Consider the following 230686-nt stretch of genomic DNA (forward strand, 5'->3'; position numbering starts at 1 on the left):
CCGGCGTGATCCGTGGCTGGCGGTCGGCCAGTTTCCCGGACGGCCGGTACGGCTTCTGGGCGATCGAGGTGCGGGACACCGGGCTGGTGGCCGGTACGGCGCTGGTGAAGCCGCTGCGCGGCCGGGACATGTCGCCGGTCGCCGAGATCGAGGTGGGGTGGCACCTGCACCCGGACTGCCAGGGCAACGGGTACGCCACCGAGGCGGCGCGGGCGGTGCTGGCCCGGGAGTTCGCCGCCGGCACGGAGCTGATCCACGCGGTGGTGTTGCCGGGGAACGAACCGTCGATCGCGGTGACCCGGCGGCTCGGCATGACCCACGTCGGCCGGCGCACCGACTGGTACGGGGGCGTGGAAATGGAGACCTTCGTGCTGTCCGCCACGGACTACGCTGACCCGTCATGACCGTGATCGTCGAGACCGAACGGCTGCTGGTGCGCCCCTGGACGGATGAGCCGGCCGACCTGGCCCGCCTTTTCGACATGTACTCCCGGCCGGAGGTGTTCCGGTACTTCGGTGGCGGTGCCCGGCCGCTGGCCGACGTGGAGCAGGCCCGGGAGATGCTACGACGGTGGGCGGCCCGGGGTTCCCGGGACGGTTGGTACGGCATCTGGGCGGCCGAGTCGCGGGCCACCGGGCAGGTGGTCGGGACGACGATGATCAAGCAGTTGCCGGGCCTGGACGACGCGACGCTGACCGACGACATCGAGGTGGGCTGGCACCTGCACCCGGAGTGCTGGGGGCAGGGGTACGCCACCGAGACCGCCCGCGCGCTCATCGAGCGGGAGTGGGCGCACACCGGCACCGAGCTGATCCACGCCGTGGTGTCCCCGGCGAACGAGGCGTCCAAGGCGGTGGCCCGCCGGCTCGGCATGACCCACGTCGGCCTGCGAACCGACTGGTACGGCGGCGAGGAGGTCGACACCTTCGTCCTGCGCCGGGCCTGAGCGCCCGGTGCGGTTGGTGGGGCGCGCCAGGGGCAGGCCGGGTCGTCAGGGCACCCGGGCGAGCAGTTCGGTGATCTCCCCGGGGGTGGGGAGCCCGCCCTGGGCGCCGACGGCACGGGTGGAGAGCGCGGCGGCGACCACCGCCCACCGGGCCGCCTCGACCAGTGGGAGCCCGTCCACCAGGGCCGAGGTCAGGGTGGCGCAGAAACAGTCGCCGGCTCCGGTGGTGTCGACCACCGGGACCGCCGGGGCGGGCACCAGCTCGTACCGCTGCCCGTCCCGGACCAGGGCGCCGACCGCGCCGAGGGTGACCACCGCCCGATCCACCGGCAGGGCCGCCAGCGCCGCCCGCGCCTCGTCGAGGTCGGTCACCGGTCTGCCGGTGAGCTGGGCCAGCTCGATCCGGTTCGGCACCAGTACGTCCACCTGGGCGAGCAGCGCGGCGTCCACCCCCTGGGCTGGGGCCGGGTTGAGGATGCGCAGCGGTCCGGTGACCGCGAGGGCGGCCCGCACCGCAGCCGTCGGCACCTCGCACTGGACCAGCACGGCGGCCGGGGCGGGCCGGGCCGGGCCGACGTCCGCCGGCCCGAGCCACCGGTTGGCCCCCTCCAGCACGACGATGGAGTTCTCGCCGTCCCCGTCGAGCAGGATCAGCGCCTCGCCGGTCGGGACGCCCTCGATCCGGCGTACCCCGGAGACGTCGACCCCGGCCCGGCGCAGGCCGGCCAGCAGGGTGTCGCCGCCGGCGTCCTGCCCGACCGCGGCGCGCAGGGCGACCCGGCGGCCGAGCCGGGCCAGCGCGACCGCCTGGTTGGCGCCCTTTCCGCCGGCTCCGGTCTCGGCGTCGCCGGTCAGCACGGTTTCGCCGGGGCGGGGCAGCCGGTCGAGCCGGATGACCCGGTCGAGGTTGGCGCTGCCGACCACCAGCACCTCGACCGGCTCCCGGTGCGACGCCGTCCCCCCGGCCGGCAGGCCGGCGTCCGGCCGGTCAGGCGTCCCCCCGGTTACCGGGCCGCCGGCCGGGTGGTCGGGCGCGTCCCCGGTCACCGGGCCGGCGTCCGGCCGGTCAGGCGTCCCCCCGGTCACCGGGCCGCCAGCCAGGTGATCAGCCGGGCCCACAGCTCCGGGTAGCCGGGCCAGGAGAGGAAGGGCGGCGGGGCCCAGTGCGGGGCGAGGTCGGAGGTGAAGACCCCGGTACGTCCCTGGCCGACCTGCCGTACCGCGATCAGCGGGTCCGGGCCGACGGTGACCAGCAGGTCGCCGTCGTCGCGGGCGGTGGTGCGGTTGTAGCCGAGCAGCGCCGGCCATTCGGTCGTCTCGTCGGGCAGGGCGGGGTGGGCGGTCAGCACCTTGGGCTGGACCCCTTCCGGGGCCTCCACCCGGTCGTCGCCGCTGAGCACGTCGACGGGGAGCAGGTCGGCGAGCGGGCTCTGCCCGTACCGGGCCTTGCCGTCGATGCCGGAGAACGACAGGTACCCGCCGACCATCAGCAGCGCGCCACCGGTGAGCACGTACTCCCGGATCGCGGCCAGCCGGTTCGGTTCACTGGCCGAGGTGCGGAACACCGACGGGGTGAGCAGGAAGGTGTTCGCCCCGACGTCGCTGATCACCACGCAGTCGTACGCCCGCAGCCCCTCGACGGTGGTCGGCATGTCGTCGGCGATGCGGTGCGCGGGGATGTGGTCGACCACCCAGTCGCGGGCCCGCAGGACGGCCTTGAACTCGTGCCCGCCCTCCTGGTACTCGCTGTTGGTGAAGCTGTCGAAGCCCTTCTGGTGGATCAGGTGGATGAACCAGGACTCGCCGAGCAGCAGGACTCTCACGGCCGTACTCCTTACTCGATGGTGCCGCTCGGGAAGTGCTCGCGGAACTGCCAGTCGTGTTCGGGGACGATCACGTCCGCCTCGCGGTGCAGGCGGGCGTAGCCCCGCATCAGCTCGGGCAGGTTCCAGAACGAACCCATCGGCCAGTTGAGCTCGAGATTGCGGTAGTTGTACATGACGTCGCTGGTCAGGCAGACCGTGCCGAGCGCGGTCTCCACCATGACCACCATGCAGCCGGGGGTGTGGCCGCCGATCTTGACCAGGCGGACCCCGTCGGCGATGTCGACGTCCCCGTCGATCACGTCCAGCCGGTCCCGGATATCGGTGATCTTGTACGAGTAGTCGGGGTAGTAGAACATGCAGAACGACGGCGGGGCGACCGCCTGGGGCAGTTCGTCGCGCTGCACCACGAACCGGGCCCGGGGGAACAGTTCGTTGTTGCCCACGTGGTCGAAGTGCAGGTGGGTGAGGACGACCACGTCGACGTCCTCGGGGCGGACCCCGTGCCGGGCGAGCCCGGCGACGAGGTCCTGTTCCGGGGTACGGGAGGCGACGAAGTCCACCCCGTACCGGCTCTGCATGGTCGACACCTCGTCGATGTCGCCCAGCCCGGTGTCGATGAGGATGGTCTTGTCGGTGCCCTCGATCAGCCACACCGGCACCGGGACCATCACCCCCTCGGTGACCTGGCCGTCGCGCCGCCGGATGTCGTTCCGGAACCCGTACGGCAGGACCAGGGACCGGTCCAGGTCGGGGTGCGCGCCACTGTTGAGCAGGCTGACCGAGAGGGAACTCTCCAGCTCACCGGTGACGATCTGGTGGATCCGCAGCATCGCAGCTCTCCCGTCTGCTGGTCGTGCCGGTCAGTACCCGGTCTCGTCCGCGCCGTACTTCTCGACGTACGTGTTCCAGGTCTTCTCCACCAGGAAGTGCTTGCCGGCGTCGACGGCGGCCGGGATGGACCCGTTGGAGGTGAGGTACGCGTTGTCGCCGTCCCAGGTCTTCTTCCAGTAGGAGACGCCGCCCGGGTCGAGGATCAGTTCCTTGGTCGCCTTGGCGTTCGGCGCGTACAGCTCGAACTTCTGCCAGAAGTCCTGGAAGCCCTGGACGGTGAGGTTGGCCCCGGTGTCCTGGTTCAGCCGGTCGGTGATGATCTTCCCGCAGTCGGCGGTGTTCGCGTCGCAGTACCGGATGATCCGGTGGAAGACGTTCACCAGCTTGAGCAGCGCCTCCTCGTTCGCGCCGACGAAGTCGGTGGTGGTGACCAGGCCGTTGATCGGCGGCGGGGCGAGGTCCGGGCCGGAGGCGAGCACCGGCATCCCCTCGGCGGTGGCCCGCACCCGCTGCGGGATGCCGCCCAGGTAGGCGTCACCGGTGCCGCTGAGGAAGGCGGCCAGGCCCTGGTCCGGGTCCAGGTCGACGATCTTGACGTCCTTCTGCGACAGCCCGACCGACTCCAGCGCGGCGACCACCTGCTTGCCCATGTCGGTGGACATGGTGGTGACGATGGTGCGGCCCTTGAGCTGCTTGAACGTCTCGGCGCGGGCGGCGTCCTCGGAGAGCCCGCCGGCCACGAACTCGTCCAGCGTCTTCAGCCCGGAGCCCTTCTTGCCCATCAGCGCCGAGCCCTCGGTGAACGGGTTCCAGGCGTACCAGTAGACGACGTTGGTGGCCTTGTTGGCGACCGAGACGACGCCGGTGGTGTTGTTGATGGCCGCGTCGACGCCGCCGGAGGCGACCGCCGGCATGATGGCGTCCCAGGCCAGGGACTTCAGTTCGACGTTCAGGCCGGCTTCCTTGAACCAGCCCTTCTGCTCGGCCACGATCGGGATCATCGTGTCCTGGAACGGGGAGATGCCGAGCCGGATGGTGGTGGTGCCGTCGGCGGCCGGGCCGCCGGACTCGGCCTCGGAGTTGCAGGCGGCGGCGGTCAGGGTGAGGGCGGCGACGGCGAGGCCGGCGGCCAGGGTCCGGGCGGTCCGGGGGACCGAAGGGGTGCGTGACATGACCGTGCTCCTTCAGGAAGAGCTTTCAGACCAACGGGTGACACGGGAACTGACGATCTTGATGAGCCGGTCCACCAGCACCGCCTCGACGGCGATGACGATGGTGCCGATCAGCACCACGGGGGTGTTCAGCGTCCGGCTGGCCTGCATGATCAACCGACCGATGCCCTGTTCGGCACCGAGGAACTCGGCGGCGACGACCACCGCGAAGGCGAGCGCGCTGCCGATCCGCAGACCGGAGACGAGTTCGGGGACGATGGCGGGCAGGATCACGGTCCGGTAGACCTGCCCCTCGCGGGCGCCCAGCGAGCGGGCGGCGCGACCGTAGACCGGGCTGACGTTGTTCGCCGACACGATCGTGTTGACCACCATGACCATGAAGCAGGCCAGGGAGCCCAGGAACAGCTTCCCGCTGTCACCGATGCCGAACCACAGGATGACGAACGGGATGAGCGCCACCGGCGGTACCGGCCGGAGCGCCTCGATCAGCGGGGTGAGGGTGTAGAGCAGCACCCGGGAGCGGACCATCAGCAGGCCCACCAGCACCCCGAGCGCCGACCCCAGCGACCAGGAGACCAGCACCCGGACCAGGGTGGCCCCGGCGTCCGGCAGCATGCTCCGCCAGATCTGCCGTACCGCGTCGAGCACCTCGCTCGGCGCGGGGAAGTACAGCGGCCGGATGGTGCCGGTCAGGTCGGTCAGTGCCCACCAGAGCACCAGCAGGGCCACGATCACCCCGCCGCCCAGCCCGACGCCGAGCAGACCGGAGCGGTCGGTGGGCCGGGGGTGCGGCAGCTTCGCCTCGGGCGTGGTCACGCGGACACCTCCCGCAGGCTCCGGGAGATCTGGATCCGCAGGTCCTGGAAGGCGGTCTCGCCGCGCAGGTCCAGGTCGTCGCGCCGACCGAACGGCACGGTGATGTCCTGGTGGACCCGGGCCGGACGGGGCGTCATGACGATCACGCGTTCGCCCACGAAGAGCGCCTCCTCGATGTCGTGCGTGACGAAGACGATGGTCTTGGGCTCGGCGACGTTCACCGCGTGCAGCGCCAGCCACATCGCCTCGCGGGTGAAGATGTCCAGCGCCCCGAACGGCTCGTCCAGCAGCAGCACCTCGGGGCCGGAGGCGTACGCGCGGGCGATGTCGACCCGCTTGCGCATCCCGCCGGAGAGTTCCTTCGGGTACGCGTCGGCGAAGTCGGCCAGCCCGACCAGCTCCAGGTACCGGTCGACCCGTTCCCGGCGGGTGGCCCGGTCGACGCCGCGCAGCCGCAGCCCGTACTCGACGTTGCCGCGTACGGTCAGCCACGGGAAGACCGCGTCGGACTGGAACACCACCGCCCGGGACGCGTCCGGCCCGGTGACCGGCCGACCGTCGACCAGCACCCGTCCGGCGCTCGGGTGCAGGAACCCGGCGACCAGGTTGAGCAGCGTGGTCTTGCCGCAGCCGCTGGGGCCGACCACGCAGACCACCTGGTGCCGCTCGATCCGCAGGTCGGTCCGGGACAGCGCCAGCACGTCGCCCCGGCGGGTGTGGAACTCCTTGCTGACCTCGTCGACCTCAATCACGGCCATCGTCGTCACCTCCGGTCTGCGGTGGCGGGGCGGTGGTGCCCCGTACGGTCAGGTCGACCGGCAGCACCTGCCGACCGGGGCCGGGGGCACCGGCGGGATCGCGGAGCACCCGCAGCAGCGCCTCGGCGGCCAGTGCCCCCATGCCGACGGCGTCCTGCCGGACGGTGGTCAGCCCGGGGCTGACGTGCCGGGCGGCCCAGATGTCGTCGAACCCGACGACCGAGCAGTCCACCGGCACGGTCAGTGCGGCCTCCCGCAGCGCCCGCAGCGCGCCCAGCGCGACCAGGTCGTTGAGGGCGAACAGGGCGGTCACCGCCCCGGCCCGGACGCGGGGGACCAGGGCGGCGGCGGCCCGGTAGCCGGACTCCTCCTCGAAGGAGCCCTCGACCACCTCCGGGGCCCGGCCGACCAGTTCGGTCCAGGTGGCGACGAAGCCGTCCACCCGCTGCATGCTGCTGACCAGGTCGGGGCTGGCCCCGAGCACGGCCGCCCGGCGGTGGCCGAGCCCGGCGAGGTGGTGCGCGGTGAGTACCCCGCCGGCCCGGTTGTCCGACACGATGGTGGCGGCGGCCAGCTCGCCCAGTTCCTCGTCCACCGCCACCATCGGGACGCCGGCCAGCACCTCGGCCAGCCGGGAGGTCGGCGCGGGCGCTCCCGCCGCGTACACGACCCCGTCGACCGCCTGCGACTTCAGCGTCTCCAGGTAGAACAGCTCCCGCTCGGACGTCCAGCCGGTGTTGCCGAGCAGGACGTTGAAGCCCCGCTCGATGGACGCCTGCTCCACGCCCTTCGCCAGCTCGGCGAAGAAGCTGTTGCCGATGTCGGGTACGAGCAGCCCGATGGTGCGGGTGGTGCCCCGGGCAAGGTTCTGCGCGGTCCGGCTCGGGACGTACCCGAGGTCGCGCATCGCCTCCCGGACGCGGGACTGGACCCGCTGACTGACCGGCCGGTTGCCGCTCAGCACGTGGGACACGGTCGCTCGGCTGACTCCGGCCCGAGCGGCCACGTCACTGATAGAGACAGACATTCCACCTCCCGCGCAAACCGGTTTGTCAAACCGGTTTGCGACACTGTAGGAGGCGGTATAACCGCAGGTCAACCCCCATTCTTCGAGCAGTCGCCAGCCGTCGTCAGGTGTCGATGGAAGGCGACGACTGTCCTGTCACCGTCCTCCCGGATCGTGGGAGCGGGCCGGGGCGGCCAGGTGTCGGCGTCGACCGCTCCGGCGGAGCGCCGCCGGGGATGGGGGCGGAGCGGTCGCCGGACGGCGTCGGGGTGGGCGGGGCGGACGCCGGATCGCCAGCCGGGCCAACGGTTCGGCGGCCGGGACGTCGACAGTGGAGGGTGTGCTCCGTAGCTGGGCCACCGACCCGGTGGCCGGGTGGCCGGCGCGCGGTACGGACCTACCGCCGGAATGTGCCGGCCGTGCTGCCGGCCGGTTTCCGGAGGTCGAGACCGGTCGATCAATCGAACGCGGAAGGCACCACCCGGTCGGACCCGGTTCGGTCCCGCGCCCGTCGGCGGCGGCCCACCCTCGTCGGCCTACGTCCGGTCGCGGCGGCCTCCGCCATCGGCCTACGTCCGGTCGGCGGCGGCCTCCGTCACCGGCTCCGCGCCGGTCGGTGGCGGTCCACCTTCATCGGCCCGCGCGGGTCGGTGTGGGCCTCCGTCGCCAGGCCGCCGAGTCGGGTGTCGTGCGGGTCACCGCCGGACGCGGGCCAGCCGGCGGGCGGCCGGCGGCGTTCCCGGCACCGGCTCGACCGGTACCCGGTTCAGCCGGTCCGGGCAGCGCCAGCGCAGCCCACAGATGCAGTACCGGCCGAGGCGGCGCGACCAGTCGCGGCGGTGCCGGAGAGCGAGCGGTACGGGTTTCGGGGAGCGGGCCATCGGGGTGCCTCCCGTCGTGGTGCCTGTTCACAATTAGCGACCCGATGAACACGTTTCGAAAGGTGAGTCGACCTCGCGACAGCACTGTGTGGGCGGTGCCGGTCCCGGTGGTCCGCGGTGGGAAGGGCCCGCTTCGTGTGGTGCCGGCGTGATGACGCCGCCACGCCCGACGCGTCACGGCCGGGCGGACCGGGTCCAGCCGACGAAGCTCGACGCGTCAGGGCCGGGCGGACCGGGTCCAGCCGACGAACCGGGCGAAGAACTCGCCGGGCGGCACGTTGCCGGGGTCGAGGTCGACCCGGTCGGCGATGGCGTCGTGCAGGAGCAGGCCGAGGTAGACCGAGAGGCCGACCGGATCGTCCGCGTAGTCGATCCGCAGCCCGAGCTTGGCCGGCGCGCCGCCGTACCGAACCAGATCACCAGGGTCGGCCCGGCCCACCGGGGCACTCGCTCCGCCGGCCCGCCGCGCGCCGTCGGCGGTTCCGACTCCTCCACCGGTACGCGGACCAGCCGGTCCGGGCACGGCCAGCGCAGCCCGCAGGAGCAGTACCGACCGAACCGTGTCCAGTTCCGACGGTGTCGGGGAGCCAGCGGTACGGGTGGGGGACGACGTGCCATCTCGATCCTCTCTTCGCGGGGTGTTCACAGCCTGCGTCGGATCGACTACGTTCTGAAGGGCTCGGGCTGTCCCACCGAAGGGCGTGCCCGCCGGCCCGCCCCGGGTGCCGTCCCGGTGACGCCGGCCGAGGACCCTGCGGTAAAGGTGTGATGACGGACGGTCGGCTGTCGACGCTGGAGTTCCTGGGCGCGGAGTTGCGGCGGGCCCGCCGGGCGACCAGGGACCTCAATCGGGAGTTGACGAAATCATGGACCTGACCGGTGCGGTGTGGCGGAAGTCCAGCCGTAGCGACAACGGTGGTTCCACCTGTGTCGAGGTGGCGACGAACCTGCCCGACGTGGTGGGCGTACGCGACAGCAAGGACCGGCAGGGGCCGGTGCTGACCTTCTCGCCCGCCGCGTGGGCCACCTTCGCCCGCGCCGTCCGTGGCCGGGCCATGCGGCTGCCGTAGCTGACCGGATGGCCCCGCAGCCCGAACCCGGAACGGGGTCGCGCTGCGGGGCCGAATCGGCGGGGATGCCCCGCCTCGGCGGGGATGGCTGGGCCGCCGGCCACTGATCGACTCGGGATGCGGCATCCGGGGCCTTCACCCTGCCCGGAGACCCCAAGATGCCGCATGTTGCCCCGGCCCCCAACCCCCGGCCCCGGCCCCCGGCGGCCCGGTGGACCGGTCAGATGGTGGCGAGGCGGGGGACGACCCGTTCACCGACGGTGGCGACCCAACCGGGCAGGTCGGTGGCTCTCGGCATCACCCAGACCTGGCTGATGCCGAGAGCCGCGTACCTCTCCATCGCCCTCAGGAAGGCGTCGGTGTCGGCCACCGGGTTGGCGGAGGAGAGGATGGTCTTCCGTACGGTCGCCGGGTCGCGGCCCTCGGCGGCGCAGTGCCGGGCCAGGACGTCCAGCTTGCCGGCGATGACGGCCGGGTCGGCGCCGAACAGGTTGCACGCGTCGGCGTACCGGGCGACCAGCCGCAGCGTCTTCTTCTCGCCCATTCCGCCGATCAGCACCGGCGGTCCGGGCCGCTGGACCGGTCGGGGTTCGCAGATCGTCTCGGTGAGGGTGTGGTGGGTGCCCTGGAACGGGCCGTCGTCGTCGCTCCACATCTGCCGGCAGATGCGGAGCGTGTCCTCCAGCCGTTCGAAGCGCTCGGCGGTCGACGGGAACGGCACCCCCAGGCCCAGGTGCTCCCGCTCGTACCAGGCCGCGCCGATGCCCAGCATGGCCCGGCCGCCGGAGAGTACGTCGAGGGTGGCGACGGTCTTGGCCAGCAGGCCCGGGTGGCGGTACGTGACCCCGGTGACCAGCAGCCCCAACTGGAGGCGGGTGGTCTGGCCGGCGAGGAATCCGAGGGTGGTGTAGCCCTCCAGCATCGGATCGGTGGCGGGGGCCATGGCTTCCATCTGGAACCAGTGGTCCATCAGGGTGAGTGTGCGAAAGCCCGCCTCCTCGGCGGTGCGCGCGGTGTCGGCCAGACCGGCGGCCAGCGAGGAGCCGGACCGGCCGAACGGGGTGAAGTCGGCGATGTGCAGGGCGATGTCCATTGCTGCCGGGCCTCCATCTCAGCGGGTGTCGCGAACATTACTCCCGGTTGCGTCGCGCCTCGTGTGCGAGGCCGCCACCGCAGGCCACCGTGGCCAGGCCGGTGGGCGTCATGATGTCCGCGAAGGGGGTGGGTCCGGTGGCGCAGCCCACGATGACGCCCGCACCGGCGCAACCGTCCGGGCAACCGTTCTGAGCTGTCCGATGCCGGACAGCGGTCCTGGGGGCTGCCGAACTGGGCAGACGTCCACATAGGGTGGACGGGGGTCGGGCCGCCGCTCGGCTCCGCAGTGGACGGTCGAACGGCGCTCGCGGGGCGGATGGTGTCGCTCACCCCCTCGTGTTCCCCTCTGGTTGGAGTTCGTGTGGCCGAGCAGACGCAGGTTCAGCAGACGAAGGTGCAACTGCCGACCGGGCAGGTCATCTGGGCCACGGTGTACGACGAGGACTACCGGGCCGTTTCGGCGTCGCGGAAGATGCCCAGGCTCGACCCGGCGGAGCTGCGGGGTCTGGTGCAGGGGGTGTCCACGAGCATCCGGCAGGCCCTGGACGAGCTGGCACCTGACGATGTCAGCATCGAGTTCGGGGTCGACTTCGCGCTGAAGACCACCGGCCTGACCAGCCTGCTGGCGGAGGCCAGCAGCAAGGCCAGCGTCAAGGTGACCGTCTCCTGGCGTGCCGACGGCCCGCTCCGGGCCACGCTGCGCCCCGGTGCCCCCGATCCCGCCGAGGATGACGACGGCGTCGACCGGAATGCCGACGGAACCGCAGGCCAGTAGCTGGACGGTGCGCGGGTGGTACCGGATCGGACGGCGGGCGGGGCGGCTCTGGCCCAGCTGGAGCACCTGCTGGTGCACGCCGTGGCCGGGGTTCGTGAAGCGGGCGGCGAGGCCCACTCCGGCTCGGCCTTCTGGGTGGCACCGGAGTGGCTGCTGACCTGCGCCCACGTCACGAAGGGGCAGGTGGGTGACACGGTCAGGGTGAGCTGGGACAACGGTGGGAAGGAGCTGGACGGCACGATCGAGGCGATCGTGGGGGAGGAGGTACCCGACCGGCCGCTGCACGAGTACCCGGATCTGGCCCTCGTTCGGGTGCCCGGTGCCGACGATCATCCCTGTGTCTGGCTGGCCGAGGAGTACATGACGAGCCGGACGCCGCTGAGCCTCTTCGGTTACGTCGCGGGACTGGACGGGCGCATCGGAATGTACAAAGTGGCCGGTGAGTGCACGAACTGGGCGCGGTTCGGTCTCGACAGCGCGGGCATCGCCGCCACCGCCAAGATCGAGGGAGGTATGTCGGGGGGACCGGTACTCAACACGGTCACCGGCGCGGTACGCGGCCTCACCGTGATGGCCCAGGGCCAGGACAGCGGGCTCTACGTCTCGGTGCGGGCGATGCGCGAGTTCGAGCCGGACCTCTACCGGGAGGTGCTCCGGGCGCACGACCTGTTCCACGCGCGGGACCACCGCTGGACCAGCCTTCGGGACGACCTCACCCGGAAGCTGTACGAGTCGTCCGACCGCACCGGCAAACCGACCGCGGCGCAGCAGGTGGGCCTGCTCGGTGTCCTCGCCCGCGCGACGGACGACACCGAGCAGAACGGTCCCGCGGGCCGGGACGCTGAGCGGGACAGGCCGGCAGGCCGGGACGCTGCGCGGGACATGCTTCTGAGCCGGGACGCCGGAAGACTCACGAAGATCTACGTCGATGTGGTGGGCAGGGACTGGCCCGGCCCGGAGTCGCCGGGTTCCGTCCGCGATGTCCTCTGGCGGGCGCTCGAGTGGGCGGACCTCTGGGGCCTGGCCCCGCTGGGTGCGCTGGCCGGGCTGGTCCTGCCGCGTGAGCAGGACCGGAAGGACTGGCAGGAGCTGATCTCCCCGGGCCGTCCGGAAACGGAGCCGGGGACCGCCGGACACCGGGGGCGGGAGGCCGTGACGCCGGAGCCGGCGGCCCCGCAGGGCGTGGCACCCGAGCGGACGGCCCCGGCGGACGACTTCCGGTTCGTCGTCACGGTCGGCGAGATCACCGAGCCGGGCAGGGAACCGGGGTACGACCTGACCGTCCAGGTGCTGAGCGGCTCGGCGCACCCGGACGTCATCCATCAGGACGAGGACACCAGCCGGGACCTCGCGGCGACCAAACGGTTGATCGGGGAGGCGCTGCGGACCGCCCTCAACAAGTACGGCGGCCGGGCCCGGCTGGTCGAGTTCGTTCTCCCTCCCAAGCTGTTGAACGAGCCGTTCGACGAGATCACCCTGTCCGCCGAGGACTTCCTCAGTGTCGGCGAGGAGCACCCGGTCGTGGTCCGCACGCGCCGGGAGCCGCGCACCCGGCACAGGTGGGAGCACCGATGGCACAGCCTCACCCGCGCCGAGTCGGTGCAGCCGCGCTCGGTGACCTGCGCCTACACCGGTACCCCGGAGAGCCTGGGCAGGGAACTCGTCCGCCAGAGCGATCTCGGCGTCCTCACGTTGACCCGGCGACCGTCCGCCGTCGACGACGACCAGGTCCGTGGTTTCATCACGGTGGCCATCCAGGCCGGGGTGCCGGTGATCGTCTGGCCCCGCCCCGGATGTCCCCGGCACGACGGCGACGGCACCGGCCACTGCGCCGGGCAGCGGTTCTCGGTCGCGTTCGAGCAGGCCCTCACGGAATGGGCGGCCCGGGAGGGGGAGCAGCGCCGGCCGCGGTGGTCACAGGACCTACCCAGGATGGTCACCGAACTCCGGTTCGAGGCCGGCGGCGCCGAGCAGCACGACTGTCGGGGCCTGGTGCTGCTCCTCGACGACCCGGACCGGCCGGCGGACGACCTTCGGGCCCCACCCATCGAAACCAACCATGACGGAGTGCGGAGATGAGCGACTGGTACCGGTTCCGGGGGGACGGCGAGTGCCGGGAGTGGACGGACATCGACGCGCCGCCGTGGCGTCGCTTCGACGGCGGCCCGGTGGTGCGCCTGGACCCGTCCGGCGAGCGGACCGCCCGCCGCGAGCGCGACCGGGAACGCGGACGGGTCTACCAGGCCAGCGCCGAGGAGATCGAGCTGGTGAACGTCGCCATGCACCTGCGTCGTCCGCTGCTGATCAGCGGCAAGCCGGGCCTCGGCAAGTCGTCGCTCGCCTACGCGGTGGCGTACGAACTGCAGCTCGGTCCGGTGCTGCGCTGGTCGATCACCAGTGGCACCACCCTCCAGGAGGGTCTCTACCGGTACGACGCCATCGGCCGGCTCCAGGACGCCAACCTCGCCCGGCACGGCGACCCGGCCGTGGCGGACATCGGCCGGTACATCCACCTCGGCCCGCTCGGTACCGCGCTGCTGCCGTACGACCGGCCCCGGGTGCTCCTCATCGACGAGATCGACAAGAGCGACATCGACCTGCCGAACGACCTGCTCAACATCTTCGAGGAGGGTGAGTACCGGATCCCCGAGCTGGCGCGGTTGGGCCACGACGCGGAGCCGGTCCGGGCGTCCGTCGAGCACTCCGCCGACCCGGTGGAGATCAGCCAGGGTCTGGTGCGGTGCCGGGAGTTCCCGATCGTCATCCTCACCAGCAACCGGGAGCGGGAGTTTCCGCCCGCCTTCCTGCGCCGCTGCGTCCGGCTGGACATGCACGAGCCCGACGAGGCCCGACTCAGGAGCATCGTCGAAGCGCACTTCGACCCGGCGACGCGGGAGGCGAACGCGGACCTGATCGAACGGTTCCTGGAACTGCGGGCCGTCGGCGACCTCGCCACCGACCAACTGCTCAACGCGATCTTCCTGGTCTGCAACTCCGCGCGGGACGGTCAGGACCGCCAACAGCTCGCCGAGGTGGTGCTGCGGCACCTGGCGACCGATCCGACGGGATAGCGCCGATGGACGTGGCCCGCCTCGTGGCGGTACTGGACGCGGCCGGCCTGGAGTCGACACCCCGGGAGATCGCCGAGGCGCTCTGGCTGGCCCGGTACGCGCGACCGCCGTCGGGCGACCGGCGGGTTCCGGAGCCGGCGTACGCCGATCTCGACCTGGATGTCGACCCTGACCTGGACGCCGATCTCGACCTGGACGTCGATCTGGACGACGGGTCCGCCGACGCCGATCCGGCGGCCCGGCGGCCCGGCGGTGTCCCGGCCGGCCGGTTTGCCCTGCCCCGGGCGGCCAACCGTCGGCGACGCGAAGCGCCCCCGCACGCCCCGACCGCGACCGCCCCGAAGCGGGACGTCTTCCCGGCGCGGCCGGAGACCGCACCCGCCACCGGGCGGGCGCCGCTGCCGGCGGCGCTGTCCCAGGCCGCCGCCGTGCAGCGGGCGCTGCGTCCGTTCAAGCGGCGGGTCCCGTCCCAGCGCCGGTCCGAGCTGGACGAGGAGGCCACCGCGCACGCCATCGCGCAGACCGGGGTGTGGACGCCCGTGCTGCGCCCGGTCACCGAACGCTGGCTGGACCTGGTGCTCGTGGTGGACACCTCCGCCGCCATGGCGGTCTGGCGGGGCGTCGTCACGGACTTCCGGGAGACGGTGGAGCAGATCGGTGCCTTTCGGCGGGTCGAGACCTGGTACCTCGACACGGGCACCGGCGAGTGCACGATCGGCCGGACCCCGCACGGACCGCGCCAGCCGGCCGGGAGACTACTGGACGCGGGTAGCCGGCGGGCGTATCTGGTGATCACCGACGCGGCCGGTCAGGCGTGGTACGCGGGCACCGCCGCGACGGTGCTCACCCGGTTGGCGGAGCGGGGGCCGACCGCTGTCGTCCAGCCGCTGCCGGCACGCTTCTGGCGGCGTACCGGACTGCCCCCGCAGCCGGGGCGGGTACGGGCGGCGCAGCCGGCCGTACCGAACACCAGGTTGTCGTTCAGCGGTCAGCACGACCTGCTCGACGAGGCGGGCCCGCCGGTGCCGGTCCTGGCGCTCGACCCGGCGTGGCTGGGGGCCTGGGCCCAACTGGTCACCGCGCCGCCGGCCGACGGGGTGGTGCTTCCGGTGGCCCTGCCCGCGGCCGGCACCGGTGACCAGCCGGCCGCCGTACCTCCCCCCGCCCCGTCGCCGCCCCGGGCGGCGGACCGGGTGCGGGTGTTCCACCAGGCGAGTTCGCTCGGGGCGCGGACGCTGGCGGTCGCCCTGTCCCTGGTGCCGCTGACGTTGCCGGTGATGCGGCTGGTGCAGCACCTCACGGTGCCCTGGGTGCCGCCGTCGGTGCTCGCCGAGGTTCTGCTCGGCGGCCTGGTCAGGCAGGTGGCGCAGGACCGGTACGAGTTCCTTCCGGGGGTCCGGGAGGAACTGCTCCACGAGGTACGGGGCAGCCAGGCGTTGGACGTGATCGGGGAGGTCTCCCGGTACTTCGCCGCGCGCGCCGGCGGCCCGGGGGCGACCTTCCCGGTGGTCGACAGCCCACCGGACGCCGCGACAGATCCGCTGGCCTGGGTGCCGCCACTGGTCGCCGAACGGATGGGCCTGCGGGTGCCCCGTCCGGACAGGGCGAACCGGGACGACGGCTTCCCGGCCGAGGTGCGCGGCTACGAGCTGGTGCTCCGGGTTCCGGGGGCACCGCCCGCCCCGGCGGGTGTCCGGACGGTCGAGTTGCGGCTCGCCGACGGGGCCGAGTCACCCGAGGGCGCGGTCGGGGCGCTGCGGGCCAGCGGGCTGAGCGCGGCCGACTTCGTGGCCCGGGTGGTGCTGTTCGCCGGTGAGGTACGGGAGACGTTGATCCACTACGCGGCGCTGTACGGCTTCGCGGGCCGGCGCGTCGACGCGTACGCCGAGCGGAGGCTGCTGCGGTTGTCGCAGCCCGACCCGGAGTACGACGACTTCCCCGACGCCGGTCGGCCGGACGGGTATCTGGAGTGGGGGCAGGCCGGTGGGCCGCCCGCGGCGGCGGTCCCGACCGTCTCCCTCGACCTGCGCGACCCCCGGAACGTCACCGTGATCAGGTATGCGGCCCGGCTGCGTCTGGTGCCGCCCCCGACCCCGCGGGCCGCGTTGCAGGCGCTGGTGCGGGTGGCGGCGATCCGCCGGCGGGACCGGGGGGAACGCCTGCCTTTCCTGTCCACCGGCCGGGAGCCGGCACCGGTCGGCAAGGAGGACCCGGCCCAGGGCGTCGATCTCGAACGGGTCCGGCGGGCGGGCCAGAACCACCGCCAGGAACTACGACGGGCCGACCACATCGTCGACGATCTGCTTCCGCCGCGCCCGCGGCCGCCCTGGCTGCGCCGGATGGCCGAGGCGAACGCCGTCGACATCCGGACGGTGCTGGCCCGCCTCGGTTCGGAACCGGACGAGACCGGCAAGTGGCGCTGTCCGATCGGCCCGGCGCACGACGGCCCGGCGCACGACGGCCCGGCGCACGACGGCCCGGCGCACGACGGTGCGGCGACGGTGCGGGTCAGCGGCGACAACCGGGCCCGCTGTGCCCGTTGCCAGGCGGAGAAGGTCGGCCCGGTCCGGCTCGTGGTGGAGGCGCGCGGGATCGCCCCGGACGAGGCGGTCAGCGTCGTCCTCGGCGAGGAGCATCACCTCGAGGTCGGCTCGACCGTCACGGCCACCGTCACCCGGGTCGGCCCGACCTGGGTCTTCTGCACGGTGCAGGATGCCGGAACTGAACGCGCCGCCCGGCTGAAGCGTCCCGCCCGGGCCCGGCGGCCCGGCGGGCCGGACCGGTCGGGGTGGGCACCGGGTGACACCGTGGTCGCTCTCGTCACCGGGGTGCTGCCCGCCCCGGACCGGGGGCTGCTTCTCGACGCCGACTCCGCGGAGCTGGTCGAACGTGTCCTGCCTGCGTTCGTCGAGGAACTCTGCACGGGTCGGGTGGTGATCGCCGACGCGGCCCGGGTGGCCGGGGCGCGGACCAAGGTCGCGGTCGCCGCCACCGCCAGGGGGGTCGACGCCAAGGGGGCCGTGGTCGGCCGGCAGGCCAGCCGGGTCCAGGGGCTGGGGCGGCTGCTCGGGCGACCGGGTGCCGACGAGCACTTCCAGATCATCCAGTTCGCCCAGGACCGGGAGAAGTACCTGGTCAACGCGTTGAGTCCGGCCCGGGCCACCGACGTGCTCATCGGCGACGGTCACGCCGTGGCGGCCGTGCCCCATGGCAGCGGTGGCGGTATCGGTCGGGGCGGACTCAACGCCGAACTGGCCGGCAAGTTGACCGGGCTGCGCGTCCATATCGTGACCGACGGTAGCGACCTGTCCACCGTCCTGGCCGCCCTGACCGGTAACGCGGCTGGTCGGGCCGCACCGGGTCACGCCGGCAGCTGATGATCAACGGGGTGACGGTGGGGGGTGGCGCGGTATGGGAGACAATGCGCGGGTGACTGCTCCGCGTGACCTCGTCCTGCTCGGCTCGACCGGGTCCATCGGCACACAGGCCATCGACATCGTGCGCCGCAACCCGGACCGGTTCCGGGTGGTGGCGCTCGGCGCGGGCGGCGGCAACGTCGCGCTGCTCGCCGCCCAGGCGCTCGAACTCGGCGTCGACGCGGTCGGGGTGGCGAAGGCGTCCGCCGCGCAGGACCTCCAGCTCGCCTTCTACGCCGAGGCGAGCCGGCGCGGGTACGCCACCGGCGACTTCCGGATCCCGAAGATCATCGCCGGCCCGGACGCGATGACCGAGCTGGCCGCCTGGCCGTGCGACACCGTCCTCAACGGGGTGGTCGGCTCGCTCGGGCTCGCGCCGACCCTGGCCGCGCTGCGCGCCGGACGTACCCTCGCCCTGGCCAACAAGGAGTCCCTGGTCGCCGGCGGCTCCCTGGTGAAGGCCGCGCAGACCCGGCCGGGGCAGCTCGTCCCGGTGGACTCCGAGCACTCGGCGCTGGCCCAGTGCCTGCGCGGCGGCAGCCGGGGCGAGGTGCGGCGGCTGATCGTCACCGCCAGCGGCGGCCCGTTCCGGGGCCGGCGGCGCGACGAGTTGACGCAGGTCACCCCCGAGCAGGCGCTGGCCCACCCGACCTGGAACATGGGCCCGGTGGTCACCATCAACTCGGCCACCATGGTCAACAAGGCGCTCGAGGTGATCGAGGCGCACGAGCTGTTCGACGTGCCGTACGCCGACATCACCGTGATGGTGCACCCGCAGTCGGTGATCCACTCGATGGTCGAGTTCGTGGACGGCTCCACGATCGCCCAGGCCAGCCCGCCGGACATGCGGCTGCCGATCGCGCTCGGCCTGGGCTGGCCCGACCGGGTGCCGGACGCCGCCACCGCCGTCGACTGGACCACCGCGCACACCTGGGAGTTCGCCCCGCTGGACGACGCGGCGTTCCCGGCGGTGGCCCTGGCCAAGGCGGCCGGCGAGACCGGCCGGTGCCGCCCGGCGGTCTACAACGCGGCGAACGAGGAGTGCGTGGCCGCGTTCGTCGCCGGCCGGCTGCCGTTCCTGGGCATCGTCGACACCCTCGCGCGCGTCCTGGACGACACTCCCGACTTCGACGAACCAGGTACCGTCGAGGACGTGCTCGCGGCGGAGTCCTGGGCGCGCGCGTACGCGCAGGAGATCATCTCGACGTCGGTGGAAGGAGCTTGATGGCGTACCTGCTCGGGGTGGTGCTCTTCGCCCTGGCCATCCTCATCTCGGTCAGCCTGCACGAGGCGGGCCACCTGGCCACCGCCAAGGCGTTCGGCATGAAGGTGACGAAGTACTTCGTCGGCTTCGGCCCGACCATCTGGTCCTTCAAGCGGGGCGAGACCGAGTACGGCCTCAAGGGCATCCCGCTCGGCGGCTTCTGCAAGATCGTCGGCATGACGCCGCAGGACGACGACGTCGAACCCGGCGACGAGCACCGGGTGATGTGGAAGTACCCGGTCTGGAAGCGGACCGTGGTGATGTCCGCCGGGTCGGTCACCCACTTCGCGCTCGCCATCGTCGCGCTCTGGCTGGCCGCCGTCTTCATGGGCCTGCCCAACCCCGACTTCCCGACCACCGAGCAGCAGGCCCGCGACGAACCGGCCGTGGTGGTGCTCGGCGAGTGCGTGGTACCGGAGAACGTCGTCCGCGCCTGCACCCCCGCCGACCCGGCCAGCCCCGCCGCCGTGGCCCAGCTCCGCGACGGCGACCGGATCACCTCCTTCAACGGCGCGCCGATCGCCAACTACGGGCAGCTGCTCACCGCACTGCGCGCCGCCGCGCCGGGCGCCACCGCCGAGATCGGGTACGTCCGGGACGGGCAGGCCGCCACCACCCGGGCCACCCTCGCCAGCACCCAGCGTCCGCCGCTGGACGACGAGACCGGCCCGGTCGGCACGGTCGCCGCGCTCGGTGTCGGCCTGCGCCCCAGCACCCCGAACATGGTCACCTACGGTCCGGTCGACGCGTTCGGCGCGACCGCCGAGTACACCGGCAACATGGCCGTCGGCACCTACGAGGCGATGAAGCGAATCCCGCAGAAGGTGCCCGCCCTGTGGGAGGCGATCACCGGCGGCGAGCGGGACATGGACACCCCGATCAGCGTGGTCGGCGCGAGCCGGCTCGGCGGCGAGGCCGTCGCCAACGACGCCTGGGAACTGTTCGTCCTGCTGTTCATCTCGCTGAACTTCTTCATCGGCGTGTTCAACCTGCTGCCGCTGCTGCCGCTGGACGGCGGCCACATCGCCATCGCCTGGTTCGAGCGCGTCCGCTCCTGGCTGTACGCCCGGTTCGGCAAGGCCGACCCCGGCCGCGTCGACTACCTCAAGCTCATGCCCGTCACGTACGCGGTGATCCTGGTGGGTGGCGTGTTCACGTTGCTCACCATCACGGCGGACGTCGTCAACCCGATCACGCTCTTCTCAAGGTGAGTATCTGAAGTGACCGCTGTCAGTCTCGGTATGCCCGTCGTCCCGCCCCCGGCGCTGGCGCCCCGCCGCGCCAGCCGGCAGATCATGGTCGGATCGGTGCCGGTGGGCGGCGGCGCGCCGGTCTCCGTCCAGTCCATGACCACCACCCTCACCTCCGACGTCAACGCCACCCTCCAGCAGATCGCCGAGCTGACCGCGGCCGGCTGCCAGATCGTCCGGGTCGCCGTGCCCAGCCAGGACGACGTGGAGGCGCTGCCGGCGATCGCCCGCAAGTCGCAGATCCCGGTGATCGCCGACATCCACTTCCAGCCGAAGTACGTCTTCGCCGCGATCGACGCCGGCTGCGCGGCCGTCCGGGTCAACCCGGGCAACATCCGGCAGTTCGACGACAAGGTCAAGGAGATCGCCAAGGCGGCCGGCGACGCCGGCACCCCGATCCGGATCGGCGTGAACGCCGGCTCGCTCGACAAGCGGCTGCTCGCCAAGTACGGCAAGGCCACCGCCGAGGCGCTGGTCGAGTCGGCGCTGTGGGAGTGCTCGCTGTTCGAGGAGCACGGCTTCCGGGACCTCAAGATCTCGGTCAAGCACAACGACCCGGTGGTGATGATCCGCGCGTACCGGCAGCTCGCCGAGAAGTGCGACTACCCGCTGCACCTGGGCGTCACCGAGGCCGGACCCGCCTTCCAGGGCACCATCAAGTCGGCGGTGGCCTTCGGCGCGCTGCTCGCCGAGGGGATCGGCGACACCATCCGGGTCTCGCTCTCCGCCCCGCCGGTCGAGGAGATCAAGGTCGGTGCGGCCATCCTGGAGTCGCTGGGCCTGCGCGAGCGCGGCCTGGAGATCGTCTCCTGCCCGTCCTGCGGCCGGGCCCAGGTCGACGTCTACAAGCTCGCCGAGGAGGTCACCGCCGGCCTGGAGGGGCTGCCGGTGCCGCTGCGCGTCGCCGTCATGGGCTGCGTCGTCAACGGGCCGGGCGAGGCCCGCGAGGCCGACCTCGGCGTCGCCTCCGGCAACGGCAAGGGCCAGATCTTCGTCAAGGGCAAGGTCGTCAAGACCGTACCCGAGGCACAGATCGTGGAGACCCTGATCGAGGAGGCCCTCCGGATCGCCGACGAGATGGGTGCCGAACTGCCGGAGGACCTGCGCGGCCTGCTCCCGGCCACCCCCACCGTCACCGTGCACTGAGTGGGCGGCCCGGGTCCGTCCGCCGACGTCACGGGCGGGGTGGCCGGGCTCGGTACTCGCCCGGGGTAGGGCGGACGGCCGGGCTCGGCACTCGCCCGGCGGAGAGTCGGGTGCATCTGGCAGGCTGGTATCCGTGCTGACGGTGCCGGTGCGGCAGTTGGGGGAGTCGGAGCGACGTGCGGTCGAGCGGCTGCTCGACCGTGACCCCTTCGCGGGGGCGCAGGTCGCGGAACGCGTCGCCGCGCGCGGCCTCGCCTGGTGGCGCGCGGACGGGCGGATCCTCGGGTACGGTGCGCGTCGCCAACTCGAGTCGATCTGCTGGGTGGGCGGCAACCTCACCCCGATCCTCGCCGACCCGACGGCGGTGGCCGCCTTCGCCGACCTGCTCGCCGGCGAGGAACGGATCTGCTCCTCGATCGTCGGTCGGGCGGACGCCGTCCTCGGGCTCTGGGAACGGCTCTCCACGCACTGGGGGCCGGCCCGGGACGTCCGGCCCAACCAGCCGCTGCTGGCCACCGACGCGCTGCCCGGCGTCCCGGTCGACCCGGAGGTCCGGCAGGTCCGCGCCGGCGAGGTCGACGCGCTGTTCCCGGCGGCGGTGGCGATGTACACCGAGGAGGTCGGGGCGTCGCCGCTGATCGACGACGGCGGCCGCAGCTACCGGCGGCGGGTGACCGAGCTGGTCCGCGCCGGTCGGGCGTACGCCCGGTTCGTGGACGGCCGGGTCGTCTTCAAGGCCGAGCTGGCGGTGGTCACCCGGCGCACCGCGCAGGTCCAGGGGGTCTGGGTTGACCCGCAGTGGCGGGGGCGCGGGATCGCCACCGCGGCGATGGCGGCCGTGGTCCGGGACGCCCTGCTACGGGTCGCGCCGACGGTGAGCCTGTACGTCAACGACTTCAACCTGCCGGCCCGGCGGGTGTACCGGCGCTGTGGCTTCCGCCCGGTCGGCACCCTGGCGACCGTCCTGTTCTGAGCCGGTCCCCGGTCGGGCCCGCCCCGGGTCGGGTCCGTTCCGGGGCCGGGACGGTCTCCGGCCCGGCTGCCCGGCGGCGGCTGGCCCGGATGGGCGGCGGGGGCGTAAATACGTTGAGCAACCCGCCGGGGACCGAGAGGCTGGAAGCTTCGCCACCCCCCATGTCCGGAGGTACTTCGCATGCGTCTGCTCCGTGACCTGTGGGTCGCCGCGCCCCGCCGGATGGGGCTCGTGGCCGTCCTGATCGTGCTCGGGGCCGCCGGCCAGGCCGCCGCGTCGGCCCTGGCCGGGCCGGTACTGGTGAACCGCTCCGGTGGTCTGTTCACGCTGCTGGCGGTGGCCCTGGCCGCCGCCGTGCTCACCGACGTCGCGATCGGTCTGGTGATGGCCGGCCTGACCGCCGACTGGACGGCCGACGTCCGCCGCCGGCTGTGCCGGGTGGCGTTCGGCCAGGACCTGCCCACCCTGGAGGGAACCCCGGTCGGTGAGCTGCTCGACCGGATCGACGGGGACGTCTACCAGGTCGGCGCCGAGCTGCGCGGGGTCGGCGTCCGGCTCACCCAGGCGCTCGCCACCGGGGTGCTCTCCACCGCCGTCGCGCTGCTGGTCTGGTGGCCGGCCGGGGTCGGCATGCTGGCGCTGACCGTGCTGCTGGTGTTCCTGCTGCGCAAGCCCACCGGGCGGATCGGCCCGGCCCGGATGGCCGAGGAGGAGGCCTGGTCGGACCTGGCCGCGGTGATGGAGGAGTCCATCCACGGCCAGGACGACGTCCGCACCACCCTGGCCCGCCCGTACGTGCTGCGGCTGTACGCGCAGCGGGCGGCCCGGGTGCTGCGCCGGGGTCGACGGGTGTGGCTGCTGACCGCCCGGGTCACCACCGTGGCGGCGGGCGTCACCCGGGCCGGGATCGCCGCCGTGGTGCTCGGCGGCGGCTGGGCGCTGGTCACCGGGCAGGTCGACGCGGCCCGGCTGACCGCCGTGTGGCTGCTCGCCCTCGCCTTCGGCGGCACCGTCGAGCACGCCACCCGGATGGTGCCGCAGCTCCAGCACGCCCTCGGCGCGTGGGCCCGGGTGCAGCTGCTCGCCGACGCCCGCCAGGAACCGGCCGGCGGCGCGTCACCGGTGCCGGGGAACCTGGAGATCCGGGGCCTGACCTTCCGGTACCCGACCAGCGACCATGGGCGCGGCCCCGCGCTGCGCGACGTGCACCTGACGTTCGCCCCGGGCCGCTCGTACGCGCTGATCGGGCGGACCGGGTCGGGCAAGTCGACGCTGGCCAAGGTGCTGTCCCGGGCGGTCGACCTGCCCACCGCGACCGTCTTCCTGGCCGGCACCGACCTGCTCGACCTGGACGTCGAACACCTGCGCCGGTTCGTGGCCGTGGTGCCGCAGCGCACCGAGATCCTGGCCGGGACGCTCGCCGAGAACGTCGCGTTGTTCGACCCGGCCCTGCTGGACGACGCCACCCGGGCCCTGCACGAGTTGGGGCTGGACGGCTGGCTCGCCGAACTGCCCGACGGGGTGCACACCCGGCTCGGCGAGGGCGGGTACGTGCTCTCCGCCGGGCAGGAGCAGTTGGTGGCGTTCGCCCGGATCCTGGTCCGGGACCCGCACGTGGTGATCCTCGACGAGGCGACCGCCCGACTGGACCCGGTCACCGAGGCCCGGGTGCAGCGCGCCACCGAGCGGCTGCTCGCCGACCGGATCGGCATCGTCATCGCGCACCGGCTCTCCTCGGTGCGCCAGTGCGACGAGGTGGTGGTGATGGCTGACGGGGCGGTGGTCGAGGCCGGGCCGCTGCACGAGTCGGAACGGTTCGCCACGCTGCTGGCCGCCAGCCACGCCGCGTCGTACGCGCACGCGGGTGGGGGTGCCGGCGGCGGGGTGGACCTGCTGACCGGCCCGGAACCGGACGACCCCTGGCCGCTGCCGGGCCCGGCTCCGGCGGGTGCGAACGCCCCCGTCGCCGGCCCGGACGGCCGGTCGAAGGCGACCGCGCCGCCGCTGCCGCCCGCCCCGTCGGCCGGCACGCTCCGCGAGATCGCCCGCCTGGTCGTCAACGATCCCCGGTACGGTCTGGTCGCGTTGGTGCTGTTCACCGCGGGCGGGGTGCTCGGCCTGGACGGGTCGGTGCTGCCGTGGCTCTGGGCCGACCTGGTCGACGGGGCCGGCAGCGTCTGGCTGCCGGCCCTGGGCATCGCGACGGCGCTGCTGGTCACCCTGCCGGTGCCGTACTACACCAACCTGTGGTTCCCGCAGTGGTGGGTGCGGCAGACCCTACGGATCGGCGCGCGGCTGGTGCACGGCCAGACCGGGCCGCGGCGGGTCAGCGGGCACACCCCGGCCGAGGTGGTGGCCCAGGGCGGCGACACCGAACGGGTGGTGATGCTCGCCGACAACGTGATGGACAACGCCACCAGCATCGTCCTCGTGGTGGTGATGACGGCGGTCTCCGGCAGCGTCGTACCCGGCCTGTTCTTCCTGGGCACGATGCTGGTGTCCGGGCTGGCCGCGACCCTGTTCGGGCCGCGGCTGGAACGTTCCGCGCGGGACACCGTGGCGGCCCGGGCGGCGTTCGCCACCGCCCTGGTGTCGTCGCTGTCGGCCGCCCGGACGGTGAAGCTGGCCGGGGCCACCCGGCCGGTGCTGCGCCACCTGGCCGGGCTGGACACCGTCCGCAGCGACCGGCAGCGGCGGGAGATCGTGATGCAGGTGTGGTCCCGCTCGACCCCGGCGCTGATCAGCGGACTGCTGCCGATCGGCGCGTGGGCGCTCTTCCTCACCGGGGGACTCTCCGCTGGCGCGACCCTGATCGCCGTCTCCACCCTCGGCGCGGCCCGCTGGTTCGCCTGGACCACCGCGTCGCTGGTCTCGCAGTACCCGTCGGCGAAGGTGTGGACCCGACGGACGGTGGCGATGGCCGGGGTCGGGACGTACTCGGCGGCGGTGCCGGGGCTGGACCTGGCCGCCGGTACGGCGCCCGCGCCGGAGCCCGCGCCCCGGCGTCCGCTGCGCCGGCTGACGCTGACCGGCTTCGGCGCGGTGCACGAGGACGGTACGGTGGCCGTCCGCGACGTCGACCTGAGCGTGGATCGCGGCCAGTTGGTGCTGGTCGTGGGGCCGGTCGGGGCGGGCAAGTCGTCCCTGCTGCGGGCCCTGGCCGGGATCGTGCACCACAGCGGCACGCTGGCCTGGAACGGGGATCCGGTCACCGAGCCGGAGGTGTTCCTGCGGCCCAACCAGGTCGGCTACGTCGGCCAGCTGCCCCGGGTGCTCTCCGGCACGGTCGCCGACAACATCGCGCTCGGGCACGAGGTGGACGCGGACGGCGCGGTGTCGACCGCCCAGTTGGAGCACGACCTGGCGGCGGCCGGTGGCGGGCTGGGGCTGCTGATCGGGCACAAGGGCACCCGGCTGTCCGGTGGGCAGTTGCAGCGGCTCGCGTTGGCCCGGGCGTTGGCGCCGCGTACCGAACTGCTGATCGCCGACGACGTCTCCTCGGCCCTGGACGTCACCACCGAGCTGGCGCTCTGGTCGGCGCTGCGGGCGTCCGGGGTGACCGTGGTCGGTTCCACGTCGAAACGGGCGGCGCTGCTCCAGGCCGACCACGTGGTGGTGCTGATCGGCGGCACGGTGGCCGACCAGGGTCGCTGGCAGGACCTGGCGGACCGCTGGTCCCACCTGGCCGGCTGACCCGTCGGCCCCCGTCCGGCCCCGGCGGTCGGGCTCCGGCCGGGGGCGGGCCGGTACGGGTCGGCGGCCGACGGTCCGGGTCCCGCCCGCGCACCGGCGGGACCCGGACCGTGGGTCAGAGCGCGCGGGCGTACTGCTGGGGCCGGCTCGTGGCGGCACCCAACTTGGCCGCCGCCCGGTGTGCCCAGTACGGGTCGCGCAGCAGTTCCCGGCCGAGCAGCACCAGGTCGGCCTCGCCGTCGGCGACGATCCGCTCGGCCTGCTCCGGCTCCACGATCAACCCGACCGCACCGGTGGGCACCCCGGCCTCCCGGCGGACCCGGGCCGCCAGCGGCACCTGGTAGCCCGGCCCGACCGGGATGTCCGCCCGGGCCGTCGCCCCACCCGACGAGCAGTCGACCAGGTCCACCCCGACCCGGGCCAGTTCGCCGGCCAGCACCACGCTGTCGTCGACCGTCCAGCCGTCGTCGACCCAGTCGGTGGCGGAGATCCGGGCCAGCACCGGCACGTCCTCGCCGACGGCCGCGCGGACCGTCCGGGCCACCTCCAGCGTCAGCCGCATCCGGCCGGCCCGGTCCCCGCCGTAGCCGTCGGTGCGGTGGTTGGTCAGCGGGGAGAGGAACTCGTGCAGCAGGTAGCCGTGCGCGGCATGGATCTCCACGGCGGCGAAACCGGCGTCCACCGCCCGGACCGCCGCCGTACCGAACGCCTCGACGACGGTGTCGATGCCGGCCGCGTCCAGCGCGGTCGGGGTCCGGTAGTCGGGTACGAAGGGCTCCGCGCCGGGGCCGACCGGTGTCCAGCCGCCCTCGGCGTCCGGCACCCCGCCGCGCTCCGGCGCCCACGGCCGGTAGGTGGACGCCTTGAAACCGGCGTGCGCCAGCTGGACCGCCGGCACCGACCCGTGCGCGGTCAGGAACGCGGTGACCGGCCGCCACGCGTCGACGTGCGCGCCGGACCACAGGCCGGTGTCCTGCGGGCTGATCCGGCCCTCGGGGAGTACCGCGGTGGCCTCGGTCAGCAGCAGGCCGACGCCGCCCACCGCGCGGGAACCGAGGTGCACCCGGTGCCACTCGTTGGGCAGGCCGTCCTCGGCGCTGTACTGGCACATCGGGGCCAGGGCGACCCGGTTGGGCAGGGTGACGCCGCGCAGGGTCAGCGGGGTGAACAGGGCGCTCATGTGCTCTCTCCAGGAGGTGGAACGGGCGGGAACGGGTCGGCTACCCGCGGGACGTCGACAGCACGCCGGTGCCCGCCGCGGGTGCCACCGTCCCGACCGGCTCGGTCAGGTCCCGCCGGCCGGCGGCGTCGTACGCGCTCCGGTCGAGGATGCCCTCACGGGCGGCGACGACGGTCGGCACCAGGGCCTGACCGGCCACGTTGGTGGCGGTGCGGATCATGTCGAGGATCGGGTCGATGGCGAGCAGCAGACCGGCCCCGGCCAGCGGCAGCCCCAGCGTGCTCAGGGTCAGGGTGAGCATCACGATGGCCCCGGTCAGGCCGGCGGTGGCGGCCGAGCCGACCACCGAGACGAAGGCGATCAGCAGGTAGTCGGTGACGCCGAGGTCGACGCCGAACACCTGGGCGACGAAGATCGCCGCGAGCGCCGGGTAGACCGCCGCGCAGCCGTCCATCTTGGTGGTCGCGCCGAACGGCACGGCGAACGAGGCGTACTCGCGGGGCACCCCGAGCCGCTCGACGGACCGCTGGGTCACCGGCAGGGTACCCACCGAGGAACGGGACACGAAGGCCAGCTCGATGGCGGGCCAGGCCCCGGCGTAGAAGCGCAGCGGGTTGAGCCGGCCGGCGGCGAGCAGCACCACCGGGTAGATCACCAGCAGCACGATCGCGCAGCCGACGTAGACGGCGGTGGTGAAGGTGGCGAGCGGGGCGAGCAGGTCCCAGCCGTACGTGGCGACCGCGTTGCCGATCAGGCCGAGCGTGCCGAGCGGGGCGAGCCGGATCACCCACCACAGCGCCTTCTGCACGATCTCCAGCAGCGAGCGGTTCAGGGCGACGAACGGTTCGGCGGGTTCACCGACCAGCAGCGCCGCCGCGCCGACCACCAGGGCGAGGAAGACGATCTGCAGGACGTTGCCCTCGACGAACGCGCCGACCGGGTTGGTCGGCACGATGCCGGTGAGGAAGTCGGTCCAGGAGCCGGTCCGTTCCGGGGCGGTGGCCGCGGCGGTGTCCAGGGTGACGCCCCGGCCCGGGTCGGTGAGCAGCCCGAGCCCGATGCCGACGCCCACCGCGAGCAGTGCGGTGACGCCGAACCAGAGCAGGGTCTTGCCGGCCAGCCGGGCCGCGTTGGTGACGCCGCGCAGGCTCACCACGCTGACCACGATGGCGGTGAAGACCAGTGGCGGCACGGCCAGCTTGAGCAACTGGACGAAGAGTCCGCCGACGGTGTCGAGGGTGCTGGTCAGCCAGCCCTGGTCGGTGGCGCGGGCGACGAAGCCGAGCGCCACGCCGAGGACCAGACCGAGCAGGATCTGGACGGAGAAGGGGATTCTGCGCAGGGCGGAGATCATGACGACGTGTCCCAGGGGTGTCGGGCGGGTACGGGCGGTGTCGGGAGGTGACTACCGCGCCGGACAGATGCCGCTGGCCTGCCGTCGGAGATCGACGTACAGGCGCACGGTGAGGTGCCAGACATTGGTCATCGTCCGGTGACGATACGCCCGGCGGCTCCGTGATCGAAAGGAGCCCGAGCGGTGAGGATCCTTACAGGCGCGGTCGGGAACAGCCGGCCGGGTCCCGGGCGGCCGGGCGGGTCCGTGTCACGTCGGCCGGCCGGCCGACGCCGGCGCGGATATCCTGACCGTCGGTGTCGCCGTGACCCGGCCGACGCCGCCCACCCGCCTTCCACCCGGAAGGACGACCCGCCCTTCCCACCCCCGAAGGACAGCAGCGATGAGCGTGGCATACCTGGTGGCCGGAGTCCGCACCCCGATCGGCCGGTACGGCGGCACGCTCGCCGGCGTCCGCCCCGACGACCTGGCCGCGCACGTGATCCGCGAGCTGGTCGCCCGGCATCCGTCGGTGGACTGGAACCGGGTGGACGACGTGATCCTGGGCTGCGCCAACCAGGCCGGCGAGGACAACCGCAACGTGGCCCGGATGGCCGCGCTCCTCGGCGGTCTGCCCGAGGAGGTTCCCGGCAGCACCGTCAACCGGCTCTGCGGCTCCGGCCTGGACGCGCTCGCCACCGCCGCCCGCGCGATCGTGGCCGGTGAGGCCGACCTGGTCGTCGCCGGTGGGGTGGAGAGCATGAGCCGGGCGCCGTTCGTCATGCCGAAGGCGACCACCCCGTTCTCCCGGACCGCCGAGGTGTACGACACCACCCTCGGTTGGCGGCTGGTCAACCCGCTGATGGAGCGGGGGTGGGGCATCGACACGATGCCGGAGACGGCGGAGAACGTGGCCGCCGAGTTCGGGGTGGACCGCGCCGAGCAGGACGCCTTCGCGTACCGCTCCCAGCAGCGGGCGGCGAAGGCGCAGGCCGACGGCCGGTTCGCCGAGGAGATCGTGGCGGTGACCGTGCCGGAGGGGCGGCGGGGCACCCGGGTGGTCGACACCGACGAGCATCCCCGCGAGACCTCCCTGGAGAAGCTGGCCGCGCTGCCCACCCCGTTCCGCGCGGACGGCACGGTGACCGCCGGCAACTCGTCCGGCGTCAACGACGGCGCGGTGGCGCTGCTGGTCGCCGGGGAGGCCGCCGTCGCCCGGTACGGCCTGACCCCGCTGGCCCGGATCGGCGGGGCCGCCACGGCCGGCGTACCGCCCCGGATCATGGGCATCGGTCCGGTACCGGCCACCCGGAAGCTGCTCGACCGGCACCGGCTCACCCTGGCCGACGTGGACGTCGTCGAGCTGAACGAGGCGTTCGCCGCCCAGTCGGTGGCGGTGCTGCGGGAGCTGGGCCTGCCCGCCGACGCCGAGCACGTCAACCCCAACGGTGGGGCGATCGCGCTCGGCCACCCGCTGGGCGCGAGCGGGGCCCGGCTGGCGCTGACCGCCGCGCTGGAACTGCGGCGCCGGGACGCCCGGCGGGCGCTGGTCACCATGTGCGTCGGGGTCGGCCAGGGCATCTCGCTGATCCTGGAGTCAGCGGCCTAGCATGGGCACACCAGACGACCTGCGGGTCTGCCGGTGATCGTCCGGGTGTCCGGCGGTCACCGGTGCCGCACGGCGAGGAAGTGGGGCGGACAGTGCAGCAGGCGGACGGGGTACCGGCGGTCGACCTGAGTCGCCCGAGCGCGGCCCGGGTCTACGACTACTTCCTCGGTGGCGCGCACAACTTCGAGGTCGACCGGCAGCTCGCCGAGCAGATCGCGGCGATGACCCCGCACCTGCCCGCGACCATGCGCGCCGGCCGGGACTTCCTGCGCCGGGCGGTCCGGGTGCTGCTCGACGCCGGCATCGACCAGTTCCTCGACATCGGATCCGGCATCCCGACCGTCGGCAACGTGCACGAGGTGGCCCAGGCGACCGACCCGGCGGCGCGGGTGGTGTACGTCGACATCGACCCGGTGGCGGTGGCGCACAGCCGGGAACTGCTCGCCGGCAACGACCGGGCGACGGTGCTCCACGCCGACCTGCGTGACCCGGAGCGGATCCTCGCCGGGGCGCGGTCCGGCGGACTGCTCGACCTCGACCGTCCGGTCGGCATCCTGCTCGCCGGGGTGGTCCACTTCGTACCGGACGCCGACCGCCCGGCCGAGGTGCTGGCCACCCTGCGGGCCGCCGCCGCACCCGGCAGCTTCCTGGTGATCTCGCACTCCACCTTCGAGGACCAGCCGCAGGAGATGCTGGACGCCCAGCGGCTGTCGGCCCGCACCGACACCGAGATCACGCTGCGCTCCCGGGCCGAGATCACCGGGTTCTTCGGCGACTGGACCGTCCTCGAACCGGGCGTGGTGCACATGCCACTGTGGCGTCCCGACTCGCCGTCGGACGTCGACGACCGGCCGGAGCGGTTCGGCGCGTTCGGCGGCGTCGCCCGGCACGACCACACACCCGGCTAGGCACCGGATGAGCAGCGCTGCCGGGGGACCGGACGCCGAGGGGTACAGCCGTCCGGGGGCGCGCCGGTACGCCGCCGACTGGGCCCGGACGGTACGCCGGCTCGGGTACGTGCCGCTGAGCGCGGGCGAGACCGAGCGGCTGCTGTTCGGGCACACCGTACGGCTGGCCCGGGCCGTCCTGGCCCGGGACTTCTCGACCCGGCCGGCCGACGAGGTCGGTCGGGCCCTGGTCGAGGCGCACCTGACCGAACCCCGGGCCGTCGACTGGTCGGTCCGGGTCCTCGGCGAGCGGTTCCTGACCGACGTCCTCCCCGACGCCGGTGACGTGCCCGCCGGGGCCGAGCGGCGGTCCCGGGTGGCTGCCCTGCAGGGGGCGCTGGCCGGCGGGTTCGCCCGGGCGCTGCGCGAACGGACGTTCACCCAGCAGGAGCGGATCGCCCGGTCGGCCTGGCAGGCGCGCGACGACGTGGAACAGGCCCTGCGCGACAGCGAGGCCCGGTTCCGGGCGGTCTTCACCGGCGCGGCGATCGGCATCGGCATCGCCGGCACCGACGGGAACATCATCGACGTCAACCAGTCCTTCGCCGACATGCTCGGCTACCAGCCCGCCGAGCTGCGGCAGACCAACGTGGCGCGCCTGTTCCACCCCGACGACGCACCCGGGATGTGGGAGCTGTACCAGGAACTCCTCGCCGGCAAGCACGACTCGGTACGGGTGGAGAAGCGCTACCACCGCAAGGACGGCAGCGTGGTCTGGACCGACCTGGCCGTGTCGCTGATCCGGTACGACGACGGCCGGCCCCGGTTCACGGTGGCGATGATCGAGGACATCACCGACCGGCACGAACTCCAGCAGCGGCTCCGCTACCAGGCCACCCACGATCCGCTGACCGGCCTGCCCAACCGGACGCTGTTCTTCGAGACCCTCGGTGACCTGTTCGCCCGCGCCGAGCCGCAGCGGCGGGTCGGTGTCTGCTTCCTCGACCTGGACGGTTTCAAGGCGATCAACGACAGTCTCGGGCACGACCTCGGCGACCGGCTGCTGGTGGTGATCGCCCAGCGGCTGGCGAACTGTGTCGCCGAGCACGGGCACCTGGTGGCCCGGATGGGCGGGGACGAGTTCGTGATCCTGGTCGACGGCGGGGACGGCCTCGACCGGGCGATCGGGGTGGCCGAGACGGCCCTGGCCGCCGTCTCCGCCCCGGTGCACGTGGCCGGGCAGCAGCTCGCCGTGTCGGCGAGCATCGGCATCGTGGACTGCGCGGTCGGCGAGACCAGCGGGTCCGAGCTGATGAAGGCCGCCGACACCACCCTCTACTGGGCCAAGGCGGAGGGGCGGGGCCGGTGGGCGGTGTACGACCCGGAGCGTGGCGCCCGGGACATCGCCCGGTCCACGCTGGCCGCGGGTCTGCCGGCGGCGCTGGAACGCGGCGAGTTCGTGCTGCACTACCAGCCGATCGTCGCGCTGCTGGACTCCTCCATGGTGGCCGTCGAGGCGCTGGTCCGCTGGCAGCACCCCGAGCTGGGCCTGCTCGGGCCGGACGGCTTCATCGGCCTGGCCGAGGAGACCGGGCTGATCGTCGCGCTCGGGCGGTGGGTCCTGGAACAGGCGTGCCGGGACGCGTACGGGTGGCTGACCGGTTTCCCCGAGGCCCGGCTGGTGGTGAGCGTCAACCTGGCCGCCCGGCAGGCCGACGACCCGGCGATCGTGGCGACCGTCGCCGGGGCGCTGGCGGCCAGCGGGCTGCCGGCCGACCTGCTCCAGTTGGAGCTGACCGAGAGCGCGGTGATGGGTACGGCCGGGGAGCCGCTGCGGTCGCTGAACCGGCTCGCCGACCTCGGCGTCCGGCTCGCCATCGACGACTTCGGTACCGGATACTCGAACCTGGCGTACCTGCGGAAGCTGCCGATCCACTCGCTGAAGCTGGCCGGTCCGTTCGTGGAGGGGATCCGCGCCGACGGGCCGGACCAACCGGCCGCCCACCGCGACGAGCGGATCGTCGACGCCCTGGTCCGGTTGGCGCACGCGGTGGAACTCTGGGTCACCGCCGAGGCGGTGGAGACCGCCGTGCAGGCCGAGCGGCTCCGGGCGTTGCGCTGCGACACCGGGCAGGGCCGGTTCTTCGGGCCCCCGGTGCCGGCCCACGACATCACCGCCCGGCTGAGAGGTGACCGGTGAGCCTGACCGACGCGAACACGGTGGCGACCCTGGTGGCCGCCCTGGCCATCCTCGCCGGGCTCGCCGGGGTGGTGCTGCCCGGCCTGCCGGCGCTGCCGTTGTGCTGGGGCGGGGTGCTGGTCTGGGCGCTGCTCTCCGACGCCGGGCCGGGCCGCTGGGTGGTGCTGGTCGCCGCCACCGTCGTGGTGGCCGCCGGCACCGTGGTCAAGTACCTCTGGCCGGGGCGGAACCTGAAACGGACCGGGGTGCCCACCTCGTCGCTGCTCGCCGGGGGACTGCTCGGGCTGGTCGGGTTCTTCGTGGTGCCGGTGGTCGGGCTGGTGCTCGGTTTCGTCGGCGGGGTGTGGGCGGCCGAGCGGCTGCGGCTGGGCGACTCCCGGCTCGCCTGGCCGTCGACCGTGCAGACGCTCAAGGCGGTCGGCCTGTCGATGATCGTCGAGTTCGGTGCCGGCCTGCTCGTCGCGGCGCTCTTCGTCACCGGTCTGGTCCTGACCTGAGCCTGCGGCGCGGCGGGGCCCCGGGGAGTCGGCGTGGGGCGGCGGCGGGGGACGGATGTCGGGTACGGCGCAGCGCCGTACCGGGTGAGAGAGGTGACCGACGTCCCCCGCCGCCGCGGGCCGGGCGGTCCGAGCGCCCGGTGGTGGCCCGGTGGATCGGGCCTGGTCACGGGGTCAAGCATGCGTCCGGTGATGATCCGCCGGCAAGGCAATTAGGGCTGCCGCCGGTCCACGTTTCGGCACCCCACGGACGCGGGCATTGACGGTGATCCGGTCCGGCCGGTAGACCCTTGGTGATGGAGGCCCAGCCATGAGGACAGCGCCGTTCCCGCTCGACGAGTTGCGTACGGCCGTCGCGGCCGGTGAGATCGACACCGTGGTCCTGGCGTTGACCGACATGCAGGGGCGGCTCCAGGGCAAACGGTTCCACGCCCCGTACTTCCTCGACCAGGTCGCCGAGCACGGCAGCGAGGGCTGCGACTACCTGCTCGCGGTGGACGTCGAGATGAACACCGTCGACGGGTACGCCATGTCGAGCTGGGAACGCGGCTACGGCGACATCGCGATGGTGCCCGACCTGGCGACCCTGCGCCGTACCCCGTGGCAGCCGGGCAGCGCGCTGCTCCTGGCCGACCTGGCCTGGCCGGACGGGTCGGGCCCGGTGGTCGCCTCGCCCCGGCAGATCCTGCGCCACCAGCTCGACCGGCTGGCCGGGCACGGACTGACCGGGTACGCCGGCACCGAGCTGGAGTTCGTCCTCTACCGCGACTCGTACGAGGACGCCTGGCGGCGCGGCTACCGCGACCTGACCCCGGCCAACCAGTACAACGTCGACTACTCGCTGCTGGGCACCGCCCGGGTGGAGCCGCTGCTGCGGCGGATCCGGACCGAGATGGCCGGGGCGGGCCTGGTGCCGGAGAGCGCCAAGGGCGAGTGCAACCTGGGCCAGCACGAGATCGCGTTCCGCTACGACGAGGCGCTGGCCTGCGCCGACCATCACGTGATCTACAAGAACGGGGCGAAGGAGATCGCCGCCCAGGAGGGCATGTCGATCACCTTCATGGCCAAGCCGAACGCCCGGGAGGGCAACTCCTGTCACATCCACTTCTCGCTGCGCGACACCGACGGCCGGTCGGCGCTGCTCGGTGACGGCCCGGGTCACCTGAGCGGGCTGGGGCAGCGGGTGCTGGCCGGCATGCTCGCCACCATGCGCGAGTTCAGCCTGCTGTTCGCGCCGAACGTCAACTCGTACAAGCGGTACCAGCCGGGCTCGTTCGCGCCGACCGCGTTGCGCTGGGGCACCGACAACCGCACCTGCGCGCTGCGGCTGGCCGGGCACGGCCAGGGGATGCGGGTGGAGAACCGGGTGCCCGGCGGGGACGTCAACCCGTACCTGGCGATCGCCGGCCTGGTCGCCGGGGCGCTGCACGGCATCGAGAACGACCTGCCGCTGGAGCCGGAGTGCACCGGCAACGCGTACGACGATCCGGACGCCGGACGCGTACCCGGGACGCTGCGCGACGCCCTGACGCTGTGGGAGGCTTCCCCGGTGGCCCGGGCGGCGTTCGGCGACGAGGTGGTCGCGCACTACGCCAACCAGGCCCGGGTGGAACTGGCCGCGTTCGACGCCGCGGTCACCGACTGGGAGCTGGTCCGTGGCTTCGAACGACTCTGAGCACCCGCCGACGACCGGGACGCTCCCGCAGAGCGGAGGCGATCCGGTGACGCGGGAAGATCCGGTGACCGAGGACGACCCGGTGACCGAGGTGGTGAACCCGGCGACCGGGCTGGTGGTGGCGACCGTACCGGCCACCACCCTGACCGGCACCGACGCCGCGATCGAGCGGGCGGCGGCGGCCTTCCCGCGCTGGCGGGCGGTGGCCCCGGCGGACCGGGCCCGGCTGCTGCGCCGGTTCGCCGCCGAGGTCGACGCGCACCGCGACGAGCTGGCCGAGCTGGAGGTCCGCAACGCCGGCCACACCATCGGCAACGCCCGCTGGGAGGCCGGCAACGTCCGGGACGTGCTCGACTACTACGCGGGCGCGCCGGAACGGCTCACCGGCGCGCAGATCCCGGTGCCGGGCGGGCTGGACGTCACGTTCCACGAGCCGCTCGGCGTGGTCGGGGTGATCGTGCCGTGGAACTTCCCGATGCCGATCGCCGCCTGGGGGTTCGCGCCGGCCCTGGCCGCCGGGAACACCGTACTGGTCAAACCGGCCGAGGTGACCCCGCTGACCGCGCTGCGCCTGGCCGAGCTGGCCCGCGACGCCGGCATCCCCGAGGACGTGTTCACCGTGCTGCCCGGCGCGGGACCGGTGGTGGGGGAGCGGTTCGTCACCCACCCGGCGGTCCGCAAGGTCTGCTTCACCGGCTCCACCGAGGTCGGCACCCGGATCATGGCCGGCTGCGCCGAGCAGGTGAAACGGGTCACCCTGGAGCTGGGCGGCAAGAGCGCCAACCTCGTGTTCGCCGACGCCGACCTGGAGCGGGCGGCGGCCACCGCCCCGTACGCGGTCTTCGACAACGCCGGCCAGGACTGCTGCGCCCGGTCCCGGATCCTCGTCCAGCGGCCGGTGTACGACCGCTTCCTGGAACTGCTCGAACCGGCCGTCCGGGCCGTCCGGGTGGAGGACCCGGCCCTGGAGACCGCCGAGATGGGTCCGCTGATCTCCGCCGGGCACCGGGAGCGGGTCGCGTCGTACGTCGACGGCGCGCGGGTCGCCTTCACCGGCACCTGCCCCGAGGGCCCCGGCTTCTGGTACGCCCCGACGGTGCTGCTGGCCGACGCCCCCACCGACCGGCACTGGCGGGCGGAGATCTTCGGGCCGGTGGTGTCGGTGCTGCCGTTCGACGACGAGGCCGACGCGGTCCGCCTCGCCAACGACACCGAGTACGGCCTCTCCGGCTCGATCTGGACCCGGGACGTGGGCCGGGCGGTCCGGGTGGCCCGCGCGGTCGAGGCCGGTAACCTCAGCGTCAACTCGCACTCGTCGGTGCGCTACTGGACCCCGTTCGGCGGGATGAAACGCTCCGGGCTGGGCCGTGAGCTGGGCCCGGACGCGCTGCACGCCTTCACCGACGTCAAGAACGTCTTCATCGGCACCGAGGAGTGAGCGTGCAGGGACGGTTGCGGGACCGGGTCGCGGTGGTGACCGGGGCGGGCAGCGGTATCGGATTGGCGACCGTCCGGCGGTTCGCCGCCGAGGGGGCCCGGGTGGTCTGCGTGGACATCGACACCGAGGCCGGCGGGCGGGCCGCCGAGGAGGTCGGCGGGGAGTTCGTGGCCGCCGACGTGGCCGACGAGACGGCGGTCCGGGAGCTGTTCGACGGGGTGGCCGACCGGTACGGCCGGGTCGACGTGGCGTTCAACAACGCCGGCATCTCCCCGCCCGAGGACGACTCGATCCTGACCACCGGTCTGGACGCCTGGGAACGGGTGCTCCGGGTCAACACCACAAGCGTCTACCTGTGCTGCAAGTACGTGATCCCGCACATGCGCCGGCAGGGCAAGGGGTCGATCGTCAACACCGCGTCGTTCGTGGCGCTGATGGGGGCGGCCACCTCGCAGATCGCGTACACCGCCAGCAAGGGCGGGGTGCTGGCGCTGACCCGGGAACTCGGCGTGCAGTTCGCCCGGGAGGGCGTCCGGGTCAACGCGCTCTGCCCCGGCCCGGTCGCCACCCCGCTGCTGCGGGAACTGTTCGCCGCCGACCCGGAGCGGGCCGCCCGCCGCCTGGTGCACGTGCCGATGGGCCGGTTCGGCGAACCCGAGGAGATCGCCGCCGCGGTGGCCTTCCTGGCCAGCGACGACTCGTCGTTCATGACCGCCGCGCAGTTCGTGGTGGACGGCGGCATCACCGGCGCGTACGTCACCCCGCTGTAGGCGTAGGGTCCGGTGTCGGCGGGTTGCCGCCGGGTCACGCCACGATGAGGCGCAGGTAACCAGCGCCCCTCGGCGTGGATGCGTTACGTTGCTGGCTCGGCTGGGTACAAGGCGGATCACGGGCGGGCGGATCATCACGGGCGCTGAGGTAAGGCCGGAGCGGGGAGGCAACATGAGCTCGGCCCAGGGGGGCGGCGGAGACGGGTGGGGCGGCCCATCCGTCGGCACCGTCAACGGCGGCCCGGCTCCGCTGCTGGCGGCCGCCCTGGCCGCCGGGGGCGAGATGGGCACCCGGATCCGGGACTTCGACTGGACGACCACCCCGCTCGGCAACCCGGACCACTGGTCGACGGCGCTGACCGGGGCGGTGGCCATGATGCTCTCCTCCAAGGCCCAGATCGTGATGTTCTGGGGTGACGACCACCTCGCCTTCTACAACGACTCCTACCAGCCGACCATCGGCGCCAAGCACCCGCAGGCGCTCGGCGCGCCGGCCCGGGACAACTGGGTGGAGACCTGGGCCGACCTGGGGCCGCTGCTGGACGGGGTACGCGGCACCGGTGAGGCGTACCGGGCCGAGGACCGGCCCTTCCTGCTCGACCGGCAGGGCTTCGTGGAGGAGGTCTACTTCGACGTCTCCTACGACCCGGTCCGGGTGGAGGACGGTTCGATCGGCGGCGTCTTCTGCATCGTCAACGAGACCACCGGCCGGGTGCTCGGCGAGCGGCGGCTCCGGGCGCTGGCCGAGTTGGGTGCCCGGCTCGCCGAGGTGGACAGCAGCGCCGACCTGGGCCGGGTCACCGCGCAGGTGCTCGACGCGCACCGCGCCGACGTCCCGTTCGGGCTGCTCTACCTGGCCGACGACACCGGCCGGCCCACCCTGGTCGGCTGCAGCGGCGCCGACCCCGACCGGCTGGTCCCGCCGGCCGACCTGCCGGACGCGGTCCGCCGGGTGATCGAGGGCGGACCGGCCGACAGCGTGGCCCTGGCCGACCTCGGCGTGGCGGCCCCGGTCGACGCGGCCGGGCAGGCGCTGGTGCTGCCGGTCTCCGCCACCAACGAACCGGTCGGCGCGCTCGTCCTCGGCGTCGCCGCCCGGCACCCGCTCACCGAGGAGTACCGCACCTTCCTGGACCTGGTCGCCGCGCAGGTGTCCCGCGCGCTGGCCCGGCAGCGGGCGTACGAGCAGGAACGCGCCCGCGCCGCCGAGCTGGCCGCGCTCGACCGGGCCAAGACCAACTTCTTCGCCAACGTCAGCCACGAGTTCCGTACCCCGCTGACCCTGGTGCTCGGCCCGCTGGAGGACATGCTGGCCGACCCGGAGCTGCCGGCCGGTTACACCCAGCGGCTCACCATGATGCACCGCAACGCGCTGCGCCTGCTCAAGCTGGTCAACACGGTGCTGGACTTCTCCCGGCTGGAGTCCGGCCGGCTCGCCGCCCACTACCAGCCCACCGACCTGTCCGACTACACCGCCCGGCTGGCCAGCACGTTCCGCTCCGCCACCGACCGGGCCGGGCTGCGGCTGACCGTGGACTGCCCGCCGCTGCCCGCGCCGATCTTCGTGGACCGCGACATGTGGGAGAAGATCGTCCTCAACCTGGTCTCCAACGCGGTGAAGTTCACCTTCGACGGGGAGATCCGGGTCCGGGTCCGGGCGATCTCCGGCGGCGCGCGGCTGGAGGTGACCGACACCGGCGTCGGTATCGCCGACCAGGAACTGCCGCACGTCTTCGAACGGTTCCACCGCGTCCCCGGGGTGCGCTCACGTACCCACGAGGGCACCGGCATCGGGTTGGCGCTGGTCCGCGAGCTGGCCGACATGCACGGCGGCGAGGTCGGCGTGACCAGCCGGGTCGGCGAGGGCAGCACGTTCACCGTCACCGTGCCGTTCGGCACCGGGCACCTGCCGGCGGACCGGGTGGCCGCCGGGGGGCCGGTCCCGCTCACCGAACCCGAGCAGGCCCGGCTCTACGTCGCCGAGACCGCGTTCTGGGCCGGTGACGACGCCACGGTCCCCGCGGCGGCCCGGCCGGAAGGACCCCGGTCGGGGCGGATCCTGATCGCCGACGACAACGCCGACCTGCGGGAACACGTCACCCGGCTGCTCGCCCCGTACTGGGAGGTGGTCGCCGTGCCGGACGGCGTCGCCGCCCTCGTCGCGGTCGCCGAGCACCCGTTCGACCTGGTGCTGACCGACGTGATGATGCCGAGGCTGGACGGGTTCGGCCTGGTCAGCGCGCTCCGCGCCAACGTGCGGACCCGGCACGTGCCGATCGTGCTGCTCTCCGCCCGCGCCGGTTCGGCCGAGGCGGTCGCCGGGCTCTCCGTCGGTGCCGACGACTACCTGACCAAGCCGTTCTCCGGTCAGGAACTGATCGCCCGGGTCCGGGCCAACGTCGAGCTGGGTCAGCTGCGCGGGCAGATCATCCGGCAGTTGCGCTCACTGGCCGACGCCGCCGTCGCGGTCAACACCGCCCGGTCCACCGCCGACGTGCTCTCGGTCGCCGCCCGGCACGCGCTCACCCTGGTCGAGGCGGCGCGGGTGGTGGTCACCGCGTCCGGGGCCCGGTACGAAGCGGACGGCGGCGGCGACTCGGCGGGCGACCCGTCCACCGTCCTGCCGCTGACCGGCACCACCGGTGAACACCTCGGTGAACTGCGGATCTGGTGCCGGGAGGGCAGCCGCGCCGACGCCGAGCAGACCGCGCTGTCCGAACTGGCCCGGCTGGTCGGGGTGCGGCTGGAGAACGCCCAGCTCTACGAGGCCGAGCACCGCATCGCCACCACCCTCCAGCACAGCCTGCTGCCGCGCTCCCTGCCGCAGCTGCCCGGCGCGGTGGTGGCGAGCCGGTACCTTCCGGGCAGCGCCGACGTCGAGGTGGGCGGCGACTGGTACGACGCGATCGGCCTGGCCGACGACGAGTTGGTGCTGGTCATCGGGGACGTGGTGGGCAAGGGCGTGCCCGCCGCCGCGGCCATGGGTCAGCTCCGCAACGCGCTGCGGGCGTACGTGATGGAGGGGTTCGACCCGGGCGAGTCGCTGACCCGGCTGAACCGGTTGGTCGGCTCGGTCGAGCGACGCTCGTTCGCCACTGTCGTCTGCCTCTGCTTCAATCCCCGCACCGGGCGGTTGCGGTACGCCAGCGCCGGTCATCCGTCCCCGCTCCTGATCCGAGGAGGCGACGTGGCATTCCTGCACGACCGGGCCCTGGGCCCGCCGGTCGGCGCCATCCCCGGCACGTCGTACCGGACCGAGACCGAGACCCTCGCGCCGGGCAACCGGCTGCTGCTCTACACCGACGGGCTGATCGAGGACCGGAGCCTCGGTATCGACGTCGGCCTGGACCAGCTCCGGGCGGACGCGGCGGCCGCCGGCGGACACGTCGCGGACCTCGTCGACGCCGTCGTCGGGCGGGTGGTGGAGCGGCCCCGGCGCGACGACGTGGCGGTGCTCGCGCTGGAGGCGGCCGAGTTGGACCGGTTCACGCTGCGGCTGCCCGCCGACCCGACCCGGTTGAGCGTGCTGCGCAAGCGGCTGGAGGACTTCCTCGTCGCGCACTCCGTCGGTGAGACGGACCTGTTCGACCTGACGGTGGCGGTCTCCGAGGCGGCGGCGAACGCGATCGAGCATCCGGTCACGCCGACCGAGCCGGTGATCGACGTCGAGGTCACCATCGAGGACCGGACCGTGGTCGCCTCCGTCCGGGACAGCGGCCAGTGGCGGGAGTCGACCGGGGCCGGGTTCCGGGGGCGGGGCCTGTCCCTGATCCGGGCCCTCGGGGAGTTGACCGTCAGCCGGACCGCGACCGGGACGGTAGTGACGTTGCGCCGCCGGCTGGCGGACTGAGGCCGCGCCCGGGACGGACCCGAGCCCCCGTCGGGGACGATTCAGTCCGCTGCGAGCCAGTCCTGGTCGCCGAGGCCGGAGATGTCCAGCACCCGACGGACCTGCCGGGACGGCAGGACGGTCAGCGCGGCCGGGAAACGCTCGGCGAGCTGCAGGACGGCGTGCACGGCGGCGGAGTCGAAGAAGGTGACGGCGCGCAGGTCCAACGTGAGCCGGCGGGCCGGCTCCCGCAGCGCGGTCTGCCGCATCGTGTCGGCGGTCGCCATGTCGACCTCGCCGCGTACCACGACCCGGAGGTGATCCCCGTCGACCTCGGCGCTGGCAGCGAAGACGGGCGCGGGTCCCCCTTGATCCACGGTCACACCTTGGCACAGCGCACCGGCGGCGGCAACCACCGGACGGTGGGCGCACCCGGCCCTGCGGGGGCCGCCCGGTCCGGCGATAGGCTTGACGGATGACCGTCCGTGCGCCGTTGACCCCAGGCACGCTCTCTCCGTGGCGACCGGTGCCGTCGCACATCCGTCGACCGGAGTACGTGGGCAAGAAGCGCCCCCAGGAGTGGCGTGGCTCGCACGTCCAGACCCCGGAGACCATCGAGCGGATGCGGGTCGCCGGGCGGATCGCCGCCCAGGCCGTGCAGCTCGCCGGTGAGCACTGCAAGCCCGGGGTGACCACCGACGAGATCGACCGGGTGGTCCACGAGTTCCTGGTCGACCAGGGCGCGTACCCGTCGACGCTGGGCTACCGGGGCTTCCCCAAGTCCTGCTGCACCAGCCTGAACGAGGTGATCTGCCACGGCATCCCGGACTCCACCGTGCTGGCCGACGGCGACATCATCAACGTCGACGTCACCGCGTACGTCGGCGGGGTGCACGGGGACACCGACGCCACCTTCTGCGTGGGTGAGGTCAGCGAGGAGGCCCGGCTGCTGGTCGAGCGGACCCACGAGGCGATGATGCGCGGCATCCGCGCGGTCGCCCCGGGCCGCCAGATCAACGTGATCGGCCGGGTCATCGAGTCGTACGCCAAGCGCTTCGGGTACGGCGTGGTCCGCGACTTCACCGGGCACGGCATCGGTGAGGCCTTCCACAGCGGCCTGTACGTGCCGCACTACGACAGCCCCCGGCCCACCGACGTGATGGAGCCCGGGATGACGTTCACCATCGAGCCGATGATCACCCTGGGCACCCACCAGTACGACATGTGGGACGACGGCTGGACGGTGGTCACCAAGGACCGGAAGTGGACAGCCCAGTTCGAGCACACGGTCCTGGTCACCGAGACCGGTCACGAGATCCTCACCCTGCCGTGAGCGACACCCCGGCGGCGCTGCGCGAGGCGCACCACGCGGACGTGTCCGGCGGCTGGCTGCGGCCGGCCGTCTTCGGCGCGATGGACGGCCTGGTCACCAACATCGCCCTGATCGCGGGCGTCGGCGGGGGCGGGGTCTCGGCCCGCGCCATCGTGCTCACCGGCACCGCCGGTCTGGTCGCCGGGGCGATCTCGATGGGCCTGGGCGAGTACACCAGCGTCAAGTCGGCCAACGAGCAGGTCGCCGCCGAGGTCGCCAAGGAACGCCGGGAGCTGGAACGCCATCCCGAGGCGGAGGCCCGGGAACTCGCCGACGCCTGGGTGGCCCGGGGCCTGCCCCGGGACCTCGCCATGCAGGTCGCCGAGGCGGTCCGACGCGACCCGGAGGAGGCGCTGCGGGTGCACGTCCGGGAGGAGTTGGGCGTCGACCCGGACGACCAGCCCAGCCCCTGGACGGCCGCGTTCTCGTCGTTCGTCTTCTTCTCGATCGGCGCGGTGATCCCGCTGCTGTCGTACCTGGTCGGCTTCACCAGTCTGTGGCTGGCCCTGGCGGCCGGCGGGGCCGGGCTGTTCGCCGCCGGGGCGATCGTCGCGCGGTTCACCAAGCGGTCCTGGCTGCTCGGTGGGTTGCGGCAGTTGCTCCTGGGCGCGGCGGCGGCCGCCGCGACCTACCTCATCGGCGCCCTGATCGGCGTCCAGGGCGGCCTGGGCTGACCCCGCGCCCCGGCGGCCCCGCGCGCTTGGCGACCCCGGCGGGACCGTGCGCGCCCCTGGGCTCCCGCCACCCATGCCCGCGCATGACGGGCCCGTGCGCAGGGCGGGGACCGTTCAGCCGCCGGGGTGGCTTCCGTCCGACGCGTCGGTCGGGACGAGTCGGAAGACCCGGATCTCCCGCCCGCCGGCCCGTTCCAGGTAGGTCTGGTACGCCGGCCACTCGGTGACCAGGAGCCGCCACAGCCGGTCCCGTTCCGCGCCGGTGGCCAGTTCGGCCCGGACCGGCACCCGGCGACCCTTGACGGCCACCTCGGCGCGCGGCTCGGCGATCAGGTTCAGCGCCCAGGACGGCTGGTGCTGCTGTCCCCAGTTCGACCCGACCACCACGTACCCGTCGCCGTCGGGCACGTAGAGCAGCGGGTTGCTGCGGGGTTTGCCGGAGCGGCGTCCGGTGGTGGTGATCACCAGGGACGGCACCAGCCCGAGCGCGACCACCCGGCCCTTGGTGACCCGGCCGACCAGCCGGTCGGCGGGGACCAGCAGCCGGGCGGCGGCACCGAACCAGCGGTGGTGGCCCAGCCGCCGGGTCAGGTTTCCCAGAACGGACATCCGCCCAGTGTGCCGCCTTTGGCTCACGGAAGGGACCCCGGTGTCAGGGAACGGCCACCGCGGCGGCCCGTCCACGTGCCGACCGCCTCGACCACCCCCGCGCCGCAGGACCCGCCGCGTCGGTCAGCTCCGCGCCGCGGGCCCGCCGCGTCGGTCAGGTCCGCGCGACGGCGGCGGCCCACCCGGGACGGATCCCTGCTGGTGCGGGCCCGCGTCGCCGGCGGCGTCGGTCAGGTCCGGCCGGGGAACGGGACGGTCAGCGGGGTGCGCCGGGCGGTGCGCCGCCAGCGGGTGGCCCGGACCGCGCAGTCGGTCAGCGCGGCCAGCGCCCGGGCCCGTTCCGCGCCGGTGGTGGCGGCCAGCGCCGCCCGCCAGTACCCGGCGGTGCGTTCCTCCACCTCGACCGCGAGCCGCAGCGCGCTCTCCTCGTCGGTGACCGGGTACGGCAGCGCGTACCCGGCGAGGTCGGCGGGGACGGTGCCGCCGCCGCTGCTCAGCCGCAGCACCAGCTCGTCCCGGCGACCCCGGTGGGCGGCCTCGGCCTCCCGCGCGGCCTTGCGGGCGGCGTCGCCCAGTCGTACCCCGATCGGCCCGTACGCGAAGATCGCCGCGTACTCGGCGGTCAGTGCCGCGCCGAGCGCCTCCTCGACGGTCGGTGCCCTCATCGCAGGGCCTCCACGTGGGTGGCGCGGGCCGCCGCGATCGACCCGACCAGGGCGGCCCGGTCGGCGGGTGCGTCGGCGCAGCGGGTGGCCGCCTCGGCCCGTCCCCGCTCCTCGGCTTCCCGCAGCGTGGTGAGCACCGTGCCGGTGTCCCCGGTGGGTGGGTCGGCCGGCGCGCTCGGCGAGGCGGACGGCAGGGGCGTACCGATCGTCGCGGCCAGCTCGGCGGCGTGCGCCTGGTGCGCCTCGGCGATCGGGGTGAGCCGAGCCGCCAGCGCGGGGTCGGCGGCGATCGCGGCCCGGTGCCGGGCGGCGAGGTCGAGCGCGCCGTCGACCAGCGACTGCAGCGGGTCCGGCGGCGGTGGGGGGTCGTTGCGGCCCAGCAGGCCGCAGCCGGTCACCGGGGCGGTGGCTGCGCCGAGGGCCAGGAGTGTTCCGGTACGGAGCACCTTTCGCCGGGAATGTCCGGAGGTTTCGCCACGCTGTGTTGTTCTGCCGATCGCCACCGGACAAGTCAACACCATCGGCTACCGTTCGCGGGCAACGACGTCGGTGCGCCGCCCGGTCGCTTCGGCGGCAGGCGCGTTACGCTCTGCGCAGCCACCGGGGGCGAACCGCTCCGGTGGCGTGCCGCCGTGGTCGCCCGTCCGGGCACCGTCGACACCGAGAGGGGTGCGCCAGATGACGCAGCGTGGCCGTGCCACCAGGTCGACGGGGAGACCCCGCGCCAGCACCGCCCCGCGCGAGGACCTGGCCGCCCGCCGGTCCCGGCTGCGGGCCGTGATCGAGCCCGTGGTCACCGCCGCCGGGTACGACCTGGAGGATCTCTCCGTCTCGCGGGCCGGCCGTCGGCACGTGGTACGCGTGATCGTCGACGGTGACCAGGGCATCAACCTGGACGCCGTGGCGGACGTCTCCCGGGTGGTCTCGGTGGCGCTGGACGCCGCCGAGACCACCGACGGCGACCTGGTCGCGGGGGAGTACCAGCTCGAGGTGAGTTCCCCGGGGGTGGACCGCCCGCTCACCCTGCCCCGGCACTGGCGACGCAACGTCGGCCGACTGGTGAAGGTGACCACCCGGGCGGCACTGCCCGGTCAGCGCGCCGGACAGCCGGCGGACCGGCAGGTCACCGGCCGGGTGGTCGGGGCCGACGACGAGCGGGTGGTGCTCGACCTGGACGGCGGGCGCGCGGAGTGGACCTACGCCGAACTCGGCCCCGGCCGGGTGCAGGTCGAGTTCAGCCGCCTCGACGAGATCGACGAGGCGGACGAGTTCGACGGCACCGACCCGGCCGGCGAGGCCGGCGATGACATCGACGATGACGAAGATGATGTGGAGGACGAGGAGAGGTGAACATCGACCTCGCGGCGCTGCGCGCACTGGAGCGCGAGCGGGAGATCCCGTTCGACACGATCCTCGCGGCGATCGAGACCGCGTTGCTGACCGCGTACCGGCACACCGAGGGCGCCCAGTCGCACGCCCGGGTGGAGATCGACCGCAAGACCGGGCAGGCCCTGGTCTACGCCCAGGAGTTGGACGCCGACGGCACGGTGGTCCGGGAAGTCGACGACACCCCGCACGACTTCGGCCGGATCGCCGCGATGACCGCCAAGCAGGTGATCCTCCAGCGGCTGCGGGAGGCCACCGACGAGGTGCACTTCGGCGAGTACGTGGGCCGGGACGGCGACCTGGTCACCGGCGTGGTGCAGGCGCACGAGGCGCGGGCCGAGAAGGGCATCGTCAGCGTCGACCTGGGCAAGCTGGAGGGGGTGCTGCCGCAGTCCGAGCAGGTGCCCGGCGAGCGGTACGTCCACGGCGAGCGGATCCGGTGCGTGGTGGTGCACGTGACCAAGGGGATGCGCGGCCCGCAGATCACCCTGTCCCGGTCGCACCCGGCCCTGGTGAAGAAGCTGTTCGCCCTCGAGGTTCCGGAGATCGCCGACGGCACCGTGGAGATCAGCGCCATCGCGCGTGAGGCAGGTCACCGTACGAAGATCGCGGTCCGCTCCACCACGCCGGGCGTGAACGCCAAGGGCGCCTGCATCGGCCCGATGGGGCAGCGGGTCCGCGCGGTGATGAGCGAGCTGCACGGTGAGAAGATCGACATCATCGACTGGTCGGACGACCCGGCCACCTTCGTCGGCAACGCGCTGTCGCCGGCCAAGGCGCTCCGGGTCGAGGTGGTCGACCTCTCCACCCGGACGGCCCGGGTCACCGTGCCGGACTTCCAACTGTCGCTGGCGATCGGGCGGGAAGGGCAGAATGCCCGGCTTGCTGCCCGGTTGACCGGTTGGCGGATCGACATCCGCTCCGATGCCGAGCAGTCCGCGCCGGCCGGTCGACGCGGTGCTGATCACGTCCCGGAGCCGGGCGGCGCGATCTCGAGCAGCTAGGGGTAGACTTCTCCAGTGGTACGACGCGCGCAGCCGGAGCGCACCTGTGTGGGCTGCCGGAAACGCGCGCCGGCCAGCGACCTCCTGCGGGTCGTCGCGGTCGGTGACGAGACTGGTCACAGCCTCCGAGCCGATCCGGGCCGCAGGCTGCCGGGCCGGGGAGCGAACCTGCACCCGGATCCGGCCTGCTTCGCGCTGGCAGTGCGGCGTCGCGCCTTCGGGCGCGCGTTGCGTGTCACCGGGGTCCCTGATCACGGTGAGCTGGCGAAGCACGTCGACGCACCAAGCTCTACGTCCGGTCATCCCGACCGGACGGGAGTCGCTAGCAAGGTAGGACGACCGACATGAGCACACGATGAAGTCCCTGAAATGACCAGGCTTCAAGTGCACGAGTGAGGTCGCTGCGGGTGCTGCCCGCACGACCTCGGAGTGAGGAGTGCAGTGGCAGGCAAGGCCCGCGTACACGAGCTGGCAAAAGAGCTCGGGGTCGAGAGTAAGACCGTTCTCGCCAAGCTGAAGGAAATGGGCGAGTTCGTGAAGTCCGCGTCCAGCACGGTCGAGGCGCCCGTCGCCCGACGGCTGCGTGGTGCGTTCGTCGCCGGCAACTCGACACCGTCCGCCCCACCGGCGGCGGCCCCGAGCCCGTCCCCGACGCCCACACCGACCCCGCCGCCGACCCCCGGCGAGCCCCGGATCTCGGCCAAGCCGATGCCGCCCCGGCGGCCGGTGCCAGGTCCGAAGCCGAAGGGGCCGGTCCCCGGCCCGCCGCCCGCGGTGACCCCGGTCGCCAAGCCGGCGAGTGCCCACGACATCGAGGTGGCCGCCGCCGAGGCGCGCGCCGCCCAGCTGAAGGCCGACCAGGAGGCCGCGGTCAAGGCCGCGCAGGCCGCCCGGCAGCAGCAGCGTGAGAACGTCCGCCGGGAGCCCCCGACGGACGGCACCACCCGTCCCGGCCCACGGCCGGGTCCGGGTCCGGGTGCGATCCCGCCCCGTCCGGGTTCGCCGGCAGCCGGTCGTACCGGTGCGCCGGCCCCGGGCCGTCCCGGCCCCGGTGGACGTCCGCCGGCGCGGGGCGCGGGCAACAACCCGTTCGGAATCTCCGGTGGTGGCCAGTCCCGGCCGCCGGCCAGCAGCAGCGGTGGCCCCCGGCCCAGCCCGGCGTCCATGCCGCCGCGGCCCAGCCCGGCCTCGATGCCGCCGCGGCCCAGCCCGGCCTCCATGCCGAGCCAGCGTCCCGGCCGTCCGGGTGGTCCCGGCGCGGGTCGTCCCGGCGGCGGCGGTGGCGCGGGTCGTCCCGGCGGCGGCGGTGGCGGTGGCTTCCGTGGCGGTCCCGGTGGCGGTGGCGGTGGCGGTGGCTTCCGTGGCGGTCCCGGTGGCGGTGGCGGTGGCGGTGGCTTCCGCGGCGGTCCCGGCGGCGGCGCCGGCGGTGCCGGTGCCGGCGGTGGCTTCCGGCCGGGCGCGCCCGCCGGTGGCGGCGGTCGTCCCGGTGGTGGCGGTCGTGGCCGTGGCGGCGGTGCCGCGGGTGCCTTCGGGCGTCCGGGTGGCCGGCCGACCCGTGGCCGCAAGTCCAAGAAGCAGCGCAGACAGGAGTTCGACAACCTGTCGGCCCCGACCATGAGCTCGGGTGCCCCCCGGGGTCAGGGTCAGGTCGTCCGGCTCTCCCGTGGCGCCTCGCTGTCGGACTTCGCCGACAAGATCAACGCCAACCCGGGTTCGCTGGTCCAGGAGATGTTCAACCTGGGCGAGATGGTCACCGCGACCCAGTCCTGCTCCGACGACACCCTCCTGCTGCTGGGTGAGCACCTGGGCTTCAACGTCCAGATCGTCAGCCCGGAGGACGAGGACCGCGAGCTGCTCGCGCAGTTCAACATCGACCTCGACGCCGAGGTCGCGGAGGACCGTCTGGTCAGCCGGGCGCCGGTGGTGACCGTCATGGGTCACGTCGACCACGGTAAGACCAAGCTGCTCGACGCGATCCGTAAGGCGAACGTGGTGGCCGGCGAGGCCGGTGGCATCACCCAGCACATCGGCGCGTACCAGGTCCACGTCCCGCACGATGGCGAGGACCGGGCGGTGACCTTCATCGACACCCCGGGTCACGAGGCGTTCACCGCCATGCGTGCCCGTGGTGCCCAGGTCACCGACATCGTGGTGCTGGTGGTCGCGGCCGACGACGGCGTGATGCCGCAGACGATCGAGGCGCTCAACCACGCCAAGGCGGCCGAGGTGCCGATCGTGGTCGCGGTCAACAAGGTCGACAAGCCGGAGGCGAACCCGGACAAGGTCCGCCAGCAGCTCACCGAGTACGGCCTGGTCGCCGAGGAGTACGGCGGCGACACCATGTTCGTGAACGTGGCGGCCAAGCCCGGCATCGGCATCGACGACCTGCTCGAGGCCGTGCTGCTGACCGCCGACGCGTCGCTGGAGCTGACCGCTCCGATCGACGGGCCGGCGCAGGGTGTGGCGATCGAGGCGCACCTGGACAAGGGCCGTGGTGCGGTCGCGACGGTGCTGGTGCAGAAGGGCACCCTGCGGGCGGGCGACTCGATCGTCGCCGGTGGGGCGCACGGCCGGGTCCGGGCGATGCTCGACGAGAACGGCAACCAGGTCGCCGAGGCCGGTCCGGCCCGTCCGGTCCTGGTGCTCGGTCTGACCGCGGTGCCGGGTGCGGGTGACACCTTCCTGGCCGCCGAGGACGACCGGACCGTGCGGCAGATCGCCGAGCAGCGGCAGGCGCGGCGGCGGGCGGCGAGCTTCGCCAACTCCCGTGGCCGGGCCACCCTCGAGACGCTCATGGAGCAGCTCAAGGAGGGCGAGAAGACCTCGCTCAACCTGGTGCTCAAGGGCGACGTCTCCGGTTCCGTGGAGGCCCTCGAGGACGCGCTGTTCAACCTCGACATCCCCGAGGAGGTCCAGCTCAGGATCATCCACCGGGGCGTCGGCGCGATCACCGAGAGCGACGTCATGCTCGCGAGCGCCTCGTCCGAGGCGGTCACGATCATCGGCTTCAACGTGCGGGCCGCCAACAAGGTCCGCGAGATCGCCGACCGCGAGGGCGTGGAGATCCGGTACTACGCCGTGATCTACCAGGCCATCGAGGAGATCGAGGCGGCGCTCAAGGGCCTGCTCAAGCCGGAGTACGAAGAGGTCGAGCTGGGCACCGCGGAGATCCGCGACGTGTTCCGCTCGTCCAAGGTCGGCAACATCTCCGGTTGTATCGTCCGGTCGGGGATCATCCGACGCAACGCCAAGGCGCGGCTGCTGCGCGACGGGGCGGTCGTGGCGGACAATCTCACGATCAGCTCGCTCAAGCGGTTCAAGGACGACGCCACGGAGGTCCGCGAGGGCTTCGAGTGTGGTCTGACTCTGGGCGGTTACAACAACGTCCAGGTCGGCGACATCATCGAGACCTTCGAGATGCGGGAGAAGGTCCGTAGCTGACCCCCGGTGACACCTGATCAAGGGGTTTACGCCCGTGTGGCGTAAACCCCTTGATCATGGGGGGCGGTGGCCGGGTATCGTCCGAGGCGATGTTCACCGGAACCGCGGTCTTCGACCTGCTGCTGCCGGGCGACTCCCGGTCGCTCAAGGCCAAGAGATCATACGTACGGCCGATCGTCGCGGCGTTGCGCCGGTTCGACGTCTCGGCCGCCGAGGTGGGAGCGCTCGACCTGCACGGTCGGGCCGAGATCGCCGTGGCCGTGGTGGCCGCGGAGGCGGCCCATGTCCGGGAGGTGCTCGACTCGTGCGAGCGCCTCGTGGCGGGCCGCCCGGAGGCGGAACTGCTGTCGGTCCGTCGACGTCTCTACGGCGCGGACGACTGAGTCGGTGCCGCGTGACGGCGACGCCGGCGCGGGTACTGTTCGAACTGTTGGCCGGTCCGGTCCGGTGGCGTCCGCGCCGCCCGGCCGGGCCGGAACGTCGATGCCGTGGAGGTGGCGGAGATGACGGATCCGGCCAAGGTACGCCGGCACGCCGAGCGGGTGCGTGAGCTGGTCGCGTCGGTGGTGCGGACCCAGATCAAGGACCCGCGGCTCGGCATGATCACCATCACCGACGCGCGGATCACCGCCGACCTGCGGGACGCCACGGTCTTCTACACCGTGCTCGGTGACGCCGCCGCGCAGGCCGGCACCGCCGCCGCGCTGGAGAGCGCGAAGGGCATGCTGCGCAGCACGGTCGGCAAGGCGCTCGGCCTGCGGCACTCGCCGACCCTGACCTTCGTCCTCGACGACGTCCAGGACCAGGTCAAGCACATCGACGACCTGCTGGCCCAGGCCCGTAACGCCGATGCCGAGGTGCAGCGGCTGGCCGCGAAGGCGGCGTACGCCGGTGACGCCCAGCCGTACCGGCTCGACTCCGACGACGACGAGTCCGACGACACCACCGGCGAGGAGTCCGACGACGTCTCCTCGACGGGTGGGGACCGGCGGTGACCGACGACTCCGGCGGATCATCCGGCCCGCTCGGCTCCGGTGGACCGGGTGGCCCGCTGGACTCCGGCGGGTCGACGGGCGGACGGGGTGGTCCGGGCGGATCCGCCGTCGACCCGTCCGGTTCCGGGGGGTCCGGCGGGCTGCTGGTGGCGGCGACGGAGCGGGACGGTGTACCGACCGGCCCGGTGGCCGTGTCCGGTCCCACCGAGGCCGACTGGGCCGCCGCCGTCGACGCGGTGCGCCGGCTCGCCCCGGACGCCCGGGTGCTGCTGATCTGTCACGTCAACCCGGACGGTGACGCGCTCGGCAGCATGCTCGGCTTCGGGCTGGGGCTGCGCCGGTCCGGTCTGCGTCGGGTGCAGGCGACCTTCCCCGGCCCGCCCGAGGTGCCCGAGCCGTTCCGCGAGCTGCCCGGGTTGGAACTGCTGGTGCCGGCCACCGAGGCGTACCCGGACCCGGATCTGGTGGTCTGTTTCGACGCGGCGAGCGAGTCGCGGCTGGGTGAGCTGGTCGACCGGCTGGACACCGCGCCGGTGGCGGTGGTGCTCGACCACCACGCCTCGAACACCGGCTTCGGTGACGTCCTGCTGGTGCAGCCGGGAGCCGCCGCGACCTCGGTGGTCGCCGAGGAACTGCTCCGCCGGCTCGGAGTGCCGCTGGACGCCGGGATCGCCGAGTGCCTCTACGTCGCGTTGGCGACCGATACCGGCTCGTTCCGGTTCGACGCCACCACGCCCGAGGTGCACCGGTTGGCGGCCCGGCTGCTCGCCACCGGCATCCGGCCCGGGGACATCTCCCGTCGGATCTTCGACACCCGGCCGTTCGGAGCGGTCCGGCTGCACGCCGACGTGCTCGCCCGGACCTGCCTGGAGCCGACGGCGGCCGGCGGCCACGGCTTCGTCTGGACGTACGCGACCCTGGACGACCTGGCCCGGCACGACCAGCAGCCGTGGGTGCTGGAGCCGTTGATCGACTCGGTGCGGTGCACCGCCGAGGCGGACGTGAGCTGCGTGCTGAAGCAGATCGCCGGGGACGCCTGGGCGGTCTCCCTGCGCAGCAAGGGCGCGGTGGACGTCAGTCTGGTCGCGGTGACCCTGGGCGGTGGCGGACACCGGTTCGCGGCGGGTTTCACCGGGCAGGGTACGGCGGCCGAGGTGGCCGGCCGGATTCGTAACACGTTGGACGTGGCCCTCATCAATCGGGATGATCGGGGCTGACTCCGGGGAGTGTCGGCCTTCCCGCGCTCCGTGACGGAAGGGGACAATCGCGGAATGGAGCAGCCCCACGAGATCGCCGCCGAGGCGCCCCGGGTGTGGGACCGTCCAGTGGTGGTCGTGCCCGTGCTGGCCTGCCTGTCCCTGGTGGGCGGCCAGCTACCCTCCTTCTCGACCTCGGCGAACCTCTACACCATCGGCACCGGCGGCGTGCTGGTCTGGCTCGGGCTGAGCCAGCGGGTGCCGCGTCGGCCCGCGCCGGAACGGCTGCGCCGGGGCGCGGTCTGGTGGGTGCTGCCGGTGATGATCTTCGGTGTCTTCGAGGGGGCCACCTTCGTGGCGGCGGCCGGGGACGATTTCCCCACCTTCTCCCGGCTGGCCGACCCGCTGCTGGAGGACGCCCTGGTCCGTTCCGCCGCCTGGTTCGCCTGGCTGGCGGCGTTCTGGGGGCTGGTGCGGCGATGATGCGGACGCTGGCCATCGGTGGCTTTCTGGTCTCGCTGGTGCTCTTCGCCGTGGTCGAGTGGGCGTCCCGCCGGGAGGGGTCGCGGGTGCCGTCCTTCGGTGACGTCTGTGCCTACGTCATGCAGTACCAGGTCGGTTCGGTGCCGGTGGGTCGGATCGGCCTGTTCGGCTTCTGGTGGTGGCTCGGCTGGCACTTCTTCGCCCGCTGAGGCCCGTCCACTTGCTGGGAACAGTGGGCAGCATGTGGAACTTAACGATAGCTTGGTTTCCGGGCGGTGCCGTGTCGCGGCGCTGCTCGTCGGCGGAGGTGTCCCACCGGACGCCCCCTCCTTCCAGGGTCGAACCGACCCGGGCCCATGCCGCCCGGGCCAGCCGAGCCGGGCGACCCCCGGGGCTGGTGGGGTGGGCGTAACGCCGGCCGCCCGCGTGGTGTCGCGGGTCGGCACCCCGTTCCCTGGAAGGGATCAGCCATGCCGAGCAAGCCCAAGCCCGAGACCACCGACGAGGCCCGCGAGCAGGCCCGTCGCGCCCTGCAGACCTCGATGGACACCCGCCAGTAACCCACCCCGGTCGGGCGGTGCCCAGCCCTGCCCGGCGGCCAGCGCGTAGGCCCTGGTGGCCGGGCGACGTGCCGGCGTAAGGACCGGCCGGCGATTGCGTGCGTTACGCGGCGCATGCCAGGATCGGGCCCATGGGAGCTTCCGCCGTGGCCGGGCCACCGGTGACGTCGGCCCGCCGGATCGCCGGGCTGGCTCTGCCGGCCCTGGTCGTACTCGCCGCCGAACCGCTCTACGTGCTGGTCGACACGGTGGTGGTCGGCCACCTCGGCGGGCTGCCGCTGGCCGCTCTCGCGGTCGGTGGGACGGTGCTCACCCTGATCGCCTGGCTCGGCACCGTTCTCGCGTACGGCACCACCGGTCGGTCGGCCCGTCGGTTCGGTGCCGGTGACCGGGCGGCGGCGGTGGCCGAGGGCGTCCAGGCGTCCTGGCTCGCCGGAGCCGTCGGTCTGATCGTGGCGCTCGCCATGCAGGTCGCGGCGGGACCGCTGGCGCGTACCCTCGTCGGGTCGGACGGCGAGGTGGCCGACGCCGCCGCGCAGTGGCTGCGGGTCGCGGTGCTCGGCGCGCCCGGCCTGCTGCTGGCTGCGGCGGGCAACGGCTGGCTCCGCGGCATCCAGGACACCCGACGGCCACTGTGGTTCGTCCTCGGTCCCAACCTGCTGTCCGCGCTGCTCTGTCCGCTGCTGGTCTATCCGGCGGGGCTCGGCCTGGTCGGTTCCGCGGTCGCGAACGCCCTCGCGCAGACCCTCGGCGGTGGCCTCTTCGTCGCCGCGCTGGTCGCCGAACGGGTCGCCCTGCGGCCCCGTCCCCAGGTCATCCGCCAGCAGTTGGTGCTCGGCCGGGACCTGCTGATCCGGGGCGTCGCCTTCCAGGCCAGCTTCCTGTCCGCGATCGCCGTCGCCGCCCGGTTCGGCGTCGCCGCGGTGGGCGCGCACCAGATCGTCGTCCAGCTCTGGTTCTTCACCGTGCTGCTGCTCGACGCGCTCGCCATCGCCGCCCAGGCGCTGGTGGGGGCGGCGCTCGGGGCCGGCGACGCGGCCGGGGCCCGCGCGCTCGCCCGCCGGCTCGGGCTGCTCGGTGGGCTCTGCGGCCTGGCCTTCGCCGTGCTCAGCACCGTCGGCGCCGGCCTGGTCCCCACCCTGTTCAGCTCCGATCCCCAGGTACGCGAGCAGGCCGCCGCGATCTGGCCGTGGTTCGTGGTGATCCAGCCGATCGGCGGGGTGGTGTTCGCTCTCGACGGGGTGCTGATCGGCGCGGGTGACGTTCGGTACCTGCGCAATCTCGCCGTGCTCGCCGCCCTGGGCGGCTTCCTGCCGGCGGTCTGGCTCAGCTACGCGTTCGACCTGGGCCTCGGCGGGATCTGGGCGGGACTCACCCTGTTCGTGGCGATCCGCCTGGTCGCCCTGCTGCTGCGGCTGCGCAGCGGCCGCTGGGCGGTGACCGGCCCCGGCTGAGCGCGGGCACCCGCGCCGCACCGCCGCCGGCAGCGCCGCCGCTATCGACCGGGCGGCCCGGAACCGCCGCGATCGACCGGGCGGCCCGGGGGAGCGGGCGCGGCAGTAGCCCCGCACGGATACCCCGCCGGCCCGCAACCCGGCCCCTCCGCCCGCCGGTCAGACGAGGCTGAACAGCGCGTACACGGTGAGCAGCAGGAACAGGGCGAGTCCCCAGGACAGGAAGAACGCCACGATCTTGAACGAGCGGGGGAACCGTTCGTGCAGCCGCTGCCGGTCCCGCCAGACCCACCAGCGTTGCCGGAGCGCGACCGCGCCCGGCACCCGCAGCATGGTCGCGGTGATCCGGTCGCCCAGGGTGACCCGGGGTGGCGGCGGGTTGAGCATCCAGTCCGGCAGGGTCGGCCGCTGCGCGGCCTGGTCCGGCCCGGCGGGGCGGCGGCCGGCCTGGTGCGGCCCGGCGGGGCGGGGCGCGGCCCGGTCCGGCGGCCGGTGGGTGGTGGTGCCGGCGTTCGCACCGGGCTCGGTGGGCATGGGTCTCCTTCGTGACCGGCCGATCCGTCCCGGACCGGGCGCGGCTGATTCTGACACCACCACCCCGGTGTGCGCTGTCCGTTTACGGCGCGCCGGCCCGGCCGGTACGGTGCGACACGGCTCCGTCCCGAATCCGTGACCGCGGTGGTGCCCGGTGGGTGGCGCGGGGGTGTCCCGGGGCGTCTGGCAGGCTTGGCCGACGTGAGCACAGACGGTCTGATCGTGGTCGACAAGCCCGGGGGCATGACGTCACACGACGTGGTGGCCCGGATCCGCCGGCTGGCGCGTACCCGGCGGGTGGGGCACGGCGGAACCCTCGACCCGATGGCCACCGGGGTGCTGGTCATCGGGGTCGGCCGGGCCACCCGGCTGCTGACGTACGTGATCGGCGCGGGGAAGAGCTACACGGCCACCATCCGCCTCGGCCAGACGACGGTCACCGACGACGCCGAGGGCGAGGTGACCGCCGCCGTCCCGGCCGGTGGGGCGGACGACGAGGCGATCCGCGCCGCCCTGTCCGCGCTGACCGGCGAGATCGACCAGGTGCCGAGCGCGGTCAGCGCCATCAAGATCAACGGGCAGCGGGCGTACAAGCGGGTCCGGGACGGCGAGACGGTCGAGCTGGCCGCCCGCCGGGTCACCGTGTCCCGGCTGGCGCTGCTGGCCGTGCGGCGGGACGTACCGGACACGCCGGACGTGGTGGACCTGGACGTGGACGTGACCTGCTCCTCCGGCACGTACATCCGGGCCATCGCCCGGGACGTCGGCCGCGCGCTGGGCGTCGGCGGGCACCTCACCGCGCTGCGCCGTACCGCGGTGGGCGGTTTCACCCTGGCCGAGTCGGTCACCCTGGCCGGGCTGGAGGAGCGGGCCCCCGACGTGGTCGGCCTGCCGCTCGCGGCGGCGGCCGACCGGTTCTTCCCCCGGCGGGAGGCCAGCGCCGACGAGGCGCGGACGCTGTCCCACGGTGGCCCGCTCGGCCCGGCCGGCATCACCGGCCCGTACGCGGTGTTCGATCCGTCCGGCGGGCTGGTCGCTATCGTCAGCGAGCGGGAGGGCCGGGCCCGCGCGGAGATCGTGCTCGCCCCGGCCTGAGCGCGGCGGGCGACACCAGGGCCGGTACGACCGCCGTCGGTGGTGGTCCCGACGGCGTGGGACCAGGGGAGGAGAGCGATGCAGCGCTGGCGGGGGTACGAGGCGGTACCCGGTGGATGGGGACGGTCGGTGGTCACCATCGGGGTCTTCGACGGCGTGCACCGGGGTCACCAGGCCACCATCGGGCACGCGGTGGCGCGGGCCCGGGAACTCGGCGTCCGGTCGGTGGTGGTGACCTTCGACCCGCACCCGGCCGAGGTGGTCCGCCCCGGCTCGCACCCGGCGGTGCTCACCGAGCCGGCCCGCAAGGCCGAGCTGATCGAGGCGCTCGGGGTGGACGTGCTCTGCGTGGTGCCCTTCACCCCCGAGTTCTCCCGGCTGCCGGCCGAGGCGTTCGTGCACGACATCCTGGTCGAGCACCTGCACGCGGCGCTGGTGGTGGTCGGCGAGAACTTCCGCTTCGGGCACCGGGCGGCCGGCGACGTGGCGCTGCTGGAGCGCCTCGGCCGGACCTTCGGCTTCGCGGTGGAGGGCGCGCCGCTGGTCGCCTCGGACGGCACGGTCTTCTCCTCGACGTACATCCGGGCCTGCGTGGACGCCGGTGACGTCAGCGCCGCCGCGGCGGCCCTGGGCCGGCCGCACCGGTTGGAGGGGGTCGTGGTCCGGGGCGACCAGCGGGGCCGCGAGCTGGGCTTCCCCACCGCCAACCTGCTCGGCCACCGGTACGCGGCGGTGCCCGCCGACGGCATCTACGCCGCCCGGCTGGTCCGGCGCGGCCACCCCGAGCCGTTGGCCGCCGCGGTCTCCATCGGCACCAACCCGACCTTCTCCGGCCGGGAACGCCGGGTCGAGGCGTACGTGCTGGACTTCACCGGCGACCTGTACGGTGAGCGGCTCGCCCTGGACTTCGTGGCGCACCTGCGTGAGCAGCGCCGGTACGACTCGATCGAGCCGTTGATCGCCCAGATGAACGAGGACGTCGAGCGGACCCGGACGGCGCTCGGCTGAGGCGTTTGCGCCGCTGGCGGCCCCTTGGTCGAGCGCTTTCCGGAGGGGCTGGTAATCTGGCGGGGACGTCGGTCAACCGACGCGGGGCCTCGCGTGCCTGCTCGACGCCGCGGGTGCGAGGTTCGTCCGGAGTCCGCTCTGCCGGACCCGGATGCGACGCCCACTGACTCAACCCATCGAAACAGGGAGAAAATGGCGCTCGACCAGGAAGCCAAGGCCAAGATCCGCGCGGAGTACGCCACCGCCGAGGGTGACACCGGTTCCCCCGAGGTGCAGGTGGCCGTGCTCACCAAGCGGATCGCCGAGCTCACCGAGCACCTGAAGGTGCACAAGCACGACCACCACAGCCGCCGTGGGCTGCTGCTGCTGGTCGGCCGTCGCCGTCGGCTGCTCAACTACGTCCAGAAGAAGGACATCAACCGCTACCGGTCGCTCATCGAGCGGCTCGGCCTGCGCCGGTGACGTGACGGGGGAGTGACCGACCGAGGTCACTCCCCCGATCGGCGTCCCCACCCGAACACCAACCAAGGGCCGCGCGACCACCCTAGACGGGAGCCGGTCAGCGTACCGGTCTCCGGTAGTGGCCTCCGGGAGCCCCGGCATCCGCCGGCACCCCGGGCGCTTCGATCGAAGACCGGCCGTCTGAGCAGCTCCCGAGCGTCGCGGGCCCCCGACGTAAGGAGCACGACTCACCCATGACCGAGAACCGACTCGGCACCGAATCCCGTACCGCCGTGATCGACAACGGGGCCTTCGGCACCCGTGAGGTCACCTTCTCCACCGGCCGGCTGGCCCGCCAGGCCGCCGGTTCCGTCATCGCCCAGCTCGGCGAGACGGTCGTCCTCTCCGCCACCACGGCCGGCAAGCACCCGAAGGAGCAGTTCGACTTCTTCCCGCTGACCGTGGACGTCGAGGAGCGGATGTACGCCGCGGGCCGGATCCCCGGCTCGTTCTTCCGCCGCGAGGGCCGGCCCAGCGAGGACGCCATCCTCACCTGCCGGCTGATCGACCGGCCGCTGCGCCCGTCGTTCGTCAAGGGCCTGCGCAACGAGGTCCAGGTCGTCGAGACCGTCCTCGCGCTCGACCCGCAGCACCCGTACGACGTGGTGGCGATCAACGCCGCCTCGATGTCGACCAAGCTCTCCGGCCTGCCGTTCTCCGGCCCGATCGGGGCGACCCGGATGGCGCACGTGGACGGCCAGTGGGTGGCCTTCCCGACCCGCGACGAGCTGGGCCGGGCCACCTTCGACATGGTGGTGGCCGGTCGCGCGCTGCCGGACGGCGACGTGGCGATCATGATGGTCGAGGCCGAGGCCACCGAGCACACCGTGGCGCTGGTCGCCGGGGGCGCGCCGGCCCCGACCGAGGAGGTCGTGGCGAGCGGCCTGGAGGCCGCCAAGCCGGCGATCCGCGAGCTGTGCCGGGCGCAGAGCGAGCTGGCCGAGGTGGCCGCCAAGCCGGTCACCGAGTTCCCCACCTTCCTGGACTACCAGTCCGACGTCTTCGACGCGGTGGCCGAGCTGGCCCGGGGCGAGGTCGCCGAGGCCCTCAAGATCGCCGGCAAGGCGGACCGCGAGGAGGCCCTGGACCGGGTCAAGGCCAAGGTCGTCGAGGAGCTGGGCCCGCGTTTCGAGGGCCGGGAGAAGGAGCTCAGCGCCGCCTTCCGCTCGCTGAGCAAGTCCGAGGTCCGCAACCGGGTGCTGCGTGAGCAGGTCCGGATGGACGGCCGGGGGCCGCGCGACATCCGGCCGCTGACCGCCGAGGTCGGGGTGCTGCCCCGGGTGCACGGCTCGGCGCTGTTCGAGCGGGGCGAGACGCAGATCCTCGGCGTCACCACCCTGAACATGCTCCGCATGGAGCAGATGCTGGACACGCTCGCGCCGGAGACCCGCAAGCGCTACATGCACAACTACAACTTCCCGCCGTACTCGACCGGTGAGACCGGTCGGGTCGGTTCGCCGAAGCGGCGGGAGATCGGCCACGGCGCGCTCGCCGAGCGGGCGCTGATCCCGGTGCTGCCGTCGCGTGAGGAGTTCCCGTACGCGATCCGGCAGGTCTCCGAGGCGCTCGGCTCGAACGGCTCCACCTCGATGGGGTCGGTCTGCGCCTCCACCCTGGGCCTGCTCTCGGCCGGTGTGCCGCTGAAGGCCCCGGTCGCCGGCATCGCCATGGGCCTCATCTCCGACGAGGTGGACGGCAAGACCGAGTACGTCACGCTGACCGACATCCTCGGTGCCGAGGACGCGTTCGGTGACATGGACTTCAAGGTCGCCGGCACCCGGGAGTTCGTCACCGCGCTCCAGCTCGACACCAAGCTCGACGGCATCCCGTCGGACGTGCTGGCCGCCGCGCTCCAGCAGGCGCACGAGGCCCGGCAGACCATCCTGGACGTGATGCAGGCGGCGATCGAGGCTCCGGCCACGATGAGCGACTACGCGCCGCGGGTCACCACGGTCAAGATCCCGGTCGACAAGATCGGCATGGTGATCGGCCCGAAGGGCCAGACCATCAACGCCATCCAGGACGAGACCGGCGCCGAGATCTCCATCGAGGACGACGGCACCATCTACGTCGGCGCGACCAACGGCCCCTCGGCCGAGGCGGCGGTGGAGCGGATCAACGCGATCGCCAACCCGACCATGCCGAAGGCCGGCGACAAGTTCCTCGGCACCGTGGTCAAGACCGCCGCGTTCGGGGCGTTCGTGTCGCTGCTGCCCGGCCGGGACGGCCTGCTGCACATCTCCAAGGTGGGCGACGGCAAGCGGGTGGAGAAGGTCGAGGACTTCCTCAACGTCGGCGACAAGGTCGAGGTGGAGATCGCGGACATCGACGCCCGCGGCAAGATCTACCTGGACAAGGTCCGGCCGGAGGGCGCGGAGGCGCCGGCCGCCGCTCCCGCCGAGGGCGGCGACCGGCCGGCCGGTCGGGACCGGGGCGACCGGGGCCCGCGCGGCGACCGGGGCGAGCGCCCGGCCCGGAGCGAGGGCGGCGAGGGCGGCGAGCGCCCGCGTCGTGAGGGTGGCGAGGGCGGCGAGTCCCGCCCGCGCCGCCGGACCCGGCACAGCTAGTCCCCGCCGGACCCGGCGCGGCTGGTTCGCGCCGGTCCGGCACAGCCAGTCCCGGCGCGGTCGGTGCCACCGGCCGCGCACCGGGCCCGTCAGCGCGCCACCGGCGCGGCTGACCGTACCCGTCGACCAGCCCGGCTCGTCCGAGCCGGGCTGGTCCGTCGGCGGGCACCATCTCCACCCCGTCCAGTCAGGAGCCAGGTACCGGTGAGTCGGGTCGACCACGCAGTGTTCACCGAGGGACGCCCGGGTCACCGGGCCCGCGCCGCCGGGGCCGAGCAGCCCGGCCGACCGACCGCCGCCCGGGCGGTGACCCGGACGCTGAGCGACGACCCGCTGGGCGGGACGGTGCGTCGTACCGTGCTGCCGAGCGGGCTGCGCGTGCTGACCGAGGCGATCCCGGCGATGCGCAGCGTCTCGTTCGGCGTCTGGGTGGCGGTCGGCTCCCGGGACGAGACCGGCCCGCAGGCCGGGGCCGCGCACTTCCTGGAACACCTGCTCTTCAAGGGCACCCACAAGCGCACCGCGCTGGACATCTCCGCCCAGATCGAGGCGGTCGGTGGTGAGACGAACGCGTTCACCACCAAGGAGTACACCTGCTACTACGCCCGGGTACTGGACCAGGACCTCCCGCTGGCCATCGACGTGATGTGCGACCTGGTCGCCGACTCGCTGATCGAGGCGGCGGACGTGGAGACCGAACGCGGGGTGATCCTCGAAGAGATCGCCATGCACGACGACGAACCCGGCGACGAGGTGCACGACCTGTTCGCCCGGGCCGTCTACGGCGACCACCCGCTCGGCCGGCTGATCTCCGGTACCGAGGAGACGGTGACGCCGATGACCCGCCGGCAGATCCAGGGCTTCTACCGGAAGCGGTACGTCCCGCCGCAGATCGTGATCGCCGCCGCCGGGAACCTGGACCACGCGACCGTGGTGAAGCTGGTCCGGCAGGCGCTGAAGGGCAGCCCGCTGGACACCGACCCGGCGTCGCCGGCACCGTACCGCCCGAACACCCCGGCGGTCCGGACGAAGCCGGCCACCACCCTGGTCGAGTCGAAGGAGACCGAGCAGGCGCACGTGATCCTCGGCTGCCCCGGCATCGACCGGCTCGACGAGCGGCGGTTCGCCCTCGGGGTGCTCAACAACGTGCTCGGCGGCGGCATGTCGTCCCGGCTGTTCCAGGAGATCCGGGAGCAGCGCGGCCTGGCCTACTCGGTCTACTCGTACGCCAGCCAGTACGCCGACTCCGGCCTGTTCGCGGTCTACGCGGGCTGTGCGCCGGGCAAGGTGGACGAGGTGCTCGAACTGACCCGCGCCGAGCTGGCCCGGGTGGCCGCGGACGGGCTGACCGAGGCCGAGGTGGCCCGGGGCAAGGGCATGAGCAAGGGTTCGTTCGTGCTCGGCCTGGAGGACACCGGTTCGCGGATGAGCCGGCTGGCCAAGGGGGAGCTGCTCTACGGCGACCTGGTGCCGGTCGACCAGTTGCTGGCCCGGGTCGACGCGGTCACCGTGGCCGACGTCAACACCCTCGCCGCCGACCTGTTGGCCCGGCCGATGTCGCTGGCCGTGGTCGGTCCGTTCGGCGCGGACGACTTCGCCCGCTGAGGTTTCACCTGCTGGGCCGGCCCGGCTCCGGCCGGAGGACCGTGCCCGGTCTGGGATAGGTTGTGCCCGTGAGTGACGAGCAGGGGAAGCGGGCCGACGGCCCGGTCCGGGTCGGTGTGCTGGGGGCCCGGGGCCGGATGGGCGTCGAGGTGTGCAAGGCGGTCGCCGCGGCCGAGGATCTGGACCTGGTGGCGGCGATCGACCAGGGCGACGACCTCGCCGCCGCCGCGACCGCCGACGTAGTGGTCGACTTCACCACCCCGGACGTGGTGCTGGACAACCTGCGCTGGTGTGTCGACCACGGGATCAGCGCGGTGGTGGGCACCAGCGGCTTCACCGAGCAGCGGCTCGCGCAGGTGCGTGACTGGCTGGGCGAGCGCCCCGGGGTGGGGGTGCTGGTCGCGCCCAACTTCGGCCTCGGCGCGGTGCTGATGATGGAGTTCGCCGCGAGGGCCGCCCGGTACTTCGAGTCGGTGGAGATCATCGAGCAGCACCACCCGGGCAAGCTCGACGCGCCGAGCGGCACCGCCACCCACACCGCCCGGTTGATCGCCCGGGCCCGCGCCGACGCCGGCCTGGGGCCGTCGCCGGACGCCACCACCAGCGAGGTGCCGGGCGCGCGCGGCGCCGACGTCGACGGGGTACGCGTGCACGCGGTCCGCGCCACCGGCCTGGTCGCCCACCAGGAGGTGCTGTTCGGCGCCACCGGTGAGACGTTGACCATCCGGCACGACTCGTACGACCGGGTCTCCTTCATGCCCGGTGTGCTGCTGGCAGTCCGGGCGGTCCGCCGGCACCCCGGCCTGACCGTCGGCCTCGACGCGTTCCTGGACTAGGGCGGTTGTCGGAGTCCCGGCCAGGGACCTCGACACCGGCCCTAATCGGGTCGCCGGATCCCCGGGCCGCCCCTAGGCTGCCCGGGTGATCGACTCTGACGTGCGGGACCGGCTCGGCCGCCGGGTGACCCTGCGTCCGGTGGACGACGACAACTGGCGGGCGGTGGCGGACGTCGCCCCACGCGACGACCAGCGTGACTGGGTGCCCGCGCTGGCGGCCCGGTACCTGCTGCTGACCACGCGTTCCGAGGTGTGGTCCTCGCTGGCCGTGTACGCGGACGGGACCGTCGCCGGGCACGTGATGTGGGGGGTGGACGACGACGGTTCGCGATGGATCGGCGGGATGATCGTCGACGCGGCCGAGCAGGGCCGGGGCGTCGGCGCGGCCGCCGTGGCGACGCTGGCCGGCTGGCTCGCCGACCAGGGTGGGGGTGCCCCGGTGCGGCTGTCGTACCACCCCGGCAACACCGCCGCCGCCCGGCTCTACGCCGGCCTCGGCTTCGTGCCGACCGGTGCCACCGAGGGCGACGAGATCGTGGTCGAACTCGCCGCCCCGCGAGGCGGGGCCGCCTGACCTGCCCGACCCCGTGGCTGGTGCCGGGCCCCCGGCCCCGGCCGGCGCGCCGATCCGCTCAGCGGACCCCGGTCGGCGCGCCACCGCCTCCGGGTACCGCCGGCAGGGCGTCGGTCCCGGGACGGGGCGCGGGAACGGTCCGGCCGGTGAGGCGGAGCCCGGCCGGCAGCCCGTCGACGGTGACCGCCCCGGTCCGGTCCACCGTGACGTCGGTCGCGGTGTCCGCGATCCGCAGCCCGGACGCCGACACCGCGCCGAGGTCGGCTCCGGCCAGCGGGGCGAGCCGGACCGTCCCGGCGGGAACGTCCGGGTAGAGGCCGGTGGCCGCCTGGAGCAGCAGCACCGCCCCGGCCGCCGACCACGCCTGGGGCCGGCACGCGGCCGGGTACGGCACCGGACGGCCCAGGGCGTCCCGGTCGTCGCCGCCGTACAGCTCCGGTAGCCGGTAGTCGAACGCCTCGGCGGCCCGGAGCAGCCCTTCGGCGAGGGTGAGCGCGGTGTCGCGGAAGCCGGCCCGGGCCAGCCCGCCGAGCACGATCGCGGTGTCGTGCGTCCAGACCGAACCGCAGTGGTACGACAGTGGGCTGTACCCGCCGTCGGTGCGGGACATGGTGCGCAGCCCGAAGCCGCCGGTCATCGCCTCGGTGGCGAGCAGCTGCGCCACCTGGGTCTCCTCGGCGACGTTCAGCAGGCCGGTGCCGAGCAGGTGGCCGATGTTGCTGGTCAGCGAGTCGACCGGGCGCTTGTCCCGGTCCAGGGCGAGGGCGGGCTGCGGCCCGTACGCGCCGTCGACCCAGAAGGTGGCCCGGAACCGGTCGGCGAGTTGCCGGGCGTACGCCCGCCAGGCGTCGCCGCCGGGCCGGTCGAACGCGTCGAGCAGGGCCGCCCCGTTCACCGCCGCCTGGTGGGCGTACCCCTGCACCTCGGCCAGCACGATCGGGGACTGCGCGATGGTGCCGTCGGCGAACCGCACCGCGTCACCGGAGTCCTTCCAGCCCTGGTTGGCCAGCCCGTGACCGGTGGTGTCGACGTACTCGACGAGCCCGTCGCCGTCGGCGTCGGCGTGCTCGCGCAGCCATCCCAGCGCGGCCTCCAGGTACGGCAGCAGTGGCTCGACCTGGTCGGCCGGCAGCCCCCAGCGCCACGCGTCGTGCAGCAGGTTGACCCAGAGCATGGTGGCGTCGACCGTGCCGAAGTAGACCGGCGGGAGCCGCAGGCCGTCGTCGGCGAGGGTGAACTCGTGCCGGCGCAGCTCGTGCAGGATCTTGCCGGGGGCCTCGCCGGTGGTCGGGTCGACCCGGGTGCCCTGCCGGCGGGCCAGCACCCGCAGCGTGCCGGCGGCCAGGTCGGTGCCGAGCGGGAGCAGCATCCGGGCGGCCCAGAGGCTGTCCCGGCCGAACAGGGTGAGGAACCAGGGCACCCCCGCGCCGAGGAACACGTCGGTGGGATGGGCCGGTTCGGCGAGCCGTAGCGCGTGCAGGTCGGCCAGGGACCGGTCGAGGAGCCGGACCAGGCGACGGTCGTCGGCGCGTACCTCGGGGCGGGACCAGCCGGGGCCGTCGGGCGGGGTGACCACCACGGCGTGCGGGTCGGTGACGGTCAGCCGCCAGCGCAGCACGACGCCGCCCCCGCCGGGTGGCAGCTCGACCGGCCAGGCCAGCCGGGGCGCGGTGGCGGCCGGCCCGGTGTGCACGGTGGCGTCCTCGGCGTGCACGGTGACGGTGATGCCGTCGCCGGACCAGCGCAGCCGGCCGTCCGGGCCGACCCGGGCGGGTAGTGCCGGGCGGCTGTCGCCGGACTTGACCACCTCGATCGGGGCGAGGTCGCAGCCGAGGTCGACGCTGACCGTGGCCCGGACGCCGACCGTGGCGGTGGAGACCACGTGCAGTTCCTCGACCAGGCCGTCGGGGGTGAGCCGGCGGACCCGGTCGATCCGGACGGTCGGGTCGGGGTGCGGGTCACCGAGCCGGCGGGCCAGGCTGACGAAACGGGCCCCGTGCGGGCCGTCCGGGCCGGCGGTCAGCCCTTCCGGCTCGTGGCCGTCGACGCGCAGCTCGGCCCGGGAGAGCACCCGGGCGTCGGCGTGGAAGACCCCCTGGACGCCGATCGGTCGGATCTGCCCGGCCGCGTCGCCGAGCGCGCTGGTGGGGGCGAGGACGACCCCGACCAGCTCGTGCAGCAGGGGTTGCAGGTGCCGTTCGGTCACGGGGGAACTCCCAGGTACGTCGGCGGATCGGATCTCTTGACAGATCGTTCCGGGGGGTGCCAAAGTGCGAAACATTCCAGAAACTTGAACGATCCAATCCTGCCCTATCCAGTTTGGAACGTTCAAGACGGCGAGAGGGATTTCGTGCCACAAAAGGTGACCATCGCGACGGTGGCCCGGCAGGCCGGGGTCAGCCGCCAGACCGTCTCCAACGTGCTCAACGCCCCGCACATCGTCCGCGAGGAGACCCGGCAGCGGGTGCAGGAGGCGATCACCACCCTCGGCTACCGGACCAACCAGGCCGCCCGGCAGATGCGTACCGGCCGGTCCCGGCTGATCGCGGTCCGCATCGAACCCACCCGCGACGGCATCAACGGCGCGGTGCTCGACCAGTTCCTGCACGGCCTCTCCGAGACCGCCGGCACCGCCGGCTACCGGGTGCTGCTCTACACCGCCGCCGACGACGAGCAGGAGATCCGCGAGTACGACGACCTGCTCGGCGCGTACGAACTGGACGCCTTCGTGCTGACCAGCACCACCCGGGGCGACCCGCGTACCGCGTGGCTGGCCGACCGGGGCGTACCGTTCGTGACCTTCGGCCGGCCGTGGGACGACCCGGCGGCACACCCGTGGGTCGACGTGGACGGCGCCGACGGCACCGCCCAGGCCACCCGGCGGCTGCTCGCCACCGGCCACCGCCGGATCGGTTTCGTCGGCTGGCCGACCGGCTCCGGGGTCGGCGACGACCGCCGGCTCGGCTGGTACCACACCCTGCGCGCCGCCGGCCTCGACCCGACCGACCTGGACCGGCACACCGAGGACGGCATCCCCCAGGGCGAGCAGGTCACCCGCGAGCTGCTCACCGCGCCCGCCCCGCCCACCGCCCTGCTCTGCGCCAGCGACTCGCTGGCCCTCGGCGCGCTCCAGGCCGTCCGGGCCGCCGACCCGACGATCCCGGTGATCGGCTTCGACGACACCCCGGTCGCCGCGGCGGTCGGGTTGACCAGCGTCCGCCAGCCGCTGCGGGAGGCCGCGGTGCGCTGCGTGGAACTGCTCACCGGGCTGCTCGACGGCACCCCCCGACCGAACCCGTCCCAGGTCCTGCTGAAGCCCCACCTGGTGCTCCGGCAGACCGCCTGACCCCCTTCCCCCAACCAACATCCCCACCAGGAGAGAAACGATGGCCCCTCGAACATTCCGCCGGGTGGCGGTGGCCGGCCTGACCGCCGCCGCCCTGCTCGGCTCGGCCGCCTGCGGCAGCGGCTTCGACGACTCCGGCGACGAGCCCCAGGCGTCCAGCGGACCGGCCAAGCTGGAGATCCTCATCGGCTCCTCCGGCGAGGCCGAGACCAAGGCGGTGCGGGACGCCGCCGCGAAGTGGGCCGGCGAGAGCGGCAACACCGCCACCGTCACCCCCGCCCAGGACCTCGCCCAGCAGCTCGGCCAGGCGCTCGCCGGCGGCACCCCGCCGGACGTCTTCTACGTCGACGCCAGCCGGTTCGCCGACTACGCCAGCGTCGGGGCCCTCGAACCGTACGGGGACAAGATCTCCGACTCGGGGGACTTCTACGAGAGCCTGCGGCAGACCTTCACCTACGACGGCAAGCTGTACTGCGCCCCGAAGGACTTCTCCACCCTGGCCCTCCAGATCAACACCGACCTGTGGACCAGGGCCGGACTGACCGACGCCGACGTCCCGACCACCTGGGACCAGCTCACCGCCACCGCCCGCAAGCTCAAGGCCGCCGGCCAGACCCCGCTGGCGATCGCCGACACCCGGGACCGGATCGGCGCGTTCCTGGTCCAGGCCGGTGGCTGGCTGACCAGCCCGGACGGCAAGCAGGCCACCGGCGACACCCCGGAGAACGTGCAGGCGCTGACCTACGTCAAGTCGCTGCTGGCCGAAGGGCTGGCCCGGTACCCGAAGCAGCTCGACGCCGGCTGGGGCGGCGAGGCGTTCGGCAAGGGCAAGGCGGTCATGACCATCGAGGGCAACTGGATCAAGGGGGCCCTGCAGAACGACTTCCCGAACGTCAAGTACAAGGTCGTGCCGCTGCCGGCCGGGCCGAAGGGCAAGGGCACGCTCTCCTTCACCCAGTGCTGGGGGATCGCCGCCAAGAGCAAGCACAAGGAGCAGGCCATCTCGTTCGTCGAGGCGATGACCTCGGGCGCGCAGCAGATGACCTTCGCCACCGCGTTCGGCGTCATGCCGTCCCGGCAGTCGGTCCGCGACCAGTACACCCAGCAGTTCCCGGCCGACCGGCCGTTCATCGAGGGCGCCGAGTACGCGCAGGGCCCGGTGAACGCCCCCAAGATGGACAGCGTCCTGAAGGACCTCGACACCGGCCTGAACACCCTCGCCACCGGCGACCCGAAGGCCGTCCTCGCCCGCTTCGACCAGAACGCCAAGGCGGCGCTCGGCGGCAGCTGAGGTGCGGTGAGGGGCCGGCCGGGGGAACCGGCCCCTCCCCGACACCCCGCCCGTCGAGGGAGGGAGGACGACGAATGGCGATCGACGCGCTGGCCGCACCGGCCACCCCGGCCGTACCGCCAGCACGACGGCGACGCGGCGGCGTACGCGGCAACGAGAACCTCGCGGGCTGGCTCTTCGTGGCCCCGGTGGTGCTGATCCTCGGGCTGTTCCTGCTGCTGCCGATCCTGATGGCGTTCTGGGTGAGCCTGACCGGCTGGAACGGCCAGGGCAGCCCGTTCACCGGGGACGTGCCGGTGGTGGGCGCCGACAACTACACCCGGCTGTTCACCGAGGAGGGGCTGGCCCGCCGGGACTTCATGACCAGTGTCCGGAACAACCTGTACTACGTGGCGATCGTCGTCCCGGCGCAGACCGCGCTGGCGCTCGGCCTGGCCCTGGTCGTGAACAACCGGATGCTGAAGGGCAAGGCGTTCTTCCGGTCGGCGTTCTACTTCCCCTCGGTCACCAGCTCGGTCGCGATCAGCGTGGTGTTCCTGTTCCTGTTCGCCAACTCCGGGGCGGTCAACGGGCTGCTGGCCCTGGTCGGCATCGACGGGCCGCAGTGGTTCGCCGACGCCCGGGGGGTGCTGCACATCCTGCTCGGCACGGTCGGCGTGGACCAGCCGCCGGCCGCCCTCACCGGCGGCGGGCCGTTCGGCCTGACCTGGTGGGACTGGCTCTCCGGGCCCAGCGTGGCGATGGTCTCGATCATCACGCTGGTGGTCTGGACCACGTCCGGCACGTTCATGCTGATGTACCTGGCCGCGCTCCAGAACGTCCCGGCCGCGCTGGACGAGGCGAGCACCCTGGACGGGGCCAGCCGCTGGCAGCGGTTCCGGTACGTCACGCTGCCGCTGCTGAAACCCACCACCTTCCTGGTGGTCACCCTCGGCCTGATCGGCACCTGGCAGGTCTTCGACCAGGTGTACGTGATGAGCCAGGGCGACCCGGCCAAGACCACCCTCACCCCGGCCTACCTGTCGTACCGGACCGCGTTCCGGGACTTCGACTACGGCTCCGGGGCGGCCATCTCGTTCGTGCTCTTCCTGATCATCATCGCGATGACCCTGCTGCAACGGTGGGTGATGCGCGACCGGGACGCCGGCCGTCGGCCGTGGTGGCGTCGACGCGTACCGGGGAGGTCCTGAGATGGCCGTGCTGAGCGGGCCGCGACCGACGCGCGACACCCAGACGACCGGCCGCCCCGGCGGCCCGCGCGGCCTGGTGACGACCTTCCTCGGGTACGCCACCCTGATCTTCTTCGGGCTGGTGTTCCTCTACCCGTTCGTCATCCAGCTCGGCAACTCGTTCAAGAGCGAACCGGACGCGGCGGCCAACCCGCTCTCCCCGGTCCCCGACCCGGTCGACCTGACCAGCTTCGAGCGGATCTTCGAGGGCACCGCGTTCCCGCTCTGGATGGGCAACTCGCTGCTGGTCACCGTCCTGGTCACGGCCGGCCGGGTGTTCTTCGACTCGCTCGCCGGGTACGCGCTGGCCCGGCTGCGGTTCCGGGGCCGGGCCGGACTGTTCGCGGCGGTGATCGCGGTGATGGCGGTGCCCGGCGTGGTGCTGCTGATCCCGAAGTTCCTGGTCCTCAACCAGCTCGGCATGTACGACAGCTACGCGGCGCTGATCGTGCCGCTGCTGGCCGACGCGGCCGGGGTGTTCATCATGAAACAGTTCTTCGAATCGATCCCGGTGAGTGTGGAGGAGGCGGCCCGGATCGACGGGGCGGGCGTGTTCCGGACCTTCTGGTCGGTGGTGCTGCCGATGGCGAAACCGGCCCTGATCACGTTGACCATCCTGTCCTTCCAGGGCTCCTGGAACGAGTTCCCGCACAGCCTGGTCGCCGTGCAGGACCCGGACCTGTTCACCCTGCCCCGGGGGTTGGCCGACCTGGTCAGCGGCTCACTCGGGTCGGGCACCCAGTACCCGCTGAAGCTCGGCGCGGCGCTGCTGGCGACCATCCCGGTGGCGATCATCTTCGTGGTGTTCCAGCGGTACTTCGTCCGGGACGCCAACGACGGCGCCGACAAGGGCTGACCGGTCGCCCGGACCGGCCCGGCCCACAGCGGCCGGGTCGGTCCGGGCCGGGGCCGAGCCGGTCCGGGCCGCCGGGGCTGAGCCGTTCCGGGCCGGGGCGGAGTCGGTCGCGCGCCGACCGGGGGCGACTCAGTCCGGCACCGACACGTGCAGCCGGAGCTGGGGGACGAGCATGTCGTCCACGTCCAGGGCCCGGCCCGCGCCGTCCGGCTCCCAGCCGGTCCCGGTGAGGAACTTCCGGGTCGCCTCGTCCCCCTCGAAGGCCCAGGCCACCGCCCGGGTCAGCCCGTCGTCGCGCCAGTGGTCGACGGCGGCGGCCAGCAGCCGGCTGCCGTGCCCGCGCCGACCCCAGCGCGGCTCGACCAGCAGGTCGGTCACCGCCGCCACGTCCGGGCCGAGCGACTCCGCCGGCTCCTGCGGGGCGAGGGCCTCCGCGTCGGCCGGACCGGCCGCCAGGAACCCCACCAGGAACGACGACTCGGCCTGCTCGACGGCGACCAGCACCCGGTGGGCGGCCGACGGCGGCTCGGTGACCGCCGCGGTCCACCGCCGCGCGAGGTACGCCTCGTCGAGGTTGTCCAACACGTGTCGTGGCAGAATCCGGCGATAGGCGACCCGCCAGGTCGCGAGCTGGATTCGTGCGATCTCGCCGGCGTCCTCGGGACGCGCCGGGCGGACGTACCCGAGAGCCATGGCACGGAAGCCTACGCAAGGCGAGGGAGGCGACGGTGCCCCAGGGTGCCACACGGACGGTCGGGCAGGTCGGCGTCGTCGTCCTGCTCGCCGGGGCGGTGACCGCGTTCCTCTCCGTGGCCGCCGTCCGGCACGGCTTCTTCGACCTGCAGGTCTACCACGGCGCGTTGACCTACTGGGTGCACGACGGCGGCGAGGTCTACGACTACCTCAGGCGGCCCACCAAGTACGGCTTCACCTATCCGCCGTTCGCCGCGCTGGTCATGCTGCCGATGGCGTTCCTGTCCTGGCACCTGGCGATCGTGGTCAGCGTGACCGCCACCGTGCTGGCCAGCCTGGCGGTGATCTGGCGGCTGCTGGACCCGGTCGCGGTCCGGGCCGGGTGGAGCCGCTGGTTCACCCTCGCCGTGGCGGCCTGCCTGGCCGCCGCGTTCGAGCCGATGCGCGAGACGGTCAACTTCGGCCAGGTCAACATGCTGCTGCTGTTCCTGGTGGCGGTGGACCTGCTGTGGCTCGCGCCGCGCGGCAGCCGCTGGCTCGGGGTGGGCATCGGACTCGCCACCGCGATCAAGCTGACCCCGGGCATCTTCCTGGTGTACCTGCTGGTCACCCGCCGCTGGCGGGCCGCGGCGGTGGCGACCGGCACCGCCGGGGCGGCCACCCTGTCCGCCGCCGCGCTCTTCCCGGACGCCTCCCGGGAGTACTGGACCCAGGCGTTCTGGAACACCGACCGGGTCGGTGAGCTGGCCTTCATCTCCAACCAGTCGTTGCAGGGCGTGGTGGCCCGGCTCGACCCGGGGCACCCGAGCACCCTGCTGTGGCTGGCGCTGGTCGCCGCCACCCTGGTGATCTGGGCCCGGCGCTGCCGGGCGGCGGTCGCCGTCGGCGACGAGGCCACCGGGTTCGCCCTGACCGGCGTGGTGATGTGCCTGGTCAGCCCGGTGACCTGGGTGCACCACCTGGTGTGGCTGCTGCCGGCGCTGATCCTGCTGGTGGACAACGCGATGGCCGCCCCGGCGGGCGGTCGCCGTCGGCGCGGCCTGCTCGCCTTCGCCGCCGTCGGGTACGCGGTGCTGTGCAGCCGGCTGGTGTGGCAGTGGGAACGCGGGTTCGGCGGCGTGGACGGCTTCGTGTTCAGCAACTTCTACGTCTGGATCAGCGTGGCGCTGCTGCTGGCGCTGCCGATCCGGCACCCGGCGGTCGGTCCGGACCGGCCGCCGGCCGGCGCGGACGGGGGCGGCTCAGCCGGGGTCGAGCCGGCCGGCGTACCGCAGCTCGGCCAGGGGGAGCGGGGGACGGCCACCGGCCAGCGGCACCGGATAGGTCGACTTCTCACCGTCCGGTGACAGCCCGGCCCGCGCGTAGAACCGCCGGGCCCGGCCGTTCGCCGCCAGCACCCAGACCCGGTACGAGGTCCAGCCCCGCCCGGTCAGGCCGGCCCGCGCCGCCGCCAGCAGGTCGGTGGAGGTGCCGTCGCCCCAGTGCGCCGGGTCGACGTACAGCCCGACCACCTCACCCCAGGTCCCGTCCAGCTCCGCGCGGCTCTGGTTGATCCGGTACGGCCCGAAGGTGGCGAACCCGGTCACCGTCCCGTCGACCTCGGCGAGCAGCGTGGTGAACGGGTTCGCCGGGTCGGCGGTGCCGGTGTCCCGGCGGCGTTGCGCCCAGGCCGCCACGCTGAGCCGGTCCAGCACCTCCGCCGGCATGATCCCGGCGTAGCCGGCCTGCCAGCCCCGGACGTGCACCCGGGCGACCGCCTCGGCGTCGTCGGGCTCCTCGCGGCGGATCGTACGCATGGCACCGTTCTATGCCCGCCGGGCCGACCGGTCCAGCGCATTGCCGGACGTGTCGTACCGCCGGGTTATCGTGCCCGACGATGGCCGCACCGGAATCGCTCTCCCTCGCCCAGGCCCGCCGGGTGGCGCTGGCCGCCCAGGGCTTCGCCGACCCGGCACCGTCCGGCGTGCCCACCCGCCGGCACCTGCGCCGGGTCCTCGACCGGGTCGGGCTGATCCAGATGGACTCGGTCAACGTGCTGCAACGGGCGCACTACCTGCCCCTCTACAGCCGGCTCGGGCCGTACCCGACCGACCTGCTGGACCGGGCCGCCTACCGCCCACCCCGCGACCTGTTCGAGTACTGGGGCCACGAGGCGTCCCTGGTGCCGGTGGAGCTGCACCCGGTGCTGCGCTTCCGGATGGCGCAGGCCGCCGAGAAGGCCTGGGGTGGCATGCGGCGCATCATCCGGGAGCAGCCCGAGCTGGTCGCCTGGGTGCGCGACGAGATCGCCGCCCGGGGCCCGCTCACCGCCGCCGAGATCGAGCACGACGCCCCCCGGGAGACCGGCAACTGGGGGTGGAACTGGTCGGTGGTCAAGCAGGCCCTGGAGTACCTGTTCTGGGCCGGCGAGGTGACGGCCGCCGACCGGACCACCTCCTTCGCCCGCCGGTACGACCTGCCCGAACGGGTGCTCCCCGCCGAGGTGCTGAACACGCCCACCCCCACCGACGCGGACGCGTACCGGACGTTGGTCGCGCTGGCCGCCCGCAGCCTCGGCGTGGCCGCCGAGCCGGAGCTGCGCGACTACTTCCGGCTGCCGGCGGACGCCACCCGCCGGGCGGTCGCCGAGCTGGTCGAGGCGGGCGAGTTGACCCCGGTCACCGTTCAGGGCTGGCGGCAGCCGGCCTGGCTGCACACCCAGGCCCGGCTGCCCCGGTGGGTCCGGGCGCACACCCTGGTCAGTCCGTTCGACCCGATCGTCTGGGAGCGGGCCCGCGCCGAACGGCTGTTCGGCTTCCACTACCGCATCGAGATCTACGTGCCGGCGGCGCAGCGGGTGCACGGCTACTACGTGCTGCCGTTCCTGCACGGCGACCGGTTCGCCGCCCGGGTCGACCTGAAGGCCGACCGGAAGGCCGGGGTGCTGCTGGTGCCGGCGGCCTGGGTCGAGCCGGGCGTCGACCCCGGCGAGACCGCCCTGGCGCTCGCCGCCGAGCTGTACCGGCTGGCCGGCTGGCTCGGGCTGGACGCGGTCGCCCCGCCCGCCGCCGGGGACCTCGCCGGGCCGCTCGCCGCCGCGCTGGCCGGCACCTCCGGTGTACCGTGAGCGGTGTGACGAGCGTTGACGGCCAGGCCGGTCCCGCCACCCCGCCGACCGGGTCGGCCCCACAGCCGCCGCCCGCCGCCGGCCCGGTCGGCGTCGACCCGTACGCCGCCGCGACCGGCCCCGGTCCCGCCGGTCCGGACCCTGTCGCTTCCGCCGGCCCGGCCGCTCCGGTCGCTGTCGGTTCCGCCGGTCCGGCCGGTCCCGGTTCCGGCACCGCCGGTCCGGCCGGGGCCGACCCGTACGCGTCGTGGCCGGCGGGGGCGGTGCAGGTCGCCGAGCCGGACCGTTTCACCCGGTTCGTGGTCGGACTCTACGAGCGTGCGCCGCGCTGGGCGGTGCCGCTGGCCGCGCTCGGCTGCGTCGGGGCCGGCGTGGCGTACGCGCTGGTCAGCGACCCGACCCGGGCGGCACCCGACGCGCTGCCCAGCTGCCTGCTGAAGTTGACCACCGGGCTGGACTGTCCCGGCTGCGGCGGCACCCGTGCCCTCTGGTACGTCCTGCACGCCGACCTGCCGGCCGCCGCCCGGCACCACTTCCTGTTCGTCTTCGCGCTGCCCTTCCTGGCGTACCTCTTCGTCGCCTGGGCAGCCAACCAGGCGTTCGGCTGGAAGCTGCCGCAGCTGCGGATCAGCCCGAAGATGATCGGCGGTTTCCTGGTCGCCTGGCTCGTCTTCTCCGTGGCGCGTAACCTGCCCTGGGCACCGTTCACCTCGCTCTACGTCTGAGTCCCGTCGCGCGCCCCGGCTGACCTGGCCGCCGGCGGCGGGACACGCCGGAGGGCGGCCCGGATCGGGGCGCACCGGAAGGTCCCACTACAGTCCCAGGGCATGGCGGAGATGGTGGAACCCCAGGTCAAGCTCGTCGCGTGGACGCACTTCGAGGCCCCGGACGACGTGCCGTGGTCGACCGACGCCGACGGCGGTCAGGCCCTGGCGGAGTTCGCCGGCCGGGCCTGCTACCAGAGCTGGTCCAAGCCCAACCCGGCCACCGCCAGCAACGCCGGCTACCTGGCGCACATCCTGGAGGTCGGCCACCTGTCGGTGCTCGAACACGGCTCGGTGAGCTTCTACTTCAGCGGGGTGTCCCGTTCCTTCACCCACGAGCTGATCCGGCACCGGCACTTCTCGTACTCCCAGCTCTCCCAGCGGTATGTGCCGGAGCGGGACGCGGCGATGGTGGAGCCCCGGGTGATCGCCGACGACCCGGAGCTGCACAAGCGGTTCGTCGAGGCCACCGAGGCGAGTGTCCGGGCGTACACCGAGCTGCTGGAGGGCCTCGAACGGCGGTTCGTCGACGAGCCCAACCCGACGCTGCGCCGCAAGCAGGCCCGGCAGGCGGCCCGCGCGGTGCTGCCCAACGCCACCGAGACCCGGATCGTGGTGACCGGCAACTACCGGGCGTGGCGGCACTTCGTCGCGATGCGGGCCACCGAGCACGCCGACGTGGAGATCCGCGAGCTGGCCGTCGAGTGCCTGCGGCAGCTCCAGCGGGTCGCGCCGAACGTCTTCGCCGACTTCGTGATCTCCACGCTGCCGGACGGCACCGAGGTCGCCACCAGCCCGTACGCCGAGCGCGCCTGAGTACCGGGGCGTCACCGTCGGACGTGGGTGCGGCCTTCCCCGCCGGGGGCGTCCGGGTCGGTTGCTAGGTTGTCAGCATGACGCACGACCACCCTGCCGTCCCCGAGCGGACGCTGTCGCGCCCGTTCGGGCGACTGATCACCGCCATGGTGACCCCGTTCACCGCCGACGGCTCGCTCGACCTCGACGGCGCGGCTCAGCTCGCCACCCACCTGGTGGACGCGGAGGGCAACGACGCCCTGGTGGTCAACGGCACCACCGGCGAGTCGCCCACCACCACCGACGCGGAGAAGGAACGCCTGATCCGGGCGGTGGTCGAGGCGGTCGGTGACCGGGCGCAGGTGATCGCCGGGGTCGGCACCAACGACACCCGGCACACCATCGAGCTGGCCGCCGGCGCGGAGAAGGCCGGCGCGTCCGGCCTGCTGGTGGTCACGCCGTACTACAACAAGCCGCCGCAGGCCGGGCTGTTGCGGCACTTCACCGCGGTCGCGGACGCCACCGGGCTGCCGGTGATGCTCTACGACATCCCGCACCGCTCCGGGGTGGCCATCGCCACCGACACGCTGGTCCGGCTCGCCGAGCACGGCCGGATCGTCGCGGTGAAGGACGCCAAGGGCGACCTGGCCGCCACCAGCGAGGTGACCAGCCGGTGCGACCTGGCCTTCTACAGCGGCGAGGACTCGCTGACCCTGCCCGCCCTCGCCATCGGCGCGGTCGGGGTGGTCGGCACGTCCACCCACTTCACCGGCGCGCTGACCAAGCAGATGATCGAGCGGTACGACGCGGGCGACCCGGCGGGCGCGTTGGCGCTGCACCGGCGGTTGCTGCCGCTGTACACCGGGATCTTCCGCACCCAGGGCACCATCCTGGTCAAGGCGGGTCTGACCGCGAAGGGCCTGCCGGCCGGTCCGGTCCGGCCGCCGCTGGTGGACGCCACCCCGGAGGAGATCACCCAGCTCCGCGCCGACTGCGCGGCGGCTGGCCTGGACCTACCCTGATGAGAAAACGACACGACGGGCGCCGGCTGCCGGCGCCGCAGAATGAGGTGGCCGCGTGACCGAGGCGCACATCGAGGCGGAACTACCCCCGCCGCTTCCGGAGGGTGGCCTGCGGATCATTCCGCTCGGCGGGCTCGGCGCCATCGGGCGGAACATGACCGTCTTCGAGTACGACGGCAAGCTGCTGATCGTCGACTGCGGGGTGCTCTTCCCGGACGTCGAGCAGCCCGGCGTCGACCTGATCCTGCCCGACTTCGCCCCCATCCTGGACCGGCTCGACGACATCCAGGCGATCGTGCTCACCCACGGGCACGAGGACCACATCGGCGCGGTGCCGTACCTGCTCGCCCACAAGCAGGACATTCCGCTGGTCGGCTCGCAGTTCACCCTCGGCCTGGTCGAGGCGAAGCTCGCCGAGCGGCGGATCGAGCCGTACACGCTGACCGTGCGGGAGGGCGGCCGGGAGCGGCTCGGCCCGTTCGAGTGCGAGTTCTTCGCGGTGAACCACTCCATCCCGGACGCTCTCGCGGTGGCCATCCGCACCCCGGCCGGGCTGGTGCTGCACACCGGCGACTTCAAGATGGACCAGTTGCCCCTCGACGGCCGGATCACCGACCTGGCCGGCTTCGCCCGGCTCGGCGCGGAGGGCGTCGACCTGCTGCTGTCGGACTCCACCAACGCGGAGATCCCCGGCTTCGTCACCCCGGAACGGGAGATCGGCCCGGTCCTGGACTCCATCTTCGCCAAGGCGAAGGGGCGGATCATCGTCGCCTCGTTCGCCTCGCACGTGCACCGGGTGCAGCAGGTGCTCGACTCGGCCGCCGAACACGACCGCAAGGTCGCCCTGATCGGCCGGTCCATGGTCCGCAACATGGGCATCGCCCGTGATCTCGGCCTGCTCAACATCCCGCCCGGCCTGGTGGTCGGGCTGGACGAGGCGACCGCGCTGCCGCCGGAGCGGATCGTGCTGATGTCCACCGGCTCGCAGGGCGAGCCGATGAGCGCGCTCGGCCGGATGGCCAGCGGCGACCACCGGCACATCACCATCGCCCCCGGCGACACCGTGGTACTGGCCAGCTCCCTGGTGCCCGGCAACGAGACCTCCGTCTACCGGGTGATCAACCGGCTGGCGCGGGCCGGCGCGGTGGTGGTGCACAAGGACGTCGCCAAGGTGCACGTCTCCGGGCACGCTCCCGCTGGTGAGCTGCTCTACCTGCTCAACGTGGTCCGGCCGAGCAACCTGATGCCGGTGCACGGCGAGTGGCGGCACCTGCGGGCGCACGCCCGGCTGGGCATCGAGTCCGGGGTGGCCCCGGACCGGGTGGTGCTCTGCGAGGACGGCGACGTGGTCGACCTGGTCGAGGGCCGCGCCAGCCTGGTCGGGCACGTCACCAGCCGGTACGTCTACGTCGACGGGCTGGCCGTCGGGGACGTCGGCGAGTCGCTGCTCACCGAGCGGCGGATTCTCGGCGACGGCGGGTTCATCGCCTGCACCGTCGTGGTCGACTCGGTCACCGGGAAGGTGGTCGGCGGGCCGACCGTCTCCGCGAAGGGCTTCTCCGAGGACCCGGCCGCGTTCAACGCGGTGGTCCCGCTGGTCACCGAGGCGCTCAACCGGGCCGCCTCGGACGGCATCACCGACCCGCACCAGCTCCAGCAGATCGTCCGGCGCACCGTCGGACGGTGGGTCAACGACGCGTACCGGCGGCGGCCGATGATCGTCCCGTTCGTGGTCGAGGTCTGACCGACCCGGGTGGTCCGGCGGCCCGCCGGACCACCCGGAATCCGGCTCACCCCTGCTCCACCAGGGCGTTCAGCTCCGGGTACGGCACCCCGCCGGCCAGCGCCGTGTACGTCCCGCTGCCCAGCACCTCCATGGTGGCCCGCCGGACCAGCCCGTACGCGGCGCCGGCCAGCGAGGAGCCGAGACTGACCCGGGCCACGCCGAGCCGGGCCAGCTCGGGCACCGGCGGCGCGGTCGGTCCGGCCAGCACGTTCAGCGGCGCGTCGATCCCCGCCACCAGCGCGCCGATGGTCGGCTCGTCGACCACCCCCGGTACGAAGATCACGTCCGCCCCCGCCGCCCGGTACGCCGCCGCGCGGCGCAGCGTGGCCGCCAACCGGTCCGCCGGGTCACCGATCTGCCGCAGGTAGGTGTCGACGCGGGCGTTGACGACGAGCGGGACGCCCACCTCGTCGGCGGCACGCCGGGCGGCCCGGAGCCGGGCGCACTGCTCGTCGGTGTCCCGTAGCGCCGGCCCGTCCGACGCGCCGTCCTCCAGGTTGACGCCGACCGCCCCGGCGGCCAGCACCTCCCGGACCGCCCCGGCCACCCCCTCCGGGGTGTCGGCGAAGCCGGTCTCGATGTCGGCGGTCACCGGTACCGGCACCGCCGCGGCGACCCGGGCGACCAGGTCGATCGCCCGGCCCCGGTCGAGCCGGTCCCCGTCGGGTGCGCCGAGACTCCAGGCCACCCCGGCGCTGGTGGTGGCGACCGCCGCCGCCCCCGCGGCGGCGACGAGACAGGCGGAGGCGACGTCCCAGGCGTTGGCGAGCACCAGCGGCTCACCGGGACGGTGCAGGGAGCGCAGGAGTACGGCTCGGTTCTTCAGGTCCTCGGTCATGGGCGTGAGTCCATCAGGTCCACCCTGCCGGGAGCGCGCGGTTTTCCGACGTGTTGCGCGGGCCGTTCCATTGGTACCGGCGAAGTCAGGGTAGGGCGGCGACCGCCTCGGCGTACCCGACGCCGGTGGTGACCGCCGCGTCGACCAGCACCTCCACCTGCGTCGGGGCGACCCCGTACGCCAGGTCAGTGGTGAGGTCCCCGGCGAGGACCAGCTCGCCGTTCTCCACCTCGTGCACGTACGCCTTGGGCTGCAACCGGTCCCGGTTCCAGGCGTTGACGAACTCGTACGCCTCGGCGCGGCGGCGGGCCGGCAGCCGGCGGGTGGCGACCACCCGGGCGTGCAGGATCTCGCCGGCCGTCCCGACCCGTTCGAACCGGATCATCGCCTCCCCCCAGCGGCCCACCACGGTGCCCGTCGGATCGACCGCGCACCGGTCCCCGCGCCGTTCCACCGCAGCGACGATCATGGCGACGGTGAGCGGCACCGGCTCCCCGGCCGACCCGGCCGTGCCATCTCCGCTGCTCCGGCTGCCGGCCGTCCCGCCCCGGCTCCCGGCCGAGCTGCCCGTGTTCCCGGCCGAGCTGCTGCTGTCGCTCCGGCTGTCGGCCGGTACGCCGCCACCGGCTGTGCCGCCGGTCGGTGCCGGCCCGCTGCCGGTCGGTTCCGGGTGGGTCGGCCCGGCCCCGACGACGGTCCGACCCGCTCCCGGCCGGTCAGGGTCGGCTCCGACGTCCTCCGGTTCCGCTCCGACCTGAGCGGGGTCGTCCGGTTCCGGGTCGTCCGGCAGCGGGGCCGGGACACCGGTACGGGGCCGTTCGGCCAACCGGGCGGTGATCCGGCCGGACTGGTGACCGGTGCCGTTGCGGGCGTCGAAGCGTCCGGCGAGGTCGGTGGCGGTGGCGAGCAGTTCCGCGCCGAGCGCCGCGACGTCCCGTCCGCCACCGGTGCCGGGCGACCGGATCAGCCCGAACACCTCGGCCAGCCGGGTCGCGTGTCCCAGGCCGAGCGCGTCCACCGGCCACGACTCGTGCCCCCGCCCGACGGTCCGGGCCCGCTCGGCGGTACCCGCCGGTCGACCCGTCCGACCGGAACGGCCGACCGGTCCGCCCCGCCCGTCCGTCCCGGTCGACCCGGTCGACCCGGCCCGGCCCGTGGTCCCACCCGGCCCGTCCGGCTCCGTCGCCCCGGTCCGGCCCGCCGTCCCGGCCGTCCCGGGCGGAGCGGCCCGACCGGTCGGAGTCACCCGCCCGGTCGGAGCCGTCGTCCCGGCTGCCCCCGTCGTCCCGGTCTGGTCCGTCGTCCCCGCCGGACCTGCCGGATCCGCCTGGTCCCGGTGCAGCGGGTCGGGCAGCGCGGTCGCCCGCGTCACGCCGGCCTCGCCGGCCAGCCGGCACAGCAGCGCCCCGGCGGCGGCGAACTCCATCACCGACCGTTCGTCGGCCGGGCCGGCCAGCCGGGGCACCTGGTCGACCAGGATCGCCAGGCCCCGCGCCAGGTGCCCGTCGAGCGCGCAGAACACCAGATGCGCCGGCAGGTACCGGAACCCGGTCCGCTCCCGCCGGTGCCGGCGGTACGCGCGCACGTGCGCCCACCCCGCCTCCGCCGACCGGCCCAGCCGCAGGTACGGCAGGAGTGCTGCGGCCAGCGCCCCCTCCGGCTGCTCGGTGCAGTCCCCGGGATCGGCCAGCACCGGTTCCAGCACCCGTACCGCCTCGGTCCACTCGCCCCAGCCGGTGAGCAGCTCGGCCTGCCGTACCGCCACGCAGGCCGGACAGTCCCGCTCCGGGCCGGCGGCCCGCCACCGGGCGAACCACTCCCGGGCGGCCGACCCGTCCCCGAGCTGGTCGGCGAACCGGCAGCGCAACTCGGCCACCAGCCCCGGCTCCGTGCCGTCCAACCGCCGGGCCAGGTCGTCGAGGAGGGCGCGCGCCTGGTCCAGACCGACCCGGGGACTGGCGGGCAGCGCCTCGACGGCGGCCCGCTGGTACCGGCGCAGCAGCTCGACCTCGTCGCCGGTGAGCAGGGCGGGGGAGTGGTCCACCACGGCCAGACAGTGCCGTACCGGCTCGACCAGCCGCCACGCCTCGCCGTGGTACCGGCACGTCTCGATCAGCGCGAACCGCGCGTCGACGCCGAGCCGGACCTGCCCGGCGGCGTCGGCGTGCGCGGCGATCCGTTCCAGCTCGGCGATCTTCGCCGGGCCGTCGGGCAGGTCCCGCGCCGAGGCGAGCGCCCCGGTCGACGCCACCGCGTCGCCGCTCACGCCGACGCCCCCTCGGCCAGCGCGGCGACGGCGTCGGCCAGCCGGCAGCCGGCCTCGACCCCCCGGTCGAGCAACTGGTCGAGCTGGTGCGGGGTGACCCCGCGCTCCAGGTCGGTGATCACCTCGCCGCAGACCCGGGCCCGCCCGTCGTCGTCGACCAGCACGAACGCCTTCGGCCAGTACCGGTCGTGGTTCCAGTCGTTGCAGAAGTCGTGTAACACCGGGACGTCGTCGATGGGGAACAGCGGGCCGGTCACCGTGCGTACCTGGAGCACCTCGCCGGCCGCGCCCAGCCGCCGGAACCAGACCAGGCTCTCCCCCCACCGGCCGACCAGGTTCCCGTCGGCGTCCGGGCGGCACACGTACCCCCGGGTCGCCAGCACCGCCGCGACCAGCTCGGCGGTCAACGGCCGCAACGTCTGGGGGTGCCCGGCCAGCGGGCCGGCCGGGCCGTCCTCGATCTCCGGCGGCGTCATCCGGGACTCCTTCTGAGGCAAATATCACGGCTGACGGCGGAAAGCGCGCTGCGACGCACGGACACGACCGCTAAAAGCGGCGCTCCGGCGGGTCACGCCGTTACCGTGACTCTATGGCGGGCCGTACCTCTCAGGCGAGCCGGCGACGCGGCGCGTCGCCGCGCGGTACCACGAACAGCCGTGCCCGCCAGCCGGCGAAGAAGACCACGGCTTCCCGCCGCCGCCCGGCGGCCCGGCCCAGCCGGGGCATCGGGCTCGGCCGCGCGCTCACCGCAGCGTGGATGGGCGTGGCGCACGGGGTCGGCTGGACGTTCCGCACCGTCGGCCGGCAGGCCGCCACCGCCCGGGAGGTCGGTCCGGAGCACCGCCGGGACGGTGCCGGGCTGCTCCTGTTCGGACTGGCCATCCTCAGCGCGGTGGCGATCTGGTTCTCCGGTGCCGGCCCGGTCGGCGCGCAGCTCGCCGACACCGTCCGGCTGTTCCTCGGGGCGATCTCCATCGTGCTGCCCGTACTGCTGATGATCGGCGCGTGGCGGATGATGCGGGAGCCGGCCGACCCGGCGCACCGGGGGCGCGGGCTGGTCGGCTGGGGCTCCATGCTGGTCGCCACCGCCGCCGTGCTGCACATCGGACAGCACCCGGTCGACCAGGTACAGCGGGACTACGCCGGTGGCCTGGTCGGCGCGGGCGTGGGTGGGCTGCTGGAACGCGCGGTCACCGCCTGGGTGGCGGTGCCGTTGCTGATCCTGCTGCTGGTGTTCGGTCTGCTGGTGGTCACCGCCACCCCGATCAACAAGATCCCCGAGCGGCTCGGTCTGCTCACCGGCGGGGTGCTCGGGGTGCCGCCGACGCCGGCCACCGACGAGGAGCCGGCGGAGGTGGTGGAGAAGCCGGCCCGCCGCCGCCCGCGCAAGGCCGCCGCCGCGCCGCTGCCGCCGGAGCCGCCGGAGCTGACCGACCCGTACGACGAGGACGTCGACCTCCAGGAGACGGTGGTCCTGCCGCGCAAGGCCCCGGCCCGGGTGCCCGCCGCCAGGCGGAAGCCGGAGCCACCGGAGCACTCGCCGCCGCCCACCCGGGCCGAGCAGCTGGCGCTGACCGGGCTCTCCGGCGACTACACCCTGCCACCGGCGAACCTGCTCAGCGGCGGGGCCGCACCGAAGACCCGGAGCAAGGCCAACGACGAGGTGATCGCCGCGCTGACCGGGGTGTTCGACCAGTTCGGGGTGGACGCCGAGGTCACCGGCTTCACCCGGGGCCCGACGGTCACCCGGTACGAGGTGGAACTCGGCCCGGGGGTGAAGGTCGAGCGGATCACCCAGCTGTCCCGCAACATCGCGTACGCGGTGAAGTCCCCGGACGTGCGGATCCTCAGCCCGATCCCGGGCAAGAGCGCGGTCGGCGTGGAGATCCCGAACACCGACCCGGAGAACGTCGCCCTCGGTGACGTGCTGCGGTCCCGGGCGGCCACCAGCGACCACCATCCGATGGTGGTGGCCCTCGGCAAGGACATCGAGGGCGGTTTCGTGGTCGCCAACCTCGCGAAGATGCCGCACATCCTGATCGCCGGGGCCACCGGCGCCGGCAAGTCGAGCTGCCTCAATACCTTGCTGGTGTCCATCCTGACCAGGGCCACCCCGGACGAGGTACGGCTGCTGCTGATCGACCCGAAGCGGGTCGAGATGACCGGCTACGAGGGCATCCCGCACCTGGTCACGCCGATCGTGACCAACGCGAAGAAGGCCGCCGACTCGCTCGAGTGGGTGGTCCGCGAGATGGACATGCGCTACGACGACCTCGCCGCCAACGGGGTCCGGCACATCGACGACTTCAACCGCAAGGTCCGCACCGGCGAGATCACCGCCCCGCCCGGCAGCGAACGGGAGATGAAGCCGTACCCGTACCTGCTGGTGATCGTGGACGAGCTGGCCGACCTGATGATGGTCGCCCCCCGGGACGTGGAGGACTCGGTGGTCCGGATCACCCAGCTCGCCCGGGCCGCCGGCATCCACCTGGTCCTCGCCACCCAGCGCCCCTCGGTCGACGTGGTGACCGGCCTGATCAAGGCCAACGTGCCGTCCCGGCTGGCCTTCGCCACCTCCTCGCTCGCCGACTCGCGGGTCATCCTGGACCAGCCCGGCGCGGAGAAGCTGCTCGGTCGGGGTGACGGCCTGTTCCTGCCGATGGGCGCGTCGAAGCCGATCCGGATCCAGGGCGCCTGGGTCACCGAACGTGAGATCGCCGACGTGGTGAAGTTCTGCAAGGACCAGCGGGAGCCGGAGTTCCGTCCGGACGTGCTCGCCCCGGCGCAGGACAACAAGAAGAAGATCGACGAGGAGATCGGCGACGACCTGGACCTGCTGGTGCAGGCGATCGAGCTGGTGGTCACCTCGCAGTTCGGCTCGACCTCAATGCTCCAGCGCAAGCTGCGGGTCGGCTTCGCCAAGGCCGGCCGGCTGATGGACCTGATGGAGACCCGGGGCGTGGTCGGCCCGTCCGAGGGTTCCAAGGCCCGTGACGTGCTGGTCAAGCCGGACGAGCTGGAGGAGGTCCTGGCCGGCCTGCGCGGCGACGACGACTGAGCCGCAGGGCCCGGCGTAGCCGACGGCTGCGCTGCCGGTTCTGGAACACGCGTCGGGCCCGCCGGGTAGACCGGCGGGCCCGTACGGCACGTGGGCTCGGCTGGGCACGTGGGCTCAGGCGAGCACGGTCGTTCAGTTGATCAGGGCGGCGAAGAGCAGCGCGCCGACGACCGCACCGACCACGCTGGCGGCGGCGGCGTACCAGCCGAGCGGCTTGTCACCCAGCACCGCGCCGACGATGCCGAGCACCAGCCCGGCCAGGCCGAACAGCAGGGGCGAGATGAAGACCGCGATCGCGGCGAAGACGAAGCCCAGGATCGTGCAGATGCGGGCGGCGTTGGTACGCGGGCGGGCGGTGGTGTGGTAGTTGGCCATGTCGTCCTCCGGTGCGGGGTCCTGTCTCCGTCGCCGGAATCTCTACCCCGCCGTCGGCACGGCTACGCATCGATGCCGGGACCGACGGAAACCGGACGCCACCCGAACCGCCCGGACCGTCCTCAGTGGAACACCTTCAGGCCGATCACTCCGGCCACCACCAGCAGCAGGGACAGCAGCCGTGGCAGGCTGGCCGACTCACCGAGCGCCAGGATGCCGACCAGCGCGGTGCCGACCGCCCCGATTCCCACCCACACCACGTAGCCGGTGCCGACCGGGATCTCCCGCAGGGCGTACGACAGGCCGACCATGCTCAACGCGGCGGTGACCAGGAAGACGACCGAGGGCACCAGCCGGGTGAAGCCGGCGCTGCGGTCCAGGGCGATCGCCCACGCCGTCTCCAACAGACCGGAGACCACCAGTACGAGCCAGGCCATGACGTCACCCCTCGACAGGCGTCCGGGACCTCCCGGACGGATCACGAAGACCGTTCCGGGGGCGTCTTCGCGTCACCGGGTACGCCCACCACTCGTCCGGGACACCCGGACGGGGTGCCACGACCGACCGTAGCACCGGTGGGGAGCAGAAACGGACCGGGTGACCGGGCCCACCGCACGTTGACCTGAAGGTGACTTCATGTTGAAGGATCACCGCATGGCTCTGCTCTTCTCCGACCGGGAGGTCGCCGCCGTCCTCGACGCGGGCCGGACCGTCGACGCGATGCGTGCCGCGCTGCTGGCCGCCCACCGGGGCCAACTGGTCGCCCCGCCCCGGGCGTCCGCCCCGTTGGGCGGGGGCCGGATGGTGCTCACCGCCGGGCACCTCACCGGCGAGTGGTACGGCTTCCGCTCGTACGACACCTTCGGCCACCCGGAGTCGGAGCAGCTCGTGGTGCTCCACGACGGACGGACCGGGGCGGTACGGGCGGTCGGCGTCGGTACCGAGCTGGGCTCCCGACGCACCGGCGGACTGGGCGGGGTCGCGGTGGACGCGCTGGCCCGCCCGGACGCGGCCACCCTCGGGGTGCTGGGCTCCGGTGGGCAGGCGTGGACCCAGGTGTGGGCCGCGGCGGCGGTCCGCCCGTTGCGCGAGGTGACCGTGCACAGTCCCACCCCGGCGCACCGGGAACGGTTCGCCGCCCGGGTCCGGGCCGAGCTGGGCGTACCGGCCCGCGCGGTGGCGACACCGGCCGGGGCGGTCCGGGACCGGGACGTGGTGGTGCTCGCCACCACCAGCCCGACCCCGGTGTTCGACGTCCGGGACCTCGCCCCCGGCAGCCACGTCACCACGGTCGGCTTCAAGCAGCGCGGACGCGCCGAGTTCGGCACCGACCTGCTGGACGCCGCCGACCTGCTGGTCACCGACTCGCCCGCCCAGGCCGGGGCGTACGACCCGCCGATGCTGGCCGCGCTGCCCCCGTACGCCGGGCGGCTGGTCGACCTGGGTGCGGTGCTGGCCGGCGCGGCACCCGGCCGGGCCGCCCGGGACGACGTCACCGTGTTCTGCTCGGTGGGGCTGGCCGGCACCGAGGTCTTCCTCCTGGACCGGCTGGTGCAGCTCGCCGCCGCGTCGGCGGTGGTGTGAGCCGTGCCCCGGGCCTGCACGGCCCCCGCCGCCCGACCGGTACCCTCGGGAGGTGTCTGCCACCTCCCCTTCCCCCGCTGACGGTCGCCGGGTCGCGCTGCTGACGCTGGGTTGTGCCCGCAACGAGGTCGACTCGGAGGAGTTGGCCGCCCGCCTGCACGCCGACGGCTGGCAGGTGACCACCGACGGCGAGGGCGCCGACGTGGTGGTCGTGAACACCTGCGGTTTCGTGGCGAAGGCCAAGCAGGACTCGATCCAGACCCTGCTGGCCGCCGCCGACACCGGCGCGAAGGTCGTCGCGGCCGGCTGCATGGCCGAGCGGTACGGCCGGGAGCTGGCCGACAGCCTGCCGGAGGCGCAGGCCGTGCTCAGCTTCGACGACTACCCGGACATCTCGGCCCGGCTCGACTCGGTGCTGGCCGGGGAGACGGTCGCCGCGCACACCCCCCGGGACCGCCGCGAGCTGCTGCCGCTGACCCCGGTGGCCCGCCGCGACAGCGCGGTGTCGCTGCCCGGTCACGGTTCCCCGACCCGGGTCGCCCCGGAGGCCGACGCGCACACCCCGGCGCACCTGCGGCAGGTGCTGCGCCGTCGGCTGGAGACCGGCCCGGTCGCCTCGCTGAAGCTGGCCAGTGGTTGCGACCGCCGCTGCGCGTTCTGCGCCATCCCCGCCTTCCGCGGCGCGTTCGTCTCCCGTACGCCGGACGAGCTGCTCGCCGAGGCGGAGTGGCTGGCCAAGACCGGGGTCCGGGAGCTGGTGCTGGTCAGCGAGAACTCCACCTCGTACGGCAAGGACCTGGGCGACCCCCGGGCGCTGGAGAAGCTGTTGCCGCAGCTCGCCGCGATCGACGGCATCGTCCGGGTCCGGGCCAGCTACCTCCAGCCCGCCGAGACCCGGCCCGGCCTGGTCGAGGTGATCGCCACCACCCCGGGCGTGGCCGCGTACTTCGACCTGTCGTTCCAGCACTCCAGTGAGCCGGTGCTGCGCCGGATGCGCCGGTTCGGCTCCACCGACCGTTTCCTGGAACTGCTCGCCAGCGCCCGCGCCCTGGCCCCCGAGGCGGGCGCGCGGAGCAACTTCATCGTCGGTTTCCCCGGCGAGACCCGGGCCGACGTGGCCGAGCTGGAGCGCTTCCTCACCGAGGCCCGGCTCGACGCGATCGGCGTGTTCGACTACAGCGACGAGGACGGCACCGAGGCCGCCGGGATGTCCGGCAAGGTCTCCGCCGCGACCGTCAAGCGCCGGTACGACCGGCTCAGCGCCCTCGCCGACGAACTCTGCTCGCAGCGCGCCGAGGACCGGCTCGGCTCCCGGGTGGAGGTGCTGGTCGACTCGGTCGACGGCGGTGTGGTCGAGGGCCGGGCCGCCCACCAGGCCCCGGAGGTGGACGGCTCCACCACCCTGGTCTCGCCGGACGGTGTCGGGGTGGACCTGGCCGCGCTGCGCCCGGGTGATCTGGTCCGGGCGACGGTGACCGGCACCGAAGGGGTGGACCTGATCGCGGTCCCGGATGAGATGATCTCGGCGGCGCCCGGCGCGGCACGGTGACGGCGGGCCCTGACCGAGCGGGGGAGCCAGGTGGTGCGGTACCGGGTACGCCGGAACGGGACGACCCGGTGACGGGGGCGGCCGACCCGACGCCGCCGGCCGTGGTGGCGGCGGTCCCGGTGGTGAACGCGGCCAACGCGCTGACCGCGCTGCGGCTGGTGCTGGTGCCGGTGTTCGCGGCGCTGGTGGTGGCCTCGGAGCTGACCCACGCCGGCTGGCGGGTGGCGGCCTGCCTGGTGTTCGCGCTCGCCTCGCTCACCGACTTCGTCGACGGCTGGATCGCCCGCCGGTTCGGGCTGGTCACCTCGGTCGGCAAGGTCGCCGACCCGATCGCCGACAAGGCGCTCACCGGGGCCGCCCTGTTGCTGCTCTCCTGGTACGCCCTGCTGCCCTGGTGGGTGACCGTGGTGATCCTCACCCGGGAACTGGGGGTCACCCTGATCCGCTTCTGGGTGATCCGGCACGGGGTGATCGCGGCCAGCCGGGGCGGCAAGGCGAAGACCGCCCTGCAGATCCTCGCCATCGTCTGGTATCTCTGGCCGATGTCGGCCGGCTGGGCCGTGGTGGGGCACTGGATCATGGCCGTCGCGGTGATCGTCACCGTGGTCACCGGCTTCGACTACGTGGCCCGCGCCCTGCGACTGCGTACCGCCGTCAGGTGACGCCGGGCGGATCGTTGAGCACCACGGCCGGAGGACGCGGGGACGTGCACCCCGCGAACCGGACGACACCGGTGTCGAGGCGGTCCGGGCGGGGAAGGAGTGCGGGCATGGCAGGGGTACGTGGGGCCGGGGGGACCGGCGGTGACGACCGGCCGGCCACCAATCCGGCGGCCGGGGTGGTGCACCGGCTCTCCGAGCGGGGCGAGACGCTCGCCACGGTCGAGTCGCTGACCGGCGGGTCGCTGGCCGCCTCGATCGTGGAGATCGCCGGGGTGAGCGGCATTTTCCGGGGCGGCCTGGTGGTGTACGCCACCGAGCTGAAGTCGCGGCTGGCCGGGGTGCCGGAGGGCCTGCTGGCCGAGCGCGGGCCGGTCGATCCGGACGTGGCGGTGGCGTTGGCCGAGGGCGGCCGGGACCGCTGCGACGCGGACTGGGGGTTGGCGACGACCGGGGTGGCCGGCCCGGAGCCGCAGGACGGCAAGCCGGTCGGTCTGGTCTTCGTCGCGGTGGCCGGACCGAACGGAACGGCGGTCCGGGAACTCGATCTGGACGGTGGCCGCGACCACATCCGGTCGGCCGCCGTGGTGGAGGCGTTACGGCTGCTCACAGCCCAGATCAGCGCTGCCGGGGAGGCCGTCGACAGCGCCGTGTGCTGAGGCCGGTGCGCCGGTGGACCGGGCGGGGCGGTATGTCGGAGGGGCCCTTTGCGGGTACGGTTGCGGGAAGACTCCGACGGTACGGTTCGGTGGCGGGACGCCTCACCGCGTCCGGCACGGTCCGGCCGGCGGGGAGAGGTCCCGTCAAGGGAGGTGCGATGGTCCTGCTACGCCGGGTGATCGGTGACGCACTGCGGGCGCGCAGGCAGGGGCAGCACCGTACCCTGCGCGAGGTCTCCTCCGCCGCGAACGTCAGCCTGGGTTACCTCTCCGAGATCGAACGTGGTCAGAAGGAGCCCTCCAGCGAGCTGCTCGCCGCCATCTGCGACGCGCTCGGTGCCCGCCTGTCCGAGCTGCTCCGCGAGGTCAGTGACACGGTGGCGCTGGCCGAGCAGATGCCGGTCGGGCTGGTCCCGGTCGCCGACCAGCCGACCGAGCCGGTGGCGCGTCCGGCCGTCCGCAAGGTCGCCGCGCAGGGCGTCCGGCAGGTCGGTGCCGACGGCCCGGTCTCGGTGGCGGTCCGGCAGGACTCGCCGCTCAAGGCGACCCTGCGGGCCACCCGGGTCCGCCCCGCCGAGCGGGACGTGGTCTGCGCCGCCTGAGCCGGGCCGCTTCTGCTCCCGGCACGATCGCCGACGCCCGACGCCCGACGCCGTGGCCCGTGGTCCTGCTTCCGGCGCGGTCGCGGACGCCCGTCGTCCCGCAGCGTCGCCGCGTGGTCGACCTGGCCTCTGCCGCGTAGGGTTGATCAGCAGGTGGCGTCGGGTTCCGGCACCGTCTCGGCAGAGGTGGCGCGCGGCTGGGACGATGGTGACGCCGCTGGTTGCCGGGCGGCGGTGTCCGGCACGGTGTGAGGCGCAGCGACGCGACTGAGGGGATACCGCGAAGATGGCGAACCCGTTCGTCAAGGGTTGGAAGTACCTGATGGCGCTCTTCGGCGCCCGGATCGACGAGCACGCCGATCCGAAGGTGCAGATCCAGCAGGCCATCGAGGAGGCACAGCGCCAGCACCAGGCCCTGGTGCAGCAGGCCGCCGCGGTGATCGGCAACCAACGCCAGCTCGAGATGAAGCTCTCCCGGCAGATGTCCGAGGTCGAGCGGCTCCAGGGGATGGCCCGGCAGGCGCTCGTCCTGGCCGACCAGGCCCGCGCCAAGGGCGACGAGGCCGAGGCCGCCCGGTACGAGCAGTCCGCGCAGACGCTCGCCAGCCAGCTGGTCTCCGCCGAGCAGGCCGCCGAGGACCTCAAGACCCTGCACGACCAGGCCATCGGTGCCGCCGCCCAGGCCCGGCGTGCGGTGGAGAACAACTCGATGATCCTCCAGCAGAAGCTGGCCGAGCGCACCAAGCTGCTCAGCCAGCTCGAGCAGGCCAAGATGCAGGAGAGCGTGGCCCGCTCGCTGGAGTCGATGTCCGCGCTCACCGCCCCCGCCAACACCCCCAGCCTGGACGAGGTGCGCGACCGCATCGAGCGGCGGTACGCCAACGCGATGGGCCGTGCCGAACTGGCCGGCAACTCGGTCGAGGGCCGGATGTTGGAGATCCAGAAGGCCAGCCTCGACTCGGCCGGGTCGTCCCGGCTGGAGCAGATCCGGGCCAGCATGGCCGGCGAGCAGCTCGGCGCACGTCCGGAACGCTCCGGCGTCGAGCAGGCGGCCCCCACCGCTCCCGCCGCCGACCCGGCCGGTGTCGCCCGGCTCGACGAGATCCGGGCCAGCCTCGGGCGCGACCGGGGCACCGGGGACACCACCGCCGCCGGCTGAGCGGCCAGGTCGAGGAGGCAGGCGTGGCAGACGAGCGAGCACGGTACTTCCGACGGCTGCGCCGGTTGCGGGCGTCCGCCCGGCGGTGGAGCGTCACCGCCGGTGGGCTCGGCGGGGCGGCGGCGATCCTCACCCCGTACGCCGGTATCGGCCTGCCCGACGCGGCCTGGGCGGGCGCGGCCGGCGGTGCTCTCGCCCTGGCCGCCTGGCGCTGGATCGACCTGCGGGCGCTCGCGGCGCAGCCGGCCCCACCGGCGCTGGACCCGGCCGAGGCCGCCGCCCGGTCCCGGGCCCGGCTGGTCGCGGCGGTGGAACGGCTGCCCGTCGGCCCGGGGGTGCTCGCCGAGGTACGTCGGTTCCGGTCCCGGGCGGCGTTGCGGGGTACGGCCGCTGCCGAGCCCTGGGCCCGGCTGGACCGGGCCGCGCTGACCCTCGCCGGGATGGCCGGCCGGCTCACCGGGCTGGCCGAACCGGCGCTGCTGGAGGCGGCGGCGGCCGACCGGTCGCTGCGGGACCTGGCCGAGCGGGTGGCGAGCGTGGAACGGACCGTACGACTCGCCCCGTCACCGGCCCGGGAGTCGCTGGCCGACACCCACCGAACGCTGGTCGGGCAGCTCCACGACGGGGTCGCCGCGTACGAGCAGCTCGTGGTCGCGGCGGCCGGGTACGTCGCCGAGGACGCCCGACCCACCGGCGCGCACCCGGCCGCCTCCCGGTTGACCGAGGCGACCGACCTGCTGCACGGGGTCGCCTCGGCCCTGGCCGAGCTGCGTGCGGTCGGCGACCAGCGCCGGGCGGCGTGACGCCCCGGGCCCGCCGGGCCGCCTGACGTCCCGATGTCTTCGGCCGCCCGTGCGGCTCCGGCCCCGCCGGGCTGGTCGTGCGGCCCCGGGCCTGCCGGGCGCGGCACCGGCCCGTCAGGTGGGGGTGGTGACCGGCACCGGCCCGGTGTACGCGGAACTGCCCACCACGTTGACCGCGCGCACCCGGTACCAGTAGGTCGCCCCCCGGTCCAGACCGGTGTTGGTGAAGCCGCGCCCGGACACGGTGAAGGTGACCAGTTCCCGGCTGAACGCCGGGTCGGCGGCGCGGTCCACCACGAACCCGCAACCGGTCCCGGCCGGTGCGCCGGCGGTCCACCGCAGGATCACCGTGGCCGTCCCGGGTGTCGGGGCGCACGCGGTGGCGATGACCGTGGTCGGTGTCCTCGGCATCGGCGGGGTGGTCACCACGCTGACCGTGGACCAGGGCGAGGCGGTACCCAGGTAGGTGGTCCGGACCCGGTAGTAGTACGTCGTCTCCGGGGCCACCCGGGCATCGACGTGGTGGTCGGTGACGCCGACGGCGGTGGTGCCGGGGCCGCTGGTGAAGGTCGGGTTGGTGGCCCGCTGCACGTCCACGCCGGTGGCGAAGGAACGGTTCCGCCAGCGCAGCGCGATCCGCAGCGGCGCGGCGGGCGCGACGGCCGCGGTCAGGTCGGTCGGCGCGGTCAGCCGGACCACCGCCGGGACACTGTTCGACCAGGCCGAACAGCCGGCTCCGTGCTCCGCCCGGATCCGGTAGTGGTAGGTCACGCCCGGGGTGACGGTGGCGTCGACGTACCGGGTCGCGGTGGCGGCCACGGTGAGGGTGGTGACGCCCGTCCGGAAGGTCGGGTCGGTGGCCCGTTCCAGCCGGTGCGCGGTGGCCGACGGGCGGCCGCCGGGAGGCGGGAACGGGCCGGTGGTGCTCCCGGGCAGCGGGCCGCCGGTGCCGGGAGGCGGGACCGGGCCGCTGGTGGTGCTGGGCAGCGACGGGCCGCCGGTGGTGCCGGTGGAGCCGTGACCGGTCCAGGCGAGCGCGACCGCCGGCAGCGCGATGGCCGACCCGGGAACGGCGGTGGCGGTCAGCCCGGTCGGTGCCGGCGGCGACACCCGCAGCACCAACGGCCGGGCCGCCCCCTGGTCGCGGTGGCCGGCGAGCTGGCTGTGCCACCGGTACTCCCAGCCCAGGTCGACCGGTCGGCTGCCCGGGTCGGTCGGGTCGAGGGGGCGTACGCAGTCGCCGACGGTGAAGGGCAGGCTGGGCGGGACGGGGCGCAGGGCGACCACCACGTCCTCGCCCGGGTCCACCCGGACGGTGTCCTTCCAGCCGCGCTCGTCCGGTTCCGGCGGGTGGACGGTGCCGTCCCGGGTCACCCGGTTGACCAGTTGCCCGCCGCCACCGTCGATGTGCAGTGACTGGGTGAGCCGGCTGTCGCCACTGATCCGCCACAGTTGGGTGCCGTCGGTGGGCGCACCGACCCCGACCGCCGGCTCGGTGCCGGCCAGGATCTCGGTGGGCGGGTCGGTCGGCGTGGGCACGACCGCCGGCCCGGCGGCGGTCAACCGGGCGGTCAGCCGGCCGTGCCCGGGTTCGAACACCTGCCGTACCGCCTTGTTCCACACCGGCAGGGTGACCGGTCCGGCCGCCCCGGTCGGGGTGAAGCTGACCGAGGTGGCGTGCACCGGCACCACCGTCTCCCGCTCGGTGCGGGTGCCGAACGCCGGGTCGTACCCGGGCTGCGGCACGATCGGCGGCGGCTGGCTGGCCGCGTACGCGCCGGGCAGCCGCTTCCGCAGCCGACCCAGGTCGTACCGGTCGGCGGGGCTGCCCTCCACCCGGAACTGGAGCAGGGTACGGGTGTCCGGGCCGTACCCGGGGACGGCTCCGGGGGAGCCGGCGTGGTGGTCGTAGCGGGGGTCGTCGCCGGGCAGCGGGGCCGGGCAGTCGTTGTAGAGGATCAGCGTGGCCCCCGGTGGCACCGCCGCGAAATCGATCACGACGTCGGCCCGTTCGCCGGGGGCGAGCAGCAGGGCGTGCCCGTCGAGGTCGGGGGCGGCCGGGTCGGGCCGGTCGTACCGGTAGCCGACCGGCCGGTTCGGCAGCACCACCGGGGCGGGCAGCAGGCCGCACTCGTTGCCGATCCGGACGATGGCCGGCCCGGCCGCCGCCGGGTCCGGCACACCGCCGGCCCGCCCGTCCGCCGGCCAGTACGCCGGCCGGCCCGGGGCGCGGACCGCCTCGACCATCGGCACCTCGCCCGCCCCGGCGTCGCCGAGGCTGCCGTCGGCCCGCCACATCGGGCCGTCCGAGCGGGCCCGGTAGAGCTGGAGGTTCAGGCTGCGGTCCGGGCAGGCGTTGAGGATCCGGAACCGGTACGCCCGGGGCTGGACCGTCAGGTACGGGTAGGCGATCCCGTTGACCAGCGGGGTGTCCCCGTACACGTCGGGCACCGCCGACGGGTGCGGCACGCCCGGGGCCAGCGGTGGCTGCTCGGGCGCGGTCACCGGATCGTGGTACGGGTTGTCCACCGGGCCGTGCGCCACCGGCCCCGGGTTCCGGCACCACGGCCCGTAGTCCCACCGGCCGGTCGGGTTCCGCCCGTCGGGCCGGAACGGGTTCTGCCGGGGCTGGTAGACGTGCGGGTACCAGAGGCTGCCCCGGGCTCCCCAACGGTCCCGGTCCCAGGTCGGGTCCTCGGCGGCGAGCTGGGTGTCGTCCGGTACGAAGGTCCGGTCGGTGATCACCAGGGGGAGCTGGTCGGCGGGGAGGACACCGTCGGCGACCAGCCGTTCCTCGGCCGGGTCGGTGAGCAGGTACGGCGCGAGCTGCCCGGTGTAGGTGGTCAGCCGGGACAGACCGAGGGTGTTGTCGTGGAACCAGAGCAGCCGGCCGCTCTGGTCGTTCGGGAAGTACAGCGTGGTCGCCCCCGCGCCGGGGGCCGGCATGTCCGGTACATGGGTCAGTCCGGGACCGGTCGGGTACGGGGTGATCTCCCCGGCCGGGGTGATCCACTGGGTGGGGTTGCCGGCGCTGATCCAGCCGGTCCAGGCCCCGGCCAGGCGGAGCACCGCCCGGTTCTGCGGGTACGGTGCCGGCCCGGCCAGTGGCCCGGCACCGGCCCCCGGCACGGTCGGGTCGACCGGCAGGAACAGCTCGCCGGCCGTCCCGGTGGGCAGCTGGTTGATGAACTTGACCCGGACCGGCCGGCCGCGTCGGGCCACCACCATCGGCCCGAGGTGGTACGCCCGGCCGGGCGGGACGACCGTGTTGTGCCCGTCCCGGTCGGTGCCGAGGTTGAGCTGACGGTAGCCGCGCAGCCGGGTGGGCGGCAGGTCCCGGTGCAGGCGCTGGCTGTACTCGGTCAGGCCGATCTCGTAGTAGTCGCAGCCCGGGTAGCTGATCGTGTCGGGGACCGCCACCGGTAGCTGCCCGGTCGCCTCGTCCGCCGGGCCGGAGCCGGAGGTGCGGCCGGAGCCGGAGCTGGGGGTGGAGCGGGAGGTGGGGGCGGAGCCGGAGCTGGGGGTGGAGCGGGAGGTGGGGGCGGAGCCGGAGCTGGGGGTGGAGCCTGGCGCGGAGCCCGGCCCGGGAGCGGAGCCGGGGCCGGGGCCGGGGATGGGCAGCGGGTCGACGAACTTGCGCAGTCCGGTCCCGGGGACCACCCGGCCGGACGGGTCGAGCCGGGGGCGTGGGCTGGTGGCGAAGTTCGGTTCCGGGCCGAAGAGCCGGGGTGCCGCAGCCGGGTCGAGGGCCGCCGGCACCGGACCTGCCGGGAGCACCGTCGGTGCCGGACCTGCCGGGAGCACCGCCGGCACCGGAAGCACCGCCGGTGCCGGCATCGGCTCGGTGATGTCGTCGGTGGTGGCGGCATCGTCGGCGGTGGCGACGTCGGTGGTGGCGGCATCGTCGGCGGTGGCGGCATCGGTGGGGGCGGCATCGTTGGTGGTGGCGGTGGGGGCGGAGGTGGGGGCGCTCCGGGCAGCCGGCACGTTGCCGGTGCCGGTCGCCGTCCGGGCGGGGCGGAATCTGCGGAAGATGGCCATGGCTCTCCCCCGGGACGGGGGTACGACGACCGTCACCCCGGTGTGACCGGGGTCGTACCCGTGGCGCTCTGCTGACAGTCTGTGAACGCGTAACCGCAGCATGCGACGCGGGTGCCCGGGTGGGGAATTACCCAATCATCCCAATCTGCCGTTGATCGGTCAGGGGTGGGCCGGCTGGCAGACCGGGCACCAGTAGGTGACCCGGTCACCCAGAACCTCCTTGCGGATGGCGGTGCCGCAGCGCCGGCACGGCTGGGCCCGCCGGCCGTACACGTAACTGGTCTGTCCCCGGTGCAGGGAGCCGGTGGTGCTCTGGGTCCACCGTCCCCGGTTGGCGGCCAGCAGCCGATGGGCGAGGGCGGTCAGGCCGGGCAGGTCCGGCACCGCGCCGACCGGTGTCCACGGCGAGACGCCGCGCAGGAACAGCAGCTCACACTTGTAGAGGTTGCCCACGCCGGCCAGGTTGCGCTGGTCCAGCAGCGCCTCCCCGATGGTGGTCCCGGGGTGCGCGCCGAGCCGGCGGGCCGCCTCGGCGGCGTCCCAGTCCGGGCCGAGCAGGTCCGGCCCGAGGTGGCCGAGCAGGGCGTCCTCCTCGGTGGTGGGCATCAGGGCAACCTCGTGCAGGTGGTAGCCGACCGCGACCGCGTGGTCGGTGTACAGCACCACCCGGATCAGGTGCGCGGGCCTGGCGGTCCAGCGTTCCCCCGGCCGGTACGTCCGCCAGGCGCCCTCCATCCGCAGGTGCGAGTGCAACGTCCAGCGCTGCCCGGTGGTCTCCGTGGCGGTGGCTTCGACGTGCCCGCTGGGGTCGGTGGGCGGGGTGAGCCGGAGCAGCAGGTGCTTGCCGCGACTGGCCGACTCGTGCACCGTCCAGCCGGTGAGGTCGGTGGCGGCGAGCCGCGGTACCCGGAAGTCGGAGCCGGTCAGCCGGTGACCGGCCAGCGCGCGGTGCAGGACGCGGGCGGTGTTCCAGACGGTGTCACCTTCGGGCACCCGTCCATCCTGCCCGGCCCACCGGTCGACGACGGTCGCACCGTCCCGTCTCCCCTGGCCGTGAGTGGAGAGGACCGGTCGTCAGGGCTGTTCGTCCGGGCGGGGCGGACGGACCATCTCCTGGTAGCGGGGGTGACTCGCCCCGTAGATGGCGAAGTTGAGCCGGGCGTGCGACAGGCTCAGGTCGCCGTTGGGGCCGCCCCGGACCACGTCGGCGTCGGCGTCACTCTGGCCGTCGTCCGTCCAGAAACAGACCGGACAGGTGCCCCCACCCGTTCGGTAGCCGCAGCAAGGACAGGCCCCGGGAACCCACTGCTCACCCACCGGGAAAGCATTTCACAATGGACGGAATCGGCGTAGCGGGGGCACGGGTCAGTCCGGATGGCGGACCGGCAGCGGATCGCCCGACCGGACCCCGAGCCGCTCCGCCGCCCGGCCGCCGTTGACCGCCACCGCGACCTGCCCGGCCGAGTCGACGTAGATCACCAGTCCGTCGGGTGGGACGTCACCGAAGGTCCGGCCGTGCGCGGCCTCCTGCCCGCCCACCCGCAGCCGTTCCGGCCGTCCGTCGAGCACCGCCCCGGGCGCGGCGAGCTGCACGTTGCCGAAGTGGTCGACGGTCAGCACCTCGGCGGTGAAGCCCGTGGGGGTCACCTCCAGCACCGGGGCCGGCAGCCGGACCAGGTCGGCCGGGTCCACCGGCGGCCCGGCGTCGGCCAGCGGCGCACCGTCGGCCAGCCGGGCGGCGACCGGGGCGAAGACGTCCCGACCGTGGAAGGTGCGGGACACCGCCGGGGCCAGCCAGTGCGGGTTGGTCAGCTCCACCGCCGCGCGGATCCCGCCCAACGCCTCGGCCGCCGGCACCAGCAGCCCGTTGTCCGGCCCGACCAGCAGGGCGTCCGGGGTCGCCAGGGCGATGCCGCGCCGGCTGGTGCCGACCCCCGGGTCGACCACCGCGACGTGCACGGCCGGCGGCAGGTACGGCACGGTCTGGGCGAGGACCGCCGCGCCGTGCCGCACGTCGGTCGGCGGCACCAGGTGGGTCACGTCGATCACCCGTACCTGCGGTGCCAGCCGGGCGATCACCCCGTGGCAGGCCGCCACGAACCCGTCGGAGAGCCCGTAGTCCGTGGTCAACGAGATCCAGCCGAACCGCATCCGCCCACCCTAGGCCCTCACCGCCGCGCGGGACCGCCCCGCCGTGGGGACCGGCGCGGTCCGCCGTCGCACCAGCAACCCCGCCGGCTGTACGAAGATCGACCGTCGGGCGACCGCGTCACCGGCGGTGTCGAGCTGGTACCCGTCCAGCCAGACCCACCCGTCGTACGTGGGCCGGTCGAGCACCCGGATCAGCCGGAACGCGACCGGCCGGGTGAACTGCACACTGGCCGCCTGCGTGACGTACAGCAGGTCACCGGCCCGCAGCGCGGTCACCGGCCCGGCTCGGGCCAGTGGCCCCGGTTGACCGGTACCCGGCGACGGGGCCGGCCCGGCAGCTCCGCCCGGTGTGCCCGAAGCCGTTCCCGGGACCAGGTCAGCGACGGACAGTGGTCGGGTCCGCATCGTCGGCACCGACCGGCGGCCCAGTGCTGCCGGATGATCCGTTTCGCCAGCCGGTGGACCCAGACCTCTGCCGGCCTGCTCACGCCCATCGCCATCCCCACCTCCGGAGACAGGCAGGTCCGGCCACGGAGCCCTGGTCACGCAGCCGGACCGCTACCTGTGCCCATCCAGGAAACCGAACAACGGACCCCCTGTCAAGTTCGACAGAGATGGTAAGGAGCGCTGATCTGCATGCTTGGCAGGGCTTTCGGGTGATGTCGACAGGGCTCTCAGGTTAGAAAGGGGGTGCGGTCTGGATGCTGCGGAAATGGGTTGGCGGCGTCGGCTGTACGGAAGCGCGGAGCTTCAGGAGCGCTTGGGTGTCTCGCGCGTCCGGGTCGTCCAGCTCACCAGTCGCACTGATTTCCCGGAGCCCTTCGACCGGCTGGCCGGTGGGGCGGTCTGGCTGGTGGAGGACGTGGAGCGCTGGATCACCGAACACCAGCCCTGGAAGGCCCGGGGCGCGGACGAACCACCTCCGCCGGAGAGCTGAGCCCGGCCTTACTGGCGCCTGAGGTGCAACCGGCTCGGCGTGTCGGGTAGCTGAGCTGTCAGGAACCGGTGCGGTTCGTTCCTCCGGCACAGCCGCTCCGGGGCCGGGTGGTCGGCCGACCGGCCCCTCGCCGGAGGTTGAGCGGTTCGGGCAGACTACGAGGCGTGACCTCCGCATCCCGTACCCGCGCCGTCGCCGCCCTGCTGCTGCTCGCCACCGCGCTGGCCGGCTGCGGCAGTGACGACCGCGACGACCGGCCCGACAGCGCCGCCCCGCCGGCCGCGTCCACCCCGGCCACCCCGACGGAGAGCATCCCGCCGACGGTGGTCCCGTCGGCCACGCCGACCGCCGTCCCCACGCCGAGCGGCCCGCCCCGGGCCGGGCGGATGACCCCGCCCCCGCCGGGGGCCGGGCCCGGCCAGCCGGGGAAGGCCAGCACCCCGCCGTTCGTCATGCCGACCCGGTCGGCCGGCGCGCCCAGCGCCCGGCAGGTGGTGGACGCGTTCCGGGCGGCGAAGCTGCCGGTGGCGAACCTCCGGGACCGCTCGGTCGACTGCGGGCCGGACGGTGCCGGGCTGGGCTGTGCCGAACTGCTCGTCACCGACACGGTCTCGGTGTACGTCTTCCCGGACGCGGCGAGCGCCACCAACCGGACCGACATGTGGGGCACCGACGCGTACCGCGCGGGGACCGTCGTGCTCAGCTACCTGGGCACGTCCACCAGCACCGCCCAACGGCAGCGCTACGCCACCGTCCTCGCCGACCTGACCTGACCTGAACCGGCCGACCGCCCGGGTCGGGCCGGGGGCGTCACCGGGCGACGGCGGAGATCAGCCGCGTAGCCGCAGGCCGCGCGGGGTGACCCGGAAAGCGGGGGTCAGCCGCGTAGCCGCAGGCCGCGCGGGGTGGCCCGGAAGCCTGCGGCGGTCAGCGCGTCCCGCAGCGCGGAGGCGTGCACCGACTCCCCGTCGGCCCGTTCCACGCTGATCGCCCCGAGCGCGCCGGAGTGCACCGCGTCGGCGAGGGCCTTCGCCGCCCCGGCCAGCGCGTCGGCGTCACCGGTGAACGACAGGATGGTCCGGCCGCCGCGCTCGACGTAGAGCACCAGGTCACCGCCGACCAGCACGACCAGCGCACCCGCCTTGCGGCCGGCCCGGTGGCCGGTGGCCGGGGCACTGCCCTCCCCGGAGTCGACCACCCGCTCCGGCCAGGGCAGCGCCGCCCCGTACGGGTTGGCCGGGTCGGTGGCGGCCAGCACCAGCGGGGCAGCGCCCCGGGGCCGTCCGCCGTCGGCCGGGTCGGCCTGGGCGCGGAGCCGGTCCACCGCGCCCGGCACCGCGAACTGCGCCGCGCCGAGCCCCTCCACGAAGTACCCGCGCCGGGCCGCCCCGCGTTCCTCCAGCGCGGACAGCACCGGGTACACCGCCGAGAAGCCGCCGGTCACCTGCTCGGCGACGACCGCGCCCCGGGTCACCACGCCGTGCCGTTCCAGCAGCACGTCGGCCAGGGCGGCGGCCCGCCGGGTCGGGTCGGTGTCCCGCTCCGGCAGCCGGGACCAGCGTCCGGCCACCGTGGGTGGCCCGGTCCGGCTGGGCAACGCCATCCGGCCGGGCCGACGGTACCGGGTGCGGGGCGCGGCGGTGGTCCGTGCCCGGTGCGCCCCGCCGCCGCCGAGCAGCGCGCGCAGCGGGGCGAGGGTGTCGTTGGTGAGGTGACCGGCCCAGACCAGGTCCCACACCACCGCCACCAGGGCGTCGTCGTCGGTGGAGCCGACCCGGTCGGACAGCGACCGGAAGAACAACGCCTGACCGTCGCCGAGCGCGTCGAGCACCGCCTGGTGCGCCGGGGTCAGCGTCAGCGCACCGTCCGGTGGCGGCAGCAGCAGCGGCGCGGCGTCCGCGTACGCCAGGGTCACCCAGCCGTCCCCACCGGAGATCGCCCCCGAGCCGGCCCAGACCACCTCGCCGCTGGCGCACAGCTCGTCCAGGAAGGCGGGGGAGTAGTCGGCGACCCGGACCGGCAGCACCAGCCGCTCCAGCGCGGACGCGGGCACCGCCGCGCCCTGGAGCTGCTCGACGGCGGCGGCGAGCGCCTCCACCCCCCGCGCCGACGAGCCGACCTGCTGCCAGCGGGGCAGGAACGCGGCCAGCGCCCGGGACGGCACCGGTTCGATCTCCCGGCGCAGCGCGGCCAGCGACCGCCGACGCAGCAGCCGCAGCACCTCGGCGTCGCACCACTGGGTGCCGGCGGTGTCCGGGAGGAACTCCCCGGAGACCACCCGCCCGGTCGCGGCGAGCCGACGCAGCGCCTGCTCCACCACGGCCACCCCGAGCCCGAACCGGGCCGCGCAGGTCGCCGCCGGGAACGGGCCGTGCGTCCGGGCGTACCGGGCGACCAGGTCACCGAGCGGATCGGCGACCGGGGCGAGGTACGCCTCGGGCACCCCCACCGGCAGCGCCACCCCGAGCGCGTCGCGCAGCCGGGCGGCGTCCTCCACCCCGACCCAGCGGTCCTGGCCGGCGACCCGCAGCCGCAGCACCCGGCGGGCGTCGGCCAGGCCGGTCAGCCAGTCGGCCGGCACCCCCCGCTCGGCCAGTTCCGCGTCGGTCAGGTCACCGAGCACCCGGAGCAGCTCGACCACGTCCTCGGCGTCCCGGGGGCGGCGCTGCTCGGTCAGCCAGCGCAGTTGCCGGTCCGTCTCGGCGAGCACCGTCGGGTCGAGCAGCTCCCGCAGGTCGACCCGGCCGAGCAGCTCACCCAGCAGGGCCGAGTCCAGGGCCAGCGCGGCGGCCCGGCGCTCGGCCAGCGGGGCGTCGCCCTCGTACAGGAACGCGCCGACGTACCCGAACAGCAGCGACCGGGCGAACGGCGACGGCTGCGGGGTCTCCACCTCGACCAGCCGGACCTTCCGGGCGGCCAGCTCACGCATCAGCCCGGTCAGCGCGGGCAGGTCGAAGACGTCCTGGAGGCACTCCCGGGCCGCCTCCAGGGTCACCGGGAAGTCGGCGTACTCGCGGGCCACGTCGAGCAGTTGGGCGGCGCGTTGCCGCTGCTGCCACAGCGGCTGGCGGCGGCGCGGGTCCCGGCGGGGCAGCAGCAGCGAGCGGGCCGCGCACTCCCGGAACCGGGCGGCGAACAGCGCCGACGTGCCGACCGACTCCTCGACCAGCTGCGCGACCTCCTCCGGGTCGAAGGCGACCAGGTCGGCGCCGGGCGGCTCGTCGGCGGTGTCCGGCAGCCGCACCACGATGCCGTCGTCGCTGGGCAGCACCTGGGCGTCCAGGCCGTACCGTTCGGTGAGCCGACGGCCGATCGCCAGCGCCCACGGGGCGTTGACCCGGGCCCCGAGCACGCTGTGCACGGCCAGCCGCCAGTCGCCCAGCTCGTCACGGAACCGTTCCACCACCACCGTCCGGTCGTCCGGCAGGGACCGGGTGGCGGCCTGCTGGTCCCGCAGGTACGCCAGCAGGTTGCCGGCCGCCCAGTCGTCCAGCCCGCCGGTACGCAGCGCGGCGGTCGCCGCCTCGTCGTCCTGCCGTAGCAGCGTCCGCAGCCGGGACCCGATCGCCCGGCCCAGCTCGACCGGACGGCCGGCCTGGTCGCCCTTCCAGAACGGCATCTTCGCGGCCTGGCCGGGGGCGGGGGAGACCAGCACCCGGTCGGGGGTGATCTCCTCGATCCGCCAGGAGGACGAGCCGAGCAGGAAGACGTCACCCACCCGGGACTCGTAGACCATCTCCTCGTCCAGCTCACCGACCCGGGCGGCGCGTTCCGCCCCGGCCAGGAAGACCCCGAACAGCCCCCGGTCGGGGATGGTGCCGCCGCTGGTCACCGCGAGCCGTTGCGCGCCGGGCCGGCCGGTGAGCACGTCGGTCGTCCGGTCCCAGAGCAGGCGGGGCCGCAGCTCGGCGAAGGCGGTCGACGGGTACCGCCCGGAGAGCATGTCCAGCACGGCGTACAGGGCCGAGTCGGGCAGCTCGGCGAAGGGCGCGGCCCGCCGGACCACGGCGGCCAGGTCACCGAGCCGCCACGGCTCCAGGGCGACCATCGCGACGACCTGCTGGGCGAGCACGTCGAGCGGGTTGCGCGGAGGGTGCAGTTCCTCGATCGCCCCGGTGGCCATCCGCTCCGCCACGACCGTGCAGGAGAGCAGATCCCCCCGGTGCTTGGGGAACACCACCCCCCGGGACACCGCACCCACCTGGTGCCCGGCCCGGCCGACCCGTTGCAGGCCGGCGGCCACGCTGGGCGGCGCCTCGATCTGCACCACCAGGTCCACCGCGCCCATGTCGATGCCCAGCTCCAGGCTGGAGGTGGCGACCACGGCCGGCAGCTGACCGGACTTGAGCGCCTCCTCGATGTGCTTGCGCTCGGACCGGGACACGCTGCCGTGGTGGGCGCGGGCGATCACCGGGGCGGCCCCGTCGGCCGTGCCGGCCTGGGCCATCAGCTCGGCCGGCGGCCGGGCGGTGGTCGGCGCGGGCGGCGGTGGCAGGTCGGGCGGCGGGTCGGCGGCCAGTTCGTTGAGCCGGGCGCAGAGCCGCTCGGCGCTGCGCCGCGAGTTGGTGAAGACGATCGTCGACCGGTGGGCCCGGACCAGCGCGTAGACCCGCTCCTCGACCGCCGGCCAGATCGAGGCGCGGCGGGGGCCGGGGCCACCGAGGTCGTCCTCCGGCGGCTCGGCCTCGTCGAGCCGGGTCATGTCCGCCACCGGCACCTGGACACTGACCTCGATGGTCTTGGCGGTGGGCGGCTGCACCACGTCGACCGGGCGGCTGCCGCCGAGGAACCGGGCGCAGGCGTCGATCGGGCGGACCGTGGCGGACAGCCCGATGCGCTGCGCCGGCCGGGGGAGCAGCTCGTCCAGGCGTTCCAGGGACAGCGCCAGGTGCGCGCCGCGTTTGCTGCCGGCCACCGCGTGCACCTCGTCGACGATGACCGTCCCGACGCCGCGCAGCGAATCCCGGGCGGCCGAGGTGAGCAGGAGGAACAGCGACTCGGGGGTGGTGATGAGAATGTCCGGCGGGGTACGCGCGAAGGCCCGCCGCTCGTCGGCGGGCGTGTCCCCGGTACGCATGCCGACGGTCAGGTCGGGAGGTGGCACGCCGAGCCGGGTGGCCGCCTGCCGGATGCCGGCCAGCGGGGTGCGCAGGTTCCGCTCGACGTCGACCGCGAGGGCCTTCAGCGGGCTGACGTAGAGCACCCGGCACCGGTGGCGCGGGTCGGCCGGGGCCGGCTCCCGGGCCAGCCGGTCGAGGGACCACAGGAACGCGGCGAGCGTCTTGCCGGAGCCGGTGGGCGCGACGACCAGCGCGTGCCGGCCCGCCGCGATCGACCGCCACGCCCCCGCCTGGGCCGGGGTGGGCGCGGCGAAGGCGGCGGTGAACCACTCCCGGGTGGCCGCACCGAAACCCGCCATCGCCTCCGTCACGGCTCCCATCCTGCCCCGGGGGTGTGACAGCGGCCCAGCGAGCCGTGCCCGGTTGCATCCGAATGCAGCCGCTTACGTGATGTATGAGGCCCTTGTACGTTAAGTCTTACTTAACTGCTTGCTCGGCCGCGACGACGTAAAGTAACTTCTCCGGCAGCGCAGAGTCAGGTGGGAGGACGCTGGATGACCGTCGAGGAGCGAGGCTTCGAGCCCGGCACCGACGTACTCATCCGCAAGGTCGACAGTCACCTGGCCACGGTCCGGCTCGGCCTGCACGGGCCCGAGCTGGAGCTGGCCGAACGGCTCGCCCGCTCACTGCGCGAACTGGTCGTCCAGACCGCCCAGGCCAGCGCGGCGGACCGGGCCCAGGTCCGGGCCGCCGTGCACTACTTCGTGCTGCGGCGGGAGAGCCGGGGCCGCCTGCTCTCGGTACGCTCGCTCGCCGCCGCGCAGCGGCTCGCCAACCGGGTGGCCGTCCAGCTCGGTCGCCCGGACCTGCTGGTCGAGTCCCGTCGGGAGCGGGGTACGCGGGAGTCGGCCGTGCCCACCGCGGAGCTCACCCGCTGACCGTCGCGCCGCCCGCCGGCCACCTGTTCCCGCGCGCCGCCACCCTGCTCCCGCTCTCCCACCGACCGGGTGGTGTCGGTCCCGATTTCCGGAAAACCGCCCGAAGGGTGCGGAACCTGACGTGTGATCCCTGGTAGGCGGAGCGCCCCGGCGCGCACGGCGGCTACCGGGAGGGCGCGTGCTCGTACTGCTGATCCTCCACCTGGTGGCGGCGCTGCTCGCGCCGGCACTGGTCCGGTGGTGGGGTCCGCGCGCCTGCTACCCGCTCGCGCTCGCGCCGGCCGCCGCGTTCGGCTGGGCGCTCGCGCGGACCCCGGCGGTCCGCGACGGGGGCGCGCTCGCCGAAACCCACCCCTGGGTACGCCAGCTCCAACTCGACCTGGCGCTGCGGATGACCACCCTCTCCTGGCTGATGACCCTGCTCGTCGGCGGCATCGGCGCGCTGGTGCTGGTCTACTGCGCCGGCTACTTCACCCCGGCCGAACCGGAACTGGGCCGGTTCGTCGGCGTGCTGGTCGCCTTCGCCGGGGCGATGCTCGGGCTGGTCCTCGCCGACAACCTGATCCTGCTCTACGTCTGCTGGGAACTGACCACCGTCTTCTCGTACCTGCTGATCGGGCACCACCCCGACCGGCGGGCCAGCCGCTGGGCCGCCGCCCAGGCGTTGACCGTGACCACCCTGGGTGGGCTGGCGATGCTCGTCGGCTTCGTCCTGCTCGCCGAACAGGCCGGCACGTACCGCTGGTCGGAGATCACCGCCACCCCGCCGTCGGGCGGACACCTGACCGTCGCGGTGCTGCTGGTGCTGACCGGGGCGCTGGCCAAGTCGGCCGTACTGCCGTTCAGCGGCTGGCTGCCGGTGGCGATGGCCGCGCCCACCCCGGTCAGCGCGTACCTGCACGCGGCGGCCATGGTGAAGGCCGGCGTCTACCTGGTCGCCCTGCTGGCCCCGGTGCTGGCCCACACCCCGCCCTGGCGGCCGGTGACCACCGTGGCCGGGCTCGCCACCCTGCTCGTCGGCGGTTGGGCGGCGCTGCGCCAGACCGACCTGAAGCTGCTGCTGGCGTACGGCACCGTCAGTCAGCTCGGCCTGCTCGTCGCGGTGGCCGGCGCGGGAACCCGGGCGGCGGCGCTCGCCGCGCTGGCCCTGCTGCTGGCCCACGCCCTGTTCAAGGCGGCGCTGTTCCTGGTCGTCGGCGCGATCGACCACGTGGCCGGTACCCGGGACCTGCGGGACCTGTCCGGGCTGCGGCACCGGCTGCCGCTGCTGGCGGCGGTCACGATGCTCGCCGCCGCGTCGATGGCCGGGGTACCACCACTGGTCGGGTTCGTCGCCAAGGAAACCGTCCTGTACGCGTTCGCCGACGACCCGCTGACGCTGGCCGCCGTGGTGGTCGGCACGGCGTTCACCGTGGCGTACAGCGCCCGGTTCCTGTGGGGCGCGTTCGCTGACAAGCCCGGTGTGGCGCCGCGCCCGGTCCACCGACCGTCCCCGGCGCTCGTCGTCCCGCCGGCCCTGCTGGCGGTGGCCGGGCTCCTCCTCGGCCCGCTGGCCGGGCCGGTCGGGGCGCTGCTCGCCCCGTACGCCGGGCGGTTCGCCGGAGCCGACCACCCGCTGGCGCTCTGGTCCGGTCCGACGCCCGCGCTGGCCTGGTCCGCGCTGGCGCTGGCGGCCGGCGGGATCCTCTTCCTCCGCCGCGCCGACCTGACCCCGGCCCTGACCCGCCTACGCTTCCGGCAGTCCCCGGCCCAGCACTACGAACAGGTGACGCACCTGCTCGACCGGGCGGCGATCGAGCTGACCAGCCGGCTCCAGCGCGGCTCGCTGCCGCAGTACCTCGGCACCGTCCTGGTCGTCCTGGTGGCCCTGCCCGGCGGGGCGCTGCTGATGCTGCGGCCCTGGCCGGTGCCCACCCGGTGGTGGGACAGCCCGGTGCAGTCGGTGGTCGCCCTGGTGATGGTGGTGGCGGCGGTGCTCGCGGTGGCCGCCCGCCGCCGGCTGACCGCGATGCTGCTGGTCGGGGTCACCGGCTACGGCACCGCGATGATCTTCGTACTGCACGGCGCGCCAGACCTGGCGCTGACCCAGATCCTGGTCGAGACGGCCACCATCGCCCTGTTCGTGCTGGCGCTGCGCCGGCTGCCACCCCGCTTCTCGCGCCGGCCGTTGCGCCGCAGCCGCTGGGTCCGACGGGTGATCGGGGTGGCGGTCGGCACCGTACTGGCCGGCCTGGCCGCGGCGGCCGCCGCCGGTCGGCAGGTACCGCCGGTCTCGGTGGACTTCCCGCGGCTCGCCGTCGAGGAGGCGTACGGCCGCAACGTGGTCAACGTCGTCCTGGTGGACATCCGGGCCTGGGACACCACCGGCGAGATCGCGGTACTCGTGGTCGCGGCGACCGGGGTGGCCAGCCTGGTGTTCGAACGCTCCCGGAACGCCTCCCGCCCCCGCACCCGCCGGCCGGGCCGGGCCGCCCCGACGGCGGCGGACCCGGGTCAGCGGGTCTGGCTGCGCGGCGGCCCCACCCTGCACGAACGACGCCGCTCCCTGGTCTTCGAGGTGGTCACCCGGCTGCTCTTCCACAGCATCGTGGTGCTCTCCCTCTTCCTGCTCTTCTCCGGGCACAACGCGCCCGGTGGCGGCTTCACCGGTGGCCTGGTGGCCGGGCTGGCGCTGGCGCTGCGCTACCTGGCCGGCGGCCGGTACGAACTGGAGGACGCCGCCCCGGTCGGTGCCGGCACGGTGCTCGGGGCCGGACTGGGGCTCGCGGTGGGCACCGGGGTGGTGGCCCTCGCCGCCCGGGGCAACCTGCTGGAGAGTTCCCGGATCGACCTGAGCGTGCCCGGGTTCGGCGACGGCTACCTGGTCACGTCCCTGTTCTTCGACATCGGCGTCTACCTGGTCGTGGTCGGGCTGGCGCTGGACGTGCTGCGCAGTCTCGGCGCCGAGGTGGACCGGCAGATCCAGGCCGGTGGCGGGGCGGTCGGCGCGTTGGCCGCCGACCGGCCGGGGGAACCGCCGTGACCGGGTCCGGCCAGGGTGCCAGCCTGGTGCTGGTGGTCCTGGTCGGGGTGCTCGTCGCGACCGGGGTGATGCTGCTGCTGGAACGCAACCTCACCCGGATCCTGCTCGGCGTGATCCTGCTCAGCAACGGGGTCAACGTGCTCATCCTGCTGGCCGGGCCGGCCGGCGGGGCCCCGCTGGCCGGGACCACGCCGGTCGACGGGATGAGCGACCCGCTGCCCCAGGCGATGATCCTCACCGCCATCGTGATCACCCTGGGACTGGCCGCGTTCCTGCTGGCGGTGGCGTACCGCAGTTGGCTGCTCACCACGCACGACGACGTCCGGGACGACCCGGAGGACCGGCAGATCGTCGGCCTCGCCGACCGGGACGCCGCGCTGTCCGAGGACCCCGACACCGTGGGCCCGAGGGACGACCCCGGTGGGCCGGGGGAACGGCGGTGAACGCCCTGGTGCCGCTGCCGGTGGTGATGCCGCTGCTCGGGGCCGCGTTGACCCTGCTGCTGCCGCGCTGGCCGCAGGTACAGCGGACGATCAGCGTGCTGGTGCTCGTCGCCACCCTCGCCGTCTCGGCGGTGCTGCTCGTCCGGGCGTACCAGCACGGGCCGCTGGTGGTCCGGCTCGGTGCCTGGTCACCGCCGGTCGGCATCGTGCTGGTCGCCGACCAGTTGGCCGCCCTGCTGCTGACCGTCTCGGCCGCCGTGACGCTCTGCGTGCTGCTCTACTCCATCGGCCAGGGCCAGGGTGACCTCGGCGAGGGCACCCCGGTGAGCATCTTCCACCCGACCTACCTGGTGCTGACCGCCGGCGTCACCAACGCGTTCCTCGCCGGTGACCTGTTCAACCTCTTCGTCGGGTTCGAGATCCTGCTGGTCGCCAGCTACGTGCTGATCACCCTGGGCGGCACCGACGTCCGGATCCGGACCGGTTCCACGTACGTGGTGGTCAGCGTGCTCTCCTCGATGATCCTGCTGAGCGGGGTGGGGCTGGTCTACGCGGCCACCGGCACCCTCAACCTGGCCCAACTCGCCACCCGGCTCGGAACCCTCCCCGCCGACCTGGCCCTGGCCCTGCACCTGATGCTGCTGCTCGCCTTCGGCGTCAAGGCGGCCGTCTTCCCGCTCGCGGCCTGGTTGCCGGACAGCTACCCCACCGCCCCCGCCCCGGTCACCGCGGTCTTCGCCGGCCTGCTGACCAAGGTCGGCGTGTACGCGGTCATCCGTACCGAGACCCTGCTCTTCCCCGGCGGGCAGGTCGGCACGCTGCTGATGGTGGTCGCCGGGCTGACCATGCTGGTCGGCATCCTCGGCGCGGTCGCCCAGTCCGACCTGAAGCGACTGCTGTCGTTCACCCTGGTCAGCCACATCGGCTACATGATCTTCGGAGTGGCGTTGAGCACCGTCGCCGGGCTGTCCGGCCCGATCTTCTACGTGGTGCACCACATCACCGTGCAGACCACCCTCTTCCTCGTCACCGGCCTGGTCGAGCAGCGGGCCGGCGGCACCGACCTGCGTCGGCTGGGTGGCCTGGCCCGGATCGCCCCGCTGCTCGCCGTCCTGTTCTTCGTACCCGCGATGAACCTCGCCGGGGTACCACCCTTCCCGGGCTTCCTCGGCAAGCTCGGCCTCTTCCAGGCCGGCGCGCAGGTCGGCGGCGCGCTGCCCTGGACGCTGGTGGCCGCCGGGGCGCTGACCAGCCTGCTCACCCTCTACACCGCCTCCCGGGTCTGGAACATCGCCTTCTGGCGGGAGCCCCGGCTGGCCACCGCCGACCCGCCGACCCGGCTGCCCGGCCTGATGGTCGGGTCGACGATCGCGCTGGTCGCGTCCGGCGTGGTGCTCACCCTGGTCGCCGGGCCGCTCTGGGCGGTCACCGCGGACGCGGCGTCCGACCTGCACCTGCGTACCCCGTACGTGCGGGCCGTGTTCCCCGGCGGCACGCCGTGACCGCCGCCCCGCCCCCGGAACCGCCACCCGCCGGGGACCGACCGGCCGCCGCCCCGCCCCCAGGGCCGCCACCCGCCGAAGACCGACCGACCACCGGGCCGCCGTCAGGGCCGGCACCCGCCGCCGACCGGCCGGCTGCCGGTCCGGTACGGCCGTTCGCCCCAGGTTCCGGTAGGTCCCCGGTCCGCGTCGGGGTGGCCCGCTGGCGTGAACAGGTGATCGCGGCGGGCTGGATGGTGCTGATGTGGAACCTGCTGTGGGGGCGGTTCAGCCTCGGCAACCTCGTCGGAGGGCTGCTCGTCGCGGTCGCCGTGCTGGTGTTCTTCCCGCTGCCCCCGGTCACCCTGGACGCCCGGCTGCGACCGGTCGCGCTGCTGGACCTCACGGTGCGGTTCGTCGCCGAACTCGTCACCGCCAGCGTCCACGTCGCCTGGGTCGCCGTCCGACCCGGGTACCGGCCGCGCAGCGCGATCATCGCGGTCGAGCTGCGGGTGCGTACCGACCTGAACCTGGCCCTCACCGCCGAGCTGCTCTCCCTGGTGCCGGGGACGCTGATCCTCGACGTCGACCGGAAGGCCGGGGTGCTCTACGTGCACGTGTTCGACGTCCGCGGCACCGGAAACCTGACCCGCAGCCGTCGCCGCATCCGGGACGTCGAGCGACGTCTCCTCCGGGCCATCGGCTCGCCCGCCGAGGTCCGGCTGCTCACCTCCCACCCCGTCGAGGAAGGACCCAACCGATGAACCCGGTACTGGTCGTCGCCGTCACCGTCCTGCTCTCGGTCACCGTGCTGCTGGCCCTGGCCCGGATGGTGCTGGGCCCGGCCCTGCTCGACCGGCTGGTCGCCACCGAACTGCTGCTCGCCACGATGATCAGCGCGGTCGGCGCGGAGGCGGCGGTGCACCGGCGGGCCACCACCCTGCCGGTGCTGGTGGTGTTGGCGCTGCTCGGCTTCCTGGGCTCGGTGGCGCTGGTCCGGTTCGCCGCCGGGGAGGAGTCGTGACCGGCGGCGCGGTCGTGGCCGCCGGAGCCGCCGGAACCCTGGCCGTGGGCGGGGTCGCGGCCGCCGGAGCGGTGGCCGTCGGCGGCCTGACCGGCACCGGCGTGGCCGACCTGCTGGCCGGTGGCTGCCTGCTGGCCGGCGCCGTGCTCAGCCTGGCGGCCGGGATCGGCGTCCTGCGCCTGCCCAGCACCGTGGACCGCATCCACGCCGTCACCAAACCACAGGTACTCGGGATGCTGCTGATCCTGCTGGGGCTGACGCTGCGGCTGCGCAACCCCGCCGACCTGGGCATGCTCCTGCTGGTCGGGCTCTTCCAGCTCGCCACCGCGCCGGTCACCGCGCAGATGATCGGCCGGGCCGCGTACCGCTCGAACGGGGTCGACCGCGAACTGCTCGACACCGACGAGCTGGCGTGACGCGCTGCTCGACTGCGGCGGGCCGGTGTGACGCGCTGCTCGACCCCGGCGGGTCGGTGTGACGACCTGCCGGACTCCCAGGCGGCGCACAGCGGTGACCGATAAAATGACCTGCATGATCGACTCTTCTGCCCAGGAGGGCAGCAGTAGCCGGCCGGGTACGACCCGGCCTTCCCCCCGTTCCGCGACGTCCCCGGGAGCCCTGAGTCTCCCGTGTTGATCGCCGCCGGACTCGCACTGATCATCGTTCTGACCGCCGCCACCGGCTACTTCGTGGCGCAGGAGTTCGGCTACGTCGCCGTCGACCGGGGCAAGCTCAAGCAGCTCGCCGACGACGGTGACCAGGCCGCCGCCCGCGCCCTGAAGGTGACCGGCCGGCTCTCCTTCATGCTCTCCGGGGCCCAGCTCGGGATCACCGTCACCGCCCTGCTCGTCGGTTACGTCGCCGAGCCGTTCCTCGGCGCCGGACTGGCCGAGCTGCTCGGCGTCACCGGGATCTCGACCGCGGTCAGCCTGCCGCTGTCGGTGGTGCTGGCCCTGGTCATCGCGACCGTGGTGCAGATGGTGCTCGGCGAACTCGCCCCGAAGAACCTCGCCATCGCCCGCCCGGAGCCGCTGGCCCGGGCCCTCAGCCGATCCACCCTGATCTACCTGGCCGTGGCCGGGCCGTTGATCAAACTCTTCGACCGGGCCGCGGTACGGCTGCTGCGCCGGCTCGGCATCGAACCGATCGAGGAACTGCCCAGCGGGGCCACCCCCGAGGACCTCGAGCAGATCATCGCCGAGTCCCGCCAGGAAGGGCACCTGGACAAGGCCATGTCCGACCTGCTCGACCGGGGACTGGACTTCCGGGAACTGACCGCCGGGGAGGCCATGGTGCCCCGGGTCGACGTGCACACCGTACGCGCCGACGACCCGATCAGCCGGGTGGTCGAGATGCTCGACACCGGCCACTCCCGGTTCCCGGTACGCGGCACCGAGGGCGTCGACGACCTGGTCGGCGTGGTCGGCATCGCCGACGTGCTCGGCGTACCGCCGACCGAACGCGCGACCACACCGGTCAGCGCGGTGGCCGTACCGCCGCTGCTGGTGCCGGAGACGCTGCCGCTGCCGACGGTGCTCGACCGGCTCCGGGTCGGGCACCGGCAGCTCGCCTGCGTGGTCGACGAGTACGGCGGCTTCGCCGGCGTGATCACGCTGGAGGACATCGCCGAGGAACTGGTCGGCCCGATCCGCGACGAGGACGACCCGCCGGAGCGGGCCCCGGCCCGGCAGGACGACGGCTCCTGGGTGGTGCCGGCCCGCTGGCGGATCGACGAGGTGGCCGACAGCACCGGCATCTCGCTGCCCGAGGGCCCCGAGTACGACACCATCTCCGGGCTGGTCATGCGGGAGCTGGGCCGGGTCCCCGAGGTCGGGGACCTGCTGGAGATCCGGTTGCCCGCCGAGGAAGGCGAGCTGGCCCCGCGTGCCCTCGTCGAGGTGCTCGTGGTGGACCGGCACGTCGCCGACTCGGTCCGGCTGCGGGTCAGCGGCACCAGTGAGGTGACCGCATGAGCACCGGCTTCGCGCTGATCACCTCGGTGGTGCTGCTCGCCCTGAACGGGTTCTTCGTGGCCGCCGAGTTCGCCCTGGTCGCCAGCAAGCGGTACCGGCTGGAACAGGCCGCCGCCAGCGGCGGACGGGCCGCCCGGGCGGCGTTGGACGGCGTCCGGGAACTCTCCCTGATGCTGGCCGGCGCGCAGCTCGGCATCACCCTCTGCACGCTGGGCCTGGGCGCGCTCGCCGAACCGGCGATCGAACACCTGCTCAGCCCGCTGCTGCACGCGGTCGGCATCCCGACGGCCGCCAGCCACGTGATCGCCCTGATCTTCGCGCTGAGCCTGGTCACCTTCCTGCACCTGGTGGTCGGCGAGATGGCCCCGAAGTCGTGGGCGATCACCGACGCGGAACGGTCGGCGCTGCTGCTGGCCCTGCCGTTCCGGGCCTTCGCCCGGGTGGCCCGGCCGGTGCTGTCGCTGCTGAACGCGGTCGCCAACGCGATGCTGCGGCTGGTGAAGGTCAACCCGCAGGACCAGCTCGCCCAGGTGCACGGCCCGGACGAGCTGCGGATGCTGCTCGAACAGTCCCGGGAACACGGGCTGCTCGGCGCCGAGCAGCACCAGATGCTCACCAGCATGCTCGAGTTGCAGGGCACCAAGGTGTCCGACGTGATGGAGCCGTTCGGGGAGATCGTCACGGTCCGCCGCGACGACCCCGCCGAGCGGATCGAGCAGGTCAGCCGGAACAGTGGCCGGTCCCGGCTGGCGGTGGTCGACCCGACCGGCGAGGTGGTCGGTCTGGTGCACGTCCGGGAGGCGGTACGGGCCACCACGACCGGTCGGGGTGCGAGCGCGGGCGAGCTGATGTCCGACGCCTTCACCCTGCCCGCGACCGCCTCGGTCACCGAGGCGGTGGCCGCCATGCGGGGCGTACAGGCGCAACTCGCGCTGGTCCGCAACGGCGGCGGCCCGACCCGGCCGATCGGGTTCGTGGCCCTGGAGGACCTCCTCGAAGAGGTCATCGGCGAGTTCGACGACGAGACCGACCCGGTGCCGCGCGGGCGACGGATGCGGTAGGGAACCGACGGTGCGGTTCACGGGGGTGTCACCGGAGTCCGGCTGGACCGGGCTGACGGTGCACACCTCGGTGACCAACCCGAGCACCCGCCCCGGCCTGAAGCTGCCGGGGCGGGTCACCCTCACCGCCGGAAACCGTGACGTGCCGGTCGGGCACGTCCGGTTGGGCCTGGTCAGCACGGTCGAACCGGAGGAGCCGGACGCGCCCCGCCGCCTGGTGCAGTTCCACCAGGCGGCGGTGGCCGGCGGGTTCGTGGTCCGCGCCGGCCGACGCCGGTCGGTCGCCTTCGCGCTGCCGATGCCCTGGGAGACCCCGGTGACGATCTTCGGTGGGGTGCCGTTGCTCAGCCTGCGGATGGGGCTGCGAACCGAGGTGGCGGTCGACCCGCTGCTGGACCAGGGCGCGCTGGTGCCGGTGTTCGTGCACCCGCTCCCCACCCAGCAGCACGTGCTGGCCGCCCTGGACACGCTCGGGTTCACCATGCGCCAGGCCGGCCTACAGGCGGGCCGGCTGCCCGGGGTGGCCCAGAGCCTCCCGTTCCACCAGCGGCTCAACTACTGGGTGGCCCCGCTCTACGCCGGCCCGATCACCGAGCTGGAACTGATCTTCGTGGCGGATTCCGCCACCCTGGAGGTGATCCTCTGGGCGGACCGCCGGCTGTCCCTGGCCGGGGTCACCCACCAGAGCATCAGCCGGTTCAAGGTGTGGCACGTCGACGCCGGCCAGCGGGACTGGGTGAGCGTGGTGGACGGTTGGCTGCGCACGACGATCAACCGGCACGCGGAGGCGGCGGCACATGCCGACTGGTCGGCGCGGGTCACCCGGTCGGCGCACGTCAGCCGTCCCCCGGACCGGCCGGTGGCCCCCGGGGAGGGCCTGGGGGGCACCGGAGGTGGTGCCGGCATCGGCGGTGGCGGCGGCGACGGCACCTGAGCGGCACCGGCTCCCGGTCGGCGGTGGCTTCCCGCCGGTCAGCCGGCGGTGGCGCTGGTGGCTCGCGGAGGTCGCCGGCGGTCCGGTGGTGGCTCGCGGAGGTCAGCCGGCGGTCCGGTGGTGGCTCGCGGAGGTCGCCGGCGGCCGGCAGTGGCCCGCGAGGTCAGCCGGCGGTGCCGTGGTGGCCTGCGCGGAGGTCAGCCGGCGCTGGCGGTGGCGAGTTTGAGGCTGAAGCCGAGGAAGAGGGCGGCGACGCCGGTGGTGGCGGTGGCCGTCAGGCGACGGCGCGTCCGGAACTGGGTGGCCAGGAAGGTGCCGGCGAAGATCAGGGCGGTCAGGTAGAGCGCACTGGTCACCTGGACGATCAGCCCCAGCGCCAGGAAGGAGAGCGCCGGCCAGGGGTAGGTCGGCTCGACGAACTGGATGAAGAACGAGATGAAGAACAGGATCGCCTTCGGGTTGACGATGCTGATCAGCAGCGCCCGCCGGAAGGGGGCGCGCAGCGCGGCCGGCTCGGCGCTGTCGATCAGACGCGGCGTGGCCGGGTCGTGCCGGGTCCGCCAGCGCCGCCACGCACCGCGCAGCATGACCAGCCCCAGGTAGCCGAGGTACGCCGCGCCGGCGTACTTGATCACCAGGAAGAGCGGCGGGTACGCGGTCAGCAGCGAGGCCACCCCGGCCGCGGAGAGCACCATGAGCAGCGCGTCGCCGACGAAGACCCCGGCGGCGGCCCGGTACCCGGCACCCACCCCGCGCCGGGCGGCGGTGGAGAGCACGAAGAGCGAGTTGGGACCGGGCAGCAGCACGATGGCCACGGTGCCCAGTACGAAGGTCCAGAAGTCGGTGATGCCCAGCACGTCGGCCATCATGACGCCACGGGTGCCACCGGACGAAGCCTTTCCCGCAGCCTGCGCTGTGCTTCCGGCCACTCGTCGACGACCATCGAATACTGCACGGTGTCCCGCCAGGAACCGTCGGGGCGCTGCCGGTGCATCCGGAGCACCCCCTCCCGGTGCGCGCCGAGCCGGGCGATGGCGCGCTGCGAACGCTCGTTGCGGATGTCGGTGTGCCAGACCACCCGGACCGCGCCCAACTCGTCGAAGGCCCGCCGCAGCAACATCAGCTTCGCCTCGGTGTTGACGCCGGTCCGCCACCAGGGCCGACCGAGGAAGGTGTAGCCGATCGCCACCGATCGCTGCGTCGGGTCGACCTCGTAGAAGGAGGTGGTGCCGACCACCGCGCCGGTCACCGCGCACCGCAGCACCCACGGCACCCGCTCGCCGCGCGCGTGCATGAGCAGAGCGCTGCGGATCACGTCCCGCATGCCGACCGGACCGTCCGGCTGCGGACCGCCCAGGTGCCGCCAGACCTCCGGATCGGCGGTGGCGGCCCACAACTCGTCGGTGTGCGACTCGTCGAGCGGCGCGAGCCGCACGTGGTCGCCCCGCATCGGCACCGGGTCGAGCCAGGGCGACCGGGCGGGCCGGAGGGCGTCCGGCACCGGCACGCTGACCCCGGCGTCCGGCTCGGGCAGCCCGCGTTCCCGCCGCAGCGGCACCACCCCCGCCCAGTACGGCAGCTCCAGGTCGGTCGGCTCGTCCTGGACGCCGCCGGTGCGGGCCCGGACGGAGACCTCGCGCAGCGGCAGGGCCAGGACGGCGGTCTCGGCCAACTCCCGGCGGCTCGGCGGACGGCTCTGCGCGGCCCGGCCGGCGGCGACCTTCTCCACCAGCGCGGCCAGCACGGTGGCCTTCTCCTCGGCGTCGGTGACCAGGTGGGCGACACCGTGCGCGACCACCGAACGGTAGTTGGCGCTGTGGTGGAACTGCGAGCGGGCGTAGACCAGACCGTCGAGCAGGGTGACGCTCACGCAGACCGCCAGCCCGGCCGGGCCCCGGGCGGCGAGCAGCGGCCGGCTGCCGGTGGACCCGTGCAGGTAGAGCGTCTCACCCACCCGTACGTGCAGGGTGGGCAGCAGGCGTGGCTCGCCGTCGACCACGAACCCCAGGGTGCAGTGGTACGCCTCGTCCAGTACGGCGTGCGCGGCGGCCCCCTCGTAGCTCATCCGGTCGCGGGCCCGGTGGGGGGTGGTCCGGGCGGTCGGCGTGTACATGTGACATCCCGCCTTTGTTCTAGTACATTCCCATGACTGTGGCAGTACGTTATCAGATCACCGGCGGCACGGCGGCCGAGATTTCGGCGAGCGTCGAATCGGGCATCCGCGACGGCGCGCTCCCGCCGGAGACGAGCCTGCCCCCGGTCCGGGCCCTGGCCGCCGCGCTCGCGGTCAGCCCGGCCACCGTCGCGCGGGCCTACCAGGAACTGCGGCAGCGAGGGCTGGTGGCGACCGCCGGCCGGCACGGCACCCGGGTCCGGCCCCGGCCACCGGTCGCCAGCCGGCGTGCCGCCCTGCACCCGCCGCCGGTCCCCGGCACCCGTGACCTCTCCCGGGGGCAGCCCGACCTCCGGCTGTTGCCGCCACTCGGCCCGCACCTGGCCCGGCTCGCCGAGCGGATCGGTCCGGCGGTCGGCTACGCCACCGGTGGGGTGCTGCCCGAGCTGGCCGACGTCGCCGGCAGCCGGCTGACCGCCGACGGGGTCCCGGCGGGGGAGATCACCGTGACCGCCGGTGCGCTCGACGCCATCGAGCGTCTCCTCGCCGCCCACCTGCGTCCCGGTGATCCGGTGGCGGTGGAGGACCCGGGCTGGGCCAACCTGCTCGACCTGGTCGCCGTGCTGGGGCTGCGGCCGGTAGCGGTGCCGGTCGACGACGACGGCCCGACCGTCTCCGGGGTACGCGACGCGCTGGCCCTGGGCGCGCGGGCGCTGATCGTGACCAGCCGCGCGCAGAACCCCACCGGGGCCGCCGTCTCCGCCGGCCGGGCCGCCGCGCTGCGCGAGCTGCTCGCCGGCCGACCCGACCTGCTGCTGATCGAGGACGATCACGCCGCCGAGCTGTCCCAACTGCCGCTGCACCCGCTCGCCGGGGCCACCCCGCGCTGGGCCTTCGTCCGCTCGGTGAGCAAACCCTACGGGCCCGACCTGCGGCTGGCGGTGCTCGCCGGGGACGAGGCCACCGTGGCCCGGGTGGCCGGCCGGATGCGAATCGGACCCGGTTGGGTGTCCACCCTGCTGCAACGTCTGGTGCTGGCGCTCTGGGCCGATCCGGCGACCACCGCGCTGGTCGCCCGGGCCGGGGAGAGCTACCAGCGGCGGCGGGCCGCCCTGCTCGCCGCGCTCGCCGGGCACGGCCTCACCGCCCACGGCCGCAGTGGCATCAACGTCTGGCTGCCGGTGCCCGACGAGACCGGCGCGGTCACCGCCCTGCGGGACGCCGGCTGGTCCGTCGCGCCCGGCGCGCACTTCCGGATCGGTGCCCCGCCGGCGGTCCGGCTGACGGTCAGCTCGCTCGACGACGGCGAGATCGGCGAACTCGCCGACGCCGTCGCCCGGGCGCTACGCCCCACCCGAACGGACGGCTTCACCGCGTGACCGCCACGCCCATCCGCTGCGCGGTCGGCCGGCCCGAGCCACCCGGCCGGGCCGGCTCTGCCGCGTGACCTGCCGCGCGACGGTCCGGGCACACCCGACCCGACCTGCGGCGGGGAGATCGGGCTCCGATCGGTCGGGCGGGTCGCCCGCGTGATCGCGGGACGAACGGGTACAACATTCGCCATGTCCGAACAGACCGCGACCGCCCCGGGCGCCCAGCAGTTCATCCCGCCGCAGGCCGACACCCTCGACCAGTTGCGCGCCGCCGCGACCGGCTGCCGGGGCTGTGAGCTCTACCGGGACGCCTCCCAGACCGTCTTCGGCCGGGGCGACGCGGACGCCCGGGTGGTCCTCGTCGGTGAGCAGCCCGGCGACATGGAGGACCAGAAGGGGCTGCCCTTCGTCGGCCCGGCCGGGCGGCTGCTCCGTCGGGCGGTCGACGACGCCGGTCTCGATCCCACCCAGCTCTACCTCACCAACGCCGTCAAGCATTTCCGGTTCGAGCTGCGCGGCAAGCGCCGCATCCACCAGACGCCCGACCGGGTACACATCACCGCCTGCCGGCCCTGGCTGGTCGCCGAGTTCGCCCGGCTCCGTCCGGAGATCGTGGTGGTGCTCGGTGCGACCGCGGCCAAGGCCCTGCTCGGGCCGACCTTCCGGGTCACCCGGCAGCGCGGTGAGCTGCTGCCCTGGCCCGCCGCCGCGCAGCACCCCGAGGACTTCGCCCGGGTGCCGGTCGACTCGGCGGGCACCGTGCTCGACGCCCCACCGGCCCGGCTGCTGGCCACCATCCACCCCTCGGCCGTGCTGCGCGCCGACAACCAGGAGATCGCCTACCAGGGGCTGGTCGACGACCTCACCGTCGCCGCCCGCGCCCTCGCCGGCTGACGCCACCTGGTGCGGGCGGCTGCACCCGACAAGGCCGCCGGTGCACGGCCTGATCGCGGCGGTCTTCGCCGGGACCGGCGGCCTGACCCTGGTCCGGGTACGCCGCCTGGAACGCCGGCTGGCCGGCCCGCCCGCCGGGTCTGCCGCCCGCCGGGTCCGCCGGCCCGTCCGCCGGCCCGTCCGCCGGGTTTGCCGGCCCGACCGCCGGGACTGTGGAGCCGGGCGACGGGGCCGCCGGGCAGTCCCGGCCGGTGCCCCCTGGGCAGGGCGGGAACCCGGTGCCAGACTGACCGGCATGGAGCAGCATCTCTACGAGCCCGTCCACGAGGAGTTCCGCGACCTGTGCCGGGAGTTCCTGACCCGGGAGGCGGTGCCGCACCACGACCGCTGGGAGGCCGAGGGCATCGTCGACCGGGACGTCTGGCGGAAGGCGGGCGCGGCCGGGTTGCTCGGCACGGACGTCGACCCCGCGTACGGCGGCGGTGGTCAGCGGGACTTCCGGTTCAACGCGGTGCTGGCCGAGGAGGTCGTCGCCGCCGGCTGCTCCGGGCTCGGTTTCGGGCTGCACAACGACGTGGTCGCGCCGTACCTGACCGAGCTGACCACCGACGCGCAGCGCGCCCGCTGGCTGCCCGGGTTCTGCTCGGGTGACCTGGTCACCGCGATCGCGATGAGCGAACCCGGGGCCGGCTCCGACCTGGCCGGCATCCGCACCACCGCGGTCCGCGACGGCGACGGGTGGGTGCTGAACGGGCAGAAGACCTTCATCACCAACGGTGAGCAGGCCGACCTGGTCGTGGTGGTCGCCAAGACCGCGCCGGAGCAGGGCGCGCACGGGGTCAGCCTGATCGCGGTGGAACGCGGCACACCCGGCTTCACCCGGGGCCGCCGGCTGGCCAAGGTGGGGCTGAAGGCCAACGACACCGCCGAGCTGTTCTTCGACGACTGCCGGGTGCCGGCGGAGAACCTGATCGGCACCGAGAACCACGGCTTCTACCACCTGATGGCGAACCTGCCCCGGGAGCGGCTCGGTATCGCCGTCGCCGCGGTCGCCGCCGCCGAACGGCTGCTCGCGGTCACCCTCGACTACGCCCGGGAACGGCAGGCGTTCGGCCGCCCGATCGGCGCCTTCCAGCACAACCGGTTCCTGCTGGCCGAACTGGACACCGAGGTGACCATCGCCCGGACCTTCCTCAACCACTGCGTCACCGAGTTCAACGCCGGCCGGCTCACCGTGGTCGACGCCGCCAAGGCGAAGTGGTGGACGACCGAGCTGCAGAACCGGGTCGCCGACCGCTGCCTGCAACTGCACGGCGGGTACGGCTACATGCTCGAGTACCCGGTGGCGAAGGCGTGGCTGGACGGCCGGGTGCAGACCATCTACGGCGGCACCACCGAGATCATGAAGGAGATCATCGGCCGGGGTCTCGACCTCTGACGGGAACCGGGCGGCGGCCCACGCACCGGGTACGCCAGGATGGGGGCCCCTGCCGAGGAGCCGCCGATGACCACCGACCTCACCGCCCCCGCCGGCGTACGTCCCGACGTGGTGCCGATCCAGCGGCGTACCCTGCGCCTGCTCTTCGGCACCCAGATCATCGGCGGGATCGGGCTGACCATCGGGATCTCGGTGGGGGCCCTGCTCGCCGAGCGGATCGCCGGGGCGGCGGTCGCCGGTCTGGCGCAGAGCGCGGCGGTGGTGGGCGGTGCGCTCCTCGCCGTACCGATCACCCGGATCATGTCCGGGTACGGCCGGCGGCCCGGCCTGGTGCTGGCGTACCTCGTCGGCGCGGTCGGTGGGGTCCTGGTGGTGACCGCCGCGACCGCCCGCTCGGTGCCGCTGCTCTTCCTCGGCATGCTGCTGTTCGGCGGCGGCTCGGCCGCGAACCTCCAGGCCCGGTACACCGCCGTGGACCTCGCCGAGCCGGCCCGGCGGGGTCGGCAGCTCTCGCTGATCGTCTGGGCCACCACGGTCGGCGCGGTGGCCGCGCCGAACTTCGCCGCCCTCGCCGACGCCACCACCAGCCGCTGGGGGCTGCCGACGCTGGCCGGGCCGTTCGCGTTCAGCGCGGTCGCGTTCGTCCTCGCCGCCGTGGTGATCTTCCTGTTGTTGCGTCCCGACCCGCTGCTCACCGCCCGCCGGCTGGCGGCGGCCGACGCGCCGGCCCCGGCCGGGCCGGCGGTCCGCCCCCGGGCCGCCGGCATGCGGGCCGCCTGGCGGACGGTACGGCACCGGCCGGCCGCCAGGCTCGGTATCGCCGCCGTCGCGGTGGGCCACCTGGTGATGGTCGCGGTGATGTCGATGACCCCGGTACGCCTCGGCGAGTACCACCACGACGCCGACGTGCTGCCGGTGGTGGGGGTGGTGCTGAGCCTGCACATCGCCGGCATGTACGCCCTCGCGCCGGTGGTCGGCTGGCTCACCGACCGGCTCGGCCGGCGGCCGGTGATCCTGGGCGGGGCCGGGGTGCTGCTGGCCGCCTGCGCGGTGGCCGGCACCGCCGGGCACCGCACGGTGCCGCTCACGGTCGGGCTGGCCCTGCTCGGGCTGGGCTGGTCGGGCACCATGGTGGCCGGCTCCACGCTGCTGTCGGAGTCGGTCCCGGCGGCCGGACGTCCGGCGGTCCAGGGTTTCTCGGATCTGACCATGGGGTTGGCCGGCGCGGCGGCCGGCGCGGTCAGCGGATTCGTCATGCAGGTGGCCGGGTATCCGGTGCTCACTCTCCTCGCGGCGGTCGCGGTGGTCCCGCTGGTGGCGCTAGCGTTGCGTCCGGCGCCGGTACGCGCGCCGACGGAGGACTGACGGTGGAGACCGGGGGTACGTGGTGCGGCTGACCGACTTCTGGAGCCGGCTGGAGGAGGCCTTCGGGCCCGGTTACGCCGCCAGCATCGCCCGGGACCAGGTCCTGTCCCAACTCGGTGGCCGGACCATCGAGCAGGCGTTCGCCTCGGGTGAGCAGACCCACGTGGTGTGGCGGGCGGTGTGCGCCGCGTATCCGGACCGGGTGCCCGCGCGACTGCGCTGACCAGGCGTTTCACCGTTCCGGTGTGTCGCTGCTCGTCTCGTACACCTGTTCGGCTATTGTCCACAGCGGGGTGCTTGTCCACAGGTCACGGCCGGTCGGCTGGTTTTCTGTCGGACCCAGCGCCTAGCGTGTCCGCGTGACGAGAAGCTCAGGAAAGACGCCGGCGAAGGCAGGGGTAACGATGGCGGCAGCGCCCGACCGGGAGAAGGCACTCGACCTTGCTCTCGCGCAGATCGACAAGCAGTTCGGCAAGGGTTCGGTGATGCGCCTGGGGGAGCGGCCCGTCGTCCAGACCGCGATCATCCCCACCGGCTCCATCGCGCTCGACGTGGCGCTCGGCGTGGGTGGTCTGCCCCGGGGCCGGGTGGTCGAGATCTACGGTCCCGAGTCCAGCGGTAAGACCACGGTCGCCCTGCACGCGGTCGCCAACGCGCAGCGCAACGGTGGCATCGCCGCCTTCGTCGACGCCGAGCACGCGCTCGACCCGGAGTACGCGAAGGCGCTCGGTGTGGACACCGACGCCCTGCTGGTCTCCCAGCCCGACACCGGTGAGCAGGCGCTCGAGATCGCCGACATGCTGGTCCGGTCCGGCGCGCTCGACATCATCGTGATCGACTCGGTGGCCGCCCTGGTGCCGCGTGCCGAGATCGAGGGCGAGATGGGCGACAGTCACGTCGGTCTGCAGGCCCGGCTGATGAGCCAGGCGCTGCGGAAGATCACCGGCGTGCTGAACAACACCGGCACCACCGCGATCTTCATCAACCAGCTCCGCGAGAAGATCGGTGTCATGTTCGGCTCGCCGGAGACCACCACCGGTGGGCGGGCGCTGAAGTTCTACGCCTCGGTCCGGCTCGACGTCCGCCGGATCGAGAGCCTCAAGGACGGCACCGACGTGGTCGGTAACCGGACCCGGGTCAAGGTGGTGAAGAACAAGGTCGCCGCGCCGTTCAAGCAGGCCGAGTTCGACATCATGTACGGCAAGGGCATCTCCCGGGAGGGTTCGCTGATCGACGTGGGCGTCGAGCAGGCGATCATCCGCAAGTCCGGCGCCTGGTACACCTACGACGGTGACCAGCTCGGCCAGGGCAAGGAGAAGGCCCGCGAGTTCCTCCGGGAGAACCCGGACGTGGCCGCCGAGATCGAGAAGAAGATCCTGGAGAAGCTCGGTGTCGGCACCGGGGCGGGCGACGCCGCCGGTGGCCCCGAGCTGCCGCCGGTCGACTTCTGATCTGCCGGATGGCCGGACGACGGGCCCGTTCGGGGCGGGGCTGGGACGCCGCGCCGTCCCGGACGGGTGACACCCCTTCCCGTCCCCGCCGGGGGCGACGCGACCGGGCCGACCAGCCCGGCCCGGCGACCTCGGCCGGGGGCGACCCGAACTACAGGGACAACCCGGACGCCGGGGACGACACCGACACCGGGTCGACTCCGCCGCGCAGCGAGGCGGAGCTGGCCCGGGAGATCTGCCTGCGGCAGCTCGCGGTCCGGCCCCGGACCCGGGCGGAGCTGGCCGGGGCGCTGGCCCGCCGGGGCGTCTCGCCGGAGGTCTCCGCCGAGGTGCTCGACCGGTACGACGAGGTCGGCATCATCGACGACGCCGCCTTCGCCCGGGCCTGGGTCAGCAGCCGGCACGCCGGTCGCGGGCTGGCCCGTCGGGCGCTCGCCAACGAGCTGCGCCAGCGCGGGGTGGACGGCGAGGTCGCCAGCGCGGCGCTCGGGGAGCTGGACGAGGACACCGAGGAGGAGACGGCCCGTGCGCTGGTGCAGCGCAAGCTGCGGTCGGCGCGGGGCGAGCCGGATGCGGTGTTCCGGCGGATGGTCGGCATGCTCGCCCGCAAGGGGTACCCGCCCGGTCTGGCGATCCGGGCGGTCAAGGACGCGTTGGCCGCGCAGAGCGCCGAGGCGGCCGAGTTCGCCGATCAGGTCGACGTCGACGCCCTGGCCGACGCCGAGGGCGAGTTCGAACGGTAGTGGGCCAACCCGGCGGCCAAACGCGCGATTTGATGCCCGAAGTCCCAATTTCAGTACGCGTCGGGTGACGGTACGAATGCCCTCTGTCGGTCTGATGTGATCATGAGTCCTTGACCGGAGGGCCTTCCGAGACCTAGCCTCGCCTTACAGGCTCACATTGCCCGACCAGCGCAGGCTAAGCGCACAACATAGATCGCGTAACAGAACAGCATCACTTTGGCCGGTCCGCCGGCCTTACCGTCAGCGGCGGGCCGGCCGGTCCGCCGCCGACGAGACAACTGCACCCGGCCGTCGGCGGTGACCAATGGGGGTCATCGCCGACGGAAAGCTACCCATGGCCAGTCGCTCCGGTCGGGCGTCTCGTAGCCGCAGGGGTGCGTGCCCACCGGCATGCCATCGCTGCGGCGTTGACGGTTCCAGGGGAGGCGGCCATGACGGGGCGGCAGAGGATCAGCAGTGGTCCGCACGGGGTGCCGGCATGAGCGCCTTCGACGTCGTCCTCCTCGCGGTGGTCGTGGTGCTGACCCTCGTGGTGGTCGGCGCGGTGGTCCTGGGTGCCCGGACCCTGCGCGGGCTGGCCACGGCCCCGGCACCGGAGGACCCGGCCTTCGTCGCCGAGAAGGACCGCCAGGAACAGTCCCTGGCGGCCCTGCGCACCGCCGCCGACGAGGCGCACTCCACGGCCGACGTGGCCAAGTCCGCCGCCGCGGCGGCCCGGGCCGAGGCCGCGGCCGCCAAGGCCGAGGCGAACGCCGCCCGCGCCGAGGCCCGCCGGGTGCTGGAAGCGGCCCGGCTGGAGGCGGACACCGTCCTGGAACGGGCCCACAAGCAGGCCGAGGCGGACGCCGAGCAGTTGCGCGCGGCGGCCCGGCGCAGCGGCGAGCGGGAGGTGGCCGTGCTCGCCTCCACCACCCGCGAGCAGGCCGCCGAGGTGGAGCGGCGGGCAGCCAGGATGGACGAGCGGGAGCGGCTCAACACCGAGGAGGCGGAGCGGCTGGCCGAGCGGGAACGTCAGCTCACCGCCGCCAGCGCCGCGCTGGCCGCCCGGGAGGCGGCCCTCGGGGAGCGGGAGCAGGCCCTGACCGAGGCCGAGGAGCACCGCCGCCGGGAGCTGGAGCGGGTCGCCGGGCTGACCGCCGAGGCGGCCCGGACCGAGCTGATCGAGGCGATCGAGACGTCCGCCAAGCGGGAGGCCGCGCTGCTGGTGCGGGACATCGAGGCGGACGCCCGCGGCACCGCCGAGCAGCGGGCCCGGCACATCGTGGTGGACGCCATCCAGCGGGTCGCCAGCGAGCAGACCGCGGAGAGCGTGGTCAGCGTCCTGCACCTGCCCGGGGACGAGATGAAGGGGCGGATCATCGGCCGGGAGGGCCGCAACATCCGCGCCTTCGAGTCGGTCACCGGGGTCAACCTGATCATCGACGACACGCCCGAGGCGGTGCTGCTGTCCTGCTTCGACCCGGTACGCCGGGAGGTCGGCCGGCTCACCCTGGAGAAGCTGGTCCTGGACGGGCGGATCCACCCGCACCGGATCGAGGAGGTGCACGACCTGGCCCGGCAGGAGGTGGAGCAGCTCTGCCAGCGGGCCGCCGAGGACGCCCTGGTCGAGGTGGGCATCACCGACATCCATCCGGAGCTGGCCGCCCTGCTCGGCCGGCTGCGCTACCGGACGTCGTACGGGCAGAACGTGCTCAAGCACCTGGTGGAGACCGCGCACATCGCCGGGATCATGGCCGCCGAGCTGCGGCTGGACGTGCCGACCATCAAGCGGTGCGCGTTCCTGCACGACATCGGCAAGGCGCTCACCCACGAGGTGGAGGGCAGCCACGCGCTGATCGGCGCGGACGTGGCCCGCAAGTACGGCGAGAGCGAAGAGGTGGTGCACGCCATCGAGGCGCACCACAACGAGGTGCCGCCGCAGACCGTCGAGGCGGTGCTGACCCAGGCGTCGGACGCCTGCTCGGGTGGGCGGCCGGGTGCCCGGCGGGAGAGCCTGGAGGCGTACGTGAAGCGGCTGGAGCGGATCGAGGAGATCGCCGCCGGCAAGCTCGGCGTGGAGAAGGTCTTCGCGATGCAGGCGGGCCGGGAGATCCGGGTGATGGTCAAGCCGGACGACGTGGACGACATCGGCGCGGCGGTGCTGGCCCGGGACGTGGCGAAGCAGATCGAGGAGGAGCTGACCTACCCGGGGCAGATCCGGGTGACGGTGGTCCGCGAGTCCCGGGTAACCGAGATCGCCCGCTGACCCCCGGGTACGACGCGCACAGGTCTCCCGGTACGACGCGCACGGGCCTCCCGGGTACGACGCGGAAAGGGCCGGCCCCACCGGGGGCCGGCCCTTCGCGGTTGTGCGGGGCGCCGTCAGGTGGCGGTACCGGTGACCGCCTCGGTCTCCAGCGCGGTGCCCTTGGCCCCGGTGGTGGGGGCGGTGCTGCGCCGGCCCTGGGAGAGCCGGCGCTGGAGGTACTGGGCCAGCTTCGACAGCGAGTAGTTGACCGCGACGAACATGACGCCGATCACCACGTAGACCTGGATCGGGTTGTCCAGCACACCGATGATCTGCTTGCCGATGCTGAGGGTCTCCTGGTAGCTGATGATGAAGCCGAGCGAGGTGTCCTTGAGCACCACCACGAGCTGGCTGATCAGCGCCGGCAGCATGATCCGGAAGGCCTGGGGGAGCAGGATCATCCAGGTGGTCTGGAACGGCGACAGCCCGATCGCGGCGGCGGCCTCGCGCTGCCCGCCGGGCAGCCCCTCCATGCCGGAGCGGAGGATCTCGCCGATCACCACCGAGTTGTAGATGGTCAGGCCGATGACCAGGTACCAGAGCGTCTCCATGCTGATGCCGAACTCGGGGAAGCCACGGGCCACGAAGAAGATCGTGATGACCACGGGCAGGCCCCGGAAGACCTCGACGCAGATCCGGGTGACCACGGACAGCACCGCGCTCAGCCCGCGCAGCAGGTACGCCACCGGGGTGGCGGAGCCGGTGAACCGCCGCTGGACCAGGCTCTTGAGCTGGATCCGCAGTAGCGCCAGGAGGGTGCCGACGACCAGCGAGGCGATGATCGCGAGCACCGCCGCGATCAGCGTGTTCTTCAGGCCGACGCCGATCCGTTCCCAGACCTGGCTGAAGTTCTCGTTGGACGGGTCGATCAGCGGACCCCAGAGTTCCATCGAGAACTGCCCGGCCTCGTCCAGCGGCCGGTAGACCAGGAAGTACGCCCCGACCAGCACCAGGGCGGTGGCGACGATGCTGCTGATCAGCGTGATGCGACGCTGCCGGGGGCCGGGGACGTCGTAGAGGACGCTGGTGGGCTGGCTCACCGGGCCACCGCCTGTCGCTTCTCGATCCGGTCCAGCAGGGCACCGAGCGGAACGGTCATGATCAGGTATCCGATCGAGATGCCGATGGCGACCGGGATGAACGCGTACCCCTCGGCCGAGGTGAGCTGGTCGGCGGTCTGCGACAGGTCGCCGATGACGCCGAAGAAACCGATCAGGGCCGAGTTCTTGATCATGGCGATGATCACCGAACCGAGCGGCACCACGGACGCCTTCCAGGACTGCGGCAGCACCACGTACCGCAGGTTCTGGCCGAAGGTGAGGCCGAGCGACCGGGCGGCCTCGGCCTGGCCGGGCGGGACCGCGTTGACGCCCGAGCGGAGCGCCTCGCAGACGAACGCGGCGGTGTAGAGCACCAGGGCGATCAGCGCGAAGCGGAAGTACGGCAGGTCGGTGCCGAGCCGGCTGAACACCGAGTCGAGCACCGGGATGCGCAGGAAGTCGGCGTTCGAGCCGAGCGCCGGCAGGCCGAAGGCGGCGAAGAACATCACCACGGTCAACGGCATGTTGCGGAAGAGGTTCACGTACCCGGTGCCGACCGCGCGCAGCGGCGGCACCGGGGAGATCCGCAGCACCGCCACGAGGGCGCCCAGGATCAGGGCGCCGATCGCGGCGAGGATGCAGATCTGGAGGGTGAGCCAGAAGCCACCCGCGAAAACGTCGAACCGGTCGATGAGCACACTCACGGGTCGGTCGTCCTTCCCACCCTCCAGATCCGGCCGGGATCAGTAGCGGTTGATCGCCGGGGCGTCACCCAGTTCGGCACCGAACTTGCCGGCGGTGTCGTCCCAGGCCTTCTTCCAGCTGCCGTCGGAGAACGCCTTCTCCAGCGTGTCGTTGACGAAGTTGCGGAAGTCGGTGTCCTCCTTCTTCACCCCGATGCCGTACGGCTCCTTGGTGAAGTTCTCGCCGGCGAGCTTGAAGGATGCCTCGTCCTTGGCGATGTAGCCGAGCAGGATGACGTTGTCGGTGGTCACCGCGTCCACCTGGCCGCCCTTGAGGGCGTCCCGGCACTTGTCGTACGTGTCGAAGAGGACGAGCTGGCTGGCGGCGTCCTTGACGTACTTCTTGATCTCCTCGGCCGGGGTGGAGCCGACGGCCGAGCAGACCTTCTTGGTGCCGTCCTTGAAGGAGTCCGGCCCGGTGATGCTGCTGTCGTCCTTGCGGACCAGGATGTTCTGCCCGGCCTCGTAGTACGGGCCGGCGAAGGCGATCCGCTCCTTGCGCTTGTCGTTGATCGTGTAGGTCGCCGCGACCAGGTCGACGGTGCCGTTGACGATCACGTCCTCGCGGACCTTCGAGGGGGTCTCCACCCACTCGATCTTGTCCTCGGGGATGCCCAGCTCCTTGACGATGAGCTTCGCGATCTCCACGTCGAAGCCCTCCGGAGCGTCGGAGAGGCCCTTCTGGCCGAAGCCCGGCTGGTCGAACTTGGTGCCGATCTTGATGGACTGCGCCTTGTTCAGCTTCTCCATGGTGCTGCCGGCGGCGAAGGACTTGCTGCCGGCACCGGTGCCCTCCTCGGCCTCGTCGCCGCCACAGGCGGTCACACCGAGGGCCAGGGTGGCCGCTGCGGCCAGCGCCACTACGCGCGAGATACGCATGCTCTTCTCTCCTTCTTCGACTTCGACGGCGGAGCCCGCCGGGGTGACGTGCTCCTCGGGCGGAACGCCTAGTGCGTGAGGATCTTGGAGAGGAAGTCCCGGGCCCGCTCGCTGCGCGGGTTCGCGAAGAACTCCTCCGGGGCGGCGTCCTCGACGAGTTGCCCGTCCGCCATGAAGATGACCCGGTTGGCGGCGTGCCGGGCGAAGCCCATCTCGTGGGTCACCACGACCATGGTCATGCCGTCGCGGGCCAGCGAGGTCATCACGTCCAGCACCTCGCCGACCATCTCCGGGTCCAGCGCGCTGGTCGGCTCGTCGAAGAGCATCGCCTTGGGCTGCATGGCCAGCGCGCGGGCGATCGCCGCCCGCTGCTGCTGGCCGCCGGAGAGCTGGGCGGGGAACTTGTCCGCCTGGTTGGCGATGCCGACCCGGTCGAGCAGCGCCAGGCCGCGCTCCCGGGCGGCGGCCGGCTTCTCCTTGCGGACCTTGATCGGCCCGAGGGTGACGTTCTCCAGGATCGTCTTGTGCGCGAAGAGGTTGAACGACTGGAAGACCATGCCGACCTCGCTGCGCAGCTTCGCCAACGCCTTCCCCTCGGCCGGCAGCGGCTGCCCGTCGAAGGTGATCGTGCCGGAGTTGATCGGCTCCAGCCGGTTGATCGTGCGGCACAGCGTCGACTTGCCGGAGCCGGACGGGCCGATCACCACGACCACCTCACCCCGGCCGACCGAGAGCGAGACGTCGTCCAGCACGTGCAGCGGCCCGAACCACTTGTTGACCGCTTCGAGCACGATGAGCGGTTCGCCCGTCGTCACCGTCGTCCACCGTCCCTCGTCGTTGTCGGCTTGGGCGGAGGTCGGCCGACCCCCGGGTCTGACGGAGGTCGGAGGACCCCCGGTCTGGGCGGAGGTCGGACGACCCCCGGTGGGGCAACTTTAGGCGGGCCGGCGTGGCGGAACGCAATCTGGCGGGTCACGGAGCGGTAACACCGGCGGCTATCGTCGCCAACAGTCCGATATCTGGCACCAGGTCGGTGGGACGGGCGAAAGGGAGGCGGGTCCGGTGGTAGCAGGGAACGCGACGGAACCGGTCCGGTTGACCCGGTACGCCCGGGGTGGTGGCTGTGCGTGCAAGATCCCGCCCGGCGAGCTGGAGGCGATGGTGGCCGGGCTGGCACCCGCCACCGGGACGGCCGAGCTGCTGGTCGGGCTGGAGCACGGCGACGACGCGGCGGTGGTCCGCCTCGACGAGCGGACCGGGCTGGTCAGTACGGCGGACTTCTTCACCCCGGTGGTCGACGACGCCTACGACTGGGGGCGGATCGCCGCGACCAACGCCCTCTCCGACGTGTACGCGATGGGCGGCACCCCACTGGTCGCGTTGAATCTGCTCTGCTGGCCCCGGGACGTGCTCCCGGTGGAGTTGGCCCGGGAGGTGCTGCGCGGCGGGCAGGACGTGGCCCGGGAGGCCGGCTGCCACCTGGCCGGCGGGCACAGCGTGGACGACGACGGCCCCAAGTACGGCCTGGCGGTGACCGGGGTGGTCCGCCCCGCCGAGCTGATCACCCTGGACGCCGGCCGCCCCGGCCTGCCGCTGTCGCTCACCAAGCCGCTCGGGGTCGGGGTGCTCAACACCCGGCACAAGAACACCGGGGAGTCCTTCCCCGAGGCGGTGGCCGCGATGACCACGCTGAACCGGGACGCCGCCCGGGCTGCGGTCGCGGCCGGCGTGCGGTGCGGCACCGACGTGACCGGCTTCGGCCTGCTCGGCCACGCCAGCAAGCTGGCCCGGGCCAGCGGCCTGACCGTCGCACTGGACGCCGCCCGGGTGCCGTACCTGGACGGGGCGCGGGAGGCGGTGCGGGACGGCTTCGTCAGCGGCGGTAGCCGCCGCAACCTGGAGTGGGTCACCCCGTGGACCGACTTCGGCGCGGTCGGCGAGGAGGACCGGTTGCTGCTGGCCGACGCGCAGACCTCGGGCGGGCTGCTGGTCGCCGGGGAGCTGCCCGGCGCGACCGTGGTCGGCGAGTTGCTGCCGAGGGGGGAGCGGATGGTGGTCGTCCGGTGACCCTGGGGCTCGTACCATACCTGACGAACTGTCATCTTTTTGTCAGCTTGCGCGGACCGGCCCATGGAAATTTTGCCCAGAATGGTCACAGACCGGTAACTTGCCCTCGGTTCGGGGCAAAGCCCCTCCACCATCGGTGGTGAGGCCCGATCCGGAGGCCGCTGGGGACGAGCACAGCGAGGAGGCGGCATGACCGAGCTGTGGAACTGGAGAATTGACCGGGTACGACCGGTGGAGGTCTACCCGGCGTTGGCGGAGGCGCTCGGTCGGATGGTGATGCCGCTCGCTGCGGCTGATCCGGGCCAGCTCCCGGTACACGCGGTGATCTGCGACGTGTGGTCGGCGCCGGGGGAGTTCGGCACCGTCGTCGACTGCTACGGCGTACCGGACGGGTTGTCCGAGCTGCACGGGGTCGCGGCGCTCGCCCGGCTGCTCGATCGCGCCTGCGTGCTGCGGGACGACACCCTCGACGCCGGGCGGCACCTGCTGGTCACCCCGGACGGCACGATCCGGCCGGTGCACTTCGACGTCCGGGAGACCGACGACGGCGAGGAACTGAGCGGCCAGCGCCTCTGCACGCTGACCCACCCCACCTGTCGGGGCTGGTCGCAGTGCCACCGGTCGCGCTGGGCCCCGGACTCGGTTGCCCCCGCGCTCGCCGCGGCCTGAGCGGCCCGCGTCCGGCCCCGGCCGCACCGACGTCCCGGGCGGTCCCCCTCGGGCCCGGCGACGCCCACCCCGGCCCCCCCGGCCCGGCGCGTGGCCCCTCGGCCCTGGCCTCGGCGCGTGGCCCCCCGGCCTCGGCGCGCGGCCACCCGGCCCCGGCCCGGCGGGCGGCTACCCGTTGCCCGCCTCGGCGCGGCGACGGGCCCCGGCCGGAGCCGGCGCGGGGCCGGTGCGGGCCCCACCCCGGACCACCAACTGGTCGAGCAGCGTCTGGGTGGCGGCGGCGACGGCGGCCACCGCCGCGTCGAACGCGGCGGCGTTGTGCGCGGCCGGCGCGCGGAACCCGGAGATCTTCCGGACGTACTGCAACGCGGCGGCGTGCACGTCGGAGTCGGTCACCTCCGGGACGTACGGCTCGCGCAGGGTCTTGATGCTCCGGCACATGGCTCCTCCTCGGTTCCGGTCGTTCCGGTGGGCCCGGATACGCTGTCCGTGTCATGACTACCGCAGCCGCGGGCAGCCCGCGCACCTACCAGGTGCGTACGTACGGCTGCCAGATGAACGTGCACGACTCCGAGCGCATCTCCGGCCTGCTCGAACAGGCCGGGTACGTCCGCGCCCCGGAGGCCGACGACCAACCCGACGTGGTGGTCTTCAACACCTGCGCGGTGCGGGAGAACGCCGACAACCGCCTGTACGGCAACCTCGGCCACCTCCGCCCGGTCAAGAACCGGCACCCGGGGATGCAGATCGCGGTCGGCGGCTGCCTGGCCCAGAAGGACCGCGGCGACATCGTCCGCCGGGCCCCCTGGGTGGACGTCGTCTTCGGTACGCACAACATCGGCTCGCTGCCGGTGCTGCTGGAACGGGCCCGGCACAACGCCGCCGCCGAGGTGGAGATCCTCGAGTCGCTGGACGTCTTCCCCTCGACGCTGCCCACCCGCCGCGAGTCGACGTACGCCGGCTGGGTGTCGATCTCGGTCGGCTGCAACAACACCTGCACGTTCTGTATCGTGCCGTCCCTGCGCGGCAAGGAGAAGGACCGCCGCCCCGGCGACGTCCTCGCCGAGGTCCGCGCCCTGGTCGCCGAGGGTGTGCTGGAGGTGACGCTGCTCGGGCAGAACGTCAACTCCTACGGGGTCGAGTTCGGCGACCGGTACGCCTTCGGCAAGCTGTTGCGGGCCTGCGGTGACGTCGACGGGCTGGAGCGGGTCCGGTTCACCAGCCCGCACCCGAGGGACTTCACCGACGACGTGATCGCCGCCATGGCCGAGACACCGAACGTCTGCCACTCGCTGCACATGCCGTTGCAGTCCGGCTCGGACGACGTGCTGAAGGCGATGCGCCGGTCGTACCGGGCCGAGAAGTACCTGGGCATCATCGAGAAGGTCCGGACGGCGATGCCGGACGCGGCGATCACCACCGACATCATCGTCGGGTTCCCCGGCGAGACCGAGGCCGACTTCCAGCGCACCCTGGACGTGGTCCGCGAAGCCCGGTTCGCCTCGGCGTTCACCTTCCAGTACTCCAAGCGGCCCGGCACCCCGGCGGCCACCATGGAGGGCCAGCTGCCCAAGCAGGTCGTCCAGGAGCGGTACGAACGACTGGTCGCCTGCGTCGAGGAGATCACCTGGGCGGAGAACAGGAAACTGGTCGGCGAGACGGTGGAGGTGCTGGTCGCCGTCGGTGAGGGCCGCAAGGACGAGCGCACCGGCCGGATGTCCGGCCGCGCCCGCGACGGCCGCCTGGTGCACTTCGCCACCGGCGCGAACGGCCCGGTCGGTGTGAACGGCCCGGTCGGTGCGACGGCCGCGAACGGCCCGGTCGGTGCGACCGGCCCGACCGACGGGACCGGCCAGCGCGGCGACGCGGGCGTGCCCGCCGGGACGATCCGGCCGGGCGACATCGTGCACACCACGATCACCTACGCCGCCCCGCACCACCTCAACGCCGACGGTGCGCCGGTCGCGCACCGGCGTACCCGGGCCGGGGATGCGGCCGAGGCGGGGCGTTCCCCCCGTACCCCCGGGGTGCTGCTCGGGCTGCCCACGGTCGGCGCGCCGGCCGCGTCGCCCGCGCCGACCACCGGCTGCGCCGCGCCCTGACCACCGGCTGCGCCGCGCCCTGACCACCGGCTGCGCCGCGCCCTGACCACCGGCTGCGCCGCGCCCTGACCACCGGCTGCGCCGCGCCCTGACGACGGGCGCGGCCGACCGCTCCACGGACCCGGCTGCCGCCAGTGCACCGACGACGGGGCGCGGCCGAGCGTTGCGCCGGCCGGGCTGCGTCGGCGCACTGACGACGCGGGCGCGGCCGGCCGTTCCACGGACCGGGCTGCGTCGCGCACTCAAGGCCGGGCAGGCGACGGTCGGGGCCCGCCGCAACCGGTGGGCCCCGACCAGTTCAGAGGTAGGTCAGACGGAGATCTTCCCGGCGCCCGCGCCGGCGGTCACGATCGACTTGACGCTGCTCGCGCTGTCGATCGGGGCCCCGTACGGGATGCCGGCGACGCTGCCGCCGGTCTGCCCGCCGCCGGAGTTGACGAAGTGGTTGTTCCGGGCGACCAGGGTGCCCGGCCCGGAGCTGCCCTCGCCCAGGTGGTACGGGTCCTTGACGTTCTCGAAGTAGTTGCCCTCGACGAGGACGCCGGCGCCCATGGTGGAGGCCACGCCGTAGCCGCTGTTGTTGTAGTAGTAGTTGTTGTAGACGTGCACCGGGTTGCCGAAGCGGACCCGCGGGTGGCGCTGGGTGCTGGCGTCGAACCAGTTGTGGTGGTAGGTCACCCGCAGGTGGCCGCGGTCCTGGCTGCCGTTGTCGTCGCTGTGCCCGAGCAGCATGGACTTGTCGTGGTTGTAGACCCGGTTCCAGGACACGGTGATGAAGTCCGAGCCCCGCTTGATGTCGACCGCGCCGTCGTAGCCGCCGGTGAAGGTGTTGTGGTCGATCCAGATGTTGGTCGCGGACTCCTGCACGTTGATCGCGTCGTCGTTCCAGCCCCGGAAGGTCAGGTTCCGGATGATGACGTTGCGGTCACCGTTGATGTTGAAGCCGCAGCCGGAGATGGTCGCCCCGGAGTTGCCGAGGATGGTCTTGTTCGACCGGACCCGGAGCATGCCGGAGCAGGAGATGGTGCCGGAGACCCGGATCACCGCCGCGCTGGTGGAGCCGAGCGCGGTGGTCAGCGCCGAGGCCGAGGTGACGGTGGTGGTCGGGGCGTTGCCGCCGCCGGAGGTGCCGCCGTTCTGGGTGGCCCAGCCGTAGAGGCCGTAGTCGGCGGTGGCGGTCGGGTTGGCCTGGGCGGTGACGCCGGTGAGTGCGCCGGCGGTGAGCAGGGCGACGGTGGCGGCGGAGGTGAGCAGCGTCAGACGACGCCGTACTACGCGCATGGTGGAATTCCCTTCTGGAACTCGGGTGGGAGAACCCGCAGCGGCCAGAGTGGACGCCGTGCCCAGCGGCGTCGGTCCTCGGCCGGGGGACGAGGGGTCCTTCGGTTCCTTACCGTGCTGAACGTGCTGAGCCGGCTCCCGGACTGCGCCGACCCGTCGGGGTAAGCGCTTTCCCGATATAAACACAGACCCTCATGGATGTAAACACTGGGTCACAAGTTGATCACGTTCAGGTATCGGGGCGACTGACCGACGGCCACGCGCGCAGCCGAAGCGGCCCCCGTCCGGTGCCGGAACGGCGATGGACGGGGGCCTGCGACGAGCGGTGGAGCGCTGGAGCGCTGGTTCCGGACGGGAGCCGACCACGAACGGTCGAGCGCTGAAGCGGACGGGGCCGACGAACGGTCGAGCGTTCGTCGGCCCCGTCCGAGCGACTCAGCCGGCCTGCTCCGCGAGCTGGAGGAACTGCCGCTTCGAGGCGAGCGCCTGCTCGGCCTCCTTGATCCGCCGGTTGTCCCCGGCAGCCTGCGCCCGGGCCAGCCGCTCCTCGGCCTCCGCGACCTGGGCGCGCATCTGGGCCAGCAGCGGATTGTCCTCCTTGGTGGTCCGCCGCCACGCCGAGTCCATCACCTCGCGGACCTTCTCGTCGATTGCCCGCAGCCGCCGCTCCAGACCCGCCGCGGCCTCCCGGGGCACCCGCCCGGCCTCGTGCCACTGCGCCTGGATGTCCCGCAGCCTGGCCTGCGCGCCCTTCGGGTCACCGTCGACGTCCAGCGCCTCGGCCTCGGCCAGCAGCGCCTGCTTGCGCTCCAGGTTGGCCCGCTGCTCGTTGTCCCGGGCCGAGAAGACCTCGCTGCGCCGGGTGAAGAAGGCGTCCTGAGCCGCCCGGAACCGTTCCCAGAGCTTCTGCTCGGCTTCCTTCGAGGCGCGCGGCGCGGCCTTCCACTCGGTCATCAGGTCCTTGAGCCGGTTGGCGGTGGCCGCCCACTCGGTCGAGTCCTTCAGCCCCTCGGCCTCGGCGACCAGCTGCTCCTTGACGGTCTGCGCCTGCTTGCGCTGGGCGTCCAGCGAGGCGAAGTGGGCGCCCCGGCGGCGGGTGAAACCGTCCCGGGCGGCGGCGAACCGCTTCCACAGCTCACCGTCGGTCTTCTTGTCGACCCCACGGATGGTCTTCCACTCGTCGAGGATCTCCTTGAGCCGGTCACCGGCGGTCTTCCAGCCGGTGGACTCGGCGGCGAGCTTCTCGGCCTCCTCGACCAGAGCGGTCTTGCGGGCCAGCGCCTCGGTGCGCGCCGCGTCACGGGCCGCCCGCGCCTCGCCGGCCTTCTCCTCGGCCAGGGTGGCGAGCTTGTCCAGCCGGGCCGCGAGGGCGTCGATGTCCCCGACCACGTGCGCCTCGGGCAGCGACGCCCGGATCCGCTTGATCGTGGTCAGCGATCCGCCGGCGTCGGCCGCCCCCGAGTTGAGGCGGGCCTCGGTCAGGTCGACCTCGGTCACCAGGTCCGCGAAGCGGCGGGCGAAGTGGGCCAGCCCCTCCTCCGGTGCCCCCGCCTGCCAGGATCCGACCACCCGCTCGCCGTCGGCCGTCTTGACGTACACGGTGCCGTCCGCGTCCACCCGTCCGAAGGCAGTCCAGTCGCTCATGTGCCCATCCTCGTTCTCCCGGCGTCGACGGAGGATCCCGTGATCGCCGCCACGGCGCAGCAAGTTTTCCCTCGGCATTGTCACAGGTCCCACCGGGTCCGCGTCGAGCGCCTATCGCCGACCGTGACCATACGGTGTCCTACCCCGCACCATCGTCCCCCCGCATCGGCTTGTCGACGATTGACGTACGGTGTACGGTACGCCGTACCCGAACGTCCGGAGGTGCCGGGCGTCGCAGAGGAGGACCGGATGACCCAGGCCCGCTCGCAGATCGTCCCGCCGGCCGACCCGGGCTACGCCCCGACCGAGGCGGACCTCGCCGCCCTCGCCGACTGGTTCCGGCGGTACGACGCGTACGCGGCCGCCGGGGACGTGGCCGGCACCGCCAGCCTGGCGATGTTCCCGCTGAACACGGTCACCGACGACTCGTCCGGCGAGGGCTCGGCCCGGCAGCTCGACCGCGCCGAGTACCTGCGGGTGATGGGCGGCGCGCTCGGCGGCGGCGGGGACCTGACCATGGACTCCACCCGCACGCCCTACCTGCTCACCCCGAGCCTGGCGGTGGTCTTCACCGAGGCCGAGTTCACCATCGACGGGCAGCCGCAGCGGGTGCGCTACGCCGACGTGCTGGTCAAGGTCGGCGGCGAGTGGCGCTTCCAGACGATGATCCAGGGCGGCTGGGGCGACCACGCCGGCTGAGATCCCGGGCGGCGGCGACCACGCCGGCTGAGATCCCGGGCGGCTGGGGCGACCACGCCGGGCTGACCGGGCCGGCACGCGGGATCCGGGGCGCCGACCGCTACGGTGGCCTGGTGTCCCTGGTCGCCGCTGCCGTCTGCCCCCACCCGCCCCTGCTCGTCCCCGAGGTAGCCGGCGCGGCCGCCGGTGAACTCGACGACCTCCGCGCCAGCTGCGCCGACGCCCTCGGCCGACTGCTCGCCGCCGAACCCGAGGCGCTGCTGATCGTCGGCTCCGGCCCGACCACCACCCCGTACCGCGCCGCCGACCACGGCTCGCTGCGTGCGTACGGGGTGGACCGGTCGGTACGGCTGTGGAAGGTCAACTGCTCCGGCGGGCCGTACCTCCCGCTCAGCCTGACCATCGGCGCGTGGCTGGTCGGCCGGACCGGCACCGACCTGCCCCGGTTCGCCCACGCGGTCGCCGCCGACGCCTCCGCGCAGGTCAGCGCCCGACTCGGCGCGGAACTCGTCGACGGCGCCGAACGCCGGGTCGCGCTGCTGGTCATGGGGGACGGCTCGGCCTGCCGGGGCCGGCAGGCACCCGGCTACGACGACCCACGCGCCGAGGCGTACGACGACCGGGTCGCGACTGCCCTGGCCGACGCGGACCCCGACGCCCTGCTCGACCTGGACCCCGGGCTGTCGGCGGAGCTGAGGGTGGCCGGCCGGGCGCCCTGGCAGGTGCTCGCCGGTGCGGCCCGCGCGGCCGGCGGCGGCTGGCGCGGGGACCTGCTCGCCCACACCGCCCCCTACGGCGTGGCCTACCTGGTGGCTACCTGGGAGCGGGCGTGACCGTCGTCGCGGTGGTCGGGCCGACCGCCGCCGGCAAGTCGGCGCTGAGCATCGCCCTGGCGCACGCCCTCGACGGCGAAGTGGTCAACGCCGACTCGATGCAGCTCTACCGGGGGCTGGACATCGGCACCGCCAAGCTCACCCCGGCCGAACGCGAGGGCGTACCGCACCACCTGCTGGACATCTGGGACGTCACCGAACCGGCCAGCGTCGCCGAGTACCAGACCCTCGCCCGCGCCGCGGTCGACGACATCCTCGCCCGCGGTCGGGTGCCGCTGCTGGTCGGCGGCTCCGGCCTGTACGTCCGGGCGGTACTGGAACGCTTCGAGTTCCCCGGCACCGACCCCGAGCTGCGCGGACGCCTGGAGGCCGAACTGGCCGCCGTCGGCCCGGCCCCGCTGTACGAGCGGCTGCGGGCCGCCGACCCGACCGCCGCCGCCGGCATCCTGCCCGGCAACGGCCGGCGCATCGTCCGGGCCCTGGAGGTCATCGAACTGACCGGCGCGCCGTTCACCGCCGCGCTGCCCGAGCCGATCCCGTACTACCCGTCCGTGCAGCTCGGCGTGGACCGGGACACCGCCGACCTGGACGACCGCATCGCCCGCCGGGTGGACCAGATGTGGGCCGCCGGTCTGGTCGCCGAGACCCGCGAGCTCGTCGGCCACGGCCTCGCCGAGGGGCGTACCGCCAGCCGCGCCCTCGGCTACCAGCAGGTGCTCCGCTTCCTGGCCGGTGAGCTCACCGAGACCGAGGCGCACGACGAGACGATCCGGGCCACCCGTCGGTTCGTCCGCCGGCAACGCTCCTGGTTCCGCCGCGACCCCCGGGTGCACTGGCTGGACGCGGCCGACCCCGACCTGGTTCCGACGGCGCTGCGAACGGTGCGCGGCGCTGGGGAATGATGGGGGCGTGGAGTTCACCAAGGGCCATGGCACCGGAAACGACTTCGTCATCCTTCCCGACCCGGACGGGCAGCTCGACCTGACCCCGGAGCAGGTCGCCGCGATCTGCGACCGGCGACGCGGCATCGGGGCCGACGGCGTGCTCCGGGTGGTCCGCTCCGCGAAACACCCCGACGCGGCCGGACAGGCCGGCGAGGCCGAGTGGTTCATGGACTACCGCAACGCCGACGGGTCGGTGGCGGAGATGTGCGGCAACGGCGCCAGGGTCTTCGTGCACTACCTGATCACCACCGGGCTGGCCACCCCGACCTCCTCCGCCGCTACCCCGACCTCCTCCGCCGCCTCGGCCTCCACTGCCCCGGCCTCCGCCGCCGCCCCGACCTCCGTTGCCCCGACCGCTGCCGTCCCGCCGGGCAGTGCATCCGACGGTTCGCTCCTGTCGGGCAGCGCGCCCGACGGGTCGCTGCTGCCGGTGCCGGGCAGCGCAGTCGACGGGTCACTCCTGCCGGTGTCGGGCAGCGGAGCCGGCCGGTCGCTGCTCCTACCGGTGGCCACCCGGGCCGGCGTGGTGCGTGCCCGGATCGACGGAGAGACCATCGCCGTCGAGTTGCGCCGTCCCCGGCTGTACGACTCGGGGACCGCCACTCTCGGCGGGCTGACCCTGCCCGGCACGGCCGTGGACGTCGGCAACCCGCACCTGGTCTGCCCGCTGCCGGCCGGGCTGGACCTGGCCGCCCTCGACCTGACCCACCCGCCCGGCGTCGACCCGGCACTCTTCCCGGCCGGCGTGAACGTCGAGTTCACCACCCCCGGCGACCCGGTCGACGGCACCGACGCCCAGGTACGGATGCGGGTCCACGAGCGCGGCAGCGCCGAGACCATGTCCTGCGGTACCGGTGCCTGCGCGGTGGCGGCGGTGGCCCTGCGCGACACCGGCCGGGACACCGGCACGGTCACCGTGGACGTCCCCGGCGGCCGGCTGACGGTGACCGTCACCCCCGACTCCTGCTGGCTCGCCGGCCCCGCCACCCTGGTAGCCACCGGCACCCTCCTCCACCCCTAACCACCCACACCCTCAACCCCCTCCCAGGCGCTCCCCGCCCGCTCGCACTCCCGGGCATCCCCCGTCCCCCCGGTTCACCCCGGGCATCCCCGGTTGATCATGAAGTTGTTGTCGCGACACGCCGGGTGGGATGACAACAACTTCATGGTCAACTCGGCGAGGCGAGGCGGGGCGAGGCGGGGCGAGGCGGTAGGGGGAGGGGGTGCGGGAGGGGCGCGGGAGGGGAGGGGGTTAGGGGGTGGCGGTGGCGGTGGCGGCGATCTCGGGGAGGTCGGCGGGGCCGGGGTCGGCGGCCGGAGGCGGCGTGGCGGCCGGGTTCTGCGCGGCGGCCCGGACGGCGGCGGCCACCGCCGGGGCGACCCGGGAGTCGAAGACGCTCGGGACGATCACCGTCGGGTTGATCTTGTCCTCGCCGACCACGTCGGCGATGGCCCGGGCGGCGGCGATCGCCATCTCCTCGGTGAACTCCTCGGCGTGCGCGTCCAGCATGCCCCGGAACACGCCGGGGAAGGCGAGCACGTTGTTGATCTGGTTCGGCTGGTCGGAACGGCCGGTGGCGACCACCCGGGCGTGCTTGCGTGCCTCCCGGGGATCCACCTCCGGGTCCGGGTTCGCCAACGCGAACACGATCGCGTCCTCGGCCATCGTGGCGATGTCGTCCCCGTTGAGCAGGTTCGGCGCACTCACCCCGATGAAGACGTCCGCGCCCCGGACCGCGCCGCGCAGGTCACCGGCGTAGTCGTCCCGGTTGGTGTGCTCGGCCAGCCACTGCCACGCCGGATTGAGCCCGGTCAGGCCACGGTGCAGAGCACCCTCCCGGTCGCACGCGATGATGTCGCCGACGCCCTGACGCAGCAGCAGCTTCATGATCGCGGTACCGGCCGCACCCGCCCCCGAGACCACCACCCGGACGTCCGCCAACTGCTTGCCCACCACCCGCAGCGCGTTGGTCAACGCGGCCAGTACGCAGATCGCGGTGCCGTGCTGGTCATCGTGGAACACCGGAATGTCCAGCAGCTCCCGCAGCCGGGCCTCGATCTCGAAGCAGCGCGGCGCGGCGATGTCCTCCAGGTTGATCCCGCCGTACGCGGGCGCGATCGCCCGGACGATGTTGACGATCTCGTCGGTGTCCTGGGTGTCCAGCACCACCGGCCAGGCGTCCACCCCGCCGAACCGCTTGAACAGCGCCGCCTTGCCCTCCATCACCGGCATCGCCGCGGCCGGACCGATGTTGCCCAGCCCGAGCACCGCCGACCCGTCGGTCACCACGGCGACCGTGTTCCGCTTGATGGTCAGCCGCCGCGCGTCGGCCGGGTTCTCCGCGATCGCCAGGCAGACCCGGGCCACCCCCGGCGTGTACGCGCGGGACAGCTCGTCCCGGGTCCGCAGCGCCACCTTCGGCGCGACCTCGATCTTGCCGCCGAGGTGCAGCAGGAAGGTCCGGTCGGAGACCTTCCGGACGTCCACCCCGTCCAGCGCCGACAGCGCCGCCACCACCTGGTCGGCGTGCCCGGCGTCGGCGGTGTCGCAGGTCAGGTCGACCACCACGTGCGTCGGGTCGGAGTCCACCACGTCGAGGGCGGTGACGATGGCTCCGGCCTCGCCGACGCAGGTGGTGAGCCGGCCGATCGAGGATGCGTCGGCGGGCACGGCGATCCGGATGGTGATCGAGAATCCGGCGCTGGGCAGGCGGGTGATGGCCACGGGTTCCTCCGGTGATGGCTCGACGGCTCCGGTGCCGTCGACCCCCGCATTTCTACCGGTTCGCCGGATCGGACCGGCACGCGCCCCGGGCCGCAGTGAGCTGAGCCGTGGATGATCGGCCCGGCACGCGCCCCGGGCCGCAGTGAGCTGAGCCGCGAGTGATCCGCCCGGCACCGCTGCGGGCCGCAGAAAGCTGAGCCGCGAGTGATCCGCCCGGACACCCACCTGGCCCGGCACGGCGCGGAACTGACACCGCGAGAGTTTGGCCGTGCTCGCCGTGAGTGTTCCGTCGTGGTGCCGTGAGTGCTCGGGCGCGGTGCCCCGAGTGGCCTGTCCCGGACGTCCGGGACGTCCGGGGTGTTCCGGTCCGGATCCGTCGGGCGTGCCGCCCGGACGCCGGGAGTGTTCCGGCCCGGACCGGGCAATTAGCAGGTGCGGTCACGCCCTGCGCGTGACACGATTACCGGGTAGTTGTCAAACGGACAGGAGAACGGTTTGCGAGAGCAGGAGGGCTTCGTCCCGGTCGGCGGCCCACACGGCCCGGTCGAGGACGAGGAGCTCGACGCCACCACCACCACCGGCGAGCTGGAGCTGGAGGAACGTCAGGCGCTGCGTCGGGTGCCCGGTCTCTCCACCGAGCTCACCGACATCACCGAGGTCGAGTACCGCCAGCTCCGGCTGGAACGGGTCGTGCTGGTCGGCGTGTGGACCGAGGGCACGGTCACCGACGCGGAGAACTCCCTCACCGAGCTGGCCGCGCTGGCCGAGACCGCCGGTTCCCAGGTACTCGAGGGGCTGATCCAGCGGCGCAACCGCCCCGACCCGGCCACCTACGTCGGCCGGGGCAAGGTCGACGACCTGACCGGGGTGGTGCTCTCCACCGGCGCGGACACCGTGATCTGCGACGGTGAGCTCTCCCCGTCCCAGCTGCGCAACCTGGAACAGCGCACCAAGGTCAAGGTGGTCGACCGTACCGCGCTGATCCTCGACATCTTCGCCCAGCACGCCAAGAGCCGGGAGGGCAAAGCCCAGGTCGAGCTGGCCCAGCTCGAGTACCTCCTGCCCCGGCTGCGCGGCTGGGGCGAGACGCTGTCCCGGCAGACCGGTGGTAGCGGGCGTGGCGGTGGAGCCGGCGGCGGCGTGGGTCTGCGTGGCCCCGGTGAGACCAAGCTGGAGACCGACCGGCGCCGTATCCGGCACCGGATCGCCCGGCTGCGCCGCGAGATCAAGGCCATGCGGACGGTACGCCAGACCAAGCGCTCCCGGCGGGCCCGCAACGCCATCCCGGCGGTGGCCATCGCCGGCTACACCAACGCCGGCAAGTCCAGCCTGCTCAACCGGCTGACCGGGGCCGGGGTGCTGGTGGAGAACGCGCTGTTCGCCACCCTCGACCCGACCACCCGGCGGGCCACCACCGCCGACGGTCGCCTCTACACCCTCTCCGACACGGTCGGTTTCGTCCGGCACCTGCCGCACCAGATCGTCGAGGCGTTCCGCTCGACGCTCGAGGAGGTCGCCGAGGCGGACCTGGTCGTGCACGTGGTCGACGGCACCCATCCCGACCCGGAGGAACAGGTCCGGGCGGTCCGTGAGGTGCTCGCCGAGGTGGGCGCCGACCGGCTGCCCGAGCTGCTGGTGGTCAACAAGACCGACGCCGCCGACGAGGACACCCTGCTGCGGCTCAAGCGCGCCTGGCCGGAGGCCGTTCTCGTCTCCGCCCACTCCGGGCGGGGGATCGAGGGCCTGCGGGCCGCCATCGAGTCCCGACTGCCCCGTCCGGCGGTCGAGGTCCGGGCGGTGCTTCCGTACGACCGGGGCGACCTGGTGGCCCGGCTGCACCGCCAGGGTGAGGTGCTCAGCACCGCCCACCTGCCGGAGGGGACGTTGCTGCACGTCCGGGTCGGCGAGTCGCTCGCCGCCGAGTTGGCCCCGTACCGGACGGAGGAGACCATGGCCGGCGCACGCCGGCCCTGACGGGGGTCGGCGGGTCGTCCGGGCGTACCGTGGAACATGCGACACTGAGCCCATGCGGCGCGCGGTTTCCTCGATCACGGTTGCCTTCGGCCTGCTCACGGCGACCATCGGGTGTGCCGGGGTGGCGGTCGCCGCCCCGGCTCCGACAGCCTCCGACGCCGCGCCCCCGGCCGGCAAGAAGCGCTGCACGGTCACGGACGAGCGGCTGCGCGAGCTGTCCGGGCTGGTCGCCACGAAGTCCGGCTACATCGTGGTCAACGACAGCACCGACATCGACAGCCACAAGCGGGTCTTCTACCTCGACACCAGGTGCGAGGTGACCAAGTCGGTCCGGTACTCCGGGCAGGGGCCGCTGGACCCGGAGGACCTGGCCCTCTCCCCGGACGGCAAGACGCTCTGGATCGCCGACATCGGCGACAACATCACCAGCACCAACCGGCGCGAGCGGGTCGCGTTGTGGACCATGCCGGTCGACGGCAGCGAGGAACCGCAGCTGCACCGGGTGGCGTACCCGGAACGCAAACCGCACGACGCCGAGGCCCTGCTGATCACCGACGACAACAAGCCGTTGATCGTCACCAAGACGCTCAGCGGCAAGGCCCAGATCTTTGCCCCCACCGGGGCGCTCAAGACCAACAACGCCGAACCGGTGCCGATGGAGCAGGTCGGCGAGGTGGCCCTGCCGAAGACCACCACGCCGAACGTGCTGCAGGGGCCCGGCCGGGTGGCGATCACCGGGGCGGCCCGTTCACCCGACGGCAGCCGGGTGGTGCTGCGTACCTACGCCGACGCCTTCGAGTACGACGTGACCGGCGGGGACGTCCTCGCCGCGCTGACCAAGGGCGAACCCCGGGTCACCCCGTTGGCCGACCCGTTCGGCGAGGCCATCTCGTACACCCCGGACGGGAAGCTCTTCGTCACCGTCTCCGACGCCGGTGAGCTGGGCGAGGACGAGCCGATCGACATTCTGGCGTACACCCCGTCCAGCAAGGGTGCCGAGCCGGTGGCGGACGACCCGAAGAAGAAGGCGTCGTCCGGTGGGTCCTGGACCGACGGGCTGAGCCTGAACGACCTCACGTACCTGATCGCGGCCGTGGGTGTGCTGGGCGCGCTGCTGGTCGGCGCGGGCATCTTCGGTATCGTGCGGGCCCGCCGCCGCCCGGAGCGACCCACGAAGGATGATCCGTCCGGCACCGGTGACCTGCCCGACCGGGACGCCGTCGACCGGCGGCCGGGCGGGGCGCCCCACGACCCGCCGGGCCGGGACCGGCCCCGTGGCGGCGGGGTCTACGGTGCGCCGCCGCCGGGCGACGTTCCCCCGACCGGTCGCCCTGCCGGCGGCAACGTCTACGGTGGCGGCCCGCCTCCATCGGGCGGTGGCGTGTACGGGGGCTCCCCCGGTGGCGGGGTGTACGGGGGCGGCGCGCCCTCGGGCGGACGTAGCGGCTATCGCGGCGGACGGAGCGGCGGGCCGGGCCCTTCGGGCGGCCGGGGCGGGTACGGCGATGCGCCCGCCGGTGGCGGCGGTGTGTACGGCGGTTCCCCCGGTGGCGGGGTGTACGGGGGCGGCACGCCCTCGGGTGGCGGCGGCTACCGTGGCGGTCCGCCCGGCGGCGGCGCACCGGGCGGCGGCGCATCTGGCGGCGGAGGCTACGGGGGCCGGGCCGAGCCACCGCGACGTGGCCGGGCGACCGGTCGCCGGGACGAGCCGGAGCACCGGGGCCGGCGCGGCGGGTACGACCCGGAGGGGTATGGCCGCGCCACCGACCGGGACCGCGACTACCGGGGCACCCGGTACTGACCCTGGACCGACGGCGCGGGAACGACTCTGGCGGGGCGGCCCGACCGGCCGCCCCGGTCAGATGCGGCGCAGCACCGCCACGACCCGGCCCATGATGGTGGCGTCGTCGCCGGGGATCGGGTCGAACGCCGGGTTCTGCGGCATCAGCCAGACGTGCCCGTCCCGGCGGCGGTAGGTCTTGACGGTGGCCTCGCCGTCGAGCATGGCGGCCACGATCTCGCCGCTGTCGGCGGTGGGCTGCTGCCGGACGACCACCCAGTCGCCGTCGCAGATCGCCGCGTCGAGCATCGAGTCGCCCTTGACCTGGAGCATGAAGACCTCGCCCTCGCCGACCAGCTCGCGGGGGAGGGGGAAGATGTCCTCGACGGCCTGTTCCGCCAGGATCGGCCCACCGGCGGCGATCCGGCCCAGCATCGGCACGTACGCCGGGGCGGGGCGCTGCGAGCGGGTCAGCTCGTCGTCGATCATGTCGCTCGGCGGGCGGACGTCCACCGCCCGGGGACGGTTCGGGTCGCGCCGCAGGAAGCCCTTCCGCTCCAGCTCCTTGAGCTGGTAGGCGACGCTCGACGGGGAGACCAGACCGACCGCCTCGCCGATCTCCCGGACGCTGGGCGGGTAGCCGTGGCGGTCCACCCAGTCCCGGATGAACTCCAGGATCCGGCGCTGCCGGGCGGTCAGGTCGACGGTGGCCGGGTCGGGAAAGGCGCTGACCACCGGGGTGACCGGGCGTACGGCCGGCTGGCCGGCCCGGCTGCGGGTGGAACGGCGGCGGGTGGCCGGCGGACCCGCCTCGGCGATCTGCGGGGGCTTCTGCCGGCTGGCCCGGTCCTCGGTCGACACGTCCGTCCTCCCTGGTCGGCGCTGGGTGCCTCGGCGGCTCGTGGTGCGTACGGATGGCGGAGCCGGCCGCGTGGACTGCTCCGACGCGCCCGGTTGTTCCCGACCGTATAGGTGGGATGGGTCATTTTCAAACGTCTGTACGACCTGACTCCGGCGTGTCGTGGCCGTTTCCCCGCATTCCGCTCGACGGTTTCTGGTAAATGGTACGTCGACTCGAACAGATGTTCTATTGTTCCGGTTGTTCGGCGGGGTAACCCGGCGGCCCGCCCGGCGTTGAGCGGAGGGGGTTCGCGGTGACGCGCCGGACACGCCGGCCAACTTGACCACGGTCGGTCGGCGGCATACGGTCGACCCCTAGATGTAGTAGTCACATGGGTGTAAGTCGCCTATAGGTTGGGTTCGACTACCGACCGCACTCCCGCTCCCGCCCGCGGTGGACGGCCATCGACCGATGGTCCCACCGTGGTCGCGTGTGCCCGGGAGGAGGGGCGCTGCCGCGATCGATGCAAGGAGGTTCGGCGATGCGGTGCCCGTACTGCCGGCACGCCGACTCCCGGGTGGTCGACTCGCGGGAGGCCGACGACGGCCAGTTGATCCGGCGTCGTCGGGCCTGCCCGGAGTGTGGCAAGCGGTTCACCACGGTCGAGGAGGCGGTCCTGGCGGTGGTGAAGCGGAGCGGGGTGACCGAGCCGTTCAGCCGCACCAAGATCATTGGCGGGGTGCGCAAGGCGTGCCAGGGACGGCCGGTCGACGAGGACTCGATCGCCCTGCTCGCCCAGAAGGTCGAGGAGACGGTACGCGCCAAGGGGGCGGCGGAGATCCCCAGCCACGACGTGGGCCTGGCGATCCTGGGCCCGCTGCGCGACCTGGACGAGGTGGCCTACCTCCGCTTCGCCAGCGTCTACCGGTCGTTCGACTCGCTGGCCGACTTCGAGCGCGAGATCGAGACCCTGCGGGCCGCGGCCCGCGCCCGCGCCGACGCCGAGGTGGCCGGCGCCAACTGAGCTTGCTGCTTGTTTCTGTTAGGTGACGACGCGTGGCCGGGTAAGACGGCCGCGCAGACGAGGGGGCGGATGAGATGGCGGGGGACGGCGTGACAGCCAGCCGATCGCGGACAAAGGCCGGGGTGGCCACCACGGGGCTGAAGATCGACCGGGTGTGGACCACCGAGGGGGTGCACCCGTACGACGAGGTGACCTGGGAGCGCCGGGACGTCGTGATGACGAACTGGCGGGACGGCTCGATCAACTTCGAGCAGCGCGGGGTCGAGTTCCCGGAGTCGTGGAGCGTCAACGCGGCCAACATCGTGACCACCAAGTACTTCCGGGGCGCGGTGGGCACCCCGGAGCGGGAGTGGTCGCTCAAGCAGCTCATCGACCGGGTGGTCAGCACCTACCGGGCCGCCGGTGAGGAGCACGGGTACTTCGCGGGCCCGGTCGACGCCGAGGTCTTCGCGCACGAGCTGACCTGGATGCTGCTGCACCAGGTGTTCAGCTTCAACTCGCCGGTCTGGTTCAACGTGGGCACGCCGTCACCCCAGCAGGTCAGCGCGTGCTTCATCCTCGCCGTCGACGACTCGATGGATTCCATCCTCGACTGGTACAAGGAGGAAGGGCTGATCTTCAAGGGCGGCTCCGGCTCCGGGGTCAACCTGTCCCGGATCCGGTCCTCCCGGGAGCTGCTCTCCTCCGGTGGCAACGCCTCCGGCCCGGTCAGCTTCATGCGCGGCGCGGACGCCTCCGCCGGCACCATCAAGTCCGGCGGGGCCACCCGGCGGGCGGCCAAGATGGTCATCCTCGACGTGGACCACCCGGACATCCAGGAGTTCGTGGTCACCAAGGCGCGCGAGGAGGACAAGATCCGCGCGCTGCGGGACGCCGGCTTCGACATGGACCTGGGCGGCTCCGACATCGTCAGCGTGCAGTACCAGAACGCCAACAACTCGGTCCGGGTCTCCGACGAGTTCATGTCGGCGGTGGAGACCGGCGGCGGGTTCGACCTGCGCGGCCGGCTCGACGGGGCGACCATCGAGACGGTCGACGCGCAGAAGCTGTTCCGCTCGATCGCCGAGGCCGCCTGGGAGTGCGCCGACCCCGGCCTCCAGTACGACGACACGATCAACGACTGGCACACCTGCCCGGAGACCGGGCGGATCACCGCGTCGAACCCGTGCAGCGAGTACCTGCACCTGGACAACTCGTCCTGCAACCTCGCCTCGCTCAACCTGATGAAGTTCCTCCGCGCCGACGGCGGCTTCGAGGTGGAGAAGTTCGTCCGGTCGGTCGAGTTCGTCATCACCGCGATGGACATCTCCATCTGCTTCGCCGACTTCCCGACCGAGAAGATCGGCGTCACCACCCGGGCCTACCGGCAGCTCGGCATCGGGTACGCCAACCTCGGCGCGCTGCTGATGGCCTCCGGCCTGCCGTACGACTCGGAGCAGGGGCGCTCGGTCGCCGCCGCGATCACCTCGCTGATGACCGGCACCGCGTACCGCCGCTCCGCCGAGCTGGCCGGCATCGTCGGCCCGTACGAGGGCTACGCCCGCAACGCCGAGCCGCACAAGCGGGTCATGCGCAAGCACGCCGCCGCCAACGACGAGATCAAGCCGACCGGTACGGTCGCCACCGCGATCGTCCGCGAGGCCACCCGGCAGTGGACCCAGGGCAACAAGGTCGGCGACAAGTTCGGCTGGCGCAACTCGCAGGCCAGCGTGCTCGCGCCGACCGGAACCATCGGCCTGATGATGGACTGCGACACCACCGGTGTCGAGCCGGACCTGGCGCTGGTCAAGTTCAAGAAGCTGGTCGGCGGCGGTTCGATGCAGATCGTCAACCAGACCGTGCCGCGTGCCCTGCGCAGCCTCGGCTACCCGGAGGAGCAGGTCGAGGCGATCGTCGAGCACATCGCCGACCACGGCCACGTGGTGGACGCCCCCGGCCTCAAGCCGGAGCACTACCCGGTCTTCGACTGCGCCATGGGCGAGCGGTCCATCGCCCCGATGGGGCACGTGCGGATGATGGCGGCGGTCCAGCCGTTCATCTCCGGCGCGATCTCCAAGACGGTCAACATGCCGGAGCAGGCCACCGTCGAGGACGTCGAGAAGATCTACTTCGAGGGCTGGAAGCTCGGCCTCAAGGCCCTGGCGATCTACCGGGACAACTGCAAGGTCGGCCAGCCGCTCTCGGTGGCCAAGCCGAACAAGGCGACCGAGCCGAAGGCCGTCGAGGCCGCCCCGGCAGCGGTCGAGAAGACCGTCGAGAAGGTCGTCGAGTACCGGCCGGTGCGCAAGCGGCTGCCGAAGAAGCGCCCCTCCCAGACGGTCAGCTTCTCCGTCGGCGGGGCCGAGGGCTACCTCACCGCGTCGTCGTACCCGGACGACGGCCTCGGCGAGGTCTTCCTCAAGATGTCCAAGCAGGGCTCCACCCTGGCCGGCGTGATGGACGCCTTCTCGGTGGCGATCTCGATCGGCCTCCAGTACGGCGTGCCGCTGGAGACGTACGTCAGCAAGTTCACCAACATGCGGTTCGAGCCGGCCGGGATGACCGACGACCCGGACGTGCGGATCGCCGCCTCGGTGATGGACTACATCTTCCGTCGCCTGGCGTTGGACTTCCTGCCCTACGAGACCCGGGCCGAGCTGGGCATCTTCACCGCCCAGGAGCGGACCGCCCAGATGCGCGCCGAGGCGGAGGCCGCCGAGGGCGGCACCGACCTGACCGCGATGGCCGCGTCCGCCCCGGTCGAGACGAAGCCGGAGCCGGTCGAGCCGGTCGCCGAGGTCAGGCCGGCCCCGTCGGCCGGTTCCTCCACCGAACTGCTGGAGGCCGTGATCGGCAAGGCCGCCGACGCGCCGCTCTGCTTCACCTGCGGTACGAAGATGCGGCCCGCCGGTAGCTGCTACGTCTGCGAGGGCTGCGGCTCCACCAGCGGCTGCAGCTGACACCGGGAGATTCGTGGACGTCTCCCATGAGCTCCTCCTAAGAGGAATCACTGGTTGACATACCTCCTGGTGAGGGCCTGAACAGGTGCCTCCCATCCGATTCCGGGTGGGAGGCACCTGTGCTGCTGCGATCCGTCTGCGGTGCGTGCTGAACTGGGTGAATCCCTCCCGACAGCATCCAGGTGGACCTGCCACTCATTCCGCCAACCGCAAGACCCGATCGGCCCGATCCGCCACCTGCTTGTAGGTGACCACCTCGACCCTGGACAGGTGGCTGTTGTATACCCGCAGCGCTGCGTCCACCTCGTTCTCGCTCGCCTCCTCCTCGAACTGCGGATGCCCGATGATCACCGACGCTGAGGCACGCCGTACGTCGATGCCCTGCTCCGCGAGCCGGGGACGGTCCTCGTCCAAGACCACGAGGTAGTTCATCGCCTGCGCCACCGCCCTGTGCACCTCGTTGGTCGGCACCCACCGGCCCCGTTGACGGGTGAGTAGTGGAACGGCGGCCCGCTTCAACTCGACCACGTGCACCGTGCCGTCCGGCCGGAGCAGCGTCAGGTCCAACTCGATTCCGCGACTGATCCGCCGTGGCCCCAACCTGTCCGCCAGCTGCGTTCCACCGAATATCCAGAGATTCTTCTCCAGCGCTCGTTGCAGGTCGCGCTCGCTGCTGTGCCGGTTGAGGACGACGGCATCGAGATCCCGAAGCGCCCGACGCCGTGCTCGCAGCAACACCACGTCGGCGATTTCTTCGGCCGAAGCCTCAGCGGTTGGCGTGAAACCGGCACCTGAATCGCCAATGTGCAAGCGGTCGAGCAGCACCTCCGTCATCCAGGTCGCCTGCTCGTTCGTGCTACGACTGACCTCGAAGACCCCGGTTGCCCCGGCCACGTCCGTGATGACCAGGCGCTTCATCTCATCGACATATGCCATGACCTCGTCACGGGTTGCCTGCGGGTGTTCGTCGAGGAACGTGCGAACCTGGTCCGCGACGAATGTCGCGGAGATCGACACGAAGGTGGTCAGCGCGTTCGCGTGTCGGCCCCGGGCACCGCCGAGCAGCTGGTACTTGATCTCCAAGTCCGGGGCCAGCATGACATTGGTCGCGTACGAGAGGGCGTCCTCCAACCGTTCGGCGGCGTCCTGGTCGCCTTCGGCGCGGGCCCCCGCGTGAGCATGACGCAGTAGATCGGTGAGCGTCCTGCCGCCACGATAGGGACTCCGGTATCCCATGTGCCGCTGTGCGTCCTCCACGAGGTTGCGGACGTGGTCGGAAAGGCCGTACTCGACGATCTTTTCGAGCAGAAGGCGCAGGGCGAAGTCGGATCGGACGCGGGGGCGAGATCCGGGCATGTCGGGATCTTCGCACGGGGGTATGACCCGACCGGCTGCCCCTTCGGTGCCGCGTACCACAGATCACGTACTTCACGTACTTGACGTACCTGCGAGGGATTGCCATGCTGAGGTCGAAGGGGGGTGCTGTCACGTGGTCGTGCACTACGACAGCTACACCGAAGCCCGAGCGCATCTGAAGGATCTGCTGGACGCGGCGGGCCGCGGGGGAGTAGCCACCGTTCGACGTGACTCCCACCGCATCGCGTTGGTGGACCAGGAGCGACTGCGGCACTTCCTTGCCTCGGTCACTCCTGCTGACACGCAGGTCGTGCCCGAGGCCGACGGGTGGTCGATCTTCATTCCCGGCTTGCCGGTGGCAGCCGACGGGGCGACCTTCGACGACGCTGTCGACGAGATGATCAGCGCCCTGCGCGAGTACGCCGACGACTGGCAGGAGCGGCTGGTCAATGCGCCCAACCACGCCAGCAACTGGGGCCTGGTCCAGTTGGTGAGCCTCAGCGACGACTCGCAACTCCGCGAGTGGCTGGTGGGGGCGAGTCGGTGAGCTGGCCGGCACCGACGAGGTACCACCATCAGGCGTTCTGCCGGCAGGAGGGCTGGCAGCAGGTACGCGACGCGCGCGGACGCACCGGCACGCACCACGTCACCTACGAGCTCCACCTGAAGGACGGTCGGATCCTCCGTACCCGTATCTCACACCCGCCCGACCGCAGTACGTACGGGCCGGCGCTCTGGCGTCACATCCTCCGCGATCAGCTCGACGTCTCGGAGGACGAGTTCTGGGCCTGCGTGCGTGCCGGTGTGAAGCCCGACCGGGGTGAGCCAGCGAGCCCGGCCGAGGCACTACCCGGTGAGGTGGTTCATCTGCTCATCACCCGGGTCGGGCTGACCGAGGGTGAGGTCGCGGCGATGAGTCGGGATCAGGCTCTCGCCCGGCTGCAGAAGTACTGGACCGAGGGCACCTGACCGGCATGGCAGGGCCACTCGACCAGAAGACTCACCGATGACCCCGAAACCGCTGCCCCTGGCGGACCGGCCGCTCACCGAGCCGCACCCGGCCCGGCTGGCCCCCGACCACCCCCACCGGGACGGGATCCTGGCCGCGCACGCCGCCGCGCTGGCCGCCGGGGACGCCGGTTACCCCGACCCGGCGACCGGGTTGTTCGTGCTCACCGCCGGCTTCCTGGCCCGGCGGGGGACCTGCTGCGGACGCGGCTGCCGGCACTGCCCGTACGTGACCGACTGAGCCGGCCCGGCCGCGACGGGCGGCGGGACCGGCTCAGCGTGGTCGATGGTCAGTGCGAGGCGACGAACACCCGGGAGGCCACCTCGCGGGGCAGCCGGATCTTCTCGCCGGACCGGTCGATGGTGACCGCGTCCCGCTCCTGAGCGACGGTGACCGTCGCGCCCGGGTCCACCCCGGCGGCGTGCAGTTGACGCAGCACGTCCCCGTCGGTCTGCACGCTCTCGCAGATCCGCCGGACGACGACCGTGCCGACGAGGCCCGGGAAGGCCAGGTTGCGTTCCCCCTCGGCGACCTCCGTGGTCGGCGGTGGGCCCAGCTCCTCCAGCCCCGGGATCGGGTTGCCGTACGGGGACCGGGTCGGGCGGTTGAGCAGGTCGTAGACCCGCTTCTCCACCGCGTCGCTCATCACGTGCTCCCACCGGCAGGCCTCCTCGTGGGCCTCCTCGTAGGGCATCCCGATCACGTTGACCAGCAGCAGCTCGGCGAGGCGGTGCTTGCGCATCACCGACACGGCGGTGTTGCGGCCCAGCTCGGTGAGCGCGAGGTGCCGGTCGCCCTCGACGGTGAGCAGCCCGTCCCGCTCCATCCGGGCCACGGTCTGGCTGACGGTCGGACCGCTCTGCCGTAGCCGCTCGGCGATCCGGGCACGCAGCGGCGGCACGCCCTCCTCCTCGAGTTCGAGGATGGTGCGCAGGTACATCTCGGTCGTGTCGACCAGATCATGCTTCACGGCAAAGGTCCTCCCGGAAACCGATGCTACCCCGGCGGCCGGCGGACGACCGCCGCCGAACCGCCGGTCAACGCCGCCGATGGTGTTGACTGGACCGCATGTCCGGTACCGAGGATCTGCTGGTGGAGGCGGCCGACCTGGCGGCCGAGATCGGTCACGCCCCGCCGCCCGCCCTGCTCGACGTCCGCTGGCGGCTGTCCGGCCCGCCCGGCCGGGACGACTACGCCGCCGGTCACCTGCCCGGCGCGGTCTTCGTCGACCTGGACACCGAGCTGTGCGGCCCGCCCGGCCGGGACGGCCGGCACCCGCTCCCCGACCCGGCCGCCCTCCAGGCGGCGCTGCGCCGCGCCGGTGTCCGCCAGGGGCGTCCGGTGGTCGTGTACGACGGTGGCGACGGGATGGCCGCCGCCCGGGCCTGGTGGACGCTGCGCTGGGCCGGGCACCGGGCGGTCCGGGTGCTACACGGCGGCTTCCCGGCCTGGGTGGCCGCCGGCCTGCCGGTCGACACCGACGCGCCCGACCCGGCTCCCGGTGACGTGACGGTGCGGCCGGGTGCCCTGCCGGTGCTGGACGCCGACGCCGCCGCCCGGCTGGCCGCCGCCGACGGGTCGGTGCTGCTCGACGTCCGGGCCACGCCCCGCTACCTCGGCGAGACCGAGCCGATCGACCCGGTCGCCGGGCATGTGCCCGGGGCGGTGAACCTGCCCGCCGGGGAGTACGTCACCGGCGGGCGGTTCCCGGCCGCCACCGACCTGCGGGACCGGTTCGCCGCCGCCGGGGTGACCGTCGACCGGCCGGTCGGGGCGTACTGCGGCTCCGGGGTGACCGCCGCCCAGACGGTGCTGGCGTTGCACCTCGCCGGCCGACCGGACGCCGCCCTGTACGTGGGCTCGTGGAGCGGGTGGGTGGCCGATCCGACCCGGCCGGTGGCGACCGGCCCGACACCGGGGTAGCGCCGACCCGCGCGCGACAGTGGGGACGCGCGGTGCCGGCCGACTCCCGGCGCGTCGGGTGCGGCCCGGGTCGACCGGTGCCGACGCTGCGCACCGGGTCCGGCGGGTGGCGGTCGGCCGACTGGGCGTCGGTCCCGTACGCGACACCGGCTGGTCGACGTGCGCGCGTGCGGTGGGGCGGATCCGCCCCACGTGCGACGATGGGCCACATGTCCGACGACACGGTGGTGGTCTGGGACGAGGCACTGCTCGCCTACGACCTCGGTGATCATCCGCTCGATCCGGTACGGGTGGAGCTGACCGTCGCGCTCGCCCGGGAGTTGGGTGTCCTCGACCGGCCCGGGGTGCGGCTGGTCAAGCCCGAACCGGCCGACGACGCGCTGCTGACCCGGGTGCACCGGCCGGAGTACCTCACCGCGGTCCGGATGGCTCCGCAGGATCCGCTCTGGGCCGGATACGGCCTGGGCACCTCGGACAATCCGGTGTTCGAGGGGATGCACGAGTCGAGCGCCCTGGTCGCCGGGGCGAGCGTGGCCGCCGCCGAGGCGGTTTGGCGGGGCGAGGCCCGCCGCGCGGTCAACGTGGCCGGCGGGCTGCACCACGCGATGGCGGACCGGGCGGCCGGGTTCTGCGTCTACAACGACCCGGCGGTCGCCATCGCCCGGCTGCTCGATCTGGGCGCGGAACGGGTCGCCTACGTGGATGTGGACGTGCACCACGGCGACGGGGTGCAGCAGATCTTCTGGGACGACCCGCGGGTGCTGACGGTCAGCCTGCACGAGACCCCGCTCGCGCTGTTCCCGGGCACCGGGTTCCCGGACGAGACGGGCGGGCCGGGCGCGCAGGGCAGCGCGGTCAACGTGCCGCTGCCGCCGGGTGTCGCCGATGCCGGCTGGCAGCGGGCCTTCCACGCGATCGTGCCGTCGGTGCTGCGCGCGTTCCGGCCGCAGGTGCTGTTCACCCAGTGCGGCGCGGACGGTCACCGGCTCGACCCGCTCGCCGACCTGCACCTGTCCGTCGACGGTCAACGGGCCACCTACCTGGCCCTGCGGGCGCTCGCCGACGAGTTGTGCGAGGGCCGGTGGGTCGCCACCGGCGGCGGCGGGTACGCCCTGGTCGAGGTGGTGCCCCGGGCCTGGACGCACCTGCTGGCGGTCGCCACCGGCGCGCCGATCGACCCGGCCACCCTCACCCCGCCGGCCTGGCGGGAACTGGCCGCCGCCCGTCGGCCCGACCGGGAGGTGCCGCTGCGGATGGGTGACGGCGTCGATCCGGGGTACGAGCCCTGGCAGCCCACCGGCGAGCCGACCCCGGTGGACCGGGTGATCGCCACCACCCGCCGGTCCGTCTTCCCCCTGCTCGGGCTGGACCCGCACGATCCGCGAGACTGAGCCGCCGCGCAGGGAGGGGCCGGGAGTGAGCACGCTGGACCAACCGGTGGACGTGCTGCTCAGCGACGGTACGACCGTCCAGTTGCGGGCCATCCGGCCGGACGACGGGCCGGGCATCGTGGCGATGCACTCGCGCTTCTCCGAGCGCACCCGGTACCTTCGCTACTTCTCGCCGTACCCCCGGATCCCGGAGCGGGACCTGCACCGGTTCACCCACGTCGACCACCGGGACCGGGAGGCGTTCGTGGTGCTGGCCGGCGACCGGATCGTCGCCGTCGGCCGGTACGAACGGCTCGGCCCCCGCTCACCCGACGCCGAGGTGGCGTTCGTGGTGGAGGACGAGTACCAGGGCCGGGGTATCGGTTCGGTGCTGCTGGAGCATCTCGCCGAGGCTGCCGGCCACAGCGGCATCACGTCCTTCGTCGCCGAGGTGCTCCCGGCCAACGGGGCGATGCTGCGGGTCTTCGCCGACTTCGGGTACCAACTCCAGCGGCAGTTCGCCGACGGGGTGGTGCACCTGAGCTTCCCGATCGCCCCGACCGAACAGACCCTGCGGGTGCAGCGGGGCCGGGAGCAGCGTACCGAGGCCCGCTCGATCGCCCGGCTGCTCGCCCCGCGCGGGGTGGCCGTGTACGGGGCCAGCGCCACCGGGCAGGGGGTCGGCGCGGCGGTGCTCGGGCACCTGCGCGACTTCGGCTTCACCGGTGCGGTCGTACCGGTGCATCCGAGCGCGGCCACGGTCGCCGGGCTGCCCGCATACCCGGCGGCGGCCGACGCCGGCGCGCCGGTGGACCTGGCGGTCGTCGCGGTGACCCCGGACGCGGTACCGGCGGTGGTGGCCGACGCGGCGGCGGCCGGGGCGCACGGCCTGGTGGTGATCTCCGCCGGGTTCGCCGAGGCCGGCCCGGCGGGCGCGGCGGCGCAGCGGGCCCTGGTCCGGCAGGCGCACGCCGCCGGGATGCGGGTGGTCGGCCCGAACTGCCTGGGTGTCGCCAACACCGACCCGGCGGTACGCCTCAACGCCACCGGGGCGCCGGTTCTGCCGCCGGCCGGCCGGGTCGGCTTCTTCAGCCAGTCCGGGGCGTTCGGGGTGGCGCTGCTCGCCGAGGCGGACCGGCGGGGCCTGGGACTGTCCAGTTTCGTCTCGGCCGGCAACCGGGCCGACGTCTCCGGCAACGACCTGCTCCAGTACTGGCAGGACGACCCGGCCACCGACGTGATCATGCTGTATCTGGAGACGTTCGGGAATCCGCGCAAGTTCGCCCGGTTGGCCCGGCGGATCGGCCGGTCGAAGCCGGTGGTGGCGCTCGCCTCCCCGGCCCGACCCGCCGCGACCGCCGTCCCGACGACCGCCGTCCCGACGACCGCCGCCCCGACGGTCGTGCCCGGCACCGGTCCGACGGCCGCCACCGAACCGGTGGGTGCGGCGGACACCGGCCCGGCGGCCGGTACCGGGCCGGTGTCCGTGCCGGGCATCGGGCCGGCGGGCGCGACCGGGTTGCCCGCCGGCCCGGACGAGGTGGCGGTGAGCGCGCTGTTCGCCCAGTCCGGCGTGATCCGGGTGGACACCGTCGCCGAACTGTTCGACGTCGGGGTGCTGCTGGCCAAGCAGCCGCTGCCGGCCGGGCGGCGGGTCGGCGTCGTCGGCAACTCCTCGGCGCTGGCCGGACTGACCGCCACCGCCTGCCTCGCCCACGGGCTCACCCTCGCCGACGGGTACCCGCGTGATCTCGGCCCGCACGCCGGGGCCACCGAGTTCGCCCTGGCCCTGGCCGAGACCGCCGCCGACGAGCGGGTCGACGCGCTGGTGGCGGTCTTCACCCCGCCGTTGCCCGGACAGCTGGTCGACGCCGACGCGGACATCGGCGCGGCGCTGCCCGGCGCGCTCGGCGCGGGCAAGCCGGTGGTGACGGTCTTCCTGGCCGGCAAGCTCCCGGCCGACGTGCCGGCCTACTCCGGGGTGGAGGAGGCGGTACGGGCGCTGGCCCGGGTGACCCGGTACGCCGACTGGCTCCGCCGTCCACCCGGCACGCTGCCCGAGCTGCCCGGCGTCGACCCGGACGCGGCCGAGGCGGCGATCCGTGCCGACGGCCCCGACCAGGCCGCCTGCCTGCTCGCCGCGTACGGCGTCGAGGTGGTCGACTCGGTGCCGGTCCGGTCCGCCGTCGAGGCGGCTGCCGTCGCCGAGCGGATCGGGTTCCCGGTGGCGCTCAAGGCGGCGGCGGCCGGCCTGCGGCACCGTCTCGACCTCGGCGCGGTCCGCCTGGACCTGACCGACCCGGCCGCCGTGCGGCGCGCGTACGCCGAGATGGCGGCGGTCTTCGGGGCGGACGTGCTGGTCCAGGCGATGGTCCCGCCCGGGGTGGCCTGTGTGGTGGAGCTGGTGGAGGATCCGACGTTCGGCCCGGTGGTCGGTTTCGGGCTCGGCGGGGTCGCCACCGAGCTGCTCGGCGACCGGGCCTGGCGGGCGGTGCCGCTGACCGACCGGGACGCCGCCGAACTGGTCGACGAGCCCCGGGCCGCGCCGCTGCTGCGGGGCTACCGCGGAGCCGAACCGGTCGACCGGTCCGCCCTGGTCGATCTGCTGCTGCGGGTCGGGCGGCTCGCCGACGAACAGCCCCGGGTCCGCTCGCTGACGCTGAACCCGGTGCTGGCCCGCCCGGACGGCATCTCGGTGCTGCACGCCGCCGTCCGGGTCGGCTCGGCCGCCGCCCGCCCCGACACCGGCCCCCGGCGGCTCTGAACCGGCCAGCCGCTGTCCCCGGCCTCCGGCGGCTCTGAACCCGGCCCGCCGTCGTCGCCCGGCCCGGTACAGCCCGCCGACGCCGTCGGGCGTCCCGGCGGCTGCGACCTGCCGGCCGCCGCCGCCCGGACACGACAGCGGGCCCCGGCGAACCGCCGGGGCCCGGTGTTGCCGGGATCAGCTCAGCAGGCGTACGCCTCCAGCCGCTGGGCCCGCTCCGGGTCCCGCAGCTTCAGCAGGGTCACCTTCTCGATCTGCCGGATCCGCTCCCGGGACAGGCCGAACTCGCGGCCCACCTCGTCCAGGGTGCGCTGGCGGCCGTCGTCGAGGCCGAACCGCAGCCGGATCACCGCCTCCTCCCGCTGGGAGAGGGTCGCCAGGACGATGCGTACCTCCTGGCGGAGCTGGCCGTTGCTGACCTCGTCGCTGGGCTCCTGCCGGGGGTCGACCCCGGCGACGAAGTCACCGAGGGCGCTCTCGCCGTCCTCGCCGACCGCCTGGTCCAGGCTGACCGGCTCCCGGTCGTACGAGATGAGTTCGATGACCTGGAACTCCGGCACGCCGAGCGCGACGGCCACCTCGCCCATGGTGGGTTCGCGGCCCAGCGTCACGGCGAGTTCCCGACGGACCCGGACCATCCGGTTGACCTGCTCGACCATGTGTACCGGGATGCGGATGGTGCGGGCCTGGTCGGCCATGGCGCGGGTGATGGCCTGGCGGATCCACCAGGTGGCGTAGGTGGAGAACTTGTAGCCCTTGGTGTAGTCGAACTTCTCGACGGCGCGGATCAGGCCGAGGTTGCCCTCCTGGATGAGGTCGAGGAAGGCCATGCCGCGCCCGGTGTACCGCTTGGCGATGCTCACCACCAGCCGCAGGTTCGCCTCCAGCAGGTGGTCCTTGGCGGCGCGGCCCTGCCGGACGATGAGTTCCAGATCCGCCCGCAGCTCGGGGGAGACCGGGGTGCAGGTGGCGAGCTTCTCCTCGGCGAACAGGCCGGCCTCGATCCGCTTGGAGAGGTCCACCTCCTGGGCGGCGGTGAGGAGCTTGGTGCGTCCGATGCCGTTGAGGTAGGCCCGGACCAGGTCGGTCGACACGCCCCGCTCGTCGGTGGCGTCCAGGTCGGCAAGGGTGTCCACGGTCGTGCGGTCGTCGGTGTCGGTGGTGCCGGCCGGGCTCATCGGGTGCTCGCTCATCTGCAGAACCATCTCTGTCGCCTCCCCGCGTCAACGTTCGCGCGTACCGGCCCAGTGGTGCCGGTGACACACAGCTTGCCGGGGAGGGCGTGAAACGGGAGTGAGGCGATCGGGGACCCGACAGCAATAGCGAGCGAACGTATGGCGAGGGTTGCCCGGCCCGGTTACGGTGCCACCGGTCGGCCAGCCGGGCCGCCACGATCAGGCAAGGAGGTCGTCGTGGTCTTCAAGAAGCTCATGCAGGCGATGGGGGTGGGTGGCCCGTCGGTCGAGACGGTACTGGCCAACCCGAACTGCCGTCCGGGTGGAATCCTGGAGGGGCGGATCCAGGTGCTCGGGGGCGACCACGCCACCGACATCGAGTACCTGGCGCTCGGGCTGGTCACCCGGGTCGAGGTGGAGAGCGGGGACAGCGAGTACGAGACCACCCAGGAGTTCCACCGCCAGCAGGTCACCGGCCCGTTCCGGCTGGAGGCGAAGCAGCGGTACGACGTGCCGTTCCGGTTCGAGGTGCCCTGGGAGACCCCGCTCACCGAGCTGTACGGGCAGCACCTGCACGGCATGACCATGGGGCTGCGTACCGAGCTGGAGGTGGCCCGCGCGGTCGACAAGGGCGACCTGGACGCGGTGGCGGTGCACCCGCTGCCGGCCCAGGAGAAGATCCTGGAGGCGCTGCTGCGGCTGGGCTTCCGGTTCGCCCGCGCGGACGTGGAACGCGGCCACATCTACGGCGTGCGGCAGCACCTGCCGTTCTACCAGGAGATCGAGTTCTACCCGGCGCCGCAGTACGCCAGCGGCATCAACCAGCTCGAGCTGACCTTCGTCACCAACCCGCAGCACATCCAGGTGGTGTTGGAGATCGACAAGCGGGGTGGCCTGTTCACCGAGGGACGGGACGCGTTCGGCCGGTTCACCGTCGACCACGCCAGCGCCCACCAGACCGACTGGGCCGCCCAGCTCGACGGCTGGCTGCGCCAGTCCCTCCAACGCCGCGGCCTGTTCTTCTGACCCCGGTCCGCCCACCCTGGTCGATCATGAAGTTGTCGTCCGTGTCCTCGGCGTGTCGCGGACAACAACTTCATGATCAACCGGGGGTTGGGTGGGGTGGGTCAGAGGTCCAGGAGGATGGTGCGGGGGCCGACGTTGACGCTCTCCACCAGCATGTGGGCGCGGAACCGGCCGGTCTGCACCGGGGCGCCCCGGGTGCGCAGCGCGTCGACCACGGCGGTGACCAGGGGCTCGGCCACCTCGGCGGGCGCCGCCGCCGTCCAGGTCGGGCGGCGGCCCTTGCGGGCGTCCCCGTACAGGGTGAACTGACTAACCACCAGGATCGGCGCGTCGGTGTCGGCGGCGCTGCGCTCGTCGTCCAGGATGCGCAGCTCGTGGATCTTGCGGGCCATGGTCTGGGCGATCTGCGGGGTGTCCGCGTGGGTCACCCCGAGCAGCACCAGCAGGCCGTCGGTGATCGCGCCCACCACCTCCCCGTCGACCGTCACGCTGGCCCGGCCGACCGTCTGCACCACCGCCCGCATCAGGCCACCACCGGCTCGACGAAGCCCCGCTCCACCAGGTGCGCCACGATCGGACCGGCCGCCTCGGCCAGCTCGTCGGCGGTGACGTCGTGCGCGGCGGCCAGCAGGGCCAGCTGGTCACGCAGCGGCAACCGGCCGTCCGCCCCACCCACCAGGGCCAGCACCAGCGGGTCGATCTCCTCGGTCCAGCGCAGGCCGTGCGGCGCGGCCAGCACCTGCCGGTCCACCGCCCAGCCCTCGTCGCCCATGGTCGCCTCCTGCCGCAGCTGCAACCCATCGGCGGCCCGGAACCGGTGCGCCAGCAGCCCTTCGGCGTCGTGCGCGCGCAGCCAGTCCTGCCGGTCGAACCAGTCGGCGACCCGGTCACCCAGCGGCGGCTCGACCCGCTGCCGCAGATCCTCCACCCGGACCACCGGGTCGTCGTGCCCGCCGTCGCGCAGACTGACGATGCCGAAGCCGACCGCCTCCACCTTGTGCGCGTCGAACCAGTCCAGCCAGGCCGCCATCCGGTGCGGGTCGGGCGTCTCGCCGACGTCGGTCAGCCACAGGTTCACGTACGCCATCGGGTCGGCTACCTCGCGCTGGATCACCCAGGCGTCCAGCCCGGTGCCGGTGAACCAGCCGGCCACCCGCTCGCCCCAGTCCTCCCCGGCCACGTGCACCCAGTTCGCCAGGTACTGCATGGTGCCACCCTCGGTGAGCAGCCCGGGGGCGGCGGCGGCCAACTCCGCGCCGATCGCGTCCCCGACCCGGCCGGAGTCCCGGTACACGTGGGTGGTGGTGCCCGGCCCCACCACGAACGGCGGGTTGCTCACCACCAGGTCGAACCGCCGGCCCGCGACCGGGGCGACCAGGTCACCCCGGAGCAGCTCCCAGTCCTGCCCGTTCAGCGCGGCGGTGGTGGCCGCGAACCGCAGCGCCCGCTCGGACACGTCGGTGGCGGTCACCCGGCCGGCGTGGGTGGACAGGTGCAACGCCTGTACACCGGAGCCGGTGCCCAGGTCCAGGGCGGTGTCCACCGGCCGGCGGACCGTCGCGCCGAGCAGGGTCTGGGTCGCCCCGCCGATACCGAGCACGTGCTCGGCGTGCAGCGGCCGACCCGGGCGGGCGCTGGCCGGCACGTCGGCGAGCACCCACCAGTGGTCCCCGTACGGCTCCAGGTCGACGGCGGCGCGCAGGCCGTCGCCGTACCGCTCGACCAGGCCGGCGTCGAGCGCCTCGGTGACGGTCAGCGGCGCGAGCGCGGCGGCCACCGCCGCCTCCGGCTCGGTCTGCTCGCAGATGAAGACCCTGATCAGGGTGGCCAGCGGATCCCGGTCCTCGGTGGCGCGCAGGGCGGCCCGGTAGTCGTTGCGGGCCATCCCGCCGGTCGCCGCCGTCCCGAGTCGGGTGGCGATGCCGTTGGCGGTGAAGCCCGCCCCGGTCAGCGCGGTGCGCAGCCGGTCGACCCCGGCGGGGGAGAGCAGCATGTCGTGTTCGTCCACCTCGCCATCCTGCCTGCCGTCCGGTGCGGGCGCGCCGGCACCCGGCACCCGCGTGTCCGACCTGCACCTGCGCCCCGCGCCGGCTGCCCTTGCCCCGCAGCCGGCGGACGTCCCGGTCCTGCGGCCGGGCGGACGCTCCGATCCTGCGGCCGGGCGGGCTTCCCGGCCCGGCGGGCCGGCCGGGGCCCGGTCCCGCGACCGGCCAGGGCGGCTAGCCCACCGGCCAGGCGCGGGCGGTGCCGTCGACCAGCAGGGCCACGTCCGCGCCGACCGGGGCCGGGGCGGCCTCGTCGAGGATCCGGGCGGTGACCCGGGTGCCGTCGGTCAGCCGCAGGGCGACCAGCGCGTCGTGGCCGTGGAAGTCGTGCCGCAGCACGGTGGCGGGCACGCTGCCGGGGCGGGCGTCCGGCAGGATACGGACCTGCTCGGGGCGGATCAGGACGGTCACCGCGCCCTCGGTGGGCCGGCCGGCCAGCGGGATCGGGCCGAGCGGGGTACGCGCCTGCCCGCCGTCGGCGGTGGCCGCCAGCAGCACCGCGTCCCCGACGAAACCGGCCACCCACGGGTCGGCCGGCTCCCGGTAGATCGCGGTCGGCGCGCCGGCCTGCACCACCCGCCCGGCGCGCAGCACCACCACCCGGTCGGCGACCGACAGCGCCTCGCCCTGGTCGTGGGTGACCAGCACGGCGGTGGCCCCGTCGGCGCGCAACGCCTCCCGGATGTCGTGCCGCAGCCCGGCGCGCAGCCCGGCGTCCAGGGCGCTGAACGGCTCGTCCAGCAGCACCAGCGACGGCCGCGGGGCGAGCGCGCGGGCCACCGCGACCCGCTGCTGCTGGCCGCCGGAGAGCTGGTGCGGCATCCGGTCGCCGTACCCGGCCAGCCCGACCAGGGTGAGCACCTCCTCGACCCGCCCGCCCCGGCGGTCGGCGCGCTCCAGGCCGTACCCGACGTTGGCGGCCACGCTCAGGTGCGGGAAGAGCGCGCCCTCCTGCGGGACGACGGCGATCCGGCGACGGTGCGCCGGCAGGTGCCGACCCGGCCCGGCGACCGGCCGGCCGTCCACGTCGATGGTGCCCGCGTCGAGCCGTTCGAAGCCCGCCAGGCAACGCAGCAGGGTGGTCTTGCCGCAGCCGGACGGTCCGAGCACGGCGGTCAGCTCGCCGGCCGGGACGGTCAGGTCCACCCCGTCCAGGGCGGTCACCGACCCGTACCGCTTGACGACGTCGGTCAGCACGACCTCGCTCATCGGTGCTCCTCCTTGTCGAGCAGGCCGCTGCGGGCGACCAACCACCACGTCGGTACCACGGAGATGGCGACCAGCAGCGCGGCGTACGGCGCGGCGGCCGCGTACGCGCCCACGGCGGTGTGCGTCCACAGTTCGGTGGCCAGGGTGTCCGTGCCGGTGGGCCGGAGCAGCAGGGTGGCCGGGAGTTCCTTCATGCCGGTCAGGAAGACCAGGGCCGCGCCCGCGCCGATGCCCGGCAGGGTGAGCGGCAGGGTGACCGTGCGCAGCACCGCCCACGGGCCGCGCCCCAGCGAGCGGGCCACCTCCTCCAGGCCGGGCGGGGCCTGACCGGCGGCCCCGGCCACCGCGCCGACCGCCAACGGCAGGAAGAGGGTGGCGTAGGCCAGCGCCAGCAGCCACGGCGTCTGGTACAGCGGGTACGCGACGTTGATGCCGAAGAAGATCAACGACAATCCGATCACCACGCCGGGCAGCGCGTGCGCCAGGTAGGCCAGCCGGTCCAGCACGGTGGTGAGCGGGCCGGGGGCGCGGGCGGTCAGCAGCCCCAGCGGCAGCGCCAGCAGGATGGTCAGCCCCGCCCCCACCAGCGAGAACCACAGCGAGTTGCCGGCCGCGGCGGCCACCTCACCCAGCGCGCCCGGCCGGGACACCCCGGCGGCCAGCCGCTGCGCCAGGCTCACCGCCGGCACCCCCAGGGCCAGCGCGGCGACCGCCAGCAGCGCGCCGATCGTCGGCCAGCGGACCGCGCCGAGCCGGATCCGGACCGGCGGGCGGCGTGCGCCGCCGATGCGGGCGTACCGGGCGCCCCGGCGGCGGGTGGCCGTCTCGCCGGCCAGCAGCAGCACCGTCAACGCCACCAGCACACTGGACAGCACCAGCGCCCCGGTCCGGTCGAACCCCAGGTCGAAGGCGACGAAGATGGCCCGGGTGAAGGTGTCGGTGCGCAGGATCGACACCGCCCCGAAGTCGGAGAGCACGTACAGCGCTACCAGCAGCGCCCCGGCGGCGGTGGCCGGGCGGATCTGCCGGAGCGTGACCCCGGTGAAGGTCTGCCAGCCGCTGCGTCCCAGCGAGCGGGACACCTCCTCCTGCGCCGGGTCCGCGCCGCGCAGCGCGGCGGCGACCGGCAGGAAGACGTACGGGTAGGAGCAGAGGGTCAACACCAGCGCCGCCGGCCAGAACCCGGCCAGCCGGTCGACGGTGGACACCCAGGCGAACGCGGCGATGTAGGTGGGTACCGCCAGCGGCAGCGCGGCGAGCACCGCGAAGGCCCGCCGTCCGGGCAGGTCGGTCCGGGTGACCAGCCAGGCGGTGCCCACGCCGAGCAGCACACACGCGACGGTGACCACGGCGGCCAACCCGAGACTGCGGGCGGCCAGCACCGCGACCCGGGTGGTCAGCAGCTCCTCGGCCAGCTTGGGGCCGCCCGCCTCGACGGTGCGGACCGCCAGGTAGACCAGGGGGAGCAGGGCCACCGCCACCGCCGCGGTCGAGGCCGCGAGCAGTGTCGGGCGCGGGGCCAGCCGGCGCAGCATCCCGGGTACGCCCCGCCGCGGTCCCCGGGCCGGGTCCGGTGTTCCGGTGCCCGTGCTGCCGGCTGGCCGGACCGCTGTCGGGCCGCCCGGCCCGGGTCCGGCGGTCCCACCGGTGGCGGTCGCCGCTGTCGGTGCGACCGGCCCGGTTCCGGCCGTTCCACCGGTCACCGGTGTCGTGCCGTCCGGTCCGGTGCCGTCCGTTCCACCGGTCGCCGGTGTGGCGGCGGCCCGGGACACGCCGGACAGGGCCGGCCCGCTGCTGCGGTCCGGCCCTGCGGCGGTCGTCGGCGTGCTCAGGGCACCAACCCCGATTCCTTGATCAGGGCGACGGTGGCGTCGAGCGTGTCGAGGTCGTTCAGGTCGACGGCGGGCACCTTCAGGTCGGCCAGCGGCGGCACCCCGGCCGGGGTGACCGCGCCGGCGGCCACCGGGTACTCGAAGGTCTCCTCCGCGAAGTAGGTCTGCGCCTCGGCGCCGAGCAGGTAGTCGACGAAGGCCCGCACGTCGGCGTCCTCGGCGGAGTCCTTGAGCACGCCCACCCCGGCCACGTTGACCAGCGCGCCGGTGTCGCCGCCCGGGAAGAAGTGCAGCTTGGCCTTGAGCGCGTCCGGCGTGGTGCCCTGCTCCTTGGCGACCTCGCCCAGGTAGTAGTGGTTGACCAGGCCGACCGCGACGGCGCCGCTGTTCACGTCCTCGACGATCTTGACGTTGTTGTCCCGGATCTGCGGCTCGTTGGCCTTCAGGCCGGCGAGGAACTCCTTGGCGCGGGCGTCACCGTGCTGCACCCGGATCGCGGTGACGAACGCCTGGAAGGAGGCGTTGGTGGGGGCCACCCCGACCTTGCCCTTCCACTCCGGCCTGGTGAGGTCGAACACCGACGCCGGCAGTTGCGCGGCCGGCACCTGGTCGGCGTTGTACACCAGCACCCGGGACCGGGCGGAGACCCCGACCCACTGCCCGCTGCGGGCCCGGTAGCTCTCCGGCACCTTGTTCAGCGTCTCGGTCGGCAGGGCGGCGAACATGTCGCGTTTGGCGACCGCGCCGAGCGCGCCCGCGTCCTGGGCGAAGAACGCGTCGGCGGGGGACTTGTCGCCCTCCTCGACGAGCTGGGCGGCGAGCTGCGAGCTGCTCGCGTACCGGGTCTTGACGGTGATCCCGGTCTGCTCGGTGAACTTCTCCAGCAGAGGCTTGACCAGCTGCTCGTTGCGTCCGCTGTAGACGGTGATCGTCTTGTCGTCCGGCTTGCCCGGGTCGCTGCCGGAGTCGGACTCGCTGCCGCAGCCCACCAGGCCGATCGAGAGCAGTCCGGCGGCCAGGACGGCGGCGGTGGTCCTACGGGCGGGGCTGGGCACGCTGACACTCCTTCTGCTTCCCGGCCGACGAGGGACGCTCCGGCCGACCTGCAGAAGTTAGCACAGCCTAACCTCATGTCCAGGGCGGCGGGACGTGGCTCACAACGCGCCGGGTCCGCCGCCCCGGGGAGTCTCCGCCGGTCGCCCGGTCGCCCGGTCGCCCGGTCGCCCGGTCGCCCGGTCGCCCGGTCGCCCGGTGGTCCGGTGGTCCGGTCGGAGGGTGGCCCGGTGGTCCGGTGGACCCGGTCGGACGGTCCGCTGGTTGGCCGGTCGCGTGGTCGGGTCGTTCGCCGGGACGGCGGGGCGGCGGCGACTGACCGGACCGTGGCGGCAGGATGGGGCACATGACGCTCTCGCTCCCCATCGACCCGGAGGCCAACGCCCTGCTCGCCCGCGATCCGCTGGCGTTGCTGACCGGCATGGTCCTGGACCAGCAGATCCCGTTGGAGAAGGCGTTCACCTCGCCGTACGTGCTCAGCCAGCGACTCGGGCACGTCCCGGACGCCCGGGAACTGGCCGGCTACGACCCGGACGCGCTGATCGAGATCTTCGCCCGCCCGCCGGCCCTGCACCGGTTCCCCAAGGCGATGGCCGCCCGGGTACAGGAGGTGTGCCGGGTGGTGGTCGAACGGTACGACGGCGACCCGGCGCGGATCTGGGCCGACGCCACCGACGGCCCGGACCTGCTGCGCCGCATCGGTGAGCTGCCCGGCTTCGGGAAGCAGAAGTCGCAGATCTTCCTGGCCCTGCTCGGCAAGCGCGTCGGGGTCCGGCCGACCGGCTGGCGGGAGGCGGCCGGCGGGTACGGTGACGACGGGGCGTACCGGTCGGTCGCCGACATCACCGACGGCGAGTCGCTGCGTCGGGTACGGGAGTTCAAGCAGCAGCAGAAGGCGGCGGCCCGGGCGGCCCGGGACTGACCGGCCGCCCCGCGACCGGCCTCCGCCCCCGCGACCGGCCTCCGCTACCGCCGAACCGCCCCCGGCGACCTGCCCCCGCTACCTGCCCCCGCGACCGGCCGAACCGCCCCGCGACCTGCCCCCGCGAACCGGCCACCCGGAATCCGTGCGTCGATTCTCGTTCCGGCGGACCGGATGGTGACAGGATGGGGCCAACCCCTCGAGGAGGTCCGTGGTGAAGCGTCAGGCGTACCAGCCGATCCTGATCACCGACGCCTCTCGCAGCCAGGACGACCAGCTCAGTAGCCGTCAGCGGCGCTACGTCGTGATGATGTCCATCCGAGCGGCCTGCCTGATCGTGGGAGCCGTCCTGGTCGGCGCGAACGCGCCGCTGCTCTGGCTGTGGCTGCCGTTGTGCGGCGTCGGGATGGTGCTCATCCCCTGGTTGGCGGTGCTGCTCGCCAACGACCGGCCGCCGCGCGAGGAGCACCGGCTGCGGCACCGTCCCTCCCGGCGGGAGGCCGCCCCGCCGCGTAGTCTCGCCACCGGCGAGGACCGCCCGCCCAAGATCATCGACGCCGACCTCTGACCCCGGCCAGCCGGTCGTGATCGACGCCGACGTCCGCGTCGGCATCCGTGCCGTGTGTCGGGAGCTGGGTCTGCGGACGTTCATCGAAGGTTGGCCGTCCCGTCGGTCGTGACCGGCCCGACCTCGGCGCCCTCCCCGACCGTCGTGCCCGTACCGGGCCAGCCGTCCGACCGGCTCGCACCCCGGCGCTCAGCCCGTCGGTCGGGCCCCGATCACCGAAACCGCCCGTGCGCCCAGCTCACCGGCCAAGGCCAGGGCCTCCGCCGGAGCCGCGCCGGCCAGCCAGCCGGTCAGCAGCCCGGCCGCGAAGGCGTCCCCGGCCCCGGTGACGTCGACCGCGTCGACCCGGCGGGCCGGCACCGAGATCACCGTGCCGTCCGGCCCGACCCAGTAGGCGCCCGCCGCCCCGCACTTCACCACCACGTGCCGTGCGGTGGCCGTCAGCTCCCGGGCCCGCGCCGCCGCGTCCGTGCCCCCGGCGAGCACCTCCGCCTCGTCGGCGTTGACCAGGAGCAGGTCGACGTCGCGTACCCAGGCCCGGAAGGCCGCCGCGCCGACCTGCCGCAGCGGTGCGGCGGAGGCCGCGTCGACGCTGGTGGTGAGCCCGTACCGGCGTGCGGCGGCCAGCGCCCCCAGGCCCGCGTCGCGCGAGGCCGGATCCAGCAGCGGGTACCCGGACAGGTGCAGGTGCCGGGCGTCCGGTCGGCCGGCCAGGGCCGTCGCCACCTGCCCGGCGGTCAACCGTCGGTTCGCGCCGCGTTCGGTGAGCATGGTCCGTTCGGTGCCGGAGGCGAGCACCACGATGCTGCCGGTGGGCTGGTCGTCGTACCCGGTCACCGCGCAGTCGACGCCCACCCGGGTCAGCTCGGCGACCCGGAGCCGGCCCGCCTCGTCGTCGCCGACCGCGCCGACCAGGGTGACCGGCACCCCCGCGTCGGCCAGCCAGGCGGCGGTGTTGGCGGCCTGGCCACCGCCGGTGAACCGGATGGTGGCCGGGGTGTCCGAGCCGGTCGCCAGCGGCGCGGCCAGCACCGCGACCACGTCGGTGACCAGGTCACCCACCACGACCACCCGACCCGGACCGACCGGCCGGTCGTCCCGGTCGTCGTAGCCGTCGTGGCCGTCGTGGCCGTCGCCCGGACGGTCCCCGGCCGGGGACGGCCGGGTGCGGTCCGCCGGGGTGACCGGCGCGCCGCGTGTCCCACCGGGTCGCCGGTCCGGCACCGGGTCGGTCATACCGCGGTGGGCCACGCGGCGGCGGCGACCGCGATCCGGGCGGCCAGGTCCGCGTTGCGGAGGATGATCCGTACGTTCACCGCCAGGCTGGCGCCCTCGGTGACGGAGTGGAAGTGGGACAGCAGGTACGGCGTCACCGCCTTGCCGGTCACCCCGTCCCGGGCCAGCCGGGCCAACCCGTCGGCCAGGGTCCGGTCGTGCAGGGCCGGATCGAGCTGCTCGTCGGTCGGCAACGGGTTCGCCACGATCAGCCCACCTGCGTGCACCCCCTGCCGGACCTGGGCGACCAGGGCGGCGGCGACCTGCTCCGGCGAGTCCACCGACCAGTCCAGGTCGAAACCGCCGTCGGTGACGAAGAACCCCGGGAACCGTCGGGTGCGGTAGCCGACCACCCCGACCCCGAGCGTCTCCAGCCGTTCCAGGGTCGCGCCGACGTCGAGGATCGACTTGACCCCGGCGCAGACCACCGCGATCGGCGTCCGGGCCAGGGTGGTCAGATCGGCCGACTCGTCGAAGGTCTGCGCGGCCTCCCGGTGCACCCCGCCGAGCCCGCCGGTGGCGAAGACCCGGATCCCGGCCGCAGCGGCCACCGCGCTGGTGGCGGCGACCGTCGTCGCGCCGTCCGCGCCGGTGGCGGCGGCCACCGCCAGATCGCGTACGGAGAGTTTCGCCACACCGTCGGCGGTGGCCAGCCGGGTCAGCTCCGCGTCGTCGAGCCCCACCACCAGCCGGCCACCCACCATGCCGATGGTCGCCGGCACGGCCCCGGCGTCCCGGACCGCCTGTTCGATCTGCCGGGCCACCCGGAGGTTCTCGGGCCGGGGCAGGCCGTGCGAGACGATGGTGCTCTCCAGGGCGACCACCGGTCGCCGGTTCCGCAGCGCCTCGGCGACCTCGGTGCCGTGCTGGATGTGAAAGTCGGTCACGCCGTCACGGTACGACGTGGGTGCGGGACGGCCGCGGTGGACCATGCCGGAGTGACCTGCCAGACTCGAAGGTTGGAGGTGTGACGTGAGCACAGAGGTTCTTGAGCGTCCGGAGCTGAAGGACGCCGACACCGGTCCGGAGATGTTCCACTACGTCCGTAAAGAGAAGATCGCCGAGAGCGCCGTCATGGGGACGTTCGTGGTCGCGCTCTGCGGGGAGACCTTCCCGGTGACCAAGGCCGCCAAGCCCGGCTCCCCGGTCTGCCCCAAGTGCAAGGAGATCTACGACTCCTGGGCCGACTGACCGTGGGCGGCCCCTCGGCCGCCCACGTAACCTGCGGCGGTGACCACCTCCACCGCCCTGCTCCTGGCCGACCTGGCCGGGGTGGCGGTCTTCGCCGCCTCCGGGGCGTCCGCCGGGGTGGCCAAGCGGCTGGACCTGTTCGGCGTCGTCTTCGTCGGTTTCGTCGCCGCGCTCGGTGGCGGCATCTTCCGGGACCTGGTCATCGACGAGGCCCCACCACTGGCCTTCGCCGACTGGCGGTACGCCACCACCGCCGTGCTCACCGCCGCGGTCGTCTTCCGGCTGCACCCCCAGCTCGCCCGGCTCCGTACCACCGTGCTCGTACTGGACGCCGCGGGGCTCGGGCTCTTCACCGTCACCGGCACCCTCAAGGCGCTCGACGCGCAGGTGCCGCCGGTCGGTGCCTGTCTGATCGGCATGCTCACCGGGATCGGCGGCGGACTCGGCCGGGACCTGCTCACCGGTGAGATCCCGGTCGTACTGCGCCGGGAGATCTACGCGGTCGCGGCGCTGTCCGGTGCGGTCCTGGTGGTGGCGCTGGACGCCCTGGACCGCACCGGTCCGGTGCCGTTGACCGTCGCCGCGGCGTTCGTCTTCGGGCTACGCCTGATCGCCCTACGTCGCCGCTGGTCCGCCCCGGTCGCCGGGGTCCGATCGCCCCCCGTCGACCCGCCCCGGCGCTGACCGGCCGGCTGACCGGTTCGGACCGCCGGCCCCTCCGGCCACCCACCCCCGGCGCGCTGACGGGCCGGCTGCCCTGCCCGTCCCCGCCGACCCCGGGCCGACCGCTCGCGACGGCCCGGTCCGCGCTGGTCACGACCGGTGGGCCGGCGGTGTGGCCCGTGCCGCCCGAGGCTGTGGTGACCGGTGCGGCGACGGTGTCGCTTTGGGCCGCAGCGGGCCGCCCTGGTTATGCTGACTGCGCCTTCGCGGAATCCGTGCGCGGAGGCGTTTTCATGGGCGGCGGTACCGTGGCCCTCGGCCGGGGTCCGCCGCACGGCGGTCGGAGAGGAGCGGTTGGGTGGCTGCCCGGTTGCCGGCGCTCGAGACGTTTCCGGCCCTGCGTGCCTGGCAACGCAAGGCCCTGGTGGAGTACCTGCGCCGCCGGGACGCGGACTTCACGGCGGTCGCCACCCCCGGCGCGGGAAAGACCACCTTCGCCCTGCGGATCGCCGCGGAGCTGCTCGTGGACGGCACGGTCGAGGCGGTCACCGTGGTGGCCCCGACCGAGCACCTGAAGACCCAGTGGGCCCTCGCCGCGGCCCGGATCGGCATCCAGCTCGACGCGTCCTTCCGGAACTCCGACGTGCACTCGTCCGCTGACTTCCACGGCGCGGTCGTCACGTACGCGCAGGTGGGCATGGCCCCGCACGTGCACAAGCGGCGGACCCTGACCCGGCGCACCCTGGTGATCCTGGACGAGATCCACCACGCCGGGGACTCCCGGACCTGGGGCGACGGGGTGAAGGCCGCCTTCGAGCCCGCGGTACGTCGCCTCATGCTGACCGGTACGCCGTTCCGTTCCGACGACAACCCGATCCCGTTCGTCAGCTACGAGCGGGGCGGGGACGGCCTGCTCCGGTCCCGGGCCGACTCGGTGTACGGCTACGCCGACGCCCTGCGCGACAGCGTGGTCCGGCCGGTGCTGTTCCTGGCGTACTCCGGGGAGACCCGGTGGCGCACCAACGCCGGCGAGGAGTTGGCGGCCCGGCTCGGCGAGCCGATGACCCAGGATCTGATCGCCCAGGCGTGGCGGACCGCGCTGGACCCGGCCGGCGACTGGATGCCGCAGGTGCTCCGGGCCGCCGACGCCCGGCTGACCGTGCTGCGCAACGCGGGTATGCCCGACGCCGGCGGCCTGGTGATCGCCACCGACCAGCAGACCGCCCGCTCGTACGCGAAGCTGCTCGAGCAGGTGACCGGGGAACGGGCCGTGGTGGTCCTCTCCGACGACCAGGGCGCGTCCGCGCGGATCGCCACGTTCTCCGCGTCGGAGCAACGCTGGATGGTCGCGGTGCGGATGGTCTCCGAGGGGGTGGACATTCCCCGGCTGGCGGTGGGGGTCTACGCGACCAGCGCCAGCACCCCGCTCTACTTCGCCCAGGCGATCGGCCGGTTCGTGCGGGCCCGTCGGCCGGGGGAGACCGCGTCGGTCTTCCTGCCCAGCGTGCCGCACCTGCTCGGCCTCGCCAGCGAGATGGAGGCCGACCGGGACCACGTGCTGGGCAAGCCCAAGGACCGGGAGGGCTTCGACGACGACCTGCTGGAGCGGGCCCAACGCGACGACCAGGCCAGCGGTGAGCTGGAGAAGCGCTTCGCGGCGCTCTCCGCGACCGCCGAACTGGACCAGGTGATCTTTGACGGCGCGTCCTTCGGCACCGCCGCCCAGGCGGGTACGCCGGAGGAGGAGGAGTATCTCGGCCTCCCCGGTCTGCTCACCGCCGACCAGGTGTCGTTGCTGCTGACCAAACGGCAGGCTGAGCAGCTCGCCGCGCAGCGCCGCCGGGCGGCCGAACGGGCCGCTGAGCCGGCCGCTGCGGCCCCGGCGGCGCCCCCGGCACCAATGAGTGCCGCCCAGCGCCGGGTGGCCCTACGTCGTCAGCTCAACGCTCTGGTGGCGGCCCGGCACCACCGTACCGGCCAACCGCACGGCAAGATCCATGCCGAGCTGCGTCGCCTCTGCGGTGGCCCGCCGAGCGCCCAGGCCACCATCGAGCAGCTCGAGGAACGTATCGCCACGGTCCAGTCCCTCTGACCGTTCCCGCCCACCCTGACCGTCCCCACCCGCCCCCCCCGCGTCCCGGGGGACGGGCGGGGCGGAGGGGTGGCGGGAGCTGGGTGGGGAGGGGTGGGTGGGGAGGGAGCTGGGCGGGGGATGGGGAAAGCCGGAGGTCCCTGGGGGGCCTCCGGCTTTCGGGTGTATGTCGGGTTATGGGGTCAGTTCGCCATCAGATCGGCGCCACGCCAGGTGAACTCCGGGTCCGTCGCGAACCGCACGGTGATCTTCACGAGATCCTCCGCGTACTTGTTCGCGTGGTGCCCACAGAACACCAGCTCGCTCCCACCTGCCAGAGTGATCCGGAGCTTGCCGGCAGCATTGCAGCGGTCGCACCGTTCATCGGCGGCTGGGGGAGCCACCGTCTCGGGCGGCGGCGTGAGGGTCGGGGTCATCGCCTTCCTCCTCTGGTCGTCACCGATGAACACTCTCGTCGGTCATTGCTCACCTATCGTGCAACACCCTTGCCGGGCCCTGCCTTCCCAGTGTGCCCGCGGGGGACCGGGGTCACACCTGGGGGACAGTGTGCCGTGCACCAAGGGTGCCACGTCAACGATCACAAACGGGTAATCGACCGGTCACTGTCGCGTGTTGTACGACTGGTGATCAAACCGACACCAAACGTTGACGGAAGCGGTCAGTCCAGGTAGTCACGAAGAACCTGTGACCGCGACGGGTGCCGTAGCTTCGACATCGTCTTGGACTCGATCTGCCGGATGCGTTCCCGGGTCACCCCGTACACCTGGCCGATCTCGTCCAGCGTGCGGGGCTGGCCGTCGGTCAGGCCGAAGCGCAGCCGGACCACCCCCGCCTCCCGCTCGGAGAGCGTCTGCAGCACCTGCTGGAGCTGGTCCTGCAGCAGCGAGAACGACACCGCGTCGACCGCTACCACGGCCTCCGAGTCCTCGATGAAGTCGCCGAGCTGGCTGTCCCCCTCGTCACCGATGGTCTGGTCGAGCGAGATCGGCTCCCGGGCGTACTGCTGGATCTCCAGCACCTTCTCGGGTGTGATGTCCATCTCCTTCGCCAGCTCCTCCGGGGTGGGCTCACGGCCCAGGTCCTGGAGCAGCTCGCGCTGGATGCGGCCGAGCTTGTTGATCACCTCGACCATGTGCACCGGGATGCGGATGGTGCGGGCCTGGTCGGCCATGGCGCGGGTGATGGCCTGGCGGATCCACCAGGTGGCGTAGGTGGAGAACTTGTAGCCCTTGGTGTAGTCGAACTTCTCGACGGCGCGGATCAGGCCGAGGTTGCCCTCCTGGATGAGGTCGAGGAAGGCCATGCCCCGCCCGGTGTACCGCTTGGCGAGGGAGACCACCAGCCGCAGGTTCGCCTCCAGCAGGTGGTTCTTGGCCCGCTCACCGTCCCGGGAGATCCAGCCCAGGTCCCGCTGCATCTCGCGGGTGAGCTTCTCCTCGCCCTCGTCGGCTGCCCGCAGCCGCTCCGCGGCGTAGAGCCCCGCCTCGATCCGCTTGGCGAGCTCCACCTCCTGCTCGGCGTTGAGCAGCGGGACCTTGCCGATCTGCTTGAGGTACGCCCGGACCGAGTCGGCGGACGCGGTCAGCTCGGCGTCCCGGCGCGCCTGCTTGAGCGCCTCGGACTCCTCGTCGTCCCACTCGAAGTCGTTGTCGCTGGCGGAGCTGGCGGCGTCGGCCTCGGCGGCCTGGGCCAGCTCGACCGGCTCCTCGACCACCACGTCCTCGATCTCGGCGGCGAGTTCCTCGGGGTCGATGTCGCCCTCGGCGCCCTCGCCGCCCTTGGCCTTGCCGGCGGCCTTGGCGGGAGCGCCGGGCGCGGCGGCGGTCGTCGCCTTCGCCCTGGTCGCCTTCGTCGCCTTGGCCGGCACCGCGGCCTTGGCGGCGACCGCGCCGGTGGTGGCCTTGCGCGCGGCGGCGGCCTTGCGCGGGGCCGGCGGCGTCGGCTCGTCGGCCGAGGGCGCCTGCTTCGGGGCCGGGGCGGCGGCCTTCTTGGTGGTCTTGGCGGTGGTGGCCCGGGACGCCGGGGTGGCGGACCGGGCGGCGGCGACCCGACGGCGGGTGCTCGCCGAACCGTCGACCACCACGGTCACGCCCGCGTCGGAGAGCGCGCGCAGGATCTTCTTGGCCTGGGCCGGAGTCACCTCAGCGGACTCAACCGTGCGCGCGAGCTGAGCCGACGTCAACTGGCCACCGGCGCTCTGCGCGTGGGCGATCAGCGTGTCGGTGAGCGAGCGTACGTCGGCGCCGGTGTGGCGGGGTTCTGTCACGAATGACCTTCCGGAGGCGATGAGCGAGCACGGCCGGGTTCGCCCGGCGCAGCATGGAGCACCGCGTCGGACGATGTGGTTGAGGGACCCCCGTGTCCCGGGCCGGCCGGTCGTTGGCGGTCCGTGGCGCGTGGGCAGGGGTGAATTGTAACGCCGTCTGCGGCGATCATCCTGCGCCGCACGACAGACGAACGGTCGGGGCCGCGAAATCGGCGAACTTGTGGACTTTGTAAGGATGATACTCGCGGGCGGCCTCAGGACGTCCCGGACGTGCGGGAAGGGGACACCATGAACTCGGCGACGCCGGGGGAACTGCTGGAGATCGCCATCGAGGTCGCCCGGTCGGCGGCGGAGACCGCCCACCGGATGCGGGGTGAGGGGGTCGCGGTCGCCGCGACCAAGAGCACGGCCACCGACGTGGTCACCGCCGCCGACCGGGCGGTGGAGCGCCAGGTCACCGAGCATCTGCGCCGGCTCCGTCCGTACGACGCGATCCTGGGCGAGGAGTACGGCGAGGGTACGCCGGCCAGCACCGGGAACGGCGGCAACGGCGGGGCCGGCAGCAGGACCGGAGCCGGGACCGGGGCCGTCCGGTGGATCGTCGACCCGATCGACGGCACGGTCAACTACCTGTACGGGCTGCCGTACCACGCGGTGTCGTTGGCCGCCGAGGTCGACGGGACGGTGGTCGCCGGCGTGGTCCGCAACATCGCCACCGGCGACGAGTGGACCGCCACCCGCGGCGGCGGCGCGTACCGGTCCGGGCAGCGCCTGCGCTGCTCCACCGAGACCGATCTCGGTCAGGCCCTGATCGGCACCGGGTTCGGTTACGACGCGGCCCGCCGGGCCCACCAGGCGCGGGTGATCGCCGGGCTGATCACCGAGGTCCGGGACATCCGCCGGTACGGTGCCGCAGCGCTCGACCTCTGCCAGGCCGCCGAGGGCCGGGTGGACGCGTACTACGAGAAGGGGCTGGGCGCCTGGGACCTGGCCGCCGGCGGGCTGGTGGCCGCCGAGGCGGGCCTGCGGGTCACCGGACTGCGGGGGCGACCCGCCGGACCGGATCTGGTGCTGGCCGCGCCGCCGGCGCTCTACCAGGCGCTGCACGACCGGCTCGCCGACCTGGACGCCTCCGGGGGGCCCTGACCGGCCACGGCCGGCGAGTTTCGGCTCCGGGCACGCCGGCCCGGTCAGGGCCGGGCACTACGCCACCGCGTTGACCGGCGCGGGTGCGACCCGTCGGGTCACCCGCGGGTGGCACCGATCGGCCCGGACGGGCCGACCGGTGCCACGGTCACTTGTCGACCGGTGCCGGGCAGCTGTTCTCCGGGGCCTGCGGCGCGCCGAGGTCACCGAGGGACTGGTTGACCTCGGTGGTGGTGGCGAGCTGCTGGAACGAACTGCCGAGCACCACGTCGACCACGTCGTCCGCGCGCTTGGCGTCGTACTCGTAGACGGCCTGGTTGAGGAAGTACGCCCGCAGCAGGTGCGCCGACCCGACCCCCTTCGGCCCGTACCGCAGCACGGCGACCTCGTCGACGCCGCGCTCCTGCGGATCGTTGCCGGTCTTCTTCACCTGGAACTTGCGGTTGCGGAAGTCGTCGGCGATGGCGGTGGCGAGGCCCCCCTTTTCGGTGGCGTTGTAGACGTTGATCTTCACGTCCTTGGCCTCGCGGAGGGTCACGTCGGCCAGCGGCCAGCCCTCCGGGCAGCCCTTCGCGCCCCCGGCGCCGCTCTGACTGTCCTTCACCAGCGCCACGACCACGAAGACCAGCGCGCAGAGCGCCAGCACACCGACGACAACGAGTGCTCGCACTCGCGCAAAGCTCATCTGGGCGCTCCCCCGAGAGGTGGTGGGTTGACGACGGTGCCCACGGCGCGGCAGGCCGGGCGGCGGGCCGTCGGGTACGCCGCTGAGGTTATCGGTTGTCCGGCGGACGCGTGGAAACAGCCGGACATGCCGGCGCGCCGACCGGCGAGCGGGTAGTAGTACCCCTATCTTCGTGTCGCCTGAGTCACATTGGGAACAACTTTGGGGGCGAGGGCGTACATCCAAGCCACGAGGGCGGTATACATGCCTCGCCCAGAGGGGGGTAAGGTACCGCGCTCGCTGGGGGAGTTCCTCTGGCAAGCCTCGATCCGACCGGCCGGCGGGTCGGGTGACCGACACTGTGGTGGCCGGCCAGCGGAACCGAAACAGCGTCGTCCGGCGTTACAACCGGGAAGCGACCATATCGATATGGGAGAGTGAAACCGATGGCCACCGACTACGACGCCCCGCGTCGCGACGAGGTCGACCTCGGCGAGGACAGCCTGGAAGAGCTCAAGGCCCGGCGGGTCGACTCACAGTCGGGCGCCGTGGACGTCGACGAGGCCGAGGTGGCCGAGAGCTTCGAGCTGCCCGGCGCCGACCTGGCCGACGAGGAGCTGACAGTCAAGGTCCTTCCGATGCAGCAGGACGAGTTCCGCTGTGCCCGCTGCTTCCTGGTCCATCACCGCAGCCAGCTCGCGACCGAGCGCAACGGGGAACTGATCTGCCGCGAGTGTGTCTGACGACGGCGGACGACGGGCGCCGACCGCCGGCCATCCGGCCGGCGTGATCTCCGGCCGTCGTGCGCCGGTGGTGGCGAGCTGCTTGACTCGGTGCGGGTACGGGTAGCTCTCTTCCGAACCGGCGCAGCGACGCGGGAGGTCACAGCATGAGCGGGCGCGAGACGAGCCCGGCCCCGACCCCGGAGCCGGGCGACAGCACGGGGCCGGGCCCGGCGTCCAGCGGTGGGCCGGAGCGGCCGCCGTTGACGGACGGTGGGCCGGCCCAGCCGTCCCCGACGTCCGCCGATGGGCCGCCGCCGACGACGGACGGTGGGTCGCTGTCGACGTCCGGCGATGGGCCGCCGACGTCCGATAGCTTGTCGCCGTCGACGTCCGACGGTGGGCCGGTCGAAGCGTCGACGGGCGGTGGGTCGGGCGGCCCGGCGGGCGACGAGCTGGGAGCCACGGTCGCCGCACTGACCGCCGACGACCTGCCGGCGGCGCGACGTCGGCAGTTGCTGACCCGGATGGTGGGGCAGGCCCGCGCCCGAGGGCTGGCCGACCTGTTCAAGCCACGGGCCGCGCTGCGCTGGATGACCGAGACGGTCGGCGAGATCGCGCCGCACGTGCCGGTCCGGGACCTCGCCACCCTGCGCCACCACTTCGACGGGCTGGACGGCGAGGCGCTCGCCGACCGGCTCGTCCGTAACGCCGCGCGGGCCACCGCGGGCGTGGGGGCGGCCGGTGGCGGGGTCGCCGCCGTGGAGTGGACGGTCGCCCCGACCCTGCTCTCCGCGCCGGTGCTGCTGGCCGCCGAGACGGTGGCGGTGGTGGCGATCGAGCTGAAGCTGATCGGCGAGCTGCACGAGGTGTACGGCGTGCCGGTGCCCACCGGCGGTACCCAGCGGGCGGTGACGCTGGTGCAGTCCTGGGCGAGTCAGCGGGGGATCAACCCGATGGCCCCGGGCGTCGGCGTGGCGGCGGTGCTCGGCACGGCCGCCCGCAAGGAACTACGGGACACCCTGCTCAAGCGGTTCGGCCGGAACCTGACCACCCTCGGCCCGTTCCTCACCGGCGCGGCGGTCGCCAGCTACCTCAACCAGCGGGCCACCCGTACCCTGAGCGACCGGCTCCGGGCCGACCTGCGCAAGCAGCGGGCCGCCCTGCCCGGACCGTCGTCACCCACCGGGCCCTGACCTGTCCGTCCAGGGCGCTGGTGAACGGCTCAGGGCCGGCTCAGCCGCCGGTCGCTGTCCGGGGTCAGCCGCGACCCGCTCCGGGCCGGCCCAGCCGCGGGTCGCTCTGTCCGGGGTCAGCGGCCGGTCGCGGGCCGGTCCGCCTCGCCGGTCACGACGGGCTCCCGGTCGGCGGGACGCGTGGCGTCCCGGGCGGCCAGCAGCGCCTCCGCCAGGCGTACCGGGTGTCGCGTGCTGACCACCCAGAACGGTGTCGGGTCGGCCGGGTCGTCGAGCAGCACCTGCACCGCGCCCCCCACCCAGGGCCGCTGCACCACGAAGGCGAGCGGATCGGCTGCGACACCCAGGACCTCGCGCCGCCCCTCGGCGTCCAGCGGCACCACGTCCGCGACGAACCGCACCGGCAGCCGGGCGTCGTCGACCCGCAGTTCGCCGTCGGTGACCGCGATCCGGATCCGCCCCAGCCACCACAGCCCGGCCACGGTCAGCGGCAGCAGGACGGCGAACGGCAGCCAGGCGCGTACCCCGTCGCCGCCCATCCAGATCTCGACGGCGAGCAGCGCGCCGACCGCGATCCCGCCCAGCCAGAGCCACCACGGCAGGGTGAGCCGTTCGGTGAAGCCGCCGGGCGGGGCGGGCGGGGAGGAAGGTGAGTCGTGCACAGTCCGAGGGTACGGCGCGCCGCGCCCCGTCGACCCGGCAGGATGGCAGGGTCAGGCGGAGTGCCGCGACCGGAGGACGTCGTCAGGCGGAGTGCCGCGACCTGGACCTGCCGGATCCGGAGGAAGAGGGAGACCGTGACCGACCCCGTACCCGTGCCCGTACGACAGCTCGACCCGGGGCTGCCGCTGCCGGCGTACGCCCATCCCGGCGACGCCGGGGCCGACCTGATGGCGGCCGTGGACGTCGAGCTTCCCCCCGGCGGCCGGGCCCTGGTGCCCACCGGGATCGCCGTGGCGCTGCCCGAGGGGTACGTCGGACTGGTGCACCCGCGGTCCGGTCTCGCCGCCCGGCTCGGCGTGACGGTGCTCAACGCGCCCGGTACGGTCGACGCCGGCTACCGGGGTGAGATCATGGTCAACCTGATCAACCATGATCGGGTGAGTCCGGCCAAGATCTCCCGTGGCGACCGGATCGCGCAGCTCGTCGTGCAGCGGGTGGCACGGGCCGATTTCCGGCCGGTGGCCGAGCTGCCCGGGTCCCGGCGCGGGGCCGGCGGGCACGGCTCGACCGGTGGACACGCCGGTCTCGGGTCGCCGCCGGTCGGCGAACGGGTGCGCGACCAGACGGAAGAGGTGGCAGGGTGAGTGCGAACAGCGGAGGGTGGGCACAGTGATCTTCTCCCGTAAGCGGGACGGTTCCGGACGTCACGCGCGTGACGAGCGGGTGGGCGAACCGGTCACCGGGTCGGACACCGAGGAGTCGACGCCGAGCGCCCCGGACCGCGGCCCGTACGACATCTCGGAGGCCCCGCGCGACGTGCAGCGGCTCGACCTGGGCAGCCTGCACATCCCGGCGGTGCCGGAGGTGGAGGTGCGGGTGCAGGCCGATCCGCAGGGCGTGGTCCAGCAGGTCGTGCTCGTGCACGGGGAGAACGCGCTCCAGCTCGGGGTGTTCGCCGCGCCGCGCAGCGAGGGCATCTGGGACGAGGTCCGCGAGGAGATCCGGCAGTCGTTGTTCAACGACGGCGCCGCCGCCCAGGAGGTCTCCGGCGAGTACGGTACCGAGCTGCGGGCCCGGGTACGCACCCCGGAGGGCATCACCGACCTGCGTTTCATCGGCGTGGACGGGCCGCGGTGGATGGTCCGGGGCGTCTACCAGGGGGCGGCGGCCACCGAACCGGCGGCGGCCGGTCCGCTCGCCGAGTGTCTCAGTGGCCTGGTGGTCGACCGGGGTCAGGAGGCCAAGCCGGTGCGTGAGCCGCTGCCGCTGCGGCTGCCCCGTGAGGTCGCCGCGCAGCAGCAGGCGCAGGCCGCCGCGGCCGGCGGCGACGCTCCGGCCCCCGGGCCGCGCCAGCCCTGACCGTGGCCCCGGGCCGCGCCAGCCCTGACCGTGGCCCCGGGCCGTCCCGGCGACCGGGACGGGGGGCGGTGAGGTCGGCCCGGTCCCGGCAGCCGGTGGCCGGGCCGGGACGCCCGGACCGTCCGTGGAACCAACCGGCCCGCCGGAGAGCCCGTCCGATCGGCGTACGCTGACGTACGGGCCCGGCGGTGCCGGGCCACCGGACGCCGGCGCAGTGCCGGCCAGCGTGGAGGGGTGACGCGGAGGTCATGGTGACCGACGAACGCCGGGTGTCGCTGCGACGTCTGCTGCAACGGCTCACCGCCAGCGAGGCCGAGATCGAGGCGCAGGAGCTGCGCCGGGAGAGCGCCCAGTGCGGCGGCATCCCGGCCCGGCAGTGCCAGCGCGGTCAGGTCGTTTCGGTGTCCGGCCGGTTGCGTACCGTGGTCTACACTCCCCGGACGAACCTGCCGACGCTGGAGGCCGACCTGTACGACGGCAGCGACGTGGTGACCCTGGTCTGGCTGGGCCGCCGGCACATCGTCGGCATCGAACCGGGCCGGCACCTCACCGCGCGGGGGCGGGTGGCGGTGCGGGACGACCGTAAAGTCATCTACAACCCGTACTACGAGCTCGAGCCGCCACGGTGACGGGCCCCCGAGCGGAAGACGTGCCGATGACCACTGGACAGCACCGGTCCGCCCCGCCGCAGCCGACCGACCCGGACGGCGAGGAGCGGCTGCCGACCCTGGCCGAGCAGATGGCCGACCAGCTCGGCGGCTGGCGCGGCCTGGTCGAGTCCAGCGTGCCGGTGATGGTCTTCGTGATCGCCAACATCGTCAGCGACCTGCGTCCGGCGATCATCGCCTCGGTGGGGGTCGCGCTGCTGATCGCGGTGCTGCGGCTGGCCCAGCGCCGGCCGGTCCGGCACGCGCTCAACGGTCTGTTCGGCATCGCCATCGGCGCGGCGATCGCCTGGCGTACCGGCGACGAGAAGACCTTCTACCTGCCCGGCATCCTGTACGGCATCGCGTACGGGCTGGTGCTGCTCGGCTCGGCGGTGATCCGGCAGCCCCTGGTCGGCTGGATCTGGTCGGTGCTGGCCGCCGGCGGCAAGTCGGAGTGGCGGCGGGACCCGAAGCTGGTGCGGACCTTCACCTGGCTGACCGCGCTGTGGGGCGTGGTCTGGCTGGCGAAGGTGGGGGTGCAGGCCGCGCTATACCTCGCCGACATGGACACCGCGCTGGGCATCGCCCGGCTGGCGCTCGGCTACCCGCCGTACGCGCTGCTGCTGCTGATCACGGTCTGGACGGTCCGCCGGGTGACCCGGCATTCCGCTCCCGCTCCCGCGCCCGGCGGCTGAGGCCGCGCCCGACGGTGCCCCGTGGGCCGGGCCGACCGGCGCGCACCGTCCGCCGGGCCATCTGACCCGGCCGTCGACCGTCACCCAGGCGGCCGGACGGGCAGCGGTCGCCGGACTCAGCGGCCGCCGGACCCGTAGCGGCCGGGCGGGCAGCCGTCGTGGGGCTCAGCCGCCGCTGCGGGTCCGCTCGACGCTGTCCGCGCCGAGGACGACCGCCCGGACCGCGTCCTCCACCTCGGTGGTGCAGACGAAGACCAGCTCGTCGCCGGCCTCGATCGGGTCGTCCGCGCTGGGCACCAGGACCCGCTTGCCCCGGACGATCGCCACCAGCGCGCTGTCCCGGGGCAGCGGCACGTCCCGCAGCGGCTGACCGACGTACGGGGCGGCCGGCGGCAGGGTGATCTCGACCAGGTTGGCCTCGCCCTGCCGGAAGGTCATCAGCCGGACCAGGTCACCGACGGTGACCGCCTCCTCGACCAGGGCGGCCATCACCCGCGGCTTGCTGACCGCGACGTCGACGCCCCACTGCTCGGTGAAGAGCCACTCGTTCTCCGCCCGGTTGACCCGGGCGACCACCCGGGGCACCGCGAACTCGGTCTTGGCGAGCAGCGACACCACCAGGTTGACCTTGTCGTCGCCGGTGGCCGCGACCACCACGTCGCAGCCGGCGACGTCCGCCTCCTCCAGGCTGCTCAGCTCGCAGGCGTCCGCCAGCACCCAGTCCGCGCCCGGCACCCGGTCCGGGCGGAGCATCCGGGGCTGCCGCTCGATGAGCATCACCTGGTGCCCGTTGTCGATCAGCTCCTGGGCGATCGACCGGCCCACGTTGCCGGCCCCGGCGATGGCGATCCGCATGCTCAGTGCCCTCCTTCGGGCGGGGCCACGGCGGTCGCCGTGACCGCCGTCGCGATGTCGTCGGTGACCAGCATGAAGAGCTGGTCACCCTCCTGCACCACGGTGGAGGCGGTGGGCAGGGTGCCGATGCCGAAGCGGATCAGGTACGCCGTCCGCGCGCCGGTCGCCTCCTCCAGCATGCGCAGCGGTCGACCGATCCAGTCCCGGTGGGTCGGCACCTCGATGATGGACACCGTGCTGGTCGGGTCGCGGAAGATCTCCACGTTCCCCTCGGGGACCAGGTGGCGCAGCATCCGGTCCGCCGTCCAGCGCACGGTGGCGACGGTGGGGATGCCGAGGCGCTCGTACACCTGGGCGCGGCGCTGGTCGTAGATCCGGGCGGCCACCCGGGACACCCCGAACGTCTCCCGGGCCAGCCGGGCCGAGATGATGTTGGAGTTGTCGCCGCTGGAGACCGCCGCGAAGGCGTCCGCCCGCTCGATGCCGGCCTCCCGCAGGACGGCGCCGTCGAAGCCGGCCCCGGTGACGGTGAGCCCGGCGAAGTCCGGGCTGAGCCGGCGGAAGGCGTCCCCGTCCTGGTCGATGACCGCCACCGAGTGCCCGCGGGCCTCCAGGTTGTGCGCCAGGGTCGAACCGACCCGGCCACAACCCATGATCACGACATGCACGGTGTCCCTCCCAAGGTCACCCGCCCGCCCTGCCGGGCCTGTCGTCTGCGAGCCTGCCACGTCCGACCGGCGCGACGCGGACCGACGGTACCTCCGGGACGCCCGGCGTCGGGCGGGCACCCCCCGGCCGCCCCACCGGGCTGGTCGTACGCTTACCCGTTGTGGCCAGTCCCACCGCGCTGCTGAAGCGGCTCCTCGTCGGTCGACCGTTCCGGTCCGACCGGCTCCAGCACACCCTGCTGCCGAAGCGCATCGCCCTGCCGGTGTTCGCCTCGGACGCCCTCTCCAGCGTCGCGTACGCGCCGGACGAGATCCTGCTGACCCTCTCCATCGCCGGCGCGTCGGCGTACCTCTTCTCGCCGTGGATCGCGCTCGCGGTGGTCGTGGTGATGCTCACCGTGGTCGCCAGCTACCGGCAGACCGTGCACGCGTACCCGTCCGGCGGCGGCGACTACGAGGTCGCCACGGTCAACCTCGGCCCCCGGTTCGGGATCGGGGTGGCCAGCGCGCTGCTGGTCGACTACGTGCTGACGGTCGCGGTGTCGGTCTCCTCCGGGGTGGCGAACCTGGGCTCGGTGATCCCCTTCGTCGCCACCCACAAGGTGCTCATCGCGGTCACCGCGGTGGTCGTGCTCACCGCGATCAACCTGCGTGGCCTGCGCGAGTCGGGGACCGCCTTCGCCATCCCCACGTACGGCTTCATCATCGTCATCGTCGGCATGATCCTCACCGGCCTGGCCCGGGTCTTCGTCTTCGGGCACGACCTGCGGGCGCCCAGCGCCGACCTGGAGATCGCCGCCGAGTGGAGCGACACGACCGGCTGGGCCATGGCGTTCCTGCTGCTGCGCAGCTTCTCCTCCGGCTGTGCGGCGCTGACCGGCGTGGAGGCGATCTCCAACGGGGTGCCCGCGTTCAAGCAGCCGAAGAGCCGCAACGCGGCCACCACCCTGCTGCTGCTCGGCACGGTCGCGGTCACCATGCTGGTCGGGATCATCTGGCTGGCCCGGCTGACCGGCCTCCAGTTCGTCGAGGACCCGGCCCGGCAGATCGTCTCCGGGCCCGAGGGGTACGTCCAGAAGACCGTCACCGCGCAGCTCGGCGAGACCGTCTTCGGCTCCGGCTCGGTACTGCTGTTCCTGGTGGTGGGGGCGACCGCGCTGATCCTGTTCCTGGCCGCGAACACCGCCTTCAACGGCTTCCCGGTGCTCGGCTCGATCCTGGCGCAGGACCGCTTCCTGCCCCGGCAGCTGCACACCCGCGGCGACCGGCTGGCCTTCTCCAACGGCATCCTGTTCCTGGCGGTCTTCGCGATCGTGCTGATCGTCGGGTTCCAGGCCGAGGTGACGAAGCTCATCCAGCTCTACATCGTGGGGGTGTTCGTCTCGTTCACCCTCTCCCAGGCCGGCATGATCCGGCACTGGAACCGGCTGCTGCGTACCGAGCGGGACCCGCAGGCGCGCCGCCGGATGGTCCGCTCCCGGGCGATCAACGGGTTCGGCATGGTGCTGACCGGCGCGGTGCTGGTCGTGGTGCTGATCACCAAGTTCCTGCTCGGCGCGTGGATCGCCATCGCCGCGATGGCGGTGATCTACGCGTTGATGGTGGCCATCCGCCGGCACTACGACCGGGTCGCGGTGGAACTCACCCCGGACGAGGGCCGACCCGTGCTGCCCGCCCGCAACCACGCCGTCGTCCTGGTCAGCAAACTGCACCAGCCGACCCTGCGGGCGGTGGCGTACGCGCAGGCGACCCGGCCGGACTCGTTGACCGCGGTGACGGTGAACGTGGACGACAAGGACACCCGCCAGCTCCAGGCCGAGTGGGAACGGCGGGCGGTGCCGGTGCCGTTGACCGTGATCGACTCCCCGTACCGGGAGATCACCCGGCCGATCCTGAACTTCGTCGCCTCGGTCCGCCGGGCCTCGCCCCGGGACGTGGTCACCGTGTTCATCCCGGAGTACGTGGTCGGCCGCTGGTGGGAGAACCTTTTGCACAACCAGAGCGCGCTGCGGCTGAAGACCAGGCTGCTGTTCGAGCCGGGGGTGATGGTGACCAGCGTGCCGTGGCAGCTCGCCTCGTCCCGGGGCAAGGACCTCACCCGGTACGACGAGACGCTCAGCCGGGGCCCGGCGCGCGGCCCCCGGGTGGCGCCCAGCAGCACCCTGCCGCCGACCGTCCCGCCGGTGCCGGCGGCCACCCCCGGCGAGGGCGGCCGGAACGCGACGGGGGCCGACGATGCGTGACCTGGACGTCGTACCGGAGGGGGATCGGGTGGAGCTGACCGAGGCCGAACGGGTCGAGCTGACCGTGGGGGCGGTGGCCCCCGGCGGGCACTGCGTGGCCCGGGTGGACGGGCAGGTGGTCTTCGTCCGGCACGCGCTCCCCGGCGAGCGGGTGCTGGCCGAGATCACCGAGGTGCACCGGGGTTTCCTGCGGGCCGACGCGGTGACGGTGCTCGAGGCCGCCCCGCAGCGCGTCGAGCCGCCCTGCCGGTACGCGAAACCGGGAAGCTGCGGCGGCTGTGACCTTCAACACGTCGCCCCGGCGGCGCAGCGGGAGTGGAAGGAATCGGTGGTCAGGGAGCAGCTCACCCGGCTGGGTGGGCTCACCGACGCGCAGGTCGACGCGCTCGGCGTCACGGTGGAGGCGCTGCCCGGCGGGCCGCTGGGCTGGCGCTCCCGGGTCCGCTACGCGGTCGACGCCGCCGGCCGGGCCGGGCTGCTCAAACACCGCTCGCACGAGGTGGTGCCGATCGACCGCTGCCTGATCGCCCATCCGGCGATCCAGGACCTGCCGGTGCTGTCCGCCGACGGCACCCGCTGGCCGGACGCCGACACGGTCGAGACGGTCGCCAGCACCGCCGGGGACGTCACCGTCACCGGGTACGCCGACGGGGTCTCCACCCCGGTCAGCGGCCCCCGGGCGGTCCGCGAAACGGCCGCCGGCCGGGACTGGACGCTGCCCGCGTCCGGGTTCTGGCAGGTGCACCCGGCCGCGGCGGACACCCTGGTCGGCGCGGTCCTCGAGCTGCTCGACCCGCGCCCCGGCGAGACCGCCTGGGACCTGTACGGCGGGGCCGGGCTGTTCGCCGCCGCGCTCGCCGGCCGGGTCGACGGGGCCCGGGTCACCCTGGTCGAAGCGGCTGCGGACGGGGTGGCCGCGGCCCGGGAGAACCTGGCCGACCTGCCCGCCGTCGAGGTGGTGGCGGCCCGGGTGGAGACCGCGCTGGCCCGCCGCCGGATCACCGGCCCGGTCGACCTGGTGGTGCTCGACCCGCCGCGCTCCGGCGCGGGGGCCCGGGTGGTGCACGGCCTGGTGGCCGCCGGCCCGCGCGCGGTGGCGTACGTGGCCTGCGACCCGGCCGCCTTCGCCCGGGACGTGCGGACGTTCGCGGCGGCGGGCTGGCGGCTGGCCGCGCTGCGCGGCTTCGACCTGTTCCCGATGACCCAGCACGTGGAACTGGTCGGGCTGCTGGTTCCGCCGTCCGGGGAGCGCTGAGCCGTGCTGCGGATCGTCGGACTGATGTCGGGCACCTCGTACGACGGGGTGGACGTGGTCGCCGCCGGGTTCTCCCGGGCGGGGGAGACGCTGCTGCTGCACCCGCTCGGGCACCGTGAGCTGGCGTACCCGGACGACCTGCGGGCCGGGATCGGCGCGCTGCTGCCGCCGGCGGCCACCACCGTCGAGGCGGTCTGCCGGCTGGACAACCGGCTGGGGGACGTGTTCGCCGAGGCGGCGGCGGTCGGGGTCGAGCTGGCCGGCGGCCGGGCCGACCTGGTGGTCTCGCCGGGTCAGACGGTCTTCCACTGGGTCGAGGCGGGCCGGGCCCGGGGCACCCTGCAACTGGGCGCGCCGGCCCGGGTGGCCGCCCGGGTCGGCGTACCGGTGCTCACCGACCTGCGGGGCGCGGACATCGCCGCCGGGGGCCAGGGCGCGCCGCTGGTGCCGGCCTTCGACGCGCTGCTGCTCGCGGACGAATCGCCGGCCGGGGCGTCGCCCCGGGCGGCGCTGAACCTCGGCGGCATCGCCAACCTCACCGTGGTCTCGCCGGGCCGGCCCGTGCTCGGGTACGACATCGGCCCGGCCAACGCGCTGCTGGACGCGGCGGCCCGCCGGTTCCTCGACGCGCCCTGCGACGCGGGCGGGGTACGGGCGGCGGCCGGCCGGGTGCACCCCGGGCTGCTGGAACTGCTGCTGGCCGAGCCGTACTACGCCGCGCCGCCGCCCAAGTCGACCGGCAAGGAACTCTTCCACCCCGGCTACCTGGCCGACCGGCTCGCCGCGCTCGGCAGCCCGGTGCGCCCTGACGGGGGCGGCGACGACGGGGCTCTGTCCGCCGACGACGTGCTCGCCACGCTCACCGAGCTGACCGCCCGGATCGTGGCCGCCGAGTGCGACCGGCACCGGGTCACCGAGGTCGTCGCGGCCGGCGGCGGGGTCCGCAACCCGACCCTGCTGGGCCGGCTCGCCGCCCTCGGCGCGGGGCGCTGGCGGCTGCGGGTCAGCGACGAGCTGGGGGTGCCGGCCCAGGCCAAGGAGGCGTACGCGTTCGCCCTGCTCGGCTGGCTCTCCTGGCACGGCCTGCCGGGGGCGGTGCCCTCGGTGACCGGTGCCCGGCGGGCCGCCGTGCTCGGCTCGTGGACGCCGTCCGGGCCGCCCGCCGGCACCGGCACCGGCCCGGCCCCGCGCCGGCTGCGGGTGGTCGGGACGTCCCGGCCCTGACCGGTGTGCCCGTGGGCGGATACGGAGCGTCGCCCGGTTTCGGCCCAGACTGCGGACTACGCGTCGGCCGATAGACTCTTCGCTCATGAGTGTTGAAGAGGACACGGCCAACCAGGGCCGGCTACTGGCCACGGTGCGCGGTCCGCAGGACGTCAAGCGGATGTCCGCCGAGGATCTGGACATCCTCGCCGCCGAGATCCGGGACTTCCTGATCGCCAAGGTCTCCCGGACCGGCGGCCACGTCGGACCCAACCTCGGCGTGGTGGAGCTGACCATCGCCATGCACCGGGTCTTCGACTCCCCGCGCGACCGGCTCCTGTTCGACACCGGCCACCAGGCGTACGTGCACAAGATCCTCACCGGGCGGCAGGCCGGCTTCGACCGGCTGCGCCAGCGTGGTGGCCTGTCGGGCTACCCGAGCCAGGCCGAGAGCGAGCACGACCTGATCGAGAACTCGCACGCCTCCACCGCCCTCTCCTACGCCGACGGCCTGGCCAAGGCGTACGCCCTGCGCGGCGAACAGCGCAGCGTGGTCGCCGTGGTCGGCGACGGCGCGCTGACCGGCGGCATGTGCTGGGAGGCGCTGAACAACATCGCCACCGCCGGCAACCCGCTGGTCATCGTGGTCAACGACAACGGCCGGTCGTACGCGCCGACCATCGGCGGTCTGGCCGACCACCTCTCGTCGCTGCGGCTCAACCCCGGCTACGAGAAGATCCTCGACACCGTCAAGGACGCCCTCGGCTCCACCCCGCTGGTCGGTAGGCCGATGTACGAGGTGCTGCACGCGGTCAAGAAGGGCATCAAGGACGCGGTGGCCCCGCAGGCGATGTTCGAGGACCTCGGCATCAAGTACGTCGGGCCGGTCGACGGGCACGACCGGGAGGCGGTCGAGTCGGCGCTGCGCGCGGCGAAGAACTTCGGCGGCCCGGTGATCGTGCACGCGGTCACCCGCAAGGGCTATGGTTACCGCCCCGCCGAGGAGGACGAGGCGGACTGCCTGCACGGCCCCGGTGGCGCGTTCGACGTGGAGACCGGCAAGCTGGTTGCCGCCCCCTCGGTGAAGTGGACGCACGTCTTCGCCGACGAGCTGGTCGCGATCGCCGACGAGCGCCCCGACGTGGTCGGCATCACCGCCGCGATGGCCGAGCCCACCGGCATCGCCAAGCTGGCCCGCAAGCACCCCGACCGGGTGTACGACGTGGGCATCGCCGAGCAGCACGCGGCCACCTCGGCCGCCGGCCTGGCGCTGGGCGGGCTGCACCCGGTGGTGGCGGTCTACGCGACCTTCCTCAACCGGGCCTTCGACCAGGTTCTGCTGGACGTGGCGATGCACCGGCTCCCGGTCACCTTCGTGCTGGACCGGGCCGGCGTCACCGGCCCGGACGGGCCGAGCCACTACGGCCTGTGGGACATGTCGGTCTTCGGGGTGGTGCCCGGCCTGCGGATCGCCGCGCCCCGGGACGCCGCCACGCTCCGCGAGGAGCTGCGCGAGGCGGTCGCCGTCGACGACGGCCCGACCATCGTCCGCTTCCCGACCGGTACGGTCGCCGCCGACCTGCCCGCCGTACGCCGGGTCGGCCCGGTGGACGTGCTGGCCGAGTCGACCAGCACCGACGTGCTGCTGGTCGCGGTCGGCTCCTTCGGCCAGCTCGGCATGGAGGTCGCGAGCCGGCTCGCCGAGCAGGGCTACGGAGTGACCGTGGTGGACCCGCGCTGGGTGCGCCCGGTGCCGGCCGAGCTGGTCGAGCTGGCCGCCGCGCACCGGCTCGTGGTCACCGTCGAGGACGGGGTCCGCACCGGTGGGGTCGGTACCGCGCTGGCCCAGGCGATGCGCGACGCCGACGTCCGGGTTCCGCTGCGTGACCTCGGCGTACCGGCCGACTGGCACCCGCACGGCACCCGGGCGCAGATCCTGGCCGACCTCGGCCTGACCGCGCAGGACGTGGCCCGGGACGTCACCGGTTGGATCTCCCGGCTCGACTCGGAGACGGGCGAGCCGGTCCGGCTGCCCACCGGTGGGGCGGGCGCGCAGAACTGAGCGGCATCCCACCCGGCCCGGCTGCCCTGAGCGGCCGGGCCGGGTGGGGTGCCCGCCGCTAGCGTCCGTTGACCGACCGGTAGTAGTTGCGCTCCGCGCCGGCCAGGATGAACGTCTGCTTCTCGGCCGCCTGCGGCACCACCACCAGCCCCGGGCGGTCCACCAGCCGCTGCGTGCCCGGCGGCGTGGACAGCGACGTGCCCTTGCTGGACCGCCAGCTCAGCACCACCAGCGGCTGACCGGGCACCGGCAGCACGTACGCCTGGAGCGGGTTGGCCCGGTCGGCGACCGAGACGGCGGTCGGCCCACCCTCGGCGGGCCGGTGCACCAGGGCGGTCAGCGTGCCGGCCTCGCTGACCCAGCTCAACTGCTTCAGCTCGGCCGGCGCACCCCCGCCGAGGGTGATCTCGCCCAGCGTCTTCGCGGTGACCTGCTCCACCGGCCAGGAGCGGGGCACCGACTCCGGGGTGTCCCGGTCGCGTACCCGCCGGGGAACGCTGACGAACGGGCCGTCCTCCCCGGCCAGCTGGCAGGTGTCCAGCCCGGCGAGGGCGCGTCGACCGGCTCCGGTCTCGTCCCGGACCAGCGGATAGCGGGGAGCCCGGGTGGCCGTACCCAGGTCGATCAGCGGGTCGGCGGCCCGGCCGCGCGGCAGCGACTCGGTGGCCCGCAGCGTCGCGGTCACCGCGACGGCGGCACAGGCCGGGACGGCGGCGACCGGCCCGGTCAGCCCGTCGGTGACGCTCAGCGGTCGCCCGTCCGGGCCGGCGAGCCGCGTCACCCGGGCGGAGGTCAGGTAGCGGCGCTCGTCGCCGAGCTGCACCGGCAGCACGTCCGCGTAGGCCAGGTAGCCCGGATCGGTGTACTCCACGGCCCGGGAGACCGTGAACCGGTCGCCCTCGCCGGTGAGCTGGAGCAACCAGGACGCGCTCTCGCCGGGGACGTCGGCGGCGACCAGCGCCAGCCGGGTCCCGCCGACCTCGCCGGACCAGAGGATGCCCGAGGTGGGCAGGTGGGCCCGGTCGTCGATCGGTGACCGCCAGTCGCGGACCGTCTCGGTGACCGCCGCCGTCACCTCGGCGTTCCCGGCCAGGCTGCCGCGTGGCGGCCAGACCTCGAGCGCACCGTCGAGACTGTCGTAACCGACCGGGAGGCGGGTCTCCTGCCGCTGCGCGACCGGCCCACAGCCGGCCGCCGTGACGGTCAGGGCCAGCAGCGCCGTGACCGTCCTGCCGCGCCAGCGGACTGAAGCCACGTGTACGCCCCCGATCGATCTGCCCGGTACGGAAGCCACATGGTACGAGACCTCCGGTGGGGCGCGGTCGTCGGCTCGGCTGACTGACCGTACGCTGACCGTACGCTGAGAGGTTGTTACAAACGCGACTCACCACCGTTTTCATGGCTTTTCGTCGCTCCGGTAGACTCCGCCGACTGTGACGCCTGCCGAGCCCTGTGGGGTATCCACGTTGGAGTCCACCACCGTCGGCCCGCAGCGCGACGGGACAGCGGCGGCCCGGCCGGCCACCGCCCGGTCCGTGGACGAACGGCCGGTCGACGCCCCCACCCCGGCACCCGACGACACCCCGGCCGCCGACGACCACCGGGTATCCGACGACACCCCGGTGGGTGACGACGCCCCGGCCGTCGACGGCGCGGACCGGCCCGTCGGCCGGGCGGAACCGACGACCGTACGCCGGCCCCGCTGGCCCACCTGGCGGCGGGACGTCGGCGTCTACGGGGCCTTCCTGCTCGCCGCACTCTGGGTGACCAGCCGGATCTGGGCCGACCCGGCCGGCCGGGTGGCCTCGCTCTACAGCAGTGACCCGGCCCAGGTGCAGTTCTTCCTGGCCCACTCCGTCCGGGTGGTGCTGCACGGCGAGTTCCCGTTCTACACCGACCAGTTCAACTACCCCGACGGGGTGAACCTGATGGCCAACACGGCCATCCTGGCGCTCGGCATCCCGATGGTCCCGGTCACCCTGCTGTTCGGCCCGGCGACGACCTTCGTGCTGCTGGTCACTCTGGCCCTCGCCGGGACCGCGTCGAGCTGGTACTTCGTGCTCTCCCGGTACGTGGTGCGGACCCCGATCGCGGCGATCGTCGGTGGCTGGTTCTGCGGGTTCTCGCCGGCGATGCTCTCGCACGCCAACTGGCATCCCAACATCATCAGCCAGTGGCTGCTGCCGCTGATCGTGTGGCGGGTGCTGGTCATCACCCGCTCCCGCCGTCCGGTGCGCGACGGGCTGATCCTGGCGCTGCTGGTCACGTACCAGGCGTTCATCAACGAGGAGATCCTGCTCTTCACCGCGCTGGCCTGCGCCGTCTTCCTGCTCGCCATGGTCGCCCAGCGGCCCGCGCTCTGGTCGGCGGCCTGGCGGCCGATGGCGGTGGCGCTCGGCACCTGCACCGTGGTGGCGGGGGCGCTGCTGGCGTACCCGCTCTACGTCCAGTTCGGCGGCCCGATGGCGTACCACGGGCTCAGCGACGCGGTCCGCGACTACGGCAACGACATCGCCGCGTTCGTCACGCCGGGCTCCCCGACGCTCGGCGGCAACGAGCGGGCCAACGCCAACCTCGCCCCCAATTACTCGGAGGAGAACGCCTTCTTCGGGTGGGGGCTGGCGCTGCTCGCCGTCGGCATCGTGGTCTGGCTGCGCCGGGAGCCGCTCGTACGGGCGCTCGCGGTCACCGGGGTCGGCTACGCCGTGCTCTCCCTCGGCGAGCAGGTCTCCTGGTGGGACCGGGGTCTCTTCACCGGCCCGTGGGAGTGGCTGGTCCGGCTGCCGCTGTTGGACGCGGTGGTGCCGACCCGGTTCGGGCTGATCACCACCGTGGTCATCGGGGTGCTGCTGGCGCTGGCGATCGAGCGCGCCTGGGTGACCCGTCCGGTGGAGCCGCACACCCGCAAGCTGGTCGTCGCCGCCCTGGTCGTCGCGCTGCTGCCGATCGCCCCGATGCCGCTGCGGGTGACCAGCCGGCCGCCGGTGCCGGAGTTCGTCACCTCCGACCAGTGGCGGCGCTACGTCGCCGAGGACCAGACCCTGGTGCCGGTACCGATCCCCAGCATGGGCAACACCCACGGGATGCGGTGGGCCGCCTCGACCAACCTGGACTTCAAGATCCCCGGCGGCTACTTCCTCGCGCCGCGCAACGGCAACACCGGCGACCCGGGCCGGTTCGGTGGCCGCCCCAGCGGGGTGGGGGAGATCCTCCAGGAGGTGGCGACCACCGGGCGGACGCCGAAGCTCACCGACCGGCAACGCCGCCGTTCCCTCGACGAGCTGCGCTACTGGCGGGCGGCCATCCTGGTGCTGCCGGTCGACCAGAAGAACGTCGAGCCGCTGCGGCAGACCGTCGAACAGCTGGTCGGCCCGGCCCGCCGGGAGCGGGACGTCTGGCTGTGGGACGTCCGTCCCCTCACCACCGTCCGCACCGGCTGACCGGTCCCACCACCGTCCACGCCGGCACCGGTCCCGGCCACGCCGGCAGCGGGTCCGGTCCCCCGTCCGTGCCGGCGCTGACCGCGCCGGCTGGTCGGGGCGTCCGCCCTCAGCGGACGTCCCACAGCCAGACGTCGTCGACCCGGCGGGGCTCGCCGAGCAGGCCGGTCATCAGGTCCCGCAGGGCGGCCTCCCGGGGGTGCGCGCCGAGCACCACCACGGAGGCCCGCCAGTAGCGCAGGTCCTCGGCGGCCTGGCGGCGGTTCTCCTCGGTCAGTTCGGGGGCCGCCCCCTTGTCGATGGTGGAGTAGATCAGCGTGCTGGTCGGCCGGTTCGGCGCGCCGAAGATGCCCTCGTCGTTCGGGCCGGGGCCGATGAAGTACCCGGCGGGGATGGCGAACTCGTGCCCGGTCAGCGCGCTCCAGCGCAGCGTCGACAGGCCGTGCACGTTGCTCGGGATCGGGACCGGCACCAGGGTCCGTCCGGCCGGCACGTACGGCCGCCACGCCCCGGAGGTGATGAACGTCGGCGGCGGGTCGATCCGCTCGGCCGGCAGCGGCCGGGGGATGATCGGTATCACCGCCAGCGCGATGGCCGCCAGGCCGACCGGACGCAACCAACGCCGCCGCCCGGCGACCGGTGGGGCCGGTTCGGCGGGCGCGTCGACGCCCCCGGCGGTGTCGTCGAGGCTCCCGGCGGTGTCGTCCGCGGCGACCGCCCTCTCGGGCCGGCCGTCCCCGGTCAGCGCGTCCCGGTCCTCGGCTGCCGCCGTCCCGGGGCGGCCGGCGGCGGCTACCGCGTCCCAGGCCAGCGCGAGCAGCACCCCGACCGCGCCGGTCGCCACCAGGGTCAGCCGGGTCGGCATCATCATCTCGACCAGCGGCAGGTCGTCCGGGATGTAGTGCCAGGGCCCGTAGACCTCGGTCTCCACCCCGTTGAACCGGACCCGGGGGCCGATCGCCGCCACGCTGAAGAGCACCACCAGCACCGCCGCGATCCGCGCCGCCAACGACCGCCGCCAGAGCAGGACCATCGCCACCACGGTGACCAGCACCACCGGCCAGCCGAACCAGGTGTTCTGCTCGGTCAGGCCGATGGTCTTCTCCACCGCCGGATCACCGGCCAGGCTGTCCCGGGGGAAGGTGACGAAGGCCGCCAGGTCCTCACCCCAGGAGTGGAACACGCCGCCCTGCAGACCACGGTAGGACTGCGGGCCGTTGAACTGGAACCAGATCGGGTACGCGGTCAACACCAGCGCCAACCCGCCGCCGAGGCCGAGCGCGGCCAGGAAGGTGCCGGCCTGCGCCAGCGCCGCGCGCCGGCGGACCACCGCGTACGTGACCACGATCACCAGGCAGGCCAGCGCGGTGAGCAGCAGCATCTCCTCGTTGATGAAGATCTGGTACGCCACCAGCAGGCCCAGCGCGAGGCCGTTGCGCCGCCACCGGCCCGGCTCCCCGAGCCGGAGTACCCGCGCCACGATCAGCGGCAGCAGGAAGTTCGACACGAAGTTCGGCTGACCGTTGGCGTGGTGCACGATGCCCGGCGCGAACCCGAGGAACCCGCCGCCGACGAACGCCGCCGCCCGGGACCGGACCAGGTGCCGCGACAGCACCCAGTACGACGTGGCGGCGGTGGCGGCGAGCGCGCCGCCCAGGTAGAGGGCGTACACCACCTGCGGGCCGAGCAGCATGGTCAGCGGGGCCAACGGCAGGGTCACCCCGAGCAGCGAGGTGTTCGCCATCATGTTCACCCCGTCCGGGGCGTTCTGCCGGTCGGAGAACAGCGGGTTCTCCAGGTGCCGCACCGAGTACGCGCCGTGCGAGAAGAGCCACTCGAACCAGCTGTGGTCGGTGGGCAGGTGCGCGGAGACCCGGTTCTCCACGTCCACCCAGTAGTTGAGGCACACGAGGACACCGAGGAGCACGTAGGCTCCGATGGCCAGTACGTCGATGCGGACGGACCGGCCGAACCGACCGGTGTCCGGGCGGGCACGCTCGGGCGGATCCGCCGCAGCGGACACGGGCGTGGACGTCAACGAGGGGTCTACCACCGGCACAGCCACGACGCGCCATCGTACGCGAGGGTTGTTGTCGCTTTTGCCGGCCCGGTACGTTTCGCGGCGCTGCCGAGGCGACACCGGCCCGTGCGGGTACGAGGAGGAGTACGGGTGGCACTGATCGACCTGGGCGAGCTGCGCGGGGAGCCCGAGCCGGTCCACCGGTCGGGGCGGCGACGCTCCCGGCCGGCCGGTCGCCCCGGGCCGGTCCTGCTGGTGCTGCTGCTCGTGCTGGTCACCGTGGCCGGTGCGGTGCCGGCCCCCCGCCGGCTCTCGGTGACGTTGACCGTGCCGCCCGGTGCCACGGTGTACTGGGCCGGCGACCGGCTCGTCGCGGTCGGGCCGGTGGAACTCGGCACCGACGGCGACTTCCAGGTGGTCGCCTTCGACGTACCCGCCGAGGGGCCGACCGCGACGACGGCCCTCACCCCCCGCTGGCGGACGACCGTGCCGCAGGTCACCGGTCTGCGGCCGATGGGCGACGTCGCGGGCGTCCTGCTGCTGGTGGGCATCCGGGCCGGGAGTGAGGAGATGGTCACCCTGGACCTGGCGACCGGGCGGCCCGGTTGGCGGCAGCCCGGCAGCGGGATGCCGACCGAACGGGACGGGATCCTGCTGCTGACCGGGGACGGGGACGACCGGACGCTGCGGGTGGTGGAGCCGCGCACCGGCGTGCTGCGCTGGTCGGTGCGCGGGGTGCCGCAACAGGTGGACTACCGGTTCGGCGGGCACGGCATCGACCGGCTGCTGTGGTCCACTCCGGAGGGTCGGGCCGAGATCCGGGACGCGGACACCGGCAGCGTGCTGGCCACCGCCCCGCTACGCGTCTCCGCGCCGGTACCGGGCGGGCAACCCCAGTTCCTGGACGACCTGCTGCTGGTGGTCCGTACCGACCCACCGCTGGTGTCCGCGTACGAGTTGGACCGGCTGACGCCGCGCTGGACGGCGAGCGTGCCCTCGGTGAGCCACCTGCAACCCTGCGGCGTGGTGCTCTGCGCGTGGGGCGAGACCGGCGGGATGTGGGCGCTCGACCCGGACACCGGCCGGACCAGGTGGAGCGATCCCCGCTGGACGATGGCGGTGCCGGCGGCCGACCGGGTCCTGGTGACCGACTCGCCGCGGCATTCCGAGAACCTGATCGTGGTGCTCGACGCGTCGACCGGTCGGACGGTACGGGAGCTCGGCGAGTGGCGCGGACTGGGGACACCGGAAGACGGCCGGCTGACCGTCTTCCGGCCGGTGGGCGACCGTGCGGCGATGGTGGCCGAGCTGGACGTCGAGGCCGGCGAGACCCGGGTGGTGGACGTGCTGCCGGGCAGCCTCGACCAGTGTCAGCTGGGCACCTGGCCGGTGCTCTGCCAGGAGGAAGGCGGCTCCTACCGGCTCTGGTGGCCGCCGAACTGACCGCCCGTCCGCTCACCCCGGCAGCGGTTCCGGCGGCCCGGCCGGCGGTTCGGACCTTCCGGCCGATGGTTCGGGCGGCCCGGCCACTCACCCCGGGCCCGACGGTCCGGTTCGCCGGGGCCGGTCACCAGTTGGGCTGGGCGGGCGGCGGGGGCAGCGGCACGGAGGGCGGGCGGATCACGTACACCATGCCGCCGCTGCCGCGCTGCCAGGCCGCCTCGAACCGGGACCGGTCCACGATGCGGCGTACCCCGTCGTCGTCCGGCGCGTACGGGTCGTTGAGCACCGGATCACCGTCGGCGGTGAAGCCGACCAGCACGATCAGGTGCCCCCTGGTGTCGTAGTCCAGGCCGGGCACGTCACCGACCCGGAACGCGGTGGAGACCACCAGCGGTATCCCGGCCGCGACGAACCGTTCCGCCTCGGCCAGCGACCGCAGCCGGGTGACGAAGGCGGCCATCCCGTACCGCCCGGCGTATGCGGTGTTGAACGCCCAGTTCCCGGCACCCCGGTAGGCGTGGTCGTAGCAGTGCCGGGCCGCGTGGTCGACCGTCGGCCGGGGGTCGGCCGGATCCACCCAGGCGTACTCGTCCGGGGCTGGCCCGGCCGCCCAGAAGGCGAGCACCATGGCGGTACAGGTGGGGCTGCACCACGAGTCGCCGCCGCCACCCCAGCGGGGGTAGTGCCCGGCGTGCACCCGCTGGGAGAACGTGGGCACCGCCAGCACCGTGCCCCGGGCCGCCGGGACACCCCCGTCGACGGTCCCGCCCGCCGGGGCGGCTGTCACGTGCCCCGCCGGGCCGTGCCCCGCCGGGCCGTGCCCCGCCGGGCCGTGCCCCGCGTGCCCCGCCGGGGCGGCCGGGGGGTCCGCTGCCGGGCCGGCGGCGTCCGCTGACCGGTGGCCGGAGGCGACCGCGCCGACGGTACGCAGGACCGGGCGGTCGGTGCCGCCCGCCGGTCGGGCCAGGGTCACCCGGAGCTGCCAGCCGGTCAGTCGGGAACCGGTGGCGGTCAGCGTGTCGGTGTCGACCTCGGCCTGCCGGTCGCGTTGCCCGGGTACCGAGGTGCGTCGCAGGCCCTCGTCGCCGGCGGCCCAGCGGGCCAGCACGTACCAGCCGGTGACCGGGGCGTCGTCGGCCCAGCCGCACACCTCCACCTGGAGCCAGCACCCGTCGGGGGTGTCGGCGGTCCAGGACGGGACGACCTGGTGGACCGGGAAGCCGACCCGGACCGGCGGGGAGACCCAGCGGCCGACGTCGTACCGGACGTGGGCGCCGGTGTGCGGGTCGGTGTGCGCGAGCCGGGCCGGCAACGAGCCCAGGACCAGGCCGTCGTCGGCGCAGCGGACGCCGAGCACGGTGCCGTCGGCCAGGTCCGCCGGGAACCGGAAGGCCCGGTAGGCGATGTTCCGCCCCTGCTCAGCTGCGCTCATGACGATCCGATCGCAGTAGTTATGTTTCGTGCAGCATCGCGTACTCGAAGATTGTTTGCAATGGATGGGTGGCTGCGGTGACCTCGCGTTTGGCGGCCGGCACTAGGTTGTGCGGGGGCGGCACCGAGGAGGCTGGAATGCGGGTACTGGTGGTGGAGGACGAGCGCAACCTCGCCGACGCGATCGCGCGGGGACTGCGCCGGCGGGGCATGGCGGTCGACGTCGCGTACGACGGTGACGCCGGCCACGAGATGGCCTTCGTCACCCGGTACGACGTGGTCATCCTCGACCGCGACCTGCCCGGCGTGCACGGCGACCAGATCTGCGCCGAGCTGGCCGCCTCCGGCACCCTCACCCGGGTGCTCATGCTGACCGCCAGCGGCACCGTCTCCGACCGGGTCGAGGGGCTCCAGCTCGGCGCGGACGACTACCTGCCCAAGCCGTTCGCCTTCGACGAGCTGGTCGCCCGGGTCCAGGCCCTCGGCCGGCGGGCCACCCCGCCCGCCCCGCCGGTGCTGGAACTCGCCGACCTGGTGCTCGACCCGGCCCGCCGGGTGGTCACCCGGGGCGGCACGCCGGTCGACCTGACCAACAAGGAGTTCGGCGTGCTGGCCGAGCTGCTCAAGGCCCGGGGCGCGGTGGTCTCCAGCGAGGAACTGCTGGAACGGGTCTGGGACGCCAACACCGACCCGTTCACCACCATCGTCCGGGTCACCGTGATGACGCTACGCAAGAAGCTCGGCGATCCGCCGCTGATCGAGACGGTGGTGGGCGCCGGATACCGGATGGGCGGAGAACCGGCATGACCGTCTACCTGACCCGCCGTCCCCGGCTGCGACCCACCCTGCGGCTGCGGCTGACCCTGCTCAACGGCATCCTGCTGATCGGGGCCGGGGCGATCCTCGTCCTGCTGGCCTGGCTGCTGGTCCGGGACGCGCTGCGCCCCACCGACGAGCTGCTCCCCGGCACCACCGTGGTGCTCGCCGACGGCCGGACCCTGGACGCCGGGCAGTGGCAGCGGCAACTGGTCGACGCCGCGTCCCGGGAACTGCTCGCCAAGGGGCTGGTCGCGCTGCTGGCGATCAGCGCCGTCGCGGTGGTCGGCGCGTACGCGGTCGCCGGCCGGGCGCTGCGCCCGCTGCACCAGGTCACCTCCACCGCCCGGCGGCTCGGCGAAGCCACCCTGGACCAGCGGATCGGCTACTCGGGCGCGGACGACGAGGTGGCCGAGCTGGCCAAGACGTTCGACGCCATGCTGGACCGGATCGCCGAGGCGTTCGAGGCGCAGAAGCGGTTCGTCGCGAACGCCTCGCACGAGCTGCGTACACCGCTGGCGGTGATGCGTACCGAGATCGACGTGACGCTCAGCGACGACGAGGCGGACGTGGCCGAGTTCCGTCGGATGGCCACCGTGGTCCGGGACGCCTCCGAACGGGCCAACGGTCTGGTGGACGCGCTGCTGGTGCTGGCGCGCAGCGAGGCCCAGGCGGGACGGCGGCTGGGCCGCAAGACCGAGTGCGACCTGGCCGACGGTACCGCCGCGGCGCTGTCGGCGGTCCGCCGCGAGGTGGAGCGGATCAAGCTGCGGGTGGAGACCGACCTGGAGCCGGCCCCGGTGGTCGGTGACCCGGGTCTGCTCGGCCGGCTGGCCGGAAACCTCGTCGAGAACGCGGTGCGCTACAACCACCTGCACGGGCGGCTCTCGGTACGGACCGGCTCCGACGGGCGCGAGTCGTGGCTGGTGGTGGGAAACACCGGATTCGAGGTGGACCAGGCGGACGTGCCCGGCCTGTTCGAGCCGTTCCGCCGGGGCGGGCGGGAGCGGACCGGGGCCCGTGGCTCCGGGCTGGGGCTGTCCATCGTCCGGGCGGTCTGCGACGCGCACGGCGGCAGCGTACGGGTGGTGGCGCAGCCCGGCGGAGGCCTGGAGGTCACGGTGACGCTGCCCGCGGCGGCGGCCACGCCGGTGGTCACCGCCTCGGCGGCGGTGACCACCACCCCGCTGCCGCCCGGCGGAACGGAACAGCCGGCCGGCTGACGAAACCGCCGCCCGGCGGACTGGCGGCGCTGCTGGCGGGAGCGAGCAGCCGCCCGGCCGGCGGCCGGCCGGACCTGCGCACGGTCGCGGGCCTGACGGGCCGTCAGTCGCGCAGCTCGACCGCGGCGCGGATGGTGCCGAACTCGGCCGCCGCCGCGGCGGCCGAGGAGAAGAACACCACGACCAGGCCGACGCTGCCGTGGTCGGCCCAGGCGCAGACCCCCAGCGACACGTCGGCGGACTTGCCGTCGCCGCACTTCGCCACCCCGCCGAGGGGACCCGGGGCGATGGCGGTCATGCCGGTGACGGACAGGTCCTTGGTGACGCCCTCGATCGCGTCGTCGAGTTCCGACTCAGGGCTGAGGACGAACGCGGAGGCGGCCACCAGCATCACCATGTTCCGGTCGTCCGGGCTGCCGTAGAACGCCCCGACCACGCCGGTGTCGTCGCTGAGCTTGGACTTCATCTCCCGGACAAGTTCGTCGGAGAGCTTCTGCAACTTGGCGTCGGTGCTCTTCGGCCGGCCGGCGAGGGTCTCCGGGGTGACCAGCCGGATCTCCGGGTCGGTGCTGGGTGTCGCGGACGGCGTCGGGGCCGGGGTGGTCCCGGTCGGGTCCGCCGAGGCGGTCGGGGTCACGGTCTCCCGGTCGCCGCCGGTGTCCTCGCCGGCGAGGGCGAAGTAGGTCAGGCCACCGCCGCCGAGCAGCACCGCCAGCACCCCGATGATGCTCAACGTCGCCGCCAGGCTGACCGGCCGTCGTCCCGGCGGGGGCGCCGCCACCGGGTAGGGGGCCGGCGCGAAGGCCCCGGGCCCCGGCGGAGGGCCACCGTACGTTCCGGTCGGCGCGGCACCCGGCGCGTACGGGCTGACCGGCGCGACACCCGGTGCGTACGGGCTGGTCGGTGCGGCAGGTGTCCCGTACGGGTTGGTCGGCGCGGCGTACGGGCTCGTCGGCGCGGCCGGTGTGCCGTACGGCAGGGTCGGGTACGGGCCGGGCGGCGGCGTGGGCGTCGCCGGCGGCTCGGCGGGCCAGCCCGGCTGGTACGGCGGGTGACCGCCCGAGGTGGGCTGGTCGTTCGGCCAGGCCGGCACGTCGTACGTGGTGGGATCCTGCTCGGGCTGCCCGGACCAGGGGTCGACCGGCGGTGTGGACATCAGATCAGCTCCAGGCGAGGGTACGAACGGGTGATGGTAGCCAGTGCCGGGCCGTCGGCGGCACCCCCGGACGCGTCGGGCCGGCCCGCGCCCGGGTCGGGCGCACCCGGGCACCATCCTCCCCGGAGGACGCAAGGGCGGCTGACGGCCGGCCGGGCAGGTTCGCGGTCGGCGGGCCGGGCAGGTTCGCGGCCGGCGGGTCGGAACAGGCGGAATCCGGGTTGCACCGGGTCGGGGAGGGCTGCCAGGATGTCCCGGTCAGCCCCGAGCCGGAGGGAGGTGCGGTCGATGTCCAGCATGATCGTTTCCGCGCCCCGGCGTCCGTACCGCTGACCGCCGACTCACCGGGGTGCTCTGGTCCACATCGGAGGACACCCCGTGAGTTCAGGAATCCACAGCGTCACGTTCGACTGCGCCGACCCCTACACCCTGGCCGGTTTCTGGTCGGAGGTCTTCGGCTGCCCCCGTCAGCCCGACGACCTGCCCGGCGACCCGGAGGCCATGCTGCTGCCGCCGGGCCGGGCGATGGTGCTGTTCGTCCAGGTCCCGGAGGGCAAGACGGTGAAGAACCGGGTCCACCTGTGCCTGCAGCCGGCCGACCGGAACCGGGACGCCGAGGTCGAGCGGCTGCTCGCCGTCGGCGCCACCCAGGTCGACGACCGGCGACGGCCGGACGGGACGGGCTGGGTGGTCCTGGCCGACCCGGAGGGCAACGAGTTCTGCGTGGAGCGCAGCGCCGCCGAGCGGGCCACCGCCGGCTGACCGCGCTGCCGGCCCCCCCGGCCTGGCTGACCGGGCCGGGTGGCCGGTCGCCCCGACCGCTGTCAGCCGGGCCGGCTGATCGGCCCGGCTGACCGGGGCCGGGCCCCTTCCCCTGCGGACACCGTGGGAAGGGGCCCGGCTCGCCTCAGTTGCGCTGCTCGATCGCGCTGCGGATGGTGGCGAACTCCGCCTCGGCCTGCTTGCCGGTCTTGTAGTAGAGCACCACCATGCCCAGGCTGCCCCGGTCCGCCCAGACGCAGATCCCCAGGTCGAGGCCCTCGGTCTTGCCGTCGCCGCACTTGGCCTCGCCGCCGAGCGGCCCCGGCTCCACGTCGGCGAGGTTGGAGGTGCCCAGCTGGCTGGTGGAGGTGGTGACGAAGTCCTGCAACTCCTGCTTCGGGTCGGCGATCAGGCCCGACACCGCGACGACCATGGCCAGGTCCTGCTTCTCCAGGCCGCCGTAGAACGCCCCGACCGTGCCGGTGGCCTCGGGGACGTCCTTCTTGAGTTCCTCGACCATCTGCTGCGAGACGGTGGTGAGGCCCGGTTCGGTGGACTTGGCGCGGCCGTTGAGGGTGTCCGGGGTGACCACGGTGGTGTTGGTGGCGTCCACCACCTCGCCCACCTCGTCCTTGACCGCGAACCAGGTCACCGCGGCCCCACCGAGGCAGAGCACCAGCACCACGGCGAGGACGATCAGCAGGACCTTGCCGACCCCGGACTTCTTCGCCGGCGGCGGCGCGGCCGCGAAGCCGGGCTGTGCCGCGCCGGGGAAGCCGGGCTGCGCCGGGCCGGGGGGCGTCGGCGTCGGGCCGTAGCCGGGTGGGGTGCCGTAGCCGGACGACGGCTGCGCGGGGTTGTCGGAGCCGAACTGCGGCTGCTCAGGGTGGTGCGGCTGGGACATCAACGCTCCAGGTGAAAGAAATGAACGCGTGATGCTAACCAACCGGTGCGACATCGACCGACCCGCCGGGATATCCGCCGGCTACCGTGCACCGGGCCGGGGCTCCTCGTGCGAGGCCGACGGAGGGTACGGGACGGAAACGGGCGCGGGGGCCGACCCGGCACCGGGTCGGCCCCCGCGGAGAGGTACGCGGAGCGTCAGGCGGGCAGGCTCGCCACCCCGTACGGCAGGAACCGGGAGCCGGTGACCCGCTCCGAGGTGCCGGTCCGGTCCAGGTACGGCGTGACGCCGCCCAGGTGGAACGGCCAGCCGGCCCCGAGGATCATGCACAGGTCGATGTCCTGCGCCTCGGCGACCACGCCCTCGTCCAGCATCAGCCGGATCTCCTGGGCCAGGGCGTCCAGCGCGTTGCCCCGGACCTGCTCGGCGGTGAGCGGGGCGTCCCCGACCACCAGCAGCTCCGCCACCGCCGGGTTGATCTCGTCGTCCACCACGACCGGCTGGCCGGACTCGGCGATCCGCTTCAGGTTCTCGCTGAGCCCGAACCGCTCCGGGTAGGCCGCGTGCAGGGTCCCGCCCACGTGGTACGCGACCGCCGGGCCGACCAGTTGGAGCAGCGCCAGCGGACGCATCGGCAGGCCCAGCGGGTCCAGCGCGCTGTCGGCGGTCTCCAGCGGGGTGCCGGCGTCCACGGCGGCGAAGACGGTGCCCAGGAACCGGGTGAGCAGCCGGTTCACCACGAACGCGGGCGCGTCCTTCACCAGCACGCAGGACTTGCGCAGCTGCTTGCCGACCGCGAACGCGGTGGCCAGGGTGGCGTCGTCGGTGCGTTCGCCCCGGACGATCTCCAGCAGCGGCAGCACCGCGACCGGGTTGAAGAAGTGGAAGCCCACCACCCGCTCGGGGTGCTCCAGGTCGGCGGCCATCTCGGTCACCGACAGCGAGGAGGTGTTGGTCGCCAGCACCGCCTCCGGCGAGACGATCTTCTCCAGCTCGGCCCAGACCTGCTTCTTGACGCCGAGGTCCTCGAAGACCGCCTCGATGACGAAGTCACAGTCGGCGAACGACGTGAGCTGACCCGGTGCCGGCGCCGCGAAGGCCTCTGCTTTTGCCGCGCCGGAGACCAGGCCGTACAGCTTGGCCGCGGTGCCCTTGTCCATCCGGCCCTTGGCGACCTGCTTCTCGATCTGGGCGTGCACGTAGGCCACGCCCTTGTCCACCCGGGACTGGTCCAGGTCGGTCAGCACCACCGGCACCTGGAGGCGGCGGGCGAACAGCAGGGCGAGCTGGCTGGCCATCAGGCCGGCCCCGACGATGCCGACCTTGGTGACCTCGCGGGCCAGCCCCTTGTCGGGCGCGCCGGCCGGCCGCTTGGCCCGCCGCTGCACCAGGTCGAACGCGTACAGCCCGCTGCGCAGCTCCTCGCTGAAGACCAGGTCGGCCAGGGCCTCGTCCTCGGCGGCGGTGCCGGTGGCGAAGTCGGCGTCCTTGGCCAGGGCGAGCAGCTCCAGGGCCTTGTTCGCGGACGGCACCGCGCCGTGCAGCCGCGCGTCGAGGGTCTGCCGGGCGAAGTACAGCACGCCGTCCCACATGTCCCGGTCGACCTCGGGCCGGGTCACGGTGACCTCGCCGCGCACCACCCCGGCGGCCCACTCCAGGGACCGTTCGAGGAAGTCGGCCGGCTCCAGCAGCACGTCGGCGATGCCCAGCTCGGCGGCCTGCTTCGGCTTGAGCATCTTGTTCTGCATCAGCGGGTTCTGGATGATCACCTGGGTGGCGGCCGGGATGCCGATCAGGTTCGGCAACAGCTGGGTGCCGCCCCAGCCGGGCACCAGGCCCAGCGACACCTCGGGCAGCGCCAGGGCCGCCGCGCCCGCCGACAGCGTCCGGTAGTGGCAGTGCAGGGCCAGCTCCAGGCCGCCGCCCATGGCCGCGCCGTTGACGAACGCGAACGTCGGTACCGCGCTGTCCTTCAGCCGGGCGAAGACCCGGTGGCCGAGCCGGCCGATCTCCAGCGCCTGCGCGCGGTCGGCGAGCTGCGGCAGGCCGACGATGTCCGCGCCCACGCAGAAGACGTACGGCTTGCCGGTGACCGCGACGAACGCCGGGTCCGCCGCCAGGGCCTCGGTGATCGCCTCGTCGAGACTGGTCAGGCCACCCGGGCCGAAGGTGTTCGGCTTGGTGTGGTCGAAGCCGTTGTCCAGGGTGATCAGGGCGGCCGGCCGGTCCAGGCCGGGCAGCCGGACCTGGCGCAGCAGCGCCCTGGTGACGACCTCGTTCGGCGCCGCGAGCGTGCTCACTTGACTCCACCCTCCGTCCAGTGCGGGTTCTCCCAGATCACGGTGCCGCCCATGCCGATGCCGATGCACATGGCGGTGAGGCCGTAGCGGACCTCGGGGTGCTCGGCGAACTGCCGGGCGAGCTGGGTCATCAGCCGGACGCCGGAGGCGGCGAGCGGGTGCCCGATGGCGATCGCGCCGCCCCACGGGTTGACCCGGGGGTCGTCGTCGGCGATACCGAAGTGGTCGAGGAAGGCGAGGACCTGCACGGCGAACGCCTCGTTCAGCTCGAACAGGCCGATGTCGTCGATGCTCAGGCCGGCGATGCGCAGCGCCTTCTCCGTCGACGGGATCGGGCCGACGCCCATCACCTCCGGCTCGACGCCGACGAAGCCGTACGACACCAGCCGCATCGCCACCGGCAGGCCCAGCTCGCGGGCGGTGCTCTCGGCGGCGATCAGGCTGGCGGTGGCCCCGTCGTTCAGCCCGGCCGCGTTGCCGGCGGTGACCTTGCCGTGCGGGCGGAACGGGGTCTTCAGGGTGGCGAGCTTCTCCAGCGAGGTGTCCCGGGGCGCTTCGTCCACCGTGGCCAGACCCCAGCCGCCGTCGGCGTCGCGGACCGCGACCGGCACCAGGTCGTCGGCGAGCTTGCCGTTGGCGTACGCCTTGGCGGTCTTGACCTGGGAGGCGAGCGCGAACGCGTCGGTGCGTTCCTTGGTGACGTGCGGGACCCGGTCGTGCAGGTTCTCCGCGGTGGCCCCCATGACCAGGGCGGACGGGTCGACCAGCTTCTCGGCGAGGATGCGCGGGTTCGGGTCGACGCCCTCGCCCATCGGGTGCCGGCCCATGTGCTCGACGCCACCGGCGATCGCGACGTCGTACGCCCCCATGGCGATGCCGCCGGCGACGGTGGTCACCGCGGTCATCGCGCCGGCGCACATCCGGTCGATGGCGAAGCCGGGCACGGTCTTCGGCAGTCCGGACAGCAGGGCGGCGGTCCGGCCGATGGTGAGTCCCTGGTCGCCGATCTGGGTGGTGGCGGCGATGGCCACCTCCTCGACCCGCTCCGGCGGCAGCTGCGGGTTGCGTCGCAGCAGCTCGCGGATGCAGCGGATGACCAGGTCGTCGGCGCGGGTGTTGGCGTACATGCCACCCGCCTTGCCGAACGGGGTGCGGACGCCGTCGACGAAGACGACGTCGCGAACTTCACGGGGCACTGGAGCCTCCTTTTCGACCATCAGTCGGCCTCCGCCCGACGGCGCTGTCGGACCGAACGATGGTCGCCGGCACGGGCGTGGTCCTTCGCATGCTACTCACCGGTAACCACTGGTGCCCGTACCCCCCGTGTGTCCCACGACACACCCACCCCGGCGACCGGGGTGGGTGTGTCACCCCGTCACGGGGTGGGCAGGACCCGGGTCAGCTCCGGCACCAGCAGGCCGAGCTGCCAGTTCCGCGCGCCGTACCCGCGCAGCGTCTCCGCCACCGTCTCCTCGGTGATCTCGTCCGGCGGGGACCAGGCCAGTCGCCGCACCGAGTCCGGAGTGATCAGGTTCTCCGGCGGCAGCCGGTGCTCACCCGCGATCCGGACCACCACCTCCCGGCACCGGGCCAGCCGCGCGGCGGCCACCGGGTCCCGTTCCGCCCACCGGTGCGGCGGCGGGGGACCCTCCACGACGGGATGCGCCGGCAGCGCGTCCTCGGGCAGCTGCCGGGCGTCCTCCAGTGCCGCCAGCCAGGTACGGGCCAGCCGGCGCACCGACCGGCCGCCGAACCCGGGCAGGGTCAGCAGGGTCTTCTCGTCCTTCGGGTCCAGCTCGGCGGCGGCGATGATCGCCGAGTCGGGCAGCACCCGCCCCGGCGCGGCGTCCCGGCGGGCCGCGATCTGGTCCCGGGCGTACCACATCGAGCGGACCCGGGCCTGGGCCCGCGCCCCGCGCAGCCGGTGGATGCCCGAGGTACGCCGCCAGGGCTCGGCGCGCACCCTCGGCGGCCGGGTCGCCGAGGCCACCAGCGCCGCGAACTCCTCCGCCGCCCACTCCTGCTTGCCCTGCCGGACGAGTTCCCCGGCGAGCGCGTCCCGCAGGTCGGTCAGCAGCTCCACGTCCAGCGCGGCGTACGTCAGCCAGGACTCGGGCAGCGGCCGGCTCGACCAGTCCGCCGCCGAGTGGTGCTTCTCCAGGGTGTAGCCGAGCAGGTGTTCGGTCAGCGCGGCCAGGCCGACCCGCTCGAACCCGGCCAGCCGGGCGGCCAGTTCGGTGTCGAACAGCCGGCGCGGACGCAACCCCAGCTCGGCCAGGCAGGGCAGGTCCTGACTGGCCGCGTGGAGCACCCACTCGGTCCCGCTGAGTACCTCGTCGAGACCCGACAGGTCGGGCAGCGGCAACGGATCGATCAGGACGGTGCCGGCGCCGAGGCGGCGTAACTGCACCAGGTAGGCGCGCTGGCTGTAGCGGTATCCGGAGGCCCGCTCGGCGTCGATGGCCACCGGGCCGGTGCCCGCCGCGAAACGGGCCACCACCTCGGCCAACTCACGCGATGTGGACACCGGCGCGGGGGTGCCGTCCCGGGGGGCGGTGAGGGGTACGGGCCCGTCGGCGGTCGCGTCTGTCCCCGCGTCCTCCGGCTCCGGCGCGGCCGAGGGCGGGTGGTGCAGATCGTTTCCCGGTCGGCTTTCGGCGGCCCGACGGCGCAGGGGTGGTTCGTCGGTCACCTGACAACCCTAGTGCGCGCGGCGATCCGGTGCGCGCAGCCCGTCCGGCGCGTGTCGGTGCGCGGTCCCCGGTGACGGGTCGCGGCCACCCCCCCCCGAACCCGTGCCGCGGTAGCTGGACACGAGGGGAGACAATGTCCTTCCGGGCCGGTACGGTCCATCGAGCCCACCGCCGGAGAGCGCCGGCGGCGGGTGGCGGACGGGCGCTCACGGGGAGGACGTGGCGATCATGACGGCGGGCTACGGGCCACAGGACGGTGGACCGCGCGGGCCGGCGCAGGGATCCGGCGACGAGGGTGGTCGACCCGGTCCGCTGCCACCACGGATGGAGCCCCGGGGCGGTTCGGGGGGTTGGCCCACCGTCCCGGCGTCCCGTGCCACGGCACCCGGCCAGCCGCCCGGCTACCCGGCCGGTGCCTCCACCGGATACCCGTCGGCGCCCGGCGCGCCCGCCGGATATCCGGCCAGCCCCGGCGCGCCCGCCGGCGGCTACCCGTCGGCCCCGGGTGCGCCCGCCGCCCCAGCGGTGCCGACGCCCCGGGCCACCTGGTCGCCCGCGCCCGAGGCCGGGCAGCGGACCCCGCAGCAGATGTTCCCGCCCCAGAGCGGCCAGCCGGCCGATCCGCGCGGCTGGTCCGGTGCCCCGGCCGGGCCGCCCACGCCCGTCGCCGGCCCCGGTGCCGCCCACCCTGCGGCCACCCGCCCGAAGTCCGGTTGGCTGCCCCGCGCGGCCCTGTTCCTGGCGCTGGTACTGGTGCTGGTCAGCGGCGTGCAGGCGTACCAGATCCACCGGCTCAACAGCCGGCTCGCGGACACCGACCGGAACATGTCGGCGGCCCAGGGCGACGACGGCGTCCGCCTCGACGGCCTGGAGCAGCGGGCAGAGGAACTGGAGAAGCAGGCCGGCACCGTGTTCAACCCGGAATCCATCGCCGCCGCCGTGCTGCCCAGCGTCTTCCGGGTCAAGGCCGGGCAGTTCACCGGCACCGCCTTCGCCGTGGGCAAGCCCAACTCCGAGGGCGGCGCGAACCTGTTCACCAACTACCACGTGGTCGAGTCGGTCTGGGACAGCGGCGGGCGGCAGGTCTTCCTGGAACGCACCGACCAGCGGTTCCCGGCCACCATCGTCAAGGTCGACGAGGAGAACGACATCGCCCACCTGCGGACCAGCGCCAAGTTCACCGGCCTGGTCACCGCGCCCACCCCGGTCAAGTCCGGCCAGCAGATCGTCGTCGTCGGCGCGCCGCTGGGCCTCACCGACAGCGTGACCACCGGCGTGGTGAGCGCCTTCCGCAAGGCGGAGAACGGCTCCGGCGACGTGATCCAGTTCGACGCCCCGATCAACCCCGGCAACTCCGGCGGCCCGGTGATCAACGGAGCGAAGCAGGTCGTCGGGATCGCCACCGCCAAGGCCCGCGACGCCGAGGGCATCGGCCTCGCCGTGCCGATCAAGACCGCCTGCGACGGCTTCGACATCTGCTGACCGGTCCCCGGTCCCGTACCCGTCCGGTCCGCCCGGTCAGCCGGCGTGGCCCGCCCCCTTCGGAGGATTCCAGACATGACCCAGCCACCCTCCGGCGGTTATCCGCCGCCCGGTCACCCGCCGCAGCAGCCGGCCGGCGGCGGACTGTACGGATCCCAGCGTGCCCCGCAGGACCACCAGCCCACCCAGCAGTTCGGTGTCGACCCGACGGTCCCGGCCCAGCCGCCGGCCGGGTACCCGCCGTCCACCCCGCCCACGGCCGCGTACCCCCAGCCCGGGTACGGCGGCTACCCGCAGTCCGCCCCGCCCTCGGGTTACCCGCAGTCGGCCCCACCGTCGCCGGGTTACCCGCAGTCGGCCCCGCCCTCGTCGGGTTACCCGCAGTCCGCGCCGCCGTCGCCGGGCGAGCACCCGGCCGGGTACGGCCCCTCCTCGGCGCCCCCGGCCCCCGGCCAGTACGCGCCCGCCTCCGGTCAGCCCTTCGGGCCGCCGATGTCCGGTCCGCCCGGATATCCGCCTCCGGCCGCCGCCGGCGGCGGTGGCGGACGCGGTCGGGCGGTGCTGGTGCTGGCGGTCGTGGCGGCGCTGCTCTTCGTGCTCGGCGGGGTGATGACCGGCCTCTACCTGAACACCAGCGGCGACCTGGAGCGCACCGAGCAGACCCTGGCCTCCCGGACCACCGACCGGGACACCAAGGTCAAGGAGATCGAGAAGCTCAAGGTCGAGTTGCAGACCGCGAAGGACAAGCTGACCGACACCCAGCAGGACCTGACCGGCACCAAGAACGACCGGGACGAGCAGGCTCGGCAGAAGAAGGTCATCGCCAACTGCCTGGAGAAGCTCACCACCGCGCTGACCGCCGCCGCCGCCGGCAACAAGGCCGCGTACGACCAGGCCACCAAGGGTCTCGACGCGGTCTGCGAGGAGGCCGAGAAGTACCTCTGACCCGCCATCCGCACCGCCCCCGGGCTCTCCTAGGACGGGTCAGGGGGTGGTGGCCGGACGGCGGTCCGGCAGGGCGGTCACCCCGGGCGGCGGCAGCCCGGCCGTCGAGGCCAGCAGCGCGCACCAGCCCAGCAGGTGCGGGGCCAGGTCGTCGGTCAGCGGCGTCCACGAGGCCCGGATCTCGATGTCCCCGACGGCGGGCGGCCCGGCCAGGTCACCGAACCGGGTCGACATGGTCTGGGTGACCGTGCCGCCGAGCGCCCGGTACCCGGCGTCCTGCGCGTCCAACGCGTCGGTCAGCCAGGTCCAGCCCACCCCGGGCAGCAGCGGGTCGGCGGCCAGGTCGGCCTCCAGCTCCGCGGTCACGTAGGTGACCAGCCGCAGGGTGCCCTGCCACGCCTCGTGCCCGGCCGGGTCGTGCAGCAGGATCAGCCGCCCGGTGGTCACCTCGTCGTCGTCGCGGAGCACGCTGGCGGAGAGCGCGAAGGCGTGTGGGGCGAGCCGTTTCGGCGCGCCCACCTCCTCCAGCACGATCTCGGCCCGGGGGGTGGTCGACCGCAGCCCGGCGACCGCGCGGGCGAAGGTCTCCGGAAGCGCGATCGGGGGGGACATGACGGCAGCCTATGCCGCCGTCGGGCCGGCTGTTCGGACGGCGCGCCGGCACCGTCGACGCTCATCACCGGTCCGGACGGTTCCACCGGTCCGGGCGGACGATCCCGTCGGCGCGCTGGACGGTGCCACACCGGCCCCGCCGGGGGAGACCGGGGGAGTTCGGTCGGCGCGGCGCGGGTGCCGCCGACCCGTCCGGGGCGGTCGCGCCGGTCCGGACCACCGGGCCGGGGTGTCCTTCGCAACCCGGAGGATGGGACGCGGCACCGAACGTGGCACGATTGCGGGCGATGACCACCACCACCGCGGGCGACGCCGCCCGAGACGGCAAGACCCGACCGGGCGGGACGTTCCGCACCGGCGGGCCGGCGGACTCGCCTTTCGTGCGGGCCTGCCGTCGGCAGCCCGGCCCGCACACCCCGGTCTGGTTCATGCGTCAGGCCGGACGTTCGCTGCCGGAGTACCGGGAGATCCGGGCCAACGTGGCGATGCTGGAGTCCTGCCGCCGCCCCGAGCTGGTGGCCGAGATCACCCTCCAGCCGGTCCGCCGGCACGGGGTCGACGCCGCGATCCTGTTCAGCGACATCGTGGTGCCGGTCGCCGCGGCCGGCGTCGACCTGGACATCGTGCCCGGCACCGGCCCGGTGGTGGCCGAGCCGGTCCGTACCGCCGCCGACGTCGACCGGATCCGCCCGATCACCCGTGACGACGTGTCCTTCGTCGACGAGGCGGTCCGGCTGCTCGTCGCCGAGCTGGGCGACACTCCGCTGATCGGGTTCGCCGGGGCCCCGTTCACCCTGGCCAGCTACCTGGTCGAGGGCGGCCCGTCGCGGACCCACGCGAAGACCAAGGCGCTGATGTACGGCGACCCGGAGCTGTGGCACGCGCTCTGCGGCCGGCTCGCCGAGGTGACCCTGGAGTTCCTCCGCGTCCAGGCCGCCGCCGGGGTCTCCGCCGTGCAACTGTTCGACTCGTGGGCCGGCGCGCTCTCCGAGGCCGACTACCGGCGCTACGTGCAGCCGCACTCGGCGCGGGTGCTGGCCGGGCTGGCCGACACCGGCATCCCGCGCATCCACTTCGGGGTGGGCACCGCCGAGCTGCTGACCGCGATGGGCGAGGCCGGGGCCGACGTGGTCGGCGTGGACTGGCGTACCCCGCTCGACGTCGCCACCGGGCGGATCGGCCCGGACCGGGCCGTCCAGGGCAACCTGGACCCGTGCGTGCTGTTCGCCCCCTGGCCGGTGGTGGAGGCCGAGGTGCGGCGCATCCTCGACGAGGGCCGGGCGGCCCCCGGCCACGTGTTCAACCTCGGCCACGGCGTCCTGCCGGAGACCGACCCCGACGTGCTGACCCGGGTGGTCGCGCTGGTGCACGAGGTGTCCGCGCGGCCCGTCGACTAGCGGGAGGCGACCATGCGGCGACCGTGGCGGATCGCGGTGGTCGGCGGCGGGATCACCGGGCTGGCCGCCGCCGTCCGGCTACGCGACCGCGCCCCCGCCGGCACCGACATCACCGTGTACGAGCAGTCCGGTCTCCTCGGTGGCAAGCTGCGCACCGGCAGCCTGGCCGGCTCGACGGTGGAGTTCGGGGCCGAGTCGTTCCTGATGCGCGACCCGGCCGGCGGGGAGTCCGCGGCGGTGACCCTGGTCCGCCGGCTCGGGCTGACCGACGGGATCGTGCACCCCACCGTCGGGCAGGCCGCGTTGGCCCTCGACGGGCGGCTGCGCCCGATCCCGGGCGGCACGCTGGTGGGTGTACCGGGGGATCTGGCGCAGGTGACGACGGTGGCCGAGCCCACCGCGGCGGCCGACGTCGACGCCGGCCGGCCGCTGCTCGGGCCGGACGAGGACGTGCCGGTCGGCGCGCTGGTCCGGCAGCGGTTCGGTGACCAGGTGGTGGACCGGCTGGTCGACCCGATGCTCGGCGGGGTGTACGCCGGCCGCGCCGACGACCTCTCCCTGGTCACCACCATGCCGGCGCTGGCCCGGGCGGCCCGTACCGCGCACACCCTGACCGGGGCGGTGCGGGCGGCCCAGGCCGCCGCGCCCCGGGCCCCCGGCGCACCGGTCTTCGGCACCCTGGCCGGCGGGCTGAGCCGGCTGGTCGACGCGGCGGCCACCGCCAGCGGCGCGACCGTCCGGCGGAACGCCACCGTCCGCGAGCTGACCCCGGTCGCGGGCGGCTGGCGGCTCACCGTCGGCCCCACCCGCGACCCGGAGCACGTCGAGGTCGACGCGGTGGTGCTGGCCGTGCCGGCCCGCCCGGCCGCCCGGCTGCTGGCCGGCCCGGCCCCGCAGGTGGCGGGGACCGTCGGCGGGCTCGACTACGCCAGCGTCGCGCTGGTCACCCTGGCCCTGCCCGAGCCGGAGCTGCCCGCCCTGTCCGGGTTCCTGGTGCCCGGCACCGAGGGGCTGCTGATCAAGGCGGCCACCTTCTTCACCACCAAGTGGGGGCACCTGCGCCGGCCGGACGGGGTGGCGCTGGTGCGGGCCTCGGTGGGTCGGTACGGCGAGGAGCGGCAGTTGCAGCTCCCCGACGCGGAGCTGGTCGACACCGTGCACCGGGAACTGTCCGAGGTGCTCGGCGCGAAGCTGCCCACCCCGCTGGCCGGTCACGTGCAGCGCTGGGGTGGGGCGCTGCCGCAGTACACCCCCGGGCACCTGGACCGGGTGGCCGCCGCGCGGTCGGCCCTGCGGTCGGCGTACCCGACCCTCGCGCTGGCCGGGGCCGGGTACGACGGGGTGGGCATCCCGGTCTGCGTCCGCTCCGGCGGGACCGCGGCCGAAGAGATCATCAGCGCACTGGAAGGATCGGCGAGATGACCGAGCAGAGCAACGCGGCCCGGCTGCGCGAACTGAACGCCAGCATCCGCTACACCATGTGGTCGGTGTTCCGGGCGAGCAGCCCGCTGCCGGCGCTGCGGGAGAACGTCACCGCCGAGGCCGAGGCCCTGGTCGAGGAGCTGGCCGGCAAGGACGTGGTGGTCCGGGGCACGTACGACGTGTCCGGGCTGCGGGCCGACGCCGACCTGATGATCTGGTGGCACTCCGCCTCCAGCGACGCCCTCCAGGACGCGTACGGCCGGTTCCGGCGGACCGCGCTGGGCCGGACGATGACCCCGGTGTGGTCGCAGATGGCCCTGCACCGGCCGGCCGAGTTCAACAAGAGCCACGTCCCGGCGTTCCTGGCCGGCGAGGAGGCCCGGGCGTACGTCTGCGTCTACCCGTTCGTCCGATCGTACGAGTGGTACCTGCTGCCGGACGCCGAGCGGCGGGAACTGCTCGCCGAGCACGGCCAGATGGCCCGGGGCTACCCGGACGTGCGGGCCAACACGGTCGCCTCGTTCGCGCTCGGCGACTACGAGTGGCTGCTCGCCTTCGAGGCCGACGAACTGCACCGGATCGTCGACCTGATGCGGGACCTGCGGGCCTCCCGGGCGCGCCGGCACGTCCGTGAGGAGATCCCCTTCTACACCGGCCGCCGCCGCAGCATCGGCGACATCGTCACGGCCCTGCCCTGAGTCGCGCGTTCCGCGCTGGGCCGTGATCCGGGGCTGGGGAGCGGTCGGTGCGTGGGCCGGCCGGGGCCGCAGCCGGAGGGGATTCGGCTGCGGCCCCGACCGGGGTCACGCGGTGGTGGAGCAGGTCACGGGCGGCAGGCTGGTGCTGCTGCCCGAGGCGGTGAAGCCGAAGCTGGTGCTCGCTCCGGCGCCCAGGCTGCCGTTGTAGGCGACGTTGGTCGCCGCCACGGTGCCACCGCTGGTGGTGAGGTTGGCGTTCCAGAACTGGCTGATCTGCTGGCCGCTCGGCAGCGACCAGGTGACCCGCCAGCCCCTGATCGCGGCGCTGCCGGCGGTCACCTTGACCTCACCCTGGAAACCGCCGTTCCACGACGAGGTCACCGAGTAGGTGGCGGAGCAACCGTTCCCGGCGGGCGGCGGAGTGGTCGGCGGCGGCGTGGTGGGCGGCGGGGTGGTCGGCGGGGGCGTGGTCGGGGGCGGGGTGGTGGGCGGAGTCGTGGTGCCACCGAAGTTGACGTCACTGCACAGGTAGTACGACTGGTCCAGGTGGCTGGCCTGCCAGATGGTGTAGACGATGTGCCGGCCGGTGCGGCCCGGCGCGTTGGCCGGGATGCTGATCTCGACACCCTCGGGGACCTTCTGCCACTCCGAGGCAGGGGTGTTGCCGATCTGGCCGACCAGTTCCAGGTCGCTCCAGGCCAGCGGCTTGGTGAGCGCGTTGAAGCCCTGCTTGGTGGCGTACACCCGGATGTAGTCGGCGCCGTGGCTGGCCTGGTCGAAGAACCGGATGCGGAAGCTGTTGGCGATGTTGGTCGTCTTCCACGCGCCGACCGTGTCGAGGGCGTTGTAGCGCCCGTTCTGGGTCCGGCCGCCGGAACAGAGTTGGCCGTCCGGGATGGCACCCTGGTGGTTGCCGGCGACGCCCTCGCGGAACAGGCCGTTCCAGTTCCACATGGCCTGCGGGTCGGCCTGCCAGGCCTGCCAGCACATCGGGTCCTGGTTGGCCATGTCAGGGTTCTGGAAGTCGCTGCCCCAGCGCTGCCAGCAGCCGTAGTTGCGGGACGCGGGGTCGAGCACGTTGCCGTGGGCGGAGGCGGGGTTGGTCAGCGCCGTGGTCAGGAGCAGCACGCCGGTCGCGGCGGCGGCGAGCAGCCCCGCCACGAGCGGCTTGCGACGGGTACGGGTCAGGATGGACATGAGCCTTCCAGGGGGAGTGTCGGACTGACGTCGTCCGGCCGGGAGTGCCCGCTCCCGCGCCGACTGTGCGTGGCTCCCGCGGCGGCTCTGCTGCGCAGAATGCCATTTCTATAGTCGTCAGTCAATCCCTGCCCGGTTCGGGCTGCGGGTACGAGACCCTGCCTTGCTCGGTTGGGGCTGTGGCGCGATGCCCTGCCCGGCCCGGCTGCCCGGTCCGGTCCGGCGCTGGCGGCCGGACCGCCGTCAGGGGGTCGGCTCCCGGCGCATCGGCGTGTGCGGGATGCCGTCCTCGACGTACTCCGGGCCGCTGGCCGCGAAACCATGCCCGGCGTAGAAGCCGACCAGATGCGACTGCGCATCCAGGACGCACGGCCGGTGCCCCACCACCGCCAACGCCTCGACCATCAGGCGTCCCGCGTGTCCGTGGCCGCGCGCCGCCGGGGCCACCACCACCCGACCGATCCGTTCGACGCCGCCGGGGTCGGCCAGGATCCGCAGGTACGCCACGGGCGTGCCGTTCTCGGCCAACCACAGGTGCCGGGTGCCCGGCTCGACGTCCCGCCCGTCGAGTTCCGGGTACGGGCAGTTCTGTTCGACCACGAACACGTCGATGCGCAGGCGCAGCAGGTCGTGGAAGGTGCGGGCATCCAGGTCGGCGAAGGAGGCGACCCGCAGGTCGGTGGTACGCGACGGCATCCCGTGATGCTAGGTCCCCGGGTGCCGGCAGCCGGTCGGCCCCCTCGGCGGTGCCTGCCCCGGGCGGTCCGTCGGCTCTCGGCGGTGCCTGCTCCGGGCGGTCGGTCGGCCCTCTCGGCGGTGCCTGCCCCGGGTGGTCCGTCGGCCGGTTGGAGCGGCAGCGGTGGGTGGCCCCGGTAACGGCCCGGTGTTCCTCAGGCGGGGCGGGCGCCGACGGCGTCGGCGATGGCGGCGGCGCGTTCGCCCTCCACCGCGCGGGCGCAGTGCGCCGAGCAGAAGAACCGGCCGGACACCTCGGTACCGTGGCCGACGATCTTGAGCTGGCAGTTCTCGCAGATCGGAGCGAGCTTGTGCACGGCGCACTCGAAGGAGTCGAAGGTGTGCGTGTCACCGCTGACCGTCCGCACCTCGAACGCCATCCAGTAGTCGTTGCCGCAGACCTCACACGTCGCCATGCCCCCAGGGTGCGGCACCGGACCGGGCGTCGGGGGCGGAACGGGCGAAAGCCACCCGGTCGGCGGCGCGTCGTCCCGGGCGTGTCGCGCGTTGGTCCGGGTGAGAGGCCCTGACCGGCGGAGGATCGGCGTGATCAAACGCAGCAAGCTCTTCGGTAACCAGACCCGGGTCACCTTCTGCCTGCCCCGCGACGTCCCGCCCGGGACGGTGAGCGTGGTCGGCTCGTTCAACGACTGGGAACCCGGCCGGCACGAACTGGTCGCCCGCCGCGACGGCACCCGTACCGTCACCGTGAAGCTGCCCCCGGGGGAGTACCGCTTCCGGTACCTGGCCAGTGGCGGCGTGTGGCTGGACGACGAGCACGCCGACGCGCTCGACGAGCGGGGCGGCCTGCTGCTGATCTGAACCCGCCGACCGGCCGTCCGCTACTTCGGTTCCAGGCGGAGGGAGACCGAGTTCACGCAGTGCCGGGTGTCCTTCGGGGTGAACCCCTCGCCGTGGAAGACGTGCCCCAGGTGACTGTCGCAGCGCGCGCAGCGGATCTCCGTACGCCGCATGCCGAGGCTGGTGTCCTCGATCTCCTTCACCGCGCCGGGCAGCGCGTCGTCGAAGCTCGGCCAACCGCAGTGCGAGTCGAACTTGGTGTCGCTGGAGAAGAGTTCCGCGCCACAGGCCCGGCAGTGGTAGACGCCGGCCGTCTTGGTGTCGACGTACTCACCGGTCCACGGGCGTTCGGTGCCGGCCTGGCGCAGCACCCGGAACTCCTCGGGGCTGAGCCGGACCCGCCACTCGTCGTCGGTGCGGGGCAGTTCGCTCTCGGAAAGACTCACCCGTCAACGGTACGCCGGGTGTCACAGGTGTGGCATATGGTCGCGGAATGGGTGGCACCAGCAGGGCGGTCGAGGTCGAGGTCGCCGGGCACACCGTCCGGCTGAGCAGCCCGGACCGGGTGATCTATCCGGGGCGGGGCTTCACCAAGGCCGACGTCTTCCACTACTACCTCGCCGTGGGTGACGGCATCATGCGGGCGCTGCGGCACCGCCCCACCACCCTGCAACGCTTCCCCGAGGGCATCGAGGGGGAGATGTTCTTCCAGAAGCGGGTGCCGGCCCGGGGCGTGCCGCCGTGGGTGGAGACCGCCCGGATCAACTTCCCGAGCGGGCGCAGCGCCGACGAGCTGTGCCCGGCCGACCTGGCCCACGTGGCCTGGGCCGCGCAGATGGGCACGATCGTGTTCCACCCGTGGCCGGTCCGCTCCGCCGACGTGGACCGGCCCGACGAGCTGCGCATCGACCTGGACCCGCAGCCCGGCACCGACTTCGCCGACGCGGTGGTGGCTGCCGGCGAGGTCCGGGCGCTGCTCGACGAGCTGGGGGTGACCGGCTGGCCGAAGACCTCCGGCGGCCGGGGCGTGCACGTCTACCTGCGCATCCAGCCCCGCTGGACGTTCACCGAGGTGCGCCGGGCCACCATCGCGCTGGCCCGGGAGCTGGAACGCCGCCGCCCCGACCTGGTCACCACCGCCTGGTGGAAGGAGCAGCGCGGGGCGCACGTCTTCGTCGACTACAACCAGATGGCCCGGGACCGGACCATCGCCTGCGCGTACTCGTTACGGGCCAACGCACGGGCCACCGTCTCCACCCCGGTTGACTGGGGTGAACTGCCCGACGTCGATCCGGACGACCTGCACCTGGGCAGCGTGCCGGCCCGGTTGGCCGAGCGCGGCGACCCGCACGCCGGCATCGACGACGCCCCGTGGGACATCACCCCGCTGCTGGAGTGGGCCGACCGGGACGACGCGGCCGGCTCGGGCGACCTGCCGTACCCGCCGGACCATCCGAAGATGCCCGGCGAACCGAAGCGGGTGCAGCCGTCGCGGGCCCGCCCGGACAGCTGAGTTCGGATAATGGGATTCCTGTCCCGCATTGAGGGACGGGACGGATAGGTTCGGGGCCCCGGAACGAGGAGGTCCCGCGATGGCCGCCGGTCGCAACGTCTACACCCACGGACACCACGAGACGGTGCTGCGCTCGCACCGCTGGCGCACCGCGGCGAACTCCGCCGGATACCTCCTGCCGTACCTCACCCCCGAGGCGACCCTGCTGGACGTCGGCTGCGGGCCGGGCACGATCACCGTCGACCTGGCCGACCGGGTCGCCCGGGTCACCGCCGTCGAGCCGACCGAGGAGGCGCTCGGGCTGGCCCGCGCCGAGGCCGGCGCGCGGGACGACATCGACTTCCGGGTCGCCGACGTGCACGCGCTGGACCTGCCCGACGCCACGTTCGACGTGGTGCACGCCCACCAGGTGCTCCAGCACGTCGCCGACCCGGTCCGGGCGCTGCGCGAGATGCGCCGGGTGTGCCGGCCCGGCGGGATCGTCGCCGCCCGGGACAGCGACTACGCGGCGTTCACCTGGTTCCCCCGGGTGCCCGCGCTGGACGAGTGGCTCGCCCTGTACCAGCGGGCCGCCCGCGCCAACGGCGGCGAACCCGACGCCGGCCGACGGCTGCTGTCCTGGGCCCGGACCGCCGGCTTCACCGAGATCACCGCCACCGCGAGCACGTGGTGCTTCGCCGACGCCGAGGACCGGCAGTGGTGGGGCGGCATGTGGGCCGAGCGGATCCTGCACTCGGCCATGGCCGGGCAGGTGCTGACCGCCGGTCTGGCCACCCCGGCCGACCTGGCCCGGCTGTCGGACGGCTGGCGGGAGTGGGCCGCCGCCGACGACGGCTGGTTCGCCGTCCTGCACGGCGAGATCCTCTGCCGCGCCTGAGCCGGGCCACCCGCCGCCGGATGCGCGCAGCCGTCCGGCCCGGCGGCGCGCGCCCCCCGGGTCCGGGCGGCCGGTGCCCGCGTACCCGTCGACCGGTGCCCCGGCTCAGGCACACTTGCCGCATGACAGCGGAATCCGACCGGGCCGTCCGGCGACTGGTGGGGGTCTACCACGCCGACGGCGGACTCCGGGGCGAACTGGCGTACCTGGTGGGGAAGGTGCGGGGCACCGCCGACTGCGCGCTCTGCGACACCACGCACGGCCGGCTCGGTCGGCGGCGGGAGTGGAAGGACCTGCTGCCCGAACTGGGCGTACCGGTGGACCTGGTGCACCTCAACGAGCGCAGCCCGGCAGTCCGGGCGGCGAGCGAGGGGCGTACCCCCTGCGTGCTGGCGGTGACCGCCGACGGGCCGGAACTGCTGCTCGGCCCGGAGCAACTCGCCGCCGTGCGGGGCGACGTGACCGGCTTCGCGGCGGCGCTGCGGGCGGCGGCCGACCGGGCCGGACTGGAGTGGAGCACGAGCCCTACCGCCCGGGAGGCCCCGGGCCGACCGGCGTCGCGCTGACCCCGCCGGCCCCCGACGTCGCGCTACCTGCCGGGCCGCCGCCCGTCGGGCAGCGCGCCGGCGGACGCGATCAGCACGCAACCGAGCAACGCCAGGGCGGTGCCTGCGCCGGGCCGCGCCCCCGACATGCCGGCCGCCTGCCGATACGGGTCGTTCGCCACGAAGTACCAGATCGCCATGATCGAGCTGCCGCAGCCCAGTACGGTGGCGATCGTCCAGCCCCGGCTCGCCTCCCGCCACGGCCGGCGGGCCGCCCCGGTACGCAGCAACGACGGCACCGCCAGCAGGGCACCGGCGAGCGCGAAGGGCAACGCCACGAAGACCAGGTCCAGGCTGCTGTCCACCTCGACCCGGTCCGGGTACTCCCGTCGCCACGACGGCAGGCCGACCGCGACGGCGACGGTGACCCACCCGGCCGCCAGCAGCGCGACGCCGACCCGTCGCCACCGCGACGACGGCAGCGGCGGCACCGCCCGCCGGACCGGGGCCGACCAGATGCCCGCCAGGCAGGCCAGCACCGCGCCGCCGGCCGGCAGCAGCGCCGGGCCGGGTTGGGTGGAAACCTGACCCCGGCCGGTACCGGCGGGGACGTCGAGGGTTCGCACCAGGAGGACGGCGATCATGCCGAGCAGGACGACGAGGACGACCGCCAGACCGGTGCCGGCCAGCCGGAGCCGCCGCTGGGTCCGTCCGGCCGCGAGGGCGACCGCCTCGGTCAGTACCAGCAGGGTGGTGGCTCCGACCAGCCATGGGCCGGCCACCGGGCCGACCGCCGCGATCTTCTGCTCCAGGGCGGCGACCACGACCGGATCGCCGCTGATCGTGCGCCACCGGGTGAACGCGGCCACGACCAGCAGGACGACCGCGAGGGTCAGCCAGGCCACCGACGGCACCCGTGCCGTCCACGCCGCCGGTGTCAGCCGTGCCCGCCGAACCATGGCGGTGAATCTAGCCGAGCACCGCCCCGGGTGGGGGAGTGCCGCCCGGCGGCGGAGAACCGCTCAGAGCGCCAGTTTCATGCCCTCGTGGCTGGCCGTGAACCCGAGCCCGAGGTAGAACCGCTGCGCGTCCGTCCGGCGCTTGTCGGTGGTGAGCTGCACCAGGCCACAGCCGCGCCCCCTGGCCTGGTCGATCGCCCAGGTCAGCATGGCCCGGCCGACGCCCGCGCCACGCCGGTCCGAGCGGACCCGGACCGCCTCGATCAGGGACCGCTCCGTGCCGTGCCGCCCCAACCCCGGGATGTAGGTGATCTGGAGACAACCGATCACCTCGCCGTCCTGTTCGGCGACGACGAGCTGGTTGCGCGGGTCGGCGTCGATGTCGGCGAAGGCCCGCTGGTACGCCTCGTCGACCACCGTGTCACCGGCTGTCGTGTCGGCTGTCGTGTCGTCGACCGCCGCGACCTCACGGGAACGCCCGAGGACGTCGTCGGCGAGCAGGGCCACGATGGCGGCCAGATCCCCCCGGACCGCCGTCCGGCAGTGCACCCCGCCCCGGAGCGTCGGGGACGGGAGGTGTACATCGGCCGGCGCCGCCGTGGCCGAGGGCTGCGGGCTGGCCGGGGGCTGCGGATCGGCCGAGGGCTGCGGGCCGGCCGGGACCGCCGTCCGGAGGGGCGCGTCGGACATGCCGTCGATGATGCCCGACCGAACAGCCGAACCGGCTGGCGGGGGGCGCCGCACAGGAGCAGCATGATGCGGCATGGACCTCCTGCTGCTGCCGTTCCGGCTGGTCTACCGGGGGTTGGTCTGGTTCGCCAACTCCCCCCGCACCCTGATGATCTCGTACCTGCTGATGATCGTGGTGGCCGGCGTGATCTACAGCCACGTCGAACGCAAGAACCCCGCCGACTCGGTGTGGTGGGCGGTGGTCACCGCCTCCACCGTCGGCTACGGCGACATCTCGCCGACCACCTGGCAGGGCCGCACCCTCGCCGCCCTGCTCATCTCGACCATGGTGCTGCTGGTCATCCCGCTGATCACCGCCCACTTCGCCAGCCGGCTCATCGTCGACGACGACGCGTTCGAACACGAGGAGCAGGAGGAGCTGAAGGCCGACGTGCGCCGGATGCGGGCGCTGCTCGAGGAACTCGCCACCCGGCACGGTATCGAGCTGCCGGAGCCACCGGCCATCGTCAAGGTCAACGCGCCGGGCAGCGCAGCCCCTCCCGGGGCACCGTCAGGTCGAGCAGGTAGGCGTCGACCGCGTTGGTGACGCAGGCGGTCTGCGGGTACGCGGTGTGCCCCTCGCCGTCCCAGGTCAGCACCCGTCCCACCCCGAGCATCTCGGCCAGCGCCGGGGTCTGCTCGTACGGGGTGGCCGGGTCGCCGGTGGTGCCCACCACCAGGATCGGCGGCGCGCCGTCCGCCTTCCCGGTCGGGTACGGGTCGGGGCGGCCGGGCCATTCCAGGCAGGTCAGCATGCCCACCGCCAGGGCCGGCCCGAACAGCGGGTACGCGGCACGCCACTGCCCCTGCAACTCGCGGATCCGTTGCCGGCTGGGCTTCTCGTCCTCGTCGGCGCAGTTGACGGCCAGATTGGCGTCGAAGAGATTGGAGTACGTGCCGTCCGGGTTCCGCCCGGCGTACGCGTCGGCGAGCCGGAACACGTCGGCCGGATCGCCGCCGTCCAGCTTCTCGATCGCCCGGGCCAGTTCCTGCCAGCCCTGCTCCGTGTAGAGCGACGAGATGACCGCGTAGAACACCCAGCCGGAGGTGGCCCGCCGGCCGTCCGTGCCCTCGACCGGGGAGACCCGGGCCTTGTCGATCGCCGAGGTCACCGCGCCCCGGGCGTCCGGGGCCAACGGGCAACGGTCGGCGTTGCCCGCGCACCACCGGACGAAGTTGTCGAAGGCCCGCTCGAACCCCTTCGCCTGGCTCTCCGAGGCGGCCACCACCCCCTGCCGGGGATCCACCGCGCCGTCGAACACCAGCGCCCGGACCCGCTGCGGGTACAGCTGCGCGTAGACCGCGCCCAGCAGGGTGCCGTAGGAGTACCCCAGGTAGGTCAGCTTCTGGTCGCCGACGGCGGCCCGGACCGCGTCGAGATCCCGGGCGGCCTGCTCGGTGCCGTAGAGCGGCAACTGGTCGCCGTACCGCTGCCCGCAGCCCTGACCGATCCGCTGGTTGAGCGCGACCAGGCCGTCGAACTGCGCGGCCGACTCCGGGTCCGGGTCGTACCCGAAACTGGCGTCCAGGTCGGCGTCGGAGACGCACTCGACCGGGCTGGACCGGGACACCCCACGCGGGTCGAAGCCGACGATGTCGAACCGCTCGGTCACCGTGCCGGGCAGCCCGCCGAACGCCGGACCGAACGACAGGTAGACGGCGGTGTCGACGCCGGAGCCGCCCGGCCCGCCCGGATTGACCACCAGCGACCCGATCCGGTCCCGCTGCTTGGTGGACCGGGCCCGCAGCAGCGCGATCTCGAAGGTCCCGCCGCTGCCCGGACCGGCCGTCGCGGCCGTCCCGCTGGCGCTCCACCGCCGGGGTACGGAGATCCGCGCGCATTCGTACCGCATGTCCGGCGCGGCCCGGCCGGCCACCTCGTCGGCGACCTCCGGGCAGGCCCGCCACCGCGGCGCGGCGCCCGGCGCGGCGGCCGACGGTTCGCCCTCGACCTCGGCGCGGGGCGCGAACGCCGGCACCGTGCACCCGGCGACGACCAGGGCCGACGCCACCAACCCGGCCAGCGTGCGCCGGATCCGGCGGGGACGGGACGGGTCGGGGATACGGCTCACGGACTGCCCTCCATGATCGTTCTGTGGCCGGTCAGGCCGGCCCGGCGGCGGGGACCGGGTCACCCCGGAGCACCTGGTCGACGTCGAAGCGGACCGGCCGTTCCAACTGGTCGTACCCGCAGGAGCGCGGGTCGCGGTCGGGCCGCCAGCGGACGAACTGGGCGGTGTGCCGGAACCGGTCGCCCTCCATGGCGTCGTAGCCCACCTCGACCACCAGCTCCGGGCGCAGTGGCACCCACTCGAGGTTCTTGCCGCCGGTCCACCGGCTGACCCCGCCGGGGATGCGCTGGCCGCGCTCGTGGTCACCGTGCACCCACGGGTGCCCGGCGTCGACGTCCCGGTACGGCTCCAGCTCGGTCAGCAGCTCCGCCCGGCGGGCCATGGTGAACGAGGCGCACACCCCGACGTGGTGCAGCGTGCCGGCGTCGTCGTACAGGCCGAGCAGCAGCGAGCCGACCACCGGGCCGGACTTGTGCCAGCGGAACCCGGCCACCACCGCGTCGGCCGTCCGGGCGTGCTTGACCTTGAACATCGACCGCTTGCCCGGCTCGTACGGCAGGTCGGCCGGCTTGGCGATCAACCCGTCCAGCCCGGCCCCCTCGAAGACGTCGAACCAGCGGCGCGCGGTGTCCAGGTCGGTGGTGACCGGCGTGACGTGCACCGGCGGGCGCACCCCGGCCAGCGCCGCCTCCAGCCGGGCCCGGCGCTGCGGGTACGGCTGGTCGAGCAGCTCCTCGTCGCCGATCGCCAGCAGGTCGAAGGCGACGAAGTCGGCCGGGGTGGTCTCGGCGAGCAGCCGGACCCGGGAGGCGGCCGGGTGGATCCGCTGGGCGAGCAGCTCGAAGTCGAGCCGGGGTTTCCCGTCGGGGCCGTCGCGCCGGATCACCACCAGCTCGCCGTCGACCGCGCAGCGCTCCGGCAACTGGCGGCGGGCCTGCTCGATGACCTCGGGGAAGTACCGGGTGAGCGTCTTGCCGCCCCGGCTGGCCAGCTCCACCTCGGCGCCGTCGCGCAGGACGATGCAGCGGAACCCGTCCCACTTCGGCTCGTACGTCATGCCGTCGGCGGTGGGGATCCGGGCCACGCTCTTGGCCAGCATCGGCTCGACCGGGGGATTCAGCGGCAGCTCCACGGCGACAGTCAACCAGACGGGACCGACAACGGTGAGGCACATCACCGGTGCGTAGCGTGCCCACCTGTCCCGGTCGGTCCCGGTCGTCCCTGCTGACCGATCGGCGTAACCGCAGGTCAGAGCTACCGTCGCCGGGTGCGTGAGTGGGTCTGCGGCTGCTGCGGTCGCTGGCGGGTCAGCGTGGAGCTGATCCGGGGCCGGTACCGGTACCGGCTGGTGCACCGGTACCGGCCGGAGTTCGGCGGCGGCAAGGACGTGCTCGGCGAGGTCGGTTCGGTGCCCGAACTGGCCGACCTGCTGGCCCGGCTCAGCCCGCTGACCCTGGCCGACCTGCGCGAAGCCGACTGACCCTGGTCGCCCTGCGAAGCCGAGTGGCTCTGGCCGACCTGCGCGAAGCGGCTCGGGCGGCTCGGGCGGCTCGGGCGGTCGTATCCTGGCCGGGTCCGCGCCGATCCCCCGGGGAGTGCCCGTGCCGCTGACCTACCCGCACGTCGGGGCCACCCGCACCGGTGAGCTGCCGGCCGGCTGGCGGCACGTCCGGCACCGGGTCCGGCTCCCCGACGGCTGCTTCGGTACCGCCGGCCAGGCCGTGCTCACCTGGCGGCTGCACCGCGCGGCCGGTGTCCGGATCACCGCCGACGCGCCCCGGGCCGCCCCCGGCGTCGCCGTCACCTCCGGCCTCGGGATCGGCCCGCTGCGCCTGGCCGCGCCCTGCGAGGTGGTCTGGACCGTCGACGACGAGCACCGGGCCGGGTTCGGGTACGGAACCCTCCCCGGTCACCCGGCACGTGGCGAGGAGGCGTTCGTGGTGGAACGCGACGACGCCGGCCGGGTCTGGTTCGAGGTACGCGCGTTCAGCCGGCCGGACCGTTGGATGATGCGCGTCGCCGGGCCGGCCGGCCGCGCCTTCCAGCACGGGTACGCCCGCTGGCTGGGGCACACCCTGCGCCGCCTCTGCCGCCACCCGGCCTGACCCCGGGTCGGGCCCGGACCCGCGCCGGTCCGACCCACCGGGCCGGGTCAGCTCGGTCAGCTCGGCCTCAGAAGCGGGCGAACGAGCGGACCGGCATCCGTGGCCCGTACCGGGGAGCCTGTACGCCGCCGGCGGCGAGCAGTACACAGACCCGTCCCCGGTGTCCCCGGAACGGCTCCAGCAGGGCCAGCATCCGGGCGTCGTCGCCCCGCGGCTCACCTGCGAGAGCCCAGGCCACCGTGTTCGGCACGTGGTAGTCGCCGACGCTGACCGCGTCCGGGTCGCCGTACGCGATCCGGACCACCTCGGCGGCCGTCCACGGGCCGACCCCCGGCAGTGCGACCAGTCGACGGGTGGCCTCGCCGGGGTCGGCGCAGCGCTCCAACCGGTCGGCGGTGGCGGCGACGCGGCGCAGCGTCTCGGCCCGTCGCTGCTCCATCCCGAACGGGTGGAAGACCCAGTAGGGCGCGGCGGCGACCCGCGCCGGGTCGGGCGGGAGCAGCAGCGGCTGCAACGGCCCGGGGGCGGGCTCAGCGAAGTGCCGGACCGTCGCCGCGTACGCCCGGTACGCCTCCTGGCCGGTGACCTTCTGCTCCAGCACCGCCCGCAGTGCCTGCCGGAAGACCTGGCCGGTGGCCGGCATCCGCAGCCCACGGTGTCCGGCGGCGAGCCGGGCCACCACCGGATGGGCGGTGGCGAGGTCGGCGAACCCGGTCAGGTCGTCACGCAGCCCGGCGATCGCGTCGGCCCGGTCGAGTACCCGGTCCGCGCCCGGCCCGTACCCCTCGGCGAGCAGGTCGCCGCCGTGGCGGCGCAGCGCCAGGGTGGCCGGACCGTCCGGGGTGCGGACCGCCCACCAGAGGGTGCCGGCGGCGATCCGGGCGCACGGGTCGTACCGGCTGAAGGTCAGCGACCGCACCGTCTCCACGAGCCGGTACTCCGGCGGGGGGCGCAGGGTCCGGGTGGCGGTCACGGTCGCCACTCTGCCACGACCGGTGCCGACCCCGGTGACCTGGTCGGCGGCGGCCGGCGGACCCGTGGACGCGGCGGCCGGCGGGCCGGTGGACCGCGCCGGCCGGTGGACCGCGGCGTCGGCCCTTTCGGGTCGACGCCGCGGCCGGGACGCGGGTGCTTGCCGGTGCACCGCGTCCCCGTCGGCGGGGGTGGCCGGGCCGCCGCCGTCGACTCGGCGACCCGGCCACCCGGATGGGCGGTCAGTACGAGTAGTCGGAGCCGCCGGTCGAGTCGCCCTCGGTGTCGGCGGGCGGGGCGACCGGCTTCGGGGTGCCGGTGGGCAGGCAGCTCAGGTTCTTCTTGCCGTTCGGCTGGACCACGAACCAGGTGCCGCCGACCCCCTGGCCCTTCCACTGGCCCGGCTTCTTGTCCCCGATGTACCGGTACAGCGGCCAGCCGCCCAGGGTGAGCTGCTTGGTGCCGTCCTGCCGGGTGACGGTGCCGACCTTGTCGTCGGAGACACCGTCCAGTGCGGGATCGCCGTCGGTGAGCGCGGGCGGCCAGACCTCGGCGCACGTGTCGACGCAGTTGGAGGCCGGCGGATCGGCGGTGTCCTTGTCGAACCGGTACAGGATCCAGCCGTCCTGGTCGGTGACCACCTCACCCATCCGGGCCACCTCCTTGCCGATCAGTTCGTCGGTCAGGTCGACGTCCTTCGGCGCGTCCTTTGGCGCGTCCTTCGGCGCCGCCGAGGAGTCCGGGGCCGCCGATTCGGTGGGTTCGGCGGCGGCCACCGGAATGGGTGCCGCCTCGCCGGAATCCGCCCCGTTGTAGCCGGCCGGGGCGCAGGCCGTGAGTGCGACCAACGCGCCCGCGGCGATGACCGTCCGCTTCATGAGTGCCACGTGCCCTCCTCGTTTCTGCCAGTTCGCCCAGGAGTACGTGGCCTTCCCCCGTTCAGGTTGAACACCTCGGCGTGGACAATGTCACGTCGATTCGTTGAACCGAACGGACGGCTG

General features: G+C 73.8%; 205 protein-coding genes, 2 pseudogenes and 1 riboswitch (1 of these 208 running past the window's edge). Of the genes and pseudogenes, 129 read left to right on the forward strand and 78 right to left on the reverse strand.

What is annotated here, in order from left to right:
- Positions 1-404: the 3' portion of a GNAT family N-acetyltransferase gene (locus tag PVK37_RS14215; RefSeq protein WP_275034442.1), read on the forward strand. The gene continues 157 nt to the left of window position 1, outside the view; only the last 404 of its 561 coding nucleotides appear in the window; its start codon lies off the left edge, out of view; the stop codon is at positions 402-404.
- Complete coding sequence (locus PVK37_RS14220; RefSeq protein WP_275034444.1) at positions 401-946, forward strand: GNAT family N-acetyltransferase; 546 nt, start codon at positions 401-403, stop codon at positions 944-946. The genes PVK37_RS14215 and PVK37_RS14220 overlap by 4 nt, the downstream gene beginning before the upstream one ends.
- A gap of 45 nt (positions 947-991) precedes the next feature.
- On the opposite strand, the gene PVK37_RS14225 is transcribed toward PVK37_RS14220, so the two are convergent.
- The 9 genes from PVK37_RS14225 to PVK37_RS14265 form a co-directional block, all read right to left on the reverse strand.
- Positions 992-1993 (reverse strand): ribokinase, encoded by a 1002-nt coding sequence (locus PVK37_RS14225; RefSeq protein WP_275034445.1) that lies wholly within the window; start codon positions 1991-1993, stop codon positions 992-994.
- A gap of 35 nt (positions 1994-2028) precedes the next feature.
- Positions 2029-2769: a glutamine amidotransferase gene (locus tag PVK37_RS14230; RefSeq protein WP_275034446.1), complete on the reverse strand. Its 741-nt coding sequence runs from the start codon at positions 2767-2769 to the stop codon at positions 2029-2031.
- Positions 2770-2780: 11 nt separating this feature from the next.
- On the reverse strand, positions 2781-3602 hold the full coding sequence (locus tag PVK37_RS14235) for an N-acyl homoserine lactonase family protein (RefSeq protein WP_275034447.1): 822 nt from the start codon (positions 3600-3602) through the stop codon (positions 2781-2783).
- Positions 3603-3632: 30 nt separating this feature from the next.
- A complete protein-coding gene (locus tag PVK37_RS14240; protein WP_275034449.1) occupies positions 3633-4775 on the reverse strand; it encodes an ABC transporter substrate-binding protein in 1143 nt (380 codons plus the stop codon).
- A gap of 12 nt (positions 4776-4787) precedes the next feature.
- Positions 4788-5591, reverse strand: coding sequence for an ABC transporter permease (locus PVK37_RS14245; protein WP_275034451.1), 804 nt, complete (start codon positions 5589-5591; stop codon positions 4788-4790).
- Positions 5588-6349 carry an ABC transporter ATP-binding protein gene (locus PVK37_RS14250; protein ID WP_275034453.1) on the reverse strand — a complete coding sequence of 254 codons (762 nt, stop codon included), beginning with the start codon at positions 6347-6349 and terminating at the stop codon, positions 5588-5590. Before PVK37_RS14250 ends, PVK37_RS14245 begins: the two co-directional genes overlap by 4 nt.
- Complete coding sequence (locus PVK37_RS14255) at positions 6336-7376, reverse strand: LacI family DNA-binding transcriptional regulator (RefSeq protein WP_275034454.1); 1041 nt, start codon at positions 7374-7376, stop codon at positions 6336-6338. The genes PVK37_RS14250 and PVK37_RS14255 overlap by 14 nt, the downstream gene beginning before the upstream one ends.
- A 674-nt stretch (positions 7377-8050) precedes the next feature.
- Positions 8051-8236: a hypothetical protein gene (locus PVK37_RS14260; protein ID WP_275034455.1), complete on the reverse strand. Its 186-nt coding sequence runs from the start codon at positions 8234-8236 to the stop codon at positions 8051-8053.
- Positions 8237-8453: 217 nt separating this feature from the next.
- The gene (locus PVK37_RS14265; RefSeq protein ID WP_275034456.1) at positions 8454-8675 is read right to left on the reverse strand and encodes a hypothetical protein; all 222 of its coding nucleotides are present in this window, start codon (positions 8673-8675) and stop codon (positions 8454-8456) included.
- Between the two features lie 427 nt (positions 8676-9102).
- On the opposite strand from PVK37_RS14265, the gene PVK37_RS14270 reads away from it, so the two are divergent.
- Entirely contained in the window at positions 9103-9306 is a 204-nt protein-coding gene (locus PVK37_RS14270; protein ID WP_275034457.1) for a DUF397 domain-containing protein, read from the forward strand.
- Between the two features lie 220 nt (positions 9307-9526).
- Here PVK37_RS14270 and PVK37_RS14275 read toward each other — a convergent pair whose 3' ends face one another.
- Positions 9527-10399, reverse strand: a complete 873-nt coding sequence (locus PVK37_RS14275; protein WP_275034458.1) for an LLM class F420-dependent oxidoreductase — start codon at positions 10397-10399, stop codon at positions 9527-9529.
- 363 nt (positions 10400-10762) lie between these two features.
- Between PVK37_RS14275 and PVK37_RS14280 the strand changes: the two genes are divergently transcribed.
- The 9 genes from PVK37_RS14280 to PVK37_RS14320 all read left to right on the forward strand — a co-directional run bounded on the left by PVK37_RS14280 (position 10763) and on the right by PVK37_RS14320 (position 25989).
- Positions 10763-11176, forward strand: a complete 414-nt coding sequence (locus PVK37_RS14280; RefSeq protein ID WP_275034460.1) for a CU044_2847 family protein — start codon at positions 10763-10765, stop codon at positions 11174-11176.
- Between the two features lie 15 nt (positions 11177-11191).
- The gene (locus tag PVK37_RS14285; RefSeq protein WP_275034462.1) at positions 11192-13255 is read left to right on the forward strand and encodes a VMAP-C domain-containing protein; all 2064 of its coding nucleotides are present in this window, start codon (positions 11192-11194) and stop codon (positions 13253-13255) included.
- Positions 13252-14247, forward strand: coding sequence for an AAA family ATPase (locus PVK37_RS14290; protein WP_275034464.1), 996 nt, complete (start codon positions 13252-13254; stop codon positions 14245-14247). The genes PVK37_RS14285 and PVK37_RS14290 overlap by 4 nt, the downstream gene beginning before the upstream one ends.
- Positions 14248-14252: 5 nt before the next feature.
- Positions 14253-17624 carry an SAV_2336 N-terminal domain-related protein gene (locus tag PVK37_RS14295; protein ID WP_275034466.1) on the forward strand — a complete coding sequence of 1124 codons (3372 nt, stop codon included), beginning with the start codon at positions 14253-14255 and terminating at the stop codon, positions 17622-17624.
- A gap of 52 nt (positions 17625-17676) precedes the next feature.
- Positions 17677-18888 carry a 1-deoxy-D-xylulose-5-phosphate reductoisomerase gene (dxr, locus tag PVK37_RS14300; RefSeq protein ID WP_275034467.1) on the forward strand — a complete coding sequence of 404 codons (1212 nt, stop codon included), beginning with the start codon at positions 17677-17679 and terminating at the stop codon, positions 18886-18888.
- Complete coding sequence (locus PVK37_RS14305; RefSeq protein ID WP_275034468.1) at positions 18888-20138, forward strand: M50 family metallopeptidase; 1251 nt, start codon at positions 18888-18890, stop codon at positions 20136-20138. Before dxr ends, PVK37_RS14305 begins: the two co-directional genes overlap by 1 nt.
- 9 nt (positions 20139-20147) lie before the next feature.
- Positions 20148-21323 carry a flavodoxin-dependent (E)-4-hydroxy-3-methylbut-2-enyl-diphosphate synthase gene (gene ispG / locus PVK37_RS14310; protein ID WP_275034469.1) on the forward strand — a complete coding sequence of 392 codons (1176 nt, stop codon included), beginning with the start codon at positions 20148-20150 and terminating at the stop codon, positions 21321-21323.
- A gap of 133 nt (positions 21324-21456) precedes the next feature.
- Positions 21457-22296: a GNAT family N-acetyltransferase gene (locus PVK37_RS14315; protein WP_275034470.1), complete on the forward strand. Its 840-nt coding sequence runs from the start codon at positions 21457-21459 to the stop codon at positions 22294-22296.
- Positions 22297-22476: 180 nt separating this feature from the next.
- Positions 22477-25989, forward strand: coding sequence for an ABC transporter ATP-binding protein (locus PVK37_RS14320; protein ID WP_275034471.1), 3513 nt, complete (start codon positions 22477-22479; stop codon positions 25987-25989).
- Positions 25990-26104: 115 nt separating this feature from the next.
- Here the strand turns inward: PVK37_RS14320 and PVK37_RS14325 are convergent, their stop codons facing one another.
- Together PVK37_RS14325 and PVK37_RS14330 are read right to left on the reverse strand one after the other, a co-directional pair.
- Positions 26105-27169 (reverse strand): NADH:flavin oxidoreductase/NADH oxidase, encoded by a 1065-nt coding sequence (locus tag PVK37_RS14325; protein ID WP_275034472.1) that lies wholly within the window; start codon positions 27167-27169, stop codon positions 26105-26107.
- Positions 27170-27209: 40 nt separating this feature from the next.
- Positions 27210-28511: a dicarboxylate/amino acid:cation symporter gene (locus tag PVK37_RS14330; RefSeq protein WP_275035110.1), complete on the reverse strand. Its 1302-nt coding sequence runs from the start codon at positions 28509-28511 to the stop codon at positions 27210-27212.
- A 394-nt stretch (positions 28512-28905) separates the two neighbouring features.
- Between PVK37_RS14330 and pcaF the strand changes: the two genes are divergently transcribed.
- The 8 genes from pcaF (at position 28906) to PVK37_RS14370 (ending at position 41428) form a co-directional block, all read left to right on the forward strand.
- Positions 28906-30111, forward strand: a complete 1206-nt coding sequence (pcaF, locus tag PVK37_RS14335) for a 3-oxoadipyl-CoA thiolase (protein ID WP_275034473.1) — start codon at positions 28906-28908, stop codon at positions 30109-30111.
- 62 nt (positions 30112-30173) lie between these two features.
- A complete protein-coding gene (locus PVK37_RS14340; RefSeq protein ID WP_423791038.1) occupies positions 30174-31019 on the forward strand; it encodes an SAM-dependent methyltransferase in 846 nt (281 codons plus the stop codon).
- 7 nt (positions 31020-31026) lie between these two features.
- Complete coding sequence (locus PVK37_RS14345) at positions 31027-33198, forward strand: putative bifunctional diguanylate cyclase/phosphodiesterase (RefSeq protein WP_275034476.1); 2172 nt, start codon at positions 31027-31029, stop codon at positions 33196-33198.
- Complete coding sequence (locus tag PVK37_RS14350) at positions 33195-33695, forward strand: DUF456 domain-containing protein (protein ID WP_275034477.1); 501 nt, start codon at positions 33195-33197, stop codon at positions 33693-33695. Before PVK37_RS14345 ends, PVK37_RS14350 begins: the two co-directional genes overlap by 4 nt.
- 310 nt (positions 33696-34005) lie before the next feature.
- Positions 34006-35370, forward strand: coding sequence for a glutamine synthetase family protein (locus tag PVK37_RS14355; protein WP_275034479.1), 1365 nt, complete (start codon positions 34006-34008; stop codon positions 35368-35370).
- An 82-nt stretch (positions 35371-35452) separates the two neighbouring features.
- The gene (locus PVK37_RS14360; RefSeq protein WP_275035111.1) at positions 35453-36808 is read left to right on the forward strand and encodes an aldehyde dehydrogenase family protein; all 1356 of its coding nucleotides are present in this window, start codon (positions 35453-35455) and stop codon (positions 36806-36808) included.
- 2 nt (positions 36809-36810) lie between these two features.
- Positions 36811-37578 (forward strand): 3-oxoacyl-ACP reductase, encoded by a 768-nt coding sequence (locus tag PVK37_RS14365; protein WP_275034481.1) that lies wholly within the window; start codon positions 36811-36813, stop codon positions 37576-37578.
- 172 nt (positions 37579-37750) lie between these two features.
- Positions 37751-41428, forward strand: a complete 3678-nt coding sequence (locus tag PVK37_RS14370; protein ID WP_275034483.1) for a SpoIIE family protein phosphatase — start codon at positions 37751-37753, stop codon at positions 41426-41428.
- 41 nt (positions 41429-41469) lie between these two features.
- Here PVK37_RS14370 and PVK37_RS14375 read toward each other — a convergent pair whose 3' ends face one another.
- Positions 41470-41784 (reverse strand): STAS domain-containing protein, encoded by a 315-nt coding sequence (locus tag PVK37_RS14375; protein ID WP_275034484.1) that lies wholly within the window; start codon positions 41782-41784, stop codon positions 41470-41472.
- Positions 41785-41882: 98 nt separating this feature from the next.
- Here PVK37_RS14375 and map point away from each other — a divergent pair, with 98 nt between their 5' ends.
- Complete coding sequence (gene map, locus PVK37_RS14380) at positions 41883-42740, forward strand: type I methionyl aminopeptidase (RefSeq protein ID WP_275034485.1); 858 nt, start codon at positions 41883-41885, stop codon at positions 42738-42740.
- Positions 42737-43453 carry a VIT1/CCC1 transporter family protein gene (locus PVK37_RS14385; protein WP_275034486.1) on the forward strand — a complete coding sequence of 239 codons (717 nt, stop codon included), beginning with the start codon at positions 42737-42739 and terminating at the stop codon, positions 43451-43453. The genes map and PVK37_RS14385 overlap by 4 nt, the downstream gene beginning before the upstream one ends.
- A gap of 114 nt (positions 43454-43567) precedes the next feature.
- On the opposite strand, the gene PVK37_RS14390 is transcribed toward PVK37_RS14385, so the two are convergent.
- The 3 genes from PVK37_RS14390 to PVK37_RS14400 all read right to left on the reverse strand — a co-directional run bounded on the left by PVK37_RS14390 (position 43568) and on the right by PVK37_RS14400 (position 45173).
- A complete protein-coding gene (locus tag PVK37_RS14390) occupies positions 43568-44062 on the reverse strand; it encodes a nitroreductase family deazaflavin-dependent oxidoreductase (protein ID WP_275034487.1) in 495 nt (164 codons plus the stop codon).
- Between the two features lie 230 nt (positions 44063-44292).
- Positions 44293-44727 (reverse strand): ferritin-like domain-containing protein, encoded by a 435-nt coding sequence (locus tag PVK37_RS14395; RefSeq protein ID WP_275034489.1) that lies wholly within the window; start codon positions 44725-44727, stop codon positions 44293-44295.
- Positions 44724-45173 (reverse strand): hypothetical protein, encoded by a 450-nt coding sequence (locus tag PVK37_RS14400; RefSeq protein WP_275034490.1) that lies wholly within the window; start codon positions 45171-45173, stop codon positions 44724-44726. Before PVK37_RS14400 ends, PVK37_RS14395 begins: the two co-directional genes overlap by 4 nt.
- Positions 45174-45405: 232 nt before the next feature.
- On the opposite strand from PVK37_RS14400, the gene rimP reads away from it, so the two are divergent.
- The 10 genes from rimP to PVK37_RS14450 all read left to right on the forward strand — a co-directional run bounded on the left by rimP (position 45406) and on the right by PVK37_RS14450 (position 55246).
- A complete protein-coding gene (gene rimP / locus PVK37_RS14405; protein WP_275034492.1) occupies positions 45406-46077 on the forward strand; it encodes a ribosome maturation factor RimP in 672 nt (223 codons plus the stop codon).
- Complete coding sequence (gene nusA, locus PVK37_RS14410) at positions 46074-47117, forward strand: transcription termination factor NusA (RefSeq protein WP_275034493.1); 1044 nt, start codon at positions 46074-46076, stop codon at positions 47115-47117. The genes rimP and nusA overlap by 4 nt, the downstream gene beginning before the upstream one ends.
- A 15-nt stretch (positions 47118-47132) precedes the next feature.
- Positions 47133-47465 carry a YlxR family protein gene (locus PVK37_RS14415; RefSeq protein WP_275034494.1) on the forward strand — a complete coding sequence of 111 codons (333 nt, stop codon included), beginning with the start codon at positions 47133-47135 and terminating at the stop codon, positions 47463-47465.
- Between the two features lie 93 nt (positions 47466-47558).
- Positions 47559-50558 carry a translation initiation factor IF-2 gene (gene infB, locus PVK37_RS14420; RefSeq protein WP_275034496.1) on the forward strand — a complete coding sequence of 1000 codons (3000 nt, stop codon included), beginning with the start codon at positions 47559-47561 and terminating at the stop codon, positions 50556-50558.
- A gap of 89 nt (positions 50559-50647) precedes the next feature.
- Positions 50648-50941, forward strand: a complete 294-nt coding sequence (locus PVK37_RS14425) for a DUF503 domain-containing protein (RefSeq protein WP_275034497.1) — start codon at positions 50648-50650, stop codon at positions 50939-50941.
- A 120-nt stretch (positions 50942-51061) separates the two neighbouring features.
- Positions 51062-51553 (forward strand): 30S ribosome-binding factor RbfA, encoded by a 492-nt coding sequence (rbfA, locus tag PVK37_RS14430; RefSeq protein ID WP_275034498.1) that lies wholly within the window; start codon positions 51062-51064, stop codon positions 51551-51553.
- A gap of 185 nt (positions 51554-51738) precedes the next feature.
- Entirely contained in the window at positions 51739-52770 is a 1032-nt protein-coding gene (locus tag PVK37_RS14435) for a DHH family phosphoesterase (protein ID WP_423791080.1), read from the forward strand.
- Positions 52771-52824: 54 nt separating this feature from the next.
- Positions 52825-53232, forward strand: coding sequence for a hypothetical protein (locus PVK37_RS14440; protein WP_275034499.1), 408 nt, complete (start codon positions 52825-52827; stop codon positions 53230-53232).
- On the forward strand, positions 53232-53441 hold the full coding sequence (locus PVK37_RS14445) for a DUF6186 family protein (protein WP_275035113.1): 210 nt from the start codon (positions 53232-53234) through the stop codon (positions 53439-53441). Before PVK37_RS14440 ends, PVK37_RS14445 begins: the two co-directional genes overlap by 1 nt.
- A gap of 482 nt (positions 53442-53923) precedes the next feature.
- Positions 53924-55246, forward strand: coding sequence for an MATE family efflux transporter (locus PVK37_RS14450; protein ID WP_275034501.1), 1323 nt, complete (start codon positions 53924-53926; stop codon positions 55244-55246).
- Between the two features lie 159 nt (positions 55247-55405).
- On the opposite strand, the gene PVK37_RS14455 is transcribed toward PVK37_RS14450, so the two are convergent.
- Positions 55406-55780: a hypothetical protein gene (locus PVK37_RS14455; protein WP_275034502.1), complete on the reverse strand. Its 375-nt coding sequence runs from the start codon at positions 55778-55780 to the stop codon at positions 55406-55408.
- Between the two features lie 201 nt (positions 55781-55981).
- Between PVK37_RS14455 and truB the strand changes: the two genes are divergently transcribed.
- The 7 genes from truB (at position 55982) to PVK37_RS14490 (ending at position 63966) form a co-directional block, all read left to right on the forward strand.
- Positions 55982-56875 carry a tRNA pseudouridine(55) synthase TruB gene (gene truB / locus PVK37_RS14460; protein ID WP_275034504.1) on the forward strand — a complete coding sequence of 298 codons (894 nt, stop codon included), beginning with the start codon at positions 55982-55984 and terminating at the stop codon, positions 56873-56875.
- Positions 56876-56953: 78 nt separating this feature from the next.
- The gene (locus PVK37_RS14465) at positions 56954-57883 is read left to right on the forward strand and encodes a bifunctional riboflavin kinase/FAD synthetase (RefSeq protein WP_275034505.1); all 930 of its coding nucleotides are present in this window, start codon (positions 56954-56956) and stop codon (positions 57881-57883) included.
- Positions 57884-58075: 192 nt separating this feature from the next.
- Complete coding sequence (rpsO, locus tag PVK37_RS14470) at positions 58076-58345, forward strand: 30S ribosomal protein S15 (protein ID WP_043962418.1); 270 nt, start codon at positions 58076-58078, stop codon at positions 58343-58345.
- A gap of 233 nt (positions 58346-58578) precedes the next feature.
- Positions 58579-60951, forward strand: coding sequence for a polyribonucleotide nucleotidyltransferase (locus PVK37_RS14475; protein ID WP_275034507.1), 2373 nt, complete (start codon positions 58579-58581; stop codon positions 60949-60951).
- 306 nt (positions 60952-61257) lie between these two features.
- The gene (locus PVK37_RS14480) at positions 61258-62556 is read left to right on the forward strand and encodes a M16 family metallopeptidase (protein WP_275035114.1); all 1299 of its coding nucleotides are present in this window, start codon (positions 61258-61260) and stop codon (positions 62554-62556) included.
- A gap of 68 nt (positions 62557-62624) precedes the next feature.
- Positions 62625-63392 (forward strand): 4-hydroxy-tetrahydrodipicolinate reductase, encoded by a 768-nt coding sequence (gene dapB, locus PVK37_RS14485; RefSeq protein ID WP_275034508.1) that lies wholly within the window; start codon positions 62625-62627, stop codon positions 63390-63392.
- An 85-nt stretch (positions 63393-63477) separates the two neighbouring features.
- The gene (locus tag PVK37_RS14490; protein ID WP_275034509.1) at positions 63478-63966 is read left to right on the forward strand and encodes a GNAT family N-acetyltransferase; all 489 of its coding nucleotides are present in this window, start codon (positions 63478-63480) and stop codon (positions 63964-63966) included.
- 58 nt (positions 63967-64024) lie between these two features.
- On the opposite strand, the gene PVK37_RS14495 is transcribed toward PVK37_RS14490, so the two are convergent.
- Positions 64025-66172: an amylo-alpha-1,6-glucosidase gene (locus PVK37_RS14495; RefSeq protein ID WP_275034510.1), complete on the reverse strand. Its 2148-nt coding sequence runs from the start codon at positions 66170-66172 to the stop codon at positions 64025-64027.
- Positions 66173-66316: 144 nt separating this feature from the next.
- Here PVK37_RS14495 and PVK37_RS14500 point away from each other — a divergent pair, with 144 nt between their 5' ends.
- The 4 genes from PVK37_RS14500 (at position 66317) to PVK37_RS14515 (ending at position 70688) form a co-directional block, all read left to right on the forward strand.
- Positions 66317-67312 (forward strand): LacI family DNA-binding transcriptional regulator, encoded by a 996-nt coding sequence (locus tag PVK37_RS14500; protein WP_275034511.1) that lies wholly within the window; start codon positions 66317-66319, stop codon positions 67310-67312.
- Positions 67313-67352: 40 nt separating this feature from the next.
- The gene (locus tag PVK37_RS14505) at positions 67353-68603 is read left to right on the forward strand and encodes a sugar ABC transporter substrate-binding protein (protein WP_275034512.1); all 1251 of its coding nucleotides are present in this window, start codon (positions 67353-67355) and stop codon (positions 68601-68603) included.
- Between the two features lie 74 nt (positions 68604-68677).
- Positions 68678-69793: a carbohydrate ABC transporter permease gene (locus tag PVK37_RS14510; RefSeq protein WP_275034513.1), complete on the forward strand. Its 1116-nt coding sequence runs from the start codon at positions 68678-68680 to the stop codon at positions 69791-69793.
- A gap of 1 nt (position 69794) precedes the next feature.
- Positions 69795-70688 (forward strand): carbohydrate ABC transporter permease, encoded by an 894-nt coding sequence (locus PVK37_RS14515; RefSeq protein WP_275034514.1) that lies wholly within the window; start codon positions 69795-69797, stop codon positions 70686-70688.
- A gap of 129 nt (positions 70689-70817) precedes the next feature.
- Here the strand turns inward: PVK37_RS14515 and PVK37_RS14520 are convergent, their stop codons facing one another.
- Complete coding sequence (locus tag PVK37_RS14520) at positions 70818-71381, reverse strand: GNAT family N-acetyltransferase (RefSeq protein ID WP_275034515.1); 564 nt, start codon at positions 71379-71381, stop codon at positions 70818-70820.
- 35 nt (positions 71382-71416) lie between these two features.
- Between PVK37_RS14520 and PVK37_RS14525 the strand changes: the two genes are divergently transcribed.
- A complete protein-coding gene (locus tag PVK37_RS14525; RefSeq protein WP_275034516.1) occupies positions 71417-72727 on the forward strand; it encodes a glycosyltransferase 87 family protein in 1311 nt (436 codons plus the stop codon).
- Here PVK37_RS14525 and PVK37_RS14530 read toward each other — a convergent pair.
- A complete protein-coding gene (locus PVK37_RS14530; RefSeq protein ID WP_275034517.1) occupies positions 72623-73177 on the reverse strand; it encodes a GNAT family N-acetyltransferase in 555 nt (184 codons plus the stop codon). The two genes, PVK37_RS14525 and PVK37_RS14530, sit on opposite strands and share 105 nt — an antisense overlap.
- A gap of 80 nt (positions 73178-73257) precedes the next feature.
- On the opposite strand from PVK37_RS14530, the gene PVK37_RS14535 reads away from it, so the two are divergent.
- From PVK37_RS14535 to PVK37_RS14555, 5 genes are all read left to right on the forward strand, one after another.
- Positions 73258-74487 carry a winged helix-turn-helix domain-containing protein gene (locus PVK37_RS14535; RefSeq protein WP_275034518.1) on the forward strand — a complete coding sequence of 410 codons (1230 nt, stop codon included), beginning with the start codon at positions 73258-73260 and terminating at the stop codon, positions 74485-74487.
- Positions 74484-75212: a DUF2752 domain-containing protein gene (locus tag PVK37_RS14540; RefSeq protein ID WP_423791039.1), complete on the forward strand. Its 729-nt coding sequence runs from the start codon at positions 74484-74486 to the stop codon at positions 75210-75212. Before PVK37_RS14535 ends, PVK37_RS14540 begins: the two co-directional genes overlap by 4 nt.
- A gap of 111 nt (positions 75213-75323) precedes the next feature.
- Positions 75324-76067, forward strand: a complete 744-nt coding sequence (gene thyX / locus PVK37_RS14545; protein ID WP_275035115.1) for an FAD-dependent thymidylate synthase — start codon at positions 75324-75326, stop codon at positions 76065-76067.
- A gap of 77 nt (positions 76068-76144) precedes the next feature.
- Positions 76145-77068: a 4-hydroxy-tetrahydrodipicolinate synthase gene (gene dapA, locus PVK37_RS14550; RefSeq protein ID WP_275034520.1), complete on the forward strand. Its 924-nt coding sequence runs from the start codon at positions 76145-76147 to the stop codon at positions 77066-77068.
- A gap of 55 nt (positions 77069-77123) precedes the next feature.
- The gene (locus PVK37_RS14555) at positions 77124-78812 is read left to right on the forward strand and encodes a ribonuclease J (protein WP_275034521.1); all 1689 of its coding nucleotides are present in this window, start codon (positions 77124-77126) and stop codon (positions 78810-78812) included.
- A 46-nt stretch (positions 78813-78858) separates the two neighbouring features.
- On the opposite strand, the gene PVK37_RS14560 is transcribed toward PVK37_RS14555, so the two are convergent.
- The 4 genes from PVK37_RS14560 to PVK37_RS14575 form a co-directional block, all read right to left on the reverse strand.
- Positions 78859-79692, reverse strand: a complete 834-nt coding sequence (locus PVK37_RS14560; protein ID WP_275034522.1) for an isocitrate lyase/PEP mutase family protein — start codon at positions 79690-79692, stop codon at positions 78859-78861.
- Positions 79693-79777: 85 nt separating this feature from the next.
- Positions 79778-81958, reverse strand: coding sequence for a YbjN domain-containing protein (locus PVK37_RS14565; protein ID WP_275034523.1), 2181 nt, complete (start codon positions 81956-81958; stop codon positions 79778-79780).
- On the reverse strand, positions 81955-82434 hold the full coding sequence (locus tag PVK37_RS14570; RefSeq protein ID WP_275034524.1) for a type III secretion system chaperone family protein: 480 nt from the start codon (positions 82432-82434) through the stop codon (positions 81955-81957). Before PVK37_RS14570 ends, PVK37_RS14565 begins: the two co-directional genes overlap by 4 nt.
- 130 nt (positions 82435-82564) lie before the next feature.
- Positions 82565-82705 carry a hypothetical protein gene (locus tag PVK37_RS14575; RefSeq protein WP_275034525.1) on the reverse strand — a complete coding sequence of 47 codons (141 nt, stop codon included), beginning with the start codon at positions 82703-82705 and terminating at the stop codon, positions 82565-82567.
- A gap of 10 nt (positions 82706-82715) precedes the next feature.
- Here PVK37_RS14575 and PVK37_RS14580 point away from each other — a divergent pair, with 10 nt between their 5' ends.
- Positions 82716-85016 carry an FtsK/SpoIIIE family DNA translocase gene (locus PVK37_RS14580; RefSeq protein ID WP_275034526.1) on the forward strand — a complete coding sequence of 767 codons (2301 nt, stop codon included), beginning with the start codon at positions 82716-82718 and terminating at the stop codon, positions 85014-85016.
- A 132-nt stretch (positions 85017-85148) separates the two neighbouring features.
- Here PVK37_RS14580 and PVK37_RS14585 read toward each other — a convergent pair whose 3' ends face one another.
- Both PVK37_RS14585 and PVK37_RS14590 read right to left on the reverse strand, forming a co-directional pair.
- The gene (locus PVK37_RS14585; RefSeq protein WP_275034527.1) at positions 85149-85391 is read right to left on the reverse strand and encodes a hypothetical protein; all 243 of its coding nucleotides are present in this window, start codon (positions 85389-85391) and stop codon (positions 85149-85151) included.
- A gap of 122 nt (positions 85392-85513) precedes the next feature.
- Positions 85514-85828 carry a DMT family transporter gene (locus PVK37_RS14590; protein WP_275034528.1) on the reverse strand — a complete coding sequence of 105 codons (315 nt, stop codon included), beginning with the start codon at positions 85826-85828 and terminating at the stop codon, positions 85514-85516.
- Between the two features lie 55 nt (positions 85829-85883).
- Positions 85884-85950, reverse strand: a riboswitch (guanidine-III (ykkC-III) riboswitch).
- Positions 85951-86045: 95 nt separating this feature from the next.
- On the opposite strand from PVK37_RS14590, the gene PVK37_RS14595 reads away from it, so the two are divergent.
- The 7 genes from PVK37_RS14595 (at position 86046) to pspM (ending at position 92406) form a co-directional block, all read left to right on the forward strand.
- Positions 86046-86975 (forward strand): ornithine cyclodeaminase family protein, encoded by a 930-nt coding sequence (locus PVK37_RS14595; protein ID WP_275035116.1) that lies wholly within the window; start codon positions 86046-86048, stop codon positions 86973-86975.
- Between the two features lie 52 nt (positions 86976-87027).
- Positions 87028-88524 carry a 30S ribosomal protein S12 methylthiotransferase RimO gene (gene rimO, locus PVK37_RS14600; RefSeq protein WP_275034529.1) on the forward strand — a complete coding sequence of 499 codons (1497 nt, stop codon included), beginning with the start codon at positions 87028-87030 and terminating at the stop codon, positions 88522-88524.
- A gap of 68 nt (positions 88525-88592) precedes the next feature.
- Positions 88593-89186, forward strand: coding sequence for a CDP-diacylglycerol--glycerol-3-phosphate 3-phosphatidyltransferase (gene pgsA / locus PVK37_RS14605; protein WP_275034530.1), 594 nt, complete (start codon positions 88593-88595; stop codon positions 89184-89186).
- A 107-nt stretch (positions 89187-89293) separates the two neighbouring features.
- The gene (locus tag PVK37_RS14610) at positions 89294-89842 is read left to right on the forward strand and encodes a CinA family protein (RefSeq protein WP_275034531.1); all 549 of its coding nucleotides are present in this window, start codon (positions 89294-89296) and stop codon (positions 89840-89842) included.
- Positions 89843-90000: 158 nt separating this feature from the next.
- Positions 90001-90444 carry a helix-turn-helix domain-containing protein gene (locus PVK37_RS14615; protein WP_275034532.1) on the forward strand — a complete coding sequence of 148 codons (444 nt, stop codon included), beginning with the start codon at positions 90001-90003 and terminating at the stop codon, positions 90442-90444.
- A gap of 286 nt (positions 90445-90730) precedes the next feature.
- On the forward strand, positions 90731-91603 hold the full coding sequence (locus tag PVK37_RS14620) for a PspA/IM30 family protein (RefSeq protein ID WP_275034533.1): 873 nt from the start codon (positions 90731-90733) through the stop codon (positions 91601-91603).
- 23 nt (positions 91604-91626) lie between these two features.
- Positions 91627-92406: a phage shock envelope stress response protein PspM gene (gene pspM / locus PVK37_RS14625; protein ID WP_275034534.1), complete on the forward strand. Its 780-nt coding sequence runs from the start codon at positions 91627-91629 to the stop codon at positions 92404-92406.
- Between the two features lie 114 nt (positions 92407-92520).
- Here the strand turns inward: pspM and PVK37_RS14630 are convergent, their stop codons facing one another.
- From PVK37_RS14630 to PVK37_RS14650, 5 genes are all read right to left on the reverse strand, one after another.
- Positions 92521-96243 (reverse strand): hypothetical protein, encoded by a 3723-nt coding sequence (locus PVK37_RS14630; RefSeq protein ID WP_275035117.1) that lies wholly within the window; start codon positions 96241-96243, stop codon positions 92521-92523.
- A gap of 363 nt (positions 96244-96606) precedes the next feature.
- Positions 96607-97440, reverse strand: a complete 834-nt coding sequence (locus PVK37_RS14635) for a zinc finger domain-containing protein (RefSeq protein WP_275034535.1) — start codon at positions 97438-97440, stop codon at positions 96607-96609.
- A gap of 81 nt (positions 97441-97521) precedes the next feature.
- A complete protein-coding gene (locus PVK37_RS14640; RefSeq protein WP_275034536.1) occupies positions 97522-97764 on the reverse strand; it encodes a CPCC family cysteine-rich protein in 243 nt (80 codons plus the stop codon).
- Between the two features lie 48 nt (positions 97765-97812).
- Positions 97813-98598: an SAM hydrolase/SAM-dependent halogenase family protein gene (locus PVK37_RS14645; RefSeq protein WP_275034537.1), complete on the reverse strand. Its 786-nt coding sequence runs from the start codon at positions 98596-98598 to the stop codon at positions 97813-97815.
- Between the two features lie 9 nt (positions 98599-98607).
- On the reverse strand, positions 98608-98874 hold the full coding sequence (locus PVK37_RS14650) for a hypothetical protein (RefSeq protein ID WP_341483433.1): 267 nt from the start codon (positions 98872-98874) through the stop codon (positions 98608-98610).
- A 484-nt stretch (positions 98875-99358) separates the two neighbouring features.
- Here PVK37_RS14650 and PVK37_RS14655 point away from each other — a divergent pair, with 484 nt between their 5' ends.
- On the forward strand, positions 99359-99535 hold the full coding sequence (locus tag PVK37_RS14655) for a DNA-binding protein (RefSeq protein WP_341483434.1): 177 nt from the start codon (positions 99359-99361) through the stop codon (positions 99533-99535).
- Positions 99536-99699: 164 nt separating this feature from the next.
- Positions 99700-100308 carry a hypothetical protein gene (locus PVK37_RS14660; protein WP_275034539.1) on the forward strand — a complete coding sequence of 203 codons (609 nt, stop codon included), beginning with the start codon at positions 99700-99702 and terminating at the stop codon, positions 100306-100308.
- A 104-nt stretch (positions 100309-100412) separates the two neighbouring features.
- Here the strand turns inward: PVK37_RS14660 and PVK37_RS14665 are convergent, their stop codons facing one another.
- Entirely contained in the window at positions 100413-104954 is a 4542-nt protein-coding gene (locus tag PVK37_RS14665; RefSeq protein WP_275035118.1) for an ATP-dependent helicase, read from the reverse strand.
- A 195-nt stretch (positions 104955-105149) separates the two neighbouring features.
- On the opposite strand from PVK37_RS14665, the gene PVK37_RS14670 reads away from it, so the two are divergent.
- The 10 genes from PVK37_RS14670 to PVK37_RS14715 all read left to right on the forward strand — a co-directional run bounded on the left by PVK37_RS14670 (position 105150) and on the right by PVK37_RS14715 (position 115471).
- The gene (locus PVK37_RS14670) at positions 105150-105533 is read left to right on the forward strand and encodes a hypothetical protein (RefSeq protein WP_275034540.1); all 384 of its coding nucleotides are present in this window, start codon (positions 105150-105152) and stop codon (positions 105531-105533) included.
- Positions 105534-105711: 178 nt separating this feature from the next.
- Positions 105712-108555 (forward strand): Na+/H+ antiporter subunit A, encoded by a 2844-nt coding sequence (locus tag PVK37_RS14675; RefSeq protein WP_275034541.1) that lies wholly within the window; start codon positions 105712-105714, stop codon positions 108553-108555.
- The gene (locus PVK37_RS14680; protein ID WP_275034542.1) at positions 108552-108998 is read left to right on the forward strand and encodes a Na(+)/H(+) antiporter subunit C; all 447 of its coding nucleotides are present in this window, start codon (positions 108552-108554) and stop codon (positions 108996-108998) included. The genes PVK37_RS14675 and PVK37_RS14680 overlap by 4 nt, the downstream gene beginning before the upstream one ends.
- Positions 108995-110500 carry a Na+/H+ antiporter subunit D gene (locus PVK37_RS14685; RefSeq protein ID WP_275034543.1) on the forward strand — a complete coding sequence of 502 codons (1506 nt, stop codon included), beginning with the start codon at positions 108995-108997 and terminating at the stop codon, positions 110498-110500. The genes PVK37_RS14680 and PVK37_RS14685 overlap by 4 nt, the downstream gene beginning before the upstream one ends.
- A 194-nt stretch (positions 110501-110694) precedes the next feature.
- Positions 110695-111243 carry a Na+/H+ antiporter subunit E gene (locus PVK37_RS14690; protein WP_275034544.1) on the forward strand — a complete coding sequence of 183 codons (549 nt, stop codon included), beginning with the start codon at positions 110695-110697 and terminating at the stop codon, positions 111241-111243.
- Entirely contained in the window at positions 111240-111503 is a 264-nt protein-coding gene (locus PVK37_RS14695) for an MrpF/PhaF family protein (RefSeq protein WP_275034545.1), read from the forward strand. Before PVK37_RS14690 ends, PVK37_RS14695 begins: the two co-directional genes overlap by 4 nt.
- Complete coding sequence (gene mnhG / locus PVK37_RS14700; protein WP_275034546.1) at positions 111500-111919, forward strand: monovalent cation/H(+) antiporter subunit G; 420 nt, start codon at positions 111500-111502, stop codon at positions 111917-111919. The genes PVK37_RS14695 and mnhG overlap by 4 nt, the downstream gene beginning before the upstream one ends.
- A 213-nt stretch (positions 111920-112132) precedes the next feature.
- Positions 112133-113476 carry a hemolysin family protein gene (locus tag PVK37_RS14705; RefSeq protein ID WP_275034547.1) on the forward strand — a complete coding sequence of 448 codons (1344 nt, stop codon included), beginning with the start codon at positions 112133-112135 and terminating at the stop codon, positions 113474-113476.
- On the forward strand, positions 113473-114537 hold the full coding sequence (locus tag PVK37_RS14710) for a hemolysin family protein (RefSeq protein ID WP_275034548.1): 1065 nt from the start codon (positions 113473-113475) through the stop codon (positions 114535-114537). Before PVK37_RS14705 ends, PVK37_RS14710 begins: the two co-directional genes overlap by 4 nt.
- Before the next feature lie 10 nt (positions 114538-114547).
- Entirely contained in the window at positions 114548-115471 is a 924-nt protein-coding gene (locus tag PVK37_RS14715; RefSeq protein WP_275034549.1) for a sporulation protein, read from the forward strand.
- Positions 115472-115668: 197 nt separating this feature from the next.
- Here PVK37_RS14715 and leuE read toward each other — a convergent pair whose 3' ends face one another.
- Together leuE and PVK37_RS14725 are read right to left on the reverse strand one after the other, a co-directional pair.
- Entirely contained in the window at positions 115669-116340 is a 672-nt protein-coding gene (gene leuE, locus PVK37_RS14720; RefSeq protein ID WP_275034550.1) for a leucine efflux protein LeuE, read from the reverse strand.
- Positions 116337-117584, reverse strand: a complete 1248-nt coding sequence (locus PVK37_RS14725; RefSeq protein ID WP_275034551.1) for a bifunctional pyridoxamine 5'-phosphate oxidase family protein/GNAT family N-acetyltransferase — start codon at positions 117582-117584, stop codon at positions 116337-116339. The genes leuE and PVK37_RS14725 overlap by 4 nt, the downstream gene beginning before the upstream one ends.
- 38 nt (positions 117585-117622) lie before the next feature.
- Here PVK37_RS14725 and PVK37_RS14730 point away from each other — a divergent pair, with 38 nt between their 5' ends.
- The 8 genes from PVK37_RS14730 (at position 117623) to rny (ending at position 127093) form a co-directional block, all read left to right on the forward strand.
- Positions 117623-118963, forward strand: coding sequence for an aminotransferase class I/II-fold pyridoxal phosphate-dependent enzyme (locus PVK37_RS14730; RefSeq protein ID WP_275034552.1), 1341 nt, complete (start codon positions 117623-117625; stop codon positions 118961-118963).
- A 183-nt stretch (positions 118964-119146) separates the two neighbouring features.
- Positions 119147-119851, forward strand: coding sequence for a UdgX family uracil-DNA binding protein (locus PVK37_RS14735; protein WP_275034553.1), 705 nt, complete (start codon positions 119147-119149; stop codon positions 119849-119851).
- A gap of 295 nt (positions 119852-120146) precedes the next feature.
- Entirely contained in the window at positions 120147-121289 is a 1143-nt protein-coding gene (locus PVK37_RS14740) for an acyl-CoA dehydrogenase family protein (RefSeq protein WP_275034554.1), read from the forward strand.
- Between the two features lie 66 nt (positions 121290-121355).
- Complete coding sequence (locus tag PVK37_RS14745) at positions 121356-122654, forward strand: MFS transporter (RefSeq protein ID WP_275034555.1); 1299 nt, start codon at positions 121356-121358, stop codon at positions 122652-122654.
- A gap of 22 nt (positions 122655-122676) precedes the next feature.
- Positions 122677-122877 carry a DUF3046 domain-containing protein gene (locus PVK37_RS14750; protein ID WP_275035119.1) on the forward strand — a complete coding sequence of 67 codons (201 nt, stop codon included), beginning with the start codon at positions 122677-122679 and terminating at the stop codon, positions 122875-122877.
- Between the two features lie 181 nt (positions 122878-123058).
- Positions 123059-124105: a recombinase RecA gene (recA, locus tag PVK37_RS14755; protein WP_275034556.1), complete on the forward strand. Its 1047-nt coding sequence runs from the start codon at positions 123059-123061 to the stop codon at positions 124103-124105.
- Positions 124106-124113: 8 nt separating this feature from the next.
- Positions 124114-124848 (forward strand): regulatory protein RecX, encoded by a 735-nt coding sequence (locus PVK37_RS14760; protein WP_275034557.1) that lies wholly within the window; start codon positions 124114-124116, stop codon positions 124846-124848.
- Between the two features lie 478 nt (positions 124849-125326).
- Positions 125327-127093, forward strand: coding sequence for a ribonuclease Y (gene rny / locus PVK37_RS14765; RefSeq protein ID WP_275034558.1), 1767 nt, complete (start codon positions 125327-125329; stop codon positions 127091-127093).
- Positions 127094-127209: 116 nt separating this feature from the next.
- On the opposite strand, the gene PVK37_RS14770 is transcribed toward rny, so the two are convergent.
- The 4 genes from PVK37_RS14770 to PVK37_RS14785 form a co-directional block, all read right to left on the reverse strand.
- Entirely contained in the window at positions 127210-128175 is a 966-nt protein-coding gene (locus PVK37_RS14770; RefSeq protein WP_275034559.1) for an amino acid ABC transporter permease, read from the reverse strand.
- On the reverse strand, positions 128172-128879 hold the full coding sequence (locus PVK37_RS14775) for an amino acid ABC transporter permease (RefSeq protein WP_275034560.1): 708 nt from the start codon (positions 128877-128879) through the stop codon (positions 128172-128174). Before PVK37_RS14775 ends, PVK37_RS14770 begins: the two co-directional genes overlap by 4 nt.
- Positions 128880-128918: 39 nt before the next feature.
- Positions 128919-129797, reverse strand: a complete 879-nt coding sequence (locus PVK37_RS14780; protein WP_275034561.1) for a glutamate ABC transporter substrate-binding protein — start codon at positions 129795-129797, stop codon at positions 128919-128921.
- A gap of 68 nt (positions 129798-129865) precedes the next feature.
- On the reverse strand, positions 129866-130612 hold the full coding sequence (locus PVK37_RS14785; protein WP_275034563.1) for an amino acid ABC transporter ATP-binding protein: 747 nt from the start codon (positions 130610-130612) through the stop codon (positions 129866-129868).
- A gap of 247 nt (positions 130613-130859) precedes the next feature.
- On the opposite strand from PVK37_RS14785, the gene selD reads away from it, so the two are divergent.
- Positions 130860-131864 (forward strand): selenide, water dikinase SelD, encoded by a 1005-nt coding sequence (gene selD / locus PVK37_RS14790; RefSeq protein ID WP_275034564.1) that lies wholly within the window; start codon positions 130860-130862, stop codon positions 131862-131864.
- 189 nt (positions 131865-132053) lie between these two features.
- Positions 132054-132533 carry a hypothetical protein gene (locus tag PVK37_RS14795; protein WP_275034565.1) on the forward strand — a complete coding sequence of 160 codons (480 nt, stop codon included), beginning with the start codon at positions 132054-132056 and terminating at the stop codon, positions 132531-132533.
- Positions 132534-132701: 168 nt separating this feature from the next.
- On the opposite strand, the gene PVK37_RS14800 is transcribed toward PVK37_RS14795, so the two are convergent.
- Positions 132702-132974 carry a DUF2277 family protein gene (locus tag PVK37_RS14800; RefSeq protein ID WP_275034566.1) on the reverse strand — a complete coding sequence of 91 codons (273 nt, stop codon included), beginning with the start codon at positions 132972-132974 and terminating at the stop codon, positions 132702-132704.
- A gap of 53 nt (positions 132975-133027) precedes the next feature.
- Here PVK37_RS14800 and miaB point away from each other — a divergent pair.
- Both miaB and PVK37_RS31690 read left to right on the forward strand, forming a co-directional pair.
- Positions 133028-134287, forward strand: a pseudogene (gene miaB, locus PVK37_RS14805) (tRNA (N6-isopentenyl adenosine(37)-C2)-methylthiotransferase MiaB); the annotation flags it as partial.
- Positions 134288-134395: 108 nt separating this feature from the next.
- A pseudogene (locus PVK37_RS31690) lies at positions 134396-134635 on the forward strand (tRNA (N6-isopentenyl adenosine(37)-C2)-methylthiotransferase MiaB); the annotation flags it as partial.
- A 309-nt stretch (positions 134636-134944) separates the two neighbouring features.
- Here the strand turns inward: PVK37_RS31690 and PVK37_RS14810 are convergent.
- On the reverse strand, positions 134945-135916 hold the full coding sequence (locus PVK37_RS14810; RefSeq protein ID WP_275034570.1) for a pectate lyase family protein: 972 nt from the start codon (positions 135914-135916) through the stop codon (positions 134945-134947).
- 435 nt (positions 135917-136351) lie between these two features.
- A complete protein-coding gene (locus tag PVK37_RS14815) occupies positions 136352-137560 on the reverse strand; it encodes a DUF349 domain-containing protein (RefSeq protein ID WP_275034571.1) in 1209 nt (402 codons plus the stop codon).
- A gap of 249 nt (positions 137561-137809) precedes the next feature.
- Between PVK37_RS14815 and PVK37_RS14820 the strand changes: the two genes are divergently transcribed.
- From PVK37_RS14820 to PVK37_RS14835, 4 genes are all read left to right on the forward strand, one after another.
- Positions 137810-138259, forward strand: coding sequence for a hypothetical protein (locus PVK37_RS14820; protein ID WP_275034573.1), 450 nt, complete (start codon positions 137810-137812; stop codon positions 138257-138259).
- Positions 138260-138372: 113 nt separating this feature from the next.
- Positions 138373-139092 (forward strand): class III extradiol dioxygenase subunit B-like domain-containing protein, encoded by a 720-nt coding sequence (locus tag PVK37_RS14825; RefSeq protein ID WP_275034575.1) that lies wholly within the window; start codon positions 138373-138375, stop codon positions 139090-139092.
- A complete protein-coding gene (gene miaA / locus PVK37_RS14830) occupies positions 139077-139994 on the forward strand; it encodes a tRNA (adenosine(37)-N6)-dimethylallyltransferase MiaA (RefSeq protein ID WP_275035120.1) in 918 nt (305 codons plus the stop codon). Before PVK37_RS14825 ends, miaA begins: the two co-directional genes overlap by 16 nt.
- A 7-nt stretch (positions 139995-140001) precedes the next feature.
- Positions 140002-141057, forward strand: a complete 1056-nt coding sequence (locus tag PVK37_RS14835) for a diaminopimelate epimerase (protein WP_275034578.1) — start codon at positions 140002-140004, stop codon at positions 141055-141057.
- 231 nt (positions 141058-141288) lie between these two features.
- Here PVK37_RS14835 and PVK37_RS14840 read toward each other — a convergent pair whose 3' ends face one another.
- Complete coding sequence (locus PVK37_RS14840; protein ID WP_275034580.1) at positions 141289-142761, reverse strand: NAD-dependent malic enzyme; 1473 nt, start codon at positions 142759-142761, stop codon at positions 141289-141291.
- A 495-nt stretch (positions 142762-143256) separates the two neighbouring features.
- Between PVK37_RS14840 and hflX the strand changes: the two genes are divergently transcribed.
- Together hflX and PVK37_RS14850 are read left to right on the forward strand one after the other, a co-directional pair.
- Positions 143257-144735 (forward strand): GTPase HflX, encoded by a 1479-nt coding sequence (hflX, locus tag PVK37_RS14845; protein ID WP_275034581.1) that lies wholly within the window; start codon positions 143257-143259, stop codon positions 144733-144735.
- Positions 144736-144787: 52 nt separating this feature from the next.
- Complete coding sequence (locus PVK37_RS14850; RefSeq protein WP_275034582.1) at positions 144788-146536, forward strand: beta-propeller fold lactonase family protein; 1749 nt, start codon at positions 144788-144790, stop codon at positions 146534-146536.
- 57 nt (positions 146537-146593) lie between these two features.
- On the opposite strand, the gene lexA is transcribed toward PVK37_RS14850, so the two are convergent.
- The gene (gene lexA / locus PVK37_RS14855; protein ID WP_275034583.1) at positions 146594-147376 is read right to left on the reverse strand and encodes a transcriptional repressor LexA; all 783 of its coding nucleotides are present in this window, start codon (positions 147374-147376) and stop codon (positions 146594-146596) included.
- 521 nt (positions 147377-147897) lie between these two features.
- Here lexA and nrdR point away from each other — a divergent pair.
- Positions 147898-148380, forward strand: coding sequence for a transcriptional regulator NrdR (gene nrdR, locus PVK37_RS14860; RefSeq protein ID WP_275034584.1), 483 nt, complete (start codon positions 147898-147900; stop codon positions 148378-148380).
- Between the two features lie 74 nt (positions 148381-148454).
- Positions 148455-151319, forward strand: a complete 2865-nt coding sequence (locus tag PVK37_RS14865) for a vitamin B12-dependent ribonucleotide reductase (protein ID WP_275034585.1) — start codon at positions 148455-148457, stop codon at positions 151317-151319.
- Between the two features lie 195 nt (positions 151320-151514).
- Here PVK37_RS14865 and PVK37_RS14870 read toward each other — a convergent pair whose 3' ends face one another.
- Entirely contained in the window at positions 151515-152675 is a 1161-nt protein-coding gene (locus PVK37_RS14870) for a Shedu anti-phage system protein SduA domain-containing protein (protein WP_275034586.1), read from the reverse strand.
- 133 nt (positions 152676-152808) lie between these two features.
- On the opposite strand from PVK37_RS14870, the gene PVK37_RS14875 reads away from it, so the two are divergent.
- The 3 genes from PVK37_RS14875 to PVK37_RS14885 are packed head-to-tail and all read left to right on the forward strand — an operon-like array spanning position 152809 to position 153924.
- The gene (locus PVK37_RS14875) at positions 152809-153222 is read left to right on the forward strand and encodes a hypothetical protein (RefSeq protein ID WP_275034587.1); all 414 of its coding nucleotides are present in this window, start codon (positions 152809-152811) and stop codon (positions 153220-153222) included.
- Positions 153219-153644, forward strand: coding sequence for a hypothetical protein (locus PVK37_RS14880; protein ID WP_275034588.1), 426 nt, complete (start codon positions 153219-153221; stop codon positions 153642-153644). Before PVK37_RS14875 ends, PVK37_RS14880 begins: the two co-directional genes overlap by 4 nt.
- 37 nt (positions 153645-153681) lie before the next feature.
- Positions 153682-153924 carry a DUF5522 domain-containing protein gene (locus PVK37_RS14885; RefSeq protein ID WP_275034589.1) on the forward strand — a complete coding sequence of 81 codons (243 nt, stop codon included), beginning with the start codon at positions 153682-153684 and terminating at the stop codon, positions 153922-153924.
- A gap of 49 nt (positions 153925-153973) precedes the next feature.
- On the opposite strand, the gene PVK37_RS14890 is transcribed toward PVK37_RS14885, so the two are convergent.
- The gene (locus PVK37_RS14890) at positions 153974-154654 is read right to left on the reverse strand and encodes an iron-dependent transcriptional repressor DtxR (protein ID WP_275034590.1); all 681 of its coding nucleotides are present in this window, start codon (positions 154652-154654) and stop codon (positions 153974-153976) included.
- A 98-nt stretch (positions 154655-154752) separates the two neighbouring features.
- Between PVK37_RS14890 and PVK37_RS14895 the strand changes: the two genes are divergently transcribed.
- From PVK37_RS14895 to PVK37_RS14905, 3 genes are all read left to right on the forward strand, one after another.
- The gene (locus PVK37_RS14895) at positions 154753-155607 is read left to right on the forward strand and encodes a sulfurtransferase (protein ID WP_275034591.1); all 855 of its coding nucleotides are present in this window, start codon (positions 154753-154755) and stop codon (positions 155605-155607) included.
- Positions 155608-155816: 209 nt separating this feature from the next.
- The gene (locus PVK37_RS14900) at positions 155817-156998 is read left to right on the forward strand and encodes an acetoin utilization protein AcuC (protein WP_275034592.1); all 1182 of its coding nucleotides are present in this window, start codon (positions 155817-155819) and stop codon (positions 156996-156998) included.
- Positions 156985-159741, forward strand: coding sequence for a bifunctional acetate--CoA ligase family protein/GNAT family N-acetyltransferase (locus PVK37_RS14905; protein WP_423791081.1), 2757 nt, complete (start codon positions 156985-156987; stop codon positions 159739-159741). Before PVK37_RS14900 ends, PVK37_RS14905 begins: the two co-directional genes overlap by 14 nt.
- 182 nt (positions 159742-159923) lie before the next feature.
- Here PVK37_RS14905 and sigB read toward each other — a convergent pair whose 3' ends face one another.
- Positions 159924-160934 carry an RNA polymerase sigma factor SigB gene (gene sigB, locus PVK37_RS14910; RefSeq protein ID WP_423791040.1) on the reverse strand — a complete coding sequence of 337 codons (1011 nt, stop codon included), beginning with the start codon at positions 160932-160934 and terminating at the stop codon, positions 159924-159926.
- A gap of 219 nt (positions 160935-161153) precedes the next feature.
- Here sigB and PVK37_RS14915 point away from each other — a divergent pair, with 219 nt between their 5' ends.
- Positions 161154-161942, forward strand: coding sequence for a sporulation protein (locus PVK37_RS14915; protein WP_275034594.1), 789 nt, complete (start codon positions 161154-161156; stop codon positions 161940-161942).
- A 101-nt stretch (positions 161943-162043) separates the two neighbouring features.
- Here PVK37_RS14915 and dtd read toward each other — a convergent pair whose 3' ends face one another.
- From dtd to PVK37_RS14940, 5 genes are all read right to left on the reverse strand, one after another.
- A complete protein-coding gene (gene dtd, locus PVK37_RS14920; RefSeq protein WP_275034595.1) occupies positions 162044-162466 on the reverse strand; it encodes a D-aminoacyl-tRNA deacylase in 423 nt (140 codons plus the stop codon).
- Entirely contained in the window at positions 162466-163950 is a 1485-nt protein-coding gene (locus PVK37_RS14925) for a DUF7782 domain-containing protein (protein ID WP_275034596.1), read from the reverse strand. Before PVK37_RS14925 ends, dtd begins: the two co-directional genes overlap by 1 nt.
- Before the next feature lie 211 nt (positions 163951-164161).
- Positions 164162-165196, reverse strand: a complete 1035-nt coding sequence (locus PVK37_RS14930; RefSeq protein WP_275034597.1) for an ABC transporter ATP-binding protein — start codon at positions 165194-165196, stop codon at positions 164162-164164.
- Entirely contained in the window at positions 165193-166728 is a 1536-nt protein-coding gene (locus PVK37_RS14935) for an ABC transporter permease (protein WP_275035122.1), read from the reverse strand. The genes PVK37_RS14930 and PVK37_RS14935 overlap by 4 nt, the downstream gene beginning before the upstream one ends.
- A 296-nt stretch (positions 166729-167024) precedes the next feature.
- On the reverse strand, positions 167025-168083 hold the full coding sequence (locus tag PVK37_RS14940) for an iron ABC transporter substrate-binding protein (protein WP_275034599.1): 1059 nt from the start codon (positions 168081-168083) through the stop codon (positions 167025-167027).
- Positions 168084-168427: 344 nt separating this feature from the next.
- Here PVK37_RS14940 and PVK37_RS14945 point away from each other — a divergent pair, with 344 nt between their 5' ends.
- Together PVK37_RS14945 and PVK37_RS14950 are read left to right on the forward strand one after the other, a co-directional pair.
- Positions 168428-169003: an HhH-GPD-type base excision DNA repair protein gene (locus PVK37_RS14945; protein WP_423791041.1), complete on the forward strand. Its 576-nt coding sequence runs from the start codon at positions 168428-168430 to the stop codon at positions 169001-169003.
- Between the two features lie 211 nt (positions 169004-169214).
- The gene (locus PVK37_RS14950; protein ID WP_275034602.1) at positions 169215-169571 is read left to right on the forward strand and encodes a DUF3099 domain-containing protein; all 357 of its coding nucleotides are present in this window, start codon (positions 169215-169217) and stop codon (positions 169569-169571) included.
- 189 nt (positions 169572-169760) lie between these two features.
- On the opposite strand, the gene PVK37_RS14955 is transcribed toward PVK37_RS14950, so the two are convergent.
- Together PVK37_RS14955 and PVK37_RS14960 are read right to left on the reverse strand one after the other, a co-directional pair.
- Positions 169761-170807 carry a carbohydrate kinase family protein gene (locus PVK37_RS14955; RefSeq protein ID WP_275034603.1) on the reverse strand — a complete coding sequence of 349 codons (1047 nt, stop codon included), beginning with the start codon at positions 170805-170807 and terminating at the stop codon, positions 169761-169763.
- Complete coding sequence (locus tag PVK37_RS14960) at positions 170804-171733, reverse strand: pseudouridine-5'-phosphate glycosidase (protein ID WP_275034605.1); 930 nt, start codon at positions 171731-171733, stop codon at positions 170804-170806. Before PVK37_RS14960 ends, PVK37_RS14955 begins: the two co-directional genes overlap by 4 nt.
- An 85-nt stretch (positions 171734-171818) precedes the next feature.
- On the opposite strand from PVK37_RS14960, the gene PVK37_RS14965 reads away from it, so the two are divergent.
- The 3 genes from PVK37_RS14965 to PVK37_RS14975 all read left to right on the forward strand — a co-directional run bounded on the left by PVK37_RS14965 (position 171819) and on the right by PVK37_RS14975 (position 174792).
- The gene (locus PVK37_RS14965; protein WP_088995333.1) at positions 171819-172037 is read left to right on the forward strand and encodes a DUF3039 domain-containing protein; all 219 of its coding nucleotides are present in this window, start codon (positions 171819-171821) and stop codon (positions 172035-172037) included.
- Between the two features lie 39 nt (positions 172038-172076).
- Entirely contained in the window at positions 172077-172721 is a 645-nt protein-coding gene (locus tag PVK37_RS14970) for a trimeric intracellular cation channel family protein (RefSeq protein WP_275034606.1), read from the forward strand.
- Between the two features lie 337 nt (positions 172722-173058).
- A complete protein-coding gene (locus PVK37_RS14975; protein WP_275034608.1) occupies positions 173059-174792 on the forward strand; it encodes a DEAD/DEAH box helicase in 1734 nt (577 codons plus the stop codon).
- 182 nt (positions 174793-174974) lie between these two features.
- Here PVK37_RS14975 and PVK37_RS14980 read toward each other — a convergent pair whose 3' ends face one another.
- Positions 174975-175208: a DUF7455 domain-containing protein gene (locus tag PVK37_RS14980; protein WP_145819239.1), complete on the reverse strand. Its 234-nt coding sequence runs from the start codon at positions 175206-175208 to the stop codon at positions 174975-174977.
- 242 nt (positions 175209-175450) lie between these two features.
- Positions 175451-177058 (reverse strand): RNA polymerase sigma factor, encoded by a 1608-nt coding sequence (locus tag PVK37_RS14985; RefSeq protein WP_275034609.1) that lies wholly within the window; start codon positions 177056-177058, stop codon positions 175451-175453.
- Between the two features lie 288 nt (positions 177059-177346).
- Here PVK37_RS14985 and PVK37_RS14990 point away from each other — a divergent pair, with 288 nt between their 5' ends.
- The gene (locus tag PVK37_RS14990; RefSeq protein WP_275034610.1) at positions 177347-178204 is read left to right on the forward strand and encodes an inositol monophosphatase family protein; all 858 of its coding nucleotides are present in this window, start codon (positions 177347-177349) and stop codon (positions 178202-178204) included.
- Between the two features lie 148 nt (positions 178205-178352).
- Here the strand turns inward: PVK37_RS14990 and PVK37_RS14995 are convergent, their stop codons facing one another.
- Complete coding sequence (locus tag PVK37_RS14995) at positions 178353-178874, reverse strand: LytR C-terminal domain-containing protein (RefSeq protein WP_275034611.1); 522 nt, start codon at positions 178872-178874, stop codon at positions 178353-178355.
- 440 nt (positions 178875-179314) lie between these two features.
- Here PVK37_RS14995 and PVK37_RS15000 point away from each other — a divergent pair, with 440 nt between their 5' ends.
- Positions 179315-179611: a DUF4193 domain-containing protein gene (locus PVK37_RS15000; RefSeq protein ID WP_088980060.1), complete on the forward strand. Its 297-nt coding sequence runs from the start codon at positions 179315-179317 to the stop codon at positions 179609-179611.
- Positions 179612-180045: 434 nt separating this feature from the next.
- Positions 180046-180786, forward strand: a complete 741-nt coding sequence (locus PVK37_RS15005) for a hypothetical protein (protein ID WP_275035123.1) — start codon at positions 180046-180048, stop codon at positions 180784-180786.
- A 116-nt stretch (positions 180787-180902) separates the two neighbouring features.
- Here PVK37_RS15005 and PVK37_RS15010 read toward each other — a convergent pair whose 3' ends face one another.
- A complete protein-coding gene (locus tag PVK37_RS15010) occupies positions 180903-181448 on the reverse strand; it encodes a DUF3093 domain-containing protein (RefSeq protein WP_275034613.1) in 546 nt (181 codons plus the stop codon).
- Positions 181449-181583: 135 nt separating this feature from the next.
- On the opposite strand from PVK37_RS15010, the gene dut reads away from it, so the two are divergent.
- The 4 genes from dut (at position 181584) to PVK37_RS15030 (ending at position 184150) form a co-directional block, all read left to right on the forward strand.
- Positions 181584-182093: a dUTP diphosphatase gene (gene dut, locus PVK37_RS15015; RefSeq protein ID WP_275034615.1), complete on the forward strand. Its 510-nt coding sequence runs from the start codon at positions 181584-181586 to the stop codon at positions 182091-182093.
- Between the two features lie 25 nt (positions 182094-182118).
- Positions 182119-182808, forward strand: a complete 690-nt coding sequence (locus PVK37_RS15020; protein WP_275034617.1) for a DUF3710 domain-containing protein — start codon at positions 182119-182121, stop codon at positions 182806-182808.
- A gap of 248 nt (positions 182809-183056) precedes the next feature.
- Positions 183057-183437, forward strand: coding sequence for an OB-fold nucleic acid binding domain-containing protein (locus PVK37_RS15025; RefSeq protein ID WP_275034618.1), 381 nt, complete (start codon positions 183057-183059; stop codon positions 183435-183437).
- 26 nt (positions 183438-183463) lie between these two features.
- Positions 183464-184150 carry a DUF3159 domain-containing protein gene (locus PVK37_RS15030; RefSeq protein ID WP_275034619.1) on the forward strand — a complete coding sequence of 229 codons (687 nt, stop codon included), beginning with the start codon at positions 183464-183466 and terminating at the stop codon, positions 184148-184150.
- Between the two features lie 165 nt (positions 184151-184315).
- On the opposite strand, the gene PVK37_RS15035 is transcribed toward PVK37_RS15030, so the two are convergent.
- Positions 184316-185005 carry a potassium channel family protein gene (locus PVK37_RS15035; protein ID WP_275034620.1) on the reverse strand — a complete coding sequence of 230 codons (690 nt, stop codon included), beginning with the start codon at positions 185003-185005 and terminating at the stop codon, positions 184316-184318.
- A 2-nt stretch (positions 185006-185007) separates the two neighbouring features.
- Positions 185008-185673 (reverse strand): potassium channel family protein, encoded by a 666-nt coding sequence (locus PVK37_RS15040; protein WP_275034622.1) that lies wholly within the window; start codon positions 185671-185673, stop codon positions 185008-185010.
- A 161-nt stretch (positions 185674-185834) separates the two neighbouring features.
- Between PVK37_RS15040 and PVK37_RS15045 the strand changes: the two genes are divergently transcribed.
- The 4 genes from PVK37_RS15045 (at position 185835) to dxs (ending at position 192436) form a co-directional block, all read left to right on the forward strand.
- Entirely contained in the window at positions 185835-187916 is a 2082-nt protein-coding gene (locus PVK37_RS15045; RefSeq protein WP_275034623.1) for an APC family permease, read from the forward strand.
- Positions 187909-189171 (forward strand): class I SAM-dependent RNA methyltransferase, encoded by a 1263-nt coding sequence (locus PVK37_RS15050; RefSeq protein ID WP_275034624.1) that lies wholly within the window; start codon positions 187909-187911, stop codon positions 189169-189171. The genes PVK37_RS15045 and PVK37_RS15050 overlap by 8 nt, the downstream gene beginning before the upstream one ends.
- Positions 189172-189174: 3 nt before the next feature.
- On the forward strand, positions 189175-190395 hold the full coding sequence (locus tag PVK37_RS15055) for an anhydro-N-acetylmuramic acid kinase (protein ID WP_275034626.1): 1221 nt from the start codon (positions 189175-189177) through the stop codon (positions 190393-190395).
- 85 nt (positions 190396-190480) lie between these two features.
- Positions 190481-192436 carry a 1-deoxy-D-xylulose-5-phosphate synthase gene (dxs, locus tag PVK37_RS15060; protein WP_275034627.1) on the forward strand — a complete coding sequence of 652 codons (1956 nt, stop codon included), beginning with the start codon at positions 190481-190483 and terminating at the stop codon, positions 192434-192436.
- A 58-nt stretch (positions 192437-192494) separates the two neighbouring features.
- Here the strand turns inward: dxs and PVK37_RS15065 are convergent, their stop codons facing one another.
- Complete coding sequence (locus tag PVK37_RS15065; RefSeq protein WP_275034629.1) at positions 192495-193691, reverse strand: hypothetical protein; 1197 nt, start codon at positions 193689-193691, stop codon at positions 192495-192497.
- Positions 193692-193902: 211 nt separating this feature from the next.
- On the opposite strand from PVK37_RS15065, the gene PVK37_RS15070 reads away from it, so the two are divergent.
- Positions 193903-195876 (forward strand): DUF6311 domain-containing protein, encoded by a 1974-nt coding sequence (locus tag PVK37_RS15070; protein WP_275034630.1) that lies wholly within the window; start codon positions 193903-193905, stop codon positions 195874-195876.
- Between the two features lie 109 nt (positions 195877-195985).
- Here PVK37_RS15070 and PVK37_RS15075 read toward each other — a convergent pair whose 3' ends face one another.
- Positions 195986-197941, reverse strand: coding sequence for a DUF6311 domain-containing protein (locus PVK37_RS15075; protein ID WP_275034631.1), 1956 nt, complete (start codon positions 197939-197941; stop codon positions 195986-195988).
- Between the two features lie 105 nt (positions 197942-198046).
- On the opposite strand from PVK37_RS15075, the gene PVK37_RS15080 reads away from it, so the two are divergent.
- A complete protein-coding gene (locus PVK37_RS15080; protein ID WP_275034632.1) occupies positions 198047-199339 on the forward strand; it encodes an outer membrane protein assembly factor BamB family protein in 1293 nt (430 codons plus the stop codon).
- 124 nt (positions 199340-199463) lie between these two features.
- On the opposite strand, the gene PVK37_RS15085 is transcribed toward PVK37_RS15080, so the two are convergent.
- Positions 199464-200771, reverse strand: a complete 1308-nt coding sequence (locus PVK37_RS15085) for a peptidase C39 family protein (protein WP_275034634.1) — start codon at positions 200769-200771, stop codon at positions 199464-199466.
- A 137-nt stretch (positions 200772-200908) separates the two neighbouring features.
- Between PVK37_RS15085 and PVK37_RS15090 the strand changes: the two genes are divergently transcribed.
- Together PVK37_RS15090 and PVK37_RS15095 are read left to right on the forward strand one after the other, a co-directional pair.
- Positions 200909-201577 (forward strand): response regulator transcription factor, encoded by a 669-nt coding sequence (locus tag PVK37_RS15090; protein ID WP_275034636.1) that lies wholly within the window; start codon positions 200909-200911, stop codon positions 201575-201577.
- A gap of 8 nt (positions 201578-201585) precedes the next feature.
- Complete coding sequence (locus tag PVK37_RS15095) at positions 201586-202809, forward strand: sensor histidine kinase (protein WP_275035124.1); 1224 nt, start codon at positions 201586-201588, stop codon at positions 202807-202809.
- A gap of 103 nt (positions 202810-202912) precedes the next feature.
- On the opposite strand, the gene PVK37_RS15100 is transcribed toward PVK37_RS15095, so the two are convergent.
- Positions 202913-203965, reverse strand: a complete 1053-nt coding sequence (locus tag PVK37_RS15100) for a hypothetical protein (protein ID WP_275034637.1) — start codon at positions 203963-203965, stop codon at positions 202913-202915.
- Positions 203966-204343: 378 nt separating this feature from the next.
- Between PVK37_RS15100 and PVK37_RS15105 the strand changes: the two genes are divergently transcribed.
- The gene (locus PVK37_RS15105) at positions 204344-204727 is read left to right on the forward strand and encodes a VOC family protein (RefSeq protein WP_275034639.1); all 384 of its coding nucleotides are present in this window, start codon (positions 204344-204346) and stop codon (positions 204725-204727) included.
- Between the two features lie 145 nt (positions 204728-204872).
- Here PVK37_RS15105 and PVK37_RS15110 read toward each other — a convergent pair whose 3' ends face one another.
- The 4 genes from PVK37_RS15110 to PVK37_RS15125 all read right to left on the reverse strand — a co-directional run bounded on the left by PVK37_RS15110 (position 204873) and on the right by PVK37_RS15125 (position 210623).
- Entirely contained in the window at positions 204873-205631 is a 759-nt protein-coding gene (locus PVK37_RS15110; protein ID WP_275034640.1) for a hypothetical protein, read from the reverse strand.
- Between the two features lie 197 nt (positions 205632-205828).
- Positions 205829-207931 carry a 3-hydroxyacyl-CoA dehydrogenase NAD-binding domain-containing protein gene (locus PVK37_RS15115; protein ID WP_275034641.1) on the reverse strand — a complete coding sequence of 701 codons (2103 nt, stop codon included), beginning with the start codon at positions 207929-207931 and terminating at the stop codon, positions 205829-205831.
- Positions 207928-209127 (reverse strand): thiolase family protein, encoded by a 1200-nt coding sequence (locus PVK37_RS15120; protein WP_275034642.1) that lies wholly within the window; start codon positions 209125-209127, stop codon positions 207928-207930. Before PVK37_RS15120 ends, PVK37_RS15115 begins: the two co-directional genes overlap by 4 nt.
- 179 nt (positions 209128-209306) lie before the next feature.
- Complete coding sequence (locus PVK37_RS15125; RefSeq protein ID WP_275034643.1) at positions 209307-210623, reverse strand: ribonuclease D; 1317 nt, start codon at positions 210621-210623, stop codon at positions 209307-209309.
- A 229-nt stretch (positions 210624-210852) separates the two neighbouring features.
- Between PVK37_RS15125 and PVK37_RS15130 the strand changes: the two genes are divergently transcribed.
- Together PVK37_RS15130 and PVK37_RS15135 are read left to right on the forward strand one after the other, a co-directional pair.
- Positions 210853-212106, forward strand: coding sequence for a S1C family serine protease (locus PVK37_RS15130; RefSeq protein ID WP_275035126.1), 1254 nt, complete (start codon positions 210853-210855; stop codon positions 212104-212106).
- Positions 212107-212181: 75 nt separating this feature from the next.
- A complete protein-coding gene (locus PVK37_RS15135; RefSeq protein WP_275034645.1) occupies positions 212182-213051 on the forward strand; it encodes a hypothetical protein in 870 nt (289 codons plus the stop codon).
- Between the two features lie 39 nt (positions 213052-213090).
- On the opposite strand, the gene PVK37_RS15140 is transcribed toward PVK37_RS15135, so the two are convergent.
- Complete coding sequence (locus PVK37_RS15140; protein WP_275034646.1) at positions 213091-213663, reverse strand: DUF3000 domain-containing protein; 573 nt, start codon at positions 213661-213663, stop codon at positions 213091-213093.
- 287 nt (positions 213664-213950) lie between these two features.
- Between PVK37_RS15140 and hemE the strand changes: the two genes are divergently transcribed.
- From hemE to hemQ, 3 genes are read left to right on the forward strand one after another with little or no spacing between them, the layout of a single operon-like run.
- Positions 213951-215060: a uroporphyrinogen decarboxylase gene (hemE, locus tag PVK37_RS15145; protein ID WP_275034647.1), complete on the forward strand. Its 1110-nt coding sequence runs from the start codon at positions 213951-213953 to the stop codon at positions 215058-215060.
- Positions 215061-215072: 12 nt separating this feature from the next.
- Entirely contained in the window at positions 215073-216482 is a 1410-nt protein-coding gene (gene hemG / locus PVK37_RS15150) for a protoporphyrinogen oxidase (protein ID WP_275034648.1), read from the forward strand.
- Positions 216479-217180, forward strand: coding sequence for a hydrogen peroxide-dependent heme synthase (hemQ, locus tag PVK37_RS15155; protein WP_275034649.1), 702 nt, complete (start codon positions 216479-216481; stop codon positions 217178-217180). Before hemG ends, hemQ begins: the two co-directional genes overlap by 4 nt.
- A 105-nt stretch (positions 217181-217285) precedes the next feature.
- On the opposite strand, the gene PVK37_RS15160 is transcribed toward hemQ, so the two are convergent.
- The 3 genes from PVK37_RS15160 to PVK37_RS15170 all read right to left on the reverse strand — a co-directional run bounded on the left by PVK37_RS15160 (position 217286) and on the right by PVK37_RS15170 (position 219528).
- Positions 217286-218377, reverse strand: a complete 1092-nt coding sequence (locus PVK37_RS15160) for a lytic polysaccharide monooxygenase auxiliary activity family 9 protein (protein ID WP_275034650.1) — start codon at positions 218375-218377, stop codon at positions 217286-217288.
- A gap of 243 nt (positions 218378-218620) precedes the next feature.
- A complete protein-coding gene (locus PVK37_RS15165) occupies positions 218621-219073 on the reverse strand; it encodes a GNAT family N-acetyltransferase (RefSeq protein WP_275034651.1) in 453 nt (150 codons plus the stop codon).
- Between the two features lie 194 nt (positions 219074-219267).
- Positions 219268-219528, reverse strand: coding sequence for a Prokaryotic metallothionein (locus PVK37_RS15170; RefSeq protein ID WP_275034653.1), 261 nt, complete (start codon positions 219526-219528; stop codon positions 219268-219270).
- A 130-nt stretch (positions 219529-219658) separates the two neighbouring features.
- Here PVK37_RS15170 and PVK37_RS15175 point away from each other — a divergent pair, with 130 nt between their 5' ends.
- Positions 219659-219934 (forward strand): isoamylase early set domain-containing protein, encoded by a 276-nt coding sequence (locus PVK37_RS15175; protein WP_275034654.1) that lies wholly within the window; start codon positions 219659-219661, stop codon positions 219932-219934.
- A 20-nt stretch (positions 219935-219954) separates the two neighbouring features.
- Here PVK37_RS15175 and msrB read toward each other — a convergent pair whose 3' ends face one another.
- Entirely contained in the window at positions 219955-220359 is a 405-nt protein-coding gene (msrB, locus tag PVK37_RS15180; RefSeq protein WP_275034655.1) for a peptide-methionine (R)-S-oxide reductase MsrB, read from the reverse strand.
- Positions 220360-220406: 47 nt separating this feature from the next.
- Here msrB and ligD point away from each other — a divergent pair, with 47 nt between their 5' ends.
- The 3 genes from ligD (at position 220407) to PVK37_RS15195 (ending at position 222869) form a co-directional block, all read left to right on the forward strand.
- A complete protein-coding gene (gene ligD / locus PVK37_RS15185) occupies positions 220407-221426 on the forward strand; it encodes a non-homologous end-joining DNA ligase (protein ID WP_275034656.1) in 1020 nt (339 codons plus the stop codon).
- 79 nt (positions 221427-221505) lie between these two features.
- Positions 221506-222303 carry a class I SAM-dependent methyltransferase gene (locus PVK37_RS15190; protein ID WP_275034657.1) on the forward strand — a complete coding sequence of 266 codons (798 nt, stop codon included), beginning with the start codon at positions 221506-221508 and terminating at the stop codon, positions 222301-222303.
- A gap of 122 nt (positions 222304-222425) precedes the next feature.
- Complete coding sequence (locus PVK37_RS15195; protein WP_275034658.1) at positions 222426-222869, forward strand: hypothetical protein; 444 nt, start codon at positions 222426-222428, stop codon at positions 222867-222869.
- A 23-nt stretch (positions 222870-222892) separates the two neighbouring features.
- Here PVK37_RS15195 and PVK37_RS15200 read toward each other — a convergent pair whose 3' ends face one another.
- Positions 222893-223807 carry a hypothetical protein gene (locus PVK37_RS15200; protein ID WP_275034659.1) on the reverse strand — a complete coding sequence of 305 codons (915 nt, stop codon included), beginning with the start codon at positions 223805-223807 and terminating at the stop codon, positions 222893-222895.
- 63 nt (positions 223808-223870) lie between these two features.
- The gene (locus PVK37_RS15205; protein WP_275035127.1) at positions 223871-224356 is read right to left on the reverse strand and encodes a GNAT family N-acetyltransferase; all 486 of its coding nucleotides are present in this window, start codon (positions 224354-224356) and stop codon (positions 223871-223873) included.
- A gap of 214 nt (positions 224357-224570) precedes the next feature.
- On the opposite strand from PVK37_RS15205, the gene PVK37_RS15210 reads away from it, so the two are divergent.
- Positions 224571-225083, forward strand: coding sequence for a potassium channel family protein (locus PVK37_RS15210; RefSeq protein ID WP_275034660.1), 513 nt, complete (start codon positions 224571-224573; stop codon positions 225081-225083).
- Here the strand turns inward: PVK37_RS15210 and PVK37_RS15215 are convergent.
- Together PVK37_RS15215 and PVK37_RS15220 are read right to left on the reverse strand one after the other, a co-directional pair.
- Positions 225010-226572, reverse strand: coding sequence for an alpha/beta hydrolase (locus tag PVK37_RS15215; protein ID WP_423791082.1), 1563 nt, complete (start codon positions 226570-226572; stop codon positions 225010-225012). The genes PVK37_RS15210 and PVK37_RS15215 overlap by 74 nt on opposite strands.
- Positions 226573-226639: 67 nt before the next feature.
- Positions 226640-227740, reverse strand: a complete 1101-nt coding sequence (locus PVK37_RS15220; RefSeq protein WP_275034662.1) for an ATP-dependent DNA ligase — start codon at positions 227738-227740, stop codon at positions 226640-226642.
- Between the two features lie 135 nt (positions 227741-227875).
- On the opposite strand from PVK37_RS15220, the gene PVK37_RS15225 reads away from it, so the two are divergent.
- Complete coding sequence (locus PVK37_RS15225; RefSeq protein ID WP_275034663.1) at positions 227876-228088, forward strand: hypothetical protein; 213 nt, start codon at positions 227876-227878, stop codon at positions 228086-228088.
- 121 nt (positions 228089-228209) lie between these two features.
- Complete coding sequence (locus PVK37_RS15230) at positions 228210-228713, forward strand: DUF1990 family protein (RefSeq protein WP_275034664.1); 504 nt, start codon at positions 228210-228212, stop codon at positions 228711-228713.
- Positions 228714-228780: 67 nt separating this feature from the next.
- Here PVK37_RS15230 and PVK37_RS15235 read toward each other — a convergent pair whose 3' ends face one another.
- Together PVK37_RS15235 and PVK37_RS15240 are read right to left on the reverse strand one after the other, a co-directional pair.
- Positions 228781-229686 carry a DNA-3-methyladenine glycosylase family protein gene (locus PVK37_RS15235; RefSeq protein ID WP_423791042.1) on the reverse strand — a complete coding sequence of 302 codons (906 nt, stop codon included), beginning with the start codon at positions 229684-229686 and terminating at the stop codon, positions 228781-228783.
- Between the two features lie 241 nt (positions 229687-229927).
- Positions 229928-230572, reverse strand: coding sequence for a hypothetical protein (locus PVK37_RS15240; RefSeq protein ID WP_423791043.1), 645 nt, complete (start codon positions 230570-230572; stop codon positions 229928-229930).
- Positions 230573-230686: the final 114 nt, after the last annotated feature.

Source organism: Micromonospora cathayae, assembly GCF_028993575.1.
GTDB lineage: Bacteria > Actinomycetota > Actinomycetes > Mycobacteriales > Micromonosporaceae > Micromonospora > Micromonospora cathayae.

What these genes read in the sequence shown, in the direction of transcription:
- PVK37_RS15165 (WP_275034651.1), bottom strand. Translation starts at nt 219,073, where the DNA reads ATGCCGTCGCGTACCACCGACCTGCGGGTCGCCTCCTTCGCCGACCTG.
- PVK37_RS14235 (WP_275034447.1), bottom strand. Translation starts at nt 3,602, where the DNA reads ATGCTGCGGATCCACCAGATCGTCACCGGTGAGCTGGAGAGTTCCCTC.
- hemE (WP_275034647.1), top strand. Translation starts at nt 213,951, where the DNA reads ATGACCACCACCACCGCGGGCGACGCCGCCCGAGACGGCAAGACCCGA.
- PVK37_RS15195 (WP_275034658.1), top strand. Translation starts at nt 222,426, where the DNA reads ATGACAGCGGAATCCGACCGGGCCGTCCGGCGACTGGTGGGGGTCTAC.
- PVK37_RS15090 (WP_275034636.1), top strand. Translation starts at nt 200,909, where the DNA reads ATGCGGGTACTGGTGGTGGAGGACGAGCGCAACCTCGCCGACGCGATC.
- PVK37_RS14505 (WP_275034512.1), top strand. Translation starts at nt 67,353, where the DNA reads ATGGCCCCTCGAACATTCCGCCGGGTGGCGGTGGCCGGCCTGACCGCC.
- PVK37_RS15210 (WP_275034660.1), top strand. Translation starts at nt 224,571, where the DNA reads ATGGACCTCCTGCTGCTGCCGTTCCGGCTGGTCTACCGGGGGTTGGTC.
- leuE (WP_275034550.1), bottom strand. Translation starts at nt 116,340, where the DNA reads ATGATGGCCGACGTGCTGGGCATCACCGACTTCTGGACCTTCGTACTG.
- PVK37_RS15135 (WP_275034645.1), top strand. Translation starts at nt 212,182, where the DNA reads ATGACCCAGCCACCCTCCGGCGGTTATCCGCCGCCCGGTCACCCGCCG.
- PVK37_RS14295 (WP_275034466.1), top strand. Translation starts at nt 14,253, where the DNA reads ATGGACGTGGCCCGCCTCGTGGCGGTACTGGACGCGGCCGGCCTGGAG.
- PVK37_RS14760 (WP_275034557.1), top strand. Translation starts at nt 124,114, where the DNA reads ATGGCCGGACGACGGGCCCGTTCGGGGCGGGGCTGGGACGCCGCGCCG.
- PVK37_RS14395 (WP_275034489.1), bottom strand. Translation starts at nt 44,727, where the DNA reads ATGAGGGCACCGACCGTCGAGGAGGCGCTCGGCGCGGCACTGACCGCC.
- PVK37_RS15030 (WP_275034619.1), top strand. Translation starts at nt 183,464, where the DNA reads ATGACCACTGGACAGCACCGGTCCGCCCCGCCGCAGCCGACCGACCCG.
- PVK37_RS14240 (WP_275034449.1), bottom strand. Translation starts at nt 4,775, where the DNA reads ATGTCACGCACCCCTTCGGTCCCCCGGACCGCCCGGACCCTGGCCGCC.
- hemG (WP_275034648.1), top strand. Translation starts at nt 215,073, where the DNA reads ATGCGGCGACCGTGGCGGATCGCGGTGGTCGGCGGCGGGATCACCGGG.
- PVK37_RS15100 (WP_275034637.1), bottom strand. Translation starts at nt 203,965, where the DNA reads ATGTCCACACCGCCGGTCGACCCCTGGTCCGGGCAGCCCGAGCAGGAT.
- PVK37_RS14990 (WP_275034610.1), top strand. Translation starts at nt 177,347, where the DNA reads ATGAACTCGGCGACGCCGGGGGAACTGCTGGAGATCGCCATCGAGGTC.
- pcaF (WP_275034473.1), top strand. Translation starts at nt 28,906, where the DNA reads ATGAGCGTGGCATACCTGGTGGCCGGAGTCCGCACCCCGATCGGCCGG.
- PVK37_RS14260 (WP_275034455.1), bottom strand. Translation starts at nt 8,236, where the DNA reads ATGGCCCGCTCCCCGAAACCCGTACCGCTCGCTCTCCGGCACCGCCGC.
- PVK37_RS14980 (WP_145819239.1), bottom strand. Translation starts at nt 175,208, where the DNA reads ATGACCCCGACCCTCACGCCGCCGCCCGAGACGGTGGCTCCCCCAGCC.
- PVK37_RS14900 (WP_275034592.1), top strand. Translation starts at nt 155,817, where the DNA reads ATGTCCGACGACACGGTGGTGGTCTGGGACGAGGCACTGCTCGCCTAC.
- PVK37_RS15050 (WP_275034624.1), top strand. Translation starts at nt 187,909, where the DNA reads ATGCGTGACCTGGACGTCGTACCGGAGGGGGATCGGGTGGAGCTGACC.
- PVK37_RS15160 (WP_275034650.1), bottom strand. Translation starts at nt 218,377, where the DNA reads ATGTCCATCCTGACCCGTACCCGTCGCAAGCCGCTCGTGGCGGGGCTG.
- PVK37_RS14670 (WP_275034540.1), top strand. Translation starts at nt 105,150, where the DNA reads ATGACCGTCGAGGAGCGAGGCTTCGAGCCCGGCACCGACGTACTCATC.
- PVK37_RS15025 (WP_275034618.1), top strand. Translation starts at nt 183,057, where the DNA reads ATGGTGACCGACGAACGCCGGGTGTCGCTGCGACGTCTGCTGCAACGG.
- PVK37_RS14710 (WP_275034548.1), top strand. Translation starts at nt 113,473, where the DNA reads ATGAGCACCGGCTTCGCGCTGATCACCTCGGTGGTGCTGCTCGCCCTG.
- PVK37_RS14780 (WP_275034561.1), bottom strand. Translation starts at nt 129,797, where the DNA reads ATGCGTATCTCGCGCGTAGTGGCGCTGGCCGCAGCGGCCACCCTGGCC.
- recA (WP_275034556.1), top strand. Translation starts at nt 123,059, where the DNA reads ATGGCGGCAGCGCCCGACCGGGAGAAGGCACTCGACCTTGCTCTCGCG.
- PVK37_RS14390 (WP_275034487.1), bottom strand. Translation starts at nt 44,062, where the DNA reads ATGTCCGTTCTGGGAAACCTGACCCGGCGGCTGGGCCACCACCGCTGG.
- PVK37_RS14945 (WP_423791041.1), top strand. Translation starts at nt 168,428, where the DNA reads ATGACGCTCTCGCTCCCCATCGACCCGGAGGCCAACGCCCTGCTCGCC.
- sigB (WP_423791040.1), bottom strand. Translation starts at nt 160,934, where the DNA reads ATGAGCGAGCACCCGATGAGCCCGGCCGGCACCACCGACACCGACGAC.
- PVK37_RS14465 (WP_275034505.1), top strand. Translation starts at nt 56,954, where the DNA reads ATGCAGCGCTGGCGGGGGTACGAGGCGGTACCCGGTGGATGGGGACGG.
- PVK37_RS14590 (WP_275034528.1), bottom strand. Translation starts at nt 85,828, where the DNA reads ATGGCCTGGCTCGTACTGGTGGTCTCCGGTCTGTTGGAGACGGCGTGG.
- PVK37_RS15170 (WP_275034653.1), bottom strand. Translation starts at nt 219,528, where the DNA reads ATGGCGACGTGTGAGGTCTGCGGCAACGACTACTGGATGGCGTTCGAG.
- PVK37_RS14745 (WP_275034555.1), top strand. Translation starts at nt 121,356, where the DNA reads ATGACCACCGACCTCACCGCCCCCGCCGGCGTACGTCCCGACGTGGTG.
- PVK37_RS14695 (WP_275034545.1), top strand. Translation starts at nt 111,240, where the DNA reads ATGAACCCGGTACTGGTCGTCGCCGTCACCGTCCTGCTCTCGGTCACC.
- PVK37_RS15110 (WP_275034640.1), bottom strand. Translation starts at nt 205,631, where the DNA reads ATGTCCCAGCCGCACCACCCTGAGCAGCCGCAGTTCGGCTCCGACAAC.
- PVK37_RS14425 (WP_275034497.1), top strand. Translation starts at nt 50,648, where the DNA reads ATGTTCACCGGAACCGCGGTCTTCGACCTGCTGCTGCCGGGCGACTCC.
- rimP (WP_275034492.1), top strand. Translation starts at nt 45,406, where the DNA reads ATGACGCAGCGTGGCCGTGCCACCAGGTCGACGGGGAGACCCCGCGCC.
- PVK37_RS14725 (WP_275034551.1), bottom strand. Translation starts at nt 117,584, where the DNA reads ATGTACACGCCGACCGCCCGGACCACCCCCCACCGGGCCCGCGACCGG.
- PVK37_RS14515 (WP_275034514.1), top strand. Translation starts at nt 69,795, where the DNA reads ATGGCCGTGCTGAGCGGGCCGCGACCGACGCGCGACACCCAGACGACC.
- PVK37_RS14580 (WP_275034526.1), top strand. Translation starts at nt 82,716, where the DNA reads ATGGGCGTGGCGCACGGGGTCGGCTGGACGTTCCGCACCGTCGGCCGG.
- PVK37_RS14850 (WP_275034582.1), top strand. Translation starts at nt 144,788, where the DNA reads ATGCGGCGCGCGGTTTCCTCGATCACGGTTGCCTTCGGCCTGCTCACG.
- PVK37_RS14615 (WP_275034532.1), top strand. Translation starts at nt 90,001, where the DNA reads ATGGTCCTGCTACGCCGGGTGATCGGTGACGCACTGCGGGCGCGCAGG.
- PVK37_RS14820 (WP_275034573.1), top strand. Translation starts at nt 137,810, where the DNA reads ATGACCCAGGCCCGCTCGCAGATCGTCCCGCCGGCCGACCCGGGCTAC.
- PVK37_RS14455 (WP_275034502.1), bottom strand. Translation starts at nt 55,780, where the DNA reads ATGCCCACCGAGCCCGGTGCGAACGCCGGCACCACCACCCACCGGCCG.
- PVK37_RS14870 (WP_275034586.1), bottom strand. Translation starts at nt 152,675, where the DNA reads ATGCCCGGATCTCGCCCCCGCGTCCGATCCGACTTCGCCCTGCGCCTT.
- PVK37_RS15200 (WP_275034659.1), bottom strand. Translation starts at nt 223,807, where the DNA reads ATGGTTCGGCGGGCACGGCTGACACCGGCGGCGTGGACGGCACGGGTG.
- PVK37_RS14220 (WP_275034444.1), top strand. Translation starts at nt 401, where the DNA reads ATGACCGTGATCGTCGAGACCGAACGGCTGCTGGTGCGCCCCTGGACG.
- PVK37_RS14345 (WP_275034476.1), top strand. Translation starts at nt 31,027, where the DNA reads ATGAGCAGCGCTGCCGGGGGACCGGACGCCGAGGGGTACAGCCGTCCG.
- PVK37_RS14290 (WP_275034464.1), top strand. Translation starts at nt 13,252, where the DNA reads ATGAGCGACTGGTACCGGTTCCGGGGGGACGGCGAGTGCCGGGAGTGG.
- PVK37_RS15140 (WP_275034646.1), bottom strand. Translation starts at nt 213,663, where the DNA reads ATGTCCCCCCCGATCGCGCTTCCGGAGACCTTCGCCCGCGCGGTCGCC.
- PVK37_RS14895 (WP_275034591.1), top strand. Translation starts at nt 154,753, where the DNA reads ATGTCCGGTACCGAGGATCTGCTGGTGGAGGCGGCCGACCTGGCGGCC.
- PVK37_RS14560 (WP_275034522.1), bottom strand. Translation starts at nt 79,692, where the DNA reads ATGACCGAGGACCTGAAGAACCGAGCCGTACTCCTGCGCTCCCTGCAC.
- PVK37_RS14865 (WP_275034585.1), top strand. Translation starts at nt 148,455, where the DNA reads ATGGCGGGGGACGGCGTGACAGCCAGCCGATCGCGGACAAAGGCCGGG.
- PVK37_RS14610 (WP_275034531.1), top strand. Translation starts at nt 89,294, where the DNA reads ATGGCAGGGGTACGTGGGGCCGGGGGGACCGGCGGTGACGACCGGCCG.
- ligD (WP_275034656.1), top strand. Translation starts at nt 220,407, where the DNA reads ATGGGTGGCACCAGCAGGGCGGTCGAGGTCGAGGTCGCCGGGCACACC.
- PVK37_RS14320 (WP_275034471.1), top strand. Translation starts at nt 22,477, where the DNA reads ATGCGTCTGCTCCGTGACCTGTGGGTCGCCGCGCCCCGCCGGATGGGG.
- PVK37_RS15130 (WP_275035126.1), top strand. Translation starts at nt 210,853, where the DNA reads ATGACGGCGGGCTACGGGCCACAGGACGGTGGACCGCGCGGGCCGGCG.
- PVK37_RS14355 (WP_275034479.1), top strand. Translation starts at nt 34,006, where the DNA reads ATGAGGACAGCGCCGTTCCCGCTCGACGAGTTGCGTACGGCCGTCGCG.
- PVK37_RS14510 (WP_275034513.1), top strand. Translation starts at nt 68,678, where the DNA reads ATGGCGATCGACGCGCTGGCCGCACCGGCCACCCCGGCCGTACCGCCA.
- PVK37_RS14800 (WP_275034566.1), bottom strand. Translation starts at nt 132,974, where the DNA reads ATGTGCCGGAGCATCAAGACCCTGCGCGAGCCGTACGTCCCGGAGGTG.
- PVK37_RS14585 (WP_275034527.1), bottom strand. Translation starts at nt 85,391, where the DNA reads ATGGCCAACTACCACACCACCGCCCGCCCGCGTACCAACGCCGCCCGC.
- PVK37_RS14570 (WP_275034524.1), bottom strand. Translation starts at nt 82,434, where the DNA reads ATGACGCCGCCGGAGATCGAGGACGGCCCGGCCGGCCCGCTGGCCGGG.
- PVK37_RS14440 (WP_275034499.1), top strand. Translation starts at nt 52,825, where the DNA reads ATGGAGCAGCCCCACGAGATCGCCGCCGAGGCGCCCCGGGTGTGGGAC.
- PVK37_RS14255 (WP_275034454.1), bottom strand. Translation starts at nt 7,376, where the DNA reads ATGTCTGTCTCTATCAGTGACGTGGCCGCTCGGGCCGGAGTCAGCCGA.
- PVK37_RS14810 (WP_275034570.1), bottom strand. Translation starts at nt 135,916, where the DNA reads ATGCGCGTAGTACGGCGTCGTCTGACGCTGCTCACCTCCGCCGCCACC.
- PVK37_RS14740 (WP_275034554.1), top strand. Translation starts at nt 120,147, where the DNA reads ATGGAGCAGCATCTCTACGAGCCCGTCCACGAGGAGTTCCGCGACCTG.
- PVK37_RS14305 (WP_275034468.1), top strand. Translation starts at nt 18,888, where the DNA reads ATGGCGTACCTGCTCGGGGTGGTGCTCTTCGCCCTGGCCATCCTCATC.
- map (WP_275034485.1), top strand. Translation starts at nt 41,883, where the DNA reads ATGACCGTCCGTGCGCCGTTGACCCCAGGCACGCTCTCTCCGTGGCGA.
- PVK37_RS14620 (WP_275034533.1), top strand. Translation starts at nt 90,731, where the DNA reads ATGGCGAACCCGTTCGTCAAGGGTTGGAAGTACCTGATGGCGCTCTTC.
- PVK37_RS14955 (WP_275034603.1), bottom strand. Translation starts at nt 170,807, where the DNA reads ATGACCGACCCGGTGCCGGACCGGCGACCCGGTGGGACACGCGGCGCG.
- PVK37_RS14445 (WP_275035113.1), top strand. Translation starts at nt 53,232, where the DNA reads ATGCGGACGCTGGCCATCGGTGGCTTTCTGGTCTCGCTGGTGCTCTTC.
- PVK37_RS15000 (WP_088980060.1), top strand. Translation starts at nt 179,315, where the DNA reads ATGGCCACCGACTACGACGCCCCGCGTCGCGACGAGGTCGACCTCGGC.
- rpsO (WP_043962418.1), top strand. Translation starts at nt 58,076, where the DNA reads ATGGCGCTCGACCAGGAAGCCAAGGCCAAGATCCGCGCGGAGTACGCC.
- PVK37_RS14325 (WP_275034472.1), bottom strand. Translation starts at nt 27,169, where the DNA reads ATGAGCGCCCTGTTCACCCCGCTGACCCTGCGCGGCGTCACCCTGCCC.
- PVK37_RS14535 (WP_275034518.1), top strand. Translation starts at nt 73,258, where the DNA reads ATGGCCGCACCGGAATCGCTCTCCCTCGCCCAGGCCCGCCGGGTGGCG.
- PVK37_RS14665 (WP_275035118.1), bottom strand. Translation starts at nt 104,954, where the DNA reads ATGGCGGGTTTCGGTGCGGCCACCCGGGAGTGGTTCACCGCCGCCTTC.
- PVK37_RS14520 (WP_275034515.1), bottom strand. Translation starts at nt 71,381, where the DNA reads ATGGCTCTCGGGTACGTCCGCCCGGCGCGTCCCGAGGACGCCGGCGAG.
- PVK37_RS15190 (WP_275034657.1), top strand. Translation starts at nt 221,506, where the DNA reads ATGGCCGCCGGTCGCAACGTCTACACCCACGGACACCACGAGACGGTG.
- dtd (WP_275034595.1), bottom strand. Translation starts at nt 162,466, where the DNA reads ATGCGGGCGGTGGTGCAGACGGTCGGCCGGGCCAGCGTGACGGTCGAC.
- PVK37_RS14815 (WP_275034571.1), bottom strand. Translation starts at nt 137,560, where the DNA reads ATGAGCGACTGGACTGCCTTCGGACGGGTGGACGCGGACGGCACCGTG.
- PVK37_RS14530 (WP_275034517.1), bottom strand. Translation starts at nt 73,177, where the DNA reads ATGCGTACGATCCGCCGCGAGGAGCCCGACGACGCCGAGGCGGTCGCC.
- rny (WP_275034558.1), top strand. Translation starts at nt 125,327, where the DNA reads ATGAGCGCCTTCGACGTCGTCCTCCTCGCGGTGGTCGTGGTGCTGACC.
- PVK37_RS14270 (WP_275034457.1), top strand. Translation starts at nt 9,103, where the DNA reads ATGGACCTGACCGGTGCGGTGTGGCGGAAGTCCAGCCGTAGCGACAAC.
- PVK37_RS14630 (WP_275035117.1), bottom strand. Translation starts at nt 96,243, where the DNA reads ATGCCGGCACCGGCGGTGCTTCCGGTGCCGGCGGTGCTCCCGGCAGGT.
- PVK37_RS14885 (WP_275034589.1), top strand. Translation starts at nt 153,682, where the DNA reads ATGACCCCGAAACCGCTGCCCCTGGCGGACCGGCCGCTCACCGAGCCG.
- PVK37_RS14930 (WP_275034597.1), bottom strand. Translation starts at nt 165,196, where the DNA reads ATGAGCGAGGTCGTGCTGACCGACGTCGTCAAGCGGTACGGGTCGGTG.
- PVK37_RS14645 (WP_275034537.1), bottom strand. Translation starts at nt 98,598, where the DNA reads ATGCGGTTCGGCTGGATCTCGTTGACCACGGACTACGGGCTCTCCGAC.
- PVK37_RS14595 (WP_275035116.1), top strand. Translation starts at nt 86,046, where the DNA reads ATGGCTCTGCTCTTCTCCGACCGGGAGGTCGCCGCCGTCCTCGACGCG.
- PVK37_RS14795 (WP_275034565.1), top strand. Translation starts at nt 132,054, where the DNA reads ATGACCGAGCTGTGGAACTGGAGAATTGACCGGGTACGACCGGTGGAG.
- thyX (WP_275035115.1), top strand. Translation starts at nt 75,324, where the DNA reads ATGGTGGAACCCCAGGTCAAGCTCGTCGCGTGGACGCACTTCGAGGCC.
- dapA (WP_275034520.1), top strand. Translation starts at nt 76,145, where the DNA reads ATGACGCACGACCACCCTGCCGTCCCCGAGCGGACGCTGTCGCGCCCG.
- PVK37_RS14735 (WP_275034553.1), top strand. Translation starts at nt 119,147, where the DNA reads ATGTCCGAACAGACCGCGACCGCCCCGGGCGCCCAGCAGTTCATCCCG.
- PVK37_RS14250 (WP_275034453.1), bottom strand. Translation starts at nt 6,349, where the DNA reads ATGGCCGTGATTGAGGTCGACGAGGTCAGCAAGGAGTTCCACACCCGC.
- dxs (WP_275034627.1), top strand. Translation starts at nt 190,481, where the DNA reads ATGAGTGTTGAAGAGGACACGGCCAACCAGGGCCGGCTACTGGCCACG.
- PVK37_RS14475 (WP_275034507.1), top strand. Translation starts at nt 58,579, where the DNA reads ATGACCGAGAACCGACTCGGCACCGAATCCCGTACCGCCGTGATCGAC.
- PVK37_RS14275 (WP_275034458.1), bottom strand. Translation starts at nt 10,399, where the DNA reads ATGGACATCGCCCTGCACATCGCCGACTTCACCCCGTTCGGCCGGTCC.
- PVK37_RS15085 (WP_275034634.1), bottom strand. Translation starts at nt 200,771, where the DNA reads ATGAGCGCAGCTGAGCAGGGGCGGAACATCGCCTACCGGGCCTTCCGG.
- nrdR (WP_275034584.1), top strand. Translation starts at nt 147,898, where the DNA reads ATGCGGTGCCCGTACTGCCGGCACGCCGACTCCCGGGTGGTCGACTCG.
- hemQ (WP_275034649.1), top strand. Translation starts at nt 216,479, where the DNA reads ATGACCGAGCAGAGCAACGCGGCCCGGCTGCGCGAACTGAACGCCAGC.
- rbfA (WP_275034498.1), top strand. Translation starts at nt 51,062, where the DNA reads ATGACGGATCCGGCCAAGGTACGCCGGCACGCCGAGCGGGTGCGTGAG.
- PVK37_RS15035 (WP_275034620.1), bottom strand. Translation starts at nt 185,005, where the DNA reads ATGCGGATCGCCATCGCCGGGGCCGGCAACGTGGGCCGGTCGATCGCC.
- PVK37_RS14450 (WP_275034501.1), top strand. Translation starts at nt 53,924, where the DNA reads ATGGGAGCTTCCGCCGTGGCCGGGCCACCGGTGACGTCGGCCCGCCGG.
- PVK37_RS14370 (WP_275034483.1), top strand. Translation starts at nt 37,751, where the DNA reads ATGAGCTCGGCCCAGGGGGGCGGCGGAGACGGGTGGGGCGGCCCATCC.